The 230,686-nt window shown below is 70.4% G+C and carries 195 protein-coding genes, 2 rRNA genes, 2 pseudogenes and 1 riboswitch (2 of these 200 cut by a window edge); of the genes and pseudogenes, 127 read left to right on the forward strand and 72 right to left on the reverse strand.

Annotated elements, in window-relative coordinates:
• The 5 genes from OE229_RS09115 to OE229_RS09135 all read left to right on the forward strand — a co-directional run.
• A 23S ribosomal RNA gene (locus OE229_RS09115) occupies positions 1–180 on the forward strand; it begins 2,948 nt to the left of the window's first position.
• Positions 181–334: 154 nt separating this feature from the next.
• Positions 335–451: ribosomal RNA gene (gene rrf / locus OE229_RS09120) — 5S ribosomal RNA — on the forward strand.
• Positions 452–578: 127 nt separating this feature from the next.
• On the forward strand, positions 579–1,709 hold the full coding sequence (locus tag OE229_RS09125; protein ID WP_262137553.1) for an ROK family transcriptional regulator: 1,131 nt from the start codon (positions 579–581) through the stop codon (positions 1,707–1,709).
• A gap of 104 nt (positions 1,710–1,813) precedes the next feature.
• Positions 1,814–3,829 (forward strand): beta-galactosidase, encoded by a 2,016-nt coding sequence (locus tag OE229_RS09130; RefSeq protein WP_262137555.1) that lies wholly within the window; start codon positions 1,814–1,816, stop codon positions 3,827–3,829.
• Positions 3,826–5,985: an alpha-galactosidase gene (locus tag OE229_RS09135; RefSeq protein WP_262137556.1), complete on the forward strand. Its 2,160-nt coding sequence runs from the start codon at positions 3,826–3,828 to the stop codon at positions 5,983–5,985. Before OE229_RS09130 ends, OE229_RS09135 begins: the two co-directional genes overlap by 4 nt.
• 220 nt (positions 5,986–6,205) lie before the next feature.
• On the opposite strand, the gene OE229_RS09140 is transcribed toward OE229_RS09135, so the two are convergent.
• Complete coding sequence (locus OE229_RS09140; RefSeq protein WP_262137558.1) at positions 6,206–8,755, reverse strand: glycoside hydrolase family 2 protein; 2,550 nt, start codon at positions 8,753–8,755, stop codon at positions 6,206–6,208.
• Between the two features lie 116 nt (positions 8,756–8,871).
• On the opposite strand from OE229_RS09140, the gene OE229_RS09145 reads away from it, so the two are divergent.
• From OE229_RS09145 to OE229_RS09175, 7 genes are all read left to right on the forward strand, one after another.
• Positions 8,872–10,557, forward strand: coding sequence for an ABC transporter substrate-binding protein (locus OE229_RS09145; RefSeq protein WP_262137559.1), 1,686 nt, complete (start codon positions 8,872–8,874; stop codon positions 10,555–10,557).
• Between the two features lie 34 nt (positions 10,558–10,591).
• Complete coding sequence (locus OE229_RS09150; RefSeq protein ID WP_182066295.1) at positions 10,592–11,581, forward strand: ABC transporter permease; 990 nt, start codon at positions 10,592–10,594, stop codon at positions 11,579–11,581.
• Positions 11,582–11,595: 14 nt separating this feature from the next.
• Positions 11,596–12,636: an ABC transporter permease gene (locus OE229_RS09155; RefSeq protein ID WP_182066296.1), complete on the forward strand. Its 1,041-nt coding sequence runs from the start codon at positions 11,596–11,598 to the stop codon at positions 12,634–12,636.
• On the forward strand, positions 12,633–13,589 hold the full coding sequence (locus OE229_RS09160) for an ABC transporter ATP-binding protein (RefSeq protein ID WP_262137560.1): 957 nt from the start codon (positions 12,633–12,635) through the stop codon (positions 13,587–13,589). Before OE229_RS09155 ends, OE229_RS09160 begins: the two co-directional genes overlap by 4 nt.
• Positions 13,586–14,479, forward strand: coding sequence for an ABC transporter ATP-binding protein (locus OE229_RS09165; protein ID WP_111236120.1), 894 nt, complete (start codon positions 13,586–13,588; stop codon positions 14,477–14,479). The genes OE229_RS09160 and OE229_RS09165 overlap by 4 nt, the downstream gene beginning before the upstream one ends.
• Complete coding sequence (locus OE229_RS09170) at positions 14,476–16,584, forward strand: glycoside hydrolase family 36 protein (protein WP_262137561.1); 2,109 nt, start codon at positions 14,476–14,478, stop codon at positions 16,582–16,584. Before OE229_RS09165 ends, OE229_RS09170 begins: the two co-directional genes overlap by 4 nt.
• 454 nt (positions 16,585–17,038) lie before the next feature.
• Positions 17,039–17,470, forward strand: coding sequence for a hypothetical protein (locus OE229_RS09175; RefSeq protein WP_262137562.1), 432 nt, complete (start codon positions 17,039–17,041; stop codon positions 17,468–17,470).
• A 9-nt stretch (positions 17,471–17,479) separates the two neighbouring features.
• Here the strand turns inward: OE229_RS09175 and OE229_RS09180 are convergent, their stop codons facing one another.
• Genes OE229_RS09180 through OE229_RS09195 form a run of 4 tightly spaced genes read right to left on the reverse strand, consistent with a single transcriptional unit; the run spans position 17,480 to position 20,998 of the window.
• Positions 17,480–18,112, reverse strand: a complete 633-nt coding sequence (locus OE229_RS09180) for a response regulator transcription factor (RefSeq protein WP_262137563.1) — start codon at positions 18,110–18,112, stop codon at positions 17,480–17,482.
• A complete protein-coding gene (locus OE229_RS09185; RefSeq protein WP_262137564.1) occupies positions 18,109–19,311 on the reverse strand; it encodes a sensor histidine kinase in 1,203 nt (400 codons plus the stop codon). The genes OE229_RS09180 and OE229_RS09185 overlap by 4 nt, the downstream gene beginning before the upstream one ends.
• Before the next feature lie 53 nt (positions 19,312–19,364).
• Positions 19,365–20,162 (reverse strand): ABC transporter permease, encoded by a 798-nt coding sequence (locus tag OE229_RS09190; RefSeq protein WP_259577417.1) that lies wholly within the window; start codon positions 20,160–20,162, stop codon positions 19,365–19,367.
• A complete protein-coding gene (locus OE229_RS09195) occupies positions 20,159–20,998 on the reverse strand; it encodes an ABC transporter ATP-binding protein (RefSeq protein ID WP_259577418.1) in 840 nt (279 codons plus the stop codon). The genes OE229_RS09190 and OE229_RS09195 overlap by 4 nt, the downstream gene beginning before the upstream one ends.
• A 207-nt stretch (positions 20,999–21,205) precedes the next feature.
• Between OE229_RS09195 and OE229_RS09200 the strand changes: the two genes are divergently transcribed.
• The 6 genes from OE229_RS09200 to OE229_RS09225 all read left to right on the forward strand — a co-directional run bounded on the left by OE229_RS09200 (position 21,206) and on the right by OE229_RS09225 (position 25,404).
• On the forward strand, positions 21,206–21,484 hold the full coding sequence (locus tag OE229_RS09200; protein WP_209134835.1) for a hypothetical protein: 279 nt from the start codon (positions 21,206–21,208) through the stop codon (positions 21,482–21,484).
• Entirely contained in the window at positions 21,484–23,220 is a 1,737-nt protein-coding gene (locus OE229_RS09205; protein WP_262137565.1) for an alpha/beta fold hydrolase, read from the forward strand. The genes OE229_RS09200 and OE229_RS09205 overlap by 1 nt, the downstream gene beginning before the upstream one ends.
• A complete protein-coding gene (locus tag OE229_RS09210; RefSeq protein WP_262137566.1) occupies positions 23,217–23,696 on the forward strand; it encodes a hypothetical protein in 480 nt (159 codons plus the stop codon). Before OE229_RS09205 ends, OE229_RS09210 begins: the two co-directional genes overlap by 4 nt.
• Positions 23,697–23,963: 267 nt before the next feature.
• Positions 23,964–24,338 carry a hypothetical protein gene (locus OE229_RS09215; RefSeq protein ID WP_262137567.1) on the forward strand — a complete coding sequence of 125 codons (375 nt, stop codon included), beginning with the start codon at positions 23,964–23,966 and terminating at the stop codon, positions 24,336–24,338.
• 81 nt (positions 24,339–24,419) lie between these two features.
• On the forward strand, positions 24,420–24,887 hold the full coding sequence (locus OE229_RS09220; protein WP_263344373.1) for a hypothetical protein: 468 nt from the start codon (positions 24,420–24,422) through the stop codon (positions 24,885–24,887).
• 49 nt (positions 24,888–24,936) lie between these two features.
• Positions 24,937–25,404: a hypothetical protein gene (locus tag OE229_RS09225; protein WP_262137569.1), complete on the forward strand. Its 468-nt coding sequence runs from the start codon at positions 24,937–24,939 to the stop codon at positions 25,402–25,404.
• Positions 25,405–25,479: 75 nt separating this feature from the next.
• On the opposite strand, the gene OE229_RS09230 is transcribed toward OE229_RS09225, so the two are convergent.
• The gene (locus OE229_RS09230) at positions 25,480–25,842 is read right to left on the reverse strand and encodes a hypothetical protein (RefSeq protein WP_262137570.1); all 363 of its coding nucleotides are present in this window, start codon (positions 25,840–25,842) and stop codon (positions 25,480–25,482) included.
• A 45-nt stretch (positions 25,843–25,887) separates the two neighbouring features.
• On the reverse strand, positions 25,888–26,049 hold the full coding sequence (locus OE229_RS09235) for a hypothetical protein (RefSeq protein ID WP_262137571.1): 162 nt from the start codon (positions 26,047–26,049) through the stop codon (positions 25,888–25,890).
• 138 nt (positions 26,050–26,187) lie between these two features.
• Here OE229_RS09235 and OE229_RS09240 point away from each other — a divergent pair, with 138 nt between their 5' ends.
• From OE229_RS09240 to OE229_RS09260, 5 genes are all read left to right on the forward strand, one after another.
• A complete protein-coding gene (locus tag OE229_RS09240) occupies positions 26,188–27,120 on the forward strand; it encodes an NADP-dependent oxidoreductase (RefSeq protein WP_262137572.1) in 933 nt (310 codons plus the stop codon).
• Between the two features lie 225 nt (positions 27,121–27,345).
• Positions 27,346–27,714: a lactococcin 972 family bacteriocin gene (locus tag OE229_RS09245; RefSeq protein ID WP_262137573.1), complete on the forward strand. Its 369-nt coding sequence runs from the start codon at positions 27,346–27,348 to the stop codon at positions 27,712–27,714.
• Positions 27,711–29,609, forward strand: a complete 1,899-nt coding sequence (locus OE229_RS09250; RefSeq protein ID WP_262137574.1) for a hypothetical protein — start codon at positions 27,711–27,713, stop codon at positions 29,607–29,609. Before OE229_RS09245 ends, OE229_RS09250 begins: the two co-directional genes overlap by 4 nt.
• A gap of 2 nt (positions 29,610–29,611) precedes the next feature.
• The gene (locus OE229_RS09255; protein WP_262137575.1) at positions 29,612–30,286 is read left to right on the forward strand and encodes an ABC transporter ATP-binding protein; all 675 of its coding nucleotides are present in this window, start codon (positions 29,612–29,614) and stop codon (positions 30,284–30,286) included.
• 34 nt (positions 30,287–30,320) lie between these two features.
• Positions 30,321–30,692 carry a hypothetical protein gene (locus OE229_RS09260; RefSeq protein WP_262137576.1) on the forward strand — a complete coding sequence of 124 codons (372 nt, stop codon included), beginning with the start codon at positions 30,321–30,323 and terminating at the stop codon, positions 30,690–30,692.
• A 112-nt stretch (positions 30,693–30,804) separates the two neighbouring features.
• Here the strand turns inward: OE229_RS09260 and OE229_RS09265 are convergent, their stop codons facing one another.
• Both OE229_RS09265 and OE229_RS18135 read right to left on the reverse strand, forming a co-directional pair.
• A complete protein-coding gene (locus tag OE229_RS09265) occupies positions 30,805–32,178 on the reverse strand; it encodes a 3'-5' exonuclease (RefSeq protein ID WP_262137578.1) in 1,374 nt (457 codons plus the stop codon).
• Positions 32,179–32,662: 484 nt separating this feature from the next.
• A pseudogene (locus OE229_RS18135) lies at positions 32,663–33,118 on the reverse strand (hypothetical protein); the annotation flags it as partial.
• On the opposite strand from OE229_RS18135, the gene OE229_RS09275 reads away from it, so the two are divergent.
• Positions 33,117–33,887 carry a hypothetical protein gene (locus tag OE229_RS09275; RefSeq protein WP_262137582.1) on the forward strand — a complete coding sequence of 257 codons (771 nt, stop codon included), beginning with the start codon at positions 33,117–33,119 and terminating at the stop codon, positions 33,885–33,887. The pseudogene OE229_RS18135 and the gene OE229_RS09275 sit on opposite strands and share 2 nt — an antisense overlap.
• Before the next feature lie 10 nt (positions 33,888–33,897).
• Here OE229_RS09275 and OE229_RS09280 read toward each other — a convergent pair whose 3' ends face one another.
• Genes OE229_RS09280 through OE229_RS09290 form a run of 3 tightly spaced genes read right to left on the reverse strand, consistent with a single transcriptional unit; the run spans position 33,898 to position 40,011 of the window.
• Positions 33,898–37,017, reverse strand: a complete 3,120-nt coding sequence (locus OE229_RS09280) for a helicase-related protein (RefSeq protein WP_262137584.1) — start codon at positions 37,015–37,017, stop codon at positions 33,898–33,900.
• Entirely contained in the window at positions 37,014–38,774 is a 1,761-nt protein-coding gene (locus OE229_RS09285; protein ID WP_262137586.1) for a phospholipase D family protein, read from the reverse strand. Before OE229_RS09285 ends, OE229_RS09280 begins: the two co-directional genes overlap by 4 nt.
• Positions 38,767–40,011 carry a DUF6361 family protein gene (locus OE229_RS09290; protein WP_262137587.1) on the reverse strand — a complete coding sequence of 415 codons (1,245 nt, stop codon included), beginning with the start codon at positions 40,009–40,011 and terminating at the stop codon, positions 38,767–38,769. Before OE229_RS09290 ends, OE229_RS09285 begins: the two co-directional genes overlap by 8 nt.
• A gap of 257 nt (positions 40,012–40,268) precedes the next feature.
• Here OE229_RS09290 and OE229_RS09295 point away from each other — a divergent pair, with 257 nt between their 5' ends.
• Complete coding sequence (locus tag OE229_RS09295) at positions 40,269–40,961, forward strand: TY-Chap2 family putative peptide chaperone (RefSeq protein ID WP_262137590.1); 693 nt, start codon at positions 40,269–40,271, stop codon at positions 40,959–40,961.
• 33 nt (positions 40,962–40,994) lie between these two features.
• On the opposite strand, the gene OE229_RS09300 is transcribed toward OE229_RS09295, so the two are convergent.
• The 6 genes from OE229_RS09300 to OE229_RS09325 form a co-directional block, all read right to left on the reverse strand.
• Positions 40,995–43,250, reverse strand: a complete 2,256-nt coding sequence (locus tag OE229_RS09300) for a 3'-5' exonuclease (protein ID WP_263344376.1) — start codon at positions 43,248–43,250, stop codon at positions 40,995–40,997.
• Position 43,251: 1 nt separating this feature from the next.
• Positions 43,252–49,650: a DEAD/DEAH box helicase gene (locus OE229_RS09305; protein WP_262137593.1), complete on the reverse strand. Its 6,399-nt coding sequence runs from the start codon at positions 49,648–49,650 to the stop codon at positions 43,252–43,254.
• Positions 49,647–53,699, reverse strand: coding sequence for an Eco57I restriction-modification methylase domain-containing protein (locus OE229_RS09310; RefSeq protein ID WP_262137594.1), 4,053 nt, complete (start codon positions 53,697–53,699; stop codon positions 49,647–49,649). Before OE229_RS09310 ends, OE229_RS09305 begins: the two co-directional genes overlap by 4 nt.
• A gap of 624 nt (positions 53,700–54,323) precedes the next feature.
• Positions 54,324–57,227, reverse strand: coding sequence for a DEAD/DEAH box helicase (locus OE229_RS09315; protein WP_263344379.1), 2,904 nt, complete (start codon positions 57,225–57,227; stop codon positions 54,324–54,326).
• Between the two features lie 169 nt (positions 57,228–57,396).
• A complete protein-coding gene (locus OE229_RS09320) occupies positions 57,397–62,205 on the reverse strand; it encodes a DEAD/DEAH box helicase (RefSeq protein ID WP_262137598.1) in 4,809 nt (1,602 codons plus the stop codon).
• Positions 62,202–65,522 (reverse strand): hypothetical protein, encoded by a 3,321-nt coding sequence (locus OE229_RS09325; protein WP_262137599.1) that lies wholly within the window; start codon positions 65,520–65,522, stop codon positions 62,202–62,204. The genes OE229_RS09320 and OE229_RS09325 overlap by 4 nt, the downstream gene beginning before the upstream one ends.
• A 568-nt stretch (positions 65,523–66,090) precedes the next feature.
• Between OE229_RS09325 and OE229_RS09330 the strand changes: the two genes are divergently transcribed.
• On the forward strand, positions 66,091–67,029 hold the full coding sequence (locus OE229_RS09330) for a YDG/SRA domain-containing protein (protein ID WP_262137602.1): 939 nt from the start codon (positions 66,091–66,093) through the stop codon (positions 67,027–67,029).
• A gap of 527 nt (positions 67,030–67,556) precedes the next feature.
• Here OE229_RS09330 and OE229_RS09335 read toward each other — a convergent pair.
• From OE229_RS09335 to OE229_RS09375, 9 genes are all read right to left on the reverse strand, one after another.
• Positions 67,557–67,799: a hypothetical protein gene (locus OE229_RS09335; protein WP_262137604.1), complete on the reverse strand. Its 243-nt coding sequence runs from the start codon at positions 67,797–67,799 to the stop codon at positions 67,557–67,559.
• A complete protein-coding gene (locus OE229_RS09340; protein WP_262137606.1) occupies positions 67,796–68,128 on the reverse strand; it encodes a DUF7224 domain-containing protein in 333 nt (110 codons plus the stop codon). Before OE229_RS09340 ends, OE229_RS09335 begins: the two co-directional genes overlap by 4 nt.
• Positions 68,125–68,994, reverse strand: coding sequence for a hypothetical protein (locus OE229_RS09345; RefSeq protein ID WP_262137608.1), 870 nt, complete (start codon positions 68,992–68,994; stop codon positions 68,125–68,127). The genes OE229_RS09340 and OE229_RS09345 overlap by 4 nt, the downstream gene beginning before the upstream one ends.
• Entirely contained in the window at positions 68,994–69,737 is a 744-nt protein-coding gene (locus tag OE229_RS09350) for an ATP-binding cassette domain-containing protein (protein WP_262137611.1), read from the reverse strand. Before OE229_RS09350 ends, OE229_RS09345 begins: the two co-directional genes overlap by 1 nt.
• 87 nt (positions 69,738–69,824) lie before the next feature.
• Entirely contained in the window at positions 69,825–70,427 is a 603-nt protein-coding gene (locus tag OE229_RS09355) for a hypothetical protein (RefSeq protein WP_262137613.1), read from the reverse strand.
• Positions 70,424–71,026, reverse strand: coding sequence for a hypothetical protein (locus tag OE229_RS09360; RefSeq protein WP_262137615.1), 603 nt, complete (start codon positions 71,024–71,026; stop codon positions 70,424–70,426). Before OE229_RS09360 ends, OE229_RS09355 begins: the two co-directional genes overlap by 4 nt.
• A 103-nt stretch (positions 71,027–71,129) precedes the next feature.
• Positions 71,130–71,609 carry a DUF4395 domain-containing protein gene (locus tag OE229_RS09365; protein WP_262137617.1) on the reverse strand — a complete coding sequence of 160 codons (480 nt, stop codon included), beginning with the start codon at positions 71,607–71,609 and terminating at the stop codon, positions 71,130–71,132.
• Positions 71,606–72,103, reverse strand: coding sequence for a TlpA family protein disulfide reductase (locus tag OE229_RS09370; protein WP_262137619.1), 498 nt, complete (start codon positions 72,101–72,103; stop codon positions 71,606–71,608). Before OE229_RS09370 ends, OE229_RS09365 begins: the two co-directional genes overlap by 4 nt.
• 91 nt (positions 72,104–72,194) lie before the next feature.
• Positions 72,195–72,947, reverse strand: coding sequence for a hypothetical protein (locus OE229_RS09375; protein WP_262137621.1), 753 nt, complete (start codon positions 72,945–72,947; stop codon positions 72,195–72,197).
• A 91-nt stretch (positions 72,948–73,038) separates the two neighbouring features.
• Here OE229_RS09375 and OE229_RS09380 point away from each other — a divergent pair, with 91 nt between their 5' ends.
• The 4 genes from OE229_RS09380 to OE229_RS09395 all read left to right on the forward strand — a co-directional run bounded on the left by OE229_RS09380 (position 73,039) and on the right by OE229_RS09395 (position 78,239).
• A complete protein-coding gene (locus OE229_RS09380; RefSeq protein WP_262137624.1) occupies positions 73,039–73,257 on the forward strand; it encodes a DUF1653 domain-containing protein in 219 nt (72 codons plus the stop codon).
• 68 nt (positions 73,258–73,325) lie between these two features.
• Complete coding sequence (locus OE229_RS09385) at positions 73,326–76,835, forward strand: TM0106 family RecB-like putative nuclease (protein WP_262137626.1); 3,510 nt, start codon at positions 73,326–73,328, stop codon at positions 76,833–76,835.
• 17 nt (positions 76,836–76,852) lie between these two features.
• Entirely contained in the window at positions 76,853–77,233 is a 381-nt protein-coding gene (locus OE229_RS09390) for a hypothetical protein (RefSeq protein WP_262137628.1), read from the forward strand.
• Between the two features lie 148 nt (positions 77,234–77,381).
• Positions 77,382–78,239: a nuclease-related domain-containing protein gene (locus tag OE229_RS09395; protein WP_262137630.1), complete on the forward strand. Its 858-nt coding sequence runs from the start codon at positions 77,382–77,384 to the stop codon at positions 78,237–78,239.
• A gap of 32 nt (positions 78,240–78,271) precedes the next feature.
• Here OE229_RS09395 and OE229_RS09400 read toward each other — a convergent pair whose 3' ends face one another.
• The 3 genes from OE229_RS09400 to OE229_RS09410 form a co-directional block, all read right to left on the reverse strand.
• Positions 78,272–78,688, reverse strand: a complete 417-nt coding sequence (locus tag OE229_RS09400; protein WP_263344383.1) for an SseB family protein — start codon at positions 78,686–78,688, stop codon at positions 78,272–78,274.
• 64 nt (positions 78,689–78,752) lie between these two features.
• On the reverse strand, positions 78,753–79,544 hold the full coding sequence (locus OE229_RS09405) for an HNH endonuclease family protein (protein WP_259362883.1): 792 nt from the start codon (positions 79,542–79,544) through the stop codon (positions 78,753–78,755).
• 85 nt (positions 79,545–79,629) lie between these two features.
• Positions 79,630–83,049, reverse strand: a complete 3,420-nt coding sequence (locus OE229_RS09410) for a DEAD/DEAH box helicase (protein ID WP_262137634.1) — start codon at positions 83,047–83,049, stop codon at positions 79,630–79,632.
• Between the two features lie 435 nt (positions 83,050–83,484).
• Between OE229_RS09410 and OE229_RS09415 the strand changes: the two genes are divergently transcribed.
• The gene (locus OE229_RS09415) at positions 83,485–84,468 is read left to right on the forward strand and encodes an AraC family transcriptional regulator (RefSeq protein WP_182065572.1); all 984 of its coding nucleotides are present in this window, start codon (positions 83,485–83,487) and stop codon (positions 84,466–84,468) included.
• A gap of 54 nt (positions 84,469–84,522) precedes the next feature.
• On the opposite strand, the gene OE229_RS09420 is transcribed toward OE229_RS09415, so the two are convergent.
• A complete protein-coding gene (locus OE229_RS09420; RefSeq protein ID WP_259577467.1) occupies positions 84,523–85,935 on the reverse strand; it encodes an amino acid permease in 1,413 nt (470 codons plus the stop codon).
• A 76-nt stretch (positions 85,936–86,011) separates the two neighbouring features.
• On the opposite strand from OE229_RS09420, the gene OE229_RS09425 reads away from it, so the two are divergent.
• Positions 86,012–86,512 (forward strand): DUF427 domain-containing protein, encoded by a 501-nt coding sequence (locus tag OE229_RS09425; RefSeq protein WP_262137636.1) that lies wholly within the window; start codon positions 86,012–86,014, stop codon positions 86,510–86,512.
• Positions 86,513–86,605: 93 nt separating this feature from the next.
• Here OE229_RS09425 and OE229_RS09430 read toward each other — a convergent pair whose 3' ends face one another.
• Positions 86,606–86,938, reverse strand: a complete 333-nt coding sequence (locus OE229_RS09430; protein WP_182065569.1) for a hypothetical protein — start codon at positions 86,936–86,938, stop codon at positions 86,606–86,608.
• Positions 86,939–87,028: 90 nt separating this feature from the next.
• Between OE229_RS09430 and OE229_RS09435 the strand changes: the two genes are divergently transcribed.
• The 3 genes from OE229_RS09435 to OE229_RS09445 all read left to right on the forward strand — a co-directional run bounded on the left by OE229_RS09435 (position 87,029) and on the right by OE229_RS09445 (position 88,422).
• The gene (locus tag OE229_RS09435) at positions 87,029–87,409 is read left to right on the forward strand and encodes a DoxX family protein (RefSeq protein ID WP_027465186.1); all 381 of its coding nucleotides are present in this window, start codon (positions 87,029–87,031) and stop codon (positions 87,407–87,409) included.
• Between the two features lie 161 nt (positions 87,410–87,570).
• The gene (locus OE229_RS09440; protein WP_182065567.1) at positions 87,571–87,891 is read left to right on the forward strand and encodes a hypothetical protein; all 321 of its coding nucleotides are present in this window, start codon (positions 87,571–87,573) and stop codon (positions 87,889–87,891) included.
• 96 nt (positions 87,892–87,987) lie between these two features.
• Positions 87,988–88,422 (forward strand): hypothetical protein, encoded by a 435-nt coding sequence (locus OE229_RS09445; protein WP_262137639.1) that lies wholly within the window; start codon positions 87,988–87,990, stop codon positions 88,420–88,422.
• A 4-nt stretch (positions 88,423–88,426) separates the two neighbouring features.
• On the opposite strand, the gene OE229_RS09450 is transcribed toward OE229_RS09445, so the two are convergent.
• Together OE229_RS09450 and OE229_RS09455 are read right to left on the reverse strand one after the other, a co-directional pair.
• A complete protein-coding gene (locus tag OE229_RS09450; protein WP_182065565.1) occupies positions 88,427–89,047 on the reverse strand; it encodes a hypothetical protein in 621 nt (206 codons plus the stop codon).
• Between the two features lie 391 nt (positions 89,048–89,438).
• On the reverse strand, positions 89,439–90,893 hold the full coding sequence (locus tag OE229_RS09455) for an APC family permease (RefSeq protein ID WP_262137641.1): 1,455 nt from the start codon (positions 90,891–90,893) through the stop codon (positions 89,439–89,441).
• 97 nt (positions 90,894–90,990) lie between these two features.
• Here OE229_RS09455 and OE229_RS09460 point away from each other — a divergent pair, with 97 nt between their 5' ends.
• Positions 90,991–91,419: a DUF6892 domain-containing protein gene (locus tag OE229_RS09460; protein WP_182065563.1), complete on the forward strand. Its 429-nt coding sequence runs from the start codon at positions 90,991–90,993 to the stop codon at positions 91,417–91,419.
• A gap of 32 nt (positions 91,420–91,451) precedes the next feature.
• Here the strand turns inward: OE229_RS09460 and OE229_RS09465 are convergent, their stop codons facing one another.
• The 3 genes from OE229_RS09465 to OE229_RS09475 are packed head-to-tail and all read right to left on the reverse strand — an operon-like array spanning position 91,452 to position 94,108.
• Entirely contained in the window at positions 91,452–92,063 is a 612-nt protein-coding gene (locus tag OE229_RS09465; protein ID WP_262137643.1) for a uracil-DNA glycosylase, read from the reverse strand.
• Complete coding sequence (locus OE229_RS09470) at positions 92,060–93,262, reverse strand: glycosyltransferase (protein ID WP_182065561.1); 1,203 nt, start codon at positions 93,260–93,262, stop codon at positions 92,060–92,062. The genes OE229_RS09465 and OE229_RS09470 overlap by 4 nt, the downstream gene beginning before the upstream one ends.
• Before the next feature lie 9 nt (positions 93,263–93,271).
• Entirely contained in the window at positions 93,272–94,108 is an 837-nt protein-coding gene (locus tag OE229_RS09475) for a DUF429 domain-containing protein (RefSeq protein WP_262137647.1), read from the reverse strand.
• 157 nt (positions 94,109–94,265) lie between these two features.
• Between OE229_RS09475 and ligD the strand changes: the two genes are divergently transcribed.
• Positions 94,266–95,288, forward strand: a complete 1,023-nt coding sequence (gene ligD / locus OE229_RS09480) for a non-homologous end-joining DNA ligase (RefSeq protein WP_262137649.1) — start codon at positions 94,266–94,268, stop codon at positions 95,286–95,288.
• 23 nt (positions 95,289–95,311) lie between these two features.
• Here the strand turns inward: ligD and OE229_RS09485 are convergent, their stop codons facing one another.
• The 5 genes from OE229_RS09485 to OE229_RS09505 form a co-directional block, all read right to left on the reverse strand.
• The gene (locus tag OE229_RS09485; RefSeq protein WP_155896788.1) at positions 95,312–95,455 is read right to left on the reverse strand and encodes a hypothetical protein; all 144 of its coding nucleotides are present in this window, start codon (positions 95,453–95,455) and stop codon (positions 95,312–95,314) included.
• Complete coding sequence (locus tag OE229_RS09490) at positions 95,452–95,613, reverse strand: hypothetical protein (protein ID WP_163343780.1); 162 nt, start codon at positions 95,611–95,613, stop codon at positions 95,452–95,454. Before OE229_RS09490 ends, OE229_RS09485 begins: the two co-directional genes overlap by 4 nt.
• 142 nt (positions 95,614–95,755) lie before the next feature.
• Positions 95,756–96,799: an ATP-dependent DNA ligase gene (locus tag OE229_RS09495; RefSeq protein ID WP_262137651.1), complete on the reverse strand. Its 1,044-nt coding sequence runs from the start codon at positions 96,797–96,799 to the stop codon at positions 95,756–95,758.
• 161 nt (positions 96,800–96,960) lie between these two features.
• Positions 96,961–97,419, reverse strand: coding sequence for a hypothetical protein (locus OE229_RS09500; protein WP_262137653.1), 459 nt, complete (start codon positions 97,417–97,419; stop codon positions 96,961–96,963).
• 26 nt (positions 97,420–97,445) lie between these two features.
• Positions 97,446–98,441, reverse strand: coding sequence for a hypothetical protein (locus OE229_RS09505; protein WP_262137655.1), 996 nt, complete (start codon positions 98,439–98,441; stop codon positions 97,446–97,448).
• A 122-nt stretch (positions 98,442–98,563) separates the two neighbouring features.
• Between OE229_RS09505 and OE229_RS09510 the strand changes: the two genes are divergently transcribed.
• Complete coding sequence (locus tag OE229_RS09510; protein ID WP_262137658.1) at positions 98,564–99,607, forward strand: MBL fold metallo-hydrolase; 1,044 nt, start codon at positions 98,564–98,566, stop codon at positions 99,605–99,607.
• Between the two features lie 21 nt (positions 99,608–99,628).
• Here OE229_RS09510 and OE229_RS09515 read toward each other — a convergent pair whose 3' ends face one another.
• The 4 genes from OE229_RS09515 to OE229_RS09530 form a co-directional block, all read right to left on the reverse strand.
• Positions 99,629–100,261: an FMN-dependent NADH-azoreductase gene (locus OE229_RS09515; RefSeq protein WP_182065556.1), complete on the reverse strand. Its 633-nt coding sequence runs from the start codon at positions 100,259–100,261 to the stop codon at positions 99,629–99,631.
• 142 nt (positions 100,262–100,403) lie between these two features.
• Positions 100,404–101,990, reverse strand: a complete 1,587-nt coding sequence (locus tag OE229_RS09520) for a putative Ig domain-containing protein (protein ID WP_262137661.1) — start codon at positions 101,988–101,990, stop codon at positions 100,404–100,406.
• A gap of 252 nt (positions 101,991–102,242) precedes the next feature.
• Positions 102,243–104,084 carry a hypothetical protein gene (locus OE229_RS09525; protein WP_262137663.1) on the reverse strand — a complete coding sequence of 614 codons (1,842 nt, stop codon included), beginning with the start codon at positions 104,082–104,084 and terminating at the stop codon, positions 102,243–102,245.
• Between the two features lie 159 nt (positions 104,085–104,243).
• Positions 104,244–105,146 (reverse strand): LysR substrate-binding domain-containing protein, encoded by a 903-nt coding sequence (locus OE229_RS09530; protein WP_209134781.1) that lies wholly within the window; start codon positions 105,144–105,146, stop codon positions 104,244–104,246.
• A gap of 105 nt (positions 105,147–105,251) precedes the next feature.
• On the opposite strand from OE229_RS09530, the gene OE229_RS09535 reads away from it, so the two are divergent.
• Complete coding sequence (locus tag OE229_RS09535) at positions 105,252–108,716, forward strand: bifunctional proline dehydrogenase/L-glutamate gamma-semialdehyde dehydrogenase (protein ID WP_262137666.1); 3,465 nt, start codon at positions 105,252–105,254, stop codon at positions 108,714–108,716.
• A gap of 220 nt (positions 108,717–108,936) precedes the next feature.
• A complete protein-coding gene (locus OE229_RS09540; protein ID WP_262137668.1) occupies positions 108,937–109,377 on the forward strand; it encodes a VOC family protein in 441 nt (146 codons plus the stop codon).
• Between the two features lie 5 nt (positions 109,378–109,382).
• Here the strand turns inward: OE229_RS09540 and OE229_RS09545 are convergent, their stop codons facing one another.
• Both OE229_RS09545 and OE229_RS09550 read right to left on the reverse strand, forming a co-directional pair.
• Positions 109,383–109,826 (reverse strand): acyl-CoA thioesterase, encoded by a 444-nt coding sequence (locus tag OE229_RS09545; RefSeq protein ID WP_182065545.1) that lies wholly within the window; start codon positions 109,824–109,826, stop codon positions 109,383–109,385.
• A complete protein-coding gene (locus OE229_RS09550) occupies positions 109,823–110,431 on the reverse strand; it encodes a QsdR family transcriptional regulator (RefSeq protein ID WP_071247243.1) in 609 nt (202 codons plus the stop codon). Before OE229_RS09550 ends, OE229_RS09545 begins: the two co-directional genes overlap by 4 nt.
• A 59-nt stretch (positions 110,432–110,490) precedes the next feature.
• Between OE229_RS09550 and OE229_RS09555 the strand changes: the two genes are divergently transcribed.
• The gene (locus OE229_RS09555; RefSeq protein WP_262140129.1) at positions 110,491–111,672 is read left to right on the forward strand and encodes an acyl-CoA dehydrogenase family protein; all 1,182 of its coding nucleotides are present in this window, start codon (positions 110,491–110,493) and stop codon (positions 111,670–111,672) included.
• Between the two features lie 39 nt (positions 111,673–111,711).
• Here OE229_RS09555 and OE229_RS09560 read toward each other — a convergent pair whose 3' ends face one another.
• On the reverse strand, positions 111,712–113,784 hold the full coding sequence (locus OE229_RS09560; RefSeq protein ID WP_262137671.1) for a S9 family peptidase: 2,073 nt from the start codon (positions 113,782–113,784) through the stop codon (positions 111,712–111,714).
• Entirely contained in the window at positions 113,781–114,677 is an 897-nt protein-coding gene (locus OE229_RS09565; RefSeq protein WP_182065541.1) for a patatin-like phospholipase family protein, read from the reverse strand. The genes OE229_RS09560 and OE229_RS09565 overlap by 4 nt, the downstream gene beginning before the upstream one ends.
• Before the next feature lie 113 nt (positions 114,678–114,790).
• On the opposite strand from OE229_RS09565, the gene OE229_RS09570 reads away from it, so the two are divergent.
• Together OE229_RS09570 and OE229_RS09575 are read left to right on the forward strand one after the other, a co-directional pair.
• Positions 114,791–115,600, forward strand: a complete 810-nt coding sequence (locus tag OE229_RS09570) for a hypothetical protein (protein ID WP_262137673.1) — start codon at positions 114,791–114,793, stop codon at positions 115,598–115,600.
• Between the two features lie 41 nt (positions 115,601–115,641).
• The gene (locus tag OE229_RS09575) at positions 115,642–115,827 is read left to right on the forward strand and encodes a hypothetical protein (RefSeq protein WP_111093138.1); all 186 of its coding nucleotides are present in this window, start codon (positions 115,642–115,644) and stop codon (positions 115,825–115,827) included.
• Positions 115,828–115,918: 91 nt separating this feature from the next.
• Here OE229_RS09575 and OE229_RS09580 read toward each other — a convergent pair whose 3' ends face one another.
• Both OE229_RS09580 and OE229_RS09585 read right to left on the reverse strand, forming a co-directional pair.
• Positions 115,919–116,950, reverse strand: coding sequence for an NADPH:quinone reductase (locus tag OE229_RS09580; protein WP_209134772.1), 1,032 nt, complete (start codon positions 116,948–116,950; stop codon positions 115,919–115,921).
• A 139-nt stretch (positions 116,951–117,089) separates the two neighbouring features.
• Positions 117,090–117,452 (reverse strand): winged helix-turn-helix transcriptional regulator, encoded by a 363-nt coding sequence (locus OE229_RS09585; protein ID WP_071247254.1) that lies wholly within the window; start codon positions 117,450–117,452, stop codon positions 117,090–117,092.
• Between the two features lie 108 nt (positions 117,453–117,560).
• Between OE229_RS09585 and OE229_RS09590 the strand changes: the two genes are divergently transcribed.
• Positions 117,561–118,208: an NAD(P)-dependent oxidoreductase gene (locus OE229_RS09590; protein WP_182065533.1), complete on the forward strand. Its 648-nt coding sequence runs from the start codon at positions 117,561–117,563 to the stop codon at positions 118,206–118,208.
• A 178-nt stretch (positions 118,209–118,386) separates the two neighbouring features.
• Here OE229_RS09590 and OE229_RS09595 read toward each other — a convergent pair whose 3' ends face one another.
• Positions 118,387–119,709: an MFS transporter gene (locus OE229_RS09595; protein WP_071405388.1), complete on the reverse strand. Its 1,323-nt coding sequence runs from the start codon at positions 119,707–119,709 to the stop codon at positions 118,387–118,389.
• Between the two features lie 136 nt (positions 119,710–119,845).
• Between OE229_RS09595 and OE229_RS09600 the strand changes: the two genes are divergently transcribed.
• Positions 119,846–120,703, forward strand: coding sequence for a LysR substrate-binding domain-containing protein (locus OE229_RS09600; RefSeq protein ID WP_017886578.1), 858 nt, complete (start codon positions 119,846–119,848; stop codon positions 120,701–120,703).
• Between the two features lie 12 nt (positions 120,704–120,715).
• Here the strand turns inward: OE229_RS09600 and OE229_RS09605 are convergent, their stop codons facing one another.
• Complete coding sequence (locus OE229_RS09605) at positions 120,716–122,014, reverse strand: hypothetical protein (RefSeq protein ID WP_262137676.1); 1,299 nt, start codon at positions 122,012–122,014, stop codon at positions 120,716–120,718.
• A gap of 97 nt (positions 122,015–122,111) precedes the next feature.
• On the opposite strand from OE229_RS09605, the gene OE229_RS09610 reads away from it, so the two are divergent.
• Entirely contained in the window at positions 122,112–123,080 is a 969-nt protein-coding gene (locus OE229_RS09610; RefSeq protein ID WP_262137678.1) for an aldo/keto reductase, read from the forward strand.
• A 37-nt stretch (positions 123,081–123,117) separates the two neighbouring features.
• On the opposite strand, the gene OE229_RS09615 is transcribed toward OE229_RS09610, so the two are convergent.
• Entirely contained in the window at positions 123,118–123,753 is a 636-nt protein-coding gene (locus OE229_RS09615; protein ID WP_182065527.1) for an NADPH-dependent F420 reductase, read from the reverse strand.
• A gap of 75 nt (positions 123,754–123,828) precedes the next feature.
• Between OE229_RS09615 and OE229_RS09620 the strand changes: the two genes are divergently transcribed.
• From OE229_RS09620 to OE229_RS09635, 4 genes are all read left to right on the forward strand, one after another.
• Entirely contained in the window at positions 123,829–124,125 is a 297-nt protein-coding gene (locus OE229_RS09620) for a GNAT family N-acetyltransferase (RefSeq protein WP_209134762.1), read from the forward strand.
• A 21-nt stretch (positions 124,126–124,146) separates the two neighbouring features.
• Positions 124,147–124,608: a VOC family protein gene (locus OE229_RS09625; protein WP_071247264.1), complete on the forward strand. Its 462-nt coding sequence runs from the start codon at positions 124,147–124,149 to the stop codon at positions 124,606–124,608.
• Positions 124,609–124,691: 83 nt separating this feature from the next.
• The gene (locus OE229_RS09630) at positions 124,692–125,162 is read left to right on the forward strand and encodes a MarR family winged helix-turn-helix transcriptional regulator (RefSeq protein ID WP_259577497.1); all 471 of its coding nucleotides are present in this window, start codon (positions 124,692–124,694) and stop codon (positions 125,160–125,162) included.
• The gene (locus tag OE229_RS09635; protein WP_182065521.1) at positions 125,159–125,668 is read left to right on the forward strand and encodes a metallophosphoesterase family protein; all 510 of its coding nucleotides are present in this window, start codon (positions 125,159–125,161) and stop codon (positions 125,666–125,668) included. Before OE229_RS09630 ends, OE229_RS09635 begins: the two co-directional genes overlap by 4 nt.
• Here OE229_RS09635 and thiD read toward each other — a convergent pair.
• From thiD to thiM, 3 genes are all read right to left on the reverse strand, one after another.
• Positions 125,665–127,173 carry a bifunctional hydroxymethylpyrimidine kinase/phosphomethylpyrimidine kinase gene (thiD, locus tag OE229_RS09640; RefSeq protein WP_262137683.1) on the reverse strand — a complete coding sequence of 503 codons (1,509 nt, stop codon included), beginning with the start codon at positions 127,171–127,173 and terminating at the stop codon, positions 125,665–125,667. The genes OE229_RS09635 and thiD overlap by 4 nt on opposite strands.
• On the reverse strand, positions 127,170–127,916 hold the full coding sequence (locus OE229_RS09645) for a thiamine phosphate synthase (RefSeq protein ID WP_262137685.1): 747 nt from the start codon (positions 127,914–127,916) through the stop codon (positions 127,170–127,172). The genes thiD and OE229_RS09645 overlap by 4 nt, the downstream gene beginning before the upstream one ends.
• The gene (gene thiM / locus OE229_RS09650) at positions 127,913–128,776 is read right to left on the reverse strand and encodes a hydroxyethylthiazole kinase (protein WP_262137687.1); all 864 of its coding nucleotides are present in this window, start codon (positions 128,774–128,776) and stop codon (positions 127,913–127,915) included. Before thiM ends, OE229_RS09645 begins: the two co-directional genes overlap by 4 nt.
• Positions 128,765–128,860: riboswitch (TPP riboswitch) on the reverse strand. (Overlaps the previous gene by 12 nt.)
• A 68-nt stretch (positions 128,861–128,928) precedes the next feature.
• On the opposite strand from thiM, the gene OE229_RS09655 reads away from it, so the two are divergent.
• The 5 genes from OE229_RS09655 (at position 128,929) to OE229_RS09675 (ending at position 133,352) form a co-directional block, all read left to right on the forward strand.
• Positions 128,929–129,861, forward strand: coding sequence for an NUDIX domain-containing protein (locus tag OE229_RS09655; protein WP_262137689.1), 933 nt, complete (start codon positions 128,929–128,931; stop codon positions 129,859–129,861).
• Positions 129,862–129,979: 118 nt separating this feature from the next.
• Positions 129,980–130,726, forward strand: a complete 747-nt coding sequence (locus tag OE229_RS09660) for a phosphotransferase enzyme family protein (RefSeq protein ID WP_259577502.1) — start codon at positions 129,980–129,982, stop codon at positions 130,724–130,726.
• The gene (locus tag OE229_RS09665) at positions 130,723–131,814 is read left to right on the forward strand and encodes a winged helix DNA-binding domain-containing protein (RefSeq protein ID WP_262137691.1); all 1,092 of its coding nucleotides are present in this window, start codon (positions 130,723–130,725) and stop codon (positions 131,812–131,814) included. Before OE229_RS09660 ends, OE229_RS09665 begins: the two co-directional genes overlap by 4 nt.
• Positions 131,815–131,962: 148 nt before the next feature.
• Positions 131,963–132,901, forward strand: a complete 939-nt coding sequence (locus OE229_RS09670; RefSeq protein ID WP_262137693.1) for a J domain-containing protein — start codon at positions 131,963–131,965, stop codon at positions 132,899–132,901.
• 67 nt (positions 132,902–132,968) lie between these two features.
• The gene (locus OE229_RS09675; protein WP_262137695.1) at positions 132,969–133,352 is read left to right on the forward strand and encodes a hypothetical protein; all 384 of its coding nucleotides are present in this window, start codon (positions 132,969–132,971) and stop codon (positions 133,350–133,352) included.
• Here OE229_RS09675 and OE229_RS09680 read toward each other — a convergent pair.
• The gene (locus tag OE229_RS09680; RefSeq protein ID WP_110860116.1) at positions 133,346–133,708 is read right to left on the reverse strand and encodes an RNA-binding S4 domain-containing protein; all 363 of its coding nucleotides are present in this window, start codon (positions 133,706–133,708) and stop codon (positions 133,346–133,348) included. The genes OE229_RS09675 and OE229_RS09680 overlap by 7 nt on opposite strands.
• Positions 133,709–133,741: 33 nt before the next feature.
• On the opposite strand from OE229_RS09680, the gene OE229_RS09685 reads away from it, so the two are divergent.
• On the forward strand, positions 133,742–133,990 hold the full coding sequence (locus tag OE229_RS09685; protein ID WP_262137698.1) for a hypothetical protein: 249 nt from the start codon (positions 133,742–133,744) through the stop codon (positions 133,988–133,990).
• Positions 133,991–134,152: 162 nt separating this feature from the next.
• Complete coding sequence (locus OE229_RS09690; protein ID WP_262137701.1) at positions 134,153–135,310, forward strand: hypothetical protein; 1,158 nt, start codon at positions 134,153–134,155, stop codon at positions 135,308–135,310.
• A 19-nt stretch (positions 135,311–135,329) separates the two neighbouring features.
• Here OE229_RS09690 and OE229_RS09695 read toward each other — a convergent pair whose 3' ends face one another.
• Positions 135,330–136,829 carry a S1C family serine protease gene (locus OE229_RS09695; RefSeq protein WP_262137704.1) on the reverse strand — a complete coding sequence of 500 codons (1,500 nt, stop codon included), beginning with the start codon at positions 136,827–136,829 and terminating at the stop codon, positions 135,330–135,332.
• A 159-nt stretch (positions 136,830–136,988) separates the two neighbouring features.
• Between OE229_RS09695 and OE229_RS09700 the strand changes: the two genes are divergently transcribed.
• From OE229_RS09700 to OE229_RS09720, 5 genes are all read left to right on the forward strand, one after another.
• Complete coding sequence (locus tag OE229_RS09700) at positions 136,989–138,023, forward strand: FecCD family ABC transporter permease (protein WP_182065503.1); 1,035 nt, start codon at positions 136,989–136,991, stop codon at positions 138,021–138,023.
• Positions 138,020–139,051 (forward strand): FecCD family ABC transporter permease, encoded by a 1,032-nt coding sequence (locus OE229_RS09705; protein WP_262137706.1) that lies wholly within the window; start codon positions 138,020–138,022, stop codon positions 139,049–139,051. The genes OE229_RS09700 and OE229_RS09705 overlap by 4 nt, the downstream gene beginning before the upstream one ends.
• A gap of 135 nt (positions 139,052–139,186) precedes the next feature.
• Positions 139,187–139,666 carry an FHA domain-containing protein gene (locus OE229_RS09710; protein ID WP_051596676.1) on the forward strand — a complete coding sequence of 160 codons (480 nt, stop codon included), beginning with the start codon at positions 139,187–139,189 and terminating at the stop codon, positions 139,664–139,666.
• Positions 139,666–140,370: a transcriptional regulator FtsR gene (gene ftsR / locus OE229_RS09715; RefSeq protein WP_027465230.1), complete on the forward strand. Its 705-nt coding sequence runs from the start codon at positions 139,666–139,668 to the stop codon at positions 140,368–140,370. Before OE229_RS09710 ends, ftsR begins: the two co-directional genes overlap by 1 nt.
• A gap of 184 nt (positions 140,371–140,554) precedes the next feature.
• Positions 140,555–141,115, forward strand: coding sequence for a MerR family transcriptional regulator (locus tag OE229_RS09720; protein ID WP_027465231.1), 561 nt, complete (start codon positions 140,555–140,557; stop codon positions 141,113–141,115).
• A gap of 682 nt (positions 141,116–141,797) precedes the next feature.
• On the opposite strand, the gene OE229_RS09725 is transcribed toward OE229_RS09720, so the two are convergent.
• Complete coding sequence (locus tag OE229_RS09725) at positions 141,798–142,610, reverse strand: ParA family protein (RefSeq protein ID WP_027465232.1); 813 nt, start codon at positions 142,608–142,610, stop codon at positions 141,798–141,800.
• 60 nt (positions 142,611–142,670) lie between these two features.
• On the opposite strand from OE229_RS09725, the gene OE229_RS09730 reads away from it, so the two are divergent.
• From OE229_RS09730 to OE229_RS09740, 3 genes are all read left to right on the forward strand, one after another.
• On the forward strand, positions 142,671–146,081 hold the full coding sequence (locus tag OE229_RS09730; protein ID WP_262137708.1) for a pyruvate carboxylase: 3,411 nt from the start codon (positions 142,671–142,673) through the stop codon (positions 146,079–146,081).
• A gap of 1 nt (position 146,082) precedes the next feature.
• The gene (locus OE229_RS09735) at positions 146,083–146,586 is read left to right on the forward strand and encodes a peptide deformylase (protein WP_262137710.1); all 504 of its coding nucleotides are present in this window, start codon (positions 146,083–146,085) and stop codon (positions 146,584–146,586) included.
• A gap of 142 nt (positions 146,587–146,728) precedes the next feature.
• On the forward strand, positions 146,729–146,860 hold the full coding sequence (locus tag OE229_RS09740; RefSeq protein ID WP_259362772.1) for a hypothetical protein: 132 nt from the start codon (positions 146,729–146,731) through the stop codon (positions 146,858–146,860).
• A 259-nt stretch (positions 146,861–147,119) separates the two neighbouring features.
• Here the strand turns inward: OE229_RS09740 and OE229_RS09745 are convergent, their stop codons facing one another.
• Positions 147,120–149,057: an AMP-dependent synthetase/ligase gene (locus tag OE229_RS09745; protein ID WP_262137712.1), complete on the reverse strand. Its 1,938-nt coding sequence runs from the start codon at positions 149,055–149,057 to the stop codon at positions 147,120–147,122.
• 121 nt (positions 149,058–149,178) lie between these two features.
• On the opposite strand from OE229_RS09745, the gene OE229_RS09750 reads away from it, so the two are divergent.
• From OE229_RS09750 to OE229_RS09760, 3 genes are all read left to right on the forward strand, one after another.
• A complete protein-coding gene (locus tag OE229_RS09750; RefSeq protein ID WP_017886608.1) occupies positions 149,179–150,132 on the forward strand; it encodes an ROK family glucokinase in 954 nt (317 codons plus the stop codon).
• 54 nt (positions 150,133–150,186) lie between these two features.
• The gene (locus OE229_RS09755) at positions 150,187–150,912 is read left to right on the forward strand and encodes a lysophospholipid acyltransferase family protein (protein WP_071405408.1); all 726 of its coding nucleotides are present in this window, start codon (positions 150,187–150,189) and stop codon (positions 150,910–150,912) included.
• A 104-nt stretch (positions 150,913–151,016) separates the two neighbouring features.
• Positions 151,017–152,402 (forward strand): class II 3-deoxy-7-phosphoheptulonate synthase, encoded by a 1,386-nt coding sequence (locus OE229_RS09760; protein WP_262137715.1) that lies wholly within the window; start codon positions 151,017–151,019, stop codon positions 152,400–152,402.
• 253 nt (positions 152,403–152,655) lie between these two features.
• Here the strand turns inward: OE229_RS09760 and pknB are convergent, their stop codons facing one another.
• Together pknB and OE229_RS09770 are read right to left on the reverse strand one after the other, a co-directional pair.
• Complete coding sequence (gene pknB, locus OE229_RS09765) at positions 152,656–154,731, reverse strand: Stk1 family PASTA domain-containing Ser/Thr kinase (RefSeq protein WP_209134731.1); 2,076 nt, start codon at positions 154,729–154,731, stop codon at positions 152,656–152,658.
• A gap of 82 nt (positions 154,732–154,813) precedes the next feature.
• Complete coding sequence (locus OE229_RS09770; protein ID WP_262137718.1) at positions 154,814–156,100, reverse strand: LysM peptidoglycan-binding domain-containing protein; 1,287 nt, start codon at positions 156,098–156,100, stop codon at positions 154,814–154,816.
• Between the two features lie 172 nt (positions 156,101–156,272).
• Between OE229_RS09770 and OE229_RS09775 the strand changes: the two genes are divergently transcribed.
• Positions 156,273–156,629: an Rv2175c family DNA-binding protein gene (locus OE229_RS09775; protein WP_182065489.1), complete on the forward strand. Its 357-nt coding sequence runs from the start codon at positions 156,273–156,275 to the stop codon at positions 156,627–156,629.
• 70 nt (positions 156,630–156,699) lie between these two features.
• Here OE229_RS09775 and OE229_RS09780 read toward each other — a convergent pair whose 3' ends face one another.
• Positions 156,700–157,818 carry a polyprenyl synthetase family protein gene (locus OE229_RS09780; protein ID WP_410007308.1) on the reverse strand — a complete coding sequence of 373 codons (1,119 nt, stop codon included), beginning with the start codon at positions 157,816–157,818 and terminating at the stop codon, positions 156,700–156,702.
• Positions 157,819–157,914: 96 nt separating this feature from the next.
• Here OE229_RS09780 and OE229_RS09785 point away from each other — a divergent pair, with 96 nt between their 5' ends.
• From OE229_RS09785 to OE229_RS09910, 26 genes are all read left to right on the forward strand, one after another.
• A complete protein-coding gene (locus tag OE229_RS09785; RefSeq protein ID WP_262137722.1) occupies positions 157,915–158,310 on the forward strand; it encodes a DUF3040 domain-containing protein in 396 nt (131 codons plus the stop codon).
• 698 nt (positions 158,311–159,008) lie between these two features.
• Positions 159,009–159,440 (forward strand): division/cell wall cluster transcriptional repressor MraZ, encoded by a 432-nt coding sequence (gene mraZ / locus OE229_RS09790; protein ID WP_017886616.1) that lies wholly within the window; start codon positions 159,009–159,011, stop codon positions 159,438–159,440.
• A gap of 106 nt (positions 159,441–159,546) precedes the next feature.
• On the forward strand, positions 159,547–160,512 hold the full coding sequence (rsmH, locus tag OE229_RS09795; protein ID WP_182065485.1) for a 16S rRNA (cytosine(1402)-N(4))-methyltransferase RsmH: 966 nt from the start codon (positions 159,547–159,549) through the stop codon (positions 160,510–160,512).
• A 1-nt stretch (position 160,513) separates the two neighbouring features.
• The gene (locus OE229_RS09800) at positions 160,514–161,239 is read left to right on the forward strand and encodes a hypothetical protein (protein ID WP_262137725.1); all 726 of its coding nucleotides are present in this window, start codon (positions 160,514–160,516) and stop codon (positions 161,237–161,239) included.
• Positions 161,240–161,288: 49 nt separating this feature from the next.
• Positions 161,289–163,058: a peptidoglycan D,D-transpeptidase FtsI family protein gene (locus tag OE229_RS09805; RefSeq protein ID WP_259577524.1), complete on the forward strand. Its 1,770-nt coding sequence runs from the start codon at positions 161,289–161,291 to the stop codon at positions 163,056–163,058.
• Positions 163,059–163,072: 14 nt separating this feature from the next.
• Entirely contained in the window at positions 163,073–164,719 is a 1,647-nt protein-coding gene (locus OE229_RS09810) for a Mur ligase family protein (RefSeq protein WP_182065479.1), read from the forward strand.
• The gene (locus OE229_RS09815) at positions 164,716–166,224 is read left to right on the forward strand and encodes a UDP-N-acetylmuramoyl-tripeptide--D-alanyl-D-alanine ligase (protein WP_262137730.1); all 1,509 of its coding nucleotides are present in this window, start codon (positions 164,716–164,718) and stop codon (positions 166,222–166,224) included. The genes OE229_RS09810 and OE229_RS09815 overlap by 4 nt, the downstream gene beginning before the upstream one ends.
• Entirely contained in the window at positions 166,221–167,324 is a 1,104-nt protein-coding gene (gene mraY, locus OE229_RS09820) for a phospho-N-acetylmuramoyl-pentapeptide-transferase (protein WP_262137735.1), read from the forward strand. The genes OE229_RS09815 and mraY overlap by 4 nt, the downstream gene beginning before the upstream one ends.
• Before the next feature lie 4 nt (positions 167,325–167,328).
• Complete coding sequence (gene murD / locus OE229_RS09825; protein WP_262137740.1) at positions 167,329–168,864, forward strand: UDP-N-acetylmuramoyl-L-alanine--D-glutamate ligase; 1,536 nt, start codon at positions 167,329–167,331, stop codon at positions 168,862–168,864.
• Positions 168,827–170,092 (forward strand): putative lipid II flippase FtsW, encoded by a 1,266-nt coding sequence (gene ftsW / locus OE229_RS09830; protein ID WP_182065473.1) that lies wholly within the window; start codon positions 168,827–168,829, stop codon positions 170,090–170,092. The genes murD and ftsW overlap by 38 nt, the downstream gene beginning before the upstream one ends.
• Positions 170,089–171,186, forward strand: a complete 1,098-nt coding sequence (gene murG / locus OE229_RS09835) for an undecaprenyldiphospho-muramoylpentapeptide beta-N-acetylglucosaminyltransferase (protein WP_262137743.1) — start codon at positions 170,089–170,091, stop codon at positions 171,184–171,186. The genes ftsW and murG overlap by 4 nt, the downstream gene beginning before the upstream one ends.
• Positions 171,183–172,604 carry a UDP-N-acetylmuramate--L-alanine ligase gene (gene murC, locus OE229_RS09840; protein WP_182065471.1) on the forward strand — a complete coding sequence of 474 codons (1,422 nt, stop codon included), beginning with the start codon at positions 171,183–171,185 and terminating at the stop codon, positions 172,602–172,604. The genes murG and murC overlap by 4 nt, the downstream gene beginning before the upstream one ends.
• Positions 172,601–173,887, forward strand: a complete 1,287-nt coding sequence (locus OE229_RS09845) for an FtsQ-type POTRA domain-containing protein (RefSeq protein WP_262137745.1) — start codon at positions 172,601–172,603, stop codon at positions 173,885–173,887. Before murC ends, OE229_RS09845 begins: the two co-directional genes overlap by 4 nt.
• 146 nt (positions 173,888–174,033) lie before the next feature.
• Positions 174,034–175,194 carry a cell division protein FtsZ gene (ftsZ, locus tag OE229_RS09850; protein ID WP_027465251.1) on the forward strand — a complete coding sequence of 387 codons (1,161 nt, stop codon included), beginning with the start codon at positions 174,034–174,036 and terminating at the stop codon, positions 175,192–175,194.
• A 7-nt stretch (positions 175,195–175,201) separates the two neighbouring features.
• A complete protein-coding gene (locus OE229_RS09855) occupies positions 175,202–175,924 on the forward strand; it encodes a YggS family pyridoxal phosphate-dependent enzyme (RefSeq protein WP_259577531.1) in 723 nt (240 codons plus the stop codon).
• Positions 175,925–175,965: 41 nt separating this feature from the next.
• A complete protein-coding gene (locus OE229_RS09860; protein ID WP_262137747.1) occupies positions 175,966–176,529 on the forward strand; it encodes a cell division protein SepF in 564 nt (187 codons plus the stop codon).
• 68 nt (positions 176,530–176,597) lie between these two features.
• Complete coding sequence (locus tag OE229_RS09865; protein WP_110892747.1) at positions 176,598–176,894, forward strand: YggT family protein; 297 nt, start codon at positions 176,598–176,600, stop codon at positions 176,892–176,894.
• A gap of 185 nt (positions 176,895–177,079) precedes the next feature.
• Entirely contained in the window at positions 177,080–177,760 is a 681-nt protein-coding gene (locus OE229_RS09870; protein ID WP_262137749.1) for a DivIVA domain-containing protein, read from the forward strand.
• Positions 177,761–177,762: 2 nt separating this feature from the next.
• Complete coding sequence (gene lspA, locus OE229_RS09875; RefSeq protein ID WP_262137752.1) at positions 177,763–178,431, forward strand: signal peptidase II; 669 nt, start codon at positions 177,763–177,765, stop codon at positions 178,429–178,431.
• Positions 178,428–179,357, forward strand: a complete 930-nt coding sequence (locus OE229_RS09880; RefSeq protein WP_110864623.1) for an RluA family pseudouridine synthase — start codon at positions 178,428–178,430, stop codon at positions 179,355–179,357. The genes lspA and OE229_RS09880 overlap by 4 nt, the downstream gene beginning before the upstream one ends.
• Positions 179,358–179,672: 315 nt before the next feature.
• A complete protein-coding gene (dnaE, locus tag OE229_RS09885; protein WP_371830593.1) occupies positions 179,673–183,152 on the forward strand; it encodes a DNA polymerase III subunit alpha in 3,480 nt (1,159 codons plus the stop codon).
• A gap of 11 nt (positions 183,153–183,163) precedes the next feature.
• Positions 183,164–183,514, forward strand: coding sequence for a DUF2200 domain-containing protein (locus OE229_RS09890; protein ID WP_182067185.1), 351 nt, complete (start codon positions 183,164–183,166; stop codon positions 183,512–183,514).
• Positions 183,511–184,353 carry a phosphotransferase gene (locus tag OE229_RS09895; protein WP_262137755.1) on the forward strand — a complete coding sequence of 281 codons (843 nt, stop codon included), beginning with the start codon at positions 183,511–183,513 and terminating at the stop codon, positions 184,351–184,353. Before OE229_RS09890 ends, OE229_RS09895 begins: the two co-directional genes overlap by 4 nt.
• Positions 184,350–185,657, forward strand: coding sequence for a histidinol dehydrogenase (gene hisD / locus OE229_RS09900; RefSeq protein WP_262137759.1), 1,308 nt, complete (start codon positions 184,350–184,352; stop codon positions 185,655–185,657). Before OE229_RS09895 ends, hisD begins: the two co-directional genes overlap by 4 nt.
• Before the next feature lie 13 nt (positions 185,658–185,670).
• Entirely contained in the window at positions 185,671–186,171 is a 501-nt protein-coding gene (gene nrdR / locus OE229_RS09905; RefSeq protein ID WP_262137762.1) for a transcriptional regulator NrdR, read from the forward strand.
• The gene (locus tag OE229_RS09910) at positions 186,168–187,244 is read left to right on the forward strand and encodes a quinone-dependent dihydroorotate dehydrogenase (protein ID WP_262137767.1); all 1,077 of its coding nucleotides are present in this window, start codon (positions 186,168–186,170) and stop codon (positions 187,242–187,244) included. The genes nrdR and OE229_RS09910 overlap by 4 nt, the downstream gene beginning before the upstream one ends.
• A 155-nt stretch (positions 187,245–187,399) precedes the next feature.
• Here the strand turns inward: OE229_RS09910 and OE229_RS09915 are convergent, their stop codons facing one another.
• Complete coding sequence (locus tag OE229_RS09915; RefSeq protein ID WP_262137770.1) at positions 187,400–187,975, reverse strand: DUF3043 domain-containing protein; 576 nt, start codon at positions 187,973–187,975, stop codon at positions 187,400–187,402.
• Between the two features lie 52 nt (positions 187,976–188,027).
• On the opposite strand from OE229_RS09915, the gene OE229_RS09920 reads away from it, so the two are divergent.
• The 6 genes from OE229_RS09920 (at position 188,028) to OE229_RS09945 (ending at position 194,806) form a co-directional block, all read left to right on the forward strand.
• On the forward strand, positions 188,028–189,473 hold the full coding sequence (locus OE229_RS09920; RefSeq protein WP_262137772.1) for a dipeptidase: 1,446 nt from the start codon (positions 188,028–188,030) through the stop codon (positions 189,471–189,473).
• Between the two features lie 58 nt (positions 189,474–189,531).
• Complete coding sequence (locus OE229_RS09925) at positions 189,532–189,900, forward strand: HesB/IscA family protein (RefSeq protein WP_262137775.1); 369 nt, start codon at positions 189,532–189,534, stop codon at positions 189,898–189,900.
• Positions 189,901–190,201: 301 nt separating this feature from the next.
• On the forward strand, positions 190,202–191,104 hold the full coding sequence (gene ctaC / locus OE229_RS09930) for an aa3-type cytochrome oxidase subunit II (RefSeq protein ID WP_111233526.1): 903 nt from the start codon (positions 190,202–190,204) through the stop codon (positions 191,102–191,104).
• A gap of 11 nt (positions 191,105–191,115) precedes the next feature.
• Complete coding sequence (ctaD, locus tag OE229_RS09935; protein WP_247737832.1) at positions 191,116–192,852, forward strand: aa3-type cytochrome oxidase subunit I; 1,737 nt, start codon at positions 191,116–191,118, stop codon at positions 192,850–192,852.
• Between the two features lie 4 nt (positions 192,853–192,856).
• Positions 192,857–193,273: a cytochrome c oxidase subunit 4 gene (locus tag OE229_RS09940; protein ID WP_182066670.1), complete on the forward strand. Its 417-nt coding sequence runs from the start codon at positions 192,857–192,859 to the stop codon at positions 193,271–193,273.
• A 159-nt stretch (positions 193,274–193,432) separates the two neighbouring features.
• Complete coding sequence (locus tag OE229_RS09945) at positions 193,433–194,806, forward strand: glucose-6-phosphate dehydrogenase (protein ID WP_262137777.1); 1,374 nt, start codon at positions 193,433–193,435, stop codon at positions 194,804–194,806.
• Positions 194,807–194,919: 113 nt separating this feature from the next.
• On the opposite strand, the gene OE229_RS09950 is transcribed toward OE229_RS09945, so the two are convergent.
• Positions 194,920–196,851, reverse strand: a complete 1,932-nt coding sequence (locus OE229_RS09950; protein ID WP_262137779.1) for a glycoside hydrolase family 15 protein — start codon at positions 196,849–196,851, stop codon at positions 194,920–194,922.
• A gap of 78 nt (positions 196,852–196,929) precedes the next feature.
• Positions 196,930–197,994, reverse strand: a complete 1,065-nt coding sequence (locus OE229_RS09955) for an App1 family protein (protein ID WP_182066667.1) — start codon at positions 197,992–197,994, stop codon at positions 196,930–196,932.
• 139 nt (positions 197,995–198,133) lie between these two features.
• Between OE229_RS09955 and OE229_RS09960 the strand changes: the two genes are divergently transcribed.
• The 13 genes and pseudogenes from OE229_RS09960 (at position 198,134) to holA (ending at position 215,321) form a co-directional block, all read left to right on the forward strand.
• Positions 198,134–198,781 (forward strand): TetR/AcrR family transcriptional regulator, encoded by a 648-nt coding sequence (locus OE229_RS09960; RefSeq protein WP_182066666.1) that lies wholly within the window; start codon positions 198,134–198,136, stop codon positions 198,779–198,781.
• A gap of 228 nt (positions 198,782–199,009) precedes the next feature.
• On the forward strand, positions 199,010–199,936 hold the full coding sequence (locus OE229_RS09965) for an ABC transporter ATP-binding protein (protein ID WP_182066665.1): 927 nt from the start codon (positions 199,010–199,012) through the stop codon (positions 199,934–199,936).
• Complete coding sequence (locus OE229_RS09970) at positions 199,933–200,649, forward strand: ABC transporter permease (protein ID WP_182066664.1); 717 nt, start codon at positions 199,933–199,935, stop codon at positions 200,647–200,649. The genes OE229_RS09965 and OE229_RS09970 overlap by 4 nt, the downstream gene beginning before the upstream one ends.
• A complete protein-coding gene (locus OE229_RS09975; RefSeq protein ID WP_182066663.1) occupies positions 200,646–201,374 on the forward strand; it encodes an ABC transporter permease in 729 nt (242 codons plus the stop codon). The genes OE229_RS09970 and OE229_RS09975 overlap by 4 nt, the downstream gene beginning before the upstream one ends.
• A complete protein-coding gene (locus OE229_RS09980) occupies positions 201,371–202,294 on the forward strand; it encodes an ABC transporter substrate-binding protein (RefSeq protein WP_182066662.1) in 924 nt (307 codons plus the stop codon). The genes OE229_RS09975 and OE229_RS09980 overlap by 4 nt, the downstream gene beginning before the upstream one ends.
• 285 nt (positions 202,295–202,579) lie before the next feature.
• Entirely contained in the window at positions 202,580–203,992 is a 1,413-nt protein-coding gene (locus tag OE229_RS09985; protein WP_262137784.1) for a cytochrome ubiquinol oxidase subunit I, read from the forward strand.
• 16 nt (positions 203,993–204,008) lie between these two features.
• Positions 204,009–205,013 carry a cytochrome d ubiquinol oxidase subunit II gene (gene cydB / locus OE229_RS09990; protein WP_259577551.1) on the forward strand — a complete coding sequence of 335 codons (1,005 nt, stop codon included), beginning with the start codon at positions 204,009–204,011 and terminating at the stop codon, positions 205,011–205,013.
• Between the two features lie 10 nt (positions 205,014–205,023).
• Positions 205,024–206,706 carry a thiol reductant ABC exporter subunit CydD gene (gene cydD / locus OE229_RS09995; RefSeq protein WP_262137788.1) on the forward strand — a complete coding sequence of 561 codons (1,683 nt, stop codon included), beginning with the start codon at positions 205,024–205,026 and terminating at the stop codon, positions 206,704–206,706.
• Positions 206,703–208,391 (forward strand): thiol reductant ABC exporter subunit CydC, encoded by a 1,689-nt coding sequence (gene cydC / locus OE229_RS10000; RefSeq protein ID WP_262137790.1) that lies wholly within the window; start codon positions 206,703–206,705, stop codon positions 208,389–208,391. The genes cydD and cydC overlap by 4 nt, the downstream gene beginning before the upstream one ends.
• A 50-nt stretch (positions 208,392–208,441) precedes the next feature.
• Positions 208,442–211,003, forward strand: coding sequence for a leucine--tRNA ligase (gene leuS, locus OE229_RS10005; protein ID WP_182066658.1), 2,562 nt, complete (start codon positions 208,442–208,444; stop codon positions 211,001–211,003).
• 153 nt (positions 211,004–211,156) lie between these two features.
• A complete protein-coding gene (locus OE229_RS10010) occupies positions 211,157–211,885 on the forward strand; it encodes a ComEA family DNA-binding protein (protein WP_262126946.1) in 729 nt (242 codons plus the stop codon).
• Between the two features lie 570 nt (positions 211,886–212,455).
• Positions 212,456–213,889 (forward strand): annotated as a pseudogene (locus tag OE229_RS10015) (ComEC/Rec2 family competence protein); the annotation flags it as partial.
• Positions 213,890–214,301: 412 nt separating this feature from the next.
• Positions 214,302–215,321 (forward strand): DNA polymerase III subunit delta, encoded by a 1,020-nt coding sequence (holA, locus tag OE229_RS10020; RefSeq protein ID WP_259578218.1) that lies wholly within the window; start codon positions 214,302–214,304, stop codon positions 215,319–215,321.
• Positions 215,322–215,537: 216 nt separating this feature from the next.
• Here holA and rpsT read toward each other — a convergent pair whose 3' ends face one another.
• Complete coding sequence (gene rpsT, locus OE229_RS10025) at positions 215,538–215,798, reverse strand: 30S ribosomal protein S20 (RefSeq protein ID WP_017886662.1); 261 nt, start codon at positions 215,796–215,798, stop codon at positions 215,538–215,540.
• A gap of 223 nt (positions 215,799–216,021) precedes the next feature.
• Here rpsT and OE229_RS10030 point away from each other — a divergent pair, with 223 nt between their 5' ends.
• Together OE229_RS10030 and lepA are read left to right on the forward strand one after the other, a co-directional pair.
• Positions 216,022–217,050 (forward strand): pyridoxal phosphate-dependent aminotransferase, encoded by a 1,029-nt coding sequence (locus OE229_RS10030; protein WP_263344416.1) that lies wholly within the window; start codon positions 216,022–216,024, stop codon positions 217,048–217,050.
• 392 nt (positions 217,051–217,442) lie between these two features.
• The gene (gene lepA, locus OE229_RS10035) at positions 217,443–219,290 is read left to right on the forward strand and encodes a translation elongation factor 4 (RefSeq protein ID WP_262137794.1); all 1,848 of its coding nucleotides are present in this window, start codon (positions 217,443–217,445) and stop codon (positions 219,288–219,290) included.
• Between the two features lie 7 nt (positions 219,291–219,297).
• Here the strand turns inward: lepA and OE229_RS10040 are convergent, their stop codons facing one another.
• Entirely contained in the window at positions 219,298–219,795 is a 498-nt protein-coding gene (locus OE229_RS10040; protein WP_262137797.1) for a hypothetical protein, read from the reverse strand.
• Positions 219,796–219,926: 131 nt separating this feature from the next.
• Between OE229_RS10040 and OE229_RS10045 the strand changes: the two genes are divergently transcribed.
• Entirely contained in the window at positions 219,927–220,574 is a 648-nt protein-coding gene (locus OE229_RS10045) for a DUF1990 family protein (protein ID WP_262137799.1), read from the forward strand.
• Between the two features lie 32 nt (positions 220,575–220,606).
• On the opposite strand, the gene OE229_RS10050 is transcribed toward OE229_RS10045, so the two are convergent.
• Positions 220,607–221,299, reverse strand: coding sequence for an HAD family hydrolase (locus OE229_RS10050; protein WP_262137803.1), 693 nt, complete (start codon positions 221,297–221,299; stop codon positions 220,607–220,609).
• A gap of 29 nt (positions 221,300–221,328) precedes the next feature.
• Between OE229_RS10050 and hemW the strand changes: the two genes are divergently transcribed.
• Positions 221,329–222,582 (forward strand): radical SAM family heme chaperone HemW, encoded by a 1,254-nt coding sequence (gene hemW, locus OE229_RS10055; RefSeq protein WP_111031147.1) that lies wholly within the window; start codon positions 221,329–221,331, stop codon positions 222,580–222,582.
• A gap of 42 nt (positions 222,583–222,624) precedes the next feature.
• Here the strand turns inward: hemW and OE229_RS10060 are convergent, their stop codons facing one another.
• Complete coding sequence (locus OE229_RS10060; RefSeq protein WP_307804605.1) at positions 222,625–223,098, reverse strand: DUF4870 domain-containing protein; 474 nt, start codon at positions 223,096–223,098, stop codon at positions 222,625–222,627.
• Positions 223,099–223,208: 110 nt separating this feature from the next.
• Here OE229_RS10060 and hrcA point away from each other — a divergent pair, with 110 nt between their 5' ends.
• The 9 genes from hrcA to OE229_RS10105 all read left to right on the forward strand — a co-directional run.
• Positions 223,209–224,228: a heat-inducible transcriptional repressor HrcA gene (hrcA, locus tag OE229_RS10065; RefSeq protein ID WP_110860413.1), complete on the forward strand. Its 1,020-nt coding sequence runs from the start codon at positions 223,209–223,211 to the stop codon at positions 224,226–224,228.
• Between the two features lie 33 nt (positions 224,229–224,261).
• Positions 224,262–225,374 (forward strand): molecular chaperone DnaJ, encoded by a 1,113-nt coding sequence (gene dnaJ, locus OE229_RS10070; protein WP_017886671.1) that lies wholly within the window; start codon positions 224,262–224,264, stop codon positions 225,372–225,374.
• Positions 225,374–226,111 carry a 16S rRNA (uracil(1498)-N(3))-methyltransferase gene (locus OE229_RS10075; protein ID WP_262137808.1) on the forward strand — a complete coding sequence of 246 codons (738 nt, stop codon included), beginning with the start codon at positions 225,374–225,376 and terminating at the stop codon, positions 226,109–226,111. Before dnaJ ends, OE229_RS10075 begins: the two co-directional genes overlap by 1 nt.
• A 38-nt stretch (positions 226,112–226,149) precedes the next feature.
• Positions 226,150–226,503, forward strand: coding sequence for a histidine triad nucleotide-binding protein (locus OE229_RS10080; protein WP_128779706.1), 354 nt, complete (start codon positions 226,150–226,152; stop codon positions 226,501–226,503).
• Positions 226,493–227,635, forward strand: a complete 1,143-nt coding sequence (locus OE229_RS10085) for a PhoH family protein (RefSeq protein WP_209134694.1) — start codon at positions 226,493–226,495, stop codon at positions 227,633–227,635. Before OE229_RS10080 ends, OE229_RS10085 begins: the two co-directional genes overlap by 11 nt.
• Entirely contained in the window at positions 227,632–228,093 is a 462-nt protein-coding gene (gene ybeY, locus OE229_RS10090) for an rRNA maturation RNase YbeY (RefSeq protein ID WP_017886675.1), read from the forward strand. The genes OE229_RS10085 and ybeY overlap by 4 nt, the downstream gene beginning before the upstream one ends.
• Before the next feature lie 3 nt (positions 228,094–228,096).
• The gene (locus tag OE229_RS10095) at positions 228,097–229,419 is read left to right on the forward strand and encodes a hemolysin family protein (protein WP_259577563.1); all 1,323 of its coding nucleotides are present in this window, start codon (positions 228,097–228,099) and stop codon (positions 229,417–229,419) included.
• Positions 229,416–230,354, forward strand: a complete 939-nt coding sequence (era, locus tag OE229_RS10100; protein WP_182067043.1) for a GTPase Era — start codon at positions 229,416–229,418, stop codon at positions 230,352–230,354. The genes OE229_RS10095 and era overlap by 4 nt, the downstream gene beginning before the upstream one ends.
• 73 nt (positions 230,355–230,427) lie before the next feature.
• Positions 230,428–230,686, forward strand: partial view of a sensor histidine kinase gene (locus tag OE229_RS10105; protein WP_262137811.1) — the beginning only. 980 nt of this gene lie beyond the right edge of the window; 259 of the gene's 1,239 nt are visible here — the first part of the coding sequence; the start codon lies at positions 230,428–230,430; the stop codon falls past the right edge of the window.

Raw genomic sequence — 230,686 nt, forward strand, 5'->3', positions numbered from 1 at the left:
CGTTCGGACCGGATAACCGCTGAAAGCATCTAAGCGGGAAGCCGTCTTCGAGATGAGATTTCCATGCACCTTGAGTGTGAGAGGCTCCCAGCAGACTACTGGGTTGATAGGCCGGATGTGGAAGCGGGGACTAACGACCCGTGGAGCTGACCGGTACTAATAAGCCGAAGACTTGATAACACACTGATTTCCGTGCACGTGTTGCACGGGCTCGCGTCCACTTTGTGGTTCCCGACAGACGATCGGGAATCGAAACTGAATACACCGCTCTGTCTTCCACACGGGAGACAGCAGTCGGGACAGCTTTGAGACCAAGATCCATGGTCGAGAGTGTTCCGGTGGTCATAGCGAGAGGGAAACGCCCGGTCACATTCCGAACCCGGAAGCTAAGCCTCTCAGCGCCGATGGTACTGCAAGGGGGACCTTGTGGGAGAGTAGGACGCCGCCGGACTTAACGTGAAGAACCAGGGAACCCCTGACCAGTACTGGTCAGGGGTTTTCTGCGTTCTACGGCCCGTTCGGGGTCCTTGTCGAAGGGCTCTGGTCAGGCCGTAGGATCAGCCGACGACGGAGGAACGATGACCGAAGCCTGGCCGGCCCTGCCCGACGGCTCCCGCCTGGCGCTGCGGGAGATCCTCATCCACGGGGTGCTCTCCCGTGCGGAGATCGCCCGGTCACTCGGGCTCTCGCGCGCGAGCCTCACCCGGGCCATGCGCGTCCTCGTGTCACAGCGGCTCGTGGTCGAGGTGGGGACCGACGTGCGAGGCGCCACCGGCCGCCCGTCGGAGCTCCTGCAGGTGAGCAGCGGGCAGTGGGAGTTCCTCGGCGTCAAGCTCACGAAGGATCGCCTGTACGCCGCGGTCACGGACCTGGGCGGACGCGTCCTCGCGCTGCACGAGGAAGTGATCGACGACACCGCCGCCGATTCGCTGGCGGAGCAGATCACGGCCGTGCTCGAGCGACTCCGGGATGCGCATCCGACCATCTGCGCGATCGGTGTCTCGCTGCCCGGTGACGTGATCGTCCGCGCGGGGGAGTCCGTCGTCGCGGCGTCGGTGTTCCTCGGGTGGCACGAGGTGCCCTTCGCCCGGATGCTCGAGGAGCGGACCGGCATCGCCACGTTCACGGCGAACGACGTTCACGCGCTGACGGCGAAGGAGCACTGGTTCGGTGCTGGTGCCGGTCGTGGGTCGATGGTGCTCGTGACGGTCGGTGAGGGCCTCGGTCTCGGGCTCATCGCGAACGGGCAGGTGTCCACCGGGGAGCACGGGCGACTGGGGCGCATCGGGCACCTGCCGGTCCTCGGCGGCGGTCCGGACTGTGGCCTCGGTCACGCCGGGTGCGCGTCGAGCTACCTCCCGAGTCCGGTGATCGTGCGGAACGCCGGCCACGAGGGGAAGACCTACGACCAGGTGGTCGAACTCGCCCGGCACGGTGACGACGGAGCGCTCGCTGCGTTCGAGGATGCCGGCCGCGCCCTCGGGGTGCTGCTCGCCACGGCGGTGCACATCGCGGACCCCTCGGCGATCGTGCTGACGGGCGACGGGCTGCCCGTGTACGACCTGGCGCGAGCGACCGTCGACGAGTCGATGCGAGCAGCGCTGGCGCCGTACACCGAGCCGGTCACGGTGGAGGTGCAGCCGTTCGAGTTCTCGGAGTGGGCACGCGCCGGAGCGGTGCTCGCCATCCGCCGGCTGCTGGGGGAGTAGTCCGTCGCCGGAACAGCAGAGGTGTCGACGCCTTAGTTACACACGTTGACAAACGCTACCGCAGACGGGAGGCTTGAGCGGTCCACACCATCGAAGGAGATGCCGTGACCGTTGCCCCCACCGTCCCGTGGCCGACCGACGGCCTGTCGTTCGGCGGCGACTACAGCCCCGAACAGTGGCCCCGGCAGACCTGGCTCGAGGACGTCCGACTGATGCGCGAGGCCGGGGTGAACCTGGTCACCGTCGGGGTGTTCTCGTGGGCACTGCTCGAGCGGTCGCCGGGGGACTTCACGTGGGGGTGGCTGGACGACGTCCTCGCGCTGCTGCACGAGCACGGCATCGCGGTGGACCTCGCGACGCCGACCGCTGCCCCGCCGAACTGGCTGCTGACCGCACACCCCGAGATCCTGCCCCTGGACGCGACCGAGCGGCGGGAACGACCAGGCGGACGACTCGGGTGGTGCCCGGCCTCCGCGCTGTTCCGGGAGCACGCGCTCCGCATGGTCGACGCGCTGGCCGAGCGGTACGGCCGGCACCCCGCGGTGCGGCTCTGGCACGTCAGCAACGAGCTCGGTGGCGGCAACGGCCGGTGCTACTGCGAGGCGTCGGCAGCGGACTTCCGGCACTGGCTCGTCGCCAAGTACGGCGACGTCGAGTCCGCGAACACTGCCTGGGGCACGTCCTTCTGGGGACACACGTACACCTCGTTCGACGAGGTCTCGCCGCCACGGGGTGTGGGCGGGGCCCCGAACCCCGGGCTCGCGCTGGACTTCGAGCGGTACTCGTCCGACGCCCTGCTCCGTCAGTTCGACGCCGAGAAGGCCGTGATCGAGCGGCACTCGGACGTGCCGGTCACGACGAACTTCATGGTGGGTGCCGGGTCGCAGGTCGTCGACTACGCCGGGTGGGCGAAGCACGTGGCGATCGTCGCGAACGACCACTACACGCTCGTCGACGACGCCCGCCGCGAGCAGGACCTCGCGCTGGCCGGTGACCGGATGCGCGGGATGTCGGCGGACCGCCGTCCCTGGCTGCTGATGGAGCACTCGACCGGTGGGCCGAGCTGGCAGCAGCGCAACCGGGCCAAGGAACCGGCCGAACTCGTCCGGAACGCCCTGGCGCACGTCGCCCACGGGTCCGACGGGGCGCTGTTCTTCCAGTGGCGGGCCTCCACCGCGGGCGCGGAGCAGTTCCACTCCGCGATGCTCCCGCACGCCGGCACCCGCACACGCATCTGGCGCGAGGTGCTCGCCCTCGGCCGTGCGCTGCAGGACCTCGCCCCCGTGCAGGGCACCCGCGTGGAGCCGGCCCGGGTCGCGATCGTCGTGGACGAGGCCTCCGGCTGGGCAGTGCAGTCGGGGCTCAAGCCGCACCGGGGCCTGCGCTACGGCCGGGAGCTCCGCGCCTGGCACCGTGCGTTCCACGACCGGCAGGTGCTCACCGACGTGGTCCCCACCGACGCCGACCTGGACGGCTACGACGTGGTCGTCGTGCCGACGATGCTCATCGTCGACGACGCGACCGCCGCCCGGCTCTCCGCCGTGGTGGACCGCGGCGCCACCCTGATCGTCACCTACCTGTCCGGCGTCGCCGACGAGACCGCACGCATCCGCACCGGCGGGTACCCGGGAGCGTTCCGCGAGGTGCTCGGCGCCTGGAGCGAGGAGTTCACCCCGCTGCAGCGCGACGAACGATGGGCACTGGACGACGGCGAGGTGGTGACCGACTGGGCCGAGGCGGTCGTGCTCGAGGACGCCGAGTCCGTGCTCCGGTACACCGACGGTCCGCTCGCGGGCCGGCCCGCCGTCACGCGCCGCGCCGTCGGCGGCGGCGCCTGGTACGTGTCCGCGATGCTCGCGGACGACAGCATCCAACGGCTCGTGGACGGGGTGATCGCGGAGCGGGGGATCCTGCGGACGGTCACCGGGCCTCCCGGCCTGGAGGCGGTGCGTCGCGTCGGCGACGACGGCTCCGCCTTCCTGTTCCTCGTCAACCACCGCGCTGACGACGTCACGGTCGTCGCGTCCGGGACGGACCTGCTCGACGGGTCCGGCCACGGGCCGGACACCGTCGTGCCCGCCGGACGCGTCCGCGTGCTGCGCGAGGAGCGGGTCTCGTGACCGTCGTGGAGCCCGAGCCGACAGCCGTCGCTGCGCGCGATCGAGCGGTGCACGTGCTGCGATCGGCCGGGGTGTCGCTGGTGCTGGCGTCCGCGGCGGACGGGCTGCCCGAGGTGCTGCACTGGGGCCGGGACGTCGGGCCCGTCGCGCCGGGGGACGCTGCCGACCTGCTGCTCGCACTCGGTCGGCCGCTCGGACCGAGTGCGCTGGACGCGCGGTGGCCCCTCACGGTGCTGCCGACCGAGCGCGACGGGTGGGAGGGTCGGCCGGGGATCGCCGGGCACGTGGACGGGATGCCGCTCGTGCCGCGGTGGCGTGAGGTGGTGGTGATCGGTGACGACGAGCGGATCGTCGTGACCGCCGAGTCCGACTCGTTGGCGCTCCGGAGTGAGTTCGCGCTCGACACCGCGGGGGTGCTGCGGGTGCGGCACACGGTGACGAACACGCACGCCGAGCCCGTGCACGTGCAGGCACTCGAGGCGACGCTGCCCGTGGGGGAGCGGATCACCGAGGTGCTCGACCTGGGCGGACGGTGGACCCGTGAGCGCACCCCGCAGCGCCGCACCGCGACGGCCGGGAGCCACGCACGGGAGAGCCGTCGCGGGCGGACCGGCCACGATTCGCCGACGTTGCTCGTGCTCGGGACGCCCGGGTTCTCGGACGCCGAGGGCGAGCTGTGGGCGGTGCACCTGGCCTGGAGCGCGGACTCCGTGTACCGGTACGACCAGCTCGCCGAGGCACGGCCGTTGCTCGGCGCCGGGGAGCTGCTGCGTGCGGGCGAGGTCGTGCTCGGCGAGGGGGACTCGTTCGCCGCTCCCGACGCCGTGTTCGTGTGGAGCGACACCGGGATCGACGGGCTGTCCGACCGCTTGCACGACTCGTTGCGCAGCCGCCCGGGGCATCCGCGACGACCCCGGCCCGTGGTGCTCAACACGTGGGAGGCCGTCTACTACCGGCAGGAGCTCGAACCGCTGGTCGCCCTGGCGGAGACGGCGGCGGACATCGGGGTCGAGCGGTTCGTGCTCGACGACGGGTGGTTCCTCGGCCGGCGGTCGGACTCGACCTCGCTCGGGGACTGGCGCGTCGATCCGTCGGTGTGGCCGGACGGGCTGGCACCGCTCGTCGACCGGGTGCGTGCGCTCGGCATGGAGTTCGGCCTGTGGTTCGAGCCCGAGATGGTCAGCCCCGTGTCCGAGCTGGCCGCGGCGCACCCGGAGTGGATGCTGCAGCGCCCCGAGGACGACGTGCGGACGTGGCGGAACCAGTACGTGCTCGACATGGCGAACCCGCTCGCCCGGCACCACGTGCTCGAGAGCATGTCCCGGGTGATCGGTGCGCACCACGTCGACTTCGTGAAGTGGGACCAGAACCGGGACATCGTGCACGCGGTGCACGCGGGACGCGCCGGCATCGACGCGCACACCCGCGGCGTCTACGCGCTGATGGACGAGCTGCGCGCGCGGCACCCGTGGCTGGAGATCGAGGCCTGCGCGAGCGGTGGTGCCCGGATCGACCTCGGCGTGCTCGAGCGCACCGACCGGGTGTGGCCGTCGGACTCGAACGACGCCTTCGAGCGACTGCCGATCCAGCGGTGGACCGAGGCGCTGCTCCCGCTGGAGCTGATCGGCTCGCACGTCGGGCCGGAGATCTCGCACACCACGGGCCGGCACCTCGACCTGGACTTCCGGATGGCGGTGTCGCTGTTCGGCTCGGCCGGCATCGAGACCGACATCACGAAGCTGTCGGCTGAGGAGCTCGACCGGCTCCGGGCCTGGACGGCGCTGTACCGACGGGAGCGCGGGCTGCTGCACTCCGGGCGGCTGCGGCACCTGGACCTCGGGGACCCGGGGACGGTGGCCACATCGGTGGTGGCCGCGGACCGATCGCGGGCGCTGGTGCGGGTGGCGCGGACGGAGACCGGGCCGAGGTCGTTGCCGGTGCCGCTCCGGGTGCGCGGACTCGACCGGTCGCGGCGCTACCGGCTCGCCCCGGTGTCCGGGCTCGCCGTCCCGCGCGGGCTCGACATGGTGCCGCCGGAGTGGCTCGTGCGCGGACACCTGGAACTGACCGGCGCCGTGTTCGAGAACGTCGGCGCCCGGCTGCCACTGCTCGCACCCGCGACCGCGATCGTGCTGGAGCTCCGCGCGATCGACTGAGCGCGGCCGGCCGTGCGCGGTCCGCTGCTGTCCGAGCCGAGCGGGCGGAATGCCGGGGTGGCGCTGGTCGCCGACCCGGGTGTTCCGCCCGTTCGTGGGAGCGGGGCGAGGGGATGGGCACCGGGTGACGGTTCCGGTTCGCGAACCCGGGGGATCGTGAACCGGAACCGTCACCGGCGCGAGGGGACGTCGCCGTCCCCGCCCCCAGGGGGCACCCCGGTCAGGGCAGGAGCGAACCCGCGTGGCGGAGGACGAGCGGGTGGACGAGCTCCTGTGCAGCGATGCCCGGCGCACCCGTCACCGTGAAGGTCACCGACTCGCCGGGGAGCAGGGACACCAGGCCGTCGTCGACGCGGGCGGCCGCATCGACGCGGTCGGGGAACAGCGAGACGTCCCGCGCGTACGCCGTCGCCGTGACGGTGACCGTCGCGCCGTCGTCCGTCGCCGACACGACCGCGGACAGGGGCGAGGGCTCGAGTGCCTGGTCGACGACCTCGGCGAAGTCGTGCACGGTGCGGGTGCCGGCTCCGGTGACGACGAGGACCTCGGAACCGGGGTCCTCGGGCACGGCGAGCGACGACGGCAGCTGCGTCCGGTCGGCATCGGCGGGGGCTGCTGCGAGCCTGAACGACGACGACTCGAGCACGGTGCCGTCGAAGGCGACGCGGGAGACCGTGACCTCGCCGGCGACCGACGAACCGGACGCGTTGACGAGGACGACGTCGAGACCTCCGTCGCCGTCGCCACCCTGGCCGCCGGACGACGGCTGCACGGTGAGCAGCACGGGCTGGTAGGCCTGCCGGACGGCGTACCAGACGGGCTTCCGGATGCCGGCGTGGTCGACGAGGGCCCAGGACACCACGGGCCAGTCGTCGTTGAGCTGCCAGACGACCATGCCGGTGTTGTCGGGCGTGCGGGAGCGGAACCACTCCATGCCGAAGCGGATCGCGTGCGCCTGGTTGAGCTGCGCGGCGAAGTGCCAGTCCTCGATGGAGGTCGGCTCGGGTAGGTGCCGGCGCATGCCGTCGGCGAGCTTCCGGTTGCCCTGGTCGGCCTTCTGGTGCACGAGCATCTCGTGGCCGTCCGGGTCGAGAGGCTCGTCGTGCACCACCGCGGTCAGGGTCGACCACGCCGGCGGGCCCTGGAACCCGAACTCGGCGACGAAGCGCGGCTCCCAGTCGGCGTAGGCACGGTAGTCGAGCCGGTTCCAGACGTCCCAGATGTGCACGCTGCCGTTCCGCTGGTCGTTCGGCGTCAGGTACTCGTCGAACGAGAACGGGCTGCCCGGGGTGTACGGCCGGGTCGGGTCGAGCTCGGCGACGACCGACGGCAGCAGGGAACGGTAGTAGCCGTTGCCCCAGGTCCGGCCGACGAGCGACGGCCGCCAGCCCCACTCGGCGTAGGCGACGAGGTTCTCGTTGTTGCCGTTCCACACCACGAGCGACGGGTGCGGGCTGAGGCGGGTGACGGCCTCGCGGACCTCGGGCTCGACCTCGTCGGCGAGCCAGGGCTCCTCGGCGTACGCGGCACAGGCGAACAGGAAGTCCTGCCACACCAGGACGCCGAGCTCGTCGCACCGGTCGTACAGGTCGTCGGACTCGTAGATCCCGCCGCCCCAGATGCGGAGCAGGTTCACGTTCGCGTCGATCGCGTCCTGGATCCGGTCCGCGTACCGCTCGGGTGTCATCTCGGTCAGGTAGGCGTGGTCGGGGATCCAGTTCGCCCCGCGCACCATGACCGGACAGCCGTTGACGCGGAGCAGGAACGGCGCCCCGCCGGCGTCGGCGGCGGTGTCGAGCGTGACCGTGCGGAAGCCCACACGGCCGGCCCACACGTCGTCGCCGACCTCGACCCGGACGTCGTACAGCGGCTGGTCACCCTCGCCGCGGGGCCACCAGACGGCGACGTCGGGGACCTCGAGGCGGACGGTCGCGGCACCGTCGACGACGGGGCGTGCGCCGACCACCCGGCCGGCGGTGTCGGAAGCCGCATGCCCTGCGGACGCGGGGTGCGCGGTCAGGGTGATCCGGGCCTCCAGGCCGGTGCCCGCGGAACCGTCCGCGGACGCGACGGGCGCGCTGCCGATCGCCTGCGAGAAGGAACCGGTGGAGCCGGCGTGCTCGACGTCGACGTGGGCCGTCAGCACACCGGTCGTGCCGTCGAGGTCGACGAGCGGACGGACGGACGCGATGCGGACGCCGCTCCAGGACTCGATGCCGACCGACTTCCAGATGCCGCTCGTGGCAACGTCGACGCCCCAGTCCCACCCGAAGTTCGACGCGTTCTTGCGGAGCGCGTTGTAGGGGTGGTGGTTGACGTGGGGCAGCTCGCCGCCGTGCAGGGCGGACAGGCGCTCGGCGGCGGGGACGGGCGCGTCGAACGTGACGACGAGCTCGTTCGTGCCCGGTCGGAGCAGGTGCCCGACGGGGAACCGGTACGAGCGGTGTTGGTTGGCGGTGGTCGCGACGACGATGCCGTTGAGCTCGATCGTGGCGAGGGTGTCGAGGCCCTCGGCGACGAGGTCGTGGCGGGTCTCGTCCGGCGCGGTCCACTCGAAGGTGCGGCGGTAGCGCCAGACGGTGTCGCCGATCCACTGGGTGGCGGCCTCGCCGTCGCCGTCGAACGGGTCGGGGATCCGGCCGGCCCGCAGCAGGTCGGTGTGCACGCAGCCGGGGACCTGCGCCGCGATCGGTTCGCGGTGCTCCGCCGACTGCTCGGGCCCGGTCACCGCCTCGAGGGTCCACGTGCCGTCCAGGGTGGTCCGCTCCATTGCGTCTCCTCATCGTTACGGGGCCGTGACCCGACCCCTTGACCGCCTTAGTTTACGCGTGTAACAATCACGCTCACAACGTGGACCCTGCGACGACGCAGACCGAGAGGACAACGATGTTCAACCCAACCCGTTCACGGCTCGCCATCGGCGGCGCCGTTCTCCTCGCAGCCGGCCTCGCGCTCAGCGGCTGCAGCTCCAGCGGCACCGCCAGCACGAACGACGCCGCTGCCTCGACCCTGGTGGCGTACACCGGCCAGTCCGGCGACTACCAGATCAACTTCAACCCGTGGTCGCCGTCCAACATCGGCGGTGTCGGCACGATCTACGAGTCGCTCTTCTTCATCACCAACGTCAACACGAAGGACCCGAAGCCGCTGCTCGGCAAGTCCTACGAGTGGAACGACGACGGCACGCAGCTCACCATCACGCTGCGCGACGGAGCCACCTGGAGCGACGGCGAGCCCTTCACCTCGAAGGACGTCGTGTTCACGCTCGACATGCTCAAGAAGCAGAAGGCCCTGAACTCGATCGGCTACGACGGCACCGCGAAGGCCGACGGCGACGACGAGGTGGTCGTCTCGTTCGACAAGCCGTCGTTCGTGCTCGGCCCGAACCTGCTCGGCAAGACCTGGATCGTGCCCGAGCACCTGTGGCAGGACATCGACCCGACCACCGACGTCGTGCGCGAGCCCGTCGGCACCGGCCCGTACACGCTCGGCACCTTCAAGGCGCAGGCGTTCACCCTCGAGGCGAACAAGAAGTACTGGGACGGCGCCCCGGCCGTGAAGACCATCCGCTACCTGTCGCTCTCCGGCAACACCGCCGGCGCCGACGCACTGAAGCAGGGGTCGATCGACTGGCAGACCGGCCCGGTGCCGAACATGGACGACATCCCCGCCAACTACAACGGCTACGACGGCATCACCGTCGGCCAGAACCAGATGGCCCTGCTGACCTGCGCGAACACCGACCTGGGCTGCGCCGGCCCGCAGACCGACCCGGCTGTCCGGCACGCGATCGCCGACGCCATCAACCGCAAGCAGCTCAACTCGCTGGCGTTCGAGAACACGGCGAGCGAGATCTCGCCGACCTTCGCGCTCACCACGACGCAGAAGGACACCATCTCGAAGGACATCGAGCCCGCCGTGATGCCAGAGACCGCCGACACCGACGCGGCCGCCTCGACCCTCGAGGACGCCGGCTGGAAGAAGGGCTCGGACGGCATCTACGCCAAGGACGGCAAGAAGCTGTCCCTGACGGTCGAGGTCGTCACCGGGTGGACCGACTACATCACCGCGATCGACACGATGACGCAGCAGCTGAAGGCCGCGGGCATCGAGCTCAAGGCGCAGCAGTCGTCGTGGAACGAGTGGACCGACAAGAAGACCAAGGGCAACTTCGAACTCGCGATCGACTCGCTCGGCCAGGGCCCGACGGCGAACCCGTACTACCTGTACAACAACTACTTCACGACGGCGAACACCGCGAAGGTCGGCGAAGCAGCCCCGATGAACATCTCGCGGTACAGCAACCCCGACGTGGACAAGGCCATCGCGAAGCTCGCCACCATCAACCCCGAGGACACGGCGGCGACCCAGCCCGAGCTCGACACGATCCAGGAGCACATCGTCGAGGACCTGCCCTACATCCCCGTGATGACCGGCGGCACGACGAGCGAGTTCCACGCGGCGAAGTTCACCGGCTGGCCGACGAAGGACGACCTGTACGCGTTCCCGGCGGTCTGGGCGAGCCCGGACAACGCCGAGATCTTCAAGGCGCTCAAGCCGGCGAAGGGCTGACACCGATGGGATCGCGACCGAGGGGCACTCGACGATGACCTACTTCCTGCGCAAGATCGGCTTCTACGTCGTCGCACTGTGGGCGGCCCTGACGCTGAACTTCATCATCCCCAGGCTCCTGCCCGGCAACCCGGTGGACATCCTGCTCGCCAAGCTCCAGCAGCGCGGCGGGCAGGTGACCCCGGCGACCCGGGAGGCGTACGAGCTGCTCCTCGGTGGCGATTCCTCGGAGCCGCTCATCTCCCAGTACGGCCACTACCTGGTCAACGTGTTCCGCGGTGACCTCGGGGTGTCCGTCAGTTACTTCCCGGCACCCGTCACCGAGGTGATCGGCAGTTCGCTGCCGTGGACCATCGCGCTGGTCGGGATCGCCACGATCCTGGCCGCCATCATCGGCGTCGGGCTCGGGGCCTTCGTCGGGTGGCGGCCCGGCACCTGGCTCGACTCGTTCGTGCCGGCCACCACCCTGCTCGCCGCGGTGCCGTACTTCTGGCTCGCGCTGATCCTGGTGTACTTCTTCGCCACCGGACTCCACCTGTTCCCGGCGCAGGGCGGCTACGACGTCATCCTGACCCCCGGCTTCAACTGGGACTTCATCGTCTCGGCCGTGCAGTACGGGGTGCTGCCGGCGGTGACGATCGTGCTCGCGTCGCTCGGCGGCTGGCTGCTCGGCATGCGCAACATGATGGTGTCGACGCTGTCCGAGGACTACATCACCACCGCGCAGGCGAAGGGCCTGTCCGACGGCAAGATCCTGCGGAACTACGCCGCTCGGAACGCCGTGCTGCCGTCCGTCGCCGGGTTCGCGATCTCCCTCGGGTTCATCGTGTCCGGCTCCGTCGTCACCGAGCAGGTGTTCTCGTACCCGGGCATCGGGTCGAAGCTGCTGTCCGCCGTGACGAACAACGACTACGCGCTCATGCAGGGCATCTTCCTGTTCATCACCCTGGCGGTCCTCGGCGCGAACCTCGTCGTCGACCTGCTGTACGGACTGATCGACCCGCGCACGCGGGCCCGGAGCTAGGGGAGGAGACGACCATGACCAACATCCAGCAGGAGACCGAGCCCACCATCGGCGCACTGACCGAGGAAGCCGACAGCACCACGTCGATCGCCACCCGGCGCGCGTCGAAGGGCGGCATCCGTCGGTTCCTCCCGACCCTCACGCCCTGGCTCGTCACGGGCATCGTGCTCGTCGCCGGCGTCACGCTGTTCGGGGTGATCGGACCGCTGCTCGTCGGCGACCCGACCACCATCCGCGACACGGGGCTGCAGGGACCGAGCGGCTCGAACGTCCTCGGCACCACCCAGACCGGTCAGGACGTCCTGGCCCAGCTCGCCTTCGCCACCCGGGGCAGCCTGCAGATCGGGCTCATCGTCGGCGTCCTCGCCACGGTGCTGTCCGCGTTCTTCGGGATCCTCGGCGCCTACCTGGGCGGGATCATGGACGAGGCGTTCTCGCTGTTCTCGAACGTGTTCCTCGTCATTCCCGGCCTGCCGCTCGTCATCGTCATCTCCGGCCTGGTGCCGCGTGAGGCCCGCGGGCTGTGGACCATCGCGGTCGTCCTGGCGATCACCTCCTGGGCCGGGTCCGCCCGGGTGCTGCGGGCGCAGACGATGTCGATCCGCAACCGCGACTACGTGTCCGCCGCCCGGGTCGCCGGCGAACGGCCGTGGCGGGTCATCGCCGTCGAGATCCTGCCGAACCTGCTGCCGGTGCTCGCGTCGCAGTTCGTGTTCGCGGTGATCGCCGCGATCCTCGGGGAGGCGGGACTGTCGTTCCTCGGGCTCGGGGCGTCGAACTCGTCGACGCTCGGCACCATGCTCTTCTACGCCCAGAACGGCTTCGCGCTGGCGAACGGCGCCTGGTGGTGGTTCGTGCCGCCGGGCCTGCTCATCGCCCTGCTCGGCATGGGCCTGTCCCTGGTGAACTTCTCGATCGACGAGGTCATCAACCCGCGACTCGCGAACGTGCGTGCGCAGCGACGGCGCGACCGTCGTGCGAAGCGTGCGGCCCGCTCGGGAGGCCCGGCTCGCGTCGCCACCGCCGGTCACGACACGAAGGGGGTCGCCCGATGAGCACCACCGACACCGCACGACCCGTCACCTCCGCCACCGGCGACGGCTCGCGCCGTCCCGCCGTGCTGACGATCGACCACCTCGACGTCGTCTACGAGACCGAGCACCCCGTGCACGCCGTCAAGGACGTCTCGCTCACCCTGGCGCCCGGCGAGATCCTCGGGCTCGCGGGGGAGTCCGGCTGCGGCAAGACGACCCTGGCGTACGCCATCACCCGGCTGCACCGGCCGCCGGCGAAGGTCACCTCGGGCAGCATCACGTTCCACGACCGCGACGGCACCGACGTCGACCTGCTCGGCCTGCCGCACGAGCAGCTCCGGGCCGTGCGGTGGTCGAAGCTGTCCATGGTGTTCCAGGGGGCGATGAACGCGCTCAACCCGGTCACCACGATCCGCGCCCAGCTCGACGACGCTCTCGTCGAACACCGCAAGGGCCTGCCGCGCCGGGAACGACGAGCAATCGCCGAGGACGCCCTGCGCCGCGTCGGCGTCGACCCGTCCCGCATCACGGCGTACCCGCACGAACTGTCCGGCGGCATGCGGCAGCGCGTGATGATCGCGATGGCGATGCTGCTCGAACCGCAGATCATGATCATGGACGAGCCGACCACCGCGCTTGACGTCGTGGTGCAGCGGGAGATCCTGCGCGAGATCGTCCGACTGCGCGACGAGCTCGGGTTCGCCGTCGTGTTCATCACGCACGACCTGCCGCTGCTGCTCGAGATCAGCGACCGGATCGCGATCATGCTCCGCGGCGAGGTCGTCGAGTGCGACCGCGCCAGCGTGATCCAGCACGACCCGCAGCACCCGTACACGCGGAAGCTGCTGCAGTCGTTCCCGAGCCTGTCCGGAGCCCGCGGCGCGTTCATCCGCACCGGGGTCGAGGACGGCGCCGAACCCGAGACCGACACCCGGGCCGTCGTGGTCCAGGCAGCACAGGAGACGGACCGATGACCAGTGTGACCGTCAGCCACCTCGGCAAGGACTTCCACACCCGCAAGGGCCTGCAGCGCACCACCCTGCGGGCCGTCGACGACGTGTCGTTCGACCTGCTGCCCGGCCGGACCGTCGCGCTGGTGGGGGAGTCCGGCTCGGGCAAGTCCACCATCGCGCGGATGCTCGCCAAGCTCGAGACCCGGACGCGCGGCTCGATCGACGTGCGGCTCGAGGACGGCACCCCCGTCGAGGGCAGCATGTACCGCCGGCACGTGCAGATGGTGTTCCAGGACCCGTTCGCCTCGCTCAACCCGTTCCACTCGATCGAGCACCACATCGCCCGGCCGCTGCAGTTGCACCACCGGGCCCGCGGCGCCGACGAGACCGCCGACAAGGTGCGGGAACTGCTCGGTCGCGTGAACCTCGACGAGGACTTCGCATCGCGGCGGCCGCACGAGCTCTCCGGCGGACAGCGGCAGCGCGTCGCGATCGCCCGCGCACTCGCCCCGGGCGCCCAGGTGCTCATCGCCGACGAACCGGTGTCGATGCTCGACGTCTCGATCCGCCTGAGCGTGCTCAACCTGCTCGGCCGGCTGCAGCGCGAGGACGAACTCGCCGTGCTCTACATCACGCACGACCTGGCGACCGCGCGGCACTTCTCCGACGAGATCCTGGTGCTCTACCGCGGCCGGGTCGTCGAGCGCGGACCGTCGGACGCCGTCATCCTCGACCCGCACCACGACTACACCCGGCTGCTCGCCGAGGCCGCCCCCGACCCGGAGCGCACCGAGCGCCGGATCACCGCCGGGCCGCCACTCGACCGGACGAAGATCGACAACACCACCTGCTACGACCACACGGTCGGGGACTGGGTGTCGAGCGAGCCCGCACCGGTCGGGGCGCGATGAGCGACGGGTCGACGTTCGTCGACTGGGTCACCGACGGGTTCGCCGCACGGTTCCGGGTCGGTGCGGACCAGCCCGCGGCGCTCGTGTCGTTCGTGCCGACCGGAGGAGTGGCCGGCGGCGGAGCGCTCGCCGACGGTCCGGACGACCCGCAGCCGCTCGTGGAGCTGACGACGATCGGGCACGGACGGTTCCCGGGCGGGTTCCGGCATGTCGACTCCACGATCGGGGCGCGACTGCGACCCGTGTCGCACCACGAGCACGACGACGGGACCGACCTGTGGTTCCGGATCGTGCAGGCGGACGCGGCCACGGGCCTCCAGGCCGAGTCGGTGTTCCGGGCGCGCGCCGGCGTGCCCGCGTTCCAGACGTGGACCGAGGTGTCGGCCGCACACGGTGAGCACGTCGTCGACTTCGTGTCGTCGTTCGCGACCGGGGCGTTCCTGACCGATTCGGGTGCCACCGTCGACGAGCTCGCCCTCGTGCACGCCGACAACGACTGGGCAGCGGAGAGCCGGTGGCGGACCGATCCGCTGCGGTCGATCGGGCTCGCGGCGATCGACCGGGAGGCCCAGCACCACCCGCCCCGCAGCCGCGCCGTCGTGCAGAACCGCGGTTCGTGGTCGACCGGTGAAGCGCTGCCGATCGGGGTGCTGCAATCGGATCGGTACGCGCTCGTCTGGCAGGTCGAGCACAACGGGCCGTGGCTGTACGAGCTCGGGGAGACCCGGCGGCACGCGTACCTGCTGCTGAGCGGGCCGACCGACCAGGAACACCAGTGGACCGCAGTCGTCACGCCGGAGCAGCCGTTCACCTCGGTGCCGGTGTCCGTCGGGATCGCCGGGTCGGTCGACGACGCCTTCGGGGTGCTCACCCGGCAGCGTCGGGCGTTCCGGCAGGTGCGGGAGGCCGACCGTGCCCTGCCCCTGGTGTTCAACGACTACATGAACACGCTCATGGGCGACCCGACCACCGAGAAGCTCCTGCCGCTGATCGACGCCGCTGCCGACGACGGAGCGGACCTGTTCTGCATCGACGCCGGCTGGTACGCCGAGGGGCACTGGTGGGACACCGTCGGAGCGTGGCAGGAAGCGGCGTCGCGGTTCCCGACGGGGCTCGGGGCCGTCATCGACCACATCCGTGCGCGCGGCATGCAGGCCGGCCTCTGGCTCGAACCCGAGGTCATCGGCATCCACTCGCCGCTGGTTTCGACCCTGCCGTCGTTTGCGTTCGTCGAGCACCACGGGGTCCGGGTCGCGGAGCACGGGCGGCACCTGCTCGACCTGCGCTCGCCGGAGGCCCGCGCACACCTCGACTCGGTGGTCGACCGGCTCGTCGGGGAGCTCGGGGTGACGTTCTTCAAGATGGACAACAACACGATGACCGGGCCGTTCGCCGGGATGCTCGACCACCAGCGGGCGCTGCTCGACTGGCTCGACGCGGTGCAGGAGCGGCACCCGGCTCTGCTCATCGAGAACTGCGCCTCGGGAGCGATGCGCGCCGACTGGGCCATGCTGTCCCGCCTGCACATGCAGTCGACCTCGGACCAGCAGGACCCGGTGTTGTCCGCCACGATCGCCGCCGCTGCTCCCGCTGCGATGCTGCCCGAGCAGGCGGGGAACTGGGCCTACCCGGCGCCGACGATGGACCCGGAGCTGTTCGCGCTGTCGCTCGTGAACGGGGTGCTCGGTCGGATGTACCTGTCCGGGTACCTCAACGAGATGTCGTCGTCGCAGCGTGCGGTGGTCGGTCACGCCATCGCGGCGCACCGGCAGGTCCTGGACGTCGTCGAAGCGGCCGTCCCGGTCTGGCCCCTCGGGCTGCCCGCCTGGGAGGACCCGTGGATCGCACTCGGCCTGCGCGCCGCCTCGGGTGACCTGTACCTGTCGGTGTGGTCGCTGCCCGGTGCGTCGGCGTCGGTGTCGTTGCCACTGCCGGCGTTCGCCGGGCAGGCGGTGGTCGTCGAGCCGCTGTTCCCGACGGCACTCGGGTCGTGGTCCGTGGCGTGGGACGCCGCTTCGGGCTCGCTCGAGGTCGCGAACGGCGGATCGACCCCCACAGCGCGGGTGCTCCGCGTCCGGTCGCAGGAGGCGGACGCGGGGGCCTGAGCGGGCGCGCGTCCCGATGGCAGGGCGCGCGCTGGAGCGGACGGGCGGCACGGTGCGGGCAGGCACCGTGCCTCCCGTCTCGTCCGTGGTCGCGTCCATGGCGCGGGGGACGCGGGTTCGTGTCCGCGCGGTGACGGTTCCGGTTCAGGATCCTCGGGGATCGTGAACCAGAACCGTCAACGCGCGGGCGACCCGGAGGCTCCGCATCAAGCCTCCACCGTCACCCCGGTCGATAGAGCAATCGTCGTGATCCGGAGGACTCGTGAGGCTAAATTCCTCAGCCGCGTGCTGTCCGACGTGCCCGCTGCGAGGAGCGCAGCCAAGACAAAGGTGTTGCTTCGACGATCACAGATGATTTGATTGGTGCGTGTGGGTAGTAGGTGACAGCAGCTGGACTGACGTGGCAGCGGCTCTAGCAGCCGTAGTAACTGCAGCAACGGCGATCGTTCTCGCAGTGCAGCTCCGCAAGCGAGAAAGAGCGAGAGCGCTCTCGGATCTGCACGAGCACCTCACTACCGGTGAAACCGCGCATGCGCGAGACACTTTGGGAACGTTGCTCTACTCAAAGCAATACCAGCGCAAGGTCAAGCGACTTGACGCGATTTCGAGCTACTTTCGCCTGATATGGGCTGTGCAGCACGCTCGAAACGTCTTCGACCGTTACAAGCTGGACTGGTCGTTACGTGTCTCGCCAGACACCTTCCTCGCTCGCAGCCGGTTCCGCCGACGCTGGCGCACCAAGCAAGCTCGCGAGATCGCCAACGCTTTGACGTGGAACCTGCGCGAGATTGAAGAGAACCTTAACCGGTTCCACTACGAGTACTCCGAACACTGGGCAGTTGAGGACGATGACGCCTGGCAAGAGCTGCTGATCAATTCCCGTTGAGGGAGCTGGTCACCAAAGGAGCTGGAGCTCCATCGCGCGGGTGACAGCACGGGTGCGGTCGTTCACGCCGAGCTTCTCGAAGACGTGGCCGAGGTGGGTCTTCACCGTGGCCTCGCTGAGGAACAGCGCGCGGCCGATCGCCGGGTTGCTGTTGCCCTGGGCGACGAGGCGCAGGACGTCGAGCTCGCGCGGGGTCAGCGACGGGCCGACAGTAGCCGGGAAGGCGCCCGTCGCTCGGCGGACGAGCGCTGCGGCAGCGGAAGGAGCCAGCGCCGTCTCGCCCCGTGCGGTCGCCCGGACGCCGGCGAGGATCTCGGACTCCGGGGCGGCCTTCAGCAGGTAGCCGGTGGCGCCGGCCTCGATGGCGGCGAGGATCTGGTCGTCGGACTCGTACGTGGTCAGGATCAGGACGCGGACGCCGGGGTCGACGGCGAGGATCTCCGCCGTCGCCGCATCGCCGTCGAGCACGGGCATCCGGAGGTCCATCAGCACGACGTCGGGGCGTTCGGCCAGTGCCACCGTCACCGCGGCGCGGCCGTCGCTCGCCTGGCCGACGACCTCGACGTCGTCGGCGTCCTGCAGCAGGGCCACGATGCCCGACCGGACGATCGGGTGGTCGTCGGCGACCATGACGCGGATCACCGGGCCACCTCCGCCACGGGGTCACGATCGACGGCCGGGAGGCTCGGCTCGGGTCCGGTGGGCAGGCTCGCGTCGACGACGGTGCCCCGGCCCGGGGTGCTCGTGATCGAGCAGGTGCCGCCGGAGAGCACGAGCCGTTCGTGGAGCCCGCGGATGCCGTGCCCGACGGTCGGCGCGCTCGTGTCGAACCCGACGCCGTCGTCGGTCACGCGGACGCCGACCTGTTCGGGCGCGTGCCGCAGGACGATCCGGACGGAGCTGGCGTCGGCGTGCGCGCGGATGTTCGCCAGGGACTCCTGGACGACCCGGAGCAGCACGACCTGGGCGTCGCGGTCGAGCGGGCCGTCGGTCGCGTCGACGGCGACGGGCGTGCCGGTCTCTCGGGTGTAGCGCTCCGCCAGGCGGTGCAGGGCCCCGGCCAGGCTGCCGCTCGTGGCACCGGCGACCCCGGCGGCGATGAGGGCGCGGGAGTCCTCGAGCGCCGCTCGTGCCGACTCCTCGAGGACCGCCAGCCGTTCGTCGAGCGCGGCACCGCGGTCGTTCGCCAGGTCCTTGCGGGCACGTTCGGTGAGCATGACGATGCCGGCGAGGTTCTGCGCGACGGTGTCGTGGATCTCGCGGGCCAGGCGCTCCCGTTCGCTCGCGACGCCCGCGCTGCGGTGGGCATCGGCGAGCGACTGCTGGGTCGCGCGGAGTTCGTCGAGGAGTTGGCGGCGCTCCTCGGACAGGCCGGCGACACTCGAGATCCACACGCCCATCGCACAGGCGCCGATCACGCTGATGCCCTCGATGAGCAGGGTGCTGACGAGGGCGTCCGGGCCCTCGGATACCTGCAGGCCGATGCCGCTCGCGACGCCGACCGCGATCGAGAGCACGACGGCGGTGCGGACCCGTTCGGACTGCACCCAGACCAGGGGGAACGCGATGCACTGCACGAACGCGGTGCTCGGCACGACGGCGGGCAACACCAGGGCGGCGACGAGGACCAGCGGCACGAAGGCCGCGGCGGCACGGGGGTTGTCGTAGCCGCGGTGCCCGAACAGGGCGTAGGCGACGACGAGCACCACGACCGCCGTGTAGGCCGGCCAGCGGGTACCCCACGGCGACCACCCGAACACGGTGATCACGGCGGTGAGGAGCATCGTGCCCGCGAAGAAGACGTGCAACCACCGGTTGCGCATCCACGTCTCGCCGTTCATGACGACAGCATCCCATCGATGCAGGACCGCGGAGCGGTTCTCCACAGGGGGCATCAGGCGTCCTTGCGGTTCCACCGGAACGTCAGCAGGCAGGCCACCGTGCCCAGGACCAGCCATGCTGCCAACACGAGGGCTCCGAGGCCGAGGTGCCACGCGCCTCCCGGCTCACCCGACTCGAACGCACCGGGCAGGAAGACGGACCGCATGCCGGACGCCATCCAGCGCAGGGGGAAGACGGAGGCGACGTCCTGCAACCAGGTGGGGAGCTGCGTGAAGGGCAGGTAGACGCCGGAGATGAACTGCAGCACCAGCACGATCGGGACGATGGTGGCGGTGGCGCGCCGGCCCTCGCGGGGGAGCGCCGAGACCGCGATGCCGAGGACGCAGCTGGTGGCGATGCCGAGGACCATCACGCCGGCGAAGACACCCCAGTTGCTCGCGTCGGTCGGGAGGTCGACGCCGAAGACCAGGCTCGCGATCGCCAGCAGCAGTGCGGTCTGCACGAGCGTGGTGACGAGGACCATGCCGATCTTGCCGACGAAGTACGACAGGACGGGGAGCGGTGTGCCGCCGAGGCGCTTCAACGTGCCGTCGCTGCGCTCGGTGGCGATGTCGACGCCGAGGGACTGCGTGCCGGAGAGCAGGATGCCCGTCGCCACCAGGCCGGGCAGGTAGTAGGTGGCGTAGTCGACGCTGACGTCGGGGCCGGCCTGGATGTCGGCGGCGCCGGAGAACGCCACCGAGAACAGCGCCAGCATGATGATCGGGAACAGGAAGGTGAAGAAGACCGCATCGGGAGCGCGGAAGTAGGAGCGGATCTCGTACGAGATGCGGCTGGTCGCTGTCTTCACTGCTGTCCCACCATGTCGAGGTAGACGTCCTCGAGGGACGGGCGGATGACTTCGAGGTCGTGCATGGCCGTGGTGTTGCTGCGGATGAGCGCTGTGGGGTCGGTGGTGCGCGCGTCGTGGTGTTCGCCGCCGTCGTCGCGCCAGCGGACCCGGGGTGTGCGAGCCTCGGCGTCGCCGATCTCGTCGATGGGTGCGAGGTCGAGCAGCTTCCCGGCGGCGATCACCGCGGCACGGTCGGCGAGCTGGGCGGCTTCGTCGAGGTAGTGCGTGGTGAGCAGGATCGTCGTGCCCTCGTGCTGCACCTGGCGCAGGAGGTCCCAGAACTGCCGGCGGGCCTCGGGGTCGAAGCCCGTCGTCGGTTCGTCGAGGAACAGGACCTCCGGGCGGCCGATGATGCCGAGGGCGACGTCGACACGGCGGCGCTGGCCTCCCGACAGTCGGCTGATGCGGGTGTTGCGCTGCGTCTCGAGCCCCGTCGCGGTGAGGAGTTCCTCGACGCTGCGGTGCTTCGGGTAGAGCGTCGCGAAGTGGTTCAGCTGCTCGGCGACGGTGACGTTCGGGGACTCCGCGCTGGTCTGCAGGACGATGCCGATGCGTGCGTTGTGGCTGCGGCTCGTCCGTGCCGGGTCGTGGCCGAGGACGCGGACCTCGCCGGCGGTGCGGGAGCGGTACCCCTCGAGGATCTCGACCGTCGTGGACTTGCCGGCACCGTTCGGGCCGAGCAGAGCGAAGGTCTCGCCCCGTTCGATCGTGAAGGAGACGTCGTCCACGGCACGTTTGCCGGTGGCGTACTGCTTGCCGAGGTGCTGGACCTCGATGGCGGGGGACTCGGGCATGGGTCCAGCTTCGCCGCCGGCTCGCTTTGCGGGATCGGCTGAGGCGGTGGTCTCGGCATCGTCCGATCGGGGGATGGTGCCGGACTGGAGGCGCGGTGCGGGTTGGTCGTCCACAGGGCGTTCCACGGATGGCCGCGTCCGGCAACTCCTCTGATATGTTGCCCACGGGGAAGCGGTGCAGACCGCGACGGCGAGACGGGGGAGACGATGGCCGATCTGCAAGTGTCGTGGAGCACGCTCGAAGCCGTGCACGGCGCACTCGAGAAGGCGACGGAGACGTTCAGCGGGGACGCGCTGCCCGCGGAGGGTGGGGCGTTCGGCGCTGACGACGTCGCGCAGGCGTTCGCGACCTTCCGGACGGCGCAGCAACGATCCGCCGAGTGGCTCGCCGACACCAGCCGCACGCTCGGCCAGTACGCGAAGGACACGAAGTCGCTGTTCGCCGACGCGGACGACGACCTGGCTGGCAAGGCCGGGGGTGAGTGATGGCCGCCGATCCCCTCGCCGGTGACCCGGGAGCGATCGCGAAGCTCTCCAGCGCGCTCGCCGACCACCAGGACGACATCCGCACCGGAGTGCACCACGTCATCGGTGCACAGCACGATGCGGACGGGTGGAGGGGAGCCTCGAAGGACCGGTTCGCCGCCACCGTCGGTACCGTCGCTCCCGCCGCCCAGCGGATCATCGGCCGGCTCGACGCTGCCATCGACGTGCTCGACACCTACGCGGACGCCGTGCAGCAGATCCAGGACGAGGCCGAACGCATCCAGTCCGCCCAGCTGCGCAACGCCGTGGACTCGGTGACGAACGCCGCATCGATGGGCAGCGCGGAGTCGGCCGCGTCCGGCAGCGACGCCACCGAAGCCGACAGTCGGCGCCTGGACCGCCTGCAGAGCGATGCCGACGACCTCGCGGCCGCCGCGAAGCGACTGGACGCCGAGTGGGACGCGCTCGTCGAACGGCGGGCGGCGGCCGACCGCGCGGCCGCCGCTGGTCTGTCCGACAGCGACGTGCTCGGAGTCGCCCCCGGGTACGCCGGGTCGCTCGCCGCCATGAGCGACGCCGACTTCCTGCGAGCCGTGGCCGGGATGCCGCCTGAGGTGCTCGCCGGACAGGGCAAGGGCGTCGCAGACCGAATTGCGAGTATGCCGCCCGACGTCGTGCAGGCGTGGTGGGACGGGCTCGGCGGGCGCGGGACCGCGGGGGAGCACTCGACGGCGCAGGACGCGCTCATCACGGCGTTGCCCGCGGTGATCGGCAACCTGAACGGGGTGCCGTACTGGGCGCGGGACCAGGCGAACCGGCTGAGTGCGCAGCGGGCGTACGAGCAAGCGACTGAGGCTCTGGGCAAGGCCCAGAAGGCGTACGGCAAGGCGGTCGGGCGCGCTGCGCTGGCTGACGCGCGCCGGGCGCTGATCGCGGCGCAAGAGCGGTACAACCAGCTCAACAACTTCGCGGCCGGGGCGAGGACGGACCTCAACCTCCGCTATCCCCTCCCGCGACAGATGGTGGCGTTCCGCGACGGCAAGCCGCCGTTGGGCGCGTTCTCGGTCGGCGACCTGGACAGCGCGAGCAGCGTCACCTTCCTCGTCCCCGGGATGGGCAGTTCGCTGGCGGACACCACGCAGTACATGCGGACAGGGTCGACCGTGCAGCAGTCGCAACAGCAGATGAGTGGCGATGCCAGCGCCTACGTGACCTGGCTCGGCTACGAAGCACCCCCGAACTTCGTGGCAACCGGTGACACTGCCGTCTTCCACGAAGACTCGGCGCGTGCCGGGGCTGCGAACCTCGCCGCAGATCTTGCCGCAGTCCGCACAACCAGACCAGACGTTCAGCTGAACGTCGTGGCGCACTCGTACGGCTCGACGACTGCCGCGATCGCGCTCGCGCACGACGCCGCTCTGCGCGTCCACTCCTTCGTCACGCTCGGATCGGCGGGCATCCCTTCGTCCGTGCCCGATGCCGCAGCGACCAATGCGGCCCACATGTATGCTGCGCAGGCTGACGAGAAGTGGGACATCGCCGCGTTCGGGCGCACGTTCAGTGATCCGCACCGTGCAGACCCCGCCCAGGCATTCGGCGCGACGGAGATACACACGGATGGATCGAAGACGGTGAACGTACACGACCTTGCCGCCGACCCTGATTCCGGGAACATCGGCTACCTCGACAGCGGCACGAAGACGCTGTTGGGAACAGCGAAAGCGACCATGCCGTGAACAGCCTGTCGAAGTCGCTCCTCGGGTTCGTCGCCGTGGTGGGGCTACTCACGACGGTGACGGCCTGTGGTTCGAACGGGGGAGACGAGATGCAACCAGATGAGGCGAAGCAGAACGCCGTGGCGTTCCTGCGGGAGACGATGGACCACGAACCGCTGGCTTGGCCCGAGGTCCCAGAGCCGGTGGCCACGCGATGCGCCGATGGGGACGACGGAGTCCGGTTCCAGTACCTCGTGACGATCGACCAGAAGACCGATCCGAAGGAACTCGCCACTTCGTTCGAGGAGTTCTGGAGGACGAAGGGACTCGACGTGCAACCTTCGCAGGAGGACTTCGGGAAGTACGGCATCGCCTACTCGGCAACTGCGCGTGCGGACGGGAAGCCGTGGGGCTCGTTCCAGTTCAGTGAGCGGGGCATCAGCCTCTACGTCGACTCTCAGTGCGCCGAGGGTTCTCCGGATGACTACGAGGACTGATCGGTGTGGTCCAGGAGACTCCGCATCCGACGGACGCACGCGGCGGTGACCGAGTACCGGCTCCTGCATCCGCTACCGCGGTCCGTCCGCGACGGCTTGATCGTCAGCCCCTCCGACTCGCAGGGACGCAGGGACGCGGGTGCCGGGTACCAGGCGAACGCGAGCCGCACCAGCCTGCGCTCGTCGGTGGGACGGCGGCTCACCGGGGCTGCGGTTGCGCTGTTCCTCACGACCGTGCTCGTTGGATGCGCGACAGGAGGGAAGACCATGACCCCCGAAGAAGCGCAGAGAGATGCCCTGACGTTGCTCGACCAGACCACGGCGTCCGCCGACCTCGACTGGTCGTCGCCGGGGGAACCCGTCAGCAAGGAATGTCCCAAGGGTGTCCGCTACCAATACATGGTGCACGCTCCGGTCACCTCGAAGCAGGCCGAACTCGCTGACTCTCTGTCGGAGTTCTGGCGCTCCAGAGGACTCGAGGTCGAACGCAGCCAGCAGGATTTCGGGTCGAAGTACGGCAGGGTGTACGGAGCGACGGCGAAGGCAGACGGTAATGCTGGCGCAGCCTTCGAGATCACGAACGGGAACGCACTCGTCTCCGTCAACTCCCAGTGCGTTGCTGGCTCGCCCGATGACGAATGACAACCGTGGTGCGGCGGCTGAAGACAGCACGACCGCAGCTGTGGAGCGGGGGCCAGTCGTGGCGAAGGTGACCCTACCGTGATGGTGGAGCAACGCATCGGGCTCGTCGTGTTGACGGCGAGTTTGTTGACCGTGGGCCTCACGGCCTGTGCAGGAGGGAGCCGATCGACGCACACCCCCGAGGACGCGAAGGCCGAGGCCTTGCAACTGCTCCGCAAGACCGAGAAAGCCGTGGACGTGTCGTGGCCAGACACCCCGGAACCGACCGCCGAGCCGTGCGATGACGGCGTGCGCTTCGCCTACTTCGTCCCGGTGTCGGTCGACAACGACGCCAAGGCGACCGCCAAGTCGCTTCGGCAGTTCTGGGAGTCGGAAGGCCTTCGAGTATCGCCGTCCGAGACGGATTTCGGTACGAGGGGCACGCTCTACTCGGCGACTGCCGACCGGGACGGTGCGGGAGGAGCGGCGTACCAGATCAGTTCGACGTCGGTCGCGGTGCAAGTGACCTCTCCGTGCGCAACGGGGTCCGTGCACGATCAGGACGAGTGACGGCGTCGAGGCGGGGGCGGCTGCGATGATGAGGCGTGTGGACAAGCCGATGACCGCTGCCGCTCTGGCCGGCACGATTGCCCTCGTGCTCTCGGGGTGCGGGATGGCAGGGCCGAGCGAGACCATGACCATGGACGAAGCGCGCTCGCAGGCCGTGACGGAACTCCGGTCGGTCCTGGAACTCGCTCCCGACACATGGCCGCAGGAAGTCCCGAAGCCGGTCGCGAACGACTGCCAGGTCGACGGGCAGAAGGCGGTGCAGTTCAGCTACTACGTCGAGGTGGACAGACCGGATGACCCGCGGGTGCTCGTCGAACAGGCCAGTGAACACTGGAGAAAGCAAGGGTACGAGCTCGCAACGACGCGGACCGAGATGGACGCAGCGACGGGTGACGTTTCCGCTGTGGTCGCGCGCGCCGACGGCAAGCCTCGTGCGTCGATCGCAGCCACGAAGATCCGCGCGCACGTCAACGTGGACTCGCGCTGCGTGCTCGGGGACCCGGACGACTACCGATGACGCCCTGATGACGAATGAGTTCTGACGGTTCTGGTTCGCGATCGTCGGGGATCGCGAACCAGAACCGTCACGACTTCAGTACTGCGGGCGGATCCAGTCGGTCGGTGCCACGAAGCGGGCGCGGGGCAGGACCTCGTCCGGCTCGGTGGTCCGCACGTTCGTGATGAACGTGTCCTCGCCGTACTCCGACAAGCGGCGGGCGATGCCGTCGCGTACGTCGATCGCCAGCGTCGTGCGGGTCGCCGGGTCCCCGCGGTGCTCGAAGGTCACCAGGATCGAATGCTCGCCGATGTGCTGGACCAGGATCGGGTGGAAGCTCTCGGGGCCGCGACCCCAACGGAGCATCAGGTCGGGCACGGCCATCCGGACGACGGGATCGGAGACCATGCTCCGGGCGAACGACACCTCGTGCGGACCGTCGTCGGGCTCGTGGAGCACGCCCTCGCGGTAGGAGACCGGCTTGGCGCGCTGACGGACGAGCGTTCAGGTCTGCGCGGCCTCGTCGATGTCGACGCGGAACTGCCAGTGCTGCTGTCGGGACTCCTGGTGCAGGCCTCGAGGACGTACCGGGCGGGACGGCGGGGGCGGCGAGCTCTCAGCGATCGCGGGACCGTCGGGCCGGGTGAGGAGCTCGTCGAAACGCACGGTGCCAGCATGGCGCACCACGTGCCGTAGACCGCACCCCTGACGGGCGGGAGGCGCGGGGCGGGGTGGTGCCGGGCCTCCAGGCCGTGGGGTGGTCGCGTCAGGTTGCGTCAAGCAACGTGCGCGTAGACCGGGAGGATGCAGGTCGTCGGAGTCGAACAGTTCGGAGGGCCCGAGGCCCTCGCCGTCCACGAGGTGCCGGAGCCGCACGCCGGTGCGGGATCCGTGCGGATCCGGGTGCAGGCGTTCGCCGTGAACCCGACCGACACGGGGGTGCGTGCCGGGGAGCGGGACAGCTCGCAGGCCTCGCCGCCGTACGTGCCGGGGATGGACGCCGCCGGCGTCATCGACGAGGTCGGGCCCGACGTCACCGGATGGCAGGTCGGCGACGAGGTCATGGCGATGGCGCTGCCGCTCACCGCCCACGGTGGCGCTTACGTGCAGGAGCTCGTCGCGCCGGTGGGGTCGTTCACGCGGATTCCTCGTGGGACGTCTCTCCCGCTCGCCTCCACAGTGCCGATGAACGGGCTGACGGCGTTGCAGATCCTGTCGCACGCCTCGCTCGCGCCGGGACAGACGCTCGCGGTGACCGGGGCCGCTGGGTTGCTCGGGAACTACGTGGTGCAGCTGGCGAAGGCCGCCGGGCTGACCGTGATCGCGGATGCTGCTCCGGCGGACGAAGCCCTCGTGCGGTCGCTCGGGCCGGACCACGTGGTGCCGCGCGGTGATGGGTTCGCTGCCGCGGTGCGTGAGCTCGTGCCGGACGGGGCCGATGCGCTCGCCGATGCTGCCGTGCAGCGCGACGAGGTGGTGGACGCCGTTCGCGACGGGGGAGTGTTCTTCGACGTGCGGGGGTGGCAGGGCAACGGGGCTCGGGGGATCGAGTTCGTGCAGGTGATGGTGTTCTCGGAGTACCGGTCGTTCGACAAGCTCGAGCAGCTGCGGCATGCGGTGGAGAGTGGGACGTTGACGCCGCGGGTCGCCGAGGTGCTGCCGGCTGCGCGGGCTGGGGAGGCGCATGAGCGGTTGGAGGCTGGGGGGACGCGGGGGCGGTTCGTCCTCACTTGGTGAGTTGATGACCTGTTGATGGACGGGAGGCGCGGTGCCGGTTGGTGCCGCGCCTTCCGTCGTTCGGTGGCGACGCTTTCGTGCTGAGACGTCGTCGAACAGACGACGCAGCCCAAATGGCAGCAACAATGCAAGATACAAAGTATGCTGGACTTATGATCTAGCGTTTTAGTTGCTACGGTTCGGACGTGGTCGATGGACGACCACATTCGATTCGGAGGCATCTCGATGAAGAAGATCATCCAGCTCGGCGCGTTCTGCGCGGCGATGTTCACAGCGGCCGGGTTCGGCGTCTCGCCGGCCAGCGCGGCACCGTCCGACGCCGCAATCGTGGTCGAAGGAAGCGCATCGGCGGACGCTCCTCAGCAGACTCGGGCCGGCAAGATGGTGCCCGCTGGCGGCGGCATGTGGACCTACGGCATCTGGGACAAGAAGGTCCACTCGCTCTTTGCTCATGAGCGGTCCACGCACCGAGCGTCGGTCAAGTCCAACGGCACGGTGACGCGGTCAGCCTGGCAGCCCCCGAAGACCCTGGCCTACGCAACGCGAGCCAAGGCGGTCTCCGGGAACCAGTCGTACTGGGCAACTCGCGGATGAGGGCCTTCGCGGCCGCCACTGCCGTCGCGGTGGCGGCTGCGATCCTCGCCGCCACCGCGCTCGTCATCTCCGTGGTGGGCACGATGGAAGCGTCCGGTGCGCTGGTGGGCCGCAGTGTCGTGACCCTCACCGATCTTCCGTACGGCCTGACGAAGTCAGAACAAGTGCGCAATCTCACTTCCATCGCCACCGATTCGGATGTGTCGCTGGCGATGCTCGTGCCGGATAGTCACGCACGGCCGGACGTCTGGACCGCTCACGTGTTCCGCGGTCGCCCGGTCGTTCCGGTCCTTCGAGGTGAGCTGGATGTCCGTCCGATCGGCGACGGTGCTGACCTCGACCTGCGGACGACCTTCGCCGTCGGCGGTTCTGCCGAGGCGACGGAGCGCTTCCTCGAAGGCCTCGGACGGGCCGATTACAAGTTCGTGGACGACACACCCCGGGGTCCCGCGGCGCTCGTCTTCGTCGTCTCAGAGTCCGGCATGCTGGCCGCCCTCGTCGCGACTGCCCTCGGGATCGCGGTCGCGCTCATCGCAGAGTCGGCCAGGAGGAGTGCGCGCCAGGGGATCCGCCGGACCGTTGGCTGGTCACGGCGGCGGGTCGCAGCTCGGGAAGCTGCTGAGATGAGCGTGCTCGTCGGCGCTCTCGTCGTCGTGTCGTGTGTGGCAGTCGCAGCACTCCTCACCGCGCGAGCTGCAGGCACGTCCGTCTGGAGTCTCACCGCCGCTCTCTTCGTCATCGTGTTGGTCCCCGTGGGAGCCGTGATCATCGGAGGCCACGTCCTCGCCAACCTGTGGTGGGTACGAGAGCTCAGTTCGGCGAAGACCGCGCCCTGGCCGCTCGTCGTCGTCACCTCGGCCGCGATTGGCCTGGTGGTTCTCTCGGTCCTGGACATCGGCGCGATCGTGGCCCGTCAGGAACGAAGCACGGCGATCGAGAGGACGTTAGTCGCTGAAGCAGCGCACGGTGATGATGTCGTCCTGGGCACGGGTTTCACCGACTTTGATCAAGACGTGGGGTTCGGCAAGCTCGCGCTTGGACCACTCGCCAGAGGAGATGCCGGCTTGGCCCAGGTTTCCTTCGTTGAGTCGTTCACCGTCGTCGGCGATGTTGCTGTCGGACTCAGTGCGTACAACGATGAGATCGAAGCTCGACCTGGACCCGTGCTGCTCGTTCCCGAGGCCCTCGCCCCGGACGCATCGCAGCTCAAGCGGACCGCGGAAGAAGAACTCGCTGCGGGCTGGGAAGTCGAGGGTCGTGCTCCGCCGAGGGAAAGGTCGGTGCGGGCCGTGACGGTTGCATCGACGGCCGACATCACGGAGTCCGTCATCGACTGGACGGGCGCGTTGCGCCCGGAGGCTTCCACCTGGCCGGACATCCCAGTACTCGTCGTCCCTGATCCAACGGACATCGCACCGAATCGCATCGGGACCGCGGTCGCGAACGGCGAAGTCCGGTTCGCCGACCGCCGCGCGTTGCTCAGTGCAGTTGACGATGCAGGTCTCTCAGACGTCGTGCTGCAGGTTCGGCGGGTCGGCGCAACGGTCGAAGGGCAACTCGCGATGCTGAGGAGCGAACGCCTCACTGCGATGGTCGCCGCGCTCGCCGCTCTTGCCGCAACCGTGTTCACCGCTAGCGCGCTGGTCGTCGAGCACCGCGTTCGAAGTCGTGTCCCAGGACGAGTGCTCTTCCTCTCCGGCCGCAATCCGGTGATCCGACATCGGCGATTCGCCCTCGTCGGGGTCGGTCTCACTGCAGCAGTCACCGCTGTGACGCTCGCCTTCACCGGGCACCAGGCTTCGGACGCCGGGCCCTTCGCTGTGCTCGCGGCAGTCCTTGCTGCCGGGACCCTCTCTGTACTGCTGGCCATCACCGGCCGGCGCGAAAGGACATGACCATGACTGACCAGCCCATCCTGCACGTCGACGGCCTCGGCCACGATGTCGCGACCCGGACCCTGTGGGACGACCTCGCGTTCACCGTCGCCCACGGAGAAGTCCTCGCGGTTCGCGGGGCGTCGGGGCAGGGCAAGAGCACCCTTTTGCGCTGCCTCGGCGGCTTGCAACAGCCGACACGTGGGAAGGTGCGGATCGGCGGTGAAGAGCTGGGTTCGATCGGCGAGCGGCGGAAGCGATCGCTCCGCCGAGACGTGATCGGCTTCGTCATGCAAGACCATTCGATCGTGCCCGAGTGGTCGGTTCTCCGAAATCTGCGCGTCGTGCGGCCCGAGGGCGTGGGCAGCCAAGCGCTCGACGTGCGGATCGATGAGGCACTCGACGCCGTCGGTCTTGATGGACGGCAGCGTCAGCGAGCGGGTCTGCTCAGCGGCGGCGAGCAGCAACGGGTGGCGCTCGCCCGGGTGCTCGCGCAGCGGCCGAGCTTGGTGCTGGCCGACGAGCCGACGGCCTCGCTTGATGACCGGAGCGCTGCCCGCGTGCGTGCTGGGCTGGACCTGATCCGCGCGCACGGGGGAGCGGTGGTCGTCGCGACGCACGACCCGGGGCTGCTGGAGTGGAGCGGGCGCGAGATCGACCTCGGCTCAGAGACCGCCGAAGCGCGTCGGGGCAGCTGAGGAGGTGTTCCGCAGCCCCGCGGACCACGGCGTCGTGTTCGGGACGATGTTGCTGCTCGGCCCCATCGCCGTGGTCGGTGTCGCAGGAGCGGCGGTCCGAGAGTTCGATGTGCCGTCGCTCGTCGTGCTCGGCCTGCTCGTCGGAACGCTGATCTGGATGCCGGTACTCGCCACCAAGACGGCCGCGTTCGTCCGGTGTTCGCCGGAACAGATCACCGTTGGCCTGACACCCTTCTGGCGGACTCGCTTGGTGCGTCGCGACGTCGTCGGAGTCGCGATCGTGCGGATCGATGCTCACGCCGACTACGGCGGATGGGGCATCAAGGGTGCGGTTCGAAACGCTTGTGGGCGGCTGTACTCGGTGGGCGGGGAAGTCGCCGTCCGATTGGAGATGCGGGACGGGTGAACGTTCGTGGTCGCATTCAAGGACCCGAGGACAGCAGAGTGTGTGCGGCAAGCGCTCTGCGACCGGGACTGAGGAGGCTCAGCTGCTCGACGTAGCTGGCCGAAGAGAACCGTCAGCGGCTGCGCGTTGCTCCGCTGCGGACGCCGACCCACAGGCCGTCCCGCGCCCGGGTCATCCCCACGTAGAGCTCGCGGCGCCCTCGCTCTCGGCGCTCCCGTTCGGTCTCCGACGGGTCGGCCGGGGCCGCATCGAGCAGCCGAGGATCGACGTGCGCGAGCAGCACCTGCTTGAACTCGAGGCCCTTCGCCCGCTTCACCGTCCCCACGCGGACCGCATCGGAGCTCCGTCCCGCGTACTGCTGCAGTGAGACGGTCGGAATGCCCGCACTCCCGAGCGCCTCCATGACGTCGTTCGCCTGCCGGTTCGTCGCCGTGAGGATGCCGACGTCACCGTGTCCGGTCCCGACCAGCCGGAGGACCTCGGTCAGCCGGTCGAGCATCGCCCGGTCGTGGTCGGCACGACTCGCGAACCGCGTCATCGTCGGAGCGGCACCGGAGCGCGAGACGTCCGACAGCGCGTCACCGACCCCGTCGACACCCTCGATGTCCACGAACTGGTCGTCCGCCACCATCTCCTTCGCGAACTCGAGGATCTCGGCGGTGTTCCGGTGGTTGACGTCGAGCACCACGCCTCGGCCCGACAGATCGATACCGACCTCGTCGAGCGTGTACCCGCCGGGGTAGATCGTCTGCTGGCCGTCACCGATGAGCGTCAGGCCGTCGGTACGGTCACCCACGAGCTGGTGCACCAGCGCGACCATCGCGCAGGACAGGTCCTGCGCCTCGTCCACGATGACCGCGTCGTACCGCTCGAGCGGTAGCGCCCGGACCGCGTCGCGAGCGAGCAACACGATGTCCTCCCAGTCATGCGCCCGTCGCTCACGCAGCCCGCGCGCGTACGCCTCGTACAGGTCCCAGACGGCCTGGCGCGTCTCCAGCGGGAGCGCGTGCTTGCGCCCGATGCGAGCCAGGTCCGCGTACTCGTCGAACCGCGTCAGGGCGCGGCCCTTGATGACGTGGCTGATCTCGTCTTCCCAGTACGAGCGCGAGAATCGCGACGACCGCAATGGACTGGAGGCGCGGATCGCGTTCCACGCGTCGTCGAACGCGAGTCGGGCCTCCCGTCCAGGAGCGCGGAACGCGATGCCGCGTTCCTTCAGCAGGCGCGTGGCGAACGCGTGGACGCCCAGGAAGTCGACGCGACCGACCATGTCGGGTGCGAGGCGTTCGAGGAGCGACTCGAGGACCTTCGGGAGGGTGCTGATGTACGTCGTGAACAGCACGCGGCCGCCGGTGGCGCGTGCGAGGTACGCGGCGCGGTGGAGTCCGACGACGGTCTTGCCCGTGCCGGCGGCGCCGCGTATGTGTGCCGGGCCGTTGAAGCTGCGGCGGACGAGCTTGGCCTGTGCCGGGTCGAGGAACGCCATCCAATCCTCGATGGGCTTCGAGCACGCCGTCGAGGAGCTGGTCGGTCAGCTCGACGTCCGTGCTGTCGATCGTCGGGACGAGGACGTCGGGATCGCGGCAGAGTACCGGTGCCGGGACGACGATCTGCGGTGGTGTAGCTCCGCCGTCGCCGATCACGGGGAAGTGGTGCAGCATCGCGGCGAGGACGTCGTCGACCCGGGATGCCGACAGTCGGGCTCCGCGCTTCGTGATGTGCCCGACGAGGTCGTGCGCCCCGATCACGTCGACCGATGCGACGCGGGCGTGCATCTTCTTCTGGCCGGCGAGTGCGGCGACCGCGTGGACTTCTCCGGGCGCCAGGCCCGTGTCCGCCAGTGCTGCCTCGGTGCTGTACGCGAGGTCGGCGAGGCGGGCGATGTCGTCGGTGACGTCCTCCTGGCCGCGGGTGATCCGGTCGCCGTGGACCGCGACCTCGCGCCAGGCCTTCGTGTCGACGATGAAGACGCCGGCGCGGCCGACGACGACCATGTCGACTTGCGCTGTGCGGCTGCCGGGCCAGCGGCGGTCTGTGAGCAGGTGGTAGCCGATGCCGGCGAGTGGGGCGAGGATCCGGGCGGTCTCGCTCTCGGTACGGTGCGCGATCTCGAAGCGGGTAGCGCGCTGCTCGGCGTCGTCCGCCTGGCGGCGGAGTTCGCGTGCGTGACTGCGCTGGCGGTGTGCTTCGACCCCTGCCGATTCCCCGGCCATCGTCATGGTGTTGCCCCTCGAAGTGCTGTTGTGCGGACCACTCGTCGTCCCCGGGACGAGTAGTGCTGAACCATCCTCGTGGGTGGGGGGGCGAAGAGGGATCACCCGTTCTATGGCCAGGCCATGGTGACAATCTGCGGTTTGCCGCTGTTCAGCCCGACCCGCACGCTCGGGTGCCCGTGAGCGCGTTTCTGTCGTTACGCTCAGAACCATGACGCAGTCGACTGATGTTGAAAATAGGACCACAACCTTCTCGCAGATCCTGAACGCGGCAGCGCGGTTGCCGGCAGTTCGGATCAACCGCGCCGCGTACCTCCGCTCAGCCCTCCGTCGCCACTGCACACCGGACCAGATTGAATTGGCGATCACGGAGACGCCGGCCGCGGCCGGCATCTCGGCTTCCGTGATCAGGGACGTGGCCAATGTCTCGATTTCTTACGAAACGAGCAAGGTGACTGGTTTGTCAGCACTGGCCGGCATTCCCGGTGGCCTGGCGATGATTGGTACGGTACCTGCCGACATGGCTCAGTACGTGGGCCACATGCTCCGGATTTCTCAGAAGTTGGCGTACATCCACAGCTGGCCGGATTTCTTCGACGACGACGAGGGCATGGACGAGGCCACAGAAAGCATCCTCACGCTCTTCGTCGGCGTCATGCTCGGAGTTCAGATCGCCCAGGGTGGTGTCACGAAGACGGCAGCACTGATCGCCGCTCAGGTCGCGAAGCAACTGCCGCAAAAAGCGTTGACCAAGGGAATGATCTTCCCGATCGTCAAGAAGGTCTCCGCGATGCTCGGCGTGCAGATGACGAAGAAGATGTTTGCGAGTGGGCTGGCAAAGGCCATTCCCGTCGCCGGGGCTGTGCTGTCGGGCGGTCTGACGCTCTCCACGTTCCTCCCGATGGCGAAGAAACTCCGGAGGCACCTTGCTGGCCTCGACCTTGCTTCGCCGGCGGCTTTTGACTCCGAGAAGGCATCCTGACTGAGCCCCTTCACCCTTTCGGTTCGGTAGGGCCCTGACTTGTAGGAGGGCGAAGGTCGATCGGTGCGACCACCGCGCCGTCGACCCCGCGCTGCTTCATGAGCTCCACCATGTCCTCCTGACGCGGCTGCCCGAGTGTCAGTCGGTACAACGCGAGCGAATCGCGAAGGTGTTCGTAGCGAAGTCGGTCCTTACTCAGCGGGTGCTCCATCACGATGCGTTGGATGCTGGCCGGGCCGGGGTAGACCCACCACGGCGCAAAGTGTCCGTAGTCGATGTGCACGGATGACTCGGTCGCGGCCTCGAACGCGGCCCGCCAAGGATTCGGATCGTTCGAGGCGACGACGTCGGCCCAGTGTGCGGCTGCGACATTCCGCCTGATCGCATGGCCGCCAAAGCGGTTCACACGGCCTTCTCGCTGCTCGAAGTCAACCGGGTTCGACGGCAGATTCCAGTGCACGACGGCGTGACTCCACCAATGGAAGTCGATGCCTTCCTGCCCGACGCTGGTCGAGACGAGGACGAACGGGGCAAACGGACTGTTGAACGCGGCGCGGACGTCGGCTTGCCGCTGCTCGTCGCCCGCAGCAGTTCCGGTCCGGCCGCCGTACCGGAGACTGAATCGTGACCGGAGGCGGATCTGTGTCCGGTCCACGTCGGTATCGTGGCCGACGTAGTTCACGGTGCGCAGCGACAGCACCGATGCCGCGTGCTGCGCGAGGTCGAGGAGCCGTTCAGCAGTGAGCTCGGCGGTACCGAGGTCGCTTGCGAGCTGGAACAAGTATTCGTCGAGCACAGCCTGCAGGTTGCCGTCAGCGCAGTAGTGCAGTACCGCCGACCAGTAGGGGAGGTCGCTGTACCGAGCGTCGAGAACCGCGTTGACCTCGGCACGGTTGAACAGGGACCGCAGGCCGTTGGCGATCCGGAATGCAGCCGTCCAGCGTGTTGCGGGGGCGATCGTGTCCGGCGCGATCCGGGATACCGCGCGGTAAGCGATGATCCCCGGCGCGTGCATGGCGAACCGGGCGAGTTCCGGATGCGCCTGCGCCGGATCCGCGCTGTCCATCCGGTCGATGGCGGCCTCGATGAATCGGACGAGACCGCTCGACGCCTCGGTTTCGTCCTCGTCGTCCTCCGATGGTCCGCCGATCGCATCGCCGACCAGGCCGACGAAGTCCTCGTTCAAGCCGGTGCCCCTGGCGAAGAAGGCCTCCCAAGGCTGGCCAGCCTCAGCCGAGCCGTCCAAACGCCGGGCCACGAGCGCCTCTGCACGTCCGGCCTCAACGCCTGCTTCGGCAGAGATCGACCGAGCGATCGCCAGCGGGTCTCCGGCCTCCGCGAGGGCGGGATGCGGGAAGAAGAGCGCGAGGGTCGAGAGGGAACCAACGCGCCCCTGTTCGAGCGAGTAGTTCAGGCGCATCACGTCGGTGTTGGTGCCCCGCGTCGCAGCGCCGCTCGCGCGCCGCTCGGCCTCGTAGGACAGCAGCGACGCGACGGCGGTCGGTACGCCCGACCAAGCAGAGAACACCACTCGCTTCGTGACGTCGTGCACGGCGCGGTAGGCACCCCCGGGCTCGAGGTACGGCATCGACGGAGGAACCCACAGCAGGTCCGACCACCCTGACCCGAGCGTGTCCGCCGCGATCGTGCGGAGATACCCGTTTCCGAAGTCGATCTCCCGACGCGCATCGAGGTCGCTGCGATCGAGCGACCGGCTCCGCCCGAGCAGCTCGTGCGCGCGAGCACCTTCCGGTGTTCCGAACCGCTCGCGAGCCCGTTCCCCGGGCTTGTACCCGTCCATGAAGTTCGCGAAGTACGGAATCGACTTCCAGTACTCGAGATCGATCGGGGCGCCTACCTCGTCGCCAAACTCACGGAGTGCCACGAAGTCGAGCACGTCGTCCGTCGTCGGCGCTGGACTGCTAAGCATCCGGGGGGTGAACCCGCCAGCGACGTTCGGCCGCTCCGATCTGCTCATCACGGGGAGCAGTGCGTCCCTGACCACCTTCGCTGCCGCTGCCGCGTCCTCTCCGCTCACGAGGCACGCGCGATACTCCGCCATGGCTCGGGTGACCCGCTCTGTGATCGCCGGATCACGATTCGCCAGGAAGTCGATCGTCTGCATGAAGTCGCGGTGGTGGTTCTCCGCTTCGCCTGCCTGGGTGAAGGGCTTGTACGGAGTCGCGGACAGCAGCAGCACCCGGACTCCAGGGAACGAGAAGAGGTCGTGCGCGAGCTCCGCTGCTTCGCTCGTCTCCGGAGCGTCGAGAAGCTCGCGGAATCGTTGGAACTCGTCGAGGATGACGAGGTCCGGTTCAAGCGCCTGCAGACTCGCCTTCGCGAGCGCTCGCCGCATCCGTCCGAGCAGTGCTCCCGTTCGATTCCACACGCTCTCGAAGTCGCGATCGCCTGCACCGTCAGCAGTGACGAGCGCGAGAACCGACCGGAACTCGTGGAGTGCCTCGTGACCGAGCGCATCGCGGAAGCCTTCGAGCGTCTCGAGGTCCGGCTCCGGACGGTCGCTTCCGTCTCGCTGTCCCATCTCGCGTGCGACGTCGAGGATGCGCCAGTGGAAGCGCTCGACTGAGGACACCCGGCGCTTGAACAGCCGGAGCGTCGCTTGCCACTCGTCGTCGTTCAGCGTCAACAGCTCGCGGAGCAGGATCGCGATGAGTGCGCGCTCCCGAGCGTTGCCAGCGGGTTCTCCGCCGACGCTGAAGCCGGAGGTCGCCGGTGTGAACGACACCAGGTTGACCTTCTTCTCGGTCGATCCTTCCTCCGCGCGAAGCCGTGGTACCTCGAGCGCGAGCAGACTCAGGCGTGTCGTGAGTGGTGCGGCGTCGGCGCCGGTGACGTTGAGGCGCGCGAGGTTCTGCCGCGCCAGATCCGCGTTCGAGCACATGTAGACGACGTCAATCCGCTTCACCTCGTCGACGATCTGCAGGTGCTCCACCGCCCGCGCCACCACGCCCCGGGCGACGACGCTCTTGCCGAGACCGGTCTCGTCGGCGACGAGGAATCGGCCGGAGCTGGCGTCGTCGCCGTAGAACCGCTCGAACACGTGGTGCACCGCGTCTCGCTGGAACGGCTTCAGCCCGGCGAGCACCGCGTTCGCGTCGAACCCGCTCACCGCGAGCCTCCCAATCGTCGTTGCGCTTCCCACACCGACGCCCACAGCTCGTCGAAGCCTTGCGGCAGGACGGCGGTGTCGCCACGGGCGCGCAGGTACTGCACCACGCGATCGACGTCCGCGAGTCCGCGGCCGCGTGCCCCGACGGACCGGATCAACGATTCGAAGAGCCCGGCGCCGGCGTCTCCACCAGCACCCGCGGTGGTGTTCCATGCGGTGCCTGCACCGGCGCCCGCTGTTCCGAGCCCGACGAGTTCGAGCAGCAGTGTGATGAAGCGCATGAAGTCGGCCGGGGTCGACAGGTGCGAGGCGATCACGGCGTCGAGTCGGTCGTCCGGGTCGCCGTGCAGATCAGCAAGCACCACGGTCGACCGTTCCGCACCCTCCCCGTCACGGGCCGTGACGACCAGGTAGGGCGTCACGTCGGGGAGGGCGACCGCCTCGATCCAGGAACCGTTCTCGCTCGGCAGCCCCTCGCGGACCTCGTCGGGTCGGGTGATCAGTCGCCACGAGAACCTGACGTCGTCCGTTGCTGGGACCATGTCCACGCAGCTGACGCGGAGACGGTATGGTCCGTCCCCTTCGACGTCGATCCGCATCTGCGCGCCAGCGACAGCGCGGAGGACGGCGTCGAGGAACCCGCCGGTCTCATCATCGGCGTTCGCCTCGTCGACCGGCTCAACCCTGTGTTCGACGATGAGATCGCCGAGCGCCTTTCTCGTTGCCTCGACCCCGAACCTCGCGGCGGACCCGACGAGTTCCACCATCACCTCGACATTGCTGTGCAACGCCGCGTCGGTCGCGTTCAACGATCCCAGCAGCACCCGGGCCCTTCGCTCGCGGTTCACCACGATGACCTTCGCGTGCAGCCCGCGCAAGACGCCCAGGTGCGTGCCTTCGTTCTCTTCGGCCGGGTCGGCCGCGGCATCGAGCACGAACGCGGAGGTCCGCCCGCTGATCGTGCCGCGGGACAGGCGGTTCAGGCTCTCGCTCCGGGAGACGACCAGCAGCTCGCGTCGGATCCCTCCCCGGATGGTCGCAAAGGCGCCGTCCTGGAGGAACGGGGAGATGATCAAGGCCCGCTCGCCTGACAGATCGGGTCGCGCTGGTGCACCTGACCGCCAGACGTGGAAACGCAGGTCCTCAAGGTCGTTCGGCGTCTCCCACTCGACGCGCGCGAAGCGCGCGGCGAGCCCTTCGATCCGAACGGTGCGCTCCGGAACGAGCGGAACGACCGCAGAGCCGGGGAGCGACCGGAGCAGGCCGACGATCGGGGCGTTGCGCGCCTCCAGGCTGGCTGCGTCAGCGGTGTTTCCGGGCGCGCCGTCAAGACTGACGACGACATCCCAGCTGCGGTCGCTCGTGAGGTTCCGGCTGGCGCAGACGAACCGGAACGCGGAGATGTCGCCGCTGCGGAACTCGAGGAACCAGACCTTCGGGTGGAAGATGCCGGCCGGGACGGTCACCGGGTGGAGCATCGGTTCGAGGAATGCGACCAAGCGGTTGTTCCGCGCTCCGAGGGCGATCTCTCCTGCCTGCGCGAAGACGTCAACGCGGTCGGCGGCGCGGCGGACGGCGTCGAGGATCGCGATGGGGTCGGCCTGCTCGGTGACTCCTCGTGCTGCGAAGGCCAAGGGGACGCTGAGGGCGGTGTCGAGTCCGAGGGTGAACGTCGTGCCGACTGCGTGCACAAGCTCAAAGCCCGTCGGTGGTCGGAGTTGTTCGGTCAGCGTCGCGCGGGTCTGCGGTTCAAGCATCGCGTGCCAGCCCCTCGCGGATGTCGATGACGATGTTGCGGACCGTCTGCCAACGGTATGTGAGGGCGTTCGACCCGGACGCTCCTGTCCATCCGCGGAGCCGGTCGGGGTTGCCGAGGCGGGCCAGGCCGCGCTTCTGGGATCGCTCACGCGCTCGGACCATGCCGCGTGCCGTGTCGTCGTCCGCGATGGACGCAAGATCCGTGTCGCGGAGATGCTTTGTCCACTGATCGACGTAGCCGCGAGTGGGTCCGGCGATCCGCGCTGTCGAGTTCGTCGCGAGCCATGCCCATAGCGCGGTCGTGTCCCAGGCGGTGACCTCGGCGGCATCGGCCTCGAGGGCCCACTCCGTCAAGGCATCCCGGTAGTCGGTGACGGCGGCGTCCGTCCCGTCGGGGTCGCTGGCGCCGCTTTCGCTGGTGATGATCTCCGCGCGCTCCTCGGCGAGCATGAGGTTGTACAGCAGTGCGGCGCCGTGGTTCATGATCGAGAACGTCGCCGCAAGACGCAGGAGGTCCCGGGCTTCTGCCGGGAGACCGTCGGTCGCAGGGTCGGCCCACGGACTCGGACTCTCGCGGTTGGGAGCGACGCCAGTCGTCACCAGGTGCGCCATCACCGTGCCGGGCGCGCGCTCGAGGACCCGGTCGCGGAGGAACCCGGCCTCAGCGTTCGTCAGGTCGAAACCGCCGTCGACCGATGACGGGAAGCCGTCCGGCATCGGCAGCGTCTCAAACGTCGGCGTCCATGCCCGACCCGATTGGTCGAGCAGATCGTCCTCGCTCGAGGCCGGGATGCCTCGTCTGTCTCGCTCGCGGAGGCGGTTCAGCAAGTCGGTCGTGCTCTCGATCGAGTCGTCGAGGATGCCGTACGTGCGGAGCGTGCCCCAGTACAGCGAGGAAGGAAGCGTCTTGAGCGTCTCTCCCGCACGGAGGCCGAGTACGCCGCGCTCGTTGGTCCGCCGGAGTGCGCTGATCAAGGTGCGTTCGTTGCGTGCTGCTGCCTCGCGCGGGTCCGGTCGCTGTGCGGCGAGCTGGAAGCACCAGGGAACGAAGAGCGCGTAGCGCGCGCGTGTCAGCAGGGTCGAGGTGCCGGGGAAGAGGCCGTTCGAGATGGCGTCGCGGATCTGGCCGATGCCGAGTTCGTCGCGGCTGTCCCGGTCGGTGAACAGGGCGATGATCTCGCGCATCCGGCGTTGTTCGTCGGAGGAGGCGTCGAGCCAGGCGATGAGGGAAGGCATGAAGCTCGCATCGATCGGATGAAAGAGGCCGACAATCTAAATGTCCGAGAAGGGCAGACGCGCTGCCGAACCGTGTGAGCCTCCATCAGTGAAGCGGATGAGCCTCGGACACGCAAAGGTCGTTCGCAACCCCCGCTCCGACGCCTCGCGCCTTCGGAAGATCGCAATCACATCATGCCTCAACTCTGCACCAGCTCGCGATGACGCGCGACGGTGTTCCCGACACATGACGCTAGCGTGGACCCGGAGGTGCGGAAATGGATGACGGCGAGTGGGTTCCTGCGGATCGTTTTGTTGACGAGCAGAGGTGGTGGGTGGCGAGCGAGCTTGCACGGCGGCACGCAGGGTTCATGATTCGAGAGGTTCGCGCGAATACCTACACGTCGTACCTGGAGGTGGGACCTCGCGCGGGGGAGGCCTTCGAAACCCAAATGGAGCCGACGATCCGCATCACCTTGTTCGACATCCACGGGAATTCGTTCCCCGCGGAACGTGCCCTGCTGGGTGCGTCATCACCGCATGAGGTTGTCAAGAAAATCGAGAGCACCCACGGGATTGCGAACGAGAGCACGCCTGGAACGAACGCGCGCACGCTGGCTTATCGAGTTCTCTCGAAGCTGATGACGCTCACGCGCAACGATCGAGAGCCCGTTCGGATTGCATCCGCACGTGACAACTGGAGTCAGCACTGGGACGAGGACGAGTTCGACCGCGGTTACCTCGAACAGTTCGTGGGGGCGAGGGAAGCCGCCGATCGCTTCCCGCATCTCGATCGTCGACACGAGCTGGACTTCTTCTGGGTTCTCCTCAGGAAGGGGGAGCCCGATCGGGTCATCGACGAGAACGCAGTCTTGTACCATCGGGAGGACCCGCCGATGGAACTCCTGCCGGTGTATTTCCGTCGACACCTCATGAACGATGTGCTTTCCGTCGTGCTTGCCAGTTCCTGACGTTGAGTGAGCTCAGCGACTCGCGCGAGCGCTTCAGTTGAACCTGTCGAGGACTCGTTGGGATAGGAGAGGCGATGCGGCTCCCTGCCAACTGACGACCAGCTCGTCGCGGGCACGGCTTGCGGCGACGTACAGCAGTGAGCGCTCGCGGAGCTCGGCGTCGGCCCGCTCCTCGGGCGCAGCGTGCTGCAGCGCCAACTTGTTCGGCACGACACCCGCGGAGACGTCAAACAGGACGACCCGGGAGAACTCGAGGCCCTTGGCGCTGTGCATCGTCATCACCCTGACCTTGTCGCGTGCGGTCTTCTCCGTTGCGGGGACGTTGCGCGCGGCGAGCTGCTGGACCACGGTCTCGGTCGCGCTCTTCGTTCGGACGAGCACCGCCATCGACTCCACGTCGCTGGACTGGGCTCTCCAGTCCTCGAGCTGTTGCGCCAGCGCGTCGTACTGCGCCGACGGCGTCTGGTGTCCTCGGACACGTACCTCGGGTCCGAGTCGCGCGGACCGGTATCCCTCCTCGTCCTGCGGGCTCCCCTCGCTGTCCGTGAAATCGCCGCCTTCGAGCACGCCGAGCGCGTACCGCAGGTTCTGCTGCGTGGTCCGGTAGTTGAGGGTCAGACGCCGTGACCTGCCCACGATCTTGATGCCGAGACGCGACAGCACGACCCGCTGCCCGTAGATGCGCTGGTGCGAGTCCTCTGCGACGAACAGGTCGTTGCCGTGCTCGCCGACGAGCGCGCGGAGCATCGTCCAGTGGCTCGGGGAGAGGTCCTGCGCTTCATCGACGAGGACGTAGTCTGCGGGGCGTTCTTCGGGGTGGGCGTCGAGGTACGCGGCCGCCACAGACGAGAGCTCCGCCCATGAGAGTCGACGGTAAGCACGCGCATTGCGCCGGAACTGCTCGACGACGGTCCACACTTGCGCGCGCTTCGCCCGGTCGAGCGCCACCCCGCGGCCGGGACGTCGGGCCGCGAAGTAGTCCGCCCGTGTGATCACACCGCTCGGCAGGACGACTTGGAGGTACTCGCTCTCCAGGAAAGCGGGCGACCGCAGCTCACCCGGAAGGTCGGGCTTGGCGTCGAACACTGCCTCGTCCCAGCCGGTGCCGTTCGAGACAAGGGAAGTGGAACGCTCGGCATCCCACCCGATGGCGTCGATCGATGCCTGTTCCCAGCCGGCCGGATCTGCGGCGTCCCGAACGGCGTGCGCGAGCTGGTCGATCCCCGCTGTGAGGATGCCGCTTTCGCCGAGCTGCGCTGCACGAGGGAGCTGAGGATCGAGACGTTGCAGGTCTCGGTCGAGCATCCCGGCGAGGGTCCTGGTGAACGTCGTGAGGACGATCCGGGCGTTCGCGTCCCCGGCGAGTTCTCGAGCTCGGTGCAGCAGGACCACCGTCTTCCCTGTCCCGGCGCCTCCGGTCAAGCGGAACGGACCTTTGTAGGCGCGCGTCGCGTAGGCACGCTGTTCAGGGTGTAGGAACACTCGCCACGCTCCAAAGTCTCCACCCTCGATGACGCGGCGGAGTTCCTCGTCGTCATCGACGAACGTGAACTGCATCTGCGACGCGGGTCGCTTGAGCGATTCGAGGAGTTGAGAAGCCTCGGCCTCCGACGCCGTGGCGCTGGGTGCCACGTCCGCGGGATGCTCGTCCGCCGACTGAACAGTGGCCTCGGGCTCATCGCCGCCGAGTCCGAGTGAGGTCTTGATCCCCTCGATCGAATCGCCGACCGCGAGGCCGAGCGCCGCGTTCTGCTGCCACTGGTTCGGCAAGGCCTCTGCGAACGCCAGGAGTTCGTCGTCCGCCGCGAATCCGAGGAGCCGCTCGGCGGTCTCGAGGTCGAAGCCGAGCGAGCTCGTCAGGTCGTCGACGGTGTACCCGAACTGGTCGAGGAACGGCTTCTGTGACGTCGGCGGCTCAGGAACCCACCGGGCGGATTGGGAAGCGGGTGCCGCCGGTGCGGGCGCTGCGATCAGTTCCGTCACCCCGTTGACCGGGTTGACCCGGAGCACCTGCGACTTCGCGATCTTGATCGCTTCGTCGTGCTCGTACACGCCAGCGCAGACATACGTCGTCGGCCCCGACGGCACCTCGATCTTGTAGAGCACCGCTCGCAGCCCCTGGTCGACGCGACCCGTCCGGGCGCGCGCGTCGGCAGCGTTGACCATCGGCTCGATGTGCAGGCCGGGCAGGGTGTCGTCCGCCTGGAGCTTGGCCATGAAGGCGAACAGCTTCAACTGGACGACCTTCTCGAGCTTCTGCTGCATGTTCGCCATGACGAGCAACGGCATGTCAGGAGTCCTTCCGGTGGTGCGGGATTCGGAGGAGAGCAGGATCGTCCGAGGGGGACACGAGGGACCAACCCTCGCCGAGGAGGTCATCGCGGTCCGCACTGCTCAGCAGTACGTCGAGCGCGATGCGTTCCCCTGGCCATGCGACCGGGATGGGGATGCCGCTGGCCGTTTCGTGACCGAGGGCGGGCACGGCGATGCCGACTTCCGCGAGCGGCTGGAGGACCGCTGCCTCTTCCGGTTCGGCCAGCGCGATCAGCTCCTGCCACTCCGTGGTCAGATCCGCGCGGGACTCGTCGCGAATCGGCGCCGTCGGCGCCACCGCGACGCTGGCTGTGGCACTGGCAGTCGTGATCGTGACCGGCTTCGCCAAGCGTGCTCCGAGCAGGTTCGACAGCCGCAGCCACCGTTGCCACGCCTCCCGGAACCCGGGCGCGGTCAGTGCTTCTGGCCCATCGTCGAGCACGAGCACTGTCTCAGGCGGCGTCGCTCCCGTCACGCCGGCCGGACGACGCGCGAGCATCGCCAGGTGTGTGGAGCGCAGTGCCCACGAAGTCGGACCGACCGTGAGTGGACCCGTGCTATCGAGCGCGAGCGCGATTGCCTGCTCCACGATCGACCCGCTCTCCGCGACCATCCGCCCCCTGCGGATTGCGAGCATCGGGAGCGCATCGGCGAGACGCTCGGTCCGTGCTGCAGCATCCTCCGGGCCTTGGATCCAGCCCATCAGCGTCGTGACCGGGTTCTCCCGAAGCATCGTCACGTCCGCAGGCGTCAGCTGGAAGGGCCCGGCAAACTTCATGGACATCGACGGGTCGTGGACGTCCAGATCGGGCTCCGCTTCGTCGTCCCGCAGACGGCGCAGGTCGTCCCAGGTCAGCGCAATGACGCGGTAGCCGAGATCGCGCAGGCCCTGGCGCTTCGTCACGTCGTCTGCCAGTCGCAGATGCGCTGGCGACGCGTGGTAGGCGAACCCGTCCGCGTAGATCGCGACCGGCGGGACCGGAGCGCCCGATGCCTCGAGCACGAAGTCCGGCCGAGTGCCGCCGACGAGCTGCTGCGGCCGTAGCGACCACGTGCGGTGCTGACCCGGCAGTGTGACCTGGATCGTCGATCCCCACTCGCCCGGGATCTCCTTGAGGCTCGCGCCGAGCGCCGTCACACGCTCCTTGAACACCTTCCGGAACCACTGCTCGAGGTGCGACTCCGGGTCCTGGACACCCGGGTCGACCTCGGTCGTCGACCATTCCGAAGCGCTGCCGTTCTGGTACTGCAGCAGCACATGGAGGTTGTGGAGTGCGCTCGTGCGCGAAACGCTGCCCACGTCGCCTCCGGGAGCGAACGGCAGCAGACACTTGTCGCACGCCGCTCGCACCGGGTCGGTTGCGCAGTCGCACCGCTCCAGGGCTGCGAGGGCCTCTTCGAACACCTCGCGGATGCGCGGGGGGTCGGCGAGGTCGGCGAGGTAGCCCGTCCCACCCGGCACGGTGTCGTGGATGAGCAGCGCGAGGTTGTTCACGTCCTCACCAGGGACGGGTTCGACGATGGTCGCGAGCTGGAGGTGGTCAGGGTCCCCACCGATGACCTCTCGCAGACCGAGCTGGATCGCAGCGGACAAACTCGGCATCGACAGGGCGTCGCCGACGGTCATCGACGGCGGGACGCGGAGCACGATGGCCTGTGTCGTGAGCGTCCGCGTGAGGGCGATGGTGTCCGTGTGCTCGGCGCGGTCCTTCCGGAACCGACACCACGCACGGTGTTCCCATGCATTGTTCGTGTCGCCTTCCCGGTCGAGCTTCCCGCACCCCTTGCAGACGCGGAACAACGGTGCGGCGTGCTCCGATCCGGCGACGAATCGACTCGCGCCGAGCCCGGCACGACCGAGGTTCACCCAGCGCAGCGTCATCGACCGCGCGAACTTGCAGCCGAACCCGACTTCCTCGACGTACCACTGCGCCGACACGTCCGCGTCGTCGAGGTCCGCGGCGAGCTGGACGGTGAAACGGACGCGTTCGCGTTCCTCATTGGCGTCACTGATGCTCGACTCGTCGCGGCGGATCTCGGCCGAGACGTGCTCGATCTCGACGACGCGGAGTCGCTGGTCGACGTCTGCGATGGCGGTGCTCGAGCACCGTGGACAGGTCGGTATAGGACCCTGGTCGAGGTCGCGGGCGAAGCCGCACTCAGGGCAGAACGCCATGGTCCGGACCCGCTCACCGTCGGTCCCGAGGTCGACGGCATCGATCGTCACGTCGAGCCCCTGCGCGTAGAAGTGCGCGCCCGGTGCGAACTCACTGATCGCCCGGCTGCGCCCTCGCTCGTAGCTCCGCTGTTCCTCGGCGAACTCGCCGGACTCGGGGTCGATCCAGGTGAGACCGACATCCAGTTGCACGCGGTCGTCGAGCAGCGTGTAGTTGGGGAGCACACCGTACCGTTCGAGGGCCGCGACCCAGAACTCGGTCCGCCGTTGCCCTGACTGCTTCCTCGCGAGGCGCAACGAGGCTGCAGCAGCCCTGGCGGCGGACACGTCGTCGCTCTCTTGGGTCTGGTCGGCAAGACGCTTGAGTTCGGGCAGCGACTCCTCGATCGTCTTGATCCGGATCCGGATCTGCTCGAGTTCCTGGTTCCAGTGCAGGCTCGCGTCGAGCAGCGTCCGCGCGAGCTGGCTCGATCGCTCGGCTGTGCCCACCGGCCGCGCCCAGTCGGCCAGCCCACCGATCACGTCCTCGTTCAACGATCCGAATGCCCCCGTGAAGCGAGCGAGGTGCTCGTCCGCGTGTTCTTCCGCATGCCTGATGACCAGGTCGAGGAACGATCCCGCAGCGGAATCGCCGAGGACCTTCGGCGCGTACTGGATCTCCGGGATCTCTCCGGCGGCAGCGAGTTGGTCGATGACGAACGCGGTGTACTGCCGTCGCAGGATCTCGACCGCGTTGAGGTAGGTCGCGGGTGGACGGACCGCACCGTTGATCACGGAGGACGGATCACCGATCTTCGGCAGCTGGTCTCCTCGTCCGAGGACGAACGCGAGGATGAGGGCGTTCCCCGTCAGACGTCCGGCCCGTCCGACACGCTGCAGGTACGACGACACCGTCCGGGGAAGTCCCGCCAAGAAGACGGTCGACAGGTCACCGATGTCGATGCCCATCTCGAGGGTCGGGGTCGCGACGAGGACGTTCGGAGCGTCCGGCTGCGCGTCGCTGTTCTTGAACTGGGTCTCGTAGTCCAGCCGGAGCTTGTCCTCGAGCAGGCTCGTGTGTTCGCGAGCGACGACACGGCGCATCTTCCCGTTGTCGTACTGGTCACGGTAGAAGTTTTCCGGCGCAGCGTCCTTCAGCAGCAGCGTGCCGGGGCAACGCGCCATGGTGCACGGGCCGCCTGCGAGTTGCTCCACCGTCGTGCGCGCGGACGGTGTCTCGGTCTCGCACGTGTCGCACACGAGCGTCTGCCCGGTGCCGTCGCTGACGACCGGCGCGATGATGATGCTGCTCGGCGCGAGTCCGTAGGCACGTGTGTCGCCACCTGCGATCGGCCTCGACGTCACGATCCCCTCGCGGTCGAGCGTCTCGAAGAGCCGTCGCGCGAGCTTCTCGCCCGCAGACGGCACGACGCCGAGGCAGCGAGCCGTCCAGCGCGCGTACCAGCTCTGCGACGACGCGACGGTGTCGAGCGCCGACTCACGCGCGCCGGTTGTCTTCTTGCCCACCCGCGCGAATGCGGGCGCTTCGCGCCCTTGTGGGAAGGCGGGCATGCCCTCGTGCCTCGGCCGGCCGCCCCACACCCAGTGACGGTTGCCGTCGTTCTCGACGTACCGGACCAGCCATGGGTGGTCGATCGCGCCGCGCTCACGCAGCCGTTCGAGGGTGCCGCGCACCCAGCGGACGACGGATGCGGCGTCGAGGAGACCATCACGGGTGTCGTCGAGCGACCCGGCGACTTCGAGACCTTCGACGGCTGCGCGACCCACAGCCTCCAGGCGACTTGCCGGCCCCGCTTCGACGTGGGCGGCCAGACTGCCGGTCTCCTCGAGCGTGCGCCCGACCCGAGATTCGAGCCCGAACTCGAGCGCGAGGTCGAAGGCGAGCCTGCGCTGCACACGCTTTTTGACGACTGCCGACACGGCCTTGTCCGTGTCCCAGAACCCGCGGAAGCCGTTCCGCTCGGCGAGGTCGGGAGGGAGGAGCCGGTACCGCTCGCTCGGTGTGTGCGCGGCGGCGATCATCGCCGCGGGGATGTCGTCGAGCGTCGTCTCCTCGACGACGGCTTGTCGGACGGCGTTCCGCAGGTTGAAGACCCGAGCTCGGCTCTGGATGAAGCCCGCGCGGTGAGCGGCGTCCTGCACGCTGTCGGTGAAGACCAGAGCCTTCTTCTCACCGACGTCGAGGTGCCGATCACCGAACAGGGTCGTCACCACCGTGGAGAGCTGTGTGGCGATCGCCGAGCCCAAGAAGCGGATGCCGTTCGTCTTGCCGCAGTTGGGGCAGACGTCGTCGCGGGACTCGTCGTCCGCGTCGTTGCCCGTCAGCGTCAGGACCGGCACCGCGACGCCCTCGTCGTCGGCGTCCGGGCGTTCGCTCGTGATCTGCCGGTCGGCGACGCGGAACCACCACGGACCGGTGGTCAGTCCATCGTCGTCACTCTCGCCGTCGAGGGCGAGTTCTCCTTCCCGAGGAGCGTGGATGAGCGCTCGGAACCGGCTCTTCGACAGCTTCGTGGCGTGGTTCCGGCGGATGTTCGCATCCGTCTGCGCCAGGTCCCAGCCGGTCGGGGCAAGTTCGACACCCCAGCCGCTGCGACCGCAGTGCCGGCAGTACAGGGCGGGGAAAGCCGGTGCAACGTCCGCAGCGCCCGGCCCGATCCCGGTATCGGTTCGGAGCTCTCCGTCGTCAGCCCAGCGGAACTCGGGCAGCGCCTGTGCCGCCCGGTCGACGCGTGTGAGCGAGCGGACCCAAAGATGCAGGTCGACCGACACCGACCGGCGTCCGACCTCCTTGCGGAGGTGGCTGAGCGCGGCGAGCACCATCACGATCGTGGTGCGGCGGGCGTCGTCACGGTCCGCCGGCCGCTCCCCTGAGACGAGCTCGCCGGGGAACAGCGACCGCGCGAGCTCGGCGAGCGACGTCGCCTGCTCGGTCGCGATCACGAGCGAGCGGACGAACGGGTGAGCCAACACGAGGGTGAACTCGAGCTCGAGCCGGCCAGCGGCGTCGGTCGCCGAGGCAAGCGCTCCGGCGTAGCGCTCCTGCCCGTCCTCGTCCTCCACCGCGACGTAGAGCAGCTCGAGCACCGCCGCGGTGATCTCCTCCGGGCTACGCCGATGACCGGAGAGCTGCTCCTGGAGCTGCGCGGCGCGAGCGTCGATCAGCGGAACCGGTGCCAGGTGCAGCTTCTCGACCGCCTCGATGGCTTCACGAGCCCACTCGTCGACGGACAGACGTGTCTCCGTGACGACGCTCGACGCGTTGAACCCGCCGCCGAACACCGTGTTCGCGAACGCGATCATCGCGGTCGGGTCGCTCCCGTCACCGAGCGTCGCCGACGTGGCGACCGGCGTCACGACGCCGAGCGGACGCTGCCGCGCCGCAGCGTCGAAGTCATCGTCGGCCCAACGTCCCTTGAGCGCGAGTCCGAGGCGACGCAGCAGCATCGCCACGTCCGTCCCCTGCGCGCCGTCGTACGTGTGGAACTCGTCCAGGACCAGGTACTGGAGGCTCGTGGCGCTCTGGTCCCAGAGGGTCGCGTCCGACGGACGCAACAGCAGCTGGTCCAACATCTTGTAGTTGGTGAGCAGGATGTCCGGCGCCTGTTCACGCATGGCGGGACGGGAGGTGATCAGCCCGTCCTTCGTCACAGCCGAACGCTGTGGACCTTCCTCGCCGACGTAGAGCGCCGCACGGATCCCGCCGAGGGCCGAGTCGGTCATGATCAGGTCGGTGATGCGCCGAGCTTGGTCGTTCGCGAGCGCGTTCATCGGGTAGAGGATGAGCGCCTTGATCCCCTCGATGCCTTGGCGCTTTGCACGCAGGACGTGGTCGAGGATCGGGTAGAGGAATGCCTCGGTCTTCCCCGACCCGGTGCCGGTCGTGACGAGCGTCGGCTGCGGACCGTCGTGCTCAGGCGTCTGCAAGCTCGAGAGCCGGGCGATGGCTTCCGCCTGGTGCCCGTACGGAGCAATCGGGGGAGTCCACTCGAGCGCCGTCTCCCATCCGGGATCCGCTGCACGGAACGGCAGCCGGAGCCGGACGTACGGCCCTCGGAAGATCCCGTCCTCCGGGTCCTGCAGGAACTGCTGCAGCGTCGTCTGCGCCTCGGGCTCGGAAAGCGCGAACGTCGTCGTCAGGAAGTCGACGAGCCCCTTCGTGATCTCGCCGGCCTGCACGGAGGGGAGGAGCTCACTCATGCTTCGTCCTTCAGGAGCTTCTCGAAGTGGGCGTACGCCTGGCGCATGTCAGCCTCGCGATCGAGCGTCCGGAACGGCAGCTCGTATAGGTACGTGTTGCCCGACGCGTTCGTCGCAGTGCGCTCCTCCTCGCTGATTGCGTCCTGCTTCTGCCGCCATACCTTGAGGACCTCGTTCGGCACCAGCCGACCGTTCGCGTCGTAGAAGTACACGTTGCGGTCAAAGCCGTACAGCACGGCGAACTGGGTGCGATACAGCGTGCACAGCTCGTCGGCAGTCAGCCCGAGTTCCAGGCCAACTAGAGCATCTATCTCTAAGAGCGCCTGTCGACGGTCCGAAGCGCGACGAAGAGGCGACCGGGCCTCCCAGGTCGCTGGCGCAACTGAGAATTGTTGACGACCTGGATAGTCGATTCCCCCCGCCCACACCTCATTGCCCGGCTTCCAGACCTCATTCCATAAGGGTTCATAGGCGGCGGTCAACGCTTCGAGGCGGAGCGTACGAGCGATGACGAGATCGGCGACCTGGCCGGATATCAACGGCAGGCGATTGACGGTCGCAGCCGTGACCGCAGATTTTGGCGCGGTGCGTACGAGAAGGTCCAAAGGGAGGGCTTTCATAAGACCCGAAGCCAACACGGTGTCCCTATTCGAGGTCATCGCTGCGAAAGTATTAACGGTGTGGACGTGCGATGAGCCGGGCGGGTAGAGAGCGGCAATCAGAGTTCTCTCGTTAGCATTCGCCGCCATCGCCCGCCACGCCACTCGGTAGAAGTCGCGAGCAGGACGTTTCTCGGGACCCCAACGGGTGTACGCGGCGTCATAAGCAGCGCGGTCGCCGGCTGGCTTGTACGCGGTGACGGGCATTGCGTCAGGGGCAAGCGTCTCGAGGTCGACCGGGGACCAGTCCTTGTTGCTCGACATGCTCTCGTTCGGCGACTTGTAGAACGGGTTGCCGACGAAGATGTGGGGACCCTGCAGGATCGCGTCGTCCCAGGAATCGACCGGCCCCCAGTCGACTTCGAAGATGCCCTTCTTCCGGTCGATGCTCTCGTCCCATCCGCGGCTGAACTCGAGGCCGAGGTCACCGATGCGCTTGCTCTTGGAGAGCTTGTCGAGCACGGCGGCGGTCGAACGGTTCACCGCGTAGACCATCCGCGACTGCTGCACCGGCACCGACTCGTCTTCGAGGACGGCGTGCCAGGTGCCGAGCGTGTCGTCGGTGACGGACACGATCCTGGACTTGTGCGGCCGAAGATCCCACTTGCCATCGCGATCCTTCAGGCCTGGCTCTTCACCCTCGCCAGTGTGGCGGAGCGATCCGAGCACAGTCTGCGGATGGTAGAGATTCGTCGCTTGGGAGAAGTGGACTTCGCCGAAACTCGAGTACACGTGTGTGCCGTAAGTAACAAGATTGTGGATGTCGAACAGGCGGAGCTCGTTGACGAACTGCCAATGGCGCCGCAGGCGAGGGTACGTAGCGGCTCGCAGGGGGCCGGCTTTCTCATCCGTGAAATGTGTTTCGGGATGGATGAGCCCGATCGTTCCGGACCCGCTGCTGTGACTCCACGTCTGTGCCATGAAACAGCGGTAGAGGTCTGGCTGTAGTCCCGACAACACCGGGAAGTTGACGGGCGAACCGGCGAAGCTCGACAGAGCCACGATCTCGGACGTGCCGTCTACCAGCAGATCGCTGATGCCAGGGATCTCGAGCGTCTGCGCTCGCCGGGAGGTGACGGCCGACTGCGTCGGCTTCACGGCGAGCTGCCACCACGGGTCGCCCTCGGCAAGGAGCGCGTTGACATCCGACCGCGGCCGTACCCACGGCGGGTTGCCCACCTGCAGGTCGAAACCCCCGCGCTCGAACACGCTCGCGAAGTCGAGCTCCCAGTGGAAGAAGCCCTGCTGTTCTGCGACACGTTGCACCGCCGCAAGCCACGGGTGGTCCTGAAGAACGTCTGTGACATGGCGTGCGCTTGCGAAGTCGCGGTCATCGCGCTCCTCGTCGTTGAGCGCCTCCCAACCAGACTGCGATGAGCCGAGTGTCACCTGGCCGTGGGCGACCGCCTTCGGCTTCGCGACTGTCTGCTCTCCGAGGAGCTCGCGAAGGGTCGCGATCCACTCGTCGAGCGTCGGCGGGGCCGCACCGTCCGTGAGTGTGTTCGTGAGCGGCCAGAACCACATCGCGCACCACACGTCCATCACCCGACGGAGTCGCTGGTAGGCGCCGTCCTGGTCGTTCAGCGTCCGTTCGATCTCCTCGCGAGACACGACAGGCTTCCGCTGGGAGTCCGGTCGGTCGCGACCCCACAACGGGATGTCGCGTCGGATCTCTTGCTCGGCGATCGTCAGTCGACGCCGCGCGAGGTCCCACAGGGTCTCCACTCGGTAGGCGAGCGCGACGAGCTGGTCGATCTGCTTCGTCGTCGGCTTCGCCAAAATGCCGCGACGCCACGTCTTCAACGCTGCGAGCGCTTCCGGCGCGAGTTCCTTCGCTTCCTTCGCGTCGACCGCGCTGCCCCAACCCTCCGCGGGAAGGAGGAAGTGGTGCACCGCTCCGGCGGTCGACGCACGCAGTTGACCTTCACGGAGTTGCGTCTCGTTGAGGAGCGGCACGTCACGCGGGACCTGCTTGAGCCATGCCTTGCTCGTGATCGATGACCTGTCGTACACGGCACGGCGGGCTCCGATCAGCGAATTTCCGCGACGGAGGTGCAGGCCGAACCACGGAGCCTCGAGCCCCTCCGACATGGTGTCGAGCCACAGCGTGATCTCGGCGAACTCGACGGCAGTCGCGTTGAGATCGACACCGTAGACCTGGTGGAGCGCGATCGCTGCCTTGATCTTCTGCAGCTGGCGCGGCCGGTCGTCCGGGTCGACGCGTTCGCCGAGCTCCTCTTCTCGGCGCTTCAGGTACTGCTCCGCGAGCTGGCGGACAGCCTCGATCGCGAACGCTCCCGAGCCGAGTGCGGGCTCGCAGACCGTCAACGAGAGGATGTCCTCCGCGCTCGTCCGCTGGCCGTCCTGGTCGAGCAGCTCCTCGAGCGCTTGGGACACCGTGAACTGCGTGAGTACCTCGGGTGTGTAGTACGACGCGGACTGTTGACGCTCGCGGCCGGCGAGCCGGTAGACGAAGGAGCCCGCGGGATGCCGCACCCGCTTCGGCTGGCCCGTCGTCGGGTCCTCCCGTCTCACGAAGTGGTGCGGATCGATGCCGCTCTCGCGCCCGACGGGGACGACCCACGATCCCTTCGACGGGTCGCCGTTCGGCGCCACCTCGAACAGGTCCTCCTCGGCGAAGAAGCCCGTGTAGGACATCAGGCCCTCGTAGACCGCACCGAGCTGGTTGATCCCGAGGTCGGCGTAGCTGATGTAGCCCCGGTCCTTGCCCTTCGTCTCCTTGCTCAGGAGCAGTCGACGAAGCACCTGCTGCAGGTTCCGGTCGCTGAGACCGACCTCGCCGATCAGAGCGATCGCCTCCGGCTTGAACAGGTCCGCTCGCAGGCTCTCGAACTGGAGGCCCGGCTCGGCTCCGTCGTCATCCCTCGCCTCGGGCGCGTGGCCGCGGTCCACGAGCCGGAACAGCACGTCGAGCGACTGGTACAGGTGCGTCGCTCGCTCGCCCTGCGGGCTCTCGATCACGACGAGCGCGAGTTCCCGAAGACGATCGAGGCTGTAGCCGTTCTCGTACTCCGGCGCGTTGACCGGCAGGACGCCGAGTTGTGGAGAGGCCTCGGCGTAGAGGAGAAACAGGATCCGGTAGAGGAACCGCAGGGACTGCTTGGCCAGCGGCTGCGCCTGGTCCTTCGGCAGAGGCTCAAGCCCTTGCTCCCATCGACGCTTCACGACGTCGTTCGCGATGATCTCGATGGACTCGCGGACACCCTCACGGAGGTCCTCGGAGACGCCGACCGTGTGCTTGACCGCGTCGTCGAGCGTCGCGCTCCACCACACGTCGCCGTCGCCGTCCGGTGCGAGTGACGCAGCCTCCACGCAGGTCAGGACACGATCGATCTCGCCGCCGCGCTTGGCGTCGTTCCGTTCGCACATGAGCTGCAGGTCGAGCGCGAGGTACCGGCCCTCGTACCACCGGTCGCGTTCGGCGACCAGGAGCCAGCGGCCGGCGAACACGAGCGCGAACTTCGCCGTCCCCTCGAACAGGACCGACAGCGCGCGGACGACCGAGGTCAGCGGCTTCGGGTCGTCGTCGTTCGGCGTCCACGCGGACAGCAGTGTGTCGCCGTCCTTGGCGAGCAGGTCCTCCAGTTGCGCGACCGGCTTGGCATCGATCAGCGCCAGGGGCGCTGCGTCCTCCAGCCCGTGGATGGCCACGTGCCGGACCGGACCCGTCTCGTCGAGGTGGAAGACGCCCTGGACGTAGCCGAGGACGGACCGCAGCTGTGCCGACAAGGCGTGAAGGGCCTCCCGGCCGTCGGCCGCCTTGTCGGCGCCTTCCGGGTTCACGACGGCAAGAAGGTCCATCAGCTCGGCGCGCTTCGCCGTGAAGCGAGCGCGTGTGGACGGGCCGCCCGCCGCGTCCTCGGCGTCCCAAGCCGCACGTCGCTCGAGCACACGGCTCTGGAAGGACTGCGACTTTGCGTCTGTGGTGAGGTAGTGCTCGCTGATCCAGTCTTCGCCGACGACGATCGCTTCCGAGGTGAGGGTTCCCACGGGTCAGTGCTCGCTTCCAGGGTGTTCGGGGGCTGCCGGGCTGTCCGCCGGGACGACGACCAGCAGGGGGCGCACGAAGTGCTGGTTCGGCGTCATGCGGTCGACGAGCTTCGATTCGTCGTCGACGCGGTCTCGGTGCTCGCGGAGCCCGCGCAGTTGGGCCTGTTCCGCGGCGGCGCCCTGCCAGTCGTCGATCCGTGCGGCCCACTCGTGCACGCGTCGGCGGATGTCGTCTGCCGTGGCCTCCATCTGCTGGACCGCCTGGTTGCGGGCGGCTTCGACGGCCACGGGGATGAGGTGCTGCAGCGGTGCGGCGTCGACCGCTCCCGGGTTGGTCTTGGCCTCGGAGGTGAACCCGACGCGCGCCAGAGCGGAGCGTGCGTCGGCGTGCGGCTGGGTGAAGTGGAACGAGTGCTGCGCGACGTCGGGGAAGTCAACGGTGAGGAACGAGCCGGCGACGACTTGGCCGGCGCGGTTCGTCAGGGTGGCGTGGACGACGACGACGGGGTGGTCGACGGCGCCACGGACGGCGTACACGCGGTTGCGGCCGAGTCTGGAGAGCGCGCTGTCCGCCGCCCAGTCGAGGACGGGGTGTAGCGGGCCGAGGAAGTGCGCGTGCGGCCAGGTCGAGGGGCTCGACTTGTCGTTGATCGCGTTGTCCACCTCGGCCTTGCCCTGGATCGGTGTGGTCGCCAGGAGCAGTCGCTCCGTGACGCGCCGGTCGCGGAGGTACGACTGCGGCAGGACTTCGAGCCGCTGTCGGAGATCAGCCGTGGGTTCGATCTGTGCGATCGCGTTGGTGCGGGACCACGCGACGCCGCCGTGGTCGACGTCAGCAGTCGGTGTGGTGAAGCGTTCGGCCAGCGCTGTGTCGAGGAACGAAACGAGGTCCGGGAACAGGCCGGTACCGATGTCAGTCTTGTCACTCTGCTGACCGCTCGCGGTCTCGTACTTCGCGGTGTCATCGGATGCCTGTGTAGCGTCGTGCTTGCTCTCGCTCGCCTGCTCGGCGGCGAGTTCTGCCATGAGTCGCGTGATCTCGTCGCCGTCCTCGAGGGTCGCTTCGACGGTCGGCACCGCGTCGTCGAAGCTGCGCTTGCGGAGCAGCACGTCGCGGATCGCCGACTCCTCGGCGGCAGCGCTGTACTCGCCCATGAGCGAAGCGACGTCACCCAGCGCCGAGTGCGCCTCGGTCTCGCGCTCGAGGAGGTTCCGGAGCACGCGGACGTCGCCCGCGAACTCGTCGTCGTCGACGTCGAGCAGCAGGGTCGTGATGCGGGGCGAGTGCCTCTGGCCGTAGCGGTCGATGCGGCCGTTCCGCTGTTCGATGCGGATGAGGCTCCACGGGATGTCGAAGTGCACGAGTTCGTGGCACTGGGAGTGGAGGTTGACCCCCTCACTCGCGACGTTGCCGGTGATCAAGACGCGGATGGGGGAGGCGGACTGCTTGAAGCTGTCCACGAGTTCCTGCTGCTCCTGGTCCGTCAGCCCGCCGTGCATCACGCGGATCTGCTTGTCCGACAGCTTGAGGTCCTTCGCGAGCTTCTGACGCAACCAGTGGAGGGTCGCGACCCGCTCGGAGAACACCACGAGGCGTTCTTCCGACTTCGGGCCGACGCCGATGTCTTTCGCGTGCTGGAGCAGGCCGTCGTACTTCCCGGAGCTCGAGTCCAGCGCGGTGACGGTGAGCTGTTCGAGTCGCTCGAGCGCGTCGATCTCTCGCTGGACGTCGCTGTTGGCGTCGCCCGTGCGGAGCCGCTTCAGGCGCTCGCGTACCGATTCGTCGAGGGCGCTTGGCGACGACAGGAACGCCTTCGCGAGGGTCCAGGGGAAGAGCGATGCGTTCTCGCCCGAGTACGGGGACGGTCCGTCCTGTGGGTGCAGCCAAACCGTGGAGAGCTCCGTGGCGATCGCTGCTTCTGCCGGTGACGGCGGCACCAGGACGTTGTTCGGCTCCTGCCGTTCCGCCCAGTCGGCGCCGACTTCCATCGCAACGGCCGGACTGTGCCGGTGCCGGCGGATGATGAGCCGCTTCACCTCGTCCTCGATCAGATCACCCTCGGGGGTCACCGCGGTCGGGTCGAGCAGGCGGACGAGCCGAGCGAACGAGTCCTTCTTGCCGTTGTGTGGCGTCGCGGACGCGAGGATGAGCGCGTCCGTCTGCGGGGCCAGGCGTGACGCGAGCTCGCCGTTCAGCGTCGTGTTGTTCATGACGTTGTGCGCTTCGTCGATGACGACGGCGTCCCAGCGCTGCTTCTCGAGGTGGCTGCGGTACTGGCTCTGCTTCAGCGTGTCGACCGAGATGATCGCTCGCTTGTACATGCTGAACGGGTTGCGGGTCGCCGGGAGCTTCTGGCGCACGCGCTGGATCCCGAGGGAGTCGAGGCGGACGAATGGGAGCGCGAACTTCGTCCACATCTCCTGCTGCATCTGCTCGAGCACGTGCTTCGGCGTCACGATGAGGATGCGCTCGCCGCGACCGCGCCGGACGAGCTCGGAGAGGATCATCCCGATCTCGATGGTCTTGCCGAGACCGACCGCATCCGCGATCAAGATGCGGGGACGGAGGTTGTCGCGGTCGAGGGCCTTGCGGACCGCGGCGCGCTGGTAGTCGAGCGGGTCGGCGAGCATCTGGGTGCTCACGGTCAGGGCGTCCTCGTGCAGCGGAACCGGGGTCTTCCGCAGCGTCGCCTCGAGCCACAGTTTTGCGCTGCGGTAGCCGGACGATCCGTCTGCTTCGACCGTGGCTCGGGCGGGATCGAGTGGCTCGATGTCGTCGAGATCGCTGTAGAAGGTGGCGGTGGTGTCGCGGACGAGCTCGGACAAGCCCTGAGCGGTGACGAGGAGACCGGAGCCGGTCGGGGCCGTCGAGAGGACGAGCCACTCGGCGTCGCGGACGAGCACCACGCTTCCAGGGGCGACGTTCGGCCAAGCTCGGTCGGTGGTTGTCGAATCGACGTCGATCAACGACACGTGTTGCACCCTCTCACCCGAGCGAAGCCGCAGTTGTCGGCTGCGCCGGTTCTCACCCTAGCGCTGCGATCGATCCTCGCTTTTCGCGCTTCTCTTCCCTCCCTCATCGGACAGCGCGGCGCACGGCGTCGACCACGACCTCGTCGGCAGCTGATCTTGCGGTGAGGATCTCCCAACCTTCGGAGACGAGCCACGAGTTCCTCTGGATGTCGTCGTCAATGACGACGGCCACCCTGGAATCAGGCCAAGCGAGCTCGACCTGCCATTCGTTCGACGGACCGACGTCCATGCCGATCACTGGTGCGGGAACGTCTCGCAGTGCCGCCAGGATGCCGAAGACGGCGGGGTCGGCTAGTTCCGCGGTCGACTCTGAAGAGCCGGAGGACCCTTCGTCGAGCAGGGCAGCGAGGTAGTCGCCGGCGAGGCCACGAGCGAGGTCATCGTGGTGGCGTTGGTTCGAGAAGGTCCGGAGGCAGCGGTAGCAGCTCGTCTCAGGGCCGCACTCACAGTCGCGAACGGTTCGTAGTGCTCTTGCCAGCACGGCTTCCAAGTGGTCTGCGATCAGCCGTGCGTAGCCCGCGCCGCCCGGTACCGTGTCGATCAATGTGATCGATGCGGTTTGTCCGTACCCATCCGTGACACCGTCGATGTTGTCCCGAGAGATCTGCAGCTGGTTCGCCGCGGCCTGCAGGACGGCGTAGAGGGTCGAGAGGGAGGTCGCGCTGACATCGGAGCCCGTCCACGGTCGGCTGAATGAGATCCGAACCACGTCTGTTTCGTACTTGTGTGCCAGGGCGTAACCGCGCGAGTAACCGGTGCATGTCTTGCCGGTGCGTGCGTGCTTGTGATCGCCCGCGGGACGTTCCCCGAGCACGGGTTCCGCGCGACCACAAAAGTCGCACACCCAGAAGCCCCGATCCGCTGGACCGACGTTGATCCGTACCATACGCGCCCGTTCAGCGAGCTCGACGCCGACGACCCCGCCGAGGAGTTCGTGTTCCACTGCCGACACGGTCACCCCTTCCGAAGCCAGGCGTGTCTCGCCTCTCCAGCTTGCCAGCGGCTGTGACTCCCCAGGTCGATCCTTCCCACCCTCCGCGATGAAGCCGAACCGCGGTTCGAAGTACTCTCGAGGAGCACCGCTCGGGCTGGTTCCACAACGGGCACACGGCTCATCGTCGCGTTCGAGCGATTCGGTGTACAGCCCGCACTCCTTGCAGATGCGGAAGTGGACGGGAGGCAGCTCGCGTTCCCGCCGACGGCCGAGACCGACCGAAGTCCATACCTTGCCGCCGGCAACGATGCGGGCGCCCGGCGCGTACTCGAAGATCGCCTGGGAGAGGTCCCGAGACAGCTCGAGCTTGCCGCTGAGCGGAGAGTCGAGTTGCGTCTGCATCTCGACCGTGTCGACCGGGAATCCGTACTTGGGAAGCAGATTGTGGTTGGCGAGGAATCCGATCAGCTCGCGATGCTGAACGGTGCGGAGCATCCGGTTGTACCTGTCGCCGAGCCCTCCTTTCTGCTTCGCGAACGCGTCAGCGGCCGCCTGCCGGTAGAACGCGCTCTCCTGGACGAACTCTTCGGATGCTCGCTGGATCAAGTCGGCCAGGGAGCGTTGCCAACGGTCGGACCGTGCGTACTCGGTTGAGACCGTTCCGTTCAGCGCGGTGTCGATCGAGTCCTGCACGTGCTCCGGGAGTTCGGCGACCCAGGTTGTGAGGCCGTCGGAGCCCCGGAATCCGTCATCTGCGTCGAAGAAGTCCATCACTGAGCGGAAGCGCCGGCGGTGCTCATCCCACTGATGACGGAAATACGCCCCGATGACGATCGAGAACACGTGCCGCTCAGCGATCCGCTCGTTCGCGATCGGTACCGTCGGAGGGCGTACTGCGCCGGCGATCAGCTGCCTCGGATCAGCGAACATCGCGAGATCGTGCGAGCGCCGTTGCGCATAGGTGAGGACGAGCGCAGCGCTGTCGACACGTCGTCCGGCACGCCCCGCCCGCTGCACGTAGTTCGACACCGTCGGAGGGACATTGCGGAGGACAACGGACTGGAGCTCGCCAACGTCCACTCCGAGTTCGAACGTCGTGGAGCAGGAGAGCACGTTCATATGCCCGGCAACGAAGTCCTGCTGGATCGAAGCGGCCTCATCACTGGTCCACTGCGCCGTGTGCTCGGAAGCAAGCATCGGCACGACCGTGGATTCGCGGTACAGGACTCGGTAGTGATCCTCGTCAAGATCGGGGGATGGGAGACGCCACTGCTCCATCCGACCCTGACAACGGTAGGTCTCGCAGACACCGCGAACGTTGATGGATGAGACGCGACGGCAGACCGAGCATCGCCAGAGATCGGATTCCTCGTCGTGCACGACGGCTTCGATCTTGTTCGGATCAAGCTGCTGGACCACCCCGGTAGCGGGGACCGAGAAGGACGTGAACCAACCGAGCGCTTCGGGCCCGTCTGTTGTGAGGAGGCGCCAGATGCCGTTCAGGACTTGCTCGACGTTCGCGTCGACAGATATTGCGCGGAAGACGCGGTTGAGGTAGTCGGAACGCCGGTTGGCGCCACGCGTAGGCAGCCAGCTCAAGACTTTTCGCGGTCCGTCCGCACCGGCGCCGCGGATGTAGATGGGACCGAGACGGGGCTCGAAGAGCGGGTCGCGAGGGTCGACTCGCTCGAGAGAGCCGACACCGCCCTGGACACGGACCGATCGGACGAGGGCCTGCAAGAGTTCCGATGATTCTCGGCGGTTGAATCCGAGGGACTCGAGGGCGGGTACGGCTCGTAGGGTTTCAACATCGTGCATCCGCCAGGAGAGCAGGCCGGTGCCTTCAAGCGACATGCGGTCGTCGAGGCTCAGAAGTTCGGCCTGTACCCAGGTCTCCGCGCGTGTCTGGCGATCCAAGGCTGTGGAAGAGACATCGAACACCCCTCGGGCCGCTGCCGACCTGCGGACGACGCTGGCGATGTCCGTGGTACGAGGCGCCTCGTTCTCGAAGGTCGCTGAGCGCGCGGCCTCGAGGACGAGTCGTCGGCGGATGAAGCGGGAGTGCGAGTCTTCGACGAAGGGTGCGAAGAACGCAGCCTGTTGCCTGCTGTCGCTGAACACGAGCAACTTCCGGCCGCCGCCCGGCAGCTCCGCTTCCTCAGCGGCAACGGCCGGGGGCAGTTCCTCGTACAGAGCCGAGGTCAGCACTCCGACGGCGGCGTTGTTGCCGCTCTCGAACCGACGCACCACGTTGGGACGTGCCGATCCGCAGTGGAGGCACCTGCCTGGACGCGCCGCGCGGATGCGCTGAGCGCGCACGAGGGGTTGTCCTGCGCAGCTGGCGTGGCGGCAGCTGGTCGCCTCTCGAGCGGTCATCCAGCCACATCGAGGACAAAGCCGGACAAGCGATGTCGATTCTTGAGGAAGCGTGTCCGGGGCGAGGTTCACCTCGTCCTCGTCGTACTGCTCTGGGAGAGGAGGCTCGAGACTGAGCCAGGTGACGCGTTCCGTTGCTCCTGACTTCGGAGTGAACCAGTGTTCACCGTCCGCAGTCCGTTCGGACCCGTACAGGTACGTGCCACCGCAGTTGCGACAAGCGGCGAACTCGAACATTGCGCCGGCACACTCGACACAGTGCTCACGCCTCACGAGAGCCACATGCGGGCCACTGTCGGTGAGGCACGTGAACGCGCCCTCGGTCGCTCGCGCGAACAGGTGGTACTTCGCATCGAGTGGTTCTCGAGAGACGTCTGTCGACGGCTCGTTGGCGCGCGCGATGACGTCGACCAGTGCGGTCCGATTCGGGATGGAGGGGCCGAGCAGCGCGGCCAACTCATCGAGCGTCCTCGGCTGTTCGGAAGCGAGCCGTTGAACGACACGGATTGGGTCCTCGCCCTGCGTGTCTTGCGGCGAGACGACATCGCGTCTCGCGGTCACCACATCTTGGTGTCCGCTTGTCGACTCGTCGTGTTCGAAGGGGACGCCGAAAAGGTCTGACGCGAACGTGGCCGCTCTTGCGTGGTCGGTCCCGACCGTTGCGCTCGTCGCGATGCACTGGATGGTCCTTGTTCGGGCCACCCGCTCCCGGAGACGCCGGAGCAAGAAACCAACTTCGGCTCCGGTCGCGCCGTCGTAAACGTGCGCTTCGTCAACGACGACGAAACGCCACGTGCCGCTGTGCTCAGAAGTCGTGAAGAGCTCGAGGTCCGCGGGCCGAAGAAGGAGGTACTCGAGCATCGCGTAGTTGGTCAGGAGGATGTGCGGCGGACTCGCTCGCATCGCCTCTCGACTCAGCAGTTCGTTCGGGAGCCGAGGAACGCCGGGGTTCTGTCGTTCGAACTGAGCAACGGCGTCGTCCTCCCGCTCACGCGTGTCACCGGTGTACCGGCCGAACGTGATCTCCGGGGTCTCCGCCAGCAGGATGCGGAGGCGCTTGAGCTGATCGTTCGCGAGGGCGTTCATCGGGTAGAGCAACAGAGCGCGAACGCCTGCGCTGATGCTGCCCTCGGTCGCTTCTCGCTGGATCGCGTCGAGGATCGGCAGCAAGAAGCTTTCCGTCTTGCCGGACCCCGTGCCCGTGGCTACGACGACATTGCGTCCCGCGGCGATCTTGCGGATCGATTCCTCTTGGTGGGAGTAGAGCGATCGATCAAGCGGGAAACGCGAGCCGAACCGCGCGAACCGGGGGGACAGGGTCCCCGCGTCGATGAGCTGCTGAGCAGTTGCTCCGGTCAGGTACGGAGGTTGGACATGCAGGTACGGGCCCTTGGTGAGTCCGCGCCCCGCTTCGCGCTCGACGGCGTCGCTCAGCGCCTTGTTCAAACGCTCGTCGACCGGTTCGATCAAGGTCTTGAGGTACCGCTTGTACGTCGTCGTGACGACTTCGCCGACCCGAAGCGGATCGATCGTTCCGGTCACCGTCGGCTCCAATGTTCGATCCAAATGTCTGCGAGGACGAGGTCTTGTTGCACCAGGCCCGGTGCGGCCCGCGCGAGGACCTCGAGGTAGGGCCGTGTCAGCTCGTGAAGGCGTGCCGCGCCTCCGGCGCTGCGGGCCGTCGCTCTGGCCACCAGGGCGAATGCGATGGACATCGCCGGCAGACTCGTCCAGTCCTCGTCACCGAAGCGACGACGGATCGGTGTCAGTGCCGACCGTCCGTAAACCTTTTCGAAGTAGGAGCACACTACGTCGAGCATGTGCAGACCGTTGCGCAGGTCGTAGGTGGCTTCAGCTCGGTTGTCGAACAGCTCCTTCGCGGCGGCCGCTCGGCTGTCCTTGTCGAGGAGTGATGTCGGCACGCAGTTCGCGACCCGCCAGAGCGCGTCCACCCGCTCGCGAGGCATGCGAGCCAGCTTCTTGGTCGTGTCGTCGAAACGCCCGACATTCGCCAGCGGATCCGAGGCGCTCTTCGAGAACTCTGAGAACACGTTGCCGAGAGCCCGGTCGCAAGCATCCGCATCCGCCGATACGAGTGCCTCTGGTCCGCTGCGGATCAAGGTCAGGTAAGCAATCCCGGGGAGGAAGTCCCACATACGACTCGTGGATCGGTAAGTGCCGGGCGCGACCGTTGCCACATCGGCACCGACGATGAGGCCAATCGAGGGATCGAGCACACTTCCGTTCTCGATCAAGTTGGGGACGAGAGCGCGGACCGGCCGGATCGCAGCAACGAGCTGCTGCCGCAGTCGGGAGCCCGGTTGATCGAACCGATCCAACGTGCTGCCGGAGTACAGACTCATAGCGAGCGGAAGGTTCTGCGGTGTCACGTCGAGCGGCTCCATGCCGGCGAGCCAGGACCGAATTCCACGTTCAGAGGGCTCATGCGGTTCTTCGAGCTGATCGACCGCCACACGGAAGACGTTCTCAGAGGTTGAGGGCGTTTCGGCGCTCCAGCGGCTAGGAACCCAAGGATCCTGAGTCCTGACCTCCGCAACAAGTTCTCCCTCGTAGAGCAGGTCGGAGGTGAGAACGACTGCGCCCTGATCAGCAGTCAGCACGATCGGCGGTTGCCACGGCGCGAACCGCCTGTAGATGCCGACTTCGATGGGTTCGTCCGTGCGGAGGCCTTCGAGGAGGAGTCGCGCTCCCTCTCGGCCGACAGTGCTCACGATGGCGCGCGGTCGGACGCGTGCCACCAGCGTTCGTGTCCCGTTCGCACCGACGTACAGATCCAGGACCTCGTGCTGACCGACGGTGTCCGCGATCTCTGCGAGGGTGAAATCGGACACGCCGTCTCGACGTCGGCGCTTGGGGGCGAGCGTCTGAACAAGGAGCTCGCCATGCATCGCCACAAGGTGAGGGTGCTCGTCTACCGACCCGTGACGTACACGAACCGATAGAGAGCTGACTTCGTCGGAATCGACCAGGAGTGGTGTGGTGCTCGCGACGCCCTCCGATCCTGCTCGGATGAGCGCAACGGACATCGACGGCACCCTAATGCTGACGGCGACGGAATTCCCTTCGTCGTCTCGTGCTTCGAGAGCAGCGGTAGAACGGCGCCGACCCAATACGAGTGAGGAATGTGATGTGACGACGCCAGAGAGGCAGCGAACTTCGACACTCGCTGGTTCGAGCCCGTCATGTCCGGACAGCATCCGACGGAAGTTCACATCGGGTGACACTGTCAGACCCGAAACGATCGTCATTCGCCTGCGCGTGCCGCGTCCGAGCGGCCCGGACACTTCTAGATCGAACGCGCCGACGAGCGGCTTATCGCAATGATCAGTCAGCTTGATGTCGGCCGGGCTCCGCTCCGCGACGACCGTAGTGTCGAAGACCGACGAACGGTCGCTCGCGCGCCGGATCGACAACCGCCAAGTGACTCCGTCTGAGGGGCTCTCTGTTCCAATGGACGGGGCGCCGGGAATGGTGATTCGGGGAAGCACTCCGTAGACGCCTTCGCCGTCCATGGCCGTTGCGAAGGCGACGGCGGGGGGCAGGATGATCGACGGCCGCATCGTGGCGGAGGTGTAGCGCCAGGGTGTCGTTCCTCGCAGACGGAACTGCGCGACGTCCCTGAGGTCGACTCTAACGAACAGCCAGTCGCCCCACCCCAGCGGGCTGTCGACGATGTCCGCGTGCAACCCGGGCCCGTCGTACTCGAGGAGCTGCTCGAGCGGGAGCCCATCTGGGTTCGGCGCTGCCACCCAGACCGCACCCCGAGGCAGGCTGTTCCTCGGAGGGAGGAGTAGGCCGGTCTGTCCGTCGAACACGATCAACGGGTCGTTGGGATCGATCAGCGGAAGCTCCCACGACTGATCCCCCGGCGACACCTGCACGAGTACGTCGCGCGCGACTCGATTCACAGGGACTCGGATCTGCTCGACCGGGTCTCCGGGCCACGGCGGGTCGGCTCGCAAGCGCAGCGCGAGATCGTCGCCCCGGACCGTCCACCACACTGTGTCCTCCGTCAGAACCTCCAACGGTGGAAGGCTGACCTCGACACCTTCCGAAGCGCTGAACACCAAACGGGGGTGCAGCTCGATCTCGCGCCCGCGCGTCCGCGGTCGTGCAATGCGCTTCTGCCCGAGTTCTTCCAGACCACGGAGTAGGTCAGGCTGCATGAGCCTCGGAAATGCGGCCACGTCCGCTGCGTCGACACCATTCGAGCTCCAGACTTCGAGCAGGTCGAGACATCGGTCGACAAGGTCCTCCGCAATCTCGCGCCCCTCCGTCAGGAAGCGATAGGTCGGGACGTCGAGCTTGTGCACGAGTGTCGCCGTGTGCGTGCTGGTCCGTCGGAGCCATTGACAGAACTGCCGGCCGTCGAGCCCTTCCGTGATGGCAGCTCGGCGCGCAAGGAGCTCGAGGAACTCGTCCATACGTTGTCCCGGGATACCGGTGTGCATGAGGATCTCATCGACGTTCCGGCGGGGAAAGCTGAACCGAGAAAGCCCGAACGAGTTGAGTGCAACACGGAACGCATCCGACAAGATGATCTGATCTGCCTGCGGAAGCTGGTGTCCCAGCGCTTCCTCAACGAACGGCCACATCCCGCCGAGTCGGTACTCGAACGCGGTGTTGCAGAGCCCGACGATGAAGGTCGCGCGGTATTTGTTGAGGAATGCGGATCGACGGGAGGGCGTGCTCGTCCACGGGTAGCTCCGCCCGATGATCGCCAAGACCTCTCTCGCGAGCTGCGGGTCGACATCGGCTTCCATCACGAGAGAGCGGCCTGTCAGCAAGCTTCGCCACTCGGTCTCGAGTGCGTCGAACTCATCTTGCGTAGTGATCATCTTGCTCTCCCCGTCCGGATGGCAGCGGCTCAGGATATGAGTCCTCACCGACGTTCGGAAGACGATGCGCGTGCCGCCCGATCCCGGCGGAGGCGCCTTCCGGTCCGAACGAGGTCCGAGAGCCGAGCGACGTCGTCGGTGACGACCTCCTGCACGCGATGGATACGAACGTCGCCGACAGACGCTTCGCGCTGTGCCTTCCCATCGACCAGGTGCACTCCGATACCGGCGAGCGACGCGGATACACAGGCGATTTCGGCTTGGAGCACTCTGCGAGGTCGTAGCGTTCGGCGCGCTGCTCGGCTTCTTCCGTCTGCGGTCGGTGTTCGTCGGTACGGCTGAGGAGCCGGAGGGCTTCTGCCCCGGCAGAGGTGCCGGCGATGGTCACGATGGTGCTCCCTTGAGGAGTGTCCTGATCACACCACCGCCCTCCCCGAACGTCCCGGTACCGACTCATCCTCTGTCGTGAGCAACCGTCAAGGGAGCACCCGTTCTGGGGCTTGTGTGCGCTCGCTCTGTCTCGGAAGTGTGCCCTAGCGTTCCCATAACGAGGGGAATGGGAATGGGAATGGTCTGGGACATCCCGATCGGAACGAGCATCGGTCGTCGTGAGCTGCACAACCGTCTCGGTGGCGGGAGCTGGCAGGACGGCATCACACGCGTCGCATCGACGGACGAGATGCTCGTCTTCACCAATGACGGCGGAGGGGAGCACGGCTACGAGGTGCACGAAGGTCTCCGGAGCGACGAGGTGTTCCGGTACACGGGGCAGGGGCAGAGCGGCGATCAGAAGCTGACACGCAACAACAAGGCGCTCGCTGATTCTGAGGAGCTCGGCCGCTCGATCCGCGTGTTCCGCGGTCAGGGCACCGTGACCTACGTCGGCAGCTTCGCGCTCGCTGATCCGCCGTACACCTGGGAGCGGTTCCCCGGGACAGGCTCGTCCCCTGAACGGGACGGCTTGGTGTTCAACCTCGTCGCCGTCGACGCGGACACGTCGCTCTTACCCGCGCTCATCGTCGAGGTGGGCGCCGCTTCGAGCCGAGGGCCCGAGACTCCGGCGCCTCCGGCCACGACTGCCTGGCAGCCGCTCGACTTCAGCGAGTACCAGGTGCGCCGGGTCGACGAAGGCGAGTCGGAGCGGTCCGTCTCCCGTCGCGAGTTCGAGCTGCAGACGCGCTTCGGCGAATGGCTCCGTGCTCGCGGTGAGGACGTGCAGGTGCTGCGTCTCACCGAGGAAGGGGTGACGATCGTGCCTGACCTGTACGTCCCGACGTTGAACCAGGTCGTCGAGGCGAAGAAGTCGACCGCTCGCGCCTACGTCCGAACGGCGATCGGGCAGGCACTCGACTACGCCGCGGTCGCGCGACGTCGCGGTCTGTCGGTGACCCCGGCCGTCCTCCTGCCGTCCGAACCGAGTTCTTCGATGGTGGAGCTCTGCACCTCGGTCGGGATCACCGTGTGGTGGCCGAGCTCGAGTGGTGACTTCCGAGAGATCAGGCCGTAGCCGGGTCCGGCGGTCAGCACCCGCACGGTCGGAAGATCGGGCGTGGCCCATCGGAGCGAGCCGGGGTCGGTGGGAGAGAGCCAGCGCAGCTCGTCGTGGTCGGTGCTCGACGTCGGCCCCGCCTCGACCCACGGGACAAGATACGTGGCGAGATCGATGTCGACGCTGCCCACACGGATGACGGAGCGGTCGATCAGTGCGCCTACGACTGCGTCGAGGCCGAGCTCTTCGTGGAGCTCTCGTCGGAGGCTCCCTCAGCGCACTCGCCCGGCTCCACTTTCCCGCCCGGGAACTCCAGATGGCCGGCTGCCCCGGTGTTCCTCGGCCGAACAGTGCTGCCACGAACAGGTAGAGCACGCCCGGCACGGATTGGTACCGGTCGCCGAGTACCGCTCGGCTGACCAGTGCGAGTGCGCAGAACGCGATCGTGTTCCGGGCGGTCGCGACCGCGGCCTCGGGTTCGGCGCCGATCGCGAGGCCGATGCTCGCGGTGGCCGTCACCAGCGCGACCACCGCGATGACGGTGGTCAGCTCGAGCAGGTCCGTCCGCCGTGTCGGAGCGGGAAGGGTGCGCGGGTGATCGAAGCACTCGTCGCGATGGCGATCACCAGCGGGAGCACGGCCGCGACGGGGATCAGCGCGAACGGTGCGCCGCCACCGAACGAGGGGAAGAACATGCCGATCGGGCCGAGCGCGATCGAGAGCACCGTCAGGGCGGTCGTGAGTCCGAGCAACGACAGGGTGCGGTGGACGCGCAGCCACCAGATCACGAGGACGGCACCGCGATGTGGCCGATCGAGCAATCCGTCAGCCGGTCGACCGTCGCGGTGACCCACGCGGCCTGAGCGGGGACCGGAGCACGACGGAGGGCTCGCAGAACGTCGGGGTCGTCCAGCTCGAGGGCGGGTTCCACGTGGTCGGCGTTCACGATGCCCTCGGCGGCGACGTCGATGAGCCACCGGTTGGCGACGGCGGCATCGTTGCGGCGTTCGGTGTCGTCCTCCTCGGTGCCGCAGTACGCCACCTCGGCGTCGCCGAGCATCGAGGTGGTGATGCTGTGCAGCAGGTCGGAGTCGTTCATCCGGACCTGGACGATCATGTCCAGGACGTCGGCCGTCGCCGGTGCGTTGCTTGCTCGGATGGTCGGCGGCAGCAGTCGTCACCGATCACCTGTGGACACCACTGGCCGTCGGTCTGCTGCTCCAGCTCGTCGCGGTCGCACTCATGAGTCGGGACACCTGGGGCGCTCCCGGTGGCCCGTCGCCCCTCGTCGGCCTCGCCTTCGCGGGGATCCTGTTCTTCCACAGCTGCATCGGATTCGCACTGGGGCGGTGGCTCCCGCCGGTGGCGTCCATCCCGCTGAGTCTGCTCGTCTCGTACAGCTGGCTCGGCTTCACCTGGTCGGTGGACTACTTCCCACTCCGGTACCTCGCCGGTCTCGTGATGGCCGACTGCTGCTCGGTCGAGACCGCGCTCGACATCCGGGCACCGGTCATTGCGACGGCGTTCAGTCTGCTCGCCGGGTGCAGTCTGCTCGTCATCGCGGTCGCTCGACGCTCGAGCGGTGACCGTGCACGCCGGTTCGGACTCCAGATCGGCGCGAGCTCGTTCGCCGTGGTCACCGTCGTCGCCCTGGCCGCCGGGTCCGGCCTCGCCGCAGCGCCGATCGTCGATCGTCCGCAAGCGCAGGCGATCTGCATCGGCGCAGCGCCGTGCACTGGGTCGGCTGCTGGACTCGATCACGGGCGCAGCCAGACGGAAGCGCTTCCCTTCCCAGGCGCCGGCCGTGGCCGCCACTCCGCACGAGAACACCAGGTAGATCGCGGAGCCGGCCATCGCCGCGGGCCAGTAGCCGGCGACGGTCGTCTCATCTGCGAACTGCACGCTGTAGGCGACGACGCCGAGCAGCCCAGGAATGAGGAGCCACACTGCTGCTCGGCTGCGCCACGGGATGATCGGGCGCATCAGTCGTCCTCACGCGTGAACCGCGCGTACGAAGCGGTGACCGCCTCGGCGGGCGAGAGGTCTGCGAACGGCTCGGTGAACGACGCGACCGAACCAGCGAACGGCACCCGGCCTTCGACGAGGACGGTCACGTGGTCGTAGGTCGCGGCGACGTCCTCGGTCTGGTGTGTCGAGACGACGACGGACACTTCCGTCGGCAGGTTCTGGATCACCCGAGCGAACCGCGCCCGCTGTGCCGGATCGAGTCCGGCCGTCGGTTCGTCGAGCAGGATCGACTGCGCGCCGGACACCAACGCGCCGGCAACGCCGAGCCGCCGGATCTGGCCGCCCGACAACGAGGTCGCTCGTGCGTCGGCACGGGTGGCGAGATCGACGGCGGTCAGCGCGGCCGTCGAGCGATCCCAGGCGTCGGCGCGCGACAAGCCCTTCAGCCAACCGCAGTACGCGACGTGCTCCCGTGTGGTCAAGCCGGGGAAGGAGCCGCTCCGCTGTGGAAGCCACGCGACGCCGCGGCGGTACCGTCGGCGGTCTCCGCGCGTCCCCGGTTCCCCCAGTCCCTCGATGCTGATCGTCCCGGCGCGGGGGCGGAGCGTGTCGGCGACGAGCCCGAGCAGGGTCGACTTGCCAGCGCCGTTCGGCCCGAGCAGGACGCTCGCTCCGGTCGGGAACACCGTCGACAACCCGGAGAGCACCGTGTGGTCCCGCCGATACCCGAAGGTCAGTTCGTCGATCTGTATGCCCACTGCGCCCCCTTGAAACCTTGTACTGGTGTTTCACCGTACAGGGTGGAGGATCGCCTCAGGGCTACGAGGTGCGGCAGGCCTCCTGAGTCAGCGCTGGCGGGCGGCTGCTTCGGTGGCCGCCTGCACGTAGCGTCGTGCAGCCCGGGTCTGACGCAGAATGACGGGGGACATGGCGGCAGCCACGACGAGGAGTGCTCCGCAGATGATGCGACTGAGGCCAGCTACGAACGAGTCGTCGTCGAACAGGTTCGGGATCTGCGGGCCAGCAATCCCCACGTAGAGCAGCAGGAACTGGCCGAGCGCGACCGGTTGGTAGGCGGCGCGGAGACGGGCGAGGTCGAATGCCCGTCGCGCGAGGTCGGAGTCGGCTGGTTCGATCGGGGTGCCGCTCGCGATCGCCTTCGCGAGCGTCTTCCGGCCGAAGCGTGAGAGCCCATCCATCGGCGCCTGCATGTCGGAGGATCGGCGGAGCGTCGTGGTGAGCATCGAGAAGGTGCCGAGAAGACCACCCACTCCTGCAGCGATGCCGACGATCGCGAGACTGGTCTGGAGCGCGCTGTCCTGCCGTGCGAAGAGCAACCCGCCGACCGCACCGAGGACCACACCGATCGTGACGATGACGGCGGTTCTGCGCCAGGCTCGGCGGGCAACGGCCTCGGGGGTGGCTGGCGCTTCCGACACGGCGGTCATGCGAGAGGGATCTCAGTAGTGCTGCGGCGTTCGTTCTCGGCAGTGGCGGCATCCGCGTAGCGCCGAGCTCGGCGGCCTCGGACGACCAGCAACGGCACGACGAACACCATTTCGATGACGAAGAGCGCGAGGAAGATCCGGCTGATGATCGCGTTGCCATCGCCGGTGACGACCCGGGCGAACTGGGGGGCTGCGGCTCCTGCGAACAGCAGGAGGTTCTGGACGAGGATCAGCCCGTTGAACGCGGCGGTCGCGCGGGCGAGGGTGAGCGCGCGGTGCCGCAGCTCCGGGCCCGCGTCGTCCGCGAGCGGAACACCCGAGCGGATGGCGCTCGTGATGATCTTGCGACGGTCTCTCGTCAGGTCCTCGGTCGCCTGCGTGATGATCGACGACGCGCGTGCACTGGTTGGGAGCAACGAGAGCATCCCGGCCATGCCGACCAGCACCGCGACGCACGTGAAGATCGCCAGGGCGACGGTCCAGGCGTCCTCGTCCCGCGAGGTTGCCCACCCTGCCACCGCTCCGGCGACCGCAGCGATCGACACGACCAGGGTGGTACGACGCCACGCGCGCCGGATGATTCGTTCGTCTTCCCCCACCCGCTCACCCTACGGGGCGGGGCAGAGCCGTGTTCTGGAGCCGAGCACCCGTCGGACGCTGGCGGTGTTGTCGAGGCGAGGCGGGCCTCCAGGCCGGACGCCGTCAGGCGACGCCGCGCCGCGGACGGAAGACGCCCGCGCGCACCAGCCACACGTAGAGCAGGCAGCCGATGCAGACGTCGAAGGCGGCGTTGAGGAACGCGGCGACCAGGGCGACCGCGGCTCCGATCGGGGCCGCGTACGGCACGCCGAGCAGGGCGAGAAGCAGGGCGACGGCGGTCACGAAGAGGCCGACCTGCTGGGCGAAGGTCGGCGGTTCCGGGGCCTCGAGTTCGGCGGGCGGGGCGAGGCGCGGGCGGACGACCCGTCGGAAGAGCGCGCCGTAGGGGTGTCGGCGGATGCCGGCGATGCCTCCGACGGCGAACAGCACGACGATGACCGCGAGCAGCACGATGCCGGCGACCTCCGTCTCGGGGATCAGCGTGAGGACGATCGTCGCGGCGAGGAGCACCGTGGTGATGGCTGCGCCGAAGCGTGGGGAGCGCGGGTCGATGCCGCGTTCGGTGTCGGTGTTGGTGGTCATCGGGACTCCTGGTTGCCGGTGGTGCCTGAGGTGTCTGTGCCGCGTGTGGTGTCTGTGCTGCCTGTGGTCAGGACGGCGTCGAGGGCTGCGGCGAGCTCGGGCGGGCGGGGTGGGCCTCCGAAGCGGGTGCGAATCGTGCGGTCGGCGTCGAGCAGCAGGACCGTCGGCGTCTGCATCACGTCGAAGCGACGAGCGAGTTCGGGGTGCTCGGCGAGGTCAATCTCGATGCGTCGGACGCCCTCGTGCTGGTCTGCGACAGCGTCGAGCTGGCGCCGGGTGGCCGGGCACCGCGCACAGGTCGGCGTGGAGAACTGGACGAACGTGGCGGCAGTGCCGTAATCGGTGTCGAGCGCGAGGCCGTCTGCGTCCTGCCTCGTCGACGCGCCGGTCCCCGCCGATCGGGCTCGACCGGTCCGGTGGCGGAGCAGGAGACCGAGGACCGTGGTGAGCGCGAGGACCCCCACGAGCACGGCCACTGCGGTTCCGACGGTCACACGGCGACGGTACGCCCGGGCGACGAACTGCTGTCGAACGTGACCGGATGTGACGCCGAAGTGTGCGCGTCGCGCCGGGCTCGGCGGGGGCTCAGTCCTCGGGGAGCGTGCGGACCCACTGCTCGAACGCGGCGGCGTCGTCGTCGCTGAAGACGGCGGAAGGCCGCGACTCGTCCTTCGCCGAGTGCAGGAACAGCGTGCCGTCGGCCATCCCCGGCGTCGCGTCGTCGAGGATCGACGACTTCGCCGCGACACCCTTCCTGGCGAGGAAGGTCAGCTGTTCGCCGTTCGTCGATTCTGCGATCGCCGCTTCCCCGTCGAAGAACGAGGCAAGCTCCATCACCAGGAAGGCGGTGACCCCGTCCTGCGTGGTGAGGGCCACGGCTGGCTTCGTCCGACTCTTGCCGATGCGGTGCTCGACGGCCGTGGCCGTGACTTCCGAGCCGGTCCACGGTCGCACCTCGGTCAGGGGGACCCTGGCGGCGACCCGCGCTGCGGGCCGTTTCCGCGGGAGGGAGGCCTGGAACAGCAACGTCCCGATCACGACCGCGAGGAACCAGGCGTACGGCGAGAACGTCTTCGTCGCGATGAGGACGAGGAAGCCACCGAGGAACCCCGCCGCGACCAGGTTCGGCCACCACCCCGACTCCTGACGCAGGCCGAGCGGCCAAACCACGGCGCCGTACACGAGTCCGACGACCGTGGGGACCCAGAAGGCCGAGGGGCGGATGGCGCCGGCGTGGAAGTGCAGCCAGATGTCCGCGCCCGCCATGACGACCGCCATGACGACGAAGAAGACGCGCTGTGCGCGACGGTCCCGCTCGCGAGTGCTCAGTGTGGTCATGTGGTTCCCCCGTGGTGCTCGTTCCCCGTGCTGCTCAGTCAAGCAGAACGCGCGGTCACGGTCCCACCGCTCGGGCCGTACCCTCGGTCGCGTGACTGACGACGTGACACCTGGCCGGTACCGACACTTCAAGGGCAACGACTACGAGGTGCTCCTGGTCGCCCGTGACGTCGAGACCGAGGAGCCGGTGGTCGTCTACCAGGCCCTGTACGGCGAGCACGGCCACTGGGTCCGTTCGCTCGCCGACTTCACGGCGCACGTCACCCGAGACGGCTACGACGGGCCGCGGTTCGTGCCGGTCGGCAGCTGACGGCCCGAGCAACCGGTGTCGGCGCCCGCCCCTAGGCTTTCAGCGCACCGGAGAGCAAGGGGGAGCGCATGCAGATCGGCGTCGACGGGCACGTGCTGCTCAGCCCGAGTGACCTGAGCACGTGGTCGGCCTGCGAGTGGGCGTTCCTCCGCCGCCTCGACGCCAAGCTCGGTCGCGGGGAAGCGCTGCCGGAGGCGCACGACGACATGCTCGAGCGCACGGCACGGCTGGGGGACCAGCACGAGCTCGACTACCTCGACATCCTCAAGCAGACCCGCGACGTCGTCGAGTTCGCCCGCCCCGCCCCGCCGGACTACGCGCGCGCCGCAGCCGAAGCACAACAGGCCTTCGCCGACGGTGCCGACGTGCTGTACCAGCCGACGTTCCACGCAGCACCCTCGGTCGACGCGCCCGGCTTCATCGGCTTCGCGGACTTCATCATCCGGAACGACCGCGGCGAGTACGAGGTCTACGACACCAAGCTCGCCCGCCACGCCAAGATCAGCGCCCTGCTGCAGCTCGCCGCGTACGCCGAGCAGATGCAGGCGCACGGCATCCCCACCGGTGGGCAGGTGCACCTGGTGCTCGGCGACCGGACGACGACCACGCACGACCTCGCCGACATCGCGCCGGTGTACCGCACGCAGCGCGCCGAGCTGCAGCGGGTCATCGCCGAGCGCATCGCGGCAGACGAACCGCTGCGATGGGGCGACCCGCGCTACTCGAGCTGTGGCCGATGCGCTGTCTGCTCGACGCAGGTCGCCGAGCACCGTGACCTCGTCCTCGTCGCCGGCATGCGCCTCGACCAACGGGCCAAGCTGATCAAACACGAGGTGCGGACGATCGACGACCTGGCGGTCCGCACCCGGGCAGTACCGGGCTTGTCCCGCGCGACGCAGGATCGGCTGGTACGGCAGGCGAGCCTCCAGATCGAGTCGGAAGACGCCCGACGGAAGGGCGCCGACGGGCCGGGCCAGCCCGTCACGCCGCGCTTCGAGGTCCTCGACGCCCGCGCGCTCGACGCCATCCCGGCGCCCGACCCGGGCGACGTGTTCTTCGACTTCGAGGGCGACCCGCTGCACACCGAGGACGGCGTGCACTGGGGCCTCGACTACCTGTTCGGCCTGGTCGACGACCAGGCCGAGTTCACGGCGTTCTGGGCGCACACCATCCGCGATGAGCGGCAGGCGCTGGTCGACTTCCTCGCGTTCATCCAGGCGCGGCGCGAGCAGTACCCCGGCATGCACATCTACCACTACGCGGCCTACGAGCGGACGCACCTGCTGTCGCTCGCCGCCCGGCACGGCGTGGGCGAGGACGCCGTCGACGACCTGCTGCGCGCCGGGGTCCTGGTCGACCTGTACCCGATCGTCCGCAAGGCCCTGGTCGTCGGCAGCCACAGCTACTCCATCAAGAAGCTCGAACCGCTGTACATGGGGTCGGACCTGCGCGAGAGCGACGTCACGAACGCGGCGGACAGCATCACCGCCTACGTCGACGCGATCGAGGAACTCCGGAACGGTGACGCCGTCGAGGGGCAGCGGATGCTCGACCAGGTCGCCGACTACAACGCCTACGACTGCCGCTCGACCCTGCGCCTACGCGACTGGCTCCGCTCGCTGCGTACCGGGGACCCCGACGCGGCCGACCCGGCGCTCGAGCTCGAAGTCCCGCCGATCCCCGTCGAGCGCGAGCCGAACCCGGTGTACGTCGCCCTGGCCGCGCAACTCGCGGACGTCGATGCCCTCGACCGCACTCCCGACCAGACCGCGTTGGCGCTCGCCGCAGCCGCGATCGACTACCACCGCCGCGAGGCCAAGACCTTCTGGCAGGACCACTTCGACCGCCTGCGGAATCCGGTCGACGACTGGGCCGACACGCGTGACGTCCTGGTCGTGGAGCGTGCGTCGGTCGAGCGCGACTGGGACACGCTGCCGCGTGCACGCTCGCAGTCGCGGGAACTTCGGTTGTCGGGGACGCTCGCGCCCGGCTCGCGGCTCCGGCCTGGAGGCACGCCCCACCTCGTCTACGACGACCCACTCCCGCCGTCGGTCGTGTCTCCGGGCCCCGGGTCGAAGGGTGCTTCGGCGCGCGCCGTGATCGTGGACTTGTGGGACAACGGCGATGCGGTCGAGGTGCTCGTGAAAGAAGGACTGCCCGTCGGTGGCGAGCCGCACCACGAGTTCCCCGTGGCGCTCGCCCCGTCGGCACCGCCCCGTGCGAAGCCCCAGCCCGAGGCGATCGCGTGGTGGGGCCAGGCCGTCCTCGACGAGCTGCCCGAGATGCTGCCCGACCCCGCGCTCGACCTGCTGCGCCGTGTGCCTCCTCGTGGCCGGATCGTCCCGGTGCAGGGCGACGACACGGTGTCGGCCGTCGTGTCGACCCTGCTCGACCTCGACCACTCGTACCTGGCGATCCAGGGGCCTCCCGGCACGGGCAAGACCTACGTCGGCTCGAACGTCGTCGCCCGGCTCGTCCGCGAGTACGGCTGGCGCGTCGGGGTCGTCGGGCAGTCCCACGCGACGTCGGAGAACTTCCTGACCTCGGTCGTGAGCGCCGGCGTCCCCGCGGACCGGGTCGTGAAGGTGCCGAAGTCCGGTGCGACCGAGGACGAGCTCGACGCCGCCGCGTGGACGCCCGTGAAGAACGGTGCCGCCGTCGCCGTGTTCCTGTCATCGTGCGAGGCATCCGGCGCCGGCGGCGTGGTCGGCGGCACGGCGTGGACGTTCGCGAACGAGTCGACGATCGAGCGTCGTTCCCTCGACCTGCTCGTGGTCGACGAGGCCGGGCAGTTCTCCCTGGCCCCGACCATCGCATCGTCCGTCGCCGCGACCCGCCTCCTGCTGCTCGGGGACCCCCAGCAGCTGCCCCAGGTGTCGCAGGGCTCGCACCCCGAGCCCGTCGACGAGTCAGCGCTCGGCTGGCTCGCCGACGGCCAGCACGTCCTGCCGCCCGAGTTCGGGTACTTCCTCGCTCGCACCCGCCGCATGGAGCCCGCACTGACCGAGTCCGTCTCGGCCCTGTCCTACGACGGGCAACTGGCCTCGATGGTCTCCGGGCGGCACCTCGACGGCATCGACGCCGGCGTGCACCCCGTGCCGGTCGTGCACGCCGGCAACACGACGTCCTCTGCTGAAGAGGCCTCCCGGGTCGTCGCGCTCGTCGGTGACGTCGTCGGCCGCACGTGGACGGACGGCTCCGACACCCGCGCCCTGACCGACGAGGACGTCATCGTGGTCGCGCCGTACAACGCGCAGGGTGCACTGATCCGGCAGGAGCTCGATCGCGCTGGCTTCGCCGGCACCCAGGTCGGCACGGTCGACCTGTTCCAGGGCCGCGAAGCCGTCGTGTCGATCGTGTCCCTGGCGGCGTCGAGTGCGGCAGACATCCCGCGCGGCCTCGACTTCCTGCTCATGCCGAACCGGTTGAACGTGGCCATCTCGCGGGCGAAGTGGGCGGCGTACCTCGTGCACTCGCCCGCGCTGACCACGGGGCTGCCCCCGTCGATCTCCGGGCTCTCGCTGCTGTCCCGCTTCATCGAGCTCGTCGAGCCCCGCCCGCAGGCCGTCCGAGCCTGACCGCGAAGGCAAGGGACATGCTGGAGGACTGGGCGAGCCGCCCGTCGCCGTGGCGCTCTCGGGCATCGACGGCTGACCTCGTCGTGACCGTCTCGCTGTTCGTCGCGACGGCGCTGGCTGGGATCGCCGCTGTGCTCATCGGGTGGGTGTTCGCCGGACTGTCGCAGTACAGCTGTGACTGGGAGACGTCGACGCGTCCGTGCTCGCCGTGGGTCGCGTGGCTCCCCAGCCTGGTCGAGAGCATCGTGCTCGTCGTTGTCTTCGTCGGGGGCGCGGTCGTGGCCGCACGGGTTCGACGGACGAGGTCGCAGGGATGGGCGGTCGCCGTCAGCACCGCGACCGTCATGGCGATCGTGGTCTCCGTGACCTGGGTGGTCGTCGCGGAGCACACCGGGTGAGTCAGCGCTGCGTGACGGTTCTGGTTCGCGAACCCCGGGGATCATGAACCAGAACCGTCAACCGCACGAAACCATGGACCCACCCGCCGCGCCGTGACGCCAGAACGAGGGCTGGCCGGACCAGACGTCGTCCTGGAACGGTGGAGGCATGGGGGAGCACACGATCACCGCGGACCGTCCGAGCCCGAAGGGAACGGCGCCGCTGACACTCCGCGCCCGTAAGCCCGGGTACGCCGTGATGCAGCAGTGTCTCGCGATCCAGGCCGAGGGCCGCGCGCTGACGACCTGGCAGCGGTTCTGGGGGCACGACCCGCTCCGGCCGGAAGCCCGTTCGTGGTTCAAGGGAGCGATCGGCGAGCGGCATGTCGCGGCCCAGCTCGAGGCACTCGGCCCGGACTGCACGGTCCTGCACGCTGTCCCGGTCGGGAAGGGCAGCACGGACATCGATCACGTCGTCGTCGGTCCGACCGGTGTCTTCTCGATCAACACGAAGAACCACTCCGGTCACGCGGTCTGGGCGGGCGGACGCACACTGATGGTGAACGGCCAGCGGACGCCGCACCTGCACCGCGCGCTGGCCGAGGGGGAGCGTGCGACTGCCCTGCTGTCGGCCGCAGCGGGCGGTCCGATCCTCGTGCAGCCGATCCTGGTGGTCGAGGCCGCCGAACTCCGGTTCGGCAAGAAGCCGCCGGCAGCCGTGATCCTCGAGCCCGAGCGTCTGGGCAGCTGGATCCGCGGGCTTCCCCGCGTGCACTCCGACGAAGCCGTGCGCTTCCTGTCGATGCTGGCGGAGGAACGGCGTACCTGGCACGTCGACGCCGTCGTCATCGACGACACACTCCGCCACGTCCAGCGCTTCGAGCGACTCGAACGCGAGATCGCCGGAGCTCGCTCCCGCCGCAGCCTCATGCGTCGGGCTCGGGTCCTCGCGGTCCTGGCCGTTCCGGCGGGCGGTCTGCTCGGGTACTGGTGGGCCGTCGCAGCCGCGGCGATGGCGGCTGCCTGACGACGATCGCGCCGAGCCTCTGACGGAGCGGGTCAGTCGTCGCTGGTCGGGACACCGCTCTGCATCTGCGCCCGCATCTGGGCGAGGACGTCGGCGTGCAGGAAGTTCGCTTCGGCAGCACTCGTCGGGTCGACCACGATGCCGAACTCCTCGGGCAGCGCGGACACGAGCTCGGACATCGGCACGGGACGCCCCTCGGCCTCGGGCAGACCGGCGGCGAGTTCGGCCGGGTCGGTGAAGACGGGCACGAACGGCTTGTCCCGGATCATGACGTGGGCGACGCTGCCGGCCTCCGGGGTGCCCGCCGGCTTCCAGGGGACCCACGCCGCGCTGCGCAGGAAGCCCGCGGGCGAGGCAGCCATCCTCCGTCGCAGTTCGGCGGCCGCGGTCGGCGGGGCCTTGTCGACGCCGCGGCCGAAGGCTGATCCGTTGGTCTGATCGCTACTCACACCAGCCATGCTGTCACGGTCGTCGGACACGGCGGGCCGAGCCGTGCCTCCAGGGGTGCCAGCGTCAGCAGGCGTCCAGCACCCGCACCATCGCGTCCCGCTCCGCCGGAGCCACCCACAGGCGGTACTTCGCCTTCACCGTGACCTGGTGCTCGATGTAGGTGCAGCGGAACGCCTTGTTCGCGGGCAGCCAGGTCGCCGCGTCGCCGGAGCCCTTCTGCGAGTTCGACCGGCCGTCGACGGCGAACAGGTTCACCGGGTCGTTCGCCAGCGCCTGCCGTTCGGCTTCGGTGAGCCGCTGGGCTCCGGTGCGCCAGGCGTTCTCGAGCGCGACGACGTGGTCGATCTGCACGAGCGTCGAGGTCGTGTTGCCGCGGACGAAGTCGACGGTCGCCCCGGTGTACGGCGAGACGAGGGTGCCCGTGAGGACCTTGCAGCGGCCCTCGCGGGTGATGTCGGCGAGGTCGCGGGCGAGGACGTCGTTCCGGGTGTCGCACCCGTTGTGGTCGACGTCGAGCCAGGCGCTGCCGAAGTCGCCGGTGCGGTCGTAGCCGGTGCCGGCCGCCTTGCCCTTGACGGGCAGATCGGCGAGCTGGGTGCGTGCACGGACCGCGTCGGCGTCGGTTCCGCGGCTGACGGTCGGACTGGAGGCGGGGCTCGCCCCCGACGACGCCTGCTGCGGTCCGATCGTGGTCGTCTCCACGGCCGTGGGGCCGCCCGCCGCGGTCGTGCCCGCGGCGTCGGCGTCCGGGCCGAGGGCCCCGGTGGCGTCGAGGGCGTAGCCACCGACGGCGAGAGCCAGGACGACGAGGACGGAGGTCAGGGTGATGCGGCTGCGGCGTCGGCGGGACGTCATGCGGTGGGACTCCAGGTGGTGCGGGCGGAACGATGGTGCGGGGCGGAACGTGGTGTGCGGGTCGAACGGCGGCGCGGGCAGCGGCTCAGGTCAGCAGGGAGCGGATGTCGTCGGCGGTCAGATCGTCGGCGAACAGGGCGTCGTCGTCGATCATCGTGGCGAACAGCTCGGCCTTGCGGGCGGCGAGGGCGAGGACCTTCTCCTCGATGGTGTCCTCGGCGATGAACCGCTGGACGCTCACCGAGCGGGTCTGCCCGATGCGGTGCGTGCGGTCGACGGCCTGGGACTCGGCGGCGGGGTTCCACCACGGGTCGAGCACGAACACGGTGTCCGCCTCGGTCAGGGTGAGCCCGAACCCGCCGGCCTTCAACGAGATGAGGAACGCCGGGGCGGTGCCCTGCCGGAAGCGCTCGATGACCTCGGGGCGCTTGCGCGTGGAGCCGTCGAGGTACTCGTAGCCGATGCCACGGGCGTCGAGGGCGTCGGACACCATCCGCAGGAACGAGGTGAACTGGCTGAACACCAGGGCGCGACGGCCCTCTGCCGCGAGTTGTTCGAGTTCGTCGAGCAGCAGGTCGAGCTTGGCGGAGGGGATCGGCGTCGCCGGCGACAGGGGCGAGTCCGATGACGCCGACCCGGACACCCCGGACGACACCAGCGCCGGCGACAGTGCGAGCATCCGCAGCAGCGTCAGCGACCGGAACACGATCATCCGGTTCTTCGACAGGTCGTCGATGAGGTCGAGGACCTTCAGGCGCTCCCGGTTGAGCGTGCGCTCGTACAGCTCGCGGTGCGCGGGGTCGAGCGTGACCCGGACCACCTGCTCCTGCTTCGGCGGCAGGTCGGCCGCGACGGCTTCCTTGGTGCGCCGGAGCATGAGCGGCCGGATCCGTCGGCGCAGTCGCCCCGTGAGCTCCTGCCGGGCCTCGCCGCGCAGGTCTGGGGAGGCGAGGGGCTTGACGTAGTCGTCGCCGAACCGGGTCCAGGTGGACAGCAGCCCGGGCGCGACGATGTGGAACAGCGCCCACAGGTCGGTCAGGCCGTTCTCGAGCGGTGTGCCGGTGATCGCGAACTTCACCGGTGCCTGCAGCTCCGACGCCACGCGGTGGGTCTGGGACTGCGGGTTCTTCACGAACTGGGCCTCGTCGAGCACCAGCGCCGACCACGGCAGATCGGTCCAGGCGCGGGCGTCGAGCCGGAGCAGCGCGTACGAGGTGACGACGACGTCCGACGCAGCGGCGGTCCGGGCGACGAGCCCCGGGTCCTTCAGCGACGTCGAGGTCACCGTCGCGACCCGCAGCGACGGCACGAACTTCGCCGCCTCGGCCGCCCAGTTGCCGACGACCGAGGTCGGCGCGACGACGAGGAACGGGGGAGCGTCGGGCTCCGCGGCACGACGGGCGGCGACCATCGCCAGCACCTGCAGCGTCTTGCCGAGCCCCATGTCGTCGGCGAGCACCCCGCCGATGCCGTGCGTCACCAGGAACGACAGCCACGCGTACCCGGCGTGCTGGTACGGCCGCAGGTCGGCGTGCACGGTGTCCGGCACGGGGACGTCCCCCGGGGGAGTCGCCCCGAGCAGCCCCGAGGCGATCGCCTGCCACCGCTCGTCGTGCGAGGTCTCGTCGGCCAGCAGGTCGAACTCCGACCACAGCCCGGCGTGCAGCGGGGTCACGGCGATGGGCTGGTCGGGCTCCCACTCGTCCAGGTCGCGGGCCTCGTCGATGAGCTCCTTGAGCCGGTCGAACGCGGGGTCGGCCAGTGACAGGTACGAGTTGTCGACGAGCTTCAACCGGCGCTGCCGGCTCGCGAGGGCGGTGAGCAGCGGCGTGAACGGGATCTGCTTGCCGTTGACGCTGACGATGATGCCGAGGTCGAACCAGTCGTGCTTGTCCGACGGCATCGTCGTCACGCGGATGTGCGGCCGCCCGCTCAACCGCTCGTAGTCGAGCCGCTCGCCCTGCACGACGGTGCGGACGTCGAGCGACGGCAGCTCGGGCAGGAACTCGTTCGCGAAGACCGCGACGTCAGCTCCGTCGATGGTGCCGTCCTGGAACCAGTCCAGTCCGCCACCCGGTCCCGCAGGGCGCTCGGGAGTCCCGGCCCGCGTCGCGTCGTCGGCCTGCGTCGTCGCCGTGGTCGGCTCCACCGCCGCGGCCGGGTCCGCGACGGGACCGCCGGCCGGGTCGTCGGCCGCACGGAGCCCGGAGAGGTCGGGGAGCGGGCCGTGCAGGGACACCGGGTCCTTCCGACCGTCGACGTGCCAGCGCCAGTGCAGGTGCACGCGGTCGTCGGTGCGCGGCGCCCGTGCCGGTTCGAACGTCGCGGTGAGCACGAGCTCGGGCGGGGTGCGCTCGGGCAGCTCCACCGAGCCGTCGGAGCTGACCAGCCCGAGGGCTCCGCGCAGCCGTGGCGACCAGTCGGCCAGGAACTCGTCGACCTCGGCGGTCGGCACCGTGATCCGGGTGCCCTCCAGGAGCATGCGGCGCTGGTCCTCGGGCACCGGTGCCGGGGTCGGGGCAACGGCGACGGCGAACTCGGGGCTCTCGCGGAACACGTAGACGCCGTGGTCGCCGATCATGCGCGCTGCACCGGGCGGCACGGGGCGGCCGTCGAGCACGGCACTCGCGCCGATCACCACGGCGTCGTAGTGCCGGGCGACGTCGAGCAGCACCTGGGCCTGCGTGCCGAGCACCGCCCCGCCCTCGCGCTTGCCGGTGACGAACGCGATGTCGAGCGCCGCGGCCTGCTGCAGGAGCGGCCAGAGCAGGGGGCTCCGGAAGTCGTCGAGGTGCAGCCAGTCGCTCTCACCCGGCAGGCCCGCGAGCTGCCCGGCGCGGTGCAGGGCGGCGAGCTGCAGGAACCAGGCGTGCTGCTCGGCACCGACGCCGAGCCGGTTCTGCGAGTAGGGGAGCGTGCCCCAGGTCAGCTGCCCGCGCACCCAGTTGCCGGCGTCGCTGCGGGTCACCGGCCGGACCCCGAGCCGCACACTGCGGGACGGTGCCGGCAGGGCACGGCCGGCGGCACGGGCTCGCGAGGCGAGCTTGGCGGGGACCGCGTCACGCAACTCGAACTGCAGCCCCATCCGGGTGCCCTGCGGGGTGGGCGCCCGCTCGTCGTCACCGGCGAGGCGGGCGAGGTCGTGCCTCCAGTCCGAGGGCGGCGGAGCCGGCGTCTCCGGGCGTGGGCCGGCGTTCGCGGCGAGGGCACGGGCGTTGATGGTGAGGAGCGCGGCCGCGACGTGCTTGCAGTCGCCGCCGAGCGGGCAGCTGCAGGTGCTGCGGACAGGGCGGACGAAGTCGCCGCGCGCCGGGGTGGTGTCGACGCGGAGTTCGTACGGGTCGTCGGCGGTGCCGGACACGACCGCGGTGACCGTGCCGTCGTGGTCGTGCCAGGTGGCGTCGTCCACCAGTCCGGCGCGGACGACGTCGCGTGCGCGACCGAAGGTCTGCGGCCCGACGAAGCGGATGACGTCCACGGCGTCGATCATCGGGGCAGCAGGCACGGGACCATCGTGCCAGTCACCACCGACGATCCCCGCCGCCACCCTGTGCGACGAACATCTGACAGGACTACCGTCCAGATCGGAGCGCGACGACCGCGGTCCACGGAACCGATTGGAAACGCATGCCGGACCGACTGCGGTGGGTACGCGACTCAGCCGACCACTGGAACGGGTGGATCGACGCGGAGGTCGTGTGCGACATCACCCGGACCGACACGTACACGGTCGATTCTCCGGACCATTCGCTGACCGGCGGGCACTCGTCCTTCGAGAGCGCGGCGGCACAGGTGCACGGCTGGGTTCGCTGGACCGGCCGTTAGGCCGCGGAACGCAACCCGGTTGTACGACCACCGGTCGCTCCCTAGCGTGAGAGGGCAGACCGGGGGCAGCCGGAGGTGACCACACCGCTCTGCTCGATCAGGGAGAGGTGTGCACATGACCGACACGACGGAGTCTCGGACCCCCGCTCACCCGCCCCGTCAGCCGCGCTCGCTCGTCGCCGTGTCCGGGCAGGACACCGACGAGGCCATCAGTTCGCTCGCCGGCATGTACGCGGGCAAGGCCTGGTACTCCCGCGCACTCGACCAGGACTACTGGTTCAAGTACGTCGGCGTCGGTGACGAGCGCCTCAGCATCCGCCGGTCGCAGATGCACGGGTACCTGCGGGGCGACGTCGCCACCGAGGGCGAGGTCGTCGTGCAGTGGCTGGAACGCGGCGAGGCCCGCGTCGACGTCGGCCGCGACGAGGTCCGCATGCGGCCCGGCGTGCCGACGATGTTCCCGGTCGAGCGCCGGTTCGAGATGGAGTACCAGGACTGGGACCAGCGCCTGGTGCACCTGCGTCGTGACCTGGTGCTCGACGTCGCCGCCGAGGACCACCTGGTCGACGGCACCATGGCGTTCGACACCACGGCCGTGCCGGACCTCACCGCCGTCGGCCTGTGGCGGACCGCCGTGTCCGGCGCGCTCCGAGCACTGCGCGAGGAGGGCGAGGAGTCCCTCGCCTGGCACGAGGCGCAGCGCGACGTTGCCCGTGCCCTGTTCCGGATGTACCCACTGCAGGCCGACCGGTTCCCCGCCGGCTACGGCACCCGCAGTGACGGTCGGCTCCGGGCTGCGGTCGAGTTCATCCAGGCGCACGCCCACGAACCGCTCACCGTCGCCGACATCGCGCAAGCCGCGGGGCTGAGCATCCGCGGGATCCAGGAGTCGTTCCAGCGGGCGTTCGAGCGCTCGCCGATGACGTACCTGCGCGAGGTGCGGCTCGGACGCGTGCACGAGGAGCTGCGGATCCTCGACCCGCACGCGACCTCGGTGGCGGACGTCGCCCGGCGCTGGGGGTTCGCGCACATGGGGCGGTTCGCCTCGGTGTACGCGAGCCGGTTCGGGGAGTACCCGCGGGAGACGTTGCGGCGCTGAGGGCGCGGGCGCTGCCGACGACGGCGTCGGCTGGGCATCGGCTGTCGCTGAGGTTCAGCCCTTCGCTGGCTCGGCCAGCTTGCTGTGCTTCCGCGAGTACCCGAAGTACACACCGAGCCCGATCGCGAACCAGATCGCGAACCGCACCCACGTCTCCCACTGCAGGAACGTGACGAGCCAGAGCGACGCGATGACGCCGATGATCGGGATCACGGGCATGAACGGCAGCCGGAACTGGCGGTCCAGGTCGGGCTGCCGGTAGCGCAGCACCACGACGGCCGAGCACACCACGACGAACGCGAGCAGGATGCCGATGTTCGTGAGCTCGGCGACGACACCGATCGGCAGGACACCGGCCAGGATCGCCGACGCGATGCCGAGGATCCAGGTCACCCGGGTCGGTACGTGCCGCTTCGGGTCGGTCTTCGCGAACCACTTCGGCATCAGGCCGTCGCGGCTCATCGAGAACCAGACACGCGAGGCGCCGAGCATGAACGTCACGAGCACCGTGACGATGCCGACGATGGCACCGATCGCGATGACGTTGGCGACACCGCCGAGCCCGACCGACGCGAACGCCGACGAGAAGCCCGAGGCGGGGTCGATGTCGGTGTACTTCTGCATCCCGGTGAGCACGAGGGTCGCCAGGACGTACAGCACCATCGAGATGCCGAGGGACAGCAGGATCGCCTTCGGCATGTGCTTGCGGGCGTCGGTGGACTCCTCGGCCGCGGTGGACATCGCGTCGTAGCCGAACACGGCGAAGAACACGGTGGCGGCACCGGTCATCACGCCGCCGAAGCCGAACGGGAAGTACGGGGAGTAGTTGGCGCTGTTGATGTGGAACACGCCGAGCACGACGATGAGCACGACGAGCGCCACCTTGATGCCGACGGCGACGAACTCGAACCGGGCGGCGCTCCGGATGCCGCGCGTGAGGACGAACGCGGTGAGCAGGCACAGGATGATCGCGAAGACGTCGATCACGTGGCCGTCACCGGTGCCGGGCGCGCCGAGCATCCACGCGGGCAGGTCGATGCCGAACTGTCCGACCAGGAACCCCACGTAGCCGGAGATGCCGATCGCGACCACCGCCACGATCGCCGTGTACTCGAGCAGCAGGTCCCAGCCGATGAACCACCCGACGATCTCGCCGAGCACCGCGTAGCCGTACGTGTACGCGCTGCCGGCCTTCGGGATGAGCCCCGCGAACTCGGCGTACGACAGGGCTGCGGCGGCGCTCGCGACCCCGGCGACCAGGAAGCTGATCAGCACCGCGGGCCCGGCGACGCCGTTCGCGACGGTGCCGGCGAGGGTGAAGATGCCGGCGCCGATGATGCCGCCGATGCCGATCGCGGTGAGCTGCCACAGGCCGAGGTGCCGTTTCAGGCCGCCCTCGCCCCCGGCCTCGTCATCGATGGTGTCGATGGGCTTCCGTCGGAACAGGGTGCGTGTCGTCGTCGTCACCCGCCCATGGTGCACCCGGCGGCGATCCCGCGCACGCACGCGGCCGGACCGCAGGCACCGGGCGTACACCTGGAGCATGCGTCACCCGAAGAGGACCGAGCCCGGCCCCGGCCAGGAGTCCGTCTGGGACTACCCCCGCCCACCCGCCGTCGAGCGGGTCACCGCCCGTGTCGTCGTCCGTCTCGGCGGCACGGTCGTCGCCGACACGACCGACGCCGTCCGCGTGCTCGAGACCTCGCACCCGCCGGTCTACTACCTGCCGATGGCCGACCTGGCCGAGGGTGCGCTCGTGAAGGCGTCCGGATCGAGCATGTGCGAGTTCAAGGGCCTGGCGCGCTACTTCGACGTCGTCGGCGGGGACGGGACGGTCGCGAGCCGTGCCGCCTGGAACTACCCGACACCGGTCCCCGGCTACGAATCGCTGCGCGAACGCGTCGCGATCTACCCGTCGGCGATGGACTCGTGCGAGGTCGGCGGCGAACGGGTCCGGGCGCAGGACGGCGACTTCTACGGCGGCTGGATCACGGCGGACATCGTCGGGCCGTTCAAGGGTGCGCCCGGCACGCTCGGCTGGTGACCCGGCTTCGTCAGGCGGGGCAGCCCTGACCCGGGCCGCCCCGTTCCGCGCGCGACGGGGCGGACCCGACCCGGGCCTCCCGGCCGGACGGCGTCAGCGGTAGGCGTACGGCGACCAGAACGGCGGCGGGAACGCACCGCCGGTCACGATCACGAGCACCTGCCAGACGAGCATGACGAGCCCGGTGCTCCCGATCACGATGCCGATCCACGACCACACCTGCACCGCGCGACGGCGACCCGCGATCCGGATCGCCCGCCAGCCGCTCAGCACGCACACCAGCCCGAACACCGCGCCGAGCAGCACGTGCCGCACGGTCGACTGCGCGGGCACGATGATGCCGAGGTAGAACGCGACCGGTCCGAGCAACACCGCGAAGGTCGCCGGGGCGGCCGGCGGTTCGTGGTCCCGAGCGACTGCTCCCATGGACGGCATGATAGCGAGTGAACCTCGCTTCGAGTGCGTCCAGGTCGCGCAGCGCGAGCACCCGACCGCGGGAACGGGCACCATGGAGGCATGCGTTCCTTCTTCCGCGTCCTGCTCGGCCTGGCCCTCGTCGTCGCGGGCACGAGCCACCTCACCTTCGCGCGCAAGGAGTTCACGGCGCAGGTGCCCGACTTCGTCCCCCTGGATGACGACACGACGGTGCTCGCGTCGGGCGTCGCCGAGATCACGCTCGGCTCGGCCCTGGTGCTCGCCCCGAAGCCGGCCCGCCGCTTCGTCGGCTCGGTCGCCGCGCTGTTCTTCACGGTGATCTTCCCCGGCAACCTGTCGCAGTGGGTCAACCGTCGCGACGCCTTCGGCCTGGACAGCGACGAGAAGCGCTTCGTCCGCCTGTTCGGCCAGCCCGTCCTCATCGCGCTCGCCCTCTGGTCGACGCGCGGCCGGCGCTCCTGATGGGCGCGCCCGCAGGACAGACCGGCCCGGCCACCGGAGCGGGTTCCGGGACGGGTCCTGGGGCGGGTCCTGCGTCGGGTCCCGATCCGCTCGGGTCCGGCCCGGCGCGCTTCGGTCGGGAGGCCCGGCACCCCCTGGCAGGTCGCGCTCGTGTCGCGGACGTGGTCACCTCCACCGCGCTGCTCGTCGTGCTGACGGTCGGTGCGTTGGCAGCGGGGTGGGGGATCAGGCTCATGTCGCTGGCGTTCGTGTCATGTGCGGCGCCCGGCAACACCTGCAACGAGACGCTGGGGGACTCGGTCGTCGTCGTGGGACCGATCGTCGTGGCGGCGGTGCTGGTCGCGACGATCGCGGTCTGCGTGCTGCGGCTCGTCCGGCGGCGGCTGACCTGGCCGGTGGTGCTCGTCGGCATGGCGGCGATCGTCGCGGTGTTCTTCGCCTCGCTGTTGCTCGTCGACAGCTCGGTCACGCACGGCATCTGAGGGACTCTTCCCGCACAGGCTGGGTTCGCGGAGCGGCTTTCCACAGAACCCGGACCGCGCCTCGGGCGGCGGCTTCCGGTTCGGCACGCTGGAGCCATGCCTGACACCGAGATGCTCGACCGCCTGGTCCGTGAACCCGTCCGCACCGACGACGACGTCGTCCGACTCGTCCAAGCCGTCGTCGAACGGCCGCTGCGACGGCAGTGCTGGGTGCTGTTCCTCGACGACCGCGGGATGTCGATCCCGTTCCTGCTGCCGATCGCTGACCTGCCGTACTCCCCGGACGAACACGTCGACGACTTCGCGGCCCTGATCGCCGACATCGTGGCGCAGCTCGGGGCCGTCGACGTCGTGCTCGTGTGGGAACGCCCCGACGCCGACCGGCTCTCCCCGGTGGACTGGGAATGGGTCGACGCCTGCGCGTGCGCCCTCGACGAGCACTCGGTGCGGCTCCGTGCCCAGGTCGTCGTGCACTCCGGGGGAGCGGCGATCGTCGAGTTCGACGAGGAGACGCAGGCGGTGGCCTCGTGAGCGGTCAGCCCTGGGGAGCGACGTCCGGCACGTCCTGGCCGGTGAGCTCCTCGACGATCGCCTTCGCCTGCGGCCACGACTTCGCGTAGTGGTCCGGATCGGAGTTGATCTGTACCGCGTGCGCCATCTGCGTCGGGGTCATCGTCTTCCAGCCGGGGACCTTCACGAGCTTCGTGTAGAACATCGTCGCGGCCGTGTACGGGTCCATCCGCTGCTCGTACGTGCCCCAGGCGCCGTTGTCGCGCTGCTGGAACAGGCCGCGGCTGTCCGGGCCCGCGGCGTCGCCGTGGTCCAGGTTCACCAGGCTCGACTCGCCGATCGCGGTCATCACCCCGACGGCCTGCGTGTGCGGCCCGATGCCGAGCGCCTGTGCGGCTTCGATCACGGATGCGGCGTTCACCAGGCGGTCCTGGCAGAAGCCGCCGACGGGTCCGGCCGGCACGACCATCCCGCCGATCGTCTTCGAGGCGACGGCCGGGCACGCGGGAGTCGGGGTGGCGGCGCTCGACTTCGCGATGCCGGCGAGCGAGTTGACGGCGATCACCACGAGGACGACCACGCCGATGCCGACCGCCACGATCCCGGCGCCGAACACCGAGGCGAGGGTGATGCCGACACGGCGCATGACGGGACCTCTCGACGGGCTGGGCGGGTGCTGGGCGGGCGGAGCGGGAAGAGCAGCACGAGCGTACGGGCGCCTCCTGGGAAGCGAGCGGCGGCCCGCCGTGGTCGCACGTTCGGGGTTCGGGGTTCGCACTTCGGGGTCCGCGGTTCGCCGCCGGTCGCTCGCCGCATGGAAGGTGCGTCCCCGGCAACGAGTGACGGCTCTGGTTCACGAAGCGGGGGCTTCGCGAACCAGAACCGTCACGGGTCGTTCGTGCACGGCGGTCACCGCCCGCGTCGACCGTCCTGTCGACCCCGATCCCGGCCCCGACGCAGGCGCCAGCCTCCGGCGGACAGCGACAGCGCGGCGATCACCGCGATGACGACGGTCCAGATGACAATGGTCGCGTCCATCAGACGTCGCGGTGGTCGTGCGGCGGGCGCTGCACCTTCGTCGGCTCCGTCACGAGCCCGGTCGGGGCCTTCTCGGCCTGCTTCCGTCCGTGGGTGAACCAGGTCAGGACCCAGAGCAGCACGCCCAGCGCCAGCAGCGCACCGGCGATCTGGTACTGCTGTGGGTCACGACCGGACGAGAACGGCATGACGAGCCACAGGCACGTGATGACGCCGATGACCGGGATGACGACGCCGGCTCGGAAGTGCTTGTGGTCGACCTTGTCGCGGCGCAGCACGAGCACGGTCACGTTCACCACGGCGAACACCGTCAGCAGCAACAGCGAGGTGGTGCCACCGAGCACGACGACGATGGGCGACTCCGGGTCGAGCGAGACCCACCCGATCAGCAGCAGCGAGATGAGCGTGGTGAAGACGATCGCGGTCGACGGGGTGCGACGGGCGGGGGAGATGCGGGACAGGAAGCCCGGCAGCACGCCCTGCTTGCTCATGCCGTAGAGCAGGCGCGACGCCATCATCATGTTGATCAGTGCGGTGTTGGCGACGGCGAACATCGAGATGAAGGGCAGCAGGTCGGCGATCGGGAAGTCCGGCGCGGCGGTCTGCACGACGGTCACGAGCGGGGTCTCGTTGCCGGCGAGCTCACCGATCGGCACCACGGCCACGGCGCAGATCGACACGAGCACGTAGATCACCGCGGTGATGCCGAGGCCGGTGAGCATGATCTTCGGGAAGATGCGCGAGGGGTCCTTGGTCTCCTCGGCCATGTTCACCGAGTCCTCGAACCCGACCATCGCGAAGAACGCCAGCGACGTCGCGGTGCTGATCGACAGCAGCAGGGACTTGTCCTCCGGCGTCTCGAACATCACGACCCGCGAGAAGTCCGCGTTGCCGCCCGCGATCGCCCAGAACCCGATCAGGATCACCATGACGAGACCGGACAGCTCGACCAGCGTCAGCACGACGTTCGTCTTGACGCTCTCGCTCACCCCGCGGAAGTTGATGAACATCACCGCGAGCATGAAGCCCATCGCGATGAGCATCACCGCGCCGTTCGGCAGTTCGATGCCGAACCCGGCACCCAGGTTCGCCGCGAACGCCCGCGACGCCGTCGACGCTGACGTGATCCCGGAACACATCACGATGAACGTCACGATGAAGGTGACGAAGTGGATGCCGAACGCCTTGTGCACGTAGAGGGCGGCACCGGCGGTCTGCGGGTACTTCGTCACGAGTTCCAGGTACGAGAACGCCGTCAGCAGCGCGACCGCGAACGCGATGAGGAAGGGGAGCCATGCTGCCCCGCCGACCTCGGCCGCGACCTGGCCGGTCAGCGCGTAGACACCCGTGCCGAGGATGTCGCCGACGATGAAGAGCAGCAGGAGCTTGGGACCGATGACCCGGCGGAGCTCGTGCTGCTCCTGCTGTGGGCGGTCCGTCTTGGTGGTGGCCATGCGTCACCCTTTCGCGCGATGTGCCTTCCTGTCCAGTCCCACAGGGAGGTTTCTCGCGATCGCAACACGGTCGCTCGGCGACGGATACGCTCCGGCCATGGACCAGCAGTCGAACACCACCGAGGAGCCCATCGAGTTCGCGGACTTCAACGCGAAGCTCCTGGTGCTCGACGTCCTCTGCTACGACCTCGACGTCCTCGACCCCTACGACCCGGACGCCGAGGACGAGACCGACGAGGACCTCGACGTCGACGGGCAGGACGACCGGGCGCGCGAGTACTACGACGACCTCGACCTGCTGCCGTCGCACCTGTCGCTCGTCACCGAGATCACGGTGGACTCCGACCTCGAGGTGCTGCAGGACGTGCACCCCGGCTGGGACGGCTCGGACGACCGCTTCGACCCGCAGAACTGGGACGACCTGCTCGACCTGCCGGAGCTCCGCACCGTGTACGCCGCCGCGCCGCTGCCCGCCCACGTCACCGAGCGGCTCGCGGCCAAGGGCATCGAGGTCCGCTCCGCCTGAGCGGGTCTCGACCGGGACGGACCGACGGTCAGCTAGCGGTCCAGCGCCCGCAACTGTTCGGTGAACTCCTTCGCGCCGCCCTGCGCCGGGTGCCGCACGGCGGTCGCCTCGATGCCGGCCAGCGCGAGTGCCCCCTGCGCCTTCCGACCGACGGCGACCACCCGGACCCGGTCCATGCCGCCCAGGGCCTCCAGCAGCGCGAGGGCGACGGGCGCTCCCGAGCGGACCTCGGCGGGTCGGGGCGTCCGGTTCGTCAGCCGGTCCGGTGCCACGAAGGGGTGGTGCGGGAAGATCGCCCACGCGACGGGGAGCGCACCGCGCCAGCCGTCCAGTGCCGCGTGCACGACGCGCGACGACGCTTCCCACGGTGCGGTCGGTTCCGGCGGGACGAGGTACTCGGGTCCCAGCTCCCGCATGCTCGTGAACGGCACACCCGTGTTCGTCATGCCACGCCACCCCGGGGCCTCGGCCACGAGCAACGTGTCGGCCCCCGACCCGGACTGCTCCAGGTACCGTGTCAGGTTCGCTCGCCGCAGCCGTCCCTCGGCCGATCCGACGTCGTACAGCGCCTCGGCGTCCGACTCGACGGGCACGGCGTCGAGCGCCCCCCAGAACGCGGCGAACCGCCCGTCCGTCTCGCTCACGGGCGCCCGAGCACCCGGCGGTAGACGTCCTCGAGCCCCGCGGCCGACCGCTCCCAGCTGAGGCGCTCCGCGTGCTCCCGCCCCGCAGCGGCGAGTCCGGCGGCGTACGGCGCATCCGTCAGGATCCGCTCGATCTCGGCAGCCCACGCCTGCGGGTCGCGGGACTCGAGGACCACGCCCGTCTCCCCGTCGACCACCGCTTCGCGCAGGCCCCCGGCAGCGGCGGCCACGACCGGCACCCCGGAAGCGGAGCCCTCGAGCGCGACGAGCCCGTACGTCTCGGAGTGTGACGGCACCAGCACGGCTGCCGCGCCGCGGAACAGGAACGCCAGGTCGGCACGTGACTGCGGCCCGATGAAGGTGACGTGGTCGGCGATGCCCCGCGCCTCGGCGAGCCGACGCAGTTCGTCCACGTAGTCGCCCGCCTCACTCGAGACGTCGCCCGCGATGACCAGGGTGGGGCGGGCCTCCAGGCTGATGTCCGCGATCGCCTCGATCGCCAGGTCCAGGCCCTTGAGCGGCTGCACGCGAGCCGCCGCGACCACGTAGGGGGTGGCGGCGCGGCGCGCACCGACCGCCGCGGGCCGGAAGACGGACCCGTCGACCCCCGGCGGCACGATCCAGATGCGGGCGTCGTCGCCACCGAGTCGGGTGCGCACGGTCGACGCCTCGGCCTCGGACACCACGACGACGGCGTCCGACTCGCGGGCCAGCAGTTCCTCGCCGGCGATGCGGCCCGCGGACTCGGGGCGTTCGCCCTCGGACAGGGGCGTGGCCGGGTCGGCGGCGATGGAGTGGAACGACTGCACGTGGGGGACGCCGCGCTCGCGGGCGACGGGCAGCGCGGCCGCGCCGGAGAACCAGTGGTGCGAGTGCAGGACGTCGAACGGCCCGAGCTGCTCCAGCTCGTGACGGAACGGTTCGATGAACGCGTCGTGCTCACCCTTCGGCACCGGTTCGGCCGGCCCCGCGGACAGGAACCGCAGGCACACGCCCGGCACGAGCGACACCGAGTCCGGCTGCGTCGGTGCGGACCGGCGGGTGATGATGTCCACGTGGTGGCCCCGGTCGGCCAGCGCCTCGGCCTGGTGCCGGACGACGACGTTCATGCCGCCGACCTCGCCAGAACCGGGTTCGTCTCCGGGGGAGGTGTGCAGCGACACCAGCCCGATGTGCAGGGGTTCGGTCGTCGTGCTCACCGTTCAACCCTAGCCGCGCGGCCTCCGCTGCGACGGGCGCGCGGGTGCCACCACGACCGGCCGGCGGCCCGCCTCGTCCAGCGGGTCGGATGGGAGGCCCCGATCACCTCCCAGGATCTGCACGCGCTGGTCGCCGTGTCGCTCCCAGAACGCCGCCGTCCACGCGCACAGGGCGCCGTCCAGCAGGTCCTCGCGGTGCTTGTGCGTCGGACCGTGCAGGACCGACGGCTCGGCGAGCCGCTGCGTCAGCGGGTGCGAGTCGAGCAGCAGCGGCGGGTCGAGCGGGGTCTCGCGCAGCCGCCGGACCAGCTCGTCGAAGGCCTCGGCACGACGGGCACGTGCCTCGGCGGCGGGGATCCGGAGATCGAGTCGCTTGTACCGGGGCCGTTCCACGTCGTAGCCGAGCTCCTCCACCCCGACCAGCGTCGTGTACGGGTAGCACTCGAACATCGCCGGACCGGTGCGTCGTCGCATCGAATCCGTGTCGGAGACGTACCCGACACCCAGCGCGGTCAGCCGGTCGAGCAGCGCTGAGCCGGCGCTCGCCGCCGATGCCTGGTTGGTCGGGTTCGCGGCGATCTTCCACCGGCCGTAGCGCTGCCCGACCTGCCGCTCGGACTCGCGGATGCCCGTCGGGTTCGTCACGACGAGCGAGGCGTCCACGGCGATCAGGGATCGTGGCCCGAGGTGCTGGGCGATCCAGTCCGTGACGGCATCGACCCCGCGGGCCCACCCGGCGTCGGTGATCGTGCCGTCGTGGTCCATCGCCACCAGCCCGGTCTCGTTCGCGGCCTTCCGCTCGGAGCCGAGCCCCCACGCCAGGTCGATGCCGAGGTACGCGTTCACCCGCCCATCCTGCCGACCCCGGCCGCGGGACACCGGTGTCCGCGCGCTGAACACCGGCGTGCGCGTGTTCGACCTGGGAACACCGGTGTCCAGCGGGAGCGCGTCGGCGCACACCTGGCTGCGGGCGGGCGGCTGCCACGCGTGTACGGTCCGCTGCATGGCGAGCGAAGCGACGACGGTGCGGGTGCCCGGGCCCGACGGTGACCGCGAGGTCCGGATCAGCAGCCCCGCGCGGGTGCTCTGGCCCGAAGCGGGCATCACGAAGCTCGACCTGGCGGAGTACCTCGTGACGGTGGGCGACGCCTTCGTCCGGGCGAACGGCGACCGGCCGATCTCGCTGCAGCGGTTCCCGGGCGGCGTCGACGGCGAGCAGTTCTTCTCGAAGAACCCGCCGAAGGGTGCGCCCGACTACGTCCGCTCGGTCACGGTGACCTACCCGAGCGCCCGCTCGCACCCGCAGCTCGTGATCGACGAGCCGGCGGTGGCGGTGTGGGCCGCCCAGATGAACACGGTGGTCTTCCACCCGTGGGCCTCTCGTGCCGAGGACAGCGACCACCCGGACCAGCTGCGGATCGACCTCGACCCGCAGCCCGGCACCGACTTCGGCGACACGGTGCCGGTGGCCGAGGAACTCCGGAAGGTCCTCGACGAGGTCGGCCTGACCACCTGGATCAAGACGAGCGGCAACCGCGGCCTGCACGTGTTCGCGCCGATCCGGCCCGAGCACGAGTTCCTCGAGGTGCGGCACGCGGTGATCGCCGCGGCGCGCGAACTCGAACGCCGGATGCCAGACCGGGTCACGACGGCGTGGTGGAAGGAGGAGCGGGGGCAGCGGATCTTCGTAGACTTCAACCAGGCGAACCGCGACCGCACGATGGCCGGTGCCTACAGCCCCCGAGCTCTCGCACACGCCTCGGTGTCCACGCCGATCACCTGGGACGAACTGCGCACCGCAGACCCGACGGCCTTCACGATCCGCACGGTGCCGGAGCGGCTGCTGACCACGGGTGACCCGTGGGAGTCGATGGGGGAGCAGCCGGGCAGCATCGCCCCACTGCTCGAGTGGTGGGAGCGGGACCTGGCGAACGGCGAGGGCGAGCTGCCGTTCCCGCCGGACTTCCCGAAGATGCCCGGGGAGCCGCCGCGTGTGCAGCCCTCACGGGCGAAGAAGCCCAGCTGATGCCGAGCGGCCGACGCTGAGCCTCAGGCTGCGGAGGAGACGTCCCGCTGACGGTCCGGGTCCTCGACGCGCGTGGTGTGCGTCGGCAACCCGATGCTGGCGGTGTGCAGGCGGGTGAGCCGCGACCAGGTGCCGCGGTGCACGTCGGTGATGCCGTCGACGATCACGAGCCGAGTCCGACCGTGACGAGTGCGAGCGCCGTGGCGGTCACGCCGGCGATGGCGCTGATGACCGCGCTGAGCTGCAGGACGCGCTGGCGCCGTGCCTCTCGGACTTCTGTGAAGGGGCTCCGCCGCGGGTGGCGGACAAGCGTGCTGGTGCTCATGTCGACCGCTTTCGATCCGGGCGTCCGGACTGGACGCCTCGTGCTGCTGACATCATCCTGGCACGGCTTCGCTAGTTCGGCTAACTACTTTTCGCCGAACGTGACAGAACAGCGACAAACGGACACCACAGTGCGTTCCGCGTCAGGACAGCACGTCGCTCAGGTCGTACGCACTCGGCACCTCGAGCTGCTCGAACCCGCACGACGTCGCGTCACGGTCGGGTCGCCACCGCTCGAACTGCACGGTGTGCCGGAACCGGTCGCCCTCCATCTGGTCGTACCGGACCTCGAGCACCAGCTCCGGCGCCAGCCGGACGAACGACGTGTCGCGACCCGACGAGAACCGCGACCGTTCCCCGTCGCCGGTGACGGGCCTCCCGTCCGCATCGCGGAGCACGACGGGCTCGAGCTCGTCGATCAACGCGGCCCGGCGCTTGTCGGAGAAGGCGGAGACGCCGCCGACCTGGCGGAGCTCGCCGTCCGTGTCGTACAGGCCGACCAGCAGGGACCCGACGCCGGAGCCGCTCTTGTGCACGCGGTAGCCGACGGCGACGACGTCGGCGGTGCGGTGGTGCTTGATCTTGAGCATCGAGCGCTTGTTCGGTTCGTACGGCCGCGCGCGCGGCTTCGCGACGACGCCGTCGAGCCCGGCGCCCTCGAAGGTGGTGAGCCATTCGCGCGCCTGTTCGACGTCCAGCGTGGTGCGGGTGACGAAGAGCGGGTCGGTCATCGCGTCGCCGAGTTGCTCCAGGCGCTCGCGGCGCTCGTCGAAGGGCAGGTCGAGGAGCTCCTGTCCGTCGACCGCCAGCAGATCGAACGCCACGAACTGCGCAGGGGTCTCGACGCTGAGCTTGGCGATCCGTGAGGCCGCCGGGTGGATGCGCTGCGACAGTGCCTCCCAGTCCAGCCGCTCGGCGCCGGGCTCGCCGGAGCGCAGGATCACCTCGCCGTCCAGGACGACCGGGTGGTCGCGGCCGCCGAACTGCGCGCGGATCGCCTCGACGAGCTCGGGGAAGTACCGGGTGAGCGGCTTGGACCCGCGACTGCCGATCTCGACGTCGTCACCGTCGATGGTCACGATCCCACGGAAGCCGTCCCACTTCGGTTCGTACCGCAGCCCGCCCTTCGTGCTGTCCGGGTCGGGGACGGTGGCGACGGCCTTGGCGAGCATCGGTGTGATCTCCATGCGTCCTGTGTACTCGGGGGCTTCGCGGGGGCTGTCGGCGCGGCCTGCGCCGTCTGCCTGGAGGCCCGTGCTCCGCCCGGTGGATGTGCTCGGTGAGCAGAAATGGTCGGGTCCAGTGCCGGCACCCGACCATTTCTGCTCACCATGCACTGCAAGCGTGTTCAGCGTCGGCAGTCCGGCTCCATCTCCACCTGCGTGTGCGCGTTGGCGGTGTACGAGCGGCCTTCGGCTTGGTAGTCGATGAAGATGGGTCCTGTCGTACCTGATGTTCCCTTGTCGCGTGACAGGTGGATGGCGAGGTCGAAGTGCTCACCTGCGGGAACAGTCCGGCCGATCGCGGACCTCGGATCGCCCCATTCCTCCGCCAACGGCCACGACACCGACCCGGTCCTGCTGTACGGGGAGACCGGAACCAGCAGGACTTCGTGCGTCGTCACCCCGGTCTGCTCCGGCGTTCTGATGCCGGTGACCACGATGGGCGGACCGTTCTCCCTGTCGATCGGGATGCCGATCGAACCATCGAGTCGCGCGCTCTGGCACCAGACGGTGCCGCTGTCGGCGAACCGCAGCGGTCCGTTCGTCGACGGTGTGCACGAGGTGATCCCGAGCACGAGGGCCACCGCGAGAGCAGGAACTCCAGCGCGTTTCACTTGGTCACCGCCCGGACAGGCGTGCCTCCCCAGTAGCCGTGTGTGCCGCAGATGCGCTTGTTCGACGAGGAGTTGTTCGTGTACGACATCGAAGCCGAAGACGACCAACCGGTCTTCGCCGTGAGGTTCACTCCGAGCGGCCGGCACCACTGGGCGTACTGACCGTAGGTGAAGTACGTCGAGTACGCATTGCCGCCAGTCCGCGATCCGAAGCTCACGCCTGCGGTCGACGAGCGACTTGTCGTGCCCGCCTTCGACCAGGTGCCGCCTCGCCCGCTGGCCGAGTACGCCACTCCGAGGCTGGACGAAGCCCCGGCCTTGTACGTGAACCTCCCGGTCGTCGAGCCGGACATCGCGTAGGTCGCCCCGACCAGCACGCGACGGGTACCCAGGTTCTTGGTCTTCGTCTCCCCGCACACCTGCGTCATCGGCGCTGCGCCCGAACCCTGGACCGCCGGGGCTGATCCCTCCGCGATCAAGCCGGCTTCCAGTGGAGATTCGATGGTGGTGGTTCCGGTGATCTGCAACGGTTCGGTCGTAGCTGCCCGAGCCGGCGACGTCTCCTGGTCGAAGGCAGGGTCAACCAGGAGCACTCGACCGTCGTCGTGGACGATCTTGCGGCTGATCGAGTACGGGGCCAGTGCAGTCCCGTCCACGGCGCGGACCTCGAAGTCGACGACGGCGGACTCGTCCACCAACGCTTCGACCGTCGCGATGTCCTCGATGGTCAACTCGAAGGCCCCACTCGCTCCGACGCGGGAGGTCGCGACGCGGACGGACTCGACGGTATGGCCCGTCGCGGAGTCGGCATGGTCTCGAGCAGTTGCGAACAATGCGACCGGCGCGCCCCTCGAGAACGGCGATCCGTCCGCCCGTGTCGCGGTTCCGCTGATCGTCGGCCCGGGGGAAGTGCTCGCTGCTGCGAACGGGGCGATCGTCATCGATGTGGCCGCGAGACCGATGCTCGCGATCAGGACTGTGAACTTGCGCATAGATTCCTCTCGTCGGGATCAGCGACCACATCCTGAACATAGTGGAATACCAAAGGTGAAACAAGAGATTGCACGGCACTGCTCCTGCAGCACGAACCCGCGGCGTCGGTATGGTGGCCCGCGTGACGACCGTGCCCCCGCCGGCAGCGCCGGCCCCGGAACCGATCAGCCCCGTGCAGTCCGCCGCGCTCCGCGACGGCGTCCTGCCACCCGTCGAGCAGGTCCGGCCGGGCATCTGGACCCTCGCGGTGCCCTTCCGCTTCGGGGTGCCCGACGCGACCCTGGTCTACGTCGTCGAGGGGTCGGACGGGTCGCTCGCGGTGATCGACCCCGGGTGGTCGGCCGTCGGTGAGCTCGCCGAGCTGCGGGACGGGCTCGCCGCGATCGGACGCACCCTGGACGACGTGTCGCTCGTGGCCGTGACGCACCTGCACGCGGACCACCTGGGCGCCGCGGCGGCCATTCGCCGGGCGACGGGTGCCCGGGTGGCGATGCACGGCCTCGAGGTGCGCGCGCTCGAACGGGAGCGCACCGACGCGGAGCGGAACGACGCCGACATCGCGACGTGGGGACTGCCCGAACACCTGCGGGCCGGGGTCGTCGAGGCGTGGGGCAGCGGTCGCCGGATCGGGATGGGCCGGATCGAGGCGCCGTTCGCCGACGTGCTGCTCGAGGACGGCGACCCGCTGCCGATCCCCGGCCGGACGATCCGCACAGTGTGGACTCCGGGGCACACGGCCGGGCACGTCTGCTTCCTCGACGAGCCCGACGGTCTGCTGTTCTCCGGCGACCACGTGCTGCCGCGGATCAACTCCGGCATCGGGCTCGGCGGCCGGACCGGCACGAACCCGCTCGGGGACTACCTCGCCTCGCTCGCGCGGCTCGAGCCGTACTCCGACCTCGAGGTCTGCCCGGGGCACGAGTACCGGTTCCGTGACGTCGTCACCCGCGCGCAGACCCTGGCCCGGCACCGGGAGGAACGCTCACGTCACGTTGCGGCGGCCCTCGACGCACTGGCCCGTCCGACGCTGTTGGAGGTCGCCGCCCGGGTGCCCTTCAGCGGTGGGATCGAGTCGATGACCGGGTTCCTGCTCGCGAGCGCGCTGACGCAGACGGCCTTCCACGCAGACCTGCTCGGGCGGGCCGACGAGGTCCGGCCCGCCTGACGAGCGCCACGGACGCGCGGGTCAGCCGAGCGTCGTCGCGAGCCGCTCGATCGTCGTCTTCGCGTCGGCGAACTCTGCGGCGGCGTGCTGGGCCAGCGGTGCGAGATCCGGCAGCCGGTCGGCCAGGGTCGCGCTGACGGTGATCGGGTACAGCTTCATGCCGAGCGCGGTGCCGAGCACGATGTGCAGGACGGGGGAGCCGTGGTCCCAGCCCTCGGTCGGGGTGCCGGCGTCGTAGGTGGCTCCGCGGCTCACCACGGTGACGACGGGGCGGCCGGCCAGGGGCTGCACGCCGCCGGTCAGGATGCCGGGCACGTGGATGCGGTCGATCCAGGCCTTCAGGGTCGACGGCACGGTGTAGTTGTACAGCGGCGCACCCACCACGACGACGTCGGCGGCCAGGAGCTCGTCGATGACCGCCTGGCGCAGGGCCTCTGCCTCGGGCGCGACGGTCTCCTCCGCGGTGCGGTCGGCGGCGGCCCAGTGCAGCGCCGAGCTCTCGAGGTGGGGGAGCTGGTCGACGTGCAGGTCCCGCCGGACGACCGTGTACTCCGGGCCGCGGGCGCGCCAGGCGTCGGCGAAGGCCGCGGTCAGGGCACGCGAGCGGGAGTGGGACAGGTCGGCCGAGGAGTCGATGTGCAGCAGCGTGGGCATGTCGCCAACGCTACCGGCGCGGACCCGGCCGGGCGCGGATGCGGAAACGGCCCCGCCTGCTCCGGTGGAGGAGCAGGCGGGGCCGTCACGGGCCTCCCGTCCACCGCGCGGGCACGCGACGGACGGGAGACGTCTCAGAGTGTCAGCGCTGGGCGCGGCGACGGCGCGCGAAGCGGGCGCCGATGAGGCCGGCACCGGCGACGAGCAGGCCCAGGGCCCACGGCAGTGCGTCGGTGGTGTCCGAGCCGGTGTAGGCGAGCTGGCCACCGGTGTTGACCGGGGCGACCGGGGCCGCTGCCGGTGCGACCGGGGTCGGGTCGGCGATGCCGGCGACCGCGGTCGGCTGGACGTCGACGGCGAACGACGTGCTGAACGAACCGAAGGCGACGGACAGGTTGTGCACCGAGGCGTGCGGGAACGTGACGCCGACGATGCCGAAGTCACCGAGTTCGGGGTCCGGAGCGATCACGTCGCTGGCGACGTCCGACGTGACGGTCGGCAGGACCGTCTCGTCCTCGTCGGCCAGGATGTCGTTGCCGTACCGGTCGACGAGCCCGCCCTGGACGACGAGCGTGCCGCCCTGCTTCACGGTCGGACGACCGCCGTCGGTGAACACGACCGAGAACGAGTCGTCGGTGGACTCGGCGTCGACCGTGTAGACGGAGCCGTCGGGCGCGATGATCCACGAGCGCTGCTTCTCGGCTTCCAGCTGCGAACGGTCGATCGTGTAGACCTGCACGCCGAGCGGAGCGCCGGCTTCGACGGTGAGTGACACGTACTGGGTGACGGACTCGGTTCCGCTCGTCGCGGTCACCGCGAACTCGTAGTCCCACGCGTCGGTCGTGACGCCGCTGAGTTCACCGGTCGAGGCGTCGAAGGTCAGACCGTCGGGGAGCTGGTCCTCGGGGGCCGCCTCGTCCTCGGGGAACTCCTCGGCGTACTCGGCATCGTCCTCGGAGAACCAGGCGAGGCTGTACTTCGGCTCCGGGAAGCCCTGCGCACGGAAGGTGTGCGAGAAGGCGTCACCGGCGGCGGTGCTCAGCTCGAGCGGGCTGTCCTGCGTGGCGCCGGCCTCGGTGGGCTGGCCGTCCTCGCCGAGGAACGCCGGCGTCTGCGTCACGGCCGCGGTGGCCTCGGACTCGACCGTGGAGGTCTCGGTCGCGCCGGGCAGCGTGCCCGTCACGGCGACGGTGATGGTCTTGCGGACGTCGGTCGGGTCGACGACGTAGCTCGCGGCCTTCGACAGGACGTTGCCGTCCTGGTCGGTCCACGAGTACTTGTACCCCGCCTCGTCGTCGAAGCCGGTGACGACGGCGACGAGTCGGGTGCCGACCTTCGCCGTGCCCTCGATGGTGACGGTGGCGTCGGCGGCCTTGGCCGTGACGTCGGGCTTCGGCGTCTCGGTCGGCTTCGGGGCCTCGGTGGCGGCAGGCGCGGTGGTCTCCGGTGCGGCCGGCTCGCCGGCCTCGGGGGTGGGTGCCGCCGGGGTCTCCTCGGCCGGAGCCGGGGTCTCGGGCGCGGTCTCGGCGGGCGGGTCCGTCGGCGTGGGCGTCTCGTCGGAGACGACCGGGGCGGGCGTCTCGGCAGCCACGATCGGCTGCGTCGTGTCGAGCGTCTCGGCGTTGGCGGCCGTCGCGGTCATGATGCCGAGGCCGGTGGTCAGGCCCACCAGTGCGACGGTGGTGCCGACGGCGCAGGCGCGACGGACGGTGGAGGTGCTGCGGTGCACGGGGTCCCCCCAGGGGTCGGTCCGGGCTCTTCGCCCGGATCATGTGAATTTGCCGAGAATGTCGGCGTTCTCGGATCGTAGCGGGATGACGTTGCCGGGCTGTGACGATTCACCGGAATGTGACCCGGGTTGGGGGTGCGTGCGGGAAACCGCCTGACCCCCGCACGCGCGGCGCGTCCTGTGGGTGCGGAAGGGCGGACGGGAGGCGCGGTGCACGCCCGCACCGCGCCTCCCGTCCGTTGGGGCCGCGTCTCAGGCGCGACGGCGACGCAGACGGTGGACCAGCAGACCGCCGCCGGCGGCGAGCAGGCCCAGCGCCCACGCGAGCGGCCCGGAGGCGTCGGCGCCCGTGTAGGCGAGGTGCCCGCCGCCTGCCGTCGGGGTCGGGTTGCCGATGGTCGCGATCGTCGGCCGCACGTCCACGTCGAACGTGGTCGAGACGTCACCGAGGGCGACCGTGATGGTGTGCGGCGAGGCGTGCGGGAACTCGACGCGGGGCTCCCACTCGCCGTACGGCAGCGTCACTTCGTCGCTGGCCACGCTGCTCGTCACGACCGGCTGCGCGCCGTCGGACTCCTTCGTGCTGTTCCCGAACGCGTCGAGGGCCGTCACCCGGACGACCATCGTCGACCCCTGGGCCACCGGGACGGCGTCGACCGGGATCGACTTCGGGCTCTCCGCGAAGACCTCGCGCAGGCCCTCGGCATCACGGAGCCATCCCTTCGGGGACCCGATCGTGCCGACGAGCAGGCTGAGTTCCTTCGTCGCGGCGGGACGGATGGACAGGTGGACGTACTGGGTGGCAGCGCGGGACCCGTTCATGGCCATGACCTGGAAGTCGTACTCGCCGGCCACCGTCGGGGCACCGCTCAGGACCCCGCTCGTGTCACCGACGGCGAGGCCGAGCGGTGCGATCGGGTGTTCGTTGCCCGGTACGGGGAACGCCGTCGGACCGGTCAGCAGGACGTAGTGCAGTTCCGTCGACGACCCCGTCGCGCTGAAGGTGCGCTCGATCTGCTCGCCCGCGGTGGTCTCGATGCGGATCGGCGACTCGGGCGTCGAGGGCTCGGTGAACGCGATGGTGTCCGGGGCGGCGGGCTCGTCGGTGTCCTCGGCGCCGACCACCACCTCGAACGACGTGGAGACGCCCCCTTCGGAGACCGTCACGGTCCGGGTGCCGGTGCCGCCGAAGGTCACGGTGTTCGAGGAGTCCCCGTCGTTCCACACCGCCGAGTCGGAGTCGTCCGTGCTCGTGACCGTCGACCGGGGGTAGTCCGGACCCGGCGTGGTCCGGTTGCCGTACGCGTCGACCGCGAGCCCGGCGAGCGCGAGGGGGGTGTCCTCGGCGACCGGGATGCTCGGCACGATGCGGACGCGGCCCTGACCGGCGGCCTGTTCCCAGATCGTGCCGTCGGTCTCGACCTGCCACAGCCCGTTGTAGTCGGGGGTGGCGACGCCGAACGTCACGCCCACGGGGTCACCGGGAGCGACCGTCAGCTCGACGTACTGCGTGATCTCGGTCGAGCCGCTCAGGGCGACGACCTGGAACCGGAAGGTCCCGGCCTCCTTCGGGTCGCCGCTCAGGACACCGGTGTCGACGTTGACCCAGTAGTCGGAGGACGGGGCGTCCTGGATGGCGTAGCCGACGGTGCCGTCGCCGCCGGTGGTCTCGAAGGTGCGGGTGAAGGGCGTGCCGCTGATGGCGGTGAGCTCGATCGGGTCCTCGGCGGTGGACGGTTCCGTGAAGGCGAGGTCGCTGCCGTCGTCGGCGGCCGGCGTCGGCTCGGCCGCCGCCGGCGCCGCTGGTGCCACAGGCGTGGCCGGTGCGGTGGGTGTCGTGGGCTCTGGTGCCGGCGTTCCTGGGACGGCGGTCGGCGTCGGGTCGGTGGACGGGCCTCCCGGCTGCTCGTCGGTGTCGACCGTCGCGGCGGGCGCGGCGGGCGTACCGGGCGTCGCCGTGCTCGTGACGGTCGTGGGCTCGGCCGCGACGGCGGTCGCGGCGCCGATGCCGAACGCCGACGACGCGGTGACGATGGCGACGGCTGCGCCGATGGCGGCGACCCGTCGCGTGGTGGCGGTGCAGGGCTGGTTCATGGGATCCCCCTCGGATGCGGTCGGGGCACCGGCAGGTGCCCTCATCCAGGAGATGTCCGCGTCCACGAGATCCTGACGGATGCACAGGTCTCGATCCGGTCACGGCGCTGGAGGGAGTGCGCTGGATGGCGTGCGCTGGACGGCGTACGCGCCAGTGGATCAGTCGGCGACGGCTGCTGCCGCACGCTCGAGCGCGTCGCGGAGTGCGCGGACCGCCGGGGACGACGACCCCGCGGACCGCACCACCGTGAAGATCGTGCGTCGGGGGCCCTCCGGCAGCTCGAGCAGCCGACAGGTCGTCGTCCGACCGGTCCACATCAGGTCCGGCATCAGGCTGACGGCGTTGCCCGACTCGACGAGGCGGATCTGCGTCTGCAGGTCGGCGGTCTCGTACCGGACGTCGGGCTCGAAGCCCCAGCGCCGACAGACCTGCTCGGCGAAGTGCCGCGACGCGGTACCCCGGGGCTCCATAACCCAGGGCATGGTGCGCGCGTCCTCGAGCGACGACACCGGGCGCAGGGCCGTGTCGAGCGGGGGCAGGGCGAGCCGGACCGCATCGGTCGTCAGGTCGGAGCGGTCGAGCCCGGGCAGGTGCGGAGCGGCATGGGCCGGGTACTGCTCGGCGATCACCATGTCGAAGTCGCGAGCCCACGTCTCGTTCAGTGCGGTCTCCGGTTCCCGCTGCACCATCTCGACCCGGACGTCGGGGTGTTCCGTGGCCATCTCGTGCAGGGCGCTCGGCATCAGGGCGAGGGCCGCGGACTGGAACACGGCGACCCGGACGCGGCCCTGCACGGACGACAGGGTCTCCTCGACCTGCGACTGCGCGTGCTCGAGGACGTCGAGCACCTGGCCCGCAGCGGCGACCAACACCTCGGCCTGCGGGGTGAGCTGCAGCCGTCGCCCGGCCTTGCGGAGGAGCTGCACGCCGGCCTCCCGCTCCAGGGCGCTCAGCTGCTGCGAGACCGCCGACGGGGTGAAGTTCACGGCCTCAGCGACGGCCGCGATCGTGCCGCGGATGGACAGCTCACGGAGGAGCACGAGACGGCGGACGTCGAGCATGGTCCGACGCTAGCCGGGCCGAGCCCGGAACGGTAGCGCAACTGAACGGTATCCATCAGGAACGCTCACTTCCGCTACCGCATCCCGGACCTCCACACTGAACCCATGACGACGTTGCACGAGGACTCCGCCATCGACCACGACGCCCTGGCGGACCAGTCCGTCGCGCTCGTCCGACAGTGGCTCGCCGAGGCCGAGACCTACCCGGTCGACGGCTCCGCGAAGCAGCTCGCCGGGGTGCTCGCCGACCCCGCGGGACTCGACTTCGCCGTCGGGTTCGTCGACGGGGTCGTGCGACCGGAAGACCTCGCCGTCGCCGCCCGCAAGCTCCGACAGATCGCCCCGGACGCCCCCGGGTTCCTGCCCGCCGCGCTCCGCGGACTCGTCCGACTCGGCGGCGGCATGGCCCCCGTGCTGCCGAACGTCGTCGTCCCCATCGCCCGACGCGTCCTCCGCAACATGGTCGGCCACCTCATCGTCGACGCCACCGACTCCAAGCTCGGCCCGGCCATCGCCGGCATCAAGCGCGACGGCGTCCGCCTCAACGTCAACCTGCTCGGTGAGGCCGTGCTGGGCGAGCGCGAAGCCGCCCGCCGACTCGAGGGCACGCACAAGCTGCTGGCCCGCGACGACGTCGACTACGTCTCGATCAAGGTGTCCTCGACCGTGCACCCGCACTCGCCGTGGGCGTTCGACCACGCGGTGGACGACATCGTCGAGCAGCTCCGACCGCTCTTCCAGCGCGCCGCAGCCGCCAGCCCGGCCAAGTTCATCAACCTCGACATGGAGGAGTACAAGGACCTCGACCTCACCATCGCGGTCTTCACGAAGCTCCTCGACGAGCCCGAGTTCCTCGGCCTCGAAGCCGGCATCGTGCTGCAGGCGTACCTGCCCGACGCGCTCGCCGCGATGCAGGAGCTGCAGGAGTGGTCCGCCGCCCGCCGTGCCCGTGGTGGTGCCGGCATCAAGGTCCGGCTGGTCAAGGGCGCGAACCTGCCGATGGAGCAGGTCGAGGCCTCGGTGCACGGCTGGCCGCTCGCCACCTGGCACACCAAGCAGGACTCCGACACCAACTACAAGCGCGTGCTCGACTGGGCGCTCACCCCCTCGCGCGTCGAGAACGTGCGCGTCGGTGTCGCCGGGCACAACCTGTTCGACGTCGCGCACGCGTGGCTGCTCGCCGGTGAGCGCGGGGTGCGGGACGGCATCGAGTTCGAGATGCTGCTCGGCATGGCGCAGGGGCAGGCGTCGGCCGTGAAGAACACGGTCGGCTCGCTCCTGCTCTACACGCCGGTCGTCCACCCGGGCGAGTTCGACGTCGCGATCGCCTACCTGATCCGTCGTCTCGAAGAGGGCGCGTCGCAGGACAACTTCATGTCCGCGGTCTTCTCGCTGGTCTCCTCGCCGCCGCTGTTCGCCCGCGAGGAAGCACGCTTCCGCGCCTCGCTCGAGCCGCTCGCGCAGCCCGGCGGACTCGACGCACCGCCGTCGCACCGCGTCGCCGACCGGTACGCCGCCGTCGGCCGCCCCGGCCCCGGTCACTTCGAGAACACCCCCGACAGCGACCCCTCGGTCGGCGCCGTCCGCGCCTGGGGCGACGCCATCACCGCGCGGGTCGCCTCGTCGACGCTCGGTGTCCGCGCCGTCCAGGAGGCCCGGGTCGACTCCGCCACGGCGCTCGACACCGCGCTCGGCCGCGCCAAGGCCGCCGGTGCGGTCTGGGGCACCTGGTCCGGTGGCGCACGTGGCGCCGTGCTCCACGCCGTCGGCGACGCACTCGAGGCGAACCGCGCCGCGCTCATCGAGGTCATGGCGTCGGAGACCGGCAAGACCATCGACCAGGCCGACCCCGAGGTGTCCGAGGCGATCGACTTCGCGCACTTCTACGGCACCCTGGCGTCCTCGCTCGACGACGTCGACGGTGCGACCTTCACGCCCGCGGCGCTGACCCTGGTCGCGCCGCCGTGGAACTTCCCCGTGGCGATCCCCGCCGGATCGACCCTCGCTGCGCTGGCGGCCGGGTCGGCCGTCGTGCTGAAGCCCGCGCCGCCCGCCGAGCGCTCCGGGGCCGTGCTCGCCTCGATCATCGAGACCGCGCTCGACGCGCACGGGGCCCCGGCCGACGTGCTCGCCTTCCTGCAGGTGTCGGAGAACGACCTCGGGCAGCAGCTCATCGCGTCCCCGATGGTCGACCAGGTCATCCTCACCGGTGCGTACGAGACGGCCGAGCTGTTCCGCTCGTTCCGTCCCGACCTGCCGCTGCTCGCCGAGACCTCGGGCAAGAACGCCGTGATCGTCACGCCGTCGTCCGACCTCGACCTCGCCGTGAAGGACGTCGTCGCCTCGGCCTTCGGCCACGCCGGCCAGAAGTGCTCGGCCGCGTCCCTCGTCGTCATGGTCGGCTCGGTCGCCAGGTCGAAGCGCTTCCGGAACCAGCTGCTCGACGCGGTGGCCTCGCTCACGGTGGGCTACCCGACCGACGCCGCGACCCAGATGGGCCCGGTCATCGAGCCGGCCTCGGGCAAGCTGCTCGACGGCCTGACGAAGCTCGGCGCGGGGGAGTCCTGGGCCGTCGAGCCGAAGCAGCTCGACGAGACCGGCAGGCTCTGGAGCCCGGGTGTCCGACAGGGCGTCCGCCGTGGCTCCGAGTTCCACCGCACCGAGTACTTCGGCCCGATCCTCGGCATGATGACCGCGGACTCGCTCGACGAGGCGATCGACATCGTGAACGAGGTCGACTACGGCCTCACCTCGGGCCTGCACTCGCTCGACCCGGCCGAGATCGGCACGTGGCTGTCGCGGATCCAGGCGGGCAACCTCTACGTCAACCGCGGCATCACGGGCGCCATCGTCCGCCGTCAGCCGTTCGGCGGCTGGAAGAAGTCGGCGGTCGGCGCGGGCACCAAGGCCGGTGGGCTGAACTACCTGCTCGGGCTCGGGTCGTGGACGCCTGCGCCGGCGGTCGCCGCGTCCGGTGTCGCCGTGTCGGGTCCGGTCTCGGCGTTCGTCCGGGCGGCCGAGGTGAGCTCGGAGGCGCTCGACCGCTCGCTGGCTTCGGACGAGCAGGCGTGGTCGACGCTGTTCGGCACCGCGATCGACGTCTCGGCGCTCAGCGCCGAGCGGAACATCGCGCGGTACCTGCCGTTCCCGTCGGTGCAGGTGCGGCTGGCCGCTGCCGACGAGGACGCTGTCCCGGAGCTCGTCCGCGTCGTCGCCGCTGCACTCCGTGCCGGCACGACGATCGAGGTCTCCACGGCCGCGACGCTGCCGTCGTCCGTCGCCTCGGCGATCCGTTCGCTGCCGATCGTCCGCTCGCTGTCGCAGACGGTGTCCGACGAGGCCTTCGCGAGCTCGGTCGCCTCGGGGCCGTCGACCCGGGTGCGGCTCATCGGTGGCGACACCTCGGCGCTGTACTCGGCCGTCGGAGGCCGTCCGGACGTCGCGGTGTACGGCGGCCCCGTGACCGAGGCCGGGCGGCTCGAGATCCTGCCGTTCGTCCGCGAGCAGGCGGTGTCGATCACCGCGCACCGCTTCGGCACGCCGAACCACCTGACCGACGACCTGATCTGACCGGACCGCGGCGCTGGCGTTCGGGTCCAGCGCCGCTGCACAACCGAAGTGCCCCCGAACCGCGCGATCGCGTGGTTCGGGGGCACTTCGGCTCTGCGGCGTGTGGAACGTCGTGTACGTGGCTGTCCGGTCGCCGCACGGCCTCGGGTGCTTCGGAGGGACCGAGCGTTGCCTCGGGAGCGCGTCGCAACCACGGCGCGCAACCCTGAGGAGCTCCACCATGACCGAACCGTTCGCACGCCCGACCGCCCTGGCCCACGTCCGCGTCACCGTGACCGACATCCACCGCAGCAAGGCGTTCTACCAGCAGCTGCTCGGCACCGACCCGGCGATCGACTTCAGCGACCAGGTCGACGAGCCCGGCGTGCGCGAGGACCGCGAGCGCTTCTACGGCGGCTCCGTGTTCCAGCTCGGCGACCAGGTCTTCGGCCTCCGCCCGGTCGCTCCGGCGGGGCAGACGTTCAGCCCGGACACCGTCGGCCTCGACCACGTGAGCTTCGTCGTGGGGTCGGTCGACGAGCTGCACCAGGCCGCTGCACGCCTCGACGCCGCGGGGGTCGAGCACGGCGAGGTCACCGACCTCGGGGACGCCGGCATGGTGATCCTGTCCGTGCAGGACCCCGACGACATCAACCTCGAGCTCGCTGCTCTGAAGGAGTGAGGTCCTCAGTCGGCGGCGGCGGGCTGTGACGCGACCATCGAGCCGGTCACGAGCTCGCGGAGTTCGGCGGGCAGCGGGACCGGACGGCGGGCGCCCTCGCGGTCGATGATGACGTGCACGAACTCACCCGTGGCGAGCAGGGCACCGTCGGACTGCCGGAACAGGCCGAACTCCCACGACAGGCTCGTGGTGCCGAGGTGCTTCGAGCGCATCCCGACCTCGATGACGTCCGGCCAGACGGCGGACTCGACGAACCGGCAGCTCGACGACACCAGGACGGCGATCCACTCCGACGAGAACGGGTCGAGCCCGGCGACCTCGCGGAACCAGTACGTCGACGCGTTGTCCATCGCCGAGTAGTAGATCGTGTTGTTGACGTGCCCGAACATGTCGTTGTCGTTCCACCTGGTGGGGTAGGTCCGACGGAACGGGTACTCGGCGATGGTCATCGGTCTCCGATCGGTGGTGCGGGTGTGGCGTGCACCGCGTCGGGCCGCAGGACGTACTCGAACGCCGCACGGGCCCGGTCGGGATCAGGGGTCTCACCGGAGATGAACTCGGCGTAGGTGAACGACTCGGAGATCCGGACGAGCAGCCGTGCGAGCTCCTCGGCCGACAACGGTGCCGGGTCGAACGTACCGGACGACTCCTGCTGCTCGATGAGTGCGGTGACCCGGGCGACGAACCGGCTCTGCACGTCGCTGTCCGAGGTGGTGAGCAGACGCATCGCCCGAGCGGGTTCGCGGGTCAGGAACGCCCGGAAGTACGGGGCGTCGATCAGGTCGGCGGTGAACCGGTCGAGCACGACGACGAGCCGGGCCGCTCCGGTCGCCCCGATCTCGTCGGCGGCGTGGGTGGCCCCGTCGAGGGTCGGGACTGCGAGGGACCACAGGATCTCGGACAGCAACCGGTCACGGTTGCCGACCCAGCGGAACAGCGACGTGCGGTCGACGCCGAGTGCGGCAGCCAACGCCCCCATGTCGATCCGTGAGCCGGCGATGAAGGTGTGACGGGCCTCCCGGAAGGCGCGCAGCGCTGAATCCGATGTGTACACGCGATCCTCTCTTGCAACGTTTTCGAGAATGATGCATCGTGGTTGCCATGTCAACGACCATGCCCGCGACGCCCCTGCTCGAATCGGACTTCTACGGCTTCCAGCAGCAGCTCACGGAGCAGGAGCGCGCGTCGCTCGGGCAGCTCCGGCAGTACCTCGAGCGCGAGGTCGCGCCCATCGCCGACGAGTACTGGGCGCGCGCCGAGTTCCCGATGCAGGTGATCGCGCCGCTGGCCGAGCTCGGCATGTACGGGCCGGGCGTCCCGCTCGTGCGGCAGTTCGAGAACTCGGCCGTGTACCGCGGCTGGGCGGCCCTCGAACTCGGACGCGTGGACGCGAGCGTCGCCACCTTCATCGGCGTGCAGTCCGGCCTGGCGATGAACTCGATCGCGGTCGCCGGCAGCGACGAACAGCAGCGCGAGTGGCTCCCGCGGATGGCCACGGGTGAGATCGTCGGGGCGTTCGGGCTCACCGAGCCGTACTCCGGCAGTGACTCGGCGAAGGGCCTGCGCACCACCGCCCGACGCGAGGGCGACGAGTGGGTGCTCGACGGCGAGAAGCGCTGGATCGGCAACGCCACCTTCGCCGACGTCGTCGTGATCTGGGCGAAGGACGTCGCCGACGGTCAGGTCAAGGGCTTCCTCGTCACCACCGACACCGCGGGCTTCACCGCGACCAAGATCGAGGACAAGATCGCCCTGCGCGGCGTGCAGAACGCCGACATCGTCATGCAGGACGTCCGGGTGCCCGAGTCGCGTCGGCTGCAGAACGCGACGTCGTTCCGCTCGACCGCCGAGGTGCTCCGACTGACCCGCACCGAGGTCGCCTGGCAGGCCGTCGGCATCGCCGTCGGGGCGTACGAGGCCGCGCTGGCCTACGCCCGCGAGCGGATCCAGTTCGGCAAGCCGATCGCTGCGCACCAGCTCGTGCAGGACCTGCTCGTCAAGTCGCTGTCGAACATCACGGCCTCGATCGCACTGTGCACGCAGGCCTCGGCCATGCAGGACGCCGGGGCCGGCGGCGACGAGCACTCCGCGATGGCCAAGGCGTTCGCCACCGCGAAGATGCGGGAGACCGTCGCCTGGTGCCGCGAGGTGCAGGGCGGCAACGGCATCGTGCTCGACAAGGGCGTGGCCCGGTTCTTCGCCGACGCCGAGGCGATCTACTCGTACGAGGGCACGCGCGAGGTCAACACCCTGATCGTCGGGCGGGCGATCACCGGGCAGGCCGCGTTCGTCTAGCGGCCCGCCCGGCCCGCCCCGGATCGCCGGACGGGTGCGCTACCCGAGCAGCGCCGGCCGCTCCCACTCCTGGTCGAGCACGTGCTGCCCGAGGAACGCGAACACCGTCTCGTACCAGACCACGGCGTGCTGCGGAGCGAGCACCCAGTGGTTCTCGTCCGGGAAGAACAGGAACCGGTGCGGCATCGAGCCGTCGGGCGCCGCGTGGTGCTCCGCGAGCTCGGACCAGAGCCGCAGCCCCTCGCCGATCGGCACCCGGTAGTCCTTGTCGCCGTGGATGACGAGCATCGGTGACGTGATCTCGGCCACGAACCGGTGCGGGTCGTTCGCCGCGATCCCCTCGGCGTCGAAGATCGACGACCAGTACTGCGACGAGTCCGTCGTGCCGTTGAACTGCTCGAGCGCCCACAGGCTCGCGTGGGTGACGATCGCGCGGAAGCGGTCGGTGTGCCCGGCGACCCAGTTCGCCATGTACCCGCCGAACGACCCGCCCATCGCAGCGGTGCGGGTCGCGTCGATGTCTGCCCGCGCCTCGACCACGTCGGTGATCGCCATCAGGTCGGTGTACGGCGCCTGCCCCCAGGCGTTCCAGCCGCGGTTCACGAAGTCGAGTCCGTAGCCGGTGGACAGCGCGGGGTCCGGCAGCAGGACGGCGTAGCCCCGGGCTGCGAGCAGCATCGGGTTCCAGCGCCACGACCACTGGTTCCACGAGTTGAGCGGTCCGCCGTGGATCCACAGGACGAGCGGGTGCGGTCCCTCGCCCTCGGGCGCGACCAGCCAGCCGCGCACGCGGACGCCGTCGGCTGCGGTCGTCTCGACCTCTTCCAGGTGGGCGGGCACGTCCGGCAGGGGCGCCGGCGTCGCCAACGGGGTCACCGTGCCGTCCGCCGCGATCCGCACCGGGTGCAGCGGGGCCGCCCAGGAGGCCCGGAGCGCCACCACCACGCCCGTCGCCGCCGCCACGCGCAGGCTCGAGTACGCCCAGTCGTCGTGCGTCAGCTGCTCGACGGCTCCGCCGTCGAGGGGGATGCGGAAGACCGGCGCGCGACCGTCCTGGTCGGCGACCACCAGGAGCGCGCGGTCGCCGTGCTCGAACACGAGCTCGCTCGGCCAGCGGTCCCAGTCGGTCGCGACGCGGCGGGCGTCGGAGCCGTCGATCTCGGCGACCCAGACCTCCTGCTGGTTCGCGCCGGCCGGGGTGGAGCGGACGGTGCGGACCCAGGCGATCGTCCGGCCGTCGTGGCTGAGTGTCGGCATCTCGTGGTCGACGTCGACGTCGTCGAACAGCACCGTGCGGTGGCCGCTGGACAGGTCGATGGTGACGAGGGTCGAGCGGTCCCCACGGGCCTCCCGGACGCCCACGGATGCCAGCAGGGCCGAGCCGTCGGGCGTGAGCGCGCCGCTGACGTGGTCGAGCGAGCGGCCGGGGGCCGGTGTGCGGTCGACGGGCCGGACGTGTCCGGCGCTGGCGCCGGCCGCGTCGCTGTCGGTGTCGCCGCCGGCCGTGTCGAGCGTCAGGACGTGCGTCTGTGCCGGCCCGAGGTCGTGGTCCCAGTACCGGACCGGGTAGGTCTCGTGCAGGATCGCGCGGACCTGCTTGTCCTTCCGGGTCTTCCGGAGCTCCGCGTCGGCTTCGAGCACGGTCGCGGAGTCGGACCCGGCGCCCGGCAGCAGGTCGGCGGTCAGTGCGACGACGTCCGACGCCGCCGCGGTGGCCAGGACCCCACCGACGCCCCCGGCCAGGCGGGTGAGCGGGCGGGCCTCGCCACCGGTCGCGGGCAGGACCCAGAGCTGGGCGGCCTCGAGGTCGGTGGCGTCGGCGTCGGGCCGGGCGGAGACGAAGAGCAGGTCGCCGGTGCGGGTGAAGGCGATGCCGCCCTCGCCCTTGGCGGAGCGCGTGAGGCGGACCGGGCGCGCGGCGGGTGTGCCGGCGTCGTCCGCGTCCTCGGCCGGGTCTGCTGGCACCTGCCAGATCGACCGGCGGTACCCGGTGCCGTCGGCGTCGAGCGCACTGACCGTCAGGGCGACGCGGGTGCCGTCGGGGCTGATGTCGATGCCGTCGACACGGGGGAGCGCGACGTACTGGTCGAGGTCGGAGAACGGGGTGCTCATGCGTGCACGCTCGCCAGGTCCTCGGCCCAGAAGGCGGCGACCTGCTCGGCGACCGCGGTGCCCTGGGCGTGTCCGGCCTCGGCCGACGGCGCCTGGGTGGCGAGCGAGAGCGAGTTCGTGCCGAAGGCCTGCTGGGAGGCGCTGTCCGCCACCACGACCTCGACCGAGGAACCACCGGCGCGCAGGGCCTCGACGGCGACGTCGAGCCACGGCCCACACGGTGACGGCCCTTCGGGGCCGCAGGCGATGACGAGCACGCGCTCGTACCCGGCAGCGGCGTCGGCGTTGGTGCCGGAGCGGACACCACCGTCGACGTGGGGGCGGCCGTCGATGGTGACCGGGGTCCAGACGAAGGGCACCGAGCAGCTGGCCGCGACCGCGCGGGGGAGCGGCACGCCGTCGGCCGCCGTCAGCAGGCGGAAGGTGCCGTCGGTGGCGTCGACCGCGGTGACGGCGAGCGGCTTCTCCGGCCACTCGGTGGACGGCAGCGTCTCGCCGAAGGTCACCGTGCGCTCGTCGTCGCTCTGTCCGCCGACGACCTGCTGGGCGGCCTGACCGAGTCGAGCCCGGGCGTCCTGCTCGCCGGTCGCACCCTGTAGCGCTGCGCCGATGTGCTGCTGCACAGCCTCGACGTCGATGGGGGCCGGCTCTTGGTAGGTGGTCGGCGCCGGGGTGTGCTGCTGGTCGTAGGCCTGCTGGACGGCACCGTTCCGGACGAACGCGCCGACGACGCTGCCGGCGCTGGTACCGACGACGAGGTCGGCGGCGTCGAGGTCGACGCCGGCTTCCTGCAGGGCGACGAGGACACCGACTTCCCACGCGATGCCGGCGACACCTCCGCCACCGAGGACGAGGGCTCTGGATCCGGGAACGGGCGTGCTGACGTCGGTCATGTGTCCTGCTTACCAGCTGCGTGCGACGGGCTGGTCGAGCCCGGTGCGTCCTGTGGAGGATCCGCCTGTGGACAACTCCGTCCGCGTCGGTGGCGTGACCTAGCGTCGTGGTCATGGGGAACCAGCGTTCAGGACGGGTCGGCACGGTCGTGTGGCCGATCGTGGTGGCTGCTGCGCCCACCGCGGCGTTCCAGCTGCCGAACCTGTTCGTCGCGCCGGCGGTCCGACTGTCGCTCGTCGCGTTCGGGCTCGTCGTGCTCGTCGGAGCGGTGACGGTGCAGGTGGTCCGGACCCGACGCAGCGACGCTGCACGGTCGGTGGCCGAGGACAACGCCACCGCGGCGGAGCTCGAGCAGTCGACGGCGGTCCGGTACGCGTTCGGCCAGATCGCCACCCGGCTCGTCCGGTTCACCGAGCTGCCCAGGTCCGAGCGCCACGGCGAACTCGCGGTCGTCGCCGACCGCGTCGCCGTGGCCCTGGCGTTCTACCTGCTGCCGAAGGTGCCCGACGTCCGCGCCAACGTCTACCAGCTGTCCACCGATCTGCGGGCGCTCGAGCCGATCGGTCACGGTGGGGCCGGCGACACCGCCGGGGTCTTCCGAGCGGGCACGCCCTACGGTGACCGCAACCTCGAGTGGGTGCTGGTCGGGGGATCGCCCCGCATCGTCGGTGACCGCTCGGCCGATGTGGACGTCGACCAGGACCTGCCGGGCTTCGAGCCGCGGTACACCTCGTACGTCTCGGTGGTGATCCGGTCCGACCAGTACTCGTTCGGCATGCTCACCGTGGACTTTCCGGTCCCCGACGCGTTCACCGAACTCGACGCCAAGAACATCGCGATGATGGCGTCGTTCATGGCCGTCGCGTTCTCGCTGACCTACTCGTTCCCCGAGCGCGACCGCAATCCAAGGAAAGGCCCGTGATGCTCACACGCTCTGTCGGACGCTCGACGTACGATGCCCCCATGACGACCGTGAACCCTGCTCCGCCGTCGTTCGGGCGTGCCCGGATCTCCTCGCCGAACTGGAACGACACCACCACCGACGCCGACTACGAAGACCTCGACGTCATCGCCGCCAACATCGAACGCGAGCGCGCTGCAGCCCGGCTCCGGGTCACCGCAGCCATCGCCGCGCGTCTGGGGCGCTGACCCCTCCCGCATCGTCCACGACGAACGGCTCCCACGCGTGCGTGGGAGCCGTTCGTCGTCTGCGGAGCCCGAGCCGGATCCGGTGTCGCAGCTACGGCGCCTCGGACACGTCGATGAGCACCTTGCCGACGGTGTCCTGCTCGACCGCATCGTGCGCCTGGGCGGTCTGCTCGAGCGCGAACCGGGTGAGCGGGAGCCCGGCGTCCTCGCCGACCGGCAGCACGCCGTCGTGCAGCGCCTCGGTGACGTCCGCGGCCGCCGCGGACAGCGCCTCGTCGCCGATCGTGTAGAGCAGCAGGAACTGGTAGCGGGCGTTCACGCTCATGTTCGGGCGGATCGGCAGGCTCGCCTCGTCACCGCCGTTGTTCGCGTAGATCGACACGACGCCGTGGTTCGCCAGCACGTCGGCGACCAGCGCGGCGTTCTGCGGGATCGACACCTCGACGACGATGTCGACACCGTCCGGCGCGATCGCCCGGATGCGCTCGGCGGCGTCCTCCTCGCGGTAGTTCACGACGTGGTGGGCACCCGCCGCGGTCGCCAGTGCTGCCTTCGCGTCCGAGCTGATCGTGGTGATGACGGTCGCTCCGGCCCAGCGGGCGAGCTGGATCGCGGCGTGCCCCACGGCACCGGCTCCGCCGGCGACGAGCACGGTGAAACCGTCGAGGGCTCCGGGGCCCAGGCGTGCGGGGCCGTCCTCGTGGGTGGTGAGGGCCCGGTGCGCCGTCATCGCGGGGACGCCGAGCGAGGCGCCGACGTCGAACGAGACACCGTCGGGCAGCGGGACCACGCGCGACTCGGGCACGACCGTGTACTCCTGCGCGGTGCCGGTCGGCCGGGACGCCGCCGCCATGAACAGCCAGACGCGGTCGCCGACGGCCAGTCCGTCGACTCCGGGGCCGACGGCGTCCACGACGCCCGCGCCGTCCTGGTTCGGCGTGATCTCGGGGAACGGCAGCCCGTCGCCGTACGTGCCGCCGGCGCGGGCCTTCCAGTCGGTCGGGTTGACGCCGGAGACGACGACGCGGACGCGGACCTCACCAGCGCCGGGTTCCGGGATGTCCCGCTCGACGAGTTCGAGGACGCTGCTGGCACCGGGCTTCGTGTAGACGATCGATCGCATGTCCCCAGGCAACCACTCGTCGCCGTCGGGGATTCCGGACGGGGGACACCGGGCCACATCGTGAGCGGAAGGTGTCGCGCGCGATCCTCGGACACGACCGTTTCTGCTCACCAGGCGCCGGGGCGCACCGCGCCGCGCGTCAGCGCGCGTCGTACCCCTCGCGCGCCTCGGCGACGTCGGGCATGTGCGAGGTGGCCCAGTCCTCCAGCGGCACGAGCACGGTGCGCAGCGACCGCCCGAGCTCGGTCAGCTCGTACTCCACGTGCGGGGGGATCTCGGGGAACACCGTCCGCGTCACCATGCCGTCGCGTTCGAGCGCCCGCAGCGTCTGGGTGAGCATCTTCTGCGAGACCCCCTGCACCCGGGCCGCCACCGCCGAGTACCGTGCGGGACCGTCGGCGAGGGCGCCGATCGTCAGCACGCTCCACCGGTCGCCGATGCGGTCGAGCAGCTGCCGACTGGGGCAGTCCGCCGCGTAGGGGCTGTACTCGAGTGCTGACATGGTGTCCTCCGTCACGCACCGCCAGGTGCCTACTTACTCGAAGAGAGTAACTCTTGTACGGTGACTGTCAACGTCACTGACGCCCAGCACGTCCACGAAGGGAACACCATGACCAACATCGTCGTCTTCGGAGGCACCGGCTACGCCGGCTCCGCCATCACCCACGAGGCACTCTCCCGCGGCATCGCCGTCACTGCGGTCGCCCGCGACACGAGCAAGCTCGAGCCGGCCGAGGGCCTCACCCTGGCGCAGGGTGACGCGTTCGACGCCGACTTCGTGTCCGAGGTCACCAAGGGCGCCGACGTCGTCATCGTCTCGCTCCACGCCGTGCAGGCCGACGGCAGCGAGCTGAAGGACAAGTTCCAGCACTTCGTCGACGCCGCCGCTGCAGCGGGTGCGCGGCTCGGCATCGTCGGCGGTGCCGGCTCGATGCGCGTGTCCGAGGACGGCCCCCGCCTCTTCGACACCGACGGCTTCCCGGATGCCTTCAAGGGCGAGGCGAAGAGCCACGCGCAGATCCTCGACGCCCTCCGCACGTCGGACACCCAGGTCGACTGGTTCTACGTGAGCCCCGCCGCGGCCTTCGGCAGCTACAACCCGGGCGAGCGTCGCGGCACCTACCGTGTCTCGGACGAGGTCCTGCTCGCCGACGCCGAGGGCAACTCGGACATCTCCGGCGCCGACTACGCCATCGCGTTCGTCGACGAGATCGTCACCCCGGCGCACCACCAGACGCGCTTCGGCGTCGCCTACTGAGGCACTGCGCCTCGCAAGACACCGGTGTTCACGCAACACACCGCGGGATCCCGCGGCGTCGAGCGTGAACACCGGTGCTTTGCGCACTGTCCGGCGCGACCAACGGGCGGACGGGAGGCACGGGGCGGGGCCGCCACGGGCCTCCAGGCCGGCGGGCGCGAGCGACCAGACCCCCGCGTCAGTGCGCGACGATCGCCGGCACCGGCAGGTGGTGGCGCATGCGCACCGCCAGGTGCAGGCCGCCCCGACGGGCGAGCACGAGCGCGATGACGGCGGCGGCAGCGGCCGGCACACCACCGGCGACCATCATCCCCACGTGGGCTCCGAAGTGGTCGACGATCTGACCCATCAGCGGCCCACCGATCGCCTGCCCACCGAGCAGCACCAGGACGTAGAGCGACATCACCCGGCCACGGATCGCCACGTTCGACGACAGCTGCACGAGCGAGTTCGACGCGGTCTGGAACAGCAGTTGCGACATCCCGACGGCAACCAGCGCGACGGTGAACGGTGCGATCGCCGGGATCGACCCCGAGACGACGAGCAGGACGCCCGTCCAGAACACCCCGCCGACGATGGTGCGGAGCCGGACGACGGCCCGGCGGGTGGACAGCAGCGCGCCGACCAGGGCGCCGATCGCCACCGCGGAGTTGAAGACCCCGTAGCCGCCGGCACCGACGTCGTACACCTGTGACGCGAAGGCGGAGAGCAGCACGGGCATCGTCAACGCGAACACCGAGAAGAACGCGACGAGGATCACCGGCACGATGATCGTCGGCTTGTGCACGGCGTAGCGGAGGCCCTCCACGAGCTGGCCCTTGCCTCGCGGCGCCGGTGGTGTGCGGTGCAGTTCGGAGACCTTCAGGAACCCGAGCGTGACGACGACGGCGACGCAGGCGATCGCGTTCACGCCGAACGACCACCCCGCGCCGACCGCGACGAGCAGTGCCCCGGACAGCGCCGGACCGATCATGCCGCCGAGCTGGAACACCGACGAGTTCACGCTGATGGCGTTCCGCAGGTGCTTGTGGCCGACGATCTCGGTGACGAACACCTGCCGTGCCGGGTTGTCGATGACGGTGACCATGCCCACGAGGAACGCGATCACCCAGATGTGCCACGCCTCGACGACGCCGGCGAGCGTCAGGACGGCGAGCAGCGCGGACAGCACCGCGAAGGCGCCCTGCGTGATCATCATGAGCGCACGCTTCGAGAACCGGTCGACCAGGACGCCGCCGAGCAGCCCGAACAGCAGCATCGGTGCGAACTGGCAGGCGACCGTGATGCCGACCTGCGCGACCGACCCGGTCAGCTGCAGCACGAGCCAGTCCTGGGCGATCCGCTGCATCCAGCCGGCGGTCATCGCCACCAGGTTCGTCGCCGTGAACAGCCGGAAGTTCGGCACGGACAGGGCGATGAGCGTGTGGCGCCACGGGGGTCGCGTGGCCTGGATCGGGAGCGGTTCGGTGGGCGGGGGGAGGGTCGTCGGTGACGCGCTCACGGTGCGGGGTTCTCCGGACGTCGGTGTGGATCTGGTACCCCAACGAAACTACGTGGCCCCGGCTCATTCGATACCCCTATGGTGGCTATCACTCCATTGCGATGTCGAATGAGGTCGCACCGACGGAAGGCGCGACGTGCTCGATCCGGTCCTGTTGCAGACGTTCCTGGCCGTGGCGGAGACCGGCAGCTTCACGCAGGCCGGCACCCGGCTCGGCATCAGCCAGCCGACGGTGTCGCAGCACGTCCGGCGCCTGGAGACCGCCGTGGCGCGCACCCTCGTCGCCCGGGACACCCGCGGGGTCGCACTGACCGACAACGGGGACGCGATGGCCGGGTTCGCGCGGACGATCCTCGCGGCGCACGCCACGGCCGACGCCTACTTCTCCGGCGCGGCCACCCGCGGGCGGCTGCGGTTCGGGGCGGCGGACGACCTCGCCATCACCCAGCTGCCGCGGATCCTGCGGGACTTCCGACGCCTGCACCCGCAGGTGAACCTCGAGCTCACGGTGAACCAGTCGTCGCCGCTGCTCCGCCGGGTGCACGCCGGCCAACTCGACCTGGTGTTCATCAAGCAGACGGCGGGGGAATCTGCCGAGGGCACCCGGGTCGCCACCGACCAGATGGTGTGGATGGCGCAGGACGGTATCGCCCTGGAACCCGGCGAACCCGTCCCGCTCATCGCGTACCAGGCGCCGAGCATCAGCCGGCAGATGGCGATCGACGCCCTCGAGGCCGCCGGCCGCACCTGGCGGATCACCTGCAACACCCGCGACGTCAACGGGGTGCTCGCCGCGGTTCGCGCGGGCATCGGCGTCGCGGTGTTCCCGCACTCGCTGATCCCGGCAGACCTGGTGAAGGTGTCGCAGCGGCTCGGGCTGCCGGACCTGCCGGCGGTGGACTACGTCCTCATCGCGAACCCGACGGTGCAGCGGGAGCCGATCGACGCCCTGACGAACGCGATCCTGTCCCGCGGGGTCGTCCGCGCCGTCTGAGCGCTCGCCGCGCTACGGGGCGAGCGTCGGGGACGTTCCGGTGCCGGTGACGTCCGGCAGCGTCACGCCCGCGAGCGGCAACAGCGCCGCCGCGACCGCCCACAGCAGCACGACCGTGCCGACGGCACCGAGCACGGTACCGAGCAGCGCGACCGGCCGCTGCCACGTGGCCGTCCGGTCGCGCAGTGTCACGATCGAGAGCACCAGCGCGAGCAGCCCGAGCACCACGCCGACACCGTGCACGGTCGCGGGAGCGGAGAACCACCAGGCCGCCAGACCGAGCGTCGCGATCCCGGTGACGGCACCGAGCACCGCTCCGGCGGTCGCGCCGAGCGGACGGCGCGGCTCCGGCACGGCGGCTGCGGGCACGGGCTGGTCGAGCAGTTCGGTCGGGAGGCCCGCCTCGCCCCCGCCGACACCCTGCGGCACCGGGGTGGGTGCGACCACGGCCGTGGTCGTGTCGGCGTGCCGGGTCGCGACGGTGGGGCCTCCGGGAGCGGTGGCCGGCGCAGCGTGCAGCACGGCGTCGAACGACCGTGCGGGTGCGGGTGTGGCGGACCGCGCGGCGGCCTGCTGGTGGGCGAAGCGTCGGGGTGTCCGGTAGCCGATCGGGCCGACGGGTTCGGGTTCGGTGCCCTCGACGACCACGTGTTCGAGGCCGGGCACCGAGAACCGGGGTTGTCCGGCGACGGGCACCGCGGGTGCGGCGGTCGGCGGCGCCGGGGTGGCCTCCGGCGACGGGGTGGTGAGCGGTGCGACGAGCGGTGTCGCGTCCGCCGAGGCGGGTGCGGCGGCGACCGGGGAGACCGGCACCACGAGCCCGGACGCAGGGACGACCGACGACGGCGGCACCGCGGGGGTCTCGAACGGCACGGTGTGCACGTTCGGTGACGTCGGGGCCGGGGGCAGCAGTTCCTGCTGCGGCGGGAAGTCCGGCACGGGGGCGTCGGCCTCGACCAGTGCGGCGATCGACGCGGGTTCGGACGTCGCTGCGTGCGCGTCGGGCGCATGCGCTGCGGGTGCCGCTGCGGCGGGTGCCTGCGCTGCGGTGGCCTGCGCTGCGGTTGTCTGCTCAGCGGTTGCCTGCTCAGCCGCGGTGTTCCCGGCCGGGGTGACCGTGGTCGGTGGGACCGGCGCCGCGTGGGCGGCGCGTGACGAGCCGGGGGTGGGGCGGGCCTCCCGTCCGGAGGCGTTCACGTGACCGGCAGCGGCCACTCGCTCGGGCGCGACCTCGTCGACGGGCGGCGCGGTCACCCAGGCCGGGACGGGCCGACGGGGCCGGTCCGATTCGGGCATGCGATGCGCTGCCACTGCGGCGCTCCTTCCGTCGACTGATCCATGCTCAGTTGTAGCGGCAACCGCTGGGAGGATCGCAGCCCCAGTTCGGGGTCGCCGGTACGTTCGGGTGATGACCGGAATCGAACACCGTCCCCTGGGCCCTTCGGGGCTCGTCGTCTCCACCGTCGGCCTCGGCTGCAACAACTTCGGGCGGCGGGGAACCGCGTCCGAGTCGCAGGAGGGCACCGACGCCGTCGTCGCCGCGGCACTCGACGCCGGGGTGACGCTCTTCGACACCGCTGACATCTACGGCGGCGTGCCGGGCATGTCCGAGGAGATGCTCGGACGCTCGATCCGCGGCCGACGTGACGAGATCGTCCTCGCCACGAAGTTCGGCATGGACATGCAGGGTGCGAACGGGCCGGACTGGGGCGTCCGCGGGTCCCGCCGGTACGTGCGGCTCGCGGTCGAGTCGTCGCTCCGCCGCCTCGGGACGGACTGGATCGACCTGTACCAGGTGCACCGGCCCGACGACGTGACGCCGATCGAGGAGACCCTGTCGGTCCTCGACGACCTGGTGCGCGAGGGCAAGATCCGGTACGTCGGGCACTCGAACTTCGCCGGCTGGCAGATCGCCGAGGCCGAGCTCACGGCGTCGATCGCCGGCACCACCGCGTTCGTGTCCGCGCAGAACGAGTACAGCCCGCTCGCCCGGGCTGCCGAGGCCGAGGTCCTGCCGGCCGTTCGGGCGTACGCGCTCGGGTTCCTGCCGTTCTTCCCGCTGTACAACGGGCTGCTCACCGGCAAGTACACGAAGGCGGGCGGCCCGGCCGACGGGCGGCTGACGACCTCGAAGCCGCAGGTGCTCGAGGACGCCCCGTGGGACGTGCTCGACGACTACCAGCGGTTCTGTGACCTCCGGGGCGTCACGATGCTGCAGGCGACGTTCGCGTGGCTCCTGGCGCAGCCGGGGCTGTCGAGCGTCATCGCGGGGGCGACGAAGCCGGAGCAGATCACGCAGAACGTCGAGGCCGGCACGACCTGGACGCCGACCGAGGACGACATCGCCGACATGACGACCATCTTCGACCGGGCCTGAGCACGCGGGGCCGCTTCGCGCCGGCTGGAGCCGTGGACTAGCGGGTCGCGGCGGCCAGGGCGTCGCGCAGCTCGGCAGCGGTCATCCGCGGGCCGTAGCCGGGGGTGTCCCGCTGGATGCGCCAGCCCTCGGCGAGCGGACCGGCGTCGACGACGTCGAAGCCGAACGCGTCGATGAGCTCGGTGACGGTCTGCTTGGCGGAGTCGTCGTCGCCGGCGATGACGAGGGCACGTCGGTCCGGGGTGCCGGCGGGCGTCGCGTGGCCGGTCAGGTCGTCGGCGCCGATGTGGTTGAACGCCTTCACGACACGGGCGCCGGGCAGGTGGTCCTGCAGCATCTCGGCGGTGGTCGTGGACTGGTCGTCGAGGGCGGCGATGTGGCCGTCGCGCTCCCAGTAGTAGTTGTTCGTGTCGATGACGACCTTGCCGACGAGGGGCTCGACGGGGATCGTCTCGATCGCGGCGAGCGGCACCGTCACGACGACGATCTCGCCCGCTGCTGCTGCCTCGTCGCGGGTCGCTGCGCGTGCGTCGTCGCCGAGTTCCGTGACCAGGTCGGTCAGGGTCTCCGGGCCGCGGGAGTTCGCGATGACGACCCGGTGGCCGTTCCGTACCGCGAGTCGTGCGAGCTGGGATCCGATGTTGCCGGCGCCGATGATTCCGATGGTTGTCATGGTGTCCCAGCAACGCTGCTCGACGTCGTGCATTCCCGGGGGCACGAACGCCTCGCCGAGAGCATGATGGCGGGCATGGACCACGAGTTCCGCGACGAGACCGACCAGGACCGCTACGCGATGTACGTCGACGGTGAGCTCGTGAGCGTGCTCGACTACCGCGTCAACGGTGACGCTGTTGCGTTCCCGCACACCTACACGGTCCCGAAGCACCGTGGCCACGGCTACGCGGCGCAACTCGTCGAGTACGCCGTCGCCGACGTCGAGTCGTCGACCACGAAGCGCATCGTCCCGATGTGCTGGTTCGTCGGCAAGTGGTTCGACGAACACCCCGAGAAAGCCGACCTGCTCAGCCGCGGCGCCGCGGACTGAGCACCGAACGAAGGGGCTCTCGTGCCCACCATCACCCCGTTCCTCTGGTACGACGACCAGGCCGAACAAGCGGCCGAGTACTACGTCGGACTGTTCCCCGACAGCCGCGTCGACAGCGTGAGCCGGATGCCCGACGGCCGTGCCCTGGTCGTCGAGTTCACGCTGCTCGGTGCGCCGTACCGCGCGATGAACGGCGGTCCCGGGCACCCGCACACCGACGCGGTCTCGTTCCAGATCGACGTGGACACGCAGGACGAGCTCGACCGTCTGTGGGACGCCCTGCTCGCCGACGGCGGGAGCCCGATGGCGTGCGGCTGGTTGACCGACCGCTGGGGTCTGGCGTGGCAGGTGACCCCGTCGATGCTGGGCGAGTTGATGAGCGGGTCGGGTGATCCGGAGGCCAACGCACGCGTGTTCGAGGCGATGATGCAGATGGTCAAGCTGGACATCCCCGCACTGCAGGCCGCGGCGGCCGGTCGCTGACCCCGGACCACGCGGAGCCGCCGGTAGTGTGACCGGACCAGGAGACCGCCGGCAGGCGCCGGCACAGACAGGCTGGAGCCACCATGGACCACCCGAGTTCGAGGGTCCGCAACAGCGACATCAGCCGGGCGTACACCGAGCTCGCCCGCATCACCCGTCGGGCGAGCATCCGCGCCCGTGGCTCGGACCAGGTGTTGAGCGTCGTCGACCAGTCCCTCGTCGACTTCGTCGTCCAGCACCCGGGCTGCATGGCCATCGACATCGCCCGCTACCTGCGGTTGAACCGTTCGACGATCTCGCGGCAACTGTCCGGGCTCCTCGCGGCCGGACTGGTGCGGACGACCGACGGCGGCAGCGGCAACGCGAAGCCGCTCGAGGCGACCGACGCCGGCCGAGCGGCCCTGGAGCGGTCGGTGCAGCTGCACCGCGACGCGCTCGAGGAACGGCTCGCCGACTGGTCGGACGACGACATCGCGCTGCTCGCCGGGCTGCTGGAGCGCCTCGGCGCGTCGGACGAGGCCGGGCTCCCGATGCCGGCACCCACCGAGCCGTGACGACGTCGTTCGTCCTGCTGTCCGACACGCACCTGCCGAAGCGCGCGAAGGACCTGCCGCCCGGGCTGTGGGCCGACGTCGACGCGGCCGACCTCGTGGTGCACGCGGGGGACTGGGTCGACCTGGCCACCCTCGACGCCGTGCAGGCGCGGTCCCGCCGGTTCGAGGGCGTGCGGGGCAACAACGACGGTCCGGAGTTCGACGACCGGCTGCCGCTCGTCGCCCGGTTCGGTGTCGAGGACCTGCGCTTCGCCCTGGTGCACGAGACCGGTGCCGCGACGGGTCGGGAGCGGCGGACGGACGCCGAGTACCCGGACACCGACGTGCTCGTCTTCGGCCACTCGCACATCCCGTGGGACACCGTGGCGCCGTCGGGGATGCGCCTGCTGAACCCCGGTTCGCCGACCGACCGACGTCGCCAGCCCGACCACACGTGGATGCGCGGCACGGTCAGCGGCGCCGAGCTGTCCGTCGAACTCGTGCGGCTGCCCCCGGTCGCCCGCTAGCCCCGGTCGCGTGCCTCCGTCGGCATCCGGAAGAACGCGAGCTCCCACTCCGCCGAACGCCGGAACGCCCGCGCCATCCGCCCGCGCTCGTCGGGCGTCGCGGCACGGGCCAGTTCCTCGACGAGCCGGGTCGCCTCGGCACTCGACGCCGCGAACCCCGGGTCCCCGTACGCCGTGATCCAGTCCGCGAAGGCGTGCCCGTCCGGAGCGACCCCGAGCTGCGACCCGACCCAGGCGTAGACCCGGAAGCAGGGCAGCACCGCGGCGGCGAGCACCGCACGGGAGCCGGAGTCGGCGGCCTCCTGCAGGTGTGCGAGGTACCCGGAGCACGTGGGGTGCACGGGATCGTCGGCGTGCGAGCCGGCCAGCCGACGGTGGTGCAGGTCGCGCGCCTCGTCGGCACACCCCTGCGCTGCCGCCGCCCAGAACGCAGCTGCATCGCCAGCAACGCCAGCGCCGGAACCGGCATCGGCATCGGCGCAACCGACCCCGAGCGCCGCCAGGTGCCGCTCGTACGCCCGCAGGTAGTGGACGTCCTGCGCCAGGTACCCCGCGAACACCTCCGGTTCGAGCGTCCCGTCGCGGAGCCCCACCAGGAACGCGCAGCCGATCGTCTCGTCCAGCACCGACGCCGCATCCGCCCACCACACGTCCGTGTAGGACAGCCCGGGCAGGGCCGCCCGTGCCTGCGCGCCGTGGTCGACCGGGCCGTTGCCGGTCCCGACCGACAGCGCATCCGCTCCGCGCAGCGCCGCCGTCAGCCACTCCTTCGCCACCCCGACCGCGAGGTCCCAGTCGCCGAGCCGCGCGGCGAGCGTCGCGATCGCACTGGAGAGCGAGCACCCGGTGCCGTGGGTGTTCGTCGTCGCGACCCGGGGGCCGGTGAACACCCGCACGGTGCCGTCCGGTGCCACGAGCACGTCGTCGGAGGTCGGCCCCTCGTCGTGGCCGCCCTTCGCCAGCACCAGGACGTCCCACCGCGCCGCCACGGCACGCGCGGCATCCAGCGACGAGGCCGACGTCGATGCAGACGAACCGGGACCAGCCGCGCCCGACCCGGCCAGCTCCGCCAGCACCACGAGCTCGGCCCGGTTCGGCGTCACCAGGTCGGCGAGCGCGAACAGCGCCCCCATGGCCGACGCAGCGTCCTCGTCGAGCAGCCGGTCCCCGCTCGTCGCCACCATCACCGGGTCGACGACGACCACCGGCGGCCGGTGCTCCCGCAGCCAGTCCGTCACGACGCGCACGACGCCGGCGGTGCCCAGCATCCCGATCTTCACCGCGTCGACCACGACGTCGTCCGACACCGCGTCGAGCTGCTCCCGCAGGAACCCGACGTCCGGCACGTGCACCGACCGCACCCCGTGCGTGTTCTGTGCGACGAGCGCCGTCACGACCCCCATCCCGTACCCGTCGTGCGCGGCGATCGCCTTGAGGTCCGCCTGCATCCCGGCGCCGCCCGTCGGGTCGGTCCCGGCGATGCTCAGCACCCGTGGGACGCTCATGCGTCCGCCCCGTGGTACGTGGAGGCCGGGAGGACCGGATCACCTTCTGCGAGCCCCCTCACCTCCGTCCCGTGGTCGGGTCCAGGGCCCCACGCGGCCACGTACGCCGCCGCGGCGGACCCGGGGTCGGCTGCGGCACAGATGCCCGAGACGATCGCGACCCCCGCGGCACCGGCCGCCCGGAGCGGCACGACGTCGTCGAGGGTCACCCCACCGATCGCCACGCACGGCACGTCGGTCGCGGCGGCCAACCGGGCGAACCCGTCGTGACCCAGAGCCGGCGGGTGGTCGGCCTTCGTCGCCGTGGGGTGCACGACCCCGACGCCGAGCAGGTCCACGGTGCCGCGCGGGAGTCGTTCGACGGCCGCCAGGTGCGCGAGCGTGTTCGCGGTGAGGCCCACGTGTGCGTCCGCTCCGAGCAGGGCACGGGCGGCCGTGACGGGGACGTCGGACTGGCCGAGGTGCACGCCCGCGACCCGGTGTCCCGCCTGCCGTGCGGCGAGGACGACGTCGAGCCGATCGTCGACCACCACCCTCGCGCGGTCCCCGACGGCGTCGGCGACCGCGGCCGTCAGGGCGAGCAGGTCACGCGCCGAGGCGTCCTTGTCCCGCACCTGCACGATCCGCACCCCGGCATGGACGGCGGCGCGGACGACCCCGAGCACCCCGATGCCGTGCCGGTCGGCCAGGGCACCGTCGGTCACCAGGTAGACGCCGAACCCGACGGACCGCAGCCCGCTCATGCCGACACCGCCCGGGCATCGACAGGAGCGGTCTCGACCGTGATCCGGGCCTCGCGGACGACGTCCTCCGGGGTCAGCGACGCCAGCCGGTCGAGGAACAGCGGCTGGAAGGTCCCCGGTCCGCCGGCGTCCCGTGCCGCCAGCTCGGCGGCGATCGTGTGCACCGCGGTGGCGGCGACGGCAGCGGCACCCGCGTCCTCCGGCGCGACGGACGTGAACGCGGCGACGACCGCGCCGAGCGCGCACCCGCCACCGGTGATCCGCGTCAACAGGTCGGTGCCGTTCGCCACCCGGACCACACCGATGCCGGGCGCGACCAGCAGGTCGACCGCACCCGACACGGCCACCGCGTCCACGAGCCTCCCGTCCGACGCAGCGACGGACGCGACCCGGGCGCCGTCCGTGCCCACCGTGCTGTCGACCCCGCGGCCACCGGCCGAGTCACCGAGCAGGGCGAGCACCTCGGACGCGTTGCCGCGCAGCACCGTCGGGTGCAGCGCGAGCAGGTCGCGCGCCAGCGCGGTCCGCACCGGCAGCGAGCCGACGGCCACCGGGTCGAGGACCCACGGGGTGCCCGCGTCACGGGCCGCGTGCACGGCCTCGAGCGCGGCGACCCGCGGTTCGGCGTGCGGGGTGCCGGTGTTCACCAGCAGGGCATCCGCGACGCGGGCGAACGGCCCCGCCTCGGTCGCCACGTCGACCATCGCGGGCGAGGCCCCGAGTGCGAGCAGCACGTTCGCCGTGACGTTCTGCACGACGGTGTTCGTGATGCACTGCACCAGCGGGGCCCGGGCACGCACGGCCTCGAGCAGTTCGGCGGTTCGACGGGCCCAGGCAGGGGAGGGCGCAGCGTTCTCCATGGACGATCCCTTCGCGAGTACGAGCTCGAGCAGGTTCGACGGGTGTGATCTCAGCCGCTGGATGCGGCACCCCGTGTCTCGAGCGACACCGTACACGACGCCCGGTGACCACTTCGAGGCCCGCTCCGGGCACCGTGTGCCAGGGTTGAACCGTGCCAGATGCAACGCCCCCCGGGCCCCCGCCCGGCCCCCGCGACCCCGGCGACGCCTGGGCGGTCGGCCCCGACGGCACCAAGGCGTGGGGACGCTTCGGCGCCGCCGGCCTGCTCGTCGACGACGGCACCGGCCGCGTGCTCCTGCAGCACCGCGTCGAGTGGAGCCACCACGGCGGCACCTGGGGCATCCCCGGCGGCGCACGGCACCAGGGCGAAGCAGCGGTGACCGCCGCCCTCCGCGAATCCGCCGAAGAGGCCGGTGTGCCCGACGACGCGATCGCCCTGCGCCACACCGCCCTGCTCGACCTGGGGTTCTGGACCTACACGACCGTCGTGGGGCGCGCCTCCCGACCCTTCGAACCCGTCATCGCCGACCGCGAGAGCCTCGCCCTGTCGTGGATCCCGATCGACCAGGTCGACGACCTGCCCCTGCACCCCGGGTTCGGCAGGTCGTGGCCGGCGCTCCGCGCCACGGTCGCGACCACGCCGCACGTCGTCGTCGACGCGGCGAACGTCGTCGGCAGCGTGCCCGACGGCTGGTGGAAGGACCGAGCCGGCGCCGCATCGCGCCTGCTGGCGCAGGTGTCGGCGCTCGCCGCGGGCGGGGTGTCCGCGTCGTTGCTCGACCTGCCGTTCGCACGGTGGTGGCCGCGGTGGACCGTGGTGCTCGAGGGGGAGGCCCGGGCCGCTGCGGACGTGGGCGGTGCTGGTGGAGGCGGCGGCGCGGACCGCGGTGCCGCCACTGGCGCCGTGGACATCGTCCGTGCTCCGGCCTCCGGCGACGACGCCGTCGTCGAGTCCGCGCGGGCCGCGGTGCAGGCCGGCGACGGGCCGGTCGTCGTCGTGACGGCCGACCGCGAGCTCCGCGACCGCGCCGAGGCCCTCGGTGCGGTCGTCCGCGGGCCGTCCTGGTTGCGCGACCAGCTCTGAGGCACGCTCGGCAGCGAGGACCCGCGCGCCGTGTTCCGGATGGTCGCCGAGCGGCCGTCGATCGCTGCCGGTACGCTGGCCCTCCGTCAACGGAGACGCAACACGCAGGAGGTTCCCCTTGGAGCGCATCACCAGGGCCGACGACCGAGTCCACCGCCCCGCCGGGCCGTGGACCCCCACGGTGCACCGGCTGCTCGCCCACCTGCACGAGCAGGGGTTCGTCGCAGCCCCCGAACCGATCGCCCTCGGCGACACCCTCGAGACGGTCTCGTTCGTCCCGGGCGTCGCTGGTGAGTACCCCTGGACCGAGGACATCGCCAGTGAGGCAGCCCTCGTGACCAGTGCACGCCTGCTCCGCCAGTTCCACGACGCCGCCGCGAGCTTTCCGCGCAGCGCCACCGACGACCTCTGGTCGCAGGCCGACCGTGCCCCGGTCGAGACGATCGTGCACGGCGACTTCGCCCCGTACAACTGCGTCTACGACGGCATCGCCGCCGTCGGCCTGATCGACTTCGACACCGCACACCCCGGGCCCCGCGTCTGGGACGTCGCGAGTGCCGTCTACCGGTTCGCGCCGTTCACCACCGGCGCTGTCGAGGGATCGACCGCTCGCGCCCTCGACGAGCGGCTGGCGCGGGCTGCCGAGTTCTGCCGTGCCTACGCGCTCGACGAGCGCTCCCGCAGTGTCCTGGCCGAGACGATGATCGCGTCACTCGTCGCGCTCGTCACGACGATCGAGCACGAGGCCGCCGCCGGCAACCCCAAGTTCGTCAGCGACCTGCAGCACGGTCACGCCGACCTGTACCGCGCCGACGTCGCCTACCTCGAGCAGCACGCCGACGCCGTCACCGCCGCCGTCGCGTGACCACCAGCCCCGCGCGGCTCCGCACGGCGCGGTTCGCGGCGCAGGGCATCGCGGCGCCGGGGCTGCGCCCCGCCGAAGCAGTCGAGCGGATGCTGGCGGTGCAGGGGCAGGACCTCGGCCAGGTGCTCTGGGCCACCGGGGTCCGCGCTCCGGGATCGACGCGGGACGACGTCCGCGCCGCATTCGACCGCGGGGAGCTCGTCCGCTCGTGGCCGATGCGCGGCACCCTGCACGCCCTGTGCCCCGACGACCTCCGCCTGCTGCTCTCGCTCACCGCCGAACGGACGCTCCGCACGATCGCCCGACGCGCCGCCGAGCTCGGCATCGACGACGCCCTGCTCGGCCAGGCCCGTGACGCGACGATCGCGGCCCTGGTCGGTGGTCGAGCGCTGGTCCGTGACGACCTGTTCGCGGCGTACCGCGCTGCCGGCATCGACCCGTCCGGAGGTCGCGGCTACCACCTGGTCCTGCAGCTCGCGCAGGAGGGCCTCGTCGCGTGGGGCCCCACCGCCCGCGTCGGGCAGGGGCTCGTGCTGCTCGACGAGTGGGCACCCGCCGCCGGTGCGTTGCCGGACCGCGACGAAGCCCTCCGCCGGGTCCTGCTCGGGTACCTGCGTGGCCGTGGCCCAGCGACCGAGGTCGACGCCGCGAGCTGGACGAAACTGCCGCTCGGTGACCTCCGCCGGGCCCGGGCCGCGGCTGGGGACGCGGTCGAGGACCTCGGCGACGGACTCCTCGACCTCGCCGACCGGCCGGCATCCGCCCGCCCGGCAGCCGCGCGCGTCCCCACCGGGCACCTGCTCCCCGGCTTCGACGAGTACCTGCTCGGGTACGCCGACCGGTCGGCGCAGCTCGACCCCGCTCACGCCGACCGGGTCGTCCCCGGCGCCAACGGCATGTTCCTGCCGATGGCCGTCGTCCGGGGGCGCGTCGTCGGCACGTGGAAGCGCACCGAGCGTCGGGCCGGGCACCTCGTCACCGTCACACCCTTCGGTGCCGTCGACGCGTCGGCCGTCCGTGCGCTCGAGGCAGCGGCCGCGCGGTACGCGGGGTTCCTCGGCGCGCCCGTCGCGACCACGGTGGTCTGACACGACGACCTGCGGGCCGCGCGCTGCACCGGCCCTCTCGCACCGGCACGGCCACCCCGCCGCTGGCGGAACCGGCGGCACGGGCCCAGACCGTACCCAGCAACCATGCGGCGGACTCCGACACTGCCTCCGGTAATGTCGCAGGGCCATGACGGACAGCCCGGCCGACGCCACCCCCTACGAAGTCCTCGGCGTCCCCGCGACGGCTGATGACGAAGCGCTCCGCCGCGCCTACCGGCGGGCCGCCCGCGAGACCCACCCCGACCTCGGCGGCGACGCCCAGCGCTTCCGGCAGGTCCAGCTCGCGTGGGAGCGCATCGGCACGCCGGCAGCCCGGCGCGCGTACGACGTCGGGTTCCGCGCGTCCGGCGTGTCCGGTCCGTCCGCGGCGGCCGCCGGCAGGGGTGACACCGGTCGCGACGCCTACGCACCCCCGGCAGCGCGTCGCGACACCCGCCCCCGGGCCCGGTCCCACGGACACCCCGGCGGTCGGTCGCGCGAGGTCTTCCTGCAGGCCGAACGCGAGTGGGTCGGGCTCGGCGACCCCATCGAGGACCCCTACGACCCCACGCTCATCCGCTCCGCGCCGCGGCACATCCGACGCCTGCTCGCCGAGGCCCTGGCCGAAGAGACCACTGCCTCGATCGTCTCCGACATGGGGATCGGTGTCACCGTGTGGCACGACCTCGACGCCGGGGCCGAGGGCAAGCTCGACCACGCCGTCCTGACCCCGAGCGGACTCTGGGCCGTCGAGTCCATCGACTGGGGCGCTCCGGTCCGCATCGAGCACGGCGAGATCGTCGGCGAGACGCTCGCGCCGGGGGAGCGACCCGTCAAGGAACTCGTCCGCGCCGCCCGTGCCGTGCAGAAGCAGACCCGGGTGCGGTTCTCCGGGCGGCTGCTCGTCGTGCCGGACGCCGCCGTCACCGAGGACGTGCAGCTCGTCGGCTCCCCGAAGAAGCCCACCGCGCTCGTCGTCCGCCGGAGCGCGCTCGCCCAGGTGCTGAACGGCGTCTGGTCGCCGGCCGGTTCCGTCGACGTGTTCGAGATCCGCGACCGCCTGCAGCAGACCGTCCGCTTCGTCTGACGCCTGACGCCTGACGCTCGACCCCGCGCTCGGACCGCCACCGTCCGATGCGTCGTACGATCACGGCATGCGCGAAGAGGTCGTCGTCGTGGTCGGCGGGTGGGAGCATGACTGCTGCGGGCCCGCGTACGAACGGGAGACCACGGCGGCGTTCACCGCGTACGGCAGGACGCCGAGGTTCGCCGAGTCCCGGCACCACGACGACCCGTTCGGCATCACGGTGTTCCGCGGTCGGGTGGCCGACCTGTTCGTGGTCGCCGAGGACGGCACCCGAATCCCCGTCCACCGCATACCGTCCGGTCGTGCGCTGGGCGGTTCCGACCCGGACGACGACGGGCACCTCGAGGCCCCGTGGACCGGAGAACGGATCGAGATCGAGTCCGACACGTTCGAGATCGTGGTCGATGTCCACGTGCCAGGGTCCGGGTCTGGGCGCGCGAAGCGTCAGTAGCCGCGGAGCTTCTCGAGGTCGCGGCGCTCCCGCTTGCTCGGCCGTCCGGCGCCGCGCTCGCGCATCGGCACGAACCCGGCCTCTTCCTTCGACAGCCGCGGCGGGGTCTTGTCCTCGAAGTGCTTCGCGGCCTCGGGGGCGCTCGTCCGCTTCAGGATGATGCCGGTCACCACGACGATGCGGTCGAAGCCGTTCTGGCGCACCCGCACCTCGTCACCGGGGCCGATCGGCTGCGCCGGCTTCGCCCGCTCCCCGTTCACCCGGACGTGCCCGGCCTTGCACGCGGCAGTTGCGGCCGACCGGGTCTTGGTGATCCGGACGGCCCAGATCCAGCTGTCGACCCGGGCCTTCTCCATGCCGACACTCTAGGCGGCCCGTACCCTGGGGCGGTGCATGCGGACGAACAGGCGGCGATCGCCCGGGCCCGTGCGCTCGGGGTGCTGCACGACGCCGCGATCGGGGACCGCCTGGTGGTCCGGGCGCACCACGGGGACGGCGCGCAGGACGCCCTCGGCGACCTGGTCGCCCGGACGCCCGACTCCGTGACGATCGCCACCCGCCGCGGCCCGGTCGAGGTCCGGCTCGCCGACGTCGTCGCCGCGAAGCCCGTACCGCCGCCCCCGCCCGCGCGGCACTGACGCGCTCGGCTCGTCTGGTGCGAGGTGCCGTCCTCCGTGCGACCGCTCGTGGGTCGCACGGAGGACGGCACCTCGCACCACTCGCTCAGCGCCTCGCACGGTGCGAGCCCACCCCGGCGAGCCGCAGGCCCCCGCGCCCCGCTCCCGACATACGCTCATCCCATGGCAGTCCCCGTCCCGCTCGGCACCGAGGACCGCACCGCCCGCCTGACCCTCCGCCGCCCGGACTCCTGGCGCCGCGAGGACTCAGCCCAGGCGGACCTGCGCGTCACCGGCGACGACGTCGTCCTCACCGTCCGATCCCGTCCCAGCGACCGCGCGATCGGCGACGAGAACACCGGCCTGCTCGAACGGTTGCCCGGCTCGGTCGAGGGCCTGCTGCTCGTCGGCTGCGACCCGTGGACGAGCGCCGGCGCCCCGGCCCGGTTGGTCGAGTACGTCCGGCCCGACGAGCACGGCGACGTCGCGGGCACCCACCTGCTCTTCGTCACCGGTCGGCACCGCGTCGACCTGACGATCGAACGCCCGCTCGCCCGGCTGCTCGAGACCGACGACCTCGTGCTCGCCGTCCTCGAGACCGTCCGCGCCACCGAGACGGTCCCGGTCCGCCCCGAGCGTGACCTCGAGCCCCTGCCGGCCCCCGCCCCGACGACACCGCTCGAGGGTCCCCGGCTCAGCGCGGACGCGATCGGCACCCTGCAGAGCCTCGCCGGACGCCGGTGGAACCCCACGCTGCTCCGCACCGCGGCGGGCCGCGAACTCATCGAGGCGGGCCTCGTCGGCCGGCTCGGCACCCTGCCGGAGTCGACCCAGACCCTCCTCGAACCCTGGCAGGGCGATGCCCAGCCGGTCACGCTGGAACAGCACCTGCCCGACGGAGGCGAGTCGCGCCTCCAGGCCTGGTCGCAGACCGTCGTCGACGGGACCGACGCGGCGGGTGCCGTGGTCGCGTCCGTCACGCCGGACCGGGCCGTCGCGCTGCTGGCCGGGAGGCTCGGCATCGGTCCGACGTGGACCTTCCCGTTCCGCACGGGGTCGCTCCCAGGGCACCTGCTCGGCCGCAGGCTGGCCGGCGGCCCGGACGCCCCGGACCTGCCGGAGGCCCTCGCCGAAGCGGACCCGCGCCTCGCGCGGTTCTGGGCTGCGCCGTGGACCGTCTCGTACCTGCGTCGACCGGGCAAGCCGAAGCCGATCACGATCGTGCGGGCCGAGGGACACGGGTTCGCGCGCGTGGGCACGACGAAGGCTGGGGAGACCGCCTTCCGGACGGACTCCCCGGCCAACGTCTACCGGTCGGTGGTGCGGGCGCTGCTGGGCTGAGCGTGCCCGGGTTCTCCCGCTACGCGGCGGGGCCGGCGGTCAGGGTGACGGTGACGGTCTTGGTGGCGCCGGTGCTGTCGGTGTAGCGGACACTGACCTCGTCACCCACCGAGTGCGACTGGACGACCTCGGTCAGCTGGTCCGAGCTCGTGACCGCGGTGCCGTCGATGCTCGTGATCGTGTCCCCGGCGGCCAGGCCGGCGCTCGCGGCGCCGGACCCCTCGACCGTGCCGGCGACGGCGACGCCGCCGGTGGTGGTGCCGGTGGTGTTGCTGACCTCGACCCCGAGGAACGCGGGCAACCCGATGGTGATCGTGCTCGAGGACTCCCCGGCGAGGATCTTCTCGGCGATGGTCTTCGCGGTGGTGATCGGGATGGCGTAGCCGGTGACGTCGGTCGTGCCCGAGGACGCCGCCGTGGCCATGCCGACGACCTCGCCCTCGCTGTCGAGCACCGGTCCGCCGGAGTCACCGGAGACGATGTCCGCCGAGATCTCGATGAGTCCGGTCAGGGACTCGGTGCCGGTGCCGGACTCGCTCTGCACCTGGATGTCCTGGTCGGTCGCGGTGACGGTACCCTCGGCGGCGACGAGGTTGCCGGTGCCCTCGGCGTTGCCGACGTCCTTCACGGTGTCACCGGTGCTCGGCTCGCCGTCGTCGTCGAGCGTGACCGTGGACAGCCCCGAGGCGTCCTCGAGCTTCAGGACGGCGACGTCGTTCGTGGCGTCGGCCCCGACCACGTCGGCCTTGTACTCCTTGCCGGTGGTCTCGTCGGTGACGGTGATGCTCGTCGCGCCCTGGATCACGTGGTTGTTCGTCAGGATCGTGCCGTCGGAGGTCAGGACCATGCCGGTGCCGGCCGCCTGCGACGACTCGTCGTAGTTCAGGACGGTGTTGATGGTCACGACGCCCTTCTTGTCGGCCGCCGTCGCCGCGGTGGCGGGGGACTGGGTCGTGCCGGTGCCGGTGCCGGTGCTGCCGTTGCCGCTGGTGCCGCTGCCGTCGCCGGGCACCGTGAAGCCGTTCGTCCCGTCGCTGCTGCCGGTGCCGCCGGTGCCGTCGGTGCCGGATCCGGTGCCGGGCAGCGTGGTGGTGCCCTGCGACTGGCTCGACGTCGTGGTCGTCCCCTGCGAGGACAGGCCGAGGGCGGTTCCGCCCGCCGCGCCGACGATGGCGAGTGCGGCGATCCCGGAGCCGATCACCAGCCCGAGCCGGCGCGGGCGCTTCGTCGTGCCGAGGTGGTTCGCGGTCGCCGCCGAGTAGGCCCAGGCGTGGTTGGCGCCGGCGAGGGCGGGGCTGCCGATCAGGTACGGGCCGCGGCCGTCCGGCGTGTAGGCGTAGGGGCCGGAGCCGTCCGGTCCGTAGAGGTAGGGACCCGAGCCGTCGAACGCGTACGCCGGACGCAGGGAGGCCGGGTCGGCGTGCGGCGCCTCCCAGTGCGTCCCGGGGGCCTGCTGCTGCGCGGCGGGGGTGCCGTCCTCGTCGTGGTCGGCGGCTGCGGGGTTCGGGGTCTCGTTCATCGGTGCTCTCCGGTCGTCCCTCGACGGCCCGGTCGGGCGTCGATGGGAACCAGTACAGAGCGCCTCCCCATGACGAGCCTATGAACGAACCCTGCGCACGCTCCGGGCTTGCTCGGGGGACGCCGAGTGGGGCTCCGGCGTTAGGGTGGCCTTACTTCCATGCCTCCGTCGACGTCCACGCCTCCGGCTCCCAGCTCCGTCCCCCGACTCGTCGGTGCGACCGTGCTGGCGGTCGTCGTCCTCGCCGTGGCCTGCGCGCTGTCGATCGCGTACGGCTCGCGGCCGATCCCGCTCGGCACCGTCCTCGACACGGTGCTGCACCCCGGTCGGAGCGACGAGGTCGGGCTCATCGTGCTCGGCAACCGCGTGCCCCGCACCGTCGTCGGACTGCTCGCCGGAGCCGCGCTCGGAGTGGCCGGGGCGGTCATGCAGGGCGTGACGCGGAACCCGCTCGCCGACCCGAGCGTCCTCGGCATCAACTCTGGTGCGACCCTGGCCGTGGTGGCCGGGATCGCGGTCTTCGGGGTGAGCGGCACGGCCGCCTACCTGCCCTTCGCGTTCGTCGGGGCCGCCCTCGCCGCACTGCTCGTGTACGGGATCGCGACCGTCGCCCGGCGCGGCCTCTCACCCGTCGGACTCGCTCTCGCCGGAGCCGTGGTCGCCGCGGCGCTGTCGTCGGTCACCACCGCGGTGCTCGTGACCGACCAGAGCCTGCTCGACCAGTTGCGGTTCTGGCAGGTCGGTGCCCTCGCCGGCAAGGACCTCGGCACGGCGGGGATCATCACGGCGCCGGTGCTCGTCGGGCTGGTGATCGCGTTCGGTCTCGGTCGGTCGCTCAACACCCTCGCGCTCGGGGACGAACTCGCGGCGTCGCTCGGGCAGCGGGTCGTGCTCGTCCGCGCCGTGGGTGGCCTGGTCGCGGTGCTGCTGGCCGGGTCCGCCGTGGCCGCCGCAGGCCCGATCGCCTTCGTCGGGCTCGCCGTGCCGCACGCGGTCCGCCGCCTGAGCGGCCCGGACCACCGCTGGACCATCCTGCTGTCGGCGATCGTCGCCCCCGCACTGCTGCTCGTCGCCGACGTCATCGGTCGCGTCGTGGCGTACCCGGGGGAGCTGCAGGTCGGCATCGTGACGGCGTTGATCGGGGCGCCGGTGTTCATCGCGCTCGTGCGGTCGAGGGCGGTGCGGGGACTGTGAGGCAGTCGTTCGGCTCCGGGCGTCCCCGGTCTGGCGGTCTGCGCCGCTCGGCCGGGCTCTGCCGTGAGGTCGCGGTGCTCGTCGCCGTGGTGGCGGTCATCGTGGTGCTCGTCCTGGTCGGGCTCGGCGCCGGGTCGATCCCGCTCACCCCGGGGCAGGTGCTCGCCGCCCTGTTCGGCCAGGGGGACCGGATCTCGGACTTCGTCATCGGGCAGCTCCGCGGGCCGCGGGTGCTCGGTGCCGTCCTCGTCGGCGCCAGCCTCGGCGTCGCCGGTGCCATCGTGCAGAGCGTCGTGCGGAACCCGATCGCGAGCCCCGACGTCATCGGCATCACCTCGGGGGCCAGCGCCGCCGGACTCACCGCCATCGTGCTGTTCGGTGCCAGCGGCGGCACCCTCTTCTCGGTCGTGCTCGTCGGCGCCGTGGCGGTCTCGATCGTCATCGCCGGGCTCGCCTGGCGACGGGGGATCACCGGCAACCGGGTGATCCTCGTCGGGATCGGCGTCGCGGCGATCTGCCTGAGCATCACCGGCTGGATGCTCACGAGCGGCACCGTCACCCAGGCGGGCACCGCGCTGCTCTGGCTCTCCGGCAGCCTGAACGCCGTCGACCGCGACCTGGTCGGGGTCCTCGGCGTCGCGTTCGCCGTGCTCGGCGTGCTCGCGCTGCTGCAGTCCGCCCGCCTCCAGGTGCTGAGCCTCGGGGACGAGGTCGCCGCCGCGCTCGGACTCCGACCGGACCGGGCGAAGGTGCTCCTGCTCCTCACTGCCGTGTGCCTGACCGCCGCAGCCGTGGCCACCGCGGGGCCCGTGTCGTTCGTGGCGCTGATGTCCGCACCGATCGCCCGACGCCTGGTCGGCGGCGGACGGGTGGCACTCTTGCCGGCCGCCGCCGTCGGTGCCGCGATCACGCTCGGCAGCGACCTGCTGGCACAGTTCGCGATCCCCGGCAACGCGCTGCCCGTGGGCGTCGTGACGGGCGTCGTGGGGGCGCCGTACCTGCTCTGGTTGCTCGCGCGGGGACGGTGACGTCGGGTCGGACGGGTCGCTGACAGCGCTCGGGCGTTCGCGGATCGCGGAAGTCGTTCCACAGTCCCAGATCGGGGCTGCCGCTCGGGCCGTCGTTTCCGATACGCTGGTGGGCCAAGAGGAGGAGGTCCACCGATGCCAGATCCAGTGGTCCCGCAGCCGGGCGGTCAGAAGACCCCGGAGCAGCGGCTGGTCGACACCACGCTGACCTTCAGCATGGACATGGGCGCGGCGCTCACCGCCGAGTCCGGTGTCTCGACCGAAGAACGTGAAGCCGTCAACGCCCTGCCCTCCGGGTCGGCGTTGCTCGTGGTCCGTCGCGGCCCCAACGTGGGTGCGCGGTTCCTCCTCGACTCCGACGTCACGACGGCCGGTCGGCACCCCGACGCCGACATCTTCCTCGACGACGTCACCGTGTCGCGCAAGCACGCGCAGTTCCTGCGCCACGGCACGAGCTTCAGTGTGAAGGACAACGGCTCGCTGAACGGCACGTACTTCGACGGTGTCCGCATCGACGAAGCGCTGCTCACCGACGGGGCCGAGGTCCAGGTCGGCAAGTTCCGCCTGACGTTCTACGCATCTCGGGTCGACCTGGCGCGCCTGGCGAACGCGTAGTGGCCGCACGGTCCGCTGCGGCCCGGGCGGGGTCCGCGGCGCCGGACCTGCTCACCATCGGGCAGGTCCTCGCTCGCCTCAAGCCCGAGTTCCCGGACCTGTCGAGCTCCAAGCTGCGGTTCCTCGAAGAGCGCGAGCTCGTCACGCCGATCCGCACGGCCAGCGGGTACCGCAAGTTCTCCGCTGCCGACCTCGAGCGGCTCCGGGTGATCCTCGGACTGCAGCGTGACCACTACCTGCCGCTCAAGGTCATCAAGGAGTACCTCGCCGACCTCGATGCCGGGCGCGAGCCGGTCCTCCCCGGCGGAGGCGACGCGCCGAAGCCGTCGATCCTCGGTCGCGAACGCCGGTACACCCGCGACGAAACGGTCCGGGCAGCCGGCGCCTCACCGATGCTCCTCGCCGACGCGGTCTCGGCCTCGCTGCTCCCGGCCACCGACACCTACGGCGACGACGGCGTCTCCGTGCTGAAGGCCCTGGTCGAACTGCAGCGCACGGGTATCGAGCCGCGACACCTCCGAACGCTGCGCAGTACCGCCGAGCGCGAGGTCGGTCTCATCGAGTCCGCCCTCATGCCGGTCTCCCGCCGGGGTGACGCGACCTCGCGTGCGAAGGCCACGGAGCTCGCACGCGAGATCGCCGGGCACCTCGAGATCATCCGGTCGAACCTCATCCGCCAGGCCATCGGTCGTCTCGACGCATGACACCGTCCGGTGCTCCGACAGGGGTTGTGTGTCAGTGGCCGAGGCGTATCCTCGACACGCCGGACGCGCCGGGTCGGATGTCCCGCGCGGGAGCGGTCGGAGTCGCTACCGTGGACCTCGGAACAACTCTCAACCCGTCGTTGAAGCTTCGGGTGGGAGCTCGATCGTCGTGGAAGGCAAGCTCATGAGTGGGAACGACACCCCTGGCACCGAGTCTGATGTGACCCGGTACGACCTCGGGCTGCTCTTCACCGATGGTCTGCCCGAGCACGACGAGCAGAACGGCTACCGCGGCACCGTCGCCGCACGTGCAGCCGGCATTTCGTACCGACAGCTCGACTACTGGGCCCGCACCGAGCTCGTGCAGCCGACGATCCGCGGGGCCGCTGGCTCCGGATCGCAGCGCCTGTACGGGTTCCGCGACATCCTCGTGCTCAAGCTCGTGAAGCGCCTGCTCGACACCGGCATCTCGCTGCAGCAGATCCGCACCGCGGTCAACCAGCTCCGGGAGTCCGGCGTCTCCGACCTGGCGCAGACCACACTGATGTCCGACGGCGCTTCGGTGTACCTGTGCACCTCCGACGACGAGGTCATCGACCTCGTGTCCCGCGGCCAGGGTGTCTTCGGCATCGCGGTCGGCAAGGTCCTGCGCGAGGTCGAGAGCTCCCTGGTCGAGCTCGACGCCACCGCCGCGGCCGACCCCTCCGACGAGCTCGCCGCTCGTCGGGCTTCCCGCGCTTCCTGACGAGGTTCTCGTCCCGCGGCTCGCCAGCGCGGTCACGAACCGTCGCCCGCGTGTCGCCGAGTGGTCACGAACTGTCGGCTGCGCGGCCGCTGGCCGACAGTTGGTGACCGCTCGGCGGACGTGAGCGGCATGTCGTGACCGCTGGGCGAGCCGGAGTCGGGCGTGTCTGGCGGGGCTGGGGTGGGCCTCCTGGCAGCCGCCGTGTGGTCACGAACCGTCGCCTGCGTGTCGTCGAGTGGTCACGAACTGTCGCCTGTGCGGCCGCTGGCCGACAGTTGGTGACCGCTCGGCGGACGTGAGCGGCATGTCGTGACCGCTGGGCGATCTGGAGTCGGGCGTGTCTGCCGGGACCGTGGTGGGCCTCCTGGCAGTCGCCGTGTGGTCACGAACCGCCGTGGGCGTGTCGCCGAGTGGTCACGATCTGTCGGCTGCGCGGCCGTCGGCCGACAAGTTGGTGACCGCTCGGCGGACGTGAGCGGCATGTCGTGACCGGTGGGCGAGCTGGAGTCAGGCGTGTCTGGCGGGGCCGGGGTGGGCCTCCTGGCAGCCGCCGTGTGGTCACGAACCGTCGCCTGCGTGTCGCCGAGTGGCCACGAACTGTCGGCTGCGCGGCCGCCGGCCGACAGTTGGTGACCGCTCGGCGGAAGTGAGCGGCATGTCGTGACCGCTGGACCGCAACGACCTACGCGGCGCCGCCCTCGGCGTACGGACCGATCTTGCCGGTGCGCATGATGCGCTCGAGCAGCTGGTCGAAGTTCTTCGCCATCTCCTGCGCGGACTCACCGGGCCAGACGTGCAGCGGCTTCGCGGCACCCTGCGCCTGCTGCAGCGACGTGCGCTCCGGCAGCTGCGGGGAGAGCACGAGCGGGCCGAACATGTCCCGGAGCTCCTTGATGCGGAACTGGTGCTCGAGCGACTGCACCCGGGCACGGTTCACGATGATGCCGAGCGGCTGCAGGCGCGGGGAGAGTCCGCGGCGGATCTCCTCGATCGCCCGCAGCGCACGGTCGGCGGCGGCGACGGAGAACAGGCCGGGCTCGGTGACGACGGTGACGCGGTCGGACGCGGCCCACGCGGTGCGCGTCAGGGCGTTCAGCGACGGCGCGCAGTCGATGAGGACGAGCTCGTAGTCCTGCTCGACGTTGGCCAGGGCCTCTTCGAGCTTCCAGATGTCGCGGATCGACGGGTGCGGCCCGTCGAAGTTGATGGCGGAGGGCGACCCGACCATGACGTCGATCTTGCCCTGCGACCCCTTCGTCCAGCCCGAGGGGGCGATCGCCTGACGGACGATCTTCTCCTTCGGGTTCTCGAGGACATCGGCGACGTTGAGGTGGCCGGCGAGGTTGATGTCGAGGCCCGTGGAGACGTCGGACTGCGGGTCCAGATCCACCACCAGCGTGCGCAGTCCCTTGGCGAACGCGGCCGAGGTCAGGCCGAGCGTCACCGTCGTCTTGCCGACACCACCCTTGAGGGAGCTCACGCTGAGTACATGCACGTTGAGCAACGTTACCGCCACTAGGGTTGTCTCACCTCAACCCGGGCTGAAAGGGACGTCGTGTTCACGAAGATCCTCGTTGCGAACCGTGGCGAGATCGCCATCCGCGCGTTCCGTGCCGCCTACGAGTTGGGGGCCCGTACGGTGGCCGTCTACCCGTACGAAGACCGGAACTCCCTGCACCGCCTCAAGGCCGACGAGGCCTACCTGATCGGGGAGCGGGGTCACCCGGTCCGGGCGTACCTGGACGTCTCCGAGATCATCCGCGTCGCCCGCGAGTCGGGGGCCGACGCGATCTACCCGGGGTACGGGTTCCTGTCCGAGAACCCGGAACTCGCCGCGGCAGCGGCCGCGAACGGCATCACGTTCATCGGTCCGGGCGAGCACGTACTCGAGATGGCCGGCAACAAGGTCACCGCCAAGGAACACGCGATCGCGGCCGGCGTCCCGGTCCTCGCGAGCACCCCGGCGAGCCGCGACATCGACGAACTGATCGCCGGCGCCGACGCGATCGGGTTCCCGGTCTTCGCCAAGGCCGTCGCCGGTGGCGGCGGCCGTGGCATGCGCCGGGTGGAGACGAAGCCCGAGCTGCGCGACGCACTCGAAGCAGCGATGCGCGAGGCCGACAGTGCGTTCGGCGATCCCACGATGTTCCTCGAGCAGGCCGTCATCCGTCCGCGCCACATCGAGGTGCAGATCCTCGCGGACGCAACCGGCACCGACGTGGGCACGATCCACCTGTTCGAGCGGGACTGCTCGGTGCAGCGGCGCAACCAGAAGGTCGTCGAGATCGCGCCGGCACCGAACCTCGACCCCGCGATCGCGCAGGCACTGCACCGTGACGCCGTGGCCTTCGCCCGGTCGATCGGGTACGTGAACGCCGGCACCGTCGAGTTCCTGCTCGACACCGAGGGTGAGCGCCAGGGCCAGCACGTCTTCATCGAGATGAACCCGCGCATCCAGGTCGAGCACACGGTCACCGAGGAGGTCACCGACGTCGACCTGGTGCAGTCGCAGATGCGCATCGCGGCGGGGGAGACCCTCGCCGACCTGGGCCTGGCACAGGACACCGTCGCCGTGCACGGCGCGGCGCTGCAGACCCGCATCACGACCGAGGACCCGACGCAGGGCTTCCGTCCGGACACCGGCCGGATCAGCACCTACCGCAGCCCCGGCGGCGCCGGCGTCCGGCTCGACGGCGGCACGGTCGCCACCGGCGCGCAGATCAGCCCGCACTTCGACTCGATGCTCGCGAAGATGACGTGCCGCGGCCGGGACTTCCCAGCGGCGGTGTCCCGGGCCAAGCGCGCCCTCGCCGAGTTCCGCATCCGCGGCGTCAGCACGAACATCCCGTTCCTGCAGGCCGTGCTCGAGGACCCGGACTTCGCCCGCGGTGACGTCTCGACGAAGTTCATCGAGGAACGTCCGCAGCTCTTCGGCGGCCACGTCTCGAAGGACCGTGGCACGAAGGTGCTCACCTGGCTCGCCGACGTCACGGTGAACAAGCCGAACGGTGAGCGGTCGCCGCTGGTCACCGACCCGGCCGACAAGCTCCCTTCCACCGACCTGACGGCCCCGGTCCCCGCGGGGCAGCGCGACCGCCTGCTGGCGATGGGTCCGGCCGAGTGGTCGAAGGCCCTGCGTGCCCAGACGGCCCTCGCGGTGACCGAGACGACGATGCGGGACGCCCACCAGTCGCTCCTCGCCACCCGGGTCCGCACGAAGGACCTCGTCGCCGTCGCACCGCACGTCGCGCGGCTCACCCCGCAGCTGCTCAGCGTCGAGGCCTGGGGCGGTGCCACGTACGACGTGGCACTCCGGTTCCTCGGGGAAGACCCCTGGGAGCGCCTGGCCTCGCTGCGCGAAGCGATGCCGAACATCCCGATCCAGATGCTGCTGCGCGGCCGCAACACCGTCGGGTACACGCCCTACCCGACCGAGGTCACCGACGCCTTCGTCGACGAGGCGGCTCGGTCCGGCGTCGACGTCTTCCGCGTGTTCGACGCGCTGAACGACGTCAGCCAGCTGCGTCCAGCCCTGGAGGCCGTGCTCGCGACCGGCACGGCCGTCGCCGAGGCGGCGCTCTGCTACACCGCCGACCTCCTCGACCCCGCCGAGGACCTCTACACGCTCGACTACTACCTCCGGCTGGCGGAGCAGATGGTCGAGGCCGGCGCGCACGTCATCGGCATCAAGGACATGGCGGGGCTCCTCCGTGCCGGTGCGGCCGAGAAGCTCGTCACCGCCCTGCGCGAGCGCTTCGACCAGCCCGTGCACGTGCACACCCACGACACCGCCGGCGGCCAGCTCGCGACCCTGCTCGCCGCCTCGCGCGCCGGGGCCGACGCCGTGGACGTCGCCGCAGCACCCATGGCCGGCACGACCAGCCAGCCGAGCATGTCCGCCCTGGTCGCCGCCCTGGCCCACACCGAGCGCGACACCGGTCTGTCCCTCGACGCCGTCGGTGACCTCGAGCCCTACTGGGAGTCGGTCCGTCGCGTGTACGCGCCGTTCGAGTCCGGGCTCGCCGGGCCGACCGGGCGTGTCTACAAGCACGAGATCCCCGGCGGTCAGCTGTCGAACCTCCGGCAGCAGGCGATCGCCCTGGGGCTCGGCGACCGGTTCGAGCAGGTCGAGGACTGGTACGCCGAGGCGAACCGGATCCTCGGGCGCCCGACGAAGGTCACGCCGTCGTCGAAGGTCGTCGGCGACCTCGCGCTGCAGCTCGCAGCGGTCGGTGCCGACCCGGTCGACTTCGAGCAGAACCCCGACAAGTACGACATCCCGGACTCCGTCGTCGGGTTCATGGCCGGCGAGCTGGGCGACCTGCCCGGTGGCTGGCCCGAGCCGTTCCGCTCGAAGGTCCTGGCCGGTCGCGACGTCCGACTCGAGATCACCCCGGTGCCCGCCGACGAGCGCGCGCACCTCGAGACCCCCGGGCCCGGGCGTCAGCAGGCCCTCAACCGCCTGCTCTTCCCGCAGCCCACGCAGCAGTTCCAGCGCGTGCGGGAGCAGTACGGCGACCTGTCCGTCGTCCCGACCGTCGACTACCTGTACGGGCTGCGCCCCGGACAGGAGCACAGCGTCCCGCTCGGCAAGGGCGTCGACGTGTTCGTCGGGCTCGAGGCGATCGGCGAGGTGGACGCCAAGGGCATCCGCACGGTCATGGCGACGATGAACGGGCAGCTCCGCCCGGTCGCCGTCCGCGACCGTTCGGTCGAGGTCGAGACGAAGGCGGCCGAGAAGGCCGACGCGTCCGACCCGAAGCACGTGGCCGCGCCGTTCTCCGGCGTGGTGACGCTCAAGGTCGCTGTCGGTGACGTCGTCGAGGCCGGTACGCCGGTGGCGAGCATCGAGGCGATGAAGATGGAAGCGGCCATCACGGCGCCCGTGTCGGGCACCGTCGGCCGACTCGCGATCCCGGTGACCCAGCAGGTGGACGCCGGCGACCTCCTGGTGGTGCTGCAGTAAATTGACCGTTCGTCCCATCCGCCTGTTCGGCGACCCCGTCCTCCGTTCGTCGGCCGACCCGATCCGCCCCGAACTGCTCGGGAGCGCCGGGGTCCGTGACCTCGTGCAGGACCTCATCGACACCGTCAAGGAGCCGGGGCGTGCCGGGGTGGCCGCGCCCCAGATCGGCGTCGGGCTCCGTGCGTTCTCGTACAACGTGGACGGTGCGGTCGGCTACGTCCTCAACCCCGAGCTCGTCGAGGTCTCCGGGGAGCCCGAGCTCATGGAAGAAGGGTGCCTCTCCGTCCCGGGGCTCGGGTACCCGACGCGTCGCTTCCCGTACGCGAAGGTGCGGGGTGTCGACGTCGACGGCGCGGAGGTCGTCCTCGAGGGCACGGGCCTGATGGCCGAGGCGCTCCAGCACGAGTGCGACCACCTCGACGGCACCGTCTACGTGATGACGCTCGACCCCGAGGTCCGCCGTCAGGCACTGCGCGACATCCGCGCGCAGGACTGGTTCCACTGAGCGGTCCCACAGTCCCGCGTTCGCGAGCTGTGAACAGTGGTGTGACACCCCCACGGGGGATTGTCGCTTTGTCCTGACGAGGGGGTACCGTGCTGCTGTCGGCCTCCCACCGACGACCATCCCATCCCCCCAGGACTCCCGCATGACCAGTCAGAACGACGAGCTCAGCTCGCACCGCACCCGCACCAACCGTCGACCGGCCGAGACCACCGTCACGACCGGTTCGACCGCCGTCCTCGACGCCCCCGCGACGGAGCAGTCGCCGGAGGCCTGAGCCCCGCAGGCGCCCCCGGCGCCCACTGCACGGCCTGGAGGCCCGGATCACGTCCGACGCACGTGATCCGGGCCTCTCCCCATCGGTACGGCCGACCCGCCGCTGGCGCGGCGCGTCGGAAACGGCGACGTTGGCCCAGGCCGTTGCGTCCACACCCGCGCGCACCCGGCGGGATCGGGCGTACCTGGTCAAAAGGAACGACCCGGTACGCCCGGATCGACCCGGTACGCCCGAATCGACCCGGTACGCCCGGCGAGTGCTACGAGCGACTGCGGCGCCGACCCTCGATCACCGGAGTCGCCGTCGTCTGCACCTTCGACCCGGAGTAGATGTGGTCGATGTCGGCGGCGAAGTCCTGCAGGATCACCGACCGCTTGATCGTGAGCTTCGGCGTGAGGTGCCCGGAGGCCTCGGTCAGGTCCGTGTCGAGGATCGTGAACGACCGGACCGATTCGGCGCGGGAGACCCGGCCGTTGGCGGCGTCGATGGCCTCCTGGACGGCGGAGAGCACGCGCTCGTCGTACGCGGCCTCGTGCCCGCTCAGCGTCGGGGTGATGCCGCGGGACTCGCACCAGCCGGGGAGCATCTCGCGGTCGAGCGTCACGAGTGCTGCGACGAACGGCTTGCCCTCGCCGACCACCACGACCTGGCCGATGAGCGGGTGCTCGCGGATGCCGTCCTCGAGCGGTGCCGGCGCGACGTTCTTGCCGCTCGCGGTGACGATGAGCTCCTTGGCGCGGCCGGTGACGGTGAGGACCCCGTCGGCGTCGAGCCGGCCGAGGTCGCCGGTGCGGAACCAGCCGTCGGCGAAGGCGTGCTCGGTCGCCTCGTCGTTCCGCCAGTACCGGTCGAAGACGTCGACGCCGCGGATCAGGATCTCGCCGTCGTCGGCGATCCGGACCTCGATGCCGGGCAGCGCGCGGCCGACCGTCCCGATGCGGAGTTCCCGGGCGCGGTTGACCGTGGCGGGAGCGGTGGTCTCGGTCAGGCCGTACCCCTCGAGGATGAGCACCCCGATGGAACGGAAGAAGTGCGAGAGCCGGGGGGAGAGCGGTGCCGAACCGCTGACGGCGTACTCGACCCGTCCGCCGAGGGCGTCGCGGAGCTTGGCGTACACGAGCCGGTCGAACAGCTTGAACTTGAGCCCGAGCAGGAACGGCACCCTGCCGGCTGCGAGGGCCTCGGAGTGGGCGACCGCGGTGTCGGCCGCCGCCCGGAAGATCCTGCCCTTGCCACCGAGGTCGGCCTTCTGCTCGGCGGAGTTGTAGATCTTCTCGAACACCCGCGGGACAGCGAGCAGGAACGTCGGCTTGAAGGTCGACACCGCTCGCATCAGGTCCTTGGTGTCCGGCTCGTGGCCCACGAGGACGCCGGCGGACACCGACATCGCGGCGATGAACCGGGCGAAGACGTGGGCGAGCGGGATGAACAGCAGGGTCGAGGCGCCGTCGGCGACGACCTCGGGCATCGCCTCGCTCGCGCCCTCCACCGTGGCGGTGAAGTTGTCGTGCCGCAGGACGCAGCCCTTCGGTCGGCCGGTGCTGCCCGAGGTGTAGATGATCGTGGCGTCGTCGTGCCCGTGCACGTTCGCCGTCCGGGCGTCGAGTTCGTCGTCGGTGACGTCCTCGCCGAGCCGGGTCAGGTCGTCGAGGCCGCCACCGTCGATCGTCCAGTGCTGGCCCAGGGACGGCAGGTCGGGCGCGATGGAGGCGACGCGGCGCGCGTGCTCCTCCTGCTCGACGACGATCGCGACCGACTCGGAGTCGGACAGGATCCAGCGCACCTGGTCGGGGGAGCTCGTCTCGTAGACGGGCACGGACACCAGGCCGGCTGTCCACACGGCGAAGTCGACCAGGGTCCACTCGAGCCGCGTGCGGGACAGGATCGCGACGTGCGCGCCCGGTTCGAGCCCGGCTGCGACGAAGCCCTTCGCGATGCCGCGCACCCGGGCGAGCGTCTCCGCCGCGGTGAAGGTGGTCCAGGCGTCGCCGTGGCGCTGGGCCAGGATCGGACGGTCGGGCGTCAGGCGGACGCGGTCGCCCAGGAGCCGCGCTGCCGAGCCGTGGTCGGGGGCGACGGGACCTGCGCTGGGGGGTGTGGCGTGCCTCCCGGCCGACGGCGTGGTCCCGGTGGCGGCACTGCCAGCGCTGGACGTGTCGGTGGAGGCGCTGCTGCGTGCAGGACGCTGATCGTTCACGGTGACTCCCTTGTCTGCCGGTTCGACTCGAGTGCGCCTCAACACCGAGGCGACACCGCCAGCATAGGACGCGTCACCGGGCGTTCCGTGACTTCGCGGCGAACCGGTAGGCTCGTTGCTCGTGCACGCCATCGGAATCGACATCGGGGGCACCAAGATCGCGGGTGCGGTCGTGACGGAACTGGGCGAGATCGTCGCCGAGGACCGCGTGGCCACCAACGCTGCGGACCCGAACGCCATGCTCGACGACGTCGTCTCGATGGTCGAGCGACTCAGCTCGCTCCACCAGGTCGGCGCCGTGGGGGTCGCCGCCCCCGGGTTCATCGACGCCTCGCAGTCGATCGTCTACTACACGCCGAACATCCGCTGGCGGAACGAACCGCTCCGGCAGAAGCTGCAGCAGCGCCTCGGCGACCTGCACATCACGGTCGACAACGACGCGAACGCCGCCGGCTGGGCCGAGTTCCGGTTCGGCGCCGGTCGGCTCGTGTCCGACATGACCATGCTCACCATCGGCACGGGCGTCGGCGGGGCCATCGTGACCGAGGACCGCCTGTTCCGCGGGGGCTTCGGCACCGGCGGCGAGATCGGCCACCTGCGCATCGTCCCGAACGGGCTGCCCTGCGGCTGTGGCGCCCGAGGCTGCATCGAGCAGTACGGCTCGGGCCGTGCCCTGCAGCGCATGGCGAACGACGTCGCTGACGCCGGCGGCATCGGTTCGGCCCTGGCCGACGCCCGCGCGGACAACGGCGGCCAGCTCGACGGCAAGATCGTCGGCGACCTGATCCTGGCCGACGACCCGGGTGCCCTCGCGGCCCTCCGCCGGCTCGGTCGGCACCTCGGCGAGGCGTGCGCGTCGCTGTCCGCGGTGCTCGACCCGCAGCTCTTCGTGTTCGGCGGCGGCGTCGCCAGCGCGGGGGACCGGCTGCTCGACCCGATCAAGCAGGCGTACCTCAACAACCTGCCGGCCCGCGGGTACCACCCGGAGCCGGACTTCGTGATCGCCGAGCTCGTCAACGACGCCGGCGTCGTCGGTGCCGCCGACCTCGCCCGCATCCACGCCCGCACGGCGTAGGGTCGGGCCTCCCCACCACCCGGGCCACCCCCTTCTCACCACCTGGAGTCGTCGATGACCTACTGGCTGCTGAAGAACTTCGTGCTCGGCCCGCTCATCCTCACCCTGTTCCGGCCGTGGGTGGTCGGGCGTGAGCACGTCCCGACCTCGGGCCCGGTCATCTTCGCGTCGAACCACATCTCGTTCATCGACTCGGTGATCCTGCCCGCGGTGCTCGACCGTCGACTGTCGTTCCTGGCGAAGAGCGACTACTTCACCGGCCGCGGGCTGAAGGGCTGGGCGACGAAGACGTTCTTCAACGCCATCGGCCAGCTGCCGATCGACCGCTCCGGCGGCAAGGCCTCCGAGGCATCGCTCCGGACCGGCCTGCAGGTCCTGGCGCGCGGTGAGCAGCTCGGGATCTACCCCGAGGGCACCCGCAGCCCCGACGGCAAGCTCTACCGCGGCCGCACGGGCATCGCCCGGATGATCCTCGAGGGGCGCGTGCTCGTCGTCCCCGTTGCCATGGTCGGCACGCGCGAGGTACAGCAGATCGGGCAGCGCTTCCCGAAGATCAAGCGCGTCGGGGTCGTGTTCGGCAAGCCGCTCGACTTCTCGCGGTTCCAGGGGTTCGAGACCGACCGCTTCATCCTGCGCAGCGTCACGGACGAGGTCATGCACGAGCTCGCAGGCCTGAGCCGTCAGGAGTACGTGGACGTCTACGCCACCAGCGTGAAGGAGCGGGCGAGCTCCGCGCGCGAGGCCGTCATGCGGGAACGGAAGTCGACGCCTGCACGTTAGGCTCTGATGGTCCCGGCACCCCGCCGGGACGCCCATCGACGACGCGTGGCCCGGTGCCGCTCAGCGTCGTCGGGCCGCCCGCACAGAACACCGAGGTAACGCCCTTGCCCGAGTCGACCGACTTCGTCGCCCTGCAGGATCCGGACGTCATCGAGGGGCTCGACTATTGGCGGACGCTCCCGATCAAGCAGCAGCCGACCTGGCCGGACGCCGCCGCTGCCGAGGCCGCCTCGGCCGAGATCGCCACGCTCCCGCCGCTCGTGTTCGCGGGCGAGGTCGACAAGCTCCGCGAGCGGCTCGCCGCGGCCGCGCAGGGCAAGGCCTTCCTGCTGCAGGGCGGTGACTGCGCGGAGACCTTCGCCGGTGCCACCGCCGACTCCATCCGCGACCGGGTCAAGACGATCCTGCAGATGGCCGTCGTGCTGACCTACGGCGCCTCGATGCCCGTCATCAAGATGGGGCGCATGGCCGGGCAGTTCGCCAAGCCCCGCTCGAGCGACTTCGAGACACGTGGCGACGTCACGCTGCCCGCCTACCGCGGCGACATCGTGAACGGCTACGACTTCACGCCGGAGAGCCGGACGGCCGACCCGCGCCGCCTGGTGCAGGGGTACCACACCGCCGCTTCGACACTGAACCTGGTCCGTGCCTTCACGCAGGGGGGCTTCGCCGACCTGCGCCAGGTGCACTCGTGGAACAAGGGCTTCGCATCGAACCCCGCGAACGCCCGCTACGAGCACCTCGCCAAGGAGATCGACCGCGCGATCCGCTTCATGGACGCCTGCGGTGCCGACTTCGAGGCGCTCAAGCACGTCGAGTTCTACGCCTCGCACGAGGGGCTGCTGATGGACTACGAGCGCCCGATGACCCGCATCGACTCGCGTTCCGGCCTGGCGTACGACACGTCCGGTCACTTCATCTGGATCGGTGAGCGCACGCGGGACATCGACGGCGCCCACGTGGACTTCCTCTCGCGGGTGCGCAACCCGATCGGAGTGAAGCTCGGCCCGACGACGAGCGTCGACGACATGAAGGCGCTCGTCGACAAGCTCGACCCGAACCGTGAGCCGGGTCGCCTGACCTTCATCACGCGGATGGGCGCGGGCAAGATCCGCGACGAGCTGCCCAAGCTGCTCGAGGCGATCAAGGGCATGGACGCCAGCCCGCTGTGGGTCACCGACCCGATGCACGGCAACGGCCTGACCACGCCGACGGGCTACAAGACCCGCCGCTTCGACGACGTCGTGGACGAGGTCCTCGGCTTCTTCGAAGCCCACCGCCAGGTCGGCACGTACCCGGGCGGCATGCACGTCGAGCTCACCGGTGACGACGTCACCGAGTGCCTCGGCGGCTCGGAGCACATCGACGAGGCCACCCTCGCCACCCGCTACGAGTCGCTGTGCGACCCGCGCCTCAACCACATGCAGTCCCTCGAGCTCGCCTTCCTGGTGGCCGAGGAACTCGGCGCGCACCAGCCCGACCGCGCGTAACGCAGGAACCGTCTCGTCGAAGCGACAGAACCCCGCGGCATTTCGCGGGGTTCTGTCGCTCTCGTGTGTCGGACGGGAGGCCCGTGGCGACGTCGCCACGGGCCTCCCGTCCGTCCTGGGGTCGCGGCCGAGGCCGGGGTGCGGAGCGTCGTCATCTCCTGCTCGCGAAAGCGACAGTGTGCCGCCGAACGGTGGGAGCACACTGTCGCTTCCGCGACTGTATCGGCGCGACCCATGCGACGCCTTGCCGGCGCTACTGGTCGTAGGACAGGGTGATCGTGTCGCCGCGGTGGACGGTGGCGCCGGCGCCCGGGTCGGTGCCGGTGACCGGCAGCTTCGACTTCCAGTCGTAGAAGCCGCAGAGGATGTTCGTGCAGTCGGGCACGGAGACCTCGAGACCGAGGTCTTCCAGGGTCTTCGTCGCCTCGTTGATCGTGGGCCGTTCCGCTCCGAGGTCCGGCACGGTGATCGGCGTCGGCCCCTTCGACACGACGACGTCCACCGCCGACCCGCGCACGGCGGGGGAGTCCTGCACGGCGGCGGAGACGATCTGGCCCGCGGGCACGGTGTCGCTGTACTCCTCGGTGCGTGCACCGAGGATCAGTCCGACCTCGTCGAGTGCGGCGGAGGCCTCGTCGACCGTCTTGCCGACCACGTCGGGCACCGGGCCGAGCGACACGGTCAGGGTGACCGGCCCGGTCTCGCCGTAGGCCTGCACCGTCGTGAGGTCGAGCGCCTTGCCGCCGGGCGCCCGACCTGTCGCCGCGACCACGGTGTCCTTCGGGGCGTCGGCGGAGAACTCGTACCGGTCGTCCTGCAGCTCGAAGTCGTCGTCGAGCGCCGCCGTCACGGTGGAGAGCGGCTGACCGACGATCGCCGGCAGCGGGATCATCCGGGGGCCGTTCGACACGACGATCTGCACCGCCGTGCCCTTCTGCACCACGCGCTCCGCGGCCGGCTTCGTCGTGGAGACCTGCCCCTTCGCGACGACGGCGTCGAACCGTGTCCCGGTCTTCGACGCCGCCTGCAGGCCCTGTGCTTCGAGCAGCTGCCGGGCCTGCGAGACCGACTTGCCCGTGACTTCCGGGATGCGCACGTTGCCACCCGGCCCGGGGCCGAAGTACCAGCCGAAGCCGGCTCCGATCAACGCGAGCACGACGACCACGGACAGCAGGATCCAGCCGCGCTTCCGACGCTTCGCCGACTGGTCGGCGAGCCGCTGTCCGGCGGGGGAGAGCACGCCGGGCTGTGCCCCGGTACGACGGGGGCCCGGAGCGTTGCCGCGGGCACGGGCGGGCGCTCGACCGCGGTCGCCGGTGTCCCGGTCGCCGGACCGGTCGATGATGGCGGTCTCGTCCGCTCCTGCTGCTCCTGCGGCCCCGACCGAGGCCGCGGCGGCTGCGGCGCCGAGCGTGCCGGCGCCACCGGAGGGCAGGATCGCGGTCCCGTTCTCGGGGCGGAGCACGGCCGTGCGGTACTGGCCGGTCGCACGCTGCTGGTTCCCCGACACGTGGTCGAGCATCTCGCGGGCGTCGCGAGGGCGGTCCTCGGGGTCGCGTGCGGTCGACCAGGCGACCAGCTCGTCGAGCTCCGGCGGCACCCCGGACACCGCGGCACTCGGCGCCGGCACGGAGTCGTTGGCGTGCTGGTAGGCGATCTGCATCGGCTGCTCGCCCTTGTAGGGCTGCTCGCCGGTGAGCATCTCGTAGAGCATGATGCCGAGCGCGTAGATGTCGCTGCGCGAGTCGGCGGCACCGCGCGTCACGAGCTCGGGGGACAGGTAGGCGATCGTCCCGAGCAGGGCCGCGCCGGTCGCCGTGTTCGCGGTCGTGGCCCGGGCCAGGCCGAAGTCGCCGAGCTTGATGCGGCCGTCGTCGGCGAGCAGGACGTTCTCGGGCTTCAGGTCGCGGTGCACGATCCCGGCGCGATGGGCCGAGGCAAGGCCGGCCAGCACGGCGCGCAGGATGTCCGTCGCCTGCTCGGGCGTCAGGGCGTGGTGCTCCTGCAGCAAGTCCCGCAGCGTGATGCCGGGGATGTACTCCATGACGATGTAGGCGATCTCGCCCTCGGCGCCCTGGTCGTAGACGCCCACCAGGTTCGGGTGCGACAGTCGTGCGGCCGAACGGGCCTCCTGGATGAAGCGCTCACGGAACGCCTGGTCGTCGGCCAGGTGCCCGTGCATGATCTTGATCGCGACGCGTCGCTCGAGGCGCACGTCGGTCGCGAGGTAGACGGTCGCCATGCCCCCGCGCGCGATGCGGGAGCGGACGCGGTACCGCTGATCGATCATGCGACCGATCATCGGGTCCGTGGCGGCGTTGGTGGTCATCGGCGGCATTCTACGAATCGAGACCGCACTCGGACGCACCGGCGCACCGGCCGTGACCCAATCTCGATCTTCCGGATGAGGCTCAGAGGGTCGCCAGCCAGCCCTCGGCTGCGCTCGCCCAGGTGGCGTAGGCCTTCGGGTAGGCGGAGAGCTGCACGGCCTGGGCCGCGTCGGTGATGCTCATCGACGACCAGCCGGGCACGTCGAGCAGCCCGCGGGTCGTGCCGGCGTTCGGGTTGTTCCGCCCGCCGAAGAACAGCGCGGTGGCGTGCGCCGGGTCCTGCAGTGCCGCCGCGCTGCCCCAGCCCTGGCTCGGACGCTGCTGGAACAGACCGACCGAGTCGCGGTCGCCGTGCGCCAGGTTCCGGAGGCTCGACTCCTGCATCGCTGCGGCGAGGGCCACGACGATGCCGCGGTCCGGGACGCCGAGCGATCGACCGACGGAGACGATGGTCGCGGCGTTCTGGCGCTGCTCGGCGCTCAGGCCGACGGCGCCGCTCACCGCAGCGCTGGCAGCGACCGCGGGGGCGGCGGTCGCGTTCGACGACGGGATGACGAGCGTCTTGCCGGCGTAGATCGTGCTCGTGTACGACAGGCCGTTCGCCGACAGGAGCGACTTGACCGAGACGTGGTGCGCGGCGGCGATCGAGGCCACGGTGTCGCCGGCGCTGATCTTCACGCTCGACTTGGTCGACGGGGCCGAGGCGGTCGACACCGACGGCGTCGACGACGAGCCGTGCGGCACCCGCAGCGTCTGGCCGGGGTAGATGACGCTGCGCTGCGACAGCTTGTTCGCGCTGAGGAGCGCCGTGGTCGACACGCCGACGCGGGACGCGATGCCGGAGACGGTGTCGCCGTGCTTCACGTGGTAGCTCGAGGTGTCGGCCCCGGAGCCGCCGGTCGACCCGGAGGTCCGCACCGCGGCCGTGGTGACGGCGGGCGTCGATGCCAGGTGGAGCGTCTGCCCGGGGTGGATGATCGTGTTCCAGCCGAGGCCGTTGCGCACGAGGATCTCCTGCGCGGACAGGCCGAAGCGGGCGGCGATGCCCGAGACCGTGTCGCCGTGGTGGACGGTGTAGCTCGTGGGCACAGCGGCGGTGGGGGCCTTCGTGGTGGCGGCGACCGTGCGCGCGACGGTCTGCGACGGACGGGCGACGGCGGTGCCGAACACCGGGCGGTCGGTCACGGCGCGGTCCTGGTCGACGTGGCGCTTGTGGTTCGCGTCGGCGTCGTCGTGCCGCGGCTCTGCGTGTGCGACCGGGCCGGTCAGACCGGCGGTCACGGCGATCGTGCCCGCGAGCACGATGGGCATGGTGGCGAACCGGGCGGATCGTGCGCGCCGGGCGACTTCGTCTGCAGCGTGGTCCACGGGTTTCTCCTGATCTCGACTGAGCCGTGCGCACGCGTGCGCGCACTCACAGGTGCCACAACGCTGGCATGGCCTGATTCCCGAGTCAACCAGAGAGTCAGATGGGGTGGATGTGACGAATGTGACGAACGAGGCGGATTCACTCCGGCGGTCACTCTGGCACCATGGGCGTGTGAGTGCCGCACCCGCCGACGACCTGTCCCTCTCCGAACGCTGGCTGACCGTCCCCGAGCTGGTGGACATGTTCAGTACGAGCCCCGGACGGATCCACCGACTCTTCGAGCAGAAGACCCTGCTGGCAGCCCGCGTCGGCGGTGTGCTGCGCGTGCCGGTCGAGTTCCTCGAGGACGGCGAGCCCATGCCCGAACTCCGCGGCACGCTGATCGTGCTCGGCGACAACGGCTTCACCGACGACGAAGCGGTGCGCTGGATGCTCACCGTCGACGACGCGATGGGCACCACGCCGATCGCGGCGCTGCGCGCGGGCCGCAAGGCCGAGGTGCGTCGCATCGCTCAGTCGCTGCTCTAGACGCGTTCCGGACGGACAGGAGGCCCGGTGCCAGCTGGCGCCGGGCCTCCCTTTCGTCGTATGGCCGTGTCTAGGACGACCGGCGGCTGACCGTGTCGGCCAGCGACGCAAGCTGCTCGCGCGCCGACGGCGTCAACGGCGAGGCGTCGAGCGCCGCCTTGGCGCGCTGGACGTGCCGCTCGATCGACCGCTCCACGGCGGCCACGGCACCGGACTCGGTGAGGGTCGCGCGGAGCATCTGCACCTGCTCCTCGTCGAGGTCGGGGTCCCCGAGGAGCTCGTCCAGGAGCTGCCGCGGACCGCTCGCCAGCGTCTTGCGCGCCGAGGCGATGAGGACGGTGCGCTTGCCCTCGCGCAGGTCGTCGCCGGCCGGCTTGCCGGTGACCTCGGGGTCGCCGAAGACCCCGAGCATGTCGTCGCGGAGCTGGTACGCCACGCCGAGGGGGAGTCCGAAGGCGCGGAGGCCCTCGAGCTGGGAGTCGCTCGCGCCGGCGACCAGGGCGCCGATGACCAGCGGGGCCTCGATCGAGTACTTCGCCGACTTGAAGACGATGACGCGCTGGGCGCGGAGCAGGTGCTCGGACTCGTCGATGACGGGCCAGGCGGTCTCCTCGTGCACGTCGAGGTACTGCCCCGCCGTGACGTCGAGGCGCATCGCGTGGAACTCCTGGCGGACGATGCGGGCCCGCACCGGGTCGAGGAGCGCGAGGCCCTCGTCGAACACTGAGTCGCTCAGCGAGAGCAGCAGGTCGCCGAGGAGCAGCGCGGAGTTCGTGCCGTACTGCCCGCGGTCGCCGACGAAGCCGGACTCCTCGTGCAGGGACTCGAAGCGGCGGTGCGCTGCCGGACCCCCACGACGGGTGTCCGAGCGGTCCATGATGTCGTCGTGCACCAGGGCTGCGGCGTGGAAGACCTCGAGCGCTGCGGCGACCGTGACGACCGCCTCGGCGGTGGTCTGCCGCGAGCCCTCGGCGAGGGGGTCGAACGAGCCGGAGCGCCCCGCGACCGACTGCCATCCCCAGTAGCAGAACAGGGCCCGGAAGCGCTTGCCGCCGGACAACAGGTCTCGGGCGTACCGGTCGAACGGCGCGAGGTCGGGGCTGATCGCGAGGAGCCGTTCACGCTGCTCGTCGAGTGCCCGGTCGATACGCGCCGATACGAGGTCCACTAATCGCGTACTCTCAGCCACGATCCCTACCCTAGTGGAGTGGTCGGGGCATAGAATCGGCCCACTCAACCCGTGTTTTCCAACCCCGCGTCGATCCCAGGAACAGAGGGAACCAAGATGCCGCTCTCGGAACAGGAGCAGCGCCTTCTCGAAGAGATGGAGCGCAGCCTCTACCAGAACGATTCCGATTTCGTGGCTCGTGTCACACGTCGACAGGGTCGTCCGACGTACACAGCCATCACGCTCGGGGTGCTCGGCGCACTCGCCGGGGTCGCCATCGTCATCGTCGGCCTCGTCATCAAGGCGCCGCTGCTGGGCATCCTCGGCTTCGTCGTGATGCTCGCCGGTGTCCTGTTCGCGCTGCGCCCGGGCATGCGTGCCCCGAAGGCGAAGCCCGCTCGGCCGGACAAGCCCGCGTCCGGTGGGTCGGCGCGCCCGTCCACCGGTGGTGGCGGGTCCTTCATGGACCGGATGAACGAGCGCTGGGACAAGCGCAACGACCAGAGTCAGTAGCTGCCGGGGGTCAGCAGGACTCCCTCCACACTCCTCCACGGGGTCGGCCTTCGGGTCGGCCCCGTTTCGTGTTCACGGGGCCGGCGGGGTCCTTGCTGCGGTGTCCGGCCGGGGTCGTGTCCGCGCGAGTGGTCACGACATGCCGCGTGCTGGCCGCCGGGGGTGCAGGAACCGTCGGCTGGGGTCCGCGCGAGCGACAGTTCGTGACCACTCGGCGTCGCGGCGGCAGCACGTCGTGACCATGCGCTGACCGGCGGCCGGGCGGGGTGGAGCCGACCGCACGCCCGCGGGAGCACCGCGGTGGTGGTGGGGCGGGCCTCCCGGCCGGGGGTGGACCGCCGCCGGTGTCCGCGCGAGTGGTCACGACATGCCGTGCGCTGGCCGCCGGGGGCGCAGGAACCGTCGGCTGGGGTCCGCGCGAGCGACAGTTCGTGACCACTCGGCGTCTTGCGCCCGCGGCGCGCCCCAGAGTGCTCCACCGGCTGCGAAAGTCCTCCACTTTCCTCCACGCCTGCTCCGGTGCCCGTGAACCGCATGGATCCGGGCATCTGCGGCCGTCCCCGCGGGTTGCGTGCCGCTCTCCGTGCCCCCAGTAGGGGTGTCTCGGGCGGAAAAGGGAGCGGATTCCTGGGCGTGGGGAGGGGAGTGGAGTAAAGTGGGGCTCGCAACGGTCCGGTGGAGCGGAGGGGAGGCCCGACGTGCTGCTCGGTACTCATGCCCCGAAGCTCGACGAGAAGGGTCGCGTGATCCTCCCCGCCAAGTTCCGGGACGAACTGTCCGGCGGGCTCGTGATGACCCGCGGCCAGGAACGCTGCGTCGTGGTCTTCAGTGCCCGGACGTTCGAGGAACTCCACGAACGCATCCGGACCGCCCCGATGACGTCGAAGCGCACCAGGGACTACATGCGTCTGTTCCTCTCGGGAGCCAGCGCCGAACAGCCCGACAAGCAGAACCGCGTGACGATCCCGCAGAACCTCCGCGAGTACGCGGGGCTCGAACGGGACCTCACGGTCATCGGCAGCGGTGACCGTGCCGAGATCTGGTCCACCCCCGCGTGGGAGGCCTACTACGCCGAAGCCGAAGAGGCATTCGCCGACAACGACGAGGAGGTGATCCCGGGGATCTTCTGATCCGCGGATCGGGACTCCCAGCCGTGAAGCCCTGACGCCACTTCCCCGGTGTCAGGTCGCATGGATGGGGATCCGGACCCACGGCCCAGGAGACGAGGGGCTGCACATGGCCGAGAACGACAACGAGACGCCACGCTTCCCGCACACCCCGGTGATGCTCCAGCGCATCGTCGACCTCTTCACGCCGACGCTCGAGGGCCCGGGCAAGGTCGTCGTCGACGCCACGCTCGGCATGGGCGGCCACTCCGAAGGCCTGCTCGAGCGGTTCCCGGAGCTCACGCTCATCGGGCTCGACCGCGACACCGACGCACTCGGCATCGCGGGGGAGCGCCTGGCCCGCTTCGGCGACCGCGTCCGGCTCGTGCACACCGTGTACGACGGCATCGTCGACGCGATCGAGGGCGAGGGCTTCACGAAGGTCGACGGCGTGCTCTTCGACCTCGGGGTGAGCTCGCTGCAGCTGGACCGTGCCGACCGCGGGTTCGCGTACAGCCAGGACGCCCCGCTCGACATGCGGATGGACCGGACCGAGGGGCAGACCGCCGCCGACGTCCTGGCCACCTACGACGAGGGCGAACTCCGCCGCATCTTCCAGCGCTACGGCGAGGAGAAGCTCGCCGGCCGCTACGCCCGAGCGATCGTCGAGCGGCGGGCGACGAAGCCGTTCGAGATGTCCGGCGACCTGGTCCAGGTGCTGCACGACGCGACCCCGGTCGCCATCCAGCGCCAGGGGCACCCGGCCAAGCGTGTCTTCCAGGCGCTCCGCATCGAGGTCAACGCCGAACTCAGCGTGCTCGAGCGGGCGATCCCGGCGGCGCTCGACGCCATCGCGGTCGGCGGCCGGATCGTCGTCGAGTCGTACCAGTCCCTCGAGGACCGCATCGTCAAGCGGGCACTGGTGGAGCGCACGAAGTCGAGCGCCCCCGCCGGCCTGCCGGTGGAGCTGCCCGAGCACGCCCCCACCTTCTCTCTGATCGTCAAGGGCGCCGAGCTGGCCGACGAGGCCGAACGCGCCGCCAACCCCCGAGCAACCCCCGTGCGCCTGCGCGCGGCCGAGCGGATCCGGAACTGACATGAGCACGAACCTCGCACTCGTCGACCCTGCGGTCGTCCCGTCGCGGGCCCCGCGCCCCGACCGTCAGCACCGTCCCGAGCTGGTCGAGGTCACCCCGACCGCGGCCCAGCGCCGGGCACGCCCCCGCATCGGGTACGCCGTGGTGGCCGTCGCCGCGCTCGGGATCCTGCTGCTCGCGCAGCTCGGCATCAGCATGGTGCTCAGCCAGGGCGCGTACACGCTCAACTCGCTGACGGCCGAGCAGACGAACCTGTCCCGCACGCAGCAGTCGCTGTCCGAGCAGCTCCGGGTCCTCGACTCGCCGCAGAACCTGGCCCGCAACGCGCAGTCGCTCGGCATGATCGCGAACTCGACGCCCGTGTACCTCGACCCGAAGACCGGTCGGGTCTACGGCACGCCGACGCCGGCCAAGCCCGACGAGGCCACGGCGTCCACCGAGAACCAGGTGCCGAACTCGCTGCTGAACGACGTCCCGCTGGCCACGAAGCCGGGCGACACGTCGACGAGCAAGGAGACGGGCACGTCGAGCACGTCGAGCACGTCGAGCACGACGAGCACGTCGAGCACGTCGAGCAGCACGTCGGGCACCACGAACGCCACGGGATCCACCGACAGCACCGCCACGTCTGAGAAGACGAGCGGTGCCAGCGCGTCGGACCAGGGGACGGCGAAGTCGTCCGTAGAGTCCGACGCGAACCCGCTCCAGGCGCCCTCCACCCGGTGACCGGCGGGTCCGCCGCACCCTCAGCACCGCCCGGGAAGGACCGCACCGCGTGACGAAGACGATCCGCAACCGACGCCTGCGCTACAGCATCGTGATGCTCGCCGTGATCGCCCTCGTCGGGGTGTTCGTGGTGCGGCTCGTCGACATCCAGGTCGTCCAGGCGTCCGAGCTGAACAAGGCGTCGGCGCAGAAGCGCAGCATCCCCGTGACGATCTACGGCACCCGCGGGTCGATCGTGGACCGCAACGGCACCGAACTCGCCGACAGCGTCACCCGGTACAACATCACGACCTCGCCACGCCTGGTGAAGGGCTTCGAGGGCAAGCTCGGCGGCACCCGCATCAAGGACGTCAGCGTCGGCACCGCCCTCAGCGCGCTGGCGAAGGCCTCCGGCGGTGACGTCGCGACGATGCGGAAGAACATCGCCGCGAACCCGAAGTCCGACTTCGCGTACCTGGTCAAGGGCCTCGACGTGCAGCACTACGAGGCCGTGCGTGCACTCGGCATCCCCTGGCTGTACCCGGAGCCGCAGGCAGCGCGGGTGTACCCGACGGGTGCGACCACGGGCAACCTCACCGGCTTCATGGGCACCGACGGCGCCCAGGCCGGTCTGGAGTACTCCTACAACCAGTGCCTGGCGGGCACGAACGGCTCCGAGACGTACGAGCGCGGCGAGGACGGTGTGCAGCTCCCGGGCAGCACCGTGACCACGAAGAAGGCCAAGGACGGCGGCACGCTCGAGACCACCATCGACAGCGACCTGCAGTACATGGCGCAGCAGACCATCGCGTCCGCCGCCAAGACCCTGCAGGCGGAGTCGGCGACGGCGACGGTGACGAGCGTCAAGACGGGCGAGCTGCTCGCGGTCGCCGACTACCCGACCGTGGACCCGAACGACGTCGACGCCACGACCGACAAGGGCGCCTTCGGGTCCCGCGCGCTGACGGCGTCGTACGAGCCGGGCTCCACGATCAAGGCCGCCATCGCCGCCGCGCTGATCGACCAGGGCAAGTCGAACCCCACCGACCAGGCCGTCGTGCCGTACTCGCGCACGTTCCCCTGGGGCGGCACGATCCACGACTCGGAGTTCCACGCCACCGAGAACCTCACGCTGACCGGCATCCTGCAGAACTCGTCGAACGTCGGCATCACCGAGCTCGGCGCACGACTGACGGCACAGCAGCGCTTCGACTACATGAAGAAGTTCGGACTGTTCGAGCCGGAGACCGCGATCGACTACCCGGGCCAGCCGTCGATGGACTACGGCACGAGCCCGGACTGGGACCAGCAGACGAACATCAACTCGATGTTCGGCCAGGGCATCTCGACGACCGCGGTCCAGGTCGCGAGCGTGTTCCAGACGATCGCGAACGACGGTGTCCGGATCCCGCTGCACTTCGTCAAGGGCTGCACCACGGCCGACGGCAAGACGATCGACGCGCCCGACGTGCAGAAGCAGCGGGTCGTCTCCGCAGCAGCCGCCACGCAGGTCACCGACATGCTGCAGAGCGTCGTCACGGGTGGCACGCTGGTGGGCATGAAGCCGATCTCCGGCTACAACATTGCCGCGAAGACGGGGACCGCCGAGGTGGCCGAGGGGTCGCAGGGCTACGGCGGTCAGCGCATCACGTCGGTGGCCGGAATGGCACCCGCCGAAGACCCCCAGTATGTTGTCACGGTGACGTTCACGAAGCCGCAGACCAACAAGTGGTCCAGCGGAGCGGCTCCGGCGTTCCGCACACTCATGTCCCAGGTGCTCGAGAAGTACCGAGTAGCCCCCTCCGCGTCCGAGGCGAAGCTCTACCCGTCCACGTGGTGAGGAAGAAGGAACACTTGTCCGCACGGATCCCCCCGGTCCTCCGACCCGAACACCCGACCCCGAGGGCCGTCTCCGAACTCGCCAACGCGTTCGGTCTGCGAGTCGTCGGCTCGGTCGACAGCATCGAGACCACCGGGGTCACCCTGAGCGCCACCGAGGTGCAGCCGGGTGACCTGTTCGTCGGCGTGCACGGTGCGAACCGGCACGGCGCACAGTTCGCGACGGAAGCCGCCGAGCGCGGCGCCGTCGCCGTCCTGACCGACCAGGACGGCGTCGCACTGGTCGAGCCGTCCGGGCTGCCGGTGCTCGTCGTCGACGACCCCCGGGCCGCCCTCGGCGACGTCGCGGCGTGGGTCTACCGCACGCACCCCGACGAGGCCACCGACCTGCCGCAGCTGTTCGCCGTCACCGGCACGAACGGCAAGACGAGCACGTCCTACATCCTCGAGGGCATCCTCAAGCAGCTCGGCCTGGTCACCGGCTTGAGCTCGACCGCCGAGCGCCACATCGGTTCGCTCAGCGTGACGAGCCGCCTGACCACGCCCGAGGCCAGCGAGATGCATGCGCTCCTCGCCCGCATGCGCGAGAGCGAGGTCCGCGCGGTCGCCGTCGAGGTGAGTGCCCAGGCCCTCAGCCGGCACCGCGTCGACGGCATCGTCTTCGACGTCGCGGCCTTCACGAACCTGTCGCACGACCACCTCGACGACTACGCCGACATGGAGGAGTACTACCAGGCGAAACTCCCGCTGTTCCAGCCCGAGCACGCCCGTCGCGGCGTCGTCTCGCTGGACACCGACTGGGGTCACCGCGTGGTGCAGGACTCCCGCATCCCGGTCACCACGATCACCGTGCACCCCGACGTCGAGGCCGAGTGGCACGTCGACATCGTCGAGGCGCACGCCGCCTACACCGAGTTCCGTCTGACCGGCCCCGAGGGCCGCGAACTGACCACCCGTGTGCCGCTCATCGGCTGGCACATGGCGGCGAACGCGGCACTCGCGATCGTCATGCTCGTCGAGGGCGGGTTCGAGCTGGGTGCCATCGCGCACGCGCTGGAGAGCAACCACCGCCGCTACCCCGACGAGGACGACGCGAGCGAGCGCGACGGCGGGACGCACCGCGTCTCCGCCATCGAGTGCTACCTGCCCGGCCGCACCGAGCGCGTCTCCGGCGAGCACGGCCCGAGCGTCTACGTCGACTTCGGCCACAGCGCCGACGCCTTCGAGAACACCCTCGCCGCGGTCCGGCAGTTCACCTCCGGCAAGGTCCTCATGCTGTTCGGCGCCGACGGCGACCGCGACACCACGAAGCGCGGTGACATGGCCCGCGTGGCGGCGGCCGGCAGCGACATCCTCGTCGTCACCGACCACCACCCGCGCTTCGAGGACGCCGCGTCGATCCGGAAGACCCTGGTCGACGCCGCACGTGCGGCGTACCCCGACCACGAGATCCACGAGGTCAGCCCGCCCGAGGCGGCGATCCGCACGGCTGTGAGCCTGGTCGGCGAGGGGGACTCGATCCTCTGGGCCGGCCCGGGGCACCAGGACTACCGCGACATCCAGGGCGTCCGCACGCCGTACTCCGCCCGCGACGAGGCCCGCGCGGCCCTGCGCGAGGCCGGCTGGGAGCCCAACTCCGGTCCGGCGGAGGACGTCCGATGATCGCCATGACCCTCGCCGAGATCGCCACCGCGGTCGGCGGCGAGCTGATCGGCGGCGCGCAGGCGACCGACGTCGCCGAGCCCGGCGACCTGGTCGTCGAGGGCTCGGTCGAGACCGACTCGCGCCTGGTCCGCCCCGGCAGCGTCTTCTTCGCCCTGCCCGGCGAGGTCACCGACGGCCGTCGCTTCGTGCCCGCAGCGGTCGACGCCGGTGCCGCCCTGGTCGTCACGCCCGACCGCGTGGACACCAGCGCGCCACAGATCGTCGTCGCCGACGGGTACGAGGCCCTCGCTGCGCTCGCCCACGAGGTCGTCACGCGCGTCCGGATGAGCACCGCGGACCGCGTCGACGCCGACGGTCGCCCGGCGCCCCTGCTGGTCGTCGGCATCACCGGCTCGAACGGCAAGACGAGCACGAAGAACATGCTCCGCACGATCCTCGAACAGCACGGCGCGACCGTCGCGCCCGAGGGGTCGTTCAACAACCACGTCGGCGCACCGATCTCGATGCTCCGCATCACGGACGACACCCGGTACCTGGTGGTCGAGATGGGTGCGAGCGGCGTCGGCCACATCGCCAAGCTCGTGTCGATCGCCGAGCCCGACGTCGGCGTCGTCCTCAAGGTGGGCCTCGCGCACGCCGGCGAGTTCGGCGGCATCGAGGCGACGCAGCGTGCGAAGTCCGAGATGGTGACCGACCTGCCCGAGACCGCCACGGCCCTGCTCAACGTCGACGACGACCGCGTGGCGTCGATGCGTGACCTGACGGCCGCGCGGGTGGTGGGCTTCGGCACGTCGGCCGAAGCCGACTATCGCGTCTCCGGCATCGAGACGGACCGCAGCGGCACCCGCTTCACCCTCACCGCGCCTCCCCGCCGCCCCGAAGGCGACCGCCCGACGGACGCGACCCTGACTGGAGGCCCGGATCACGTCGACGTGCGCCTCGCGATCCTGGGTGAGCACCACGCGATGAACGCGTCCGCCGCGCTCACCGTCGCCCACCTGTGGGGCGTCCCGCTCGCCGACGGCGCCGCGGCGCTCGCGTCGATGACGCGGGCCGAGCGCTGGCGCATGGAGCTGCTCCAGGGCGGCCCCGAGGGCGTCACCGTCATCAACGACGCCTACAACGCGTCGCCCGACTCCACCGCGGCGGCGCTGCGGACCCTGGCGCAGATCGTGCGCCCGGGGGAGCGGACCGTCGCCGTGCTCGGTGAGATGGCCGAGCTCGGTGAGTACTCCGTCGAGGAGCACGATCGCATCGGTCGGCTCGTCGTCCGCCTCGGCATCGGACAGCTCGTGGTCATCGGCCGCGGCGCGATGCCCATCCACCAGGCCGCCACCCTCGAGGGATCGTGGGACGGCGAGTCCGTGTACATCGAGGACGTCGACGACGCCGTCCGTGCCATGCAGGAGATGCTCCGCCCCGGCGACGTCGTCCTCGTCAAGTCCTCGAAGTCTGCCGAACTGCGATTCCTCGGCGACCGCCTCGGAGGTGTCACCGAATGATCGCGCTCCTCGTCGCCGGCGCCACGTCGCTGGTGTTCACGTTGCTGCTCACCCCGTTCTTCATCAAGCTCTTCCACCGTCTCGGGTGGGGGCAGTTCATCCGTGACGACGGTCCACAGTCCCACCACACCAAGCGCGGCACAGCCACCATGGGCGGCATCGTCCTGATCATCGGTGCGGTGATCGGGTACTTCGTCGGTCACCTGGTCGGGCGTGACTCGATCACGCTGTCCGGTCTGCTCGTGCTGTTCCTGATGGTCGGGCTCGGGTTCGTCGGCTTCATCGACGACTTCCTCAAGGTGCGGCGTCAGCGGAGCCTCGGGCTCGGCGGCTGGGCGAAGATCCTCGGCCAGGTCATCGTCGGCGTCATCTTCGCCACGATCGCCCTGGTCGTGCCGACGTCGAACGGCAAGCCCCCGGCGTCCACGATGATCTCGGCGATCCGCGACGTGCCGTGGCTCGACTTCATGGCGCTCGGCACGGTCATCGGCACCGTGTTGTTCCTCGCCTGGATCGTGCTGCTGACGGTGTCCACGTCGAACGGCGTGAACGTGGCGGACGGGCTCGACGGCCTGGCGACGGGATCGAGCATCCTGGCGATCGGCTCGTACGTCATCATCGGCTTCTGGCAGTCGAACCAGATGTGCGGCGGCGCCCGCCTCGACTCGAACACCGAGCACGCCTGCTACACGGTGTCCAACCCGCTCGACCTCGCCGTGGTGGCGGCCGCGGTCTGCGGTGGGCTGATCGGGTTCCTCTGGTACAACACGTCGCCCGCGCAGATCTTCCTCGGGGACACCGGCTCGCTCGGGCTCGGCGGCGCCCTGGCCGGTCTCGCGATCCTCAGCCGGACCGAGCTGCTGCTCATCCTCATCGGTGGCCTGTTCTTCATCGTCACCGGCTCCGTCATCCTCCAGCGGGCCTACTTCAAGATCACCCACGGCAAGCGCATCTTCCTGATGAGTCCGCTGCACCACCACTTCGAACTGAAGGGGTGGGCCGAGGTGACCGTCGTCGTCCGCTTCTGGATCATCGCCGGACTCTTCGTCGCGGCGGGGGTCGGACTCTTCTACCTCGAATGGATCGCACGCGTTGGTTGACCCGGTGTCCTCGCCGTCCCGCCTCCACTCCCTCGACAGCTGGTACTCCGAGGGGTGGAAGGGGCTCAACGTAGCCGTCCTCGGCCTCGGAGCCACCGGGTTCTCGGTCGCCGACACGCTGGTGGAACTCGGCAGCGAGGTGACGGTCTACTCGTCCGACGCCCCCGCCGACAGCGTCGAGCTGCTCGACGTGATCGGTGCCCGGTTCCTGCAGACGCCGCTCGACACCGTGCCGGACGCCCTCGTGCGGCAGGCACCCGACGTCGTCATCGTGTCGCCGGGGTTGCCCCCGCACAACGCCACCGTGCAGTGGTCGGTGACGAACAGCACCGTCTGGGGCGACATCGAGCTCGCCTGGCGCGTGCGCGACAAGGTCGTCCGCGGCCCGGTCGCGGCCCCCTGGATCACGATCACGGGCACGAACGGCAAGACGACGACGACACAGCTCACGACCGCGATGTACGAGGCCGGCGGCCTGCGTGCCGTCGCGTGCGGGAACATCGGCGTACCGGTGCTCGACGTCGTCCGCGACCCGGTCGGCTACGACGTGCTCGTCGTCGAGCTCTCGAGCCACCAGCTGCACTACGCGGCGACCTCCGGCGACGGCGCCGTGGTGCCGCTCGCCAGTGCCTGCCTGAACATCGCGGACGACCACCTGGAGTGGCACGGCTCCGCCGAGGCGTACCGCGCGGCGAAGGCCAAGGTCTACGAGCGCACCGTGATGGCGTGCGTCTACAACACCTCGGACGAGGCCACCCGGCAGATGGTGCAGGAGGCCGACGTGGTGGAGGGCTGCCGTGCGGTCGGCTTCACCCCCGGCGTCCCCGCTCCCGGCGACGTCGGCATCGTCGAGGACGTGCTGTGCGACCGGGCGTTCACCGAGGACCGCCGCAACAGCGCGCTCGAGCTGTCGACGATCGCCGACCTCGAGGCCGCCGGGCTCGCCAGCCCGCACATGACCATGAACGTCCTGGCCGCCGCTGCCCTGGCCCGTGCCGGCACCGTCCAGCCGAGCGCCATCCAGTCGGCCGTCCGGGCGTTCCGCGCCGACCACCACCGCACCGAGCTCGTGGCCCAGGCGGACGGCGTCGCGTGGGTCGATGACTCGAAGGCCACCAACCCGCACGCCGCCACCGCGTCGCTGGCGTCGTTCGACACCGTCGTGTGGATCGTCGGCGGCCTGTTCAAGGGCGTCGACATCGACGGCTTGGTCGAGCGCTTCGGCCCCGGCGTGCGCGCCGTCGTGGTGATCGGCACCGACCGGACCCCGGTCCTCGAGGCATTCGCGCGACACGCGTCCACGGTCCCGGTGCTCCAGGTGGAGACGACGGACACTGATCAGGTCATGCGCGAGGCGGTCCGGCATGCCGCATCGGTCGCGAGGCCGGGCGACACCGTCCTCCTCGCCCCGGCGGCGGCGTCGTTCGACCAGTTCGGCTCCTACGCCGACCGGGGGCAGCGTTTCGCGGCCGCGGTCAACGAGCACCTGGGAGGAGAAGTCGATGGCGACGACACCGACGGATCTTCCGAACAGCCGTAACGGCCGGACCGCGTCGACCCCACGACGGACCAACGGCGCGATCGTCGCCGTCAAGAACGTCTTCGTCGCGGAGTCCAGCACCTTCTACACGATCCTCGGCGTCACGCTGTTCCTCGTCGTCTTCGGCGTCGTGATGGTGCTGTCCTCGTCGAGCGTCGAGGAGTACGCGGCGACCCACGACTTCTTCGGGGCGGCCTCCCGTCAGGGCCTGTACGCCGTGCTCGGCGTGCCGCTCATGCTCATCGCCAGTCGGGTCCCGACCCGGATCTGGCGGAAGTGGGCGATGCGGCTGCTCGGTGCTGCGCTCGTGCTGCAGCTGCTCGTGTTCACCCCGCTCGGCATCGACATCCAGGGCAACCGGAACTGGATCGGGCTCGGGTCGTTCACCGCGCAGCCGTCCGAGGTCGTGAAGCTCGGCCTGGTGCTCGGCATCGGCGCCATCATCTACGTCAAACGGGACAAGCTCGACGACTGGAAAGAGGTGTTCATCCCGATCGGGATCGCCTCGATGCTCTCGCTCGGCCTCGTCGTCCTCGGCGGTGACCAGGGCACCGCGATGGTCATGCTCATCCTCGTGTTCGGCGCGCTGTACATCGGTGGCGTCCGCGCCCGGCACCTGCTCGTCGGCCTCGGTGCGTTCGCCGTGATGCTGCCCTTCGTGACGATGGCGTCGGCCTCGCGTTCGACCCGCATCAGCGCCTGGTTGTCCGGGTGCACCGACACCAGCCAGTACCAGGACATCTGCTGGCAGCCGGTGCACGGCATGTGGGCGCTGGCGTCCGGTGGCGTGTTCGGCGTCGGCCTCGGCAACTCGAAGGCGAAGTGGTCGTGGCTGCCCGAGGCGGACAATGACTACATCTTCGCGATCATCGGCGAGGAGCTCGGCCTGATCGGCGCCGTCGTGGTGCTCAGCCTGTTCGTGGTGCTCGCCGTCGGCATGATCAAGATCATCCGGCAGTCCCGCGACCCCTTCGTGAAGACGGTCACCGGTGGCATCCTCGCGTGGATCATCGGCCAGGCGCTCATCAACATCGCCGTCGTGCTCGGCCTGCTGCCCGTGCTCGGCGTGCCCCTGCCACTCATCTCGGCCGGTGGATCGGCGCTCATCATGACCCTGGTGGCGATCGGCGTCGTGCTCTCCTTCGCTCGTGACCTGCCCGGCAAGAACGACCCCGGCCTGACGAACGCCCCACTCGGCCGGACCTCCACGAACGGATCACTGCGGTGAGCAAGTACCTCTTCGCCGGCGGCGGCACCGCCGGCCACGTCAACCCCCTGCTCGCGGTCGCCGACCGGCTGACCGAGCGGGAGCCCGGCGCCGAGGTGCTCGTGCTGGGCACCGCCGAGGGACTGGAGTCCCGCCTCGTCCCGATGCGCGGCTACGAGCTGCTGACGATCCCGCGCCTGCCGTTCCCGCGGAAGCTCAACGGCGCGGCCCTGCGTTTCCCGCAGCGCTTCGCGGCGGCGGTCAAGCGGACCGAGCAGATCATCCGCGACCACGAGATCGAGGTGGTCCTCGGGGTCGGTGGCTACGCGGCCGCTCCGGCGTACATCGCCGCCCGCCGCACCGGCACCCCGATCGTCGTGCACGAGCAGAACGCGAAGCCCGGGCTGGCGAACCGCCTCGCCGCGTTCCTCACCGAGCACGTCGGACTGACCTTCTCGAACACCCGCCTGCGCCACGGCCGCGTCGTCGGCATGCCGCTCCGTCGCGAGATCGAGTCGCTCGACCGCCGGGCCGTACGGTCCGAGGGGCTCGCCGAGTTCGGACTCGACCCGGACCGACCCGTGCTGCTCGTGACCGGTGGTTCCTCGGGCGCGCGGAGCATCAACCGGACGATCAACAAGTCCGCCGCCGCCATCGTCGGAGCCGGATGGCAGGTCCTGCACGTCGTGGGCGCCGCGTCGGACATCGGCCCGAGCGACCTCGACGGGTACCACGTGCTGCCCTACTGCGACCGGATGGACCTGGCGTACGCGGCGAGTGACTTCGTCGTGTCGCGCTCCGGCGCCGGCATGGTGTGCGAGCTGACCGCCGTCGGGCTGCCGAGTGTGCTCGTGCCGTACCCGGTGGGGAACGGTGAGCAGCGCCACAACGCGAAGGACGTCGTCGACGCCGGGGGAGCCGTCCTGGTGGCCGACGGGGAATTCGACCAGGACTGGGTGACGTTCCAGCTGCTGAGCATCCTGCAGGACCGCTCCCGCATCGCGGACATGACCGTGCGGGCGGGCAGCGTCGGCCACCGCGACGGCGCCGACCGGATGACCGACCTGGTCCTCGACGCCGCGAAGCAGGCCCCCAGCACCACGGAGGAACGATGACCATCAAGCCGGACCTGACCCAGCCGATCCCGGACGACCTGGGCACGGTGCACTTCGTCGGCATCGGCGGCGCGGGCATGAGCGGGATCGCCCGGATGTTCCTCGCCGCCGGGCACCGCGTGACGGGCAGCGACTCCCGCGAGACGGAGACGACCGGCACGATGCGCGACCTCGGCGCGACCGTGCACATCGGTCACGACGCCGTGAACGTCGGCGAGGCCGACACCATCGTCGTCACGAGCGCCCTCTGGCCCGACAACCCCGAGCTCCTCGAGGCGCAGCGCCGCGGTCTGCCGGTGCTCCACCGTTCGCAGGCCCTCGCCGCCCTGATCGCCGAGCACCGTCTGGTCGCGGTCGCCGGTGCGCACGGCAAGACCACCTCGACCGGCATGATCGTCACCGCGATGGTCGAGCTCGGTCTCGACCCGAGCTTCGTCAACGGCGGCGTCATCCAGTCCCTCGGCACCAGCTCGGCCCCGGGGTCGAGCGACCTGTTCGTGGTCGAGGCCGACGAGTCCGACGGCTCGTTCCTGCTCTACGACGTCGCCGTGGCCCTGATCACCAACGTCGACGCCGACCACCTGGACCACTACGGCAGCGAGGAGGCCTTCACCGAGGCCTTCGTCGAGTTCGCCGCGAAGGCGAGCGAGCGCGTCGTCATCTCGAGCGACGACGCCGGTGCGAAGACGGTCACGGCCGGCATCCGCCAGCGCGCCGACGCCCCCGAGGTCGTCACGTTCGGCGAGGCCGTCGACGCGGACGTCCGCATCGAGGGCATCACCGAGTCCGCCGGCGTCGAGGTCGACTTCCGCGCCGGGGGTGAGGCGTACCACCTGACCCTCCGCGTGCCCGGCCGGCACAACGCGATCAACGCCGTCGGCGCCTTCGCGGTGCTGACCGGCCTCGGCGTCGCCCCGGCCGACGCGGTTCGCGGGCTCGAGGCGTTCGGCGGCACCCAGCGCCGCTTCGAGCTGCACGGTGTCGAGCGCGGCGTTTCGGTCTACGACGACTACGCCCACCACCCGACCGAGGTCGCCGCGGCGCTCAAGGCCGCCCGCAACGTCGTCGGCGACGGCCGCATCATCGCGATCCACCAGCCGCACCTGTACTCGCGCACCCGTCTGATGGCCGGCGACTTCGCCAAGGTGTACGAGGAGCTCGCCGACCACACGGTCGTGCTCGACGTCTACGGCGCCCGCGAGGACCCGGAGCCCGGCGTGACCGGCGCCCTGGTGCAGGAGCGCTTCGCCGACCAGTCGCGCGTCGAGTTCCTGCCCGACTGGGACGAGGCGGCGGCCCGCGCGGCCGCGGTCGCCCGGGACGGCGACATCATCATGACGCTCAGCTGCGGCGACGTGTACCGGATCATCCCGCAGGTGCTCGGCGCCCTGGGCACCGACGGAGCGTCGTCCCGGTGAAGCGCCCCGAGGGGTTCGACGAGGGGGACGCCCGCAGGGACGCCCCGGCCGAGGGGGCCGACGCGCCCCGGCAGCGTCGTGGTCCCTCGAAGCCGCGGCTCCCGTTCCGCGGACGCGTCGCCGACGACCGGGAGGCCCGTCCCGCGTCCGCCCCGGAAGCGCCGGTCGACGAGACGGTCGACGAGACCGCCGGGTCGACCCCCGCGGGTCGGCCCGCCGCCGGCACGTCGGGTCCGCACCGGGACCGCGTCGGCGCGTTCGCCGGAGCGGCCGGACGCCGGTTCGGCGCCGGCCTCTCCACCGTCGCCGACCGCCTGCGCGAGTACACCCCGAACGAGGACCACCGGGACCCGGAGGCCGACCGCCGCGACGCGGGACGCCGAGCGGCCACGAGCGGTGGAGCCGAACACGACGCGACCGTGACCGACGTGCTCGACGCGACCGGGGCCTCCCGGACCGATCAGCACGCCGAGGCGCCCATCGGGGCACGGGTGCGCGCTGCCGAGACCGCCCGCGAGGCGCGCATCGCGAAGCGGCGCCGCCGACTGCTCGAGCGTGCCGAGGTCCGCCGGTTCACCCGGCGCAGCCGGCACCGTCGCGCCGCGTGGATCACGGCGGCCAGCGTCGTCCTGGTGCTCGGGGTCTCGATCCTCGTCGCGGTGTTCTCCCCGCTGATGGCCCTCCGCACGATCGAGGTCAAGGGCACGAACCGCGTCGACGAGTCCGCGCTGCGCCAGGCCCTGTCCGACCAGATCGGCACGCCCCTGGCCCGGCTCGACTTCGACGCGATCAAGCGGGACGTCGCCGGGTTCCCGCTCATCGAGAGCTACGTGACTGAAGAGGCCCCGCCGCACACGCTCGTCGTCACGGTGACCGAGCGCACGCCGGTCGTCGCGGTGCGCTCCGGGAGCACCTTCGACCTCGTCGACCCCGCGGGCATCGTCGTGCAGTCGTCGCCGAAGCGCCCGGCGACCATGCCGCTCGCCGACATCGCCCGTGCGCGCCTGGGGTCTTCGAGCTTCCGCACGATGACCGAGGTCGTGCTGGCGCTGCCCTCGACGGTCCGGTCCCAGGTGACGCGCGTCGCCGGGTCGACCGCCGACGACGTGACCCTGACCCTGAAGGACGGCTCGACCGTCGTGTGGGGGAGCCCGGACGACTCGGACGCCAAGGCCGAACTGCTCGCCGCGCTGGTCAAGGACCACGCGGCGCGCAACCCGGGCGTCGTCGTCGAGTACGACGTGTCGGCACCGGACAACGGCGTGATCCGCGCCGAGGACTGAATTGCCGGACCTGATCGGCGACACGCGGCGTGGCGGGGCGACACTGCGCCGAACGCACCCGTAGCGTCGAAGCCAGCACCACATCTACCAGCATTGCCCCTGAACTTCAAGTAGAGGTTGAGGGTTCGACCGGAGGCCTGACTGACGTGACCACGAACCACAACTACCTCGCCGTCATCAAGGTCGTCGGTGTCGGCGGCGGCGGCGTCAACGCCGTCAACCGCATGATCGAGCTCGGTCTCCGTGGCGTCGAGTTCATCGCGATCAACACCGACGCCCAGGCCCTGCTGCTCAGCGACGCGGACGTCAAGCTCGACGTCGGCCGCGAGATCACCCGCGGCCTCGGTGCCGGCGCGGACCCCGAGGTCGGCCGTCGTGCCGCCGAGGACCACGCCGAGGAGATCGAAGAGGCCCTCGCCGGCGCCGACATGGTGTTCGTCACCGCGGGCGAGGGTGGCGGTACCGGCACCGGTGGTGCACCGGTCGTCGCGCGCATCGCGAAGTCCATCGGGGCGCTGACCATCGGTGTCGTCACGAAGCCCTTCAGCTTCGAGGGCAAGCGTCGCCAGTCCCAGGCCGAGAACGGCGTCGCTGGCCTCAAGGACGAGGTCGACACGCTCATCGTCGTCCCGAACGACCGCCTGCTCGAGATCAGCGACCGGGGCATCTCCATGGTCGAGGCGTTCGCCACGGCCGACCAGGTGCTCCTCGCCGGCGTGCAGGGCATCACCGACCTCATCACGACCCCGGGGCTGATCAACCTCGACTTCGCCGACGTCAAGAGCGTCATGCAGGGTGCGGGTTCCGCGCTCATGGGCATCGGCTCGTCGCGCGGTGCCGACCGTGCGATCAAGGCGGCCGAGCTCGCCGTCGCGTCGCCACTGCTCGAGGCCTCCATCGACGGTGCGCACGGCGTGCTGCTGTCGATCCAGGGTGGCTCGAACCTCGGCATCTTCGAGATCAACGACGCCGCGCGTCTGGTGCAGGAAGCCGTGCACCCCGAGGCGAACATCATCTTCGGTGCGGTCATCGACGACACCCTGGGCGACGAGGTCCGCGTGACGGTCATCGCCGCGGGCTTCGACGGTGGCGAGCCGGCCCAGCAGCAGAAGGAACGTCGCTCGAGCTACGTCGACCCGGAGTCGAGCGCCGCGGCGCCCGTCGCCGCCTCGACCGGCGCGATCGAGGACTCCACCACGTCGAGCCCGTCCTGGGCATCGCAGGAGCACCAGCCGCCGGTGCAGCGCGCCGCCGACCCGGCGTTCGACGACGACGACGAGCTCGACGTCCCCGACTTCCTGAAGTGACCCACCCTTGGTAGCCGACACGCGCCTCCAGGCCTCGTCTCACGACGACGGACTGGAGGCGCGTGTTGCGTCCGTCAGGAGCGGCATCGCCGACGCGGCGCGAGCCGCAGGGCGCTCGCCCGACGAGCTGACGCTCGTCGTCGTCACGAAGTACCACCCGGCGTCGCTCGTCCGCGAGCTCGCCGCGCTCGGCGTGACGGACGTGGGCGAGAACCGCCACCAGGAGGCGCAGGCGAAGGCCGCCGAGCTGGCGGACCTCGGCCTGACCTGGCACTTCGTCGGGCAGCTGCAGTCGAAGAAGGCCCGCCAGGCCCGGCGGTACGCCCACGTCGTGCAGTCGCTCGACCGAGGCTCCGTCGTCGACGCGTTCGCGCCGACCGAGGCCGAGCCGGAACCGCCGGTCATCGACGGCTTCGTGCAGGTGAACCTCACCGACGACCCCGGCCGCGGCGGGGTGCAGCCGGACGATGTCGAAGCGATGGTGACGCGTGTGCTGGCCGCCGGGACCATCCGGCTGCGGGGTGTCATGGCGGTCGCGCCCCTCGACGAGGAGCCTCGAGCCGCCTTCGCCCGACTCCGCTCGATCTCCGAACGGGTCGTGTCGCTCGAGCCCGGCGCCAGAGACATCTCCGCCGGCATGAGCGGGGACTACGCCGAGGCGATCCTCGAGGGCGCGACACACCTGCGGATCGGCACCGCAATCACGGGAAACCGGCCGCCCGCACCCTAGCCTCGTTGCAGGGCACCACGAGCACGAACCCCGGAGGAACCATGGCCAACCCGCTGAAGAAGACGATGGTCTACCTCGGCCTCGCCGATGAGGAACTCGACTACGAGGACGAGCAGCAGGCCGAGCCCGCGCGCCAGGCCGCCGCGGCCGCCCCGGCGCCCGCCGAACCGCAGGAGGCCCCCGCCGCGGCAGCAGCCCCGGCGGCCGCTCCCGCAGCGGCTCCGGCTCCCACCAAGACGCACACCCACCAGCGCGGCGCCCAGGTCACTCCGCTCCGCCGCTCGCACACGACCGCACAGAAGGCGACCCCGGTCCAGGAAATGAACGAGATCCTCACCGTCCACCCGCGCGAGTACAAGGACGCCCAGTCCATCGCCGAGAGCTTCCGTGACGGCATCCCCGTCATCATCAACCTCTCGCAGATGACCGAGGGCGACGCCCGACGCATGATCGACTTCGCCTCGGGGCTGTCGCTCGGCCTGTTCGGCAAGATCGAGCGTGTCACGAACAAGGTCTTCCTCCTCTCCCCGGCGCACGTCGCAGTGAGCGGTGAGCCCGCTGAGGTAGAGTCCGACATCGAGGCGAACTTCTTCGCCCAGTCCTGAGCCGTACCCGGCACACCCGCCCCTGAGCGTCGTCTGACGACGCTCGCCCGAGACGAGCGAGCCCCATCGTGTCCGTGATCCTAGGGATCATCTCCCTCGCGTTGCTCCTGTACTTCTTCGTGATGTGGGGGCGCTTCGCGCTCGACCTCGTGCAGAGCTTCAACCGTTCCTGGCGGCCGCGCGGGGGCATGCTGGTGGTGTCCGAGTTCGTCTACACGATCACGGACCCGCCCATCCGAGCGGTGCGACGGGTCCTCCCGCCGCTCCGCCTGGGGCCGGTCGCGCTCGACTTCGGCTGGACGATCGTGATGCTCGTCGTCATCATCGCCCGGTTCGTGGTCGCTGCTCTGGCACGCAGTATCTGAGCGGACTCCCGTCCGCGACACGCGCCACGCCAGGCGCGGGTCACGGTTCCGCCCCGTCGTCGGTGTACGGTGGTCGGGATCGATGCCCGCTCCGGTGGCGCATCCGCACCGCACGGCGCGACTGGTACATTCGGTCGCACCGCACGCGGTTCCACACGTTCAGCAGTTCTATTGAGGTGACGGCAATGGCTTTGACGCCGGAAGACGTAGTCAACAAGCGGTTCCAGCCGACGAAGTTCCGCGAGGGCTACGACCAGGACGAGGTCGACGACTTCCTCGACGAGGTCGTGGTCGAGCTCCGTCGCCTGGCCGCGGAGAACGACGAGCTCCGCCAGCGCCTGCAGGCGGCCGAGTCGGCCCCGCAGCCGACGCAGGCCGAGCAGCCCGCTCCCGCCGCCGTGCCGGAGCCCACCCCGGCCCCGGTCGAGGCAGCACCGGAGCCCGCTCCGGTCGCCGCGGCGGCGCCGACCACCACGGTCCCCGCCGACGAGGACACCGAGGGCACCACGAACCTCCTGACCCTGGCGCGTCGTCTCCACGAGGAGCACGTCCGCGAGGGCATCGAGAAGCGCGACGCGCTCATCGCCGAGGGCACGGCCCAGGCCGCTCGCCTGGTCTCCGAGGCCGAGGCGAAGCAGCGACAGATCATCGCCGACACCGAGAACACGAACCGTCAGCGTGTCGCGGTGCTCGAGCAGGAGCAGCGCCAGCTCGAGGGCAAGATCGACGAGCTCCGGACCTTCGAGCGCGACTACCGTGCGCAGCTCAAGAGCTACATCCAGGGGCAGCTCTCCGAGCTCGACTCCTCGGGCGAGCAGTCCGGTCTCACCCCGGCGCCGGCTTCGGCGCAGGGCTTCGGCAACTGACGTTGTCGCGACCAGCATCACGAGCGAAGGTCAGTGTCCGCGCGATCGCGGCACTGGCCTTCGCCGCTGTCGTGGTGGTGGCGTTCGACCAGGTCGCCAAGACGCTGGTCGTCGCGAACCTGCCGTACGGCACCCCCGTCCCGGTCCTCGGCGGGGCGTTGCAGTTCCTGTACGTCCGGAACCCGGGGGCTGCGTTCTCGTTCGCGGTGAACATGACCTGGGTGTTCTCGGTCATCTCGGCCGCGGTCGTCGTCGCGATCATCGTGTACTCGCGTCGCATCCGGTCGATGTGGTGGGCCGTCGTGCTCGGCATGCTGCTCGGCGGCGCGATGGGCAACCTGCTCGACCGGCTCTTCCGTGAGCCCGGCTTCGGACGGGGCCACGTCGTCGACTTCATCTCGACGCCGTGGATGATGCCGGCGATCTACAACGTCGCCGACTCCTTCATCTGCATCAGCATGGTGGTCTTCGTGCTGCTGGTGATCCTCGGGGTGAACCTCGACGGCACCCGCACGCTCTCGGCCAAGCGCCAGGCGCAGGTCGACGCGGCGGAGCCGCTCGACAGCGGGGCCGCGTTCTCGTCGGCCGATGCCGCTCTCGACGAGCCGACCCGCGCCTCCAGGCCGGAGGACCGCGACCGTCGTGACACGCTGGGCCACGACGCCACGTGAGCGAATCGCGTTCTCTGCCCGTGCCCGACGGGCTCGCCGGTGAGCGTGTCGACGCAGCCATCGCGAAGCTCCTCGGTTTCAGCCGGTCGTTCGCCGCCGACGTCGTCGCCGCCGGTGGCGTCCGCGTCGACGGTGTGCCCGTCGACAAGTCGGACCGGCTGCACGCCGACTCCTGGCTCGAGGTCGAGTGGACCCCGAAGGAGCCGCCGCGCATCGTTCCGGCGGCCGTGCCGGGCATGACCATCGTGCACGACGACGAGGACATCGTCGTCGTGGACAAGCCCGTCGGCGTCGCCGCGCACCCCTCGCCGGGGTGGGACGGGCCGACCGTGCCCGGGGGCCTGGCCGCCGCCGGTTTCACGATCGCGACGTCCGGCGCCGCTGAACGTGCCGGGATCGTGCACCGGCTCGACGTCGGGACCTCGGGTCTGATGGTGGTCGCGAAGACCGAGCTGGCGTACACGCACCTCAAGCGGGCGTTCAAGGAGCGCACGGTCGAGAAGGTCTACCACGCACTCGCGCAGGGCCACCCCGATCCGACCTCGGGCACGATCGACGCCCCCATCGGCCGGCATCCCTCGAGCGATTGGAAGTTCGCGGTCACGTCGGAGGGCAAGCCGAGCGTCACCCACTACGAGACGCTCGAGGCCTTCCGCGCCGCGACCCTGCTCGAGGTGCACCTGGAGACCGGGCGCACCCACCAGATCCGGGTGCACATGGCGGCGACACGCCATCCGCTCGTCGGGGACACGATGTACGGCGCCGACCCGGTGCTGGCGGCCGAGCTCGGACTGACGCGCCAGTGGCTCGACGCGGTCCGGCTGGGCTTCGACCACCCCCGCACGGGCGAGTGGGTGTCGTTCGAGGCGCAGTACCCGGACGACCTGCAGGCAGCGCTCGAGCAGATCCGGAGCGCGTCGCTCTGACGCGCCCGGCGGCTTGCGCCGAGGGGTCGCGAACCGTCGGCTGCGGCGCCGCCAGGCGACGCCTTCTGTCCCCGCGGCGGTCGGCCCGCGGCGTGTCCTGCCCCCTCGGCGGCGCGCCCCGCGCGTGTCGCCATCCGATGCCGGACGGGAGGCACGGTGCGGCCCCGCCCCGCGCCTCCCGTCCGCCCCGACGCGCGCGGGAATGTGGGCGGCCGCGGTTAGGCTGTTCCCACACCGCAGCACACCGTACGAACCGGAGGTTCCGTGTCGGATTCCGACTCCTTCGTCCACCTGCACGTGCACAGCGAGTACTCGATGCTCGACGGTGCCGCCAGGCTCTCCGACCTCGTGGCGGAGACCGCCGCGCAGGGGATGCCCGCCGTGGCGGTGACCGACCACGGCAACATGTTCGGCGCCTTCGAGTTCTGGAAGGCCGCCAAGGCCGGTGGCGTCAAACCGATCATCGGGACCGAGGCGTACATCACGCCCCGCACGCACCGCTCGGACAAGACCCGTGTGCGCTGGGGGGACGGCGGGGGCGACGACGTGTCCGGCGCCGGGTCGTACACGCACATGACGATGTTCGCCGAGAACACGACGGGCATGCACAACCTGTTCCGGCTGTCGTCCAAGGCGTCGCTCGAGGGCTACTACTTCAAGCCCCGCATGGACATCGAGCTCCTGCAGGAGTACCACGAGGGCATCATCGCCACCACGGGCTGCCCCTCGGGGGAGATCCAGACGCGCCTGCGCCTCGGCCAGTACGACGAAGCGGTGCAGGCGGCCGCCGACTACCGCGACATCTTCGGCAAGGAGAACTACTTCGCCGAGGTCATGGACCACGGCCTCGAGATCGAACGCCGGATCATGAGCGATCTGATCCGCCTGGCGAAGGACCTCGACATCCCGCTGGTCGGCACGAACGACCTGCACTACACGCACGCCCACGACGCCAAGTCGCACGCGGCACTGCTCTGCGTGCAGTCCGGCTCCACGCTCAACGACCCGAACCGCTTCAAGTTCGACGCCGACGAGTTCTACCTGAAGACCCCGGCGCAGATGCGGCACGTCTTCCGCGACAACCTCGAGGCCTGCGACAACACGCTGCTCATCGCGGAACGCTGCAACGTCGAGTTCGACACCTCGGCGAACTACATGCCGAAGTTCCCGGTGCCCGAAGGCGAGACCGAGCACTCCTGGTTCGAGAAAGAGGTCGCGAAGGGGCTGGAGTACCGGTACCCGGGAGGCATCTCGAAAGAGGTGCAGGACCGCGCCGACTACGAGGTCGGGATCATCAACCAGATGGGGTTCCCGGGCTACTTCCTGGTGGTCGCGGACTTCATCAACTGGTCGAAGAACAACGGCATCCGCGTCGGGCCGGGGCGTGGGTCCGGTGCCGGCTCGATGGTCGCGTACGCGATGCGCATCACCGACCTCGACCCCATCCGGCACGGCCTGATCTTCGAGCGGTTCCTCAACCCGGACCGCGTCTCGATGCCCGACTTCGACGTCGACTTCGACGACCGGCGCCGCGGTGAGGCGATCAAGTACGTCACCGAGAAGTACGGGTCGGAGCGCGTCGCGCAGATCGTCACGTACGGCACGATCAAGGCGAAGCAGGCGCTCAAGGACTCCTCGCGCGTCCTGGGGTTCCCGTTCGGCATGGGCGAGAAGCTCACGAAGGCGATGCCGCCGCCCGTGATGGGCAAGGACATCCCGCTCACCGGGATCTTCGACAAGGACCACCCGCGCTACAAGGAGGCCGTCGACGTCCGCACCGTGGTCGAGACCGACCCCGAGGCGAAGACCGTCTTCGACACGGCGCTCGGGCTCGAGGGGCTGAAGCGCCAGTGGGGCGTCCACGCTGCCGGCGTCATCATGTCGAGCGACCCGCTCATCGACATCATCCCGATCATGAAGCGGGAGCAGGACGGCCAGATCGTCACGCAGTTCGACTACCCGGCAGCGGAGTCGCTCGGCCTGATCAAGATGGACTTCCTGGGGCTCCGCAACCTCACGATCATCAGTGACGCCCTCGACAACATCAAGACGAACCGGGGGATCGAGCTCGACCTCGAGACCATGGGCCTCGAGGACCCCGAGGCCTACGCGCTCCTGCAGCGCGGCGACACCCTCGGCGTGTTCCAGCTCGACGGCGGGCCGATGCGCGGCCTGCTGCGTCTGATGAAGCCCGACAACTTCGAGGACATCTCCGCGCTCATCGCCCTGTACCGCCCGGGGCCCATGGGTGCGAACTCGCACACGAACTACGCGCTCCGCAAGAACGGCGAGCAGCCGATCACGCCGATCCACCCGGAGCTCGAGGAGCCCCTCAAGGACATCATCGGCACGACCTACGGCCTGATCATCTACCAGGAGCAGGTCATGGCCATCGCGCAGAAGGTCGCCGGGTTCTCCCTCGGCCAGGCGGACATCCTCCGCCGCGCGATGGGCAAGAAGAAGAAGTCCGAGCTCGACAAGCAGTACGCGGGCTTCCAGCAGGGCATGAAGGACAACGGGTACTCGGACGCGGCGATCAAGACGCTGTGGGACATCCTGCTGCCCTTCTCCGACTACGCGTTCAACAAGGCGCACTCGGCTGCCTACGGTGTGGTGTCCTTCTGGACCGCGTACCTCAAGGCGCACTACCCGGCCGAGTACATGGCGGCCCTGCTGACCTCGGTCGGTGACGCCCGCGACAAGCTCGCCCTGTACCTCAACGAGTGCCGCCGGATGGGCATCAAGGTGATGCCGCCGGACGTCAACGAGTCGATCGGCTTCTTCGCGGCGGTCGGCGACGACATCCGCTTCGGCATGGGTGCCATCCGCAACGTCGGGTTCAACGTCGTCGACGACATAGTCAAGGCCCGGACCGAGAAGGGCGCCTTCGAGTCGTTCCACGACTTCCTCCGCAAGATCCCGATCTCGTCGGCGAACAAGCGCACGGTCGAGTCGCTCATCAAGGCCGGTGCCTTCGACGAGTTCGGCGACACCAGACGTGCCCTGGTGGAGATCCACGAGGGCGCGGTCGAGGGCGCGGTCAAGGTCAAGCGCGACGAGGCCCACGGCAACGTCGGGTTCGACTTCGACTCGCTCTTCGCCGAGGCAGCTGAGGACGCCCCGAGCGCCGCGGTGTCCCAGGTGCCGGACCGACCGGAGTGGTCCAAGCGCGACAAGCTCGCGTTCGAGCGGGACATGCTCGGGCTCTACGTGTCCGACCACCCGCTCGCCGGGCTCGAGATCGAACTCGCGAAGCACCAGTCGATCACCATCGCCGACCTGCTCACCGCGGACGACTCGATCGAGGGCGAGACGGTCACCGTCGCCGGCCTGCTGACGAGCGTGCAGCACCGGGTGGCGAAGACGAGCGGCAACCCGTACGGCATCGTCGACATCGAGGACTTCGGCGGCCAGATCGGCGTGATGTTCCTGGGCAAGACGTACCAGGAGTTCGGCCCGTCCCTGGTGCCCGACTCGATCGTCGTCCTGCGCGGCCGCGTCAACGTCCGCGACGACGGCAAGGCCCTGCACGCGGTGAGCATGTTCCAGCCGAACGTCGGCGACGCGATGGGTTCCGGCCCGCTCACCCTGTCCCTGCCCGAACGCCAGGCCACGACGAGCACGGTGACGGAACTCGCCGCCGTGCTCGGCCGCCACCAGGGTGACACCGAGGTCCGGCTGAAGCTGCTCAAGGACGACGTCGCGCGCACCTTCGAGCTGCCCTTCCCGGTGAACCTGACCCCCGACCTGTTCGGCGAGCTGAAGAGCCTGCTCGGACCCCGCTGCCTGGTATAGGAGCGTCGACCATGGCCGGTCACCGGATCTTCGGGACGCCCGTCGCGGACGTCTACGGGCACTACCTGGCGAAGGTGGAGCGGAAGGGCCACACGAAGGCGGAGCTCGACACCGTCATCGAGTGGTTGACCGGCTTCGGCGACCGGGCGCTCGCGCAGCACCTGGCCGACCGGACCACGTTCGAGGACTTCTTCGCCGGCGCGCACCTCAACCCGAACGCCCCGCTCATCACCGGGGTGATCTGCGGGGTGCGGATCGAGGAGCTCGACGACCCGCTCATGCGGCAGATCCGGTACCTCGACAAGCTCGTCGACGAGGTCGCCAAGGGCCGGCCGATGGTGAAGATCCTGCGGACGGCGTGACCGACGGCCAGCCGGCGCCGCACGTCCTCCGGGCGTTCGGCGTGCACGACCGGCCGATCGAGCGCCTCGGCGGCGGGCGGGGACGCACGTGGCGCGCCGGGGACGTCGTCCTCCGCCCGTCCGGTGACCGCCTGGAGGCCCGGTGGCGGTCCGCCACGTTGGCGCGGCTCGTCCACACGGCCGGGTTCCGGACGCCGCGCCCGGTCGCCGCCACGTCGGGGGACTGGGTCGTGGACGCCGGCGCCAGCGTCAGCACCGGTGACGACGGTTGGGAAGCCTGGCGGTGGGTCGACGGTCGCACCGACCCCACGCGCGTGGACGAGGTGATCGCCGCGGGTGCCGCGTTCCACCGCGCGATCGCCCACCTGCCACGCCCCGAGTTCCTCGACCACCGCGACGAGCCCTGGAGTCGGGCGGACCGCATGGCCTGGGGCGGAACAGCCCTGCCCGACGAGCCGACGCTGGACCGCCTGGCGGCGACGTTCCGGCCGGTGACGTCCCCGTCGCAGCTCGTCCACGGCGACCTGCTCGGCAACGTGCTCTTCACGCCGGGGGAGCCGCCCACGGTGTTCGACTGGGCACCGTACTGGCGCCCGGCGGGCTTCGGCGCAGCGATCGCCGCGGTCGATGCGGTGTGCTGGCACGGGGTCGACGCGAGTCGGCTCGGCGTGCTCGGCTCCGACGTCGCGGAGTGGCCGCAGCTGCTCGTCCGTGCGCTGGCGTTCCGGATCGCCACGCTGCACCTGCTCGACGCGTGGGACCCCGACCAGACGGCTCGCCACCGGCCCGTGGTCGACGCGGTCGTGCAGCACGCCGCCGGTACGCTGGAGGCCTCATGATGCATCGAATCGACCTCCGCGGCGGCCTCCCCGCCCGTGCCGAACTCCTCCGACTCATGCCCCGCGCCGCGGGTGACGTGACGCACGCGGTCGACGCTGCGCGCGAGTTGATCGAGGACGTCCGACACCGCGGGGCCGCGGCCCTGCACGACCAGGCCGAGCGCTTCGACGGCGGGGCCCCTGCGAACGTCCGGGTCCCCGCTGCCGAGATCACCGCCGCCGTGGCCGGGCTCACCCCCGAGGTCCGAGCGGCACTGGACGAGGCCATCCGCCGCGTCCGGGCCGCGAGTGCCGCGCAGATCCCCGCCCCGTCCGTGACCACACTTGCCGACGGCGCCGAGGTCCACCAGCGCTGGCAGCCGATGCGCCGCGTGGGGCTCTACGTGCCCGGTGGCAAGGCCGTCTACCCGTCCAGCGTCGTGATGAACGTCGTCGCAGCCCAGGTCGCGGGCGTGCCCTCGATCGCCCTCGTGTCGCCGCCGCAGCGCGACCACGGCGGAGCGGTGCACCCGACGATCCTCGCCGCGGCGGGGCTCCTCGGCGTCGACGAGGTCTACGCGATGGGCGGCGCCGGAGCCGTCGGCGCTCTGGCGTACGGCGTCGCCGAGATCGACCTCGAGCCGGTCGACCTGGTCACCGGGCCGGGCAACAACTACGTCGCCGCCGCGAAGCGACTGGTGCGCGGTGTGGTGGGCATCGACTCCGAGGCCGGCGCGACCGAGATCCTCGTGATCGCGGACGACACCGCCGACGCCGGGTTCGTGGCCGCCGACCTCATTAGCCAGGCCGAGCACGACGAGCAGGCCGGCAGCGTGCTGGTGACGACGTCCGCGGCGTTCGCCGACGCGGTGGAGGAGGCCATCCCGGAGCGCACGGCGGTGCTCGGGACGGCTGCGCGCCTCCAGGCCGCCCTGGACGGACCGCAGTCCGCGATCGTCCTGGTGGACTCGCTGAGCGACGCGGCGACCGTGAGCAACGCCTACGGACCGGAACACCTCGAGATCCAGACGGTCGACGACGACGCGGTGCTGGCCGACATCGACGCCGCCGGCGCGGTGTTCGTCGGGCCGACCACGCCGGTGAGCCTGGGGGACTACCTGGCCGGGTCCAACCACGTGCTGCCGACCGGCGGCCAGGCCCGCTTCGGGTCCGGGCTGTCCGCGTCGACGTTCCTGCGACCCCAGCAGATCGTCCGGTACACGCCCGAGGCCCTGGCCGAGGTCGCGCCGCACATCGTCGCCCTGTCCACCGAGGAGCAGCTCCCCGCGCACGGGGCCGCCGTGACGGAGCGCACGAACCGATAGCCTGGGGAACGACATGTTCTGCCCCTTCTGCCGCCACCCGGACTCCCGCGTCGTCGACTCACGGACGAGCGACGACGGAACCTCCATCCGCCGCCGTCGACAGTGCCCCAACTGCGGTCGACGGTTCTCGACCACCGAGACCGCGTCGCTCAACGTCGTGAAGCGCAACGGTGTCACCGAGCCGTTCAGCCGCGACAAGATCGTCTCCGGCGTGCGCAAAGCGTGCCAGGGGCGCCCGGTCACCGACGGTGACCTGGCCGTGCTCGCACAGCGCGTCGAGGAGACCGTACGGTCCTCCGGATCGAGCCAGATCGACGCGAACGACATCGGCCTCGCGATCCTCGCGCCCCTGCGGGAGCTCGACGAGGTCGCCTACCTGCGGTTCGCGAGCGTGTACCAGGCGTTCGACTCGCTCGAGGACTTCGAGGACGCCATCGGCCAGCTCCGCCGCGACCACCACACGGCGTCCGACACGGCCGCCGGGTCGTCCACACCGTCCGGCACGCGCGCGTGAGCGGCATCGCCGAACGCATCGTGCGCGGCGGCTACCGCGTCGTGTTCCGGTCCGTGTTCGCGAACATGGACCCGGAACGTGCCCACCACCTGGCGTTCGCCGTGATCGCGGGGCTGCCTCGCGTGCCCTTCCTGAGCGGGGTCGTCGAACGCTTCTGCCGTCCCGCAGCGGCCGACGGCGTCACCACGATGGGCATCCACTTCCCGTCGCGCTTCGGCCTGGCGGCAGGGTTCGACAAGGACGCCCGCGGCATCGCCGGTCTCGGCCTGCTCGGCTTCGGCCACGTCGAGGTCGGCACCATCACCGCCAAGCCGCAGCCCGGCAACGAGCGCCCGCGCCTGTTCCGGCTGATCGGCGACCGCGCCCTGATCAACCGCATGGGCTTCAACAACCACGGCGCCGCTGCGGCCGCCCGACGCCTCGAGCGTGCCCGCCGCAACCCCGGTCGCCCCGTCATCGGCGTGAACATCGGCAAGAGCCGGGTCGTCTCCGTCGAGGACGCCATCGACGACTACCTCGAGTCCACCCGTCGGCTCGCGACGTTCGCGGACTACCTGGCGGTCAACGTCAGCTCGCCGAACACGCCCGGTCTGCGCGGACTGCAGGAAATCGACCAGCTCCGACCGCTGCTGTCCGCGGTGCGTGACGCCGCCGGCCGGACTCCGGTGCTCGTCAAGATCGCACCGGACCTGACCGACGAGCAGATCGACGCGATCGCGGGCCTCGCGGTCGAGCTCGGCCTGGCCGGGGTGATCGCCAACAACACGACGATCTCCCGCGACGGGCTGACCGCGGATCCGTCCGACGTCGAGGCGATGGGTGCCGGGGGACTCTCCGGTGCGCCGCTCGCCGCCCGCTCGCTCGAGGTGCTGCGTCGCGTCCGCGCCGCGGTGCCCGCCGACTTCTGCGTCATCGCCGTCGGTGGTGTGACCACCGAGCAGGACGTGCAGGACCGCATCGACGCCGGAGCCACGCTCGTGCAGGGCTACACGGCGTTCCTCTACGAGGGACCGACCTGGGCGGCGCGCATCAACCGGCTGCGCCGTCGGCGGCTGCGCCGCGCCGCGCGGTAGCCGCGCGCCACTGCGCCGCCGAGTGAGCAGAACACGCCGTGGCTCGCCGATCGACCCGTCGTGTTCTGCTCACTCGATACCGATGTCGGGCGGGGGAGCGGGAACGACGAAGCGCCGCCCGGCATGCCGGGCGGCGCTTCGTCGTGTGCGTGTGGCTAGAGCGTGGGGTACTGCCCACGCCGGACCTGGGGCTTCGGCAGCCGCAGGAAGCGCAGCTGCCACGCCCGCGTGAGGATGTAGAGGAACGTGCCGCGCTGGAACTCGCCGAACTTGGTGGTGAGCTTGCGGCGGAGCGACAGCCACAGCACCACGCAGTCGATGATGAACAGCGCCACGAACGCCCACACCAGCAGGAGCGAGTAGGACGCGATCACGGTCTGCGCGGCAGCGAACCCGACGATCAGGAACAGCACGAGCACGGGCATCATGACCTCGCCGACGTTCCATCGGGCGTCGATCCAGTCGCGGACGAAACGTCGCTGCTCACCGCGGTCCTTCGCCGGCAGGTAGCGCTCCTCGCCGTTGGCCATGCCGACCCGGGCACGCTCGCGCTCGGAGTTGAGACGCGCGCGGGCGGCCTTCTTGTCGACCGGCGTGTTGCCCACGAGGGGGCGGCGGTTCGCTGCCTCTCGCTCGCGGCGGGACGGCGTGGGGCGGCCCTTGCCCCGCTCGAGGAGCTCGGCCTCGGTCGGGTCGACGGTCGTGTTGGTCTTGGGGGCTGCCTTCGCCACGGTGCGTTCCTAACGGCGGTGTGCGTGCGGGATCTCCTCTAGATTACCGGGCATGACCGACAGCGAACAGCACAGCCCCGCGACCGACCCCGCGCTCCTCGACGCCCTGCGCGAACACGTGCAGGGGGCACTGCCGACGACGATCGCCGACCTGTCCGCGCTGGTGCGGCTGCCGTCGGTCTCGTGGTCGGCGTTCGACCCGGCGAACGTGCAGGCGAGCGCCGAGGCCGTCGCGGACCTCGCGCGGTCGACGGGCGTCTTCGCGGACGACGCGGTGCGCATCGTCCGCTCGGCCGTCGACGGCTCGACGGCGGACGCCGAGGCCTCCGGTGCGGAGCTCGGCCAGCCCGCGGTCCTCGCGGTGCGCCCGGCGCGGAACGGCAAGCCGACGGTGATGCTCTACGCCCACCACGACGTGCAGCCCCAGGGCGACGAGGCCCTGTGGGAGACGCCGCCGTTCGAGCCGACCCTGCGCGGTGACCGCCTGTACGGCCGCGGCGCCTCGGACGACAAGGCCGGTGTGATGACGCACATCGCGTCGCTCCGCGCGGTGCACGCCCGGTTCGGGGACGACCTCGACCTCGGGATCGTGCTGTTCGTCGAGGGCGAGGAGGAGTCCGGCTCCCGCTCGTTCCGCACGTTCCTGCGCGAGCAGAAGGAGCACCTCGCCGCAGACGTCATCGTCGTGGCGGACAGCGACAACTGGTCGACCGAGGTGCCGTCGATCACGGTCTCGCTGCGCGGCAACGTCACCTTCAAGCTCACCCTGACCACGCTCGAGCACGCCAGCCACAGCGGCATGTTCGGGGGAGCGGCCCCGGACGCGATGATCCCGATGGTGCGGCTGCTCGCCTCGCTGCACGACGCCGACGGCTCGGTCGCCGTCGAGGGGCTGACCTCGTACGAGGCCGACGTGCCGGAGCGCTCCGAGGACGAACTCGCCGTCGACGCCGCTCTCGTTGCCGGTGTGCGCCCGATCGGCACCGGCGCCGTGCTGTCCCGCATGTGGTTCCAGCCGTCGATCACGGTGACCGGCATGGACGTGCCCAGCGTCGCGAACGCCTCGAACACCCTGCTGCCCACGGTCTCGGCACGGGTCTCGGTCCGCGTCGCCCCCGGACAGGACGCTCGCCAGGCCTACACGGCCGTCGAGCGGCACCTGCGCGAGCACGTCCCGTTCGGTGCGCGCATGGAGATCACCGAGCCGGACAGCGGCGACGGGTTCCTCGTCGACACCGCCGGCTGGGCCGTCCAGGAGGCCCGCACGGCGATGCGCGAGGGCTGGGGTGCAGAGGCGGTCGAGCAGGGCATCGGCGGGTCGATCCCGTTCGTGTCCGACCTCGCCGCGGAGTTCCCGGACGCGCAGATCCTGGTCACCGGCGTCGAGGACCCGGACACCCGAGCGCACAGCCCGAACGAGTCGCAGCACCTCGGTGTCCTGCACCGTGCCATCGCGTCCGAGACGATCCTGCTCGCCAGGCTCGCGACGCGCAGCTGAGGGTGCTTACAATCGACGCCAGGCGCGGTGACCAGCACCGCCCGGAGGGAGACGCGCGATGAGCGACACCATCACCGAAGCACCGGCGACCGAGACCCCGTCGCACGGCGTCCTCCTGAGCGACGCCGCCGCCGGCAAGGTGGCGAACCTGCTCGAGCAGGAGGGCCGCGACGACCTGCGCCTGCGCCTCGCGGTCCAGCCCGGTGGCTGCTCCGGCCTGATCTACCAGCTGTACTTCGACGAGCGCCTGCTCGACGGTGACGTCACCGCCGAGTTCGACGGGGTCGAGGTCGTCGTCGACAAGATGAGCGTCCCGTACCTCGACGGTGCGACGATCGACTTCGAGGACACGATCCAGAAGCAGGGCTTCACGATCGACAACCCCAACGCGCAGGGCAGCTGCGCCTGCGGAGACAGCTTCCACTGATCACCAGCGATCCGACACGCGAGCGGGGAGCGACCGGGACGGTCGCTCCCCGCTCGCGTTCGTGTGACCGGACGTGGGCGGAGGGGCGCACCAGGGTGCGGAGCAACCGGGGTGGAACCGGCCCTCGGGCGTGCGGATCGGGGCCAGAACCGTGTCGTGTGTGCGCGAGCGGTACCGAGCTGCGAGTAAGCTAGGAGTGTTCCAATCAAGCTGGGAGCCAGCCATGCGCCGCCTTCGTGCGGCACGCCGTCGGACTCGACGGGCTGACCTCCGAAGCTCACGTCTTTTGCGAGAGGTAACAGTGCGTTCGAATCGCCGTATACGTTGGGCGGCCGTCCCGGTGGCCGTCGGTCTGGTCATCGCACTGGCTGGCTGCACGCAGCAGCAGATGAACGGATGGCTCCCCGGGACGGAGGAGACGAAGGACGTCACCAACCACACCAGTCGCATCGTCGGCCTGTGGACCACGAGCTGGGTCGTTCTCCTCGCCGTCGGACTCATCGTCTGGGGCCTCGTCATCTGGGCCGCGATCGTCTACCGACGCCGGAAGGGCCAGACCGGCCTGCCCGTGCAGATGCGGTACAACATGCCGCTCGAGATCTTCTACACGATCGTGCCGCTGATCCTCGTGCTCGGCTTCTTCGCCTTCACCGCGAAGGACCAGGCCGCGATCGAGAAGCCCTTCGCCGACCCGGACGCCACCGTGCACGTGTACGGCAAGCGCTGGGCCTGGGACTTCAACTACATCAACAAGGACAACCCCGAAGAGAGCGTCTACTACCAGGGCATCCAAGCCCAGGAAGAAGAGAACGCCAACGGGGCGATCGACGAGTCGCAGCTGCCGACCCTCTACCTGCCGAAGGGCAAGAAGGTCGCGATCGAGCTCTCCTCGCGCGACGTCGACCACTCCTTCTGGGTCATCGACTTCCTGTACAAGAAGGACATGCTCCCGGGCAAGACCAACTGGGAGTACTTCATCCCGGAGAAGCTCGGCACCTACCAGGGCAAGTGCGCGGAGCTCTGCGGTGAGTACCACTCGCTGATGCTCTTCCAGGTGAAGGTCGTCACGCCGGCGCAGTACCAGGACTACCTCGACACCCTGAAGGACCAGGGCAAGGTCGGCCTGCTCGGCGACGAGTACAACACCAACACCAACGAACCGAACAACAAGGCGCCGGTCGAGGCGTCCAGCGAGAACAAGTAGGGGCTCGTCAGATGACAACGTCACTCGTCGGCCAACCGACCCAGACCTCGTCGCCGGACTTCCAGGCGTCGAAGGTGGGTCGGAAGGGCAACATCGTCGTCCGGTGGATCACCTCCACCGACCACAAGACCATCGGGTACATGTACCTGATCGCGTCGTTCGTCTTCTTCCTGCTCGCAGGTGTGATGGCGCTCGTGATCCGTGCCCAGCTCTTCGAACCCGGCCTGCACGTGGTCGCGACGAAGGAGCAGTACAACCAGCTGTTCACGATGCACGGCACGATCATGCTGCTGATGTTCGCGACGCCGCTGTTCTCCGGCTTCGCGAACGCGATCATGCCGCTCCAGATCGGCGCGCCCGACGTCGCCTTCCCGCGACTCAACGGCTTCGCCTTCTGGCTCTACCTGTTCGGCTCGCTCATCGCGGTCGGTGGCTTCCTCACCCCGCAGGGCGCCGCCTCGTTCGGGTGGTTCGCCTACGCGCCACTGAGTGACACGACGTTCACACCGGGGCTCGGCGGCACACTCTGGGTCTTCGGGCTCGGCATGACCGGCTTCTCGACGATCCTCGGCGCGGTGAACTTCATCACCACGATCATCACGATGCGTGCCCCGGGTCTGACCATGTTCCGCATGTCGATCTTCACCTGGAACACCCTCGTGACGGCGCTCCTCGTCCTGATGGCCTTCCCGGTCCTCGCGACGGCGCTCTTCGGCCTCGGTCTCGACCGCGTCTTCGACGCGCAGATCTTCAACCCGGCCAACGGCGGGGCCCTGCTCTGGCAGCACCTGTTCTGGTTCTTCGGGCACCCCGAGGTCTACATCATCGCGCTGCCGTTCTTCGGCATCGTCTCCGAGGTCTTCCCGGTGTTCAGCCGCAAGCCGATCTTCGGGTACAAGACCCTGGTCTACGCGACCATCTCCATCGCGGCCCTCTCGGTCACGGTGTGGGCGCACCACATGTACGTCACGGGTGGCGTCCTGCTCCCGTGGTTCTCGCTCATGACGATGCTGATCGCGGTTCCGACCGGCGTGAAGATCTTCAACTGGGTCGGCACCATGTGGCGCGGGTCGGTGACCTTCGAGACCCCGCTCCTCTGGGCGCTCGGCTTCCTGATCACCTTCACGTTCGGTGGTCTCACCGGCGTGATCCTGGCGTCGCCGCCGCTCGACTTCCACGTGTCGGACTCGTACTTCGTCGTGGCGCACTTCCACTACGTCGTCTTCGGCACGGTCGTGTTCGCGATGTTCTCCGGCTTCTACTTCTGGTGGCCGAAGTGGACCGGCAAGATGCTCAACGAGCGCCTCGGCAAGATCCACTTCTGGCTCCTGTTCATCGGGTTCCACACCACGTTCCTCATCCAGCACTGGCTGGGCGTCATCGGGATGCCGCGTCGCTACGCGACCTACCTGCCGAACGACGGCTTCACCTGGATGAACCAGCTGTCGACGATCGGCTCGATGATCCTCGCGATCTCGTTCCTGCCGTTCATCTTCAACGTCTACGTGACCGCCCGGAACGCACCCAAGGTCGCCGTGAACGACCCGTGGGGCTACGGCCGTTCGCTCGAGTGGGCGACCTCCTGCCCGCCGCCGCGTCACAACTTCACGTCGATCCCGCGCATCCGTTCGGAGTCCCCGGCCTTCGACCTGAACCACCCCGAGGCCGGTGTGCCGATCGGTGTCGGTCCCGCGAAGGACGCCCCCGATGCCCCGACCTACGACGCCGCGAAGGGCGAGGTGAAGTAAGGCCATGCGCGCGAACACCAACCTGTTCTGGATCCTCTTCGGGTTCTTCATCCTGGCGGACGCCGCCTACACCACGTGGGCGATGATCTACTACGGCGAGCCCGAGTGGGTGGGCACCGTGGCGATCGGCCTGACGGGCCTGATGTCGGCGTTCATCGCCTTCTACCTCGGCAAGGTCATGTCGTCCCAGGGCGGGGTACTGCCCGAGGACCGTCCCGACGCCAACATCGAGGACGGCGACGCCGAGCTCGGGCACTTCAGCCCGTGGTCCTGGTGGCCGATCCTGTTGGCCGCCGCCGTCGGCGTCTGCTTCCTGGGCGTCGCAGCCGGCCTGTGGATCGTCCCGATCGGGCTCGTCCTCGTGGCGATCACCCTGGTCGGCTGGGTCTACGAGTACTACCGCGGCAACTTCGGGCACTGACCCGGCGCTGCAGCACACCTGACACTTCGGGCGGCACCAGAACGGTGCCGCCCGAAGTGCGTCCGGGGGATCGATCCCCGGTTCGGATCCGGAACAAACGGGCCCGCCCGCGACTTGACTGGAGCGGACCTCCCACCACAGCGAAAGGAGTCACCTCAGGTGACCGACAAGCGCACCCTCATCATCTTCGGCGCGACGGGCGACCTCGCCTCCCGCCTGCTCCTGCCGGGCCTCGGCACGTTCCTGCAGAGCGGCCGCGCCGTCCCCGTGCAGTTGATCGGCACGGGCCGCAGTGAGCGCACCCCCGAGAAGTGGAAGGACATCGTCACGCAGTCCTTCGCGTCGCAGGACGTCAAGGGGCCGGAGGTCGACGCGACCATCGAGTCGACCCAGTTCATCCAGGGCGACCCCACCGACCCGAAGCACCTCGAGGCCCTCCTGGCCGCGGCCGACTCCGAGCCGATCCTGTACTTCGCCCTCCCGCCGCAGATCGCCTCCGACATCTGCGAGGCGCTCGAGCACGTCGAGCTGCCCGAGGGCACGACCCTGGCGTTCGAGAAGCCCTTCGGCACCGACGTCGCCAGCGCGCGGGCCCTCAACGAGACGGTGCTCAAGCTCGTCCCCGAGGAGCGCGTCCACCGCACGGACCACTTCCTCGGCCGCACCACGGTGTTGAACATCATCGGTCTGCGCTTCGCGAACCGCCTGTTCGAGCCGATCTGGAACGCCGAGAACATCGAGAAGGTCGACATCTTCTACGACGAGACCCTCGGTCTCGAGAACCGCGCGCAGTACTACGACGAGGCCGGCGCGATGGTCGACATGATCCAGTCGCACCTGCTGCAGATCCTCGGCATCGTGACGATGGACGCTCCTGCCGACATCGACTCCGTCGAGTTCCGCTCGTCCCTCGCCCGTGTGCTCCGTTCGACCGAGCTCAAGGGCGGCGACCCGAAGGTCGCGTCCCGTCGTGCCGTCTACACGGCCGGCACCATCGACGGCAAGGAACTGCCCTCGTACCAGGACGAGGACGGCGTCGACAAGTCGCGCGCCACCGAGACGCTCGCCGAGATCTCGGTCGAGGTGGACACCGCCCGCTGGAAGGGCGTCCCCTTCACCCTCCGCTCCGGCAAGGCCCTCGGTGCCAGCCGCAAGGAGGTCCTGATCACCTTCAAGCCGGTGACGCGCCTGCCGTCCGGCCTGTCCGGTCGCCCGAAGACGGACACGCTCCGCATCGTCCTGAACCCGGACGAGATCGAGCTGACGGTCTCGGCGAACGGCGGCGGCAACCCCTTCGAGATGGGGCAGGTCACCCTGTCCTCGTCGTTCGCGGACGGCGAGCTGACCCCGTACGGCGAGGTGCTCAACGGCATCTTCCACGACGACCCGCTGCTGTCCATCCGCGGTGACGTCGCCGAGCGTTGCTGGGAGATCGTGGAGCCGGTCGTCGCCGCCTGGAAGGCCGACGAGGTCCCGCTCGAGGAGTACCGCGCCGGTTCGCGCGGCCCGGCGGACTGGGAGTCGTCGTCCTGACGGACGCGCTGCCGACGTCCTGAACGGACGCCCTGACGGACGGGAGGCCCGGTGCCAGCTGGCACCGGGCCTCCCGTCCGTCGTGGGGTCGGTGCAGAGCACCGCACGGCGCGTCAGGCGGGGGAGCCGGCGCGCTCACCCTCGCCCGTCCACGACCGCGTGCCGCCGTCGTGGACGGGCAACCGCGTGCGGTGCCCGACGGTCGCGCCACGGGCGCGCTCGATGGCGTCCGCTGCCGACACGAGGGTCAGGTGCGACAGCACCTGCGGGGTGTTGCCGATGTGGTGTCCGGTGGCGACGTCGATCTCCTCGGAGAGCATGCCGACGTCGTTCGCGTACCCGACGAGGACGTCCATCAGGTGCTCGGCGTCCTCGACCCGGCCGGAGGCGGCGTACTGCTCGACCAACCAGAACGAGCAGGCCAGGAACGGGTGTTCGGCACCGGACAGCCCGTCGAAGCCGGCGGTCGTACGGTAGCGGAGCACGAGGCCGTCGGCGCCGACGCGCAGGTCCTCCTCGATCGCGCGCACGGTGCCCGTCATCCGGGGGTCGTCGGCGCGACAGAACCCGACCTGCGGCAGGACGAGCAGACTCGCGTCGACCTCGTCGGTGTCGTAGTGCTGGCGGAACGAACCGCGCTCGGCGTTCCAGCCGTGCTCCTCGATCTCGGCGCGGACGGTGTCGCGGAGGGTGCGCCAGCGGTCGACCGGTCCCTCGAGGCCGAACTCCTCGACCGCTGCGACCCCGCGGTCGAACGCGGCCCAGATCATCACCCGCGAGTGCGTGAAGCTGCGCCGCGGGCCGCGCATCTCCCAGATGCCGTTGTCCGGCTCCTGCCAGTGCTCCTCGACGTAGCCGAGCAGCGCCCGCTGCAGCGCCCAGGAGTCGGCGTTCTCCTCGACCCCGAGCTCGCGTGCGTCGTGCAGCGCCGCGAGCACCTCGCCGAAGACGTCGCCCTGGTACTGCGTCGAGGCGCCGTTGCCGACCCGCACGGGCGTCGACCCGAGGTACCCGGGCAGCTCGGGTAGTTCGCGTTCGGGGAGCTCGCGTTCGCCGGCGATGCCGTACATGATCTGCACGTCGGCGGGGTCGCCGGCGATCGCGCGCAGCAGCCAGCCCCGCCAGTGCGTGGCCTCGTCGCGGTAGCCGTGGGCGATGAGCGAGGCGAGCGCGAGGGAGGCGTCGCGCAGCCACACGTACCGGTAGTCCCAGTTGCGTTCGCCGCCCGGGTCCTCCGGCAGGCCCGTGGTCGCGGCGGCGACGACGCCACCGGTGTCGCCGTGGGTCATCGCGCGGAGGAACACCAGCGACCGTCGAGCGGCGGAGGCGTAGCGACCGGGGGTCCGTGCGGGAGCGGTCCACGACGTCCACCACGAGATGGTGTGCGTGAGGGCCGCGTCGACGTCGAGCGGCTCGGGTGGTTCGCGGTGCGACGGGTACCAGGTGAGCACCGTGTCGAGCACGTCGCCGTCGTGGATCGTCGTGACGGCGGTGTGCCGGTGGTCATCGGCTCGGAACCGCGGCCCACGGACGATCACCGAGCCGGGACCGGCCGTCGCGAGCAGCGCCGGTTCGACCTCGTCCCCGATCTGCCGGATCCACGGCAGGGCCCGCGAGTAGTCGAACCGGATCCGGAGCGTCTGCCGGAGCTCGACGCTGCCGCGGAGCCCACGCACCCGCCGGACGATCGAGGGCCGGTGCGCGCCGACGGGCATGAACTCGGTGACCTCGACCACGCCGTCGCGGGTGGTCCAGACGGTCGAGAGCACGAGGGTGTCGCCGTGGTAGTGCCACTGTGCGGTGGCGTCGTCGTCGACGGGCCGCAGGGTCCAGTGCCCGTGGTCTTCGGTGCCGAGCAGCGACGCGAAGGTGGACGGGCTGTCGAAGCGCGGCAGGCACGCCCAGTCGATGGTCCCGTCACGGCCGACCAGGGCAGCGGTGCCGGTGTCGCCGATCAGGGCGTGGTCCTCGATGCGGTTCGGCGGTGTGTGCGGTGCAGCTGTGTGCGGTGCAGCTGTGGGCGGTGCGGCCGGCTCGGTGCTCATGGACCGATCGAACACCCGATGCCCGAGCGCCGCGGGCAGCGTCGGGGGCTCTGACCCGAGATCGTGATGAAGGGTCGCTCAGGCCGGGTCGGAGGCGTCGGACTCGATGATTCCGACCCGCGCGAGCTCGCTCCACAGGCCGGCGCCGTCCGGTGCGTACACCCAGGGCGCCGACGAGTCACGGGAGCGTTCCTGTGCACGTGATCGACCGCCGGCCAGGACCGCCTCGCTCGTGGACAGCTGCCGGATGGCGACGCCCGCGACGTTGTCCGGGTGCTCGCGCGAGAAGTCGCCGTAGAGGCTCTCGTCGTGCTGTCCGTCGTCGCCGACCAGGAGCCATCGGATGTCCGGGAAGTCCTTCGCGAGCCGCCGGAGGTTCTCCTGCTTGTGCAGCTGGCCGCTGCGGAAGAACCGGTCGTGTGTGGGGCCCCAGTCGGTGAGCAGGAGCGTGCCGGACGGGTACATGTTGCGCGACAGGAAGCGCTGCAGCGTCGGGGCGACGTTCCACGCCCCGGTCGACAGGTAGACCGTCGGGGAACCGGGGTGCTGCGCGAGGATCCGCTCGTACAGCACGGACATGCCCGGCACCGGGCGGCGGGCGTGCTCGGTCAGGACGAACGAGTTCCAGGCGGCGAGCATGGGCCGGGGGAGCGAGGTCACCATGACGGTGTCGTCGATGTCGGACAACAGCCCGAAGCGGGTGTCCGGGTGGACGACGAACACGTCGGCCTCGACGTCGCGTCCACCGCCTGCCGACAGCCGCACCGTGCGCCAGCCGGGCTCGAGGTCGATCGGGACGATGGTGTCGACGACGCCGCCACGGTCGGTCTCCACCACGTGGGAGACCCCGCCGGCGGTGACGGTGACCTCGGCGTGGTCGACGGCGACGCTCGTGAAGCTCTTCCAGCCGCGGACGCCCGCGTAGGAGACGTCGGAGGCGAGCCCCCGGCGCGTTAGCAGCACACGGCACAGGATGCGCACCCAACCGGGCGCGCCGTAACCGGTGTACGGGACCACCGTGGGGACGAGTCCGCGACGGCGTGCACGGTGCTCGCGGAACTCCTGGACGGCGTCCTCGATGCGGGCCGCGCGGTGCAGGAGCGGCTCGGCCAACGACGGCTCGTGGGGCGTCGGGTCGGGCATGGCGTCATCATCCCATGTGCGCCTGACGAAACCCGCGCGCTCCGCGGAACTGGTGAGTCGCAGCCACGTTCCAGGCGCGTTCTGCGAAAGTTGTCCCCGTCACACCAACCAACCGCGCTGGAGCGCAAGAGGAGAACACGTGCTCGTCACCGAGGTAACGAACGCTCTGCCGGGGGGATCATCACTGCTCAGGAACGAGCCGGTCCAAGCCCGCAGTTCGGCGCGCCTCGCCGGCCTCCTCGACGCCGCAGCCGCGGTGATCGACGAGATCGGGTTCGAACGGCTCACGACCGCCATGGTGGCCGAGCGCGCGGGGGCGTCGATCGGCACCGTCTACCGGTACTTCCCGGACCGCATCGCCGTGGTCGAGGCACTCGCGATCCGCTGCACCCAGCGGCTGGCCTCGCGCTTCGTCGAGGCGCTCGACGCCAGCGGCGCCGAGATCTGGCAGGACGCCAACGACGCGCTCATCGACCTGACCGCCGAGATGTACCGCACCGAGCCCGGCTTCCGAGCCATCCGCTTCGGCGACCCGGCGGACACCGGTACGGGCGACGCCGAGGACCGCATGGGGGCGCTGGGTGCGACCGTCGGCCAGATCATGCGCGACCGCTTCGGTCTCCCGGACGACGAGCGCATCACCCGCGCCTGGGTCGTCCTCGCCGAGTCCGGTCACGCGGTGCTGGCGCGGGCGCACCGCGACCGCGAGCACCCCGACACGGAGCTGATCGAGGAGTACCGCCGGATGAACCGTGCGCACCTGGAATCGGTGATCGCCGCGTCCTGACGATCCGGTCGGCCCAGCGCGACACGCCGGGAACCGAACCGACCCGCCCGCGCCTCCGAACACCGAGGCGCGGGCGTCGTCGTCCCCGCTGGATCGCGCCGCGTCGGTGGTGACCCCGGAGCGGCCGGTGGTCCGAAACCCGTCACGCGGCGACGCGACCGAACCGATGTCGGAACCCCCGGGTACTCTCATCCGGAGTCGGGCTACCTCCGAACAGAAGGGCACCCCATGATCGAGTTCCGCTCGGTGCGCAAGACCTACCCGGACGGCACGACTGCGGTCGAGCACTTCGATCTGGTCATCCCGTCCCGGACCACCACCGTCTTCGTCGGATCCAGCGGCTGTGGCAAGACCACGCTGCTCCGCATGATCAACCGCATGGTCGACCCCACCTCCGGGACCGTCGAGATCGACGGTTCCGACGTCGCCGGGATCAACCCCGTCGAGCTCCGTCGCCACATCGGGTACGTCATGCAGAACTCCGGACTCCTGCCGCACCGGAAGGTCGTCGACAACATCGCGACCGTCCCGCTGCTGACCGGCGTCTCCAAGGCCGATGCGCGCGAGCGCGCCCTCGCGCTCATGGACACCGTCGGCCTCGACCGCGCCTTCGCCGACCGCTACCCCTCGCAGCTCTCCGGCGGCCAGCAGCAGCGCGTCGGTGTGGCCCGCGGGTTGGCCGTCGACCCGAACATCCTGCTCATGGACGAGCCGTTCGGTGCGGTCGACCCGTTGGTGCGCAACGACCTGCAGGACGAGCTCATCCGCCTGCAGCGTGAACTCGGCAAGACCGTCGTGTTCGTGACGCACGACATCGACGAAGCGTTCAAGCTCGGCGACCAGGTCGTCATCCTCAAGAAGGGCGGCGAGATCGCCCAGCAGGGGACGCCGGCCGAGATCCTCGCCGCACCGGCCGACGACTTCGTCGCCACGTTCATCGGCGCCGGTCGCGGGCGCCGCGCGCTCCGTGTCGAGCAGACCCCGACCGGTCCGATCGTCGTCGACGGTGACGGCCGCGCCGCCGGTGTGCTGACGGGCCCGGTCGGGGTCGTCGACGCCGCCGCGGCCGTGCCGCAGTCCGACGCCCGAGCAGCAGAGGCCGGAGCGTCCCACGACGCACCGGGTGCTCCGGCGCAGGGTGGGGGCACCCGGTGAAGTGGGTGCTGGCGAACCTCGACACGATCTGGGACAACACGCTGTCCCACCTCGCGATCGCGATCCCGCCGATCATCGTCGCGTTCCTGCTGTCGATCCCGATCGGGTGGCTGGTGGTCCGGCTCCAACGCCCCGGTGGGTCGCGCTTCGCGTCGGGTGTGGGTAGCAGCATCGTCACCCTCGCCGGCCTGCTGTACGCCATCCCGTCGCTCGCCCTGTTCGTCGCGCTCCCGAGCATCATCGGCACCGGTCTGCAGAGCCCGGTCAACGTCGTCATCGGCCTGACCCTGTACGGCCTCGCGCTGATGGTCCGGTCAACGGTCGACGGCCTGACCTCGGTCGACGCCGAGACCAAGTCCGCCTCGACCGCCATGGGCTACTCGCCGGCGCAGCGGTTCTTCCGGGTCGAGCTCCCGCTCGCCGGCCCGGTCCTGCTCGCCGGGCTCCGAGTGGTCTCGGTGTCCACGATCTCGCTCACCACCGTCGGCGCGGTCCTCGGCATCCCGAGTCTGGGGTTGTTGTTCACCGACGGCCTGGGGCGTGGGATCTACGAGGAGATCCTCTCCGGCATCGTCATGGTGCTCGTGCTCGCCTTCGCGTTGGACGGCCTCCTCGTGCTGCTCGGGCGGCTGGTGATGCCGTGGACCCGGACGAACTCGGTGTCGCGTCGCCAGGCCCGCCGGGTCCTGCAAGCAGCGGAGGTCTCCTCGTGATCATCGGTCAGGCCTTCGCGTGGGTGTTCGACCCCGCGAACTACGGCAGCTTCAACGCCATCCCCGCGCGACTCTGGGAACACGTCTGGATCACCCTGCTCGCGGTGCTCATCGCCTCGGTGATCGCCGTGCCCGTCGGGTACGCCATCGGGCACACGCGTCGAGCCCGTGGGTTCGCGATCGCGGTGTCGGGCGGTGTCCGAGCGCTCCCGACGCTCGGTGTGCTCTCGCTCTTCGCCCTGCTGCTGGGGATCGGTCTGCAGGCACCCCTGCTCGCGCTCGTCGTGCTGGCGATCCCGTCGGTCCTGGCCGGCGCGTACTCCGGTGTCGAGTCCGTCGACCCCGGCGTCGTCGACGCCGCGAAGGCCCAGGGCATGACCGGCTGGCAGATCCTGTGGAAGGTCGAGATCCCGCTCGGGCTGCCGCTGCTGATCGGCGGGATCCGCGCCGCGGTGCTGCAGGTCGTCGCCACGGCGACACTCGCCGCCTACGTCGGCGCCGGTGGCCTCGGCGGCTACTTCTTCCTCGGGCTGAAGACCCAGGACTACGCCGAGATGCTCGGCGCCTCCATCCTCGTGATCGCGCTCGCGATCGCGTTCGAGATCGTGTTCGCCGTGCTGCAGCGGGCGGCGGTGCCGAAGGGCACCGCGGACCCGTCGGCTCGACAGCGCCAGGGGTCGCGCGAGCGAGCCCGCAATCCCCTCCCGGAAGGAAATCCCTCGTGATCACAGCACCCAAGATCCGCGCCGGCGTCGCCGCCGCGATGGCGTTGGGCGTCGCAGCCGCCCTGGCCGGCTGCGCGTCGAGCGACCCGCTCGACAGCGGGTCCAGCGGCTCGTCCGACTCGAAGACCATCGTCGTCGGCTCGCAGCAGTACTACTCCAACGAGATCATCGCAGAGCTCTACGCCCAGGTCCTCGAGAAGGACGGCTTCGACGTGAAGCGCAACTTCAACATCGGGCAGCGCGAGGTCTACATCCCGCAGCTCGAGAAGGGCGCGATCGACGTGATGCCGGAGTACAGCGGCAACCTGCTGCAGTACTTCGACAAGAACTCGGACGCGAAGACCGCCGAGCAGATCGACGACGGGCTCGACAAGGCCCTGCCGAAGGGCCTCCGCGTCCTCGACGAGGCCGACGCGACCGACCAGGACAGCTACACCGTCACGAAGAAGTTCTCCGAGGACAACGACGTCACGAGCCTGGCCGAACTGAAGAACGTCGACGAGAAGCTCACCATGGGCGCGAACTCCGAGAACCAGACGCGTCCCTACGGCCCGAAGGGACTCAAGTCGGTCTACGGCGTCGACGTCGACTTCAAGGCGATCGAGGACTCCGGTGGGGCGCTCACCGTCAAGGCGCTCAAGGACGGCACCGTCCAGATGGCCGACATCTACACGGCCGACCCGAGCATCAAGGCGAACGACTTCGTCACGCTGGAGGACCCGGAGAACCTGATCCTCCCGCAGAACGTCATCCCGGTCGTCTCCGACAAGGTCGACGAGAAGGCGGCCGACGCGATCGACTCGGTCAACGAGAAGCTCACGACGGATGCCCTGATCGAGCTCAACACCAAGAGCACGGCCGACAAGGAGAAGGCGTCCACCATCGCCGAGGACTGGCTCGAGGCCGAGGGTCTGCTGTAACCACTGCACCGCCACTGCACCTCGCAGTTGAGCGACAGGCGTCGGGTATCCACCCGGCGCCTGTCGTCGTTCACGGGGCGGCCGATGCGAACATCCGTGCCGCACGGTTGTGCCGTGCAGAGCGCTTGCACGTTTGTGCACGTACCGGTTCTACAAGTTGTCGAAGTGGAGTCCGAGGCGATAGCGTTGGGGTGTCCCAAGGGCTGTGACACCTGATGTATCCGTTCCACAGGAAGCAACTGACGTGCACGAACAGCGCGCGGCCACCCGTCTCGGAATCGCCGCATGAACGACCTCCTCGATCCGCTCCTCCTGTCGCGGTGGCAGTTCGGTCTGACGACCATCTACCACTTCCTCTTCGTCCCGCTGACGATCGGCATGGCAGCCGTGGTGGCCGTGTTCCAGACCGCCTGGTACCGGACCGGCCGCGCGCACTACCTGCAGCTGACGCGGTTCTTCGGGCGGATCTTCCTGATCAACTTCGCCATGGGTGTCGTGACGGGCATCGTGCAGGAGTTCCAGTTCGGCATGAACTGGTCGAACTACTCACGTTTCGTCGGTGACGTCTTCGGTGCACCGCTCGCGCTCGAGGGGATCCTGGCGTTCTTCTTCGAGGCGGCCTTCATCGGCATCTGGATCTTCGGCTGGGACCGCCTGCCCAAGGGCCTGCACCTGGCGAGCATCTGGTGCGTCTGCGCGGGCACGATCATGTCGGCGTACTTCATCATCGCCGCGAACGCGTTCATGCAGCACCCGGTCGGCTTCGCGATGAACGAGGCAAAGGGCCGTGCGGAGCTCACCGACATCTGGGCCGTGCTCGGCAACAAGGTCGCCCTGGCCGCCTTCCCGCACACGCTCTTCGCCTGCTTCATGGTCGCCGCGGCGGTCATCATCTCGGTCGCGGCCTACCACCTGGCCCGCAACCAGAACCTCGAGACGATGATGCCGGCGCTCAAGTTCGGCATGTGGACGATGCTCGCGGCGGGGGCGCTGACCGTCCTGACCGGCGACCAGCTCGGACTGACGATGGTCGACACGCAGCCGATGAAGATGGCGGCGGCCGAGGCGCTGTACAACACCGCGACCGGCAAGGACGCCTCGTTCTCGATCTTCACGCTCGGCACCCCCGACGGCGTGCACGAGCTGTTCTCGATCCGGGTGCCGTACCTGCTGTCGTTCCTGTCGACGCACACGTTCAACGGCACGGTCGAGGGCATCAACGACCTGCAGGCGCAGTACACGCAGGTGTACGGCCCCGGCGACTACAAGCCGATCATCTGGGTCACCTACTGGTCGTTCCGCTGGATGATCGCCCTCGGTGTCGGCGCGGTCATGGTCTCGCTGGTCGGGCTGTGGCTGACCCGCAAGGGCCGGTTCCCGACGCAGCGCTGGGTGTGGCGCATCGCCACCTGGACGGTGCCGCTGCCGATGGCCGCGATGATCGTCGGCTGGGTCTTCACCGAGATGGGCCGCCAGCCGTGGCTCGTGTTCGGGCTGCTCCGGACGAAGGACGGTGTGTCGCCGAACGTGACCGGACTCGAGGTCCTCATCTCGCTGCTGGTCTTCACCCTGATCTACGGCTCGCTGGCCGTCGTCGAGTTCAAGCTCATCAAGAAGGTCGCGCAAGAGGGGCCCGCCGACCCGGACGAGGTCGACGAGGAGACCGGCGAGGTCAAGCACGAAGTGACGGTCTACTAGAAATGGACGCTGCCTGATGGATCTCCCCGTTCTCTGGTTCGCGATCGTCGGCGTCTTCTTCGTCGGCTACTTCGTCCTCGACGGATTCGACTTCGGTGTCGGTATGTCCCTGCCGTTCCTCGGCAAGGACGACACCGACCGTCGGGTCCTGATCAACACCATCGGCCCGGTCTGGGACCTCAACGAGACCTGGGTCATCGTCGCCGGGGCCTGCCTGTTCGCGGCGTTCCCGGAGTGGTACGCCACGATGTTCTCCGGGTTCTACCTGGCGCTGCTGCTCATCCTCGCTGCACTCATCGTCCGAGGGGTGTCGTTCGAGTACCGGCACCAGAACAAGCACCTCGCGTGGAAGCGCCGCTTCGACCTCATGATCATCGTCGGCAGCGCCGTGCCGTCGTTCCTGTGGGGCGTCGCGTTCGGCAACGTCGTCCGTGGCGTCCCGATGGACGCCGGGCACAACTTCACCGGCACGATCTTCGACCTGCTCAACCCGTTCGCGCTGCTGACCGGTGTCGCGACGCTGCTGGTCTTCTTCACCCACGGGGTCGTCTTCGTCGCGCTGAAGACCGAGGGCGAGATCCGCGTCCGCGCCAAGCGCCTGGCGACCCGGGCCGGCATCGTCACGATCGTGGTCGGCGCCGTGTTCCTGGTGTCGATGGCCTTCGTCCGGGCCACCCCGGCCTCGTTGGTGCTCTCCGTGGTCGCCGCCCTGGCCCTGGTGCTCGCGGTGCTCTGCAACGCCTGGGGCAAGGAGGGGCGTGCCTTCACCCTGATGGCGATCACCATCGCCGCGATCGTGCTCGCGATGTTCACGGCGATCTTCCCCGACGTCATGCCGGCTTCGAACGACGTCGCGAACAGCCTGAACGTGTACAACGCCTCGTCCGGGTCGTACACGCTGACCGTGATGAGCTGGGTCGCGCTGATCTTCGTGCCCCTGGTCTTCGCGTACCAGGCCTGGACCTACTGGGTGTTCCGCAAGCGCGTCTCCCGCGCCCAGGTCACCGCGGCCGCGCACTAGGCGGACGACGATGAAGCCCCTCGACCCCCGACTCCTGCGGTTGTCCCGGACGGCGCGCGGTTTCATCGTCGCCGCCGCCGGCACGGGAGTCCTCCGCACGCTCGCGACCATCGCGATCGCGTGGGGGATCGCTGCGGCCGTCACCCTCGGGGTCGACGCCGTCCGCGACGGCAGGGTTCCAGCGGCGTTCGGGCAGGCGCTCGCGCTGCTCGGCGGGGCGTTCGTCCTGCGTGCGGTGGCCGCGTGGGCCACCGACGACCTGGCGGCCCGTGCTGCGGCGACGGTGAAGAGCGAGATGCGGACGACGGTGCTCGCCCGCGCCGCCGAGCGCGGTCCGTCGTGGCTCGCCGGTCGGTCGAGCGCCGGCTTCGCCACCACGCTCGGCCCCGGGCTCGACGCACTCGACGCCTACTTCGGCCGGTACCTGCCGCAGCTCGCGCTCACCGCGATCGCGACGCCGATGCTCCTGGTGGCGATCGGCCTCGGCGACCTGACGAGCGGGCTGATCATCCTGTTCGCCCTGCCGGTGATCCCGGTCTTCATGATCCTGATCGGCCTGGCGACGCAGTCGCTGCAGCGGAAGCAGTCGGACGCCCTCGCGAAGCTCGGTGCCGCCTTCACCGAAGCCGTCGAGGGGCTCGCCACGCTCAAGGTCTTCGGCCGTGCACGCCGCCAGGTCGGTCGCATCGCGGCGGTCACCGACGAGTACCGCCGCGGCACGATCGGCGTGCTCCGGCTGTCGTTCGTGAGCGGCTTCGCGCTCGAGCTCGCCGCGAGCCTGTCCGTCGCACTGGTCGCCGTCTCGATCGGCATCCGCCTGGTGGACGGTTCACTCGGCCTCGGCGCCGCGATGTTCGTGCTCGTGCTCGCACCGGAGGCCTTTGCCCCCGTCCGCCAGGTCGGCGCCGACTTCCACGCCGCCCAGGACGGCGTCGAGGCCTCGGCCGCGGTGCTCGACGTGCTCGCCGACGACGAGGCCGCATCGTCGTCCGCGACCGGCAGCAGCGGGACCGACACGGACACCGCAGCACCCGCCACCGCGGTGGACGTCCGGGGGCTCGACGTCCGCGGGCTCACCGTCCGCCGACCCGACGTCGTGATCGGGCCGTTCGACCTGCGCGCCGAGCCCGGCACCGTGGTCGTGCTGGCCGGCCCGAGCGGTTCCGGCAAGTCGAGCATCATCGCCGCACTCCGCGGCGTCCTGCCGCACGACGGCGTCGTCACCGTGCCCGGCCCGGCCGGTGCCTCCGTCGCCGAGCGCACCACGTGGGCCGACCAGCGGCCGCGTCTCGTCCGCGGGACGATCGCCGAGAACGTCGCGCTCAGCGCGACCCCCGACGACGCCGACGTGCGCACCGCTCTGGGCGACGCGGGGCTGGGACTCGACCCGGGCCTCCCGGTCGGCGCCGGTGGCAGCGGACTGTCCGGGGGCCAGGCACAGCGCGTCGCCGTCGCCCGCGCGCTCTACCGGGCGCGCCGCGAGCAGACCCCGCTCGTCCTGCTCGACGAGCCGACGTCCGCGCTGGACGCCGAGGCCGAGGCGCGGGTCATCGCGGCCGTTCGTGGCCTGGCGGCCGACGGCGCCGTCGTCGTGGTCGCCAGCCACCGACCCGCGGTCGTCGCCGCGGCGGACGTCCGCGTGGACGTCCGCGCCGGCGGGTCCGTGACGGTCCGCAGGGGGGTGCGCGCATGAGCCGGGAGGCCCGTGGTGGCTCCGTCCTGCGGCTCGCGATGCCGCACGGGTCGGGTTGGGCGAAGGCGGTCGCCGCCGGATCGCTCAGCGCGCTCTGCGCCGTCGCGCTCCTCGCCGCGAGCGGCTACCTGATCACCCGCGCCGCCGAGCACCCGCCGATCCTGTACCTGACGCTCGTGATGGTCGGCGTGCGCGCCTTCGCGCTCGGGCGTGCCGTGCTGCGCTACGTCGACCGGCTCGCCGGGCACGACGCCTCGTTCCGGCAACTGGCCGTGGTGCGGACGGAGATGTACCGGCGGCTCGCGTCGATCGCGCCCGCCGGACTCGGACGGACCGGACGCGGCGACCTCATGACGCGGCTGGTGACCGACACGGACCGGCTGCAGGACCTGCCGATCCGCGTCGTCGGCCCGCTCGTCTCCGCCGGGGTCGTCGCGGTGCTGTCGGTCGTCGCCGTGGCGCTCGTGTCGGTGCCGGCGGCGCTCGTGCTCGTCCTCGCGCTGGCGGTCGCGGCCCTGGTCGGCACGATCGTCACCCGGGTGATCGCCGAGCGCTCGGACCGCGAGACCGCCGCCGACCGGGGCCGGGTCGCGGACCTCGTGCTCGACACCGTCCGGACGCTCGACGTCTTCGCCGCGTACGGCACCCTCGACGAACGGCTCGCGCACATCGCCCGGCTCGACGCCGGCGTCACCCGGGCCGTCCGGCGCCGTGGCACGGTCGAGTCGCTCGTCGGTGCCCTGGTCGGCCTGGTCGGTGGCGGTGCCGTGATCGGGACCCTCGCCGTCGGTGCGCCTGCCGTGGTGTCCGGGGCGCTCGACGGTCCGCTCTGGGCACTGGCGGTCTTCGTGCCGCTCGCGCTCTTCGAGGTCGTCGGGACCGTCCCGCTCGCCGTCCTGACGCTCCGACGGGTGCGTGCTGCGGCCGACCGGGTGGAGCAAGTGGTGCCCGCCGAGGTGCCCGACGGCATCGTCCCCGAGCCGGACGAGGACGCCGACCCGGCGTCGCTCGTGGTCGAGGGCGCGGTCACACTCGCCGTCCACGACCTGACCGTCCGCTGGCCGGGGGCGGCTGAGCCCGCGGTCGACGGGATCTCGTTCACGCTCGCCCCCGGCGAGGTCGTCGTGCTCCAGGGGCCGAGTGGTGCCGGCAAGTCGACCCTGGTCGACGCGCTCGTCCGGTTCGTGGAGCACGAGGGGTCCTACACGCTCGACGGCGTCGAGGCGAAGGCGATGCACCCGGACGCGGTGCGGGCCCGGGTCGGCCTGATCGAACAGGACCCGTTCGTGTTCGACCAGTCGGTGCGGCAGAACCTGCTCTTCGCCCGTGAGACCGCGACCGACGACGAACTGCTCGCCGTGCTCGACCGGGTCGGCCTGGGGGACTGGGTCGTCCGGCGCGGCGGGCTGGACGCCTCGGTCGGGGAACGCGGCGTGCTCGTGTCCGGCGGCCAGGCACACCGCCTCGCGCTCGCCCGCGCGCTGCTGCACGCGTTCCCGGTGCTGGTGCTCGACGAACCGACCGCCGACATCGACCCGGACCTCGGCGACACCGTGCTGCGCGACCTCGTCACCACGGCCCGCGCGGCGGGTCGGACGGTCGTCATCGTGTCGCACGTCCCGGTGGCACCGGACCTGGTCGACCGCACCCTGCGGATGCGGGACGGACGCCTGCTCGCCGGGTGAGCCGACGGGCGGACGCGGGACGGGCCCGGCGGCTTGTATCGTTGACGTCCGTGACCACCGAGCAGCACGCCGAGGACCCGAACGCCTACGACTTCCGTCGTATCCAGGAGAAGTGGCAGCCCCGCTGGGAAGAGCTCGGGCTCTTCACCACCGACCTCGACGACACCCGTCCGCGCAAGTACATCCTCGAGATGTTCCCGTACCCGTCCGGCGACCTGCACATGGGGCACGCCGAGAACTGGGCGCTCGGTGACTTCGTCGCGCGGTACTGGCGGCAGCAGGGCTTCAACGTGCTGCACCCGATCGGCTGGGACTCGTTCGGCCTGCCCGCCGAGAACGCGGCGATCAAGCGCGGGGTGGACCCGAAGGACTGGACCTACGCGAACATCGAGCAGCAGAAGGCGTCCTTCAAGCGCTACGCGCCGTCGTTCGACTGGACCACCGAGATCCACACCTCGGACCCCGAGTACTACAAGTGGAACCAGTGGCTGTTCCTGAAGATGTACGAGAAGGGCCTGGCGTACCGCAAGGACAGCTGGGTGAACTGGGACCCGGTGGACCAGACCGTGCTGGCGAACGAGCAGGTCCTCCCCGACGGCACCTCGGATCGCTCCGGCGCCGTCGTCGTGAAGAAGAAGCTCACGCAGTGGTACTTCAAGATCACCGAGTACGCCGACCGGCTGCTCGACGACCTGAACCAGCTCGAGGGGCGGTGGCCGGCGAAGGTCATCGCGCAGCAGCGCAACTGGATCGGCCGTTCGGTCGGTGCCGACGTCGACTTCGTGATCGAGGGCCGCGACGAGCCCGTCACGGTGTTCACCACTCGTCCGGACACGATCCACGGGGCGACGTTCCTGGTGGTGGCCCCGGACTCGGACCTGGCTGCCGCGCTGGTTGCCGACCCGTCCGTGCCGTCCGCCGTCCGTGACGACTTCGACGCCTACCTGACGGCGACGCAGAAGACGTCCGAGATCGACCGGCAGAACGCCGACCGCCCGAAGACCGGCGTGCCGCTCGGTCGGTCGGCGATCCACCCGCTGACGGGGGAACGCCTGCCCATCTGGGCCGCCGACTACGTGCTCGCCGACTACGGCCACGGTGCCGTGATGGCCGTGCCCGCGCACGACCAGCGCGACCTCGACTTCGCGCGGGCGTTCGACCTGCCCGTCAAGGTGGTCGTCGACACGAACGCCGCCGTCACCGGGGCGATCCCGGTCATCCCCGAGGGCGCGACGCTCGACGACTTCGACGTGCCGACGCTCGACCCGGTCGCCACCGGCGAAGCGCTGACCGGTCAGGGGCGGATGATCAACTCCGGGCCGCTCGACGGCATGTCGAAGCAGCACGCCATCACCGCTGCCATCGCCCTGCTCGAGGAGCGCGGCACCGGTCGTGCCGCCAAGACCTACCGGCTGCGCGACTGGCTCATCTCGCGCCAGCGCTTCTGGGGCACCCCGATCCCGATCATCCACGGTGCCGACGGCTCCGAGCACCCGGTGCCCGAGGACCAGCTGCCGATCGTGCTGCCGGACACCGAGGGGCTCGACCTCAAGCCGAAGGGCACGTCCCCGCTCGGCGGCGCGACCGACTGGGTGAACGTGCCGAACCCCGTCGACGGCACCCCGGCGCTCCGCGACACCGACACGATGGACACCTTCGTCGACTCGTCGTGGTACTTCCTGCGGTTCCTGTCGGCGAACGACGACACCCAGGCGTTCGACCCGGCAGCCGCACGCCGCTGGGCTCCGGTCGACCAGTACATCGGCGGCATCGAGCACGCGATCCTGCACCTGCTCTACGCCCGCTTCGTCACGAAGGTGCTCTTCGACCTCGGGTACCTCGACTTCACCGAGCCGTTCTCGGCGCTGCTCAACCAGGGCATGGTGCTGTCCGGTGGCTCGAAGATGTCGAAGTCGAAGGGCGGCGTCTCACTCGGCGACGAGCTCGACGCGAACGGCGTCGACGCCATCCGCCTGGTGATGGGCTTCGCCGGCCCGCCGGAGGACGACATCAACTGGGAGGACGTCTCGCCGTCCGCCTCGGCTCGGTTCCTGGCGCGGGCGTACCGCCTGGCGCTCGACGTCACGTCCGCACGCGACGTCGTGTGGGCCGATGGCGACCGGGCACTCCGCCAGGTCACGCACCGGTTCCTCGCCGACGCCCCGGGGATGATGGAGTCGTTCAAGTTCAACGTCGTGATCGCGCGACTGATGGACCTGGTCAACGTCACCCGCAAGGCGATCGACAGCGGCCCCGGTGCCGGAGACCCCGCCGTGCGTGAGGCCGTCGAGACGATCGCGCTCGGCCTGAGCGTCTTCGCGCCGTACACCGGCGAGGAGATGTGGGAGAAGCTGGGCTACGAGGCCACCGTCGCCACGTACGGCTGGCGGAAGGCCGACCCGACGCTGCTCGTGCAGGAGACCCTGACGGCCGTCGTGCAGGTCAACGGCAAGGTGCGTGACTCGTTCGAGGTGTCGAAGTCGATCGAGGCGGATGAGCTCGAGCAGCTCGCACGGTCGTCGGCGAACGTGCAGCGGTACATCGGTGACCGCGAGATCGTGAAGGTGATCGTCCGCGCGCCGAAGCTCGTGAACATCGCCATCAAGGGGTAGCGACCGTCGCTGGCGTCGTCCCTCCACAGCAGGGGCGTTCGCGGCACCCGTCCACGGGTGTCGCCTCCGGAGCCCGGCCGATCGGCCGGGCTCCGTAGCGTTCGGGGCATGTCCTCCCCGTCGTCTCCCGGACCCTGGTGGTCCCGTCTCGCCTTGTCACCGCGGGCCGCCGTGGTGCTGGCGGCGGTCGTGGTGGTGGTCGCCGTCGTCGTGGTGCTCGTCGGGGCGATGGTGTCGGGCGGCGGCGGGGGCACCGACGGAACCGGAGGGGTCGTCGTGCGTGGGGCACCCACGTCCGGCGCGGGTGGGGCATCGGGTGCGCCCTCGCCGTCAGCCGGAGATGCTGCCGGTGCTCTGCCGTCCGGGCCGGGTGCCGGGCCGGTCGTCGTGCACGTGCTCGGGGCGGTACGGCGGAGCGGTGTGGTCGAGCTGCCGGCATCGAGCCGCGTCGGGGACGCGCTCGAACGTGCCGGTGGTGCCGCGGACGACGCCGACCTCGACCGCCTGAACCTTGCCCGGGTGCTGACGGACGGCGAGCGGTTGTACGTGCCGCGGCTCGGGCAGCAGGAGGTGCCGGAGGCGCTCGGGCCGGCGGCAGACGGTGCTGGCGCCGGGCGGGCTGCCGCTGCCGGGGCCGCGGGGGGCGGTGGCGGGGGCGGTGGCGATGCGGGTACCGGGGGTGAGGGGTCCGCCGTCGTCGACCTGAACGCCGCCGACCAGGCCGCACTCGAGACCCTGCCCGGGATCGGACCGGGGCTCGCTGGTCGGATCATCGCCTGGCGGGACGAGCACGGCCGGTTCACCGCGGTCGAGGACCTGCTCGACGTCAGCGGCATCGGGGACGTGCGGTTCGCCGAGCTCCGCGATCGTGTGCGGGTCTGAGGGGCGACGGTGCAGCTCGCGCCGAGTGCGATCGACCTGCGGGTCGCGGTGCCGGTCGCCGCCGCCTGGATCGCGACCGCCCTGCTCGTCGGCGTCCCCGACGTGGCACCCGTGGTCGGTGGGGCTGCGGCGATCCTCACCGGCGTCAGCGGCAGCGTGCTCCGGTCGCGTCGGGGCACCGGGGTCGTGCCGGTCGTCGCCGGTCTGCTGCTCGTCGCGGGGGCACTGACGACGCTGCTCGCGGTGTCGGTCACCGTGGGGGAGTCCCGGCGGGCCCCGGAACCGCTGCGCGCGCTCGTCGCGGGTCCGGGGTCGGGGCACGTGGACGTCGAGGCCGTGCTGACCCGTGACCTCGTGCCGGGCGACCGCTCCGTCACCGCGACGCTGGTGCGCGCTGACGAGCTCGACGGGCTCCGGGTGCCGGTCCGACTCGTCCCCGACCAGCACGGCGACGCACCGGTCGCCGTGCTGGCGGCCGGAGCCCGGGTCACCGTGACCGCCGCCGTTCGGCCGGACGAACCCGGTTCCGCGACCGCCTTCGTGGCGTTCCTGCGCGGGGCCCCGTCGTCGGTGCCGCCCGACGGACTGCTCGACGCCACCGACACCGCGCGGCAGGCGTTCGTCCGGGCCACGGCCGACCTGCCGCAGCCCGGAGCGGCGCTGCTGCGCGGACTCGCGATCGGGGACCGATCCGGCCTCGACCCGACGACCGAGGCGGCGATGGAGGCCTCCGCGCTGACGCACCTGACGGCGGTGTCCGGGGCGAACTGCGCGGTGGTGGTCGGGCTCGTCGTGGTCCTCGGCCGCGCCTGTGGCTTGCCGAGAGGCGCCCGGGCCGCGGCGGCCGTCGGCGTGCTCCTGGTGTTCGTCGTACTCGTGCGGCCCGACCCCTCGATCGTCCGGGCGACGGTGATGGCGATCGTGGTGCTCGCCGTGCACCTGGCCGGTCGACCGGTGCGGGGCGTCCCGCTCATCACCCTCGCCGCGGTCGGCATGCTCGTGGTCGACCCCTGGTTCGCACGGTCGTCTGCGTTCGCCCTGTCCGTGCTCGCCACGAGCGGGATCGTGGTGCTCGCCCCGCCGCTCACCGAGCTCCTGGCGCGTCGTGTGTGGCCGCCGGTCGCCGCCGCACTCGCCATCCCCGTCGCGGCGCAGGTGGCGTGTTGGCCGGTGACGATCCCGCTGTCGGCGACGCTCCCGACCTACGCGGTGCCGGCGAACCTGCTGGCGGAGCCGTTCGCGCCGGTCGTCACGGTGGTCGGGCTCGCCGCCTGTGGTCTCGCTCCGGTGTGGCCGGTGGGTGCGCAGGGGCTCGCGGCGGTCGCGTGGGTCCCGGCCGCCGCCGTCGGGAGCATCGCGCACGGGGCAGCGGCCTTGCCCTACGCCTCGGTACCCTGGCCGGCCGGCGTGCTCGGTGTGGCCGCCGCCGTGCTGGTGTGCGGTTGCATCGCGGTCGCGGTGCTGGTCCGGGGACGGCTCGGCTCCCGGTTGCTGCTCGCAGCAGGGGCGGTGGTCGTGGTCGGCGTCGCAGCGGTCACCGTCCCGGTGCTCGTCGTCCGGGGATCGGTGCCGGGGGACTGGTCGGTCGCCGCCTGCGACGTCGGGCAGGGGGACGCCGTGCTGCTCCGTGGCGACGACGCCGTCGCCCTCTTGGACACCGGCGACGACGAGGAGCGGCTCCGGGCGTGCCTGGACCTGCTCGGGGTCGCCCGGGTCGACCTGCTCGTCCTGACGCACTTCGACCGCGACCACGTCGGCGCGGTGCGCGCTGTGGCCGGCGCAGTCGAGACCGCCCTGGTCGGACCGGTGGGCCGTGCGTCGGACGAGCGGGTGGTCGACGACCTCCGACGTGCCGGTGTCGACGTCCGGACGGCCGACGACCGGGTCTCCGGAACCCTCGGACCGCTCGCCTGGCGCGTGGTGTGGCCACCGGGCGACGACCGTGCCGCCGGCAACGACGCGAGCATCGTGCTCACCACGGGGCCGGCGGACGGAGACTCCTGCCCGGCATGCCTGATCGGGGTCTTCCTCGGCGACCTCGGGGAGTCGTCGCAGCGTCGGCTCCGAGACTCCGGGGAGCTGCCGGTGGGGCCGATCGACGTCGTGAAGGTGGCGCACCACGGCTCGGCGGACCAGGACCCGCAGCTCTACCGGGGGCTCACGGCGCGTGTCGGGCTCATCGGCGTCGGGGCGGACAACACCTACGGACACCCGACGGCATCGGCCCTCGGCACGCTCGAGGCCGCGGGCACGCTGCCGCTCCGCACGGACGAGCGCGGCACCGTGGTGCTCGCTCGCTCCGGCAGCGACGAGGTGCGGGTGTGGACGGAGCGCTCGTCGTCGGCGGCCGCCCGTAGGATCGTCGGTGCACCACTCGACCCGGCACCGTCCGGGCCGGCACCACCGGAAGGACCACATGGCCGCCAAGAAGCCCGCGCGCGCCGCAGCGAAGATCGACCAGGTGCCCTGGTCGGGGATCCGTCCGGCGCCCGTCGTGCTCATCACCGGGCCCGAAGCGTTCCTCGCCGACCGCGCCCGCGGTGTGTTGAAGGACCTGCTGCAGGGCGAGGACCCCGCGCTCGAGGTGCACGACCTCGAAGCCGACCAGTACGCCCCCGGGCTCCTCGCCACCCTCGCCAGCCCGTCGCTGTTCGGCGAGCCGCGGCTCGTGCAGGTCACGAACGTCGAGAAGTGCACCGACGCCTTCATCACCGAGACGATCGCGTACCTGCAGGCCCCCGCAGACGACGTGACCCTGGTGCTCCGGCACGGGGGTGGCATGCGCGGCAAGAAGCTCCTCGACACGATCCGCAGCGGTGTCGGCGGCGGGGTCGAGGTGCTGTGCGACGAGCTCAAGCGCGAGACGGACCGCATCGACTTCGTGAACGCCGAGTTCCGCGCCGCACGACGCCGCATCGCGCCGTCCGCGGTCCGGACCCTGGTGACCGCGTTCGCCGACGACCTCGCCGAACTCGCCGCCGCGTGCCGACAGCTCCTGGCGGACGAAGCCGAGGAGATCACCGACAAGGTCGTCGACAAGTACTACGGCGGTCGCGTCGAGACGAACGCGTTCAAGGTCGCTGACATCGCCCTCGCGGGTCGGTCGGCGCCGGCGATCGTCGAGCTGCGGCACGCCCTGGCCACCGGCGAGGCACCCGTGCCGATCGTCGCCGCGTTCGCGAGCAAGATCCGCACGATGGCGAAGGTCAGCGCCTTCCGGGGTCCGAGCGGGCAGGCGGCCTCGGCGCTCGGCATGGCGCCGTGGCAGGTGCAGCGCGCGCAGCGTGACGTCGCCGGGTGGAGCGAGTCCGGGCTGGCGAACGCGATCATCAGCATCGCCGAGGCGGACACCGCGGTGAAGGGTGGCTCGCGCGACGCGCACTACGCGCTCGAGGTCATGGTCCGCACCATCGCCCGACGCGGCGAGCCCCGCTGAGGCGAGTCGGGCCTCCCGGCTGTCCCTCGCGCCTGTCAGCCGGCACATCGTGAGCAGAGATGGTCGGGTGTGCCGCCGCGACCCGACCGTTTCTGCTCACGGAACGCACCCGACGCAACGCACCCCGACGCAGCGCACGAGACGCAGCGAACCCCGCGCACGACGAAGGCCCCGCACCGACGGTGCGGGGCCTTCGAGACCAGAAGGGTCAGGACGTCAGAGCGACGAGACCTTCTTCGCGATGGCCGACTTGCGGTTCGCGGCCTGGTTCTTGTGGATGACACCCTTGCTCACGGCCTTGTCGAGCTTCTTCGACGCGAGGGCCAGGGCGGCAACGGCCTTGTCCTTGTCACCGGCGGCGACGGCGTCGTTGGCACGACGGATGTGCGTCTTGAGCTCCGACTTGTAGGCCTTGTTGCGCTCGGTGGCCTTGAGGTTGGTCTTGATGCGCTTGATCTGCGACTTGATGTTCGCCATGAATTGCTCCTGCTCGTCTCGTACGGGTGGGCGCGACCGCAGGGTAGAGGGGCCCGTGGTCGCATCGCGTTCCACCCGTGGGCGGGGAACGCGGAAGCCAGCCACCAACACTACCAGGCAAGCGGGCTGCCACCAAAGCACGAAACACCGCCGGATCGGCAGGAGCCTGCGGTCGACCGCGGGCGAAACCCGGCGGCAACACGCACCGGATACCGTGACGGACATGCCCTCCCTCGCACCGCGCATCGACACCGTGCCCGCCTCCGGCATCCGGAGGGTCTTCGAGCAGGCGGCCCTGCTGCAGTCGAGCGGCACCGACGTCACGATGCTCGTCATCGGCGAGCCGGACGTCCCGGTGGCGCCGCACATCGGTGAGGCGGCCCGTCGCGCCTGGACCGAGGACCGCACCGGGTACACCCCGAACGGTGGGATCGGGCCCCTGCGCGAAGCCGTCCGCGACAAGCTCCGCCGCGAGAACCGGATCGAGGCCGACCTCGAGCAGATCTGGATGACGATCGGCGCGACCCAGGCGCTGTTCCAGGCGATGACGTTGACGCTCAGTCCGGGCGACGAGGTCCTCGTGCCGGACCCCGGATACACGACGTTCACGATGAACGCGCACATCATCGGGGCGACCCCGGTGCCGTACCGGTTGGAGCCGCAGCACGGGTTCGAGCCCGACCTGCAGGCCCTCGAGGCGAGCGTCACCGAACGCACCCGGGTGCTGATCATCAACTCGCCGTCGAACCCGCTCGGCTCGGTCTTCGGCGAGGAGACCCTGCGTGCGCTCCTGGCCTTCGCGAAGCGGCACGACCTCTGGGTCATCAGCGACGAGGTCTACGAGTACTTCACCTACGGCACCCGGCACGTCAGCCTGGCGGCGCTCGACGAGGACGACCGCGTGTTCTCGGCGTTCTCGCTCAGCAAGACGTACGCGATGACCGGCGTCCGCGTCGGCTACCTCGTCACCCCGAAGGGGCTCGGCGCGACGATGCGGACCACGCAGGAGGCCATGATCAGCTGCGTCGCCGAACCCGACCAGTACGCGGCCCTCGCGGCGATCGTGGGGGACCACTCCGCGGTGCGCGACGCTCGGGAGCACTACCGCGCGAACCTCGAGGTCGCGAAGGAGACGCTCGACGCCGCCGGCATCCGGTACCTCGACCCGCGCGGCGCGTTCTACCTGTGGATCGACATCGCACGCGTCCGACGGGGACATCGCCGAGTGGGCGCTGGGGTTCCTGCAGCGTGAGCGGGTCGCCGTCGCACCGGGCAGCGCCTTCGGACGCACCGGCGAGGGGTGGATCCGCGTGTGTCTCGCAGCCACCGCGGACGACCTCCGGCGCGGCCTCGGCGCACTGCCGGCTCCGGCGCACGTCGCCGTCTGACGCTCGGAGCGTGCGGCCGGGAGGCCCGCCCCGCGTCCGCCACGCATCGCTCCGTGCGAGGTCTGATCGCGTTCCGTGCCCGGTTCCGGATTCCGTGCGAGGTCCCGCCCCTCGCACGGAATCGGGAACACCGCACGACGGAACAGCGTCGCACGGTGCGACGCACGCACGAACTCGCACCGTGCGAGCTGCGCTGCGCGACGCCGGCACGCAAGCGTGGGAGACTGTTGCGACCGTCCGACCCACCTGAGGAACCGTGAGCCCACAAGCATCCGCTCCGCTGGAGCCCGCAGCGACCCCGGCCGACGCGATCCGCAACTTCTGCATCATCGCGCACATCGACCACGGCAAGTCGACGCTGGCCGACCGCATGCTGTCGATCACCGGCATCGTCGAGGACCGCGCGATGCGTGCGCAGTACCTCGACCGCATGGACATCGAGCGCGAGCGCGGCATCACGATCAAGTCGCAGGCCGTGCGCATGCCGTGGGAGCTCGACGGTGAGACCTTCGCGCTGAACATGATCGACACCCCGGGGCACGTCGACTTCTCGTACGAGGTCTCGCGTTCCCTGGCCGCGTGCGAGGGCGCGATCCTGCTCGTCGACGCCGCCCAGGGCATCGAGGCGCAGACGCTCGCGAACCTGTACCTGGCGCTCGAGAACGACCTCGAGATCATCCCGGTCCTCAACAAGATCGACCTCCCGGCGGCCGAACCGGACAAGTACGCGGCCGAGCTCGCGCAGCTCATCGGTGGCAAGCCCGAGGACGTCCTCCGGGTGTCCGGCAAGACCGGCGTCGGCGTGCCCGAGCTCCTCGACCTGGTCGTCCGTCGCGTGCCGGCCCCCGTCGGCGACGCCGAGGCCGCGCCCCGCGCGATGATCTTCGACTCGGTCTACGACAGCTACCGCGGTGTCGTCACCTACGTCCGCATGATCGACGGCACCATCGCGCCCCGCGAGAAGGTCCAGATGATGTCGACCAAGTCGACGCACGAGATCCTGGAGATCGGGGTCTCGAGCCCGGAGCCGAAGCCCACGAAGGGGCTGTCCGTCGGCGAGGTCGGCTACCTGATCACCGGTGTGAAGGACGTCCGCCAGTCCAAGGTCGGCGACACCGTCACGAGTGCACAGAAGCCCGCGACCGAGCCGCTGTCCGGCTACACCGACCCGAAGCCGATGGTGTTCTCGGGCCTGTACCCGATCGACGGCAGCGACTACCCCGTGCTCCGCGAAGCCCTCGACAAGCTCAAGCTCTCCGACGCCGCACTGGTCTACGAGCCGGAGACCTCGGTCGCGCTCGGTTTCGGGTTCCGCTGCGGGTTCCTCGGGCTGCTGCACCTCGAGATCATCACCGAGCGACTGTCCCGCGAGTTCGGGCTCGACCTCATCACCACGGCCCCGAGCGTGATCTACGAGGTCACGACCGAGGACAACGCCGTGACCGAGGTCACGAACCCCTCGGAGTTCCCGACCGGGCGCATCGTCGAGGTCCGCGAGCCGATGGTCCGCGCCGCGATCCTGGCGCCGAAGGACTACGTCGGCGCGATCATGGAGCTCTGCCAGCAGCGCCGCGGCTCCCTGCTCGGCATGGAGTACCTCGGCGAGGAGCGCGTCGAGATCCGCTACGAGATGCCCCTCGGCGAGATCGTCTTCGACTTCTTCGACCAGCTGAAGAGCAAGACCCAGGGCTACGCGTCGCTCGACTACGAGCCCACCGGCGACCAGGCCGCCGACCTCGTCAAGGTCGACATCCTGCTGCAGGGCGACCAGGTCGACGCCTTCAGTGCGATCGTGCACCGCGACAAGGCGTACGCCTACGGCACGCTCATGACGGAGCGGCTGCGCAAGCTCATCCCGCGCCAGCAGTTCGAGGTGCCGATCCAGGCCGCGATCGGTGCCCGCATCATCGCCCGCGAGAGCATCCGCGCGATGCGCAAGGACGTCCTGGCGAAGTGCTACGGCGGTGACATCACCCGCAAGCGCAAGCTCCTCGAGAAGCAGAAGGAGGGCAAGAAGCGCATGAAGACCATCGGTCGGGTCGAGGTCCCGCAGGAAGCCTTCATCGCGGCGCTCTCCGGCGACGTCGAAGAGAAGAAGAAGTAGCGCCGGGTCAGCCGGTCCGGCGGGCGCGAGCCCGCAGCGCGGCCAGGCAGAGGGCCGGGACGCTCGCTGCGGCCAGTCCGGCCAGTGCGGTCCGCAGGATGGCCCAGTGGGCAGCCGCGTCGAAATCGGTCTGCTCGCCGGAGGCCACTCCGGCGACCACGGCCCCGACGACCATCGCGAGCGTCACGACCGCGAGGGCCAGCGGCAGCCGACGGCCGCGGTGACGCCGCACCGCCGACACCAGTGCCGCACCGAACAGCAGCACCCCGGCGCCGGCGCAGCTCGCTCCGACTGCGGCGATGACGTTCGCGGTGTCGAAGCCGTTCCACGCCTCGGGGGCGACCGCGACGGTCGCGTACCGGGCGGGTGACGCCGCGGCGGACGTGGTCACGTCCACCAGCACCCGGGCGGTCGCCGCCACGCCGAACGCGACGAGCGCGAGCGCGGCGAGGACGGCGGTCCGGCGGTCGACGGACCGCGAGCGGGCAGGGGTGGGGCGGGGCACCTGCTGACGATAGCCGTGGGGTGGGCGGTTGTCGGGCCTCCAGTTCGGGGTGCACGGCCGGTGGGTCGGTCCGACGGAGGTGAGCGCGGATCGGTTCGATCCCGGGTGGTCCGCCCAAGTACGATGGCGGCATGAGCATCCGCGGGAGCTACCGGACCGCCCTGACGTACGGCGCGGTGGGGGCGACCCAGGCGTCGGACCTCATGACCTACCCGCCGGAGGGATTCACACCGGCCGAGTCGCGCGCGCGGATCGGACACGGCGACCAGCGGTTCGAGACCGCCGTCGTGCAGGCGCTCACGTGGCAGATCCAGGAGCGCAGCGGAGTGCGCGTGCGCGTCGAGGAGCAGCCGGACGACGACGAGGTCCGGTACAACCCGGTCACCTTCGACGACGACGGGGTGCCGATCGCCCCGGCGTCCATCGGGACGCCCCGGGTCGAGAAGTTCGCACCAGACGGCACCCCGCTGCTGACGGCGGGCACGAGCGCGACGCTGACGATCCACGCGTTCGGGCAGACCGTGCAGGCACCGGTTCGCGTCGTGTCGATTATCGACGAGCACGACCGCAAGGGCTTCGCGTACGGCACGCTCGAGGGGCACCCCCTGTCCGGCGAGGAGTCGTTCGTCGTCGAGCGCACTCCGGACGGCTCGGTGTGGCTGCAGGTCCGGCAGTTCTCGCAGCCGGCGAGCCGGAGGTGGCGCTTCGTCGCGCCGTTCGTGCGGCGGCAGCAGAAGGTCATGGCGGAGAAGTACCTGGCGGCGCTGCGGGGCGACTAGGCGTCGCTCGCGGTCGCGGTCGCGGTCGCTCCTCAGCGGAGCGGCGGGAGTGCGGCGATCGCGTCCTCGATGAGGGCGGCGTCTTGCTGGCAGTCGCGCGCGACCGTCACGGCGTTCGTGTGCCGGAGCGCGTCGACGTCGTAGACACCCGTCGCCACCGCCAGGAAGGGGATACCCGCCGCGTCGGCGGCCTCGCCGTCCCGCGGGGTGTCGCCGACGATGACCGCCCGGGTACCGACCAGTTCGGCGGCAGCACGTCGGGTGACCCCGGCGCGGTCCACCTCGGTGTCGCCGAAGTACGAGTGCTCCCAGTCGAAGACGTCGGCGTCGAACCCGGCGCCGGTGAGCTTCACCCGGGCGCGGTACTCGGAGTTGCCGGTGAGCAGGCCGTTGCGCCACCCGAGTTCGGCGAAGCGGGTCAGGAGCGCCTTCGCCCCGGGGACGGGGCTGCGGTGGTCGCCGGAGGCGTGCCGTTCGGTAGTCAGGTCGTGCAGGTGGCGGCTGACCGTGGGGATCAGGGTGTCCTCGAACGCGTGGGCGCGCACGTGCTCGGCGATGAGCCCGGCGTCGGTCCGGCCGTGCTGGTGCCCGACCCGGAGGGTGAGGTCGCGGCCCACCGCCCGCTCGAGGGCGAGGTGGTAGAGGTTGCCCGGGGACGACGCGTTCATCACGAGGGTGCCGTCGATGTCCCACAGGACCGTGGTGGGGACGGGATGGTGCTCCATGGCTCCCATCATGACGGACAATGGACTCCATGCCGAGTGCTCTCCCGATCGCCGATCCAGCACCAGCGGACGGCCTGATCACCCCGTGGGCGGCAGCGGGCTCCGCTGCCGGGCCGGGGGCCGCTCCCGCCGCCGGCGATGTGCCCTTCGGCGTGTACGTGCACGTGCCGTTCTGCCGGGTGCGCTGCGGGTACTGCGACTTCAACACCTACACGGCGTCGGAGCTCCGCGGCGTCCGCCGTGACGACTACGCCGGGCACGCCGTGCGCGAGATCGAGTGGGCCGCGACCGTGCTCGACCGGTCCGGTGTGCCGCGGCGGCCGGTGTCGACCGTCTTCTTCGGCGGCGGCACCCCGACGATGCTGCCGGCGTCCGACCTGGCGATGATCCTCCGAGCGATCGACGACACCTGGGGCATCCTGCCCGGGGCCGAGGTCACCACCGAGGCGAACCCGGACTCCGTCGACGCGGCGTCGCTCGAGACCCTGCGGGCCGGCGGCTTCAACCGGATCAGCTACGGCATGCAGTCCGCCGTGCCGCACGTGCTCGCCACGCTCGACCGCACGCACGACCCGCTCCGGGTCCCCGTCGTCGTCGACCTCGCGAAGCAGCAGGGACTCGACGTCTCGCTCGACCTCATCTACTCGACGCCGGGGGAGTCCCTCGCCGACTGGCGGACCTCGCTCGACGCCGCGATCGCCTGCGAGCCCGACCACGTGTCGGCGTACTCGCTCATCGTCGAGGACGGCACCGCGATGGGTCGCATGGTCGCCCGCGGCGAGCTCCCCGCCCCCGACGACGATCTGGCCGCCGACATGTACGAGCTCGCCGACCAGGTGCTCGGCGACGCCGGCTACTCCTGGTACGAGGTGTCGAACTGGGCGCGCGGTGACGCGCACGCGAGTCGCCACAACCTGTCCTACTGGAAGGGTCACGACTGGTGGGGCGTCGGCCCCGGCGCGCACTCCGCCGTCGCCGGCACGCGCTGGTGGAACGTCAAGCACCCGGCCGCGTACGCGAACCGGGTGCTGTCGGGGGAGTCGCCGGCCGCCGGCCGCGAGACCATCGACGACGAGACGCGGTACGTCGAGCGACTGCTGCTGGCGGCGCGGGTCCGCGGGGAGCTCGCGACGAGCGAGATCCGACAGGAGGCCCGTGGCCGGGTCGCCGGCCTCATCGCACGCGGACTCGTGGACGGGTCGGCCGCGGTGCGGGGACGGATCGATCTGACCCTGCAGGGTCGCCTGCTCGCCGACGCGGTGGTGCGGGAGCTGCTCGACTGACGGTCGTGCGCACTGCTTGCTGCGCACTGCGCTCCGTTGCCGCTACTGCTTGATGAACTCGATCGAGAGCGGGTAGCGGTAGAACTGGCCCTGGTTCGCGGCGATCGCGGCCATGATGCTGAAGATCAGCGAAACGATCGCAGCGGCGAGGATGATCAGGAAGCCGACGCCGAACACCGACGTGAGCGAACCGACGAAGTACGCGATCGCCATCGTGATGTGGAAGTTCAGGGCGACGCGGGTGTGCTCGCGCACGAAGCCGCCGCGGTCGCGGAGGACCAGGTAGGCGACGAGCGGCACGACGACGGTGAAGAAGATGCCACCGATGTGGGTCAGCGTCGCCCACAGGCGCTGGTCCTCGGGGCGCATCGGCTGGGGCGGGGTGTAGCCGGCGGGGTACTGCGGTCCGCCGGGGTACTGGGTCCCGCCGGGCTGCTGGGGGCCACCGGGTCCGTGGCCGTAGGGGCCGCCGGGCTGCTCGGGTCCGTGGCCGTCGGGCTGCTGTCCGTAGGTCATGGCGGAAGCGTATCGGCCGACCGCACGGAAGTCCCGGGCCGTCAGCGGTCGGGCGTAGGATCAGCAGTCGACACGTCCGAGTGCCAGGTCGATCGGGAAAGGAGGCGCTCGTGGTCAGTGAACGCAGCCTCGAGGTCCTCAAGGCCATCGTGCGCGACTACGTGGCGTCGCGTGAACCCGTCGGGTCGAAGACCATCGTCGAGCGGCACGCCTTCGGGGTCAGCGCCGCCACGATCCGCAACGACATGGCCCTGCTCGAGGACGAACAGTTGATCGCGGCACCGCACACCTCGTCCGGCCGGGTGCCGACCGACAAGGGGTACCGCGTCTTCGTCGACCACCTGGCGGGTGCCCGTCCGCTCTCCAGTGCGCAGCGGCACGCCATCGAGACCTTCCTCGGCGCCCCGAACGACCTCGACGAGGTCCTCGGGCGCACCGTCCGGCTGCTCAGCCAGCTCACCAACCAGGTCGCCCTGGTGCAGTACCCCTCGATGGTGCGCGCCCGGGTGCAGCACGTCGAACTCGTCCGGCTCGGTGACGCGCGGTTGATGGTGGTGCTCATCACCGACACCGCCCGCGTCGAACAGCGGGTGGTCGAGACCGACGTCCCGCTCGACGAAGGCTCGCTGGGCGAACTCCGCACCGTGGTGAACGGCGCGACCGTGGGGCTCCTGCTGCAGGACGTCCCGACCGCGCTCCGAGCCGTGCCGCAGCAGCTGCGCCCCGACGCCCAGACGCTCGGCGGGGTCGTCGTCGCCACGCTCATCGAGCAGGTCGCGGCGAACCGGCAGGACCGCCTGCTGATGGCCGGTGCGGCGAACCTGGCGAAGAGCGAGCAGGACTTCTCCGGCGGCCTCTTCCCGGTGCTCGAAGCGATCGAGGAACAAGTCACCCTGCTCCGGTTGTTCGGGGAGATGCAGGTGGACGACATCGCGGTGGCGGCCAGCATCGGCGTCGAGAACGCCGAGTACGGGCTCGACGCCACGAGCATCGTGGCCGGCGGCTACCTGGCCGGCGGCGAGGTGGCCCGCCTCGGCGTCCTCGGACCGACCCGGATGGACTACGGCACGAACATGGCGGCCGTCCGCGCCGTCGCCCGCTACCTGTCCAAGCTCCTGGGCGAACACTGACCAACCGACCGAACCCAACCGACTGAGGGATACGTGGCAGACCACTACGACGTCCTCGGCGTCCAGCGAGACGCCTCCGATGCCGACATCAAGAAGGCCTACCGCCGCCTGGCGCGTGAGCTCCACCCGGACGTGAACCCGGCACCCGACGCCGCCGAGCGCTTCAAGGACGTGACGCACGCGTACGACGTGCTGAGCGACCCCGAGCAGCGACGCCGGTACGACGCCGGGCCGCAGGCCGACAGCCCCTTCGGTGGTGGCGCCGGTGGCTTCAGTGACATCTTCGACGCCTTCTTCGGTGGCGGCGGTGGCGGCGGCCGTGGGTCGGGCCCGCGCAGCCGTGCCGAGCGCGGCCAGGACGCCCTGCTCCGCATCGAGGTCGACCTCGACGAGGTCGTCTTCGGTACCCACAAGGACGTCGAGGTCGACACGGCGGTGCTGTGCGAGACCTGCCACGGCTCCTGCTGCGCACCGGGCACCAGCCCGCGTACGTGCGACATCTGCGGTGGCTCCGGGCACATCCAGCGCCAGGTCCGCTCGCTCCTGGGCAACGTGGTGACGAGCGCCCCGTGCGGCACCTGCCGCGGGTACGGCACGGTCATCCCGAGCCCCTGCCCGACCTGCCAGGGTCAGGGCCGCGTCCGCGCGCGTCGCACCGTGCCGGTGGACGTCCCCGCCGGCGTCGACTCCGGCCTGCGCCTGCAGATGCCAGGCCAGGGCGAGGTCGGTCCGGCCGGCGGCCCGTCCGGCGACCTGTACCTCGAGATCCGCGTGCGCCACGACGACGTCTTCAGCCGTGACGGCGACGACCTGCTGGCGACGCTCGAGGTCGGCATGACCGACGCCGTCCTGGGCACGACCACCACGATCGACGGTCTCGACGGTCCGGTCGAGCTGGAGATCCGACCGGGTGTGCAGAGCGCCGACGTCCTCGTCATCAAGGACCGCGGCATCACGAAGCTGCGCGGGAACGGTCGCGGCGACCTGCGGGTCGGCGTGCAGGTCGTCACCCCGACCAAGCTGTCCCACAAGGAACGGCAGCTGGTCGAGCAGCTCGCGAAGTCGCACAAGACCACCGCTCCGCAGCTCGCCCGGTTCCAGCAGGGCATGTTCGGCAAGCTCCGCGACCGGTTCTTCAACCACTGATGGCGTCGTTGTACCTCGTCGACACGCTCGACGGCGTCGCGGTCGGTGACCCGGTGTCGCTCGACGGGGCCGAGGGCCGGCACGCGGTCTCCGTCGCGCGTGTCCGGGTCGGCGAGGTCCTGCGGATGGCCGACGGACGGGGCACCGTGGTGTCCGGTCCGGTCACGGCGCTCGGCAAGGACACCCTGGAGCTCGCGGTCGAGACCGTCGAGCACCAGGATGCGCCGCGCCCGTCGCTGACGCTCGTGCAGGCCCTGGCCAAGGGCGGCCGTGACGAGATGGCGGTGCAGGCGGCGACCGAGATCGGCGTCGATCGGGTCGTGCCGTGGTCGGCCGCGCGCAGCGTCTCCCGGTGGGACGGCGCGAAGGTCGAGAAGGGCCGTGCGCGGTGGGCCGCGATCGCGCACGAGGCGGCGAAGCAGGCGATCCGTCCGCGCGTGCCCGTCGTCGTGCCGCTGGTGACGACCGGACAGATCGTGTCCGCGCTCGGTGACGGGACCACCCTCGTCCTGCTCGACCCGACCGCGACCGTGCGACTCGCCACCTGGGAACCTCCGACGGACGCCGAGGACATCGCCCTCGTCGTCGGCCCCGAAGGCGGCATCGACGGCGCGGAGCTCGACCGGCTCGAGGCCGCGGGTGCCGTGCGGGTCCGACTCGGTGACAGCGTGCTCCGCACGTCCACCGCCGGACCGGTCGCACTCGCTGTCCTGCAGGCGCGACTGGGTCGCTGGTGAGCCGGACCACGCCGTCGGGCGCGTCCTACGATGGAGCCATGAGCAGCAGCACGCCCAGCGTCTTCTCCAAGATCATCGCGCGCGAGATCCCGGCGACCATCGTCGCCGAGGACGACCGTGTGATCGCGATCGAGGACATCGCCCCGAAGGCCCCCGTCCACGTGCTCGTCGTCCCCAAGACCGAGCAGTACGCGAACGTCGGCGAACTCGCAGCGGGCGACCCCGAACTGTTGGCCCACGTCGTCGCCACCGCGCAGCGGATCGCCGACGAGCGTGCCGACGGCCAGTTCCGACTCGTCTTCAACACCGGCGAAGCCGCCGGTCAGACCGTGTTCCACGTGCACGCGCACGTACTCGCAGGTGAACTGCAGGAAGGCACCCTTGCCGGTTAACGAACCCGTACAGCCCACCGCCGCCGAGGACGAGACCGTCTCGGTCTCGCTCCAGGTCGACGGCATCGCCATGGTGCAGCTGCTCGGCCCCCAGGACCGTCTGCTCAAGACCGTCGAGCGCCAGTACCCGGGCGTCCGGGTCGTCGTCCGTGGCAACGAGGTCACGCTGACCGGGCCGGAGCGCGACGTCGCCCGCGCGAAGGCGCTCGTCGACGAGCTCGTCGGCATGGTCAGGCGCGGGCAGGAGATCGGCCCGGCCGACATCCCGATGTCGGCACGGATCCTCGACGACGACCGCAAGCCGTCCGACACCTTCGGCACCCCGATCGTGTCGAGCCGCGGCAAGTCCGTCCGCCCGAAGACCGACGGGCAGCGTGCGTACGTCGACGCCATCGACGAGCACACCATCACGTTCGGCATCGGTCCGGCCGGTACCGGCAAGACGTACCTGGCGATGGCCAAGGCCGTGCAGGCGCTGCAGCGGCGCGAGGTCAACCGGATCATCCTCACCCGTCCCGCGGTCGAGGCCGGCGAGCGGCTCGGCTTCCTGCCGGGCACCCTGACCGACAAGATCGACCCGTACCTGCGCCCGCTCTACGACGCCCTGAACGAGATGATGGACCCGGAGCTGGTCCCGAAGCTCCTGGCGGCCGGCACCGTCGAGGTGGCCCCGCTGGCGTACATGCGCGGCCGGACGCTCAACGACTCCTTCGTGGTGCTCGACGAGGCGCAGAACACCACGCCCGAGCAGATGAAGATGTTCCTGACCCGGCTCGGGTTCGGCTCGAAGATGGTCATCACCGGTGACATCACCCAGGTCGACCTGCCGGGCAACGTCTCCGGTCTCCGGCTCGTGACCCGCATCCTCGACCAGGTCGAGGACATCCACTTCGCCCGCCTCGGCAGCGAGGACGTGGTCCGCCACACCCTCGTCGGCCGGATCGTCGACGCGTACACGGTCTACGACGAGGAGCGCCTCGCCGAGCAGGCCGGGCAGCGCCCCGGTGGCCGTGGCACCGCCCCGGTCGGCAACCCCGACGGCGCCAACCGCGCCGAACGCAGGGGACGCCCGCCGCAGGACCGCGCACGACCCCCCTACCCCCAGAACGACGCCCGAGGAGGCACCCGGTGAGCATCGAGCTCAACAACGAGTCCGGCGTCGAGGTGGACGAGGCCGCGATCCAGCGGCTCGCCGCCTTCGCCCTCGACGCGATGCACGTCCACGCCGACGCCGAGCTCGCGATCGTGCTGGTCGACGAGGGCGCCATGGAGCAGCTGCACGTGCGGTGGATGGACGAGCCCGGCCCGACGGACGTCCTGAGCTTCCCGATGGACGAGCTGCGTCCCGGCACGGAGGACGACCCCACGCCGGCCGGGCTGCTGGGCGACATCGTGCTCTGCCCGCAGGTGGCCGAGGAGCAGGCGAAGACCGCCGGGCACTCGAGCACCGACGAGATGCTGCTGCTCACCTGCCACGGCATCCTGCACCTGCTCGGCTTCGACCACGCCGAGCCCGACGAGAAGGCCGAGATGTTCGGCATCCAGGGCGAGATCCTGACCGCCTTCGCCGCCCAGCACCGAGGGCGGTAGCCGGTGGTCGTCGTCGCCGGACTCCTCGCGGTGGCGCTGGGGCTCGTCGTGCTCGGCGGACTCCTCGCCGCGAGTGACGCCGCACTCTCGGTGGTCTCCCGTGCCGACCTCGAGGAGATCGCCAGGGGCAACAAGCGCCGGCGCGCCGTCGAGGCGATCGCGGACGACGTCGGAGCGCACGTCAACGCGCTGAACTTCTTCCGCGTCCTCGCCGAGACAGCGGCCGCGGTGCTCGTGACGATCGCCCTCGTGCGCGCCTTCGACAGCTGGTGGCTCGCACTCGTCGTCTCCGCCGCGATCATGACCGCGGTGTCGTTCGTGCTGGTCGGGTCGAGCCCGCGCAGCGTCGGACGCGCCCACGCCGAGCGACTGATCGGTGCGACGGGCGGCATCGTCCGCGGGGTCCGCATCGTGCTCGGTCCGCTGGCCGGGCTGCTCGTCCGGATCGGTGACCGGGTCACCCCCGGCCGCGGCCGGAGCGCCTCCACCGTGTCGAGCGAGGAGCAGCTGCTCTCGCTCGTCGACGAGGCAACCGAGAGCAACGTGCTCGAGGACGAGGACCGCGAACTCATCCACTCGGTGTTCGAGTTCAGCGACACCCTGGTGCGCGAGGTCATGGTGCCCCGCACGGACATGCTCACCGTCGACGGTGCGGAGACGCTGGCCGCGGCCATGGAGCAGTTCCTGGCCGCCGGGGTGTCCCGGATGCCCGTCACGGGCAAGGACAGCGACGACGTGCGGGGTGTGCTGTACCTCCGCGACGTCGCGCGGTCGCTGTACGAGCGGCCGGCGTCCCGCACCGAGCGGGTCAGCCGACTGCTGCGGCCCGCCGAGTTCGTGCCGGAGTCGAAGCACGCCGACGACACCCTGCGGCACATGCAGGTCGCCAAGAACCACCTGGTGCTGGTGGTCGACGAGTACGGCGGTGTCGCCGGGCTCGTGACCATGGAGGACCTCATCGAAGAACTCGTCGGCGACATCTCCGACGAGTACGACCGCGCCGTCGTCGACCGGACCGAGGTCGAACCGGGCATCTGGCGGATCTCCGCCCGACTGCCGATCGACGAGCTCGGCGACCTGTTCGGCATCGAGCTCGACGACGACGACGTCGACACCGCCGGTGGTCTGCTCACCAAGGAGCTCGGACACCTGGCCGTGTCCGGCGACACCGTCACCGTGTCCGGGGTCGTCCTGACCGCCGACCGGGTCGAGGGCAAGCGCCGCCACCTCATCACCGTGCTCGCCGAGCGCACCCACGCCCTGGCCGACGTCGAGGACGCCTTCGACGACGCCGAACCCACCACGACGGGAACCACGCACGCATGACCGACCCCGACACCACCCAGGCCGGCTCGGAGCAGCCCTACCGCGCGGGCTTCGTCTCGTTCGTCGGCCGTCCGAACGTCGGCAAGTCGACGCTGACCAACGCCCTGGTGGGCGAGAAGGTCGCCATCACCTCGTCCAAGCCGCAGACCACCCGACGCGCCATCCGCGGGATCGTGCACCGGCCCGACGGCCAGGTGATCATCGTCGACACGCCGGGCGTGCACCGTCCGCGCACCCTGCTCGGCGAACGGTTGAACGACCTCGTGCAGTCCACGCTCGGCGACGTCGACGTGATCGGGTTCTGCGTGCCGGCCAACGAGCCCGTCGGCCCCGGCGACCGGTTCATCAACGACACGCTCGACCAGTACCCGCGCGCCAAGAAGATCGCGATCGTGACGAAGATCGACAGCACCTCCAAGGACCGCGTCGGCGAGCAGCTGCTGGCCGTCTCGAAGCTCCGCGACTGGGACGCCGTGGTGCCGACGTCGGGTACCAGGGGCATGCAGCTCGAAGACCTGCTCGGCGTGATCACGGCCCTGCTCCCCGAGTCGCCGCAGCTGTACGACTCGAGCGCGGTGACCGAGGAGACCGACGAGGAGCGCATCGGGGAGCTCATCCGCGAGGCCGCGCTCGAGGGCGTCCGTGACGAGCTGCCGCACTCGCTCGCCGTCGTCATCGAGGACATCGTCGAGCCCGACGCCGACGAGGACGCCGACGGCCCCCTGCGCATCTTCGCGAACCTGTTCGTCGAGCGGGACAGCCAGAAGGCGATCGTCATCGGACACAAGGGCGAGCGCCTGAAGGACGTCGGTTCGCGGGCCCGCGTCGAGATCGAGTCGCTGCTCGGCGGCCGACACGTCTACCTGAACATCCGCGTGAAGGTGGCCAAGGAGTGGCAGCGTGACCCGAAGCAGCTCGGACGCCTCGGTTTCTGACCGTCCGCGGCTCACACCCCGGGTCATCCGGGCGACGGACGCGGGGACGAGCGGTCCGCCGTACCGTGGACGGGTGTTCCGTCCGATGCTGCGTGCGCAGGTCATCACCGACCTGCTGATCGCCGTGCTGCTCGGCGTCCTCGTCCTGGTCGCCAGCGGGCGTGGGATCGACGGCCCGCTGTCGGTCGTCACCGTCGTCGGCATGACCGCCGCCCTGGCACTGCGGCGCCTGTCGCCCGGGCTCGCGCTGACCGTCGCTTGGGTGTTCGCGGTCCTCGAGATGGCAACCCTGCAGGTGCCGGACGAGTCGAACACGTTCATCGCCGGCGTCA

The organism is Curtobacterium poinsettiae, from assembly GCF_025677645.1.
GTDB classification, from domain to species: domain Bacteria; phylum Actinomycetota; class Actinomycetes; order Actinomycetales; family Microbacteriaceae; genus Curtobacterium; species Curtobacterium poinsettiae_A.

Excerpts from the sequence above, each read along its gene's own strand:
- OE229_RS09125 (WP_262137553.1), top strand. The coding sequence starts at position 579 with ATGACCGAAGCCTGGCCGGCCCTGCCCGACGGCTCCCGCCTGGCGCTG.
- OE229_RS09140 (WP_262137558.1), bottom strand. The coding sequence starts at position 8,755 with ATGGAGCGGACCACCCTGGACGGCACGTGGACCCTCGAGGCGGTGACC.
- OE229_RS09145 (WP_262137559.1), top strand. The coding sequence starts at position 8,872 with ATGTTCAACCCAACCCGTTCACGGCTCGCCATCGGCGGCGCCGTTCTC.
- OE229_RS09150 (WP_182066295.1), top strand. The coding sequence starts at position 10,592 with ATGACCTACTTCCTGCGCAAGATCGGCTTCTACGTCGTCGCACTGTGG.
- OE229_RS09155 (WP_182066296.1), top strand. The coding sequence starts at position 11,596 with ATGACCAACATCCAGCAGGAGACCGAGCCCACCATCGGCGCACTGACC.
- OE229_RS09160 (WP_262137560.1), top strand. The coding sequence starts at position 12,633 with ATGAGCACCACCGACACCGCACGACCCGTCACCTCCGCCACCGGCGAC.
- OE229_RS09165 (WP_111236120.1), top strand. The coding sequence starts at position 13,586 with ATGACCAGTGTGACCGTCAGCCACCTCGGCAAGGACTTCCACACCCGC.
- OE229_RS09170 (WP_262137561.1), top strand. The coding sequence starts at position 14,476 with ATGAGCGACGGGTCGACGTTCGTCGACTGGGTCACCGACGGGTTCGCC.
- OE229_RS09185 (WP_262137564.1), bottom strand. The coding sequence starts at position 19,311 with ATGAACGGCGAGACGTGGATGCGCAACCGGTGGTTGCACGTCTTCTTC.
- OE229_RS09195 (WP_259577418.1), bottom strand. The coding sequence starts at position 20,998 with ATGCCCGAGTCCCCCGCCATCGAGGTCCAGCACCTCGGCAAGCAGTAC.
- OE229_RS09200 (WP_209134835.1), top strand. The coding sequence starts at position 21,206 with ATGGCCGATCTGCAAGTGTCGTGGAGCACGCTCGAAGCCGTGCACGGC.
- OE229_RS09205 (WP_262137565.1), top strand. The coding sequence starts at position 21,484 with ATGGCCGCCGATCCCCTCGCCGGTGACCCGGGAGCGATCGCGAAGCTC.
- OE229_RS09215 (WP_262137567.1), top strand. The coding sequence starts at position 23,964 with ATGACCCCCGAAGAAGCGCAGAGAGATGCCCTGACGTTGCTCGACCAG.
- OE229_RS09220 (WP_263344373.1), top strand. The coding sequence starts at position 24,420 with ATGGTGGAGCAACGCATCGGGCTCGTCGTGTTGACGGCGAGTTTGTTG.
- OE229_RS09225 (WP_262137569.1), top strand. The coding sequence starts at position 24,937 with ATGACCGCTGCCGCTCTGGCCGGCACGATTGCCCTCGTGCTCTCGGGG.
- OE229_RS09240 (WP_262137572.1), top strand. The coding sequence starts at position 26,188 with ATGCAGGTCGTCGGAGTCGAACAGTTCGGAGGGCCCGAGGCCCTCGCC.
- OE229_RS09245 (WP_262137573.1), top strand. The coding sequence starts at position 27,346 with ATGAAGAAGATCATCCAGCTCGGCGCGTTCTGCGCGGCGATGTTCACA.
- OE229_RS09250 (WP_262137574.1), top strand. The coding sequence starts at position 27,711 with ATGAGGGCCTTCGCGGCCGCCACTGCCGTCGCGGTGGCGGCTGCGATC.
- OE229_RS09255 (WP_262137575.1), top strand. The coding sequence starts at position 29,612 with ATGACTGACCAGCCCATCCTGCACGTCGACGGCCTCGGCCACGATGTC.
- OE229_RS09265 (WP_262137578.1), bottom strand. The coding sequence starts at position 32,178 with ATGGCGTTCCTCGACCCGGCACAGGCCAAGCTCGTCCGCCGCAGCTTC.
- OE229_RS09275 (WP_262137582.1), top strand. The coding sequence starts at position 33,117 with ATGACGCAGTCGACTGATGTTGAAAATAGGACCACAACCTTCTCGCAG.
- OE229_RS09285 (WP_262137586.1), bottom strand. The coding sequence starts at position 38,774 with ATGCTTGAACCGCAGACCCGCGCGACGCTGACCGAACAACTCCGACCA.
- OE229_RS09290 (WP_262137587.1), bottom strand. The coding sequence starts at position 40,011 with ATGCCTTCCCTCATCGCCTGGCTCGACGCCTCCTCCGACGAACAACGC.
- OE229_RS09295 (WP_262137590.1), top strand. The coding sequence starts at position 40,269 with ATGGATGACGGCGAGTGGGTTCCTGCGGATCGTTTTGTTGACGAGCAG.
- OE229_RS09300 (WP_263344376.1), bottom strand. The coding sequence starts at position 43,250 with ATGCCGTTGCTCGTCATGGCGAACATGCAGCAGAAGCTCGAGAAGGTC.
- OE229_RS09305 (WP_262137593.1), bottom strand. The coding sequence starts at position 49,650 with ATGAGTGAGCTCCTCCCCTCCGTGCAGGCCGGCGAGATCACGAAGGGG.
- OE229_RS09310 (WP_262137594.1), bottom strand. The coding sequence starts at position 53,699 with ATGTGCGAACGGAACGACGCCAAGCGCGGCGGCGAGATCGATCGTGTC.
- OE229_RS09325 (WP_262137599.1), bottom strand. The coding sequence starts at position 65,522 with ATGATCACTACGCAAGATGAGTTCGACGCACTCGAGACCGAGTGGCGA.
- OE229_RS09330 (WP_262137602.1), top strand. The coding sequence starts at position 66,091 with ATGGTCTGGGACATCCCGATCGGAACGAGCATCGGTCGTCGTGAGCTG.
- OE229_RS09340 (WP_262137606.1), bottom strand. The coding sequence starts at position 68,128 with ATGATCGTCCAGGTCCGGATGAACGACTCCGACCTGCTGCACAGCATC.
- OE229_RS09345 (WP_262137608.1), bottom strand. The coding sequence starts at position 68,994 with ATGCGCCCGATCATCCCGTGGCGCAGCCGAGCAGCAGTGTGGCTCCTC.
- OE229_RS09355 (WP_262137613.1), bottom strand. The coding sequence starts at position 70,427 with ATGACCGCCGTGTCGGAAGCGCCAGCCACCCCCGAGGCCGTTGCCCGC.
- OE229_RS09365 (WP_262137617.1), bottom strand. The coding sequence starts at position 71,609 with ATGACCACCAACACCGACACCGAACGCGGCATCGACCCGCGCTCCCCA.
- OE229_RS09375 (WP_262137621.1), bottom strand. The coding sequence starts at position 72,947 with ATGACCACACTGAGCACTCGCGAGCGGGACCGTCGCGCACAGCGCGTC.
- OE229_RS09385 (WP_262137626.1), top strand. The coding sequence starts at position 73,326 with ATGCAGATCGGCGTCGACGGGCACGTGCTGCTCAGCCCGAGTGACCTG.
- OE229_RS09390 (WP_262137628.1), top strand. The coding sequence starts at position 76,853 with ATGCTGGAGGACTGGGCGAGCCGCCCGTCGCCGTGGCGCTCTCGGGCA.
- OE229_RS09395 (WP_262137630.1), top strand. The coding sequence starts at position 77,382 with ATGGGGGAGCACACGATCACCGCGGACCGTCCGAGCCCGAAGGGAACG.
- OE229_RS09405 (WP_259362883.1), bottom strand. The coding sequence starts at position 79,544 with ATGACGTCCCGCCGACGCCGCAGCCGCATCACCCTGACCTCCGTCCTC.
- OE229_RS09415 (WP_182065572.1), top strand. The coding sequence starts at position 83,485 with ATGACCGACACGACGGAGTCTCGGACCCCCGCTCACCCGCCCCGTCAG.
- OE229_RS09425 (WP_262137636.1), top strand. The coding sequence starts at position 86,012 with ATGCGTCACCCGAAGAGGACCGAGCCCGGCCCCGGCCAGGAGTCCGTC.
- OE229_RS09430 (WP_182065569.1), bottom strand. The coding sequence starts at position 86,938 with ATGGGAGCAGTCGCTCGGGACCACGAACCGCCGGCCGCCCCGGCGACC.
- OE229_RS09435 (WP_027465186.1), top strand. The coding sequence starts at position 87,029 with ATGCGTTCCTTCTTCCGCGTCCTGCTCGGCCTGGCCCTCGTCGTCGCG.
- OE229_RS09445 (WP_262137639.1), top strand. The coding sequence starts at position 87,988 with ATGCCTGACACCGAGATGCTCGACCGCCTGGTCCGTGAACCCGTCCGC.
- OE229_RS09450 (WP_182065565.1), bottom strand. The coding sequence starts at position 89,047 with ATGCGCCGTGTCGGCATCACCCTCGCCTCGGTGTTCGGCGCCGGGATC.
- OE229_RS09455 (WP_262137641.1), bottom strand. The coding sequence starts at position 90,893 with ATGGCCACCACCAAGACGGACCGCCCACAGCAGGAGCAGCACGAGCTC.
- OE229_RS09460 (WP_182065563.1), top strand. The coding sequence starts at position 90,991 with ATGGACCAGCAGTCGAACACCACCGAGGAGCCCATCGAGTTCGCGGAC.
- ligD (WP_262137649.1), top strand. The coding sequence starts at position 94,266 with ATGGCGAGCGAAGCGACGACGGTGCGGGTGCCCGGGCCCGACGGTGAC.
- OE229_RS09490 (WP_163343780.1), bottom strand. The coding sequence starts at position 95,613 with ATGAGCACCAGCACGCTTGTCCGCCACCCGCGGCGGAGCCCCTTCACA.
- OE229_RS09495 (WP_262137651.1), bottom strand. The coding sequence starts at position 96,799 with ATGGAGATCACACCGATGCTCGCCAAGGCCGTCGCCACCGTCCCCGAC.
- OE229_RS09505 (WP_262137655.1), bottom strand. The coding sequence starts at position 98,441 with ATGCGCAAGTTCACAGTCCTGATCGCGAGCATCGGTCTCGCGGCCACA.
- OE229_RS09515 (WP_182065556.1), bottom strand. The coding sequence starts at position 100,261 with ATGCCCACGCTGCTGCACATCGACTCCTCGGCCGACCTGTCCCACTCC.
- OE229_RS09525 (WP_262137663.1), bottom strand. The coding sequence starts at position 104,084 with ATGAACCAGCCCTGCACCGCCACCACGCGACGGGTCGCCGCCATCGGC.
- OE229_RS09530 (WP_209134781.1), bottom strand. The coding sequence starts at position 105,146 with ATGCTCGACGTCCGCCGTCTCGTGCTCCTCCGTGAGCTGTCCATCCGC.
- OE229_RS09535 (WP_262137666.1), top strand. The coding sequence starts at position 105,252 with ATGACGACGTTGCACGAGGACTCCGCCATCGACCACGACGCCCTGGCG.
- OE229_RS09540 (WP_262137668.1), top strand. The coding sequence starts at position 108,937 with ATGACCGAACCGTTCGCACGCCCGACCGCCCTGGCCCACGTCCGCGTC.
- OE229_RS09545 (WP_182065545.1), bottom strand. The coding sequence starts at position 109,826 with ATGACCATCGCCGAGTACCCGTTCCGTCGGACCTACCCCACCAGGTGG.
- OE229_RS09555 (WP_262140129.1), top strand. The coding sequence starts at position 110,491 with ATGCCCGCGACGCCCCTGCTCGAATCGGACTTCTACGGCTTCCAGCAG.
- OE229_RS09560 (WP_262137671.1), bottom strand. The coding sequence starts at position 113,784 with ATGAGCACCCCGTTCTCCGACCTCGACCAGTACGTCGCGCTCCCCCGT.
- OE229_RS09565 (WP_182065541.1), bottom strand. The coding sequence starts at position 114,677 with ATGACCGACGTCAGCACGCCCGTTCCCGGATCCAGAGCCCTCGTCCTC.
- OE229_RS09570 (WP_262137673.1), top strand. The coding sequence starts at position 114,791 with ATGGGGAACCAGCGTTCAGGACGGGTCGGCACGGTCGTGTGGCCGATC.
- OE229_RS09575 (WP_111093138.1), top strand. The coding sequence starts at position 115,642 with ATGACGACCGTGAACCCTGCTCCGCCGTCGTTCGGGCGTGCCCGGATC.
- OE229_RS09580 (WP_209134772.1), bottom strand. The coding sequence starts at position 116,950 with ATGCGATCGATCGTCTACACGAAGCCCGGTGCCAGCAGCGTCCTCGAA.
- OE229_RS09585 (WP_071247254.1), bottom strand. The coding sequence starts at position 117,452 with ATGTCAGCACTCGAGTACAGCCCCTACGCGGCGGACTGCCCCAGTCGG.
- OE229_RS09590 (WP_182065533.1), top strand. The coding sequence starts at position 117,561 with ATGACCAACATCGTCGTCTTCGGAGGCACCGGCTACGCCGGCTCCGCC.
- OE229_RS09610 (WP_262137678.1), top strand. The coding sequence starts at position 122,112 with ATGACCGGAATCGAACACCGTCCCCTGGGCCCTTCGGGGCTCGTCGTC.
- OE229_RS09615 (WP_182065527.1), bottom strand. The coding sequence starts at position 123,753 with ATGACAACCATCGGAATCATCGGCGCCGGCAACATCGGATCCCAGCTC.
- OE229_RS09620 (WP_209134762.1), top strand. The coding sequence starts at position 123,829 with ATGGACCACGAGTTCCGCGACGAGACCGACCAGGACCGCTACGCGATG.
- OE229_RS09630 (WP_259577497.1), top strand. The coding sequence starts at position 124,692 with ATGGACCACCCGAGTTCGAGGGTCCGCAACAGCGACATCAGCCGGGCG.
- thiD (WP_262137683.1), bottom strand. The coding sequence starts at position 127,173 with ATGAGCGTCCCACGGGTGCTGAGCATCGCCGGGACCGACCCGACGGGC.
- OE229_RS09645 (WP_262137685.1), bottom strand. The coding sequence starts at position 127,916 with ATGAGCGGGCTGCGGTCCGTCGGGTTCGGCGTCTACCTGGTGACCGAC.
- thiM (WP_262137687.1), bottom strand. The coding sequence starts at position 128,776 with ATGGAGAACGCTGCGCCCTCCCCTGCCTGGGCCCGTCGAACCGCCGAA.
- OE229_RS09670 (WP_262137693.1), top strand. The coding sequence starts at position 131,963 with ATGACGGACAGCCCGGCCGACGCCACCCCCTACGAAGTCCTCGGCGTC.
- OE229_RS09675 (WP_262137695.1), top strand. The coding sequence starts at position 132,969 with ATGCGCGAAGAGGTCGTCGTCGTGGTCGGCGGGTGGGAGCATGACTGC.
- OE229_RS09680 (WP_110860116.1), bottom strand. The coding sequence starts at position 133,708 with ATGGAGAAGGCCCGGGTCGACAGCTGGATCTGGGCCGTCCGGATCACC.
- OE229_RS09690 (WP_262137701.1), top strand. The coding sequence starts at position 134,153 with ATGGCAGTCCCCGTCCCGCTCGGCACCGAGGACCGCACCGCCCGCCTG.
- OE229_RS09695 (WP_262137704.1), bottom strand. The coding sequence starts at position 136,829 with ATGAACGAGACCCCGAACCCCGCAGCCGCCGACCACGACGAGGACGGC.
- OE229_RS09700 (WP_182065503.1), top strand. The coding sequence starts at position 136,989 with ATGCCTCCGTCGACGTCCACGCCTCCGGCTCCCAGCTCCGTCCCCCGA.
- OE229_RS09710 (WP_051596676.1), top strand. The coding sequence starts at position 139,187 with ATGCCAGATCCAGTGGTCCCGCAGCCGGGCGGTCAGAAGACCCCGGAG.
- OE229_RS09720 (WP_027465231.1), top strand. The coding sequence starts at position 140,555 with ATGAGTGGGAACGACACCCCTGGCACCGAGTCTGATGTGACCCGGTAC.
- OE229_RS09740 (WP_259362772.1), top strand. The coding sequence starts at position 146,729 with ATGACCAGTCAGAACGACGAGCTCAGCTCGCACCGCACCCGCACCAAC.
- OE229_RS09755 (WP_071405408.1), top strand. The coding sequence starts at position 150,187 with ATGACCTACTGGCTGCTGAAGAACTTCGTGCTCGGCCCGCTCATCCTC.
- pknB (WP_209134731.1), bottom strand. The coding sequence starts at position 154,731 with ATGACCACCAACGCCGCCACGGACCCGATGATCGGTCGCATGATCGAT.
- OE229_RS09785 (WP_262137722.1), top strand. The coding sequence starts at position 157,915 with ATGCCGCTCTCGGAACAGGAGCAGCGCCTTCTCGAAGAGATGGAGCGC.
- rsmH (WP_182065485.1), top strand. The coding sequence starts at position 159,547 with ATGGCCGAGAACGACAACGAGACGCCACGCTTCCCGCACACCCCGGTG.
- OE229_RS09800 (WP_262137725.1), top strand. The coding sequence starts at position 160,514 with ATGAGCACGAACCTCGCACTCGTCGACCCTGCGGTCGTCCCGTCGCGG.
- OE229_RS09815 (WP_262137730.1), top strand. The coding sequence starts at position 164,716 with ATGATCGCCATGACCCTCGCCGAGATCGCCACCGCGGTCGGCGGCGAG.
- mraY (WP_262137735.1), top strand. The coding sequence starts at position 166,221 with ATGATCGCGCTCCTCGTCGCCGGCGCCACGTCGCTGGTGTTCACGTTG.
- ftsW (WP_182065473.1), top strand. The coding sequence starts at position 168,827 with ATGGCGACGACACCGACGGATCTTCCGAACAGCCGTAACGGCCGGACC.
- murC (WP_182065471.1), top strand. The coding sequence starts at position 171,183 with ATGACCATCAAGCCGGACCTGACCCAGCCGATCCCGGACGACCTGGGC.
- OE229_RS09860 (WP_262137747.1), top strand. The coding sequence starts at position 175,966 with ATGGCCAACCCGCTGAAGAAGACGATGGTCTACCTCGGCCTCGCCGAT.
- OE229_RS09870 (WP_262137749.1), top strand. The coding sequence starts at position 177,080 with ATGGCTTTGACGCCGGAAGACGTAGTCAACAAGCGGTTCCAGCCGACG.
- dnaE (WP_371830593.1), top strand. The coding sequence starts at position 179,673 with ATGCTCGACGGTGCCGCCAGGCTCTCCGACCTCGTGGCGGAGACCGCC.
- OE229_RS09890 (WP_182067185.1), top strand. The coding sequence starts at position 183,164 with ATGGCCGGTCACCGGATCTTCGGGACGCCCGTCGCGGACGTCTACGGG.
- hisD (WP_262137759.1), top strand. The coding sequence starts at position 184,350 with ATGATGCATCGAATCGACCTCCGCGGCGGCCTCCCCGCCCGTGCCGAA.
- nrdR (WP_262137762.1), top strand. The coding sequence starts at position 185,671 with ATGTTCTGCCCCTTCTGCCGCCACCCGGACTCCCGCGTCGTCGACTCA.
- OE229_RS09920 (WP_262137772.1), top strand. The coding sequence starts at position 188,028 with ATGACCGACAGCGAACAGCACAGCCCCGCGACCGACCCCGCGCTCCTC.
- OE229_RS09925 (WP_262137775.1), top strand. The coding sequence starts at position 189,532 with ATGAGCGACACCATCACCGAAGCACCGGCGACCGAGACCCCGTCGCAC.
- ctaD (WP_247737832.1), top strand. The coding sequence starts at position 191,116 with ATGACAACGTCACTCGTCGGCCAACCGACCCAGACCTCGTCGCCGGAC.
- OE229_RS09940 (WP_182066670.1), top strand. The coding sequence starts at position 192,857 with ATGCGCGCGAACACCAACCTGTTCTGGATCCTCTTCGGGTTCTTCATC.
- OE229_RS09950 (WP_262137779.1), bottom strand. The coding sequence starts at position 196,851 with ATGAGCACCGAGCCGGCCGCACCGCCCACAGCTGCACCGCACACAGCT.
- OE229_RS09955 (WP_182066667.1), bottom strand. The coding sequence starts at position 197,994 with ATGCCCGACCCGACGCCCCACGAGCCGTCGTTGGCCGAGCCGCTCCTG.
- OE229_RS09965 (WP_182066665.1), top strand. The coding sequence starts at position 199,010 with ATGATCGAGTTCCGCTCGGTGCGCAAGACCTACCCGGACGGCACGACT.
- OE229_RS09985 (WP_262137784.1), top strand. The coding sequence starts at position 202,580 with ATGAACGACCTCCTCGATCCGCTCCTCCTGTCGCGGTGGCAGTTCGGT.
- cydB (WP_259577551.1), top strand. The coding sequence starts at position 204,009 with ATGGATCTCCCCGTTCTCTGGTTCGCGATCGTCGGCGTCTTCTTCGTC.
- cydD (WP_262137788.1), top strand. The coding sequence starts at position 205,024 with ATGAAGCCCCTCGACCCCCGACTCCTGCGGTTGTCCCGGACGGCGCGC.
- cydC (WP_262137790.1), top strand. The coding sequence starts at position 206,703 with ATGAGCCGGGAGGCCCGTGGTGGCTCCGTCCTGCGGCTCGCGATGCCG.
- holA (WP_259578218.1), top strand. The coding sequence starts at position 214,302 with ATGGCCGCCAAGAAGCCCGCGCGCGCCGCAGCGAAGATCGACCAGGTG.
- rpsT (WP_017886662.1), bottom strand. The coding sequence starts at position 215,798 with ATGGCGAACATCAAGTCGCAGATCAAGCGCATCAAGACCAACCTCAAG.
- OE229_RS10030 (WP_263344416.1), top strand. The coding sequence starts at position 216,022 with ATGCCCTCCCTCGCACCGCGCATCGACACCGTGCCCGCCTCCGGCATC.
- OE229_RS10045 (WP_262137799.1), top strand. The coding sequence starts at position 219,927 with ATGAGCATCCGCGGGAGCTACCGGACCGCCCTGACGTACGGCGCGGTG.
- OE229_RS10050 (WP_262137803.1), bottom strand. The coding sequence starts at position 221,299 with ATGGAGCACCATCCCGTCCCCACCACGGTCCTGTGGGACATCGACGGC.
- hemW (WP_111031147.1), top strand. The coding sequence starts at position 221,329 with ATGCCGAGTGCTCTCCCGATCGCCGATCCAGCACCAGCGGACGGCCTG.
- OE229_RS10060 (WP_307804605.1), bottom strand. The coding sequence starts at position 223,098 with ATGACCTACGGACAGCAGCCCGACGGCCACGGACCCGAGCAGCCCGGC.
- OE229_RS10075 (WP_262137808.1), top strand. The coding sequence starts at position 225,374 with ATGGCGTCGTTGTACCTCGTCGACACGCTCGACGGCGTCGCGGTCGGT.
- OE229_RS10080 (WP_128779706.1), top strand. The coding sequence starts at position 226,150 with ATGAGCAGCAGCACGCCCAGCGTCTTCTCCAAGATCATCGCGCGCGAG.
- era (WP_182067043.1), top strand. The coding sequence starts at position 229,416 with ATGACCGACCCCGACACCACCCAGGCCGGCTCGGAGCAGCCCTACCGC.